This is a genomic window from Dictyobacter sp. Z7_2 (assembly GCF_057551105.1).
The window spans coordinates 172,619-403,304 of record NZ_BAAJPE010000001.1 but is presented as its reverse complement, the minus strand read 5'-3'; the positions used below and the strand labels follow the sequence as shown (position 1 = coordinate 403,304).

Annotated in this window: 151 protein-coding genes and 4 pseudogenes (1 of these 155 only partly in view); 80 read left to right on the top strand and 75 right to left on the bottom strand. The window is 51.3% G+C overall.

The annotated features are described in order from the left end of the window. Positions 1-33: 33 nt before the first annotated feature. A complete protein-coding gene (locus tag AC27N8_RS01540) occupies positions 34-459 on the top strand; it encodes a helix-turn-helix transcriptional regulator (protein ID WP_487063242.1) in 426 nt (141 codons plus the stop codon). A 136-nt stretch (positions 460-595) separates the two neighbouring features. On the opposite strand, the gene AC27N8_RS01535 is transcribed toward AC27N8_RS01540, so the two are convergent. After that, positions 596-1,009, bottom strand: a complete 414-nt coding sequence (locus tag AC27N8_RS01535; RefSeq protein ID WP_487063240.1) for a winged helix-turn-helix transcriptional regulator — start codon at positions 1,007-1,009, stop codon at positions 596-598. Positions 1,010-1,287: 278 nt separating this feature from the next. Here AC27N8_RS01535 and AC27N8_RS01530 point away from each other — a divergent pair, with 278 nt between their 5' ends. Beyond that, positions 1,288-1,731 carry a nitroreductase family deazaflavin-dependent oxidoreductase gene (locus tag AC27N8_RS01530; protein ID WP_487063238.1) on the top strand — a complete coding sequence of 148 codons (444 nt, stop codon included), beginning with the start codon at positions 1,288-1,290 and terminating at the stop codon, positions 1,729-1,731. A gap of 61 nt (positions 1,732-1,792) precedes the next feature. Here AC27N8_RS01530 and AC27N8_RS01525 read toward each other — a convergent pair whose 3' ends face one another. Further along, positions 1,793-2,725, bottom strand: a complete 933-nt coding sequence (locus AC27N8_RS01525; protein WP_487063236.1) for an LLM class F420-dependent oxidoreductase — start codon at positions 2,723-2,725, stop codon at positions 1,793-1,795. Positions 2,726-2,928: 203 nt separating this feature from the next. Here AC27N8_RS01525 and AC27N8_RS01520 point away from each other — a divergent pair, with 203 nt between their 5' ends. Together AC27N8_RS01520 and AC27N8_RS01515 are read left to right on the top strand one after the other, a co-directional pair. After that, positions 2,929-4,314 (top strand): extracellular catalytic domain type 1 short-chain-length polyhydroxyalkanoate depolymerase, encoded by a 1,386-nt coding sequence (locus AC27N8_RS01520; RefSeq protein WP_487063234.1) that lies wholly within the window; start codon positions 2,929-2,931, stop codon positions 4,312-4,314. A gap of 520 nt (positions 4,315-4,834) precedes the next feature. Further along, positions 4,835-6,277 carry an arabinofuranosidase catalytic domain-containing protein gene (locus AC27N8_RS01515; RefSeq protein WP_487067888.1) on the top strand — a complete coding sequence of 481 codons (1,443 nt, stop codon included), beginning with the start codon at positions 4,835-4,837 and terminating at the stop codon, positions 6,275-6,277. A gap of 104 nt (positions 6,278-6,381) precedes the next feature. Here the strand turns inward: AC27N8_RS01515 and AC27N8_RS01510 are convergent, their stop codons facing one another. The 5 genes from AC27N8_RS01510 to AC27N8_RS01490 form a co-directional block, all read right to left on the bottom strand. Next, a complete protein-coding gene (locus AC27N8_RS01510) occupies positions 6,382-7,632 on the bottom strand; it encodes a PstS family phosphate ABC transporter substrate-binding protein (RefSeq protein WP_487063232.1) in 1,251 nt (416 codons plus the stop codon). Positions 7,633-7,662: 30 nt separating this feature from the next. Continuing rightward, positions 7,663-11,451 carry an ABC transporter substrate-binding protein gene (locus AC27N8_RS01505; RefSeq protein WP_487063230.1) on the bottom strand — a complete coding sequence of 1,263 codons (3,789 nt, stop codon included), beginning with the start codon at positions 11,449-11,451 and terminating at the stop codon, positions 7,663-7,665. Between the two features lie 449 nt (positions 11,452-11,900). Then, a complete protein-coding gene (locus AC27N8_RS01500; RefSeq protein WP_487063228.1) occupies positions 11,901-12,428 on the bottom strand; it encodes a pentapeptide repeat-containing protein in 528 nt (175 codons plus the stop codon). Between the two features lie 198 nt (positions 12,429-12,626). Next, the gene (locus AC27N8_RS01495; RefSeq protein ID WP_487063226.1) at positions 12,627-13,769 is read right to left on the bottom strand and encodes an ABC transporter permease; all 1,143 of its coding nucleotides are present in this window, start codon (positions 13,767-13,769) and stop codon (positions 12,627-12,629) included. 21 nt (positions 13,770-13,790) lie between these two features. Next, on the bottom strand, positions 13,791-14,678 hold the full coding sequence (locus AC27N8_RS01490) for an ABC transporter ATP-binding protein (protein WP_487063224.1): 888 nt from the start codon (positions 14,676-14,678) through the stop codon (positions 13,791-13,793). A gap of 331 nt (positions 14,679-15,009) precedes the next feature. On the opposite strand from AC27N8_RS01490, the gene AC27N8_RS01485 reads away from it, so the two are divergent. Together AC27N8_RS01485 and mscL are read left to right on the top strand one after the other, a co-directional pair. Next, the gene (locus tag AC27N8_RS01485) at positions 15,010-16,035 is read left to right on the top strand and encodes an ATP-binding cassette domain-containing protein (RefSeq protein WP_487063222.1); all 1,026 of its coding nucleotides are present in this window, start codon (positions 15,010-15,012) and stop codon (positions 16,033-16,035) included. A 157-nt stretch (positions 16,036-16,192) separates the two neighbouring features. Further along, positions 16,193-16,672 carry a large conductance mechanosensitive channel protein MscL gene (mscL, locus tag AC27N8_RS01480; RefSeq protein WP_487063220.1) on the top strand — a complete coding sequence of 160 codons (480 nt, stop codon included), beginning with the start codon at positions 16,193-16,195 and terminating at the stop codon, positions 16,670-16,672. 68 nt (positions 16,673-16,740) lie between these two features. On the opposite strand, the gene AC27N8_RS01475 is transcribed toward mscL, so the two are convergent. The 5 genes from AC27N8_RS01475 to AC27N8_RS01455 all read right to left on the bottom strand — a co-directional run bounded on the left by AC27N8_RS01475 (position 16,741) and on the right by AC27N8_RS01455 (position 25,519). Continuing rightward, positions 16,741-20,355 carry a TIM-barrel domain-containing protein gene (locus tag AC27N8_RS01475; RefSeq protein WP_487063218.1) on the bottom strand — a complete coding sequence of 1,205 codons (3,615 nt, stop codon included), beginning with the start codon at positions 20,353-20,355 and terminating at the stop codon, positions 16,741-16,743. 267 nt (positions 20,356-20,622) lie between these two features. Further along, positions 20,623-22,071: a glycosyltransferase family 2 protein gene (locus AC27N8_RS01470; RefSeq protein ID WP_487063216.1), complete on the bottom strand. Its 1,449-nt coding sequence runs from the start codon at positions 22,069-22,071 to the stop codon at positions 20,623-20,625. Between the two features lie 27 nt (positions 22,072-22,098). Continuing rightward, a complete protein-coding gene (locus AC27N8_RS01465) occupies positions 22,099-23,232 on the bottom strand; it encodes an NAD-dependent epimerase/dehydratase family protein (RefSeq protein ID WP_487063214.1) in 1,134 nt (377 codons plus the stop codon). 125 nt (positions 23,233-23,357) lie between these two features. Then, positions 23,358-24,770 carry a family 8 glycosyl hydrolase gene (locus tag AC27N8_RS01460; protein ID WP_487063212.1) on the bottom strand — a complete coding sequence of 471 codons (1,413 nt, stop codon included), beginning with the start codon at positions 24,768-24,770 and terminating at the stop codon, positions 23,358-23,360. Between the two features lie 149 nt (positions 24,771-24,919). Then, a complete protein-coding gene (locus AC27N8_RS01455) occupies positions 24,920-25,519 on the bottom strand; it encodes a hypothetical protein (protein WP_487063210.1) in 600 nt (199 codons plus the stop codon). Positions 25,520-25,854: 335 nt separating this feature from the next. Between AC27N8_RS01455 and AC27N8_RS01450 the strand changes: the two genes are divergently transcribed. Both AC27N8_RS01450 and AC27N8_RS01445 read left to right on the top strand, forming a co-directional pair. After that, positions 25,855-27,120 (top strand): sensor histidine kinase, encoded by a 1,266-nt coding sequence (locus AC27N8_RS01450; RefSeq protein ID WP_487063208.1) that lies wholly within the window; start codon positions 25,855-25,857, stop codon positions 27,118-27,120. Positions 27,121-27,151: 31 nt separating this feature from the next. Beyond that, positions 27,152-27,826, top strand: coding sequence for a response regulator (locus AC27N8_RS01445; RefSeq protein WP_487063206.1), 675 nt, complete (start codon positions 27,152-27,154; stop codon positions 27,824-27,826). 24 nt (positions 27,827-27,850) lie between these two features. On the opposite strand, the gene AC27N8_RS01440 is transcribed toward AC27N8_RS01445, so the two are convergent. Both AC27N8_RS01440 and AC27N8_RS01435 read right to left on the bottom strand, forming a co-directional pair. Continuing rightward, positions 27,851-28,417 (bottom strand): hypothetical protein, encoded by a 567-nt coding sequence (locus AC27N8_RS01440; RefSeq protein WP_487063204.1) that lies wholly within the window; start codon positions 28,415-28,417, stop codon positions 27,851-27,853. A gap of 429 nt (positions 28,418-28,846) precedes the next feature. Next, a complete protein-coding gene (locus AC27N8_RS01435; protein WP_487063202.1) occupies positions 28,847-30,430 on the bottom strand; it encodes a hypothetical protein in 1,584 nt (527 codons plus the stop codon). 232 nt (positions 30,431-30,662) lie between these two features. Between AC27N8_RS01435 and fxsT (AC27N8_RS01430) the strand changes: the two genes are divergently transcribed. Continuing rightward, complete coding sequence (gene fxsT, locus AC27N8_RS01430; protein ID WP_487063200.1) at positions 30,663-33,170, top strand: FxSxx-COOH system tetratricopeptide repeat protein; 2,508 nt, start codon at positions 30,663-30,665, stop codon at positions 33,168-33,170. 27 nt (positions 33,171-33,197) lie between these two features. Here fxsT (AC27N8_RS01430) and AC27N8_RS01425 read toward each other — a convergent pair whose 3' ends face one another. Both AC27N8_RS01425 and AC27N8_RS01420 read right to left on the bottom strand, forming a co-directional pair. Then, positions 33,198-33,761: a DinB family protein gene (locus AC27N8_RS01425; protein WP_487063198.1), complete on the bottom strand. Its 564-nt coding sequence runs from the start codon at positions 33,759-33,761 to the stop codon at positions 33,198-33,200. A gap of 141 nt (positions 33,762-33,902) precedes the next feature. Next, positions 33,903-34,793 (bottom strand): isoaspartyl peptidase/L-asparaginase family protein, encoded by an 891-nt coding sequence (locus AC27N8_RS01420; RefSeq protein WP_487063196.1) that lies wholly within the window; start codon positions 34,791-34,793, stop codon positions 33,903-33,905. 239 nt (positions 34,794-35,032) lie between these two features. Here AC27N8_RS01420 and AC27N8_RS01415 point away from each other — a divergent pair, with 239 nt between their 5' ends. From AC27N8_RS01415 to AC27N8_RS01405, 3 genes are all read left to right on the top strand, one after another. After that, entirely contained in the window at positions 35,033-35,734 is a 702-nt protein-coding gene (locus AC27N8_RS01415) for an alpha/beta fold hydrolase (RefSeq protein ID WP_487063194.1), read from the top strand. Between the two features lie 465 nt (positions 35,735-36,199). Continuing rightward, positions 36,200-36,835 (top strand): TetR/AcrR family transcriptional regulator, encoded by a 636-nt coding sequence (locus AC27N8_RS01410; protein WP_487063192.1) that lies wholly within the window; start codon positions 36,200-36,202, stop codon positions 36,833-36,835. 135 nt (positions 36,836-36,970) lie between these two features. Continuing rightward, positions 36,971-37,984 (top strand): hypothetical protein, encoded by a 1,014-nt coding sequence (locus AC27N8_RS01405; protein ID WP_487067887.1) that lies wholly within the window; start codon positions 36,971-36,973, stop codon positions 37,982-37,984. On the opposite strand, the gene AC27N8_RS01400 is transcribed toward AC27N8_RS01405, so the two are convergent. Then, the gene (locus AC27N8_RS01400) at positions 37,895-38,845 is read right to left on the bottom strand and encodes a helix-turn-helix transcriptional regulator (RefSeq protein WP_487063190.1); all 951 of its coding nucleotides are present in this window, start codon (positions 38,843-38,845) and stop codon (positions 37,895-37,897) included. The genes AC27N8_RS01405 and AC27N8_RS01400 overlap by 90 nt on opposite strands. A 141-nt stretch (positions 38,846-38,986) precedes the next feature. Here AC27N8_RS01400 and AC27N8_RS01395 point away from each other — a divergent pair, with 141 nt between their 5' ends. Next, complete coding sequence (locus AC27N8_RS01395) at positions 38,987-39,883, top strand: aldo/keto reductase family oxidoreductase (protein WP_487063188.1); 897 nt, start codon at positions 38,987-38,989, stop codon at positions 39,881-39,883. Positions 39,884-40,058: 175 nt separating this feature from the next. Here AC27N8_RS01395 and AC27N8_RS01390 read toward each other — a convergent pair whose 3' ends face one another. Then, positions 40,059-40,925: an LLM class flavin-dependent oxidoreductase gene (locus tag AC27N8_RS01390; protein WP_487063186.1), complete on the bottom strand. Its 867-nt coding sequence runs from the start codon at positions 40,923-40,925 to the stop codon at positions 40,059-40,061. Between the two features lie 92 nt (positions 40,926-41,017). Then, positions 41,018-41,455 (bottom strand): MarR family winged helix-turn-helix transcriptional regulator, encoded by a 438-nt coding sequence (locus tag AC27N8_RS01385; protein ID WP_487063184.1) that lies wholly within the window; start codon positions 41,453-41,455, stop codon positions 41,018-41,020. Positions 41,456-41,883: 428 nt separating this feature from the next. Between AC27N8_RS01385 and AC27N8_RS01380 the strand changes: the two genes are divergently transcribed. Next, positions 41,884-42,513, top strand: a complete 630-nt coding sequence (locus tag AC27N8_RS01380; RefSeq protein WP_487063182.1) for a hypothetical protein — start codon at positions 41,884-41,886, stop codon at positions 42,511-42,513. 73 nt (positions 42,514-42,586) lie between these two features. Here AC27N8_RS01380 and AC27N8_RS01375 read toward each other — a convergent pair whose 3' ends face one another. Beyond that, positions 42,587-43,336 (bottom strand): SDR family NAD(P)-dependent oxidoreductase, encoded by a 750-nt coding sequence (locus AC27N8_RS01375; RefSeq protein ID WP_487063180.1) that lies wholly within the window; start codon positions 43,334-43,336, stop codon positions 42,587-42,589. Positions 43,337-43,531: 195 nt separating this feature from the next. Here AC27N8_RS01375 and AC27N8_RS01370 point away from each other — a divergent pair, with 195 nt between their 5' ends. Further along, entirely contained in the window at positions 43,532-44,419 is an 888-nt protein-coding gene (locus AC27N8_RS01370; RefSeq protein ID WP_487063178.1) for a LysR family transcriptional regulator, read from the top strand. A 99-nt stretch (positions 44,420-44,518) separates the two neighbouring features. Here the strand turns inward: AC27N8_RS01370 and AC27N8_RS01365 are convergent, their stop codons facing one another. After that, entirely contained in the window at positions 44,519-47,398 is a 2,880-nt protein-coding gene (locus tag AC27N8_RS01365; RefSeq protein WP_487063176.1) for a glutaminase domain-containing protein, read from the bottom strand. Between the two features lie 256 nt (positions 47,399-47,654). Beyond that, positions 47,655-47,837 (bottom strand): hypothetical protein, encoded by a 183-nt coding sequence (locus tag AC27N8_RS01360; protein ID WP_487063174.1) that lies wholly within the window; start codon positions 47,835-47,837, stop codon positions 47,655-47,657. Positions 47,838-48,196: 359 nt separating this feature from the next. Here AC27N8_RS01360 and AC27N8_RS01355 point away from each other — a divergent pair, with 359 nt between their 5' ends. Both AC27N8_RS01355 and AC27N8_RS01350 read left to right on the top strand, forming a co-directional pair. Next, a complete protein-coding gene (locus AC27N8_RS01355) occupies positions 48,197-48,883 on the top strand; it encodes a TetR/AcrR family transcriptional regulator (RefSeq protein WP_487063172.1) in 687 nt (228 codons plus the stop codon). A 2-nt stretch (positions 48,884-48,885) separates the two neighbouring features. After that, the gene (locus AC27N8_RS01350; RefSeq protein WP_487063170.1) at positions 48,886-49,611 is read left to right on the top strand and encodes a CPBP family intramembrane glutamic endopeptidase; all 726 of its coding nucleotides are present in this window, start codon (positions 48,886-48,888) and stop codon (positions 49,609-49,611) included. Positions 49,612-49,877: 266 nt separating this feature from the next. Here the strand turns inward: AC27N8_RS01350 and AC27N8_RS01345 are convergent, their stop codons facing one another. From AC27N8_RS01345 to AC27N8_RS01335, 3 genes are all read right to left on the bottom strand, one after another. After that, positions 49,878-51,653, bottom strand: coding sequence for a substrate-binding and vWA domain-containing protein (locus AC27N8_RS01345; RefSeq protein WP_487063168.1), 1,776 nt, complete (start codon positions 51,651-51,653; stop codon positions 49,878-49,880). 53 nt (positions 51,654-51,706) lie between these two features. After that, positions 51,707-54,133, bottom strand: coding sequence for a protein kinase domain-containing protein (locus AC27N8_RS01340; protein WP_487063166.1), 2,427 nt, complete (start codon positions 54,131-54,133; stop codon positions 51,707-51,709). 401 nt (positions 54,134-54,534) lie between these two features. Further along, positions 54,535-55,005: a hypothetical protein gene (locus AC27N8_RS01335; protein WP_487063164.1), complete on the bottom strand. Its 471-nt coding sequence runs from the start codon at positions 55,003-55,005 to the stop codon at positions 54,535-54,537. Positions 55,006-55,109: 104 nt separating this feature from the next. On the opposite strand from AC27N8_RS01335, the gene AC27N8_RS01330 reads away from it, so the two are divergent. After that, entirely contained in the window at positions 55,110-55,817 is a 708-nt protein-coding gene (locus AC27N8_RS01330; RefSeq protein WP_487063162.1) for a hypothetical protein, read from the top strand. Between the two features lie 160 nt (positions 55,818-55,977). On the opposite strand, the gene AC27N8_RS01325 is transcribed toward AC27N8_RS01330, so the two are convergent. From AC27N8_RS01325 to AC27N8_RS01300, 6 genes and pseudogenes are all read right to left on the bottom strand, one after another. Next, on the bottom strand, positions 55,978-56,511 hold the full coding sequence (locus tag AC27N8_RS01325; protein ID WP_487063160.1) for a hypothetical protein: 534 nt from the start codon (positions 56,509-56,511) through the stop codon (positions 55,978-55,980). A gap of 174 nt (positions 56,512-56,685) precedes the next feature. Next, positions 56,686-58,569 (bottom strand): cellulose binding domain-containing protein, encoded by a 1,884-nt coding sequence (locus tag AC27N8_RS01320; RefSeq protein WP_487063158.1) that lies wholly within the window; start codon positions 58,567-58,569, stop codon positions 56,686-56,688. A 126-nt stretch (positions 58,570-58,695) separates the two neighbouring features. Next, on the bottom strand, positions 58,696-60,468 hold the full coding sequence (locus tag AC27N8_RS01315; RefSeq protein WP_487063156.1) for a cellulose binding domain-containing protein: 1,773 nt from the start codon (positions 60,466-60,468) through the stop codon (positions 58,696-58,698). A gap of 118 nt (positions 60,469-60,586) precedes the next feature. Then, entirely contained in the window at positions 60,587-61,057 is a 471-nt protein-coding gene (locus tag AC27N8_RS01310; protein ID WP_487067886.1) for a cellulose binding domain-containing protein, read from the bottom strand. Beyond that, a pseudogene (locus tag AC27N8_RS01305) lies at positions 61,040-61,984 on the bottom strand (arabinofuranosidase catalytic domain-containing protein); the annotation flags it as partial. The pseudogene AC27N8_RS01305 and the gene AC27N8_RS01310, both read right to left, overlap by 18 nt. A gap of 263 nt (positions 61,985-62,247) precedes the next feature. Next, the gene (locus tag AC27N8_RS01300) at positions 62,248-64,119 is read right to left on the bottom strand and encodes a cellulose binding domain-containing protein (RefSeq protein ID WP_487063154.1); all 1,872 of its coding nucleotides are present in this window, start codon (positions 64,117-64,119) and stop codon (positions 62,248-62,250) included. A 495-nt stretch (positions 64,120-64,614) separates the two neighbouring features. Between AC27N8_RS01300 and AC27N8_RS01295 the strand changes: the two genes are divergently transcribed. Then, entirely contained in the window at positions 64,615-65,508 is an 894-nt protein-coding gene (locus AC27N8_RS01295) for a phosphotransferase family protein (protein WP_487063152.1), read from the top strand. A 118-nt stretch (positions 65,509-65,626) separates the two neighbouring features. Here the strand turns inward: AC27N8_RS01295 and AC27N8_RS01290 are convergent, their stop codons facing one another. Both AC27N8_RS01290 and AC27N8_RS01285 read right to left on the bottom strand, forming a co-directional pair. Beyond that, the gene (locus AC27N8_RS01290; protein WP_487063150.1) at positions 65,627-67,867 is read right to left on the bottom strand and encodes a discoidin domain-containing protein; all 2,241 of its coding nucleotides are present in this window, start codon (positions 67,865-67,867) and stop codon (positions 65,627-65,629) included. Positions 67,868-67,972: 105 nt separating this feature from the next. After that, positions 67,973-69,058, bottom strand: a complete 1,086-nt coding sequence (locus tag AC27N8_RS01285) for a LacI family DNA-binding transcriptional regulator (protein ID WP_487063148.1) — start codon at positions 69,056-69,058, stop codon at positions 67,973-67,975. 324 nt (positions 69,059-69,382) lie between these two features. Between AC27N8_RS01285 and AC27N8_RS01280 the strand changes: the two genes are divergently transcribed. Continuing rightward, the gene (locus AC27N8_RS01280; RefSeq protein ID WP_487063146.1) at positions 69,383-69,775 is read left to right on the top strand and encodes a PPOX class F420-dependent oxidoreductase; all 393 of its coding nucleotides are present in this window, start codon (positions 69,383-69,385) and stop codon (positions 69,773-69,775) included. A gap of 136 nt (positions 69,776-69,911) precedes the next feature. Here AC27N8_RS01280 and AC27N8_RS01275 read toward each other — a convergent pair whose 3' ends face one another. Continuing rightward, a complete protein-coding gene (locus AC27N8_RS01275; protein ID WP_487063144.1) occupies positions 69,912-70,466 on the bottom strand; it encodes a YgjV family protein in 555 nt (184 codons plus the stop codon). A gap of 433 nt (positions 70,467-70,899) precedes the next feature. Here AC27N8_RS01275 and AC27N8_RS01270 point away from each other — a divergent pair, with 433 nt between their 5' ends. From AC27N8_RS01270 to AC27N8_RS01255, 4 genes are all read left to right on the top strand, one after another. After that, positions 70,900-72,492: a type 1 periplasmic-binding domain-containing protein gene (locus tag AC27N8_RS01270; protein ID WP_487063142.1), complete on the top strand. Its 1,593-nt coding sequence runs from the start codon at positions 70,900-70,902 to the stop codon at positions 72,490-72,492. Between the two features lie 603 nt (positions 72,493-73,095). Then, the gene (locus AC27N8_RS01265; RefSeq protein ID WP_487063140.1) at positions 73,096-74,424 is read left to right on the top strand and encodes an MFS transporter; all 1,329 of its coding nucleotides are present in this window, start codon (positions 73,096-73,098) and stop codon (positions 74,422-74,424) included. A gap of 251 nt (positions 74,425-74,675) precedes the next feature. Continuing rightward, positions 74,676-75,119, top strand: coding sequence for a CBS domain-containing protein (locus AC27N8_RS01260; RefSeq protein ID WP_487063138.1), 444 nt, complete (start codon positions 74,676-74,678; stop codon positions 75,117-75,119). Between the two features lie 21 nt (positions 75,120-75,140). Then, a complete protein-coding gene (locus tag AC27N8_RS01255; protein WP_487063136.1) occupies positions 75,141-79,016 on the top strand; it encodes an FHA domain-containing protein in 3,876 nt (1,291 codons plus the stop codon). Between the two features lie 167 nt (positions 79,017-79,183). Here AC27N8_RS01255 and AC27N8_RS01250 read toward each other — a convergent pair whose 3' ends face one another. From AC27N8_RS01250 to AC27N8_RS01235, 4 genes are all read right to left on the bottom strand, one after another. After that, the gene (locus AC27N8_RS01250; protein WP_487063133.1) at positions 79,184-80,248 is read right to left on the bottom strand and encodes an NAD-dependent epimerase/dehydratase family protein; all 1,065 of its coding nucleotides are present in this window, start codon (positions 80,246-80,248) and stop codon (positions 79,184-79,186) included. A gap of 55 nt (positions 80,249-80,303) precedes the next feature. After that, positions 80,304-80,885: a TetR/AcrR family transcriptional regulator gene (locus AC27N8_RS01245; RefSeq protein WP_487063131.1), complete on the bottom strand. Its 582-nt coding sequence runs from the start codon at positions 80,883-80,885 to the stop codon at positions 80,304-80,306. Positions 80,886-81,009: 124 nt separating this feature from the next. Then, entirely contained in the window at positions 81,010-81,453 is a 444-nt protein-coding gene (locus AC27N8_RS01240; protein ID WP_487063129.1) for a GNAT family N-acetyltransferase, read from the bottom strand. A gap of 488 nt (positions 81,454-81,941) precedes the next feature. Further along, positions 81,942-82,724, bottom strand: a complete 783-nt coding sequence (locus AC27N8_RS01235) for an SDR family NAD(P)-dependent oxidoreductase (RefSeq protein ID WP_487063127.1) — start codon at positions 82,722-82,724, stop codon at positions 81,942-81,944. Between the two features lie 92 nt (positions 82,725-82,816). On the opposite strand from AC27N8_RS01235, the gene AC27N8_RS01230 reads away from it, so the two are divergent. Then, complete coding sequence (locus AC27N8_RS01230) at positions 82,817-82,939, top strand: hypothetical protein (protein ID WP_487063125.1); 123 nt, start codon at positions 82,817-82,819, stop codon at positions 82,937-82,939. Positions 82,940-83,073: 134 nt separating this feature from the next. On the opposite strand, the gene AC27N8_RS01225 is transcribed toward AC27N8_RS01230, so the two are convergent. From AC27N8_RS01225 to AC27N8_RS01215, 3 genes are all read right to left on the bottom strand, one after another. Continuing rightward, positions 83,074-84,000, bottom strand: a complete 927-nt coding sequence (locus AC27N8_RS01225; protein ID WP_487063123.1) for a threonine/serine dehydratase — start codon at positions 83,998-84,000, stop codon at positions 83,074-83,076. 215 nt (positions 84,001-84,215) lie between these two features. Further along, the gene (locus tag AC27N8_RS01220; RefSeq protein ID WP_487063121.1) at positions 84,216-85,214 is read right to left on the bottom strand and encodes a type I glyceraldehyde-3-phosphate dehydrogenase; all 999 of its coding nucleotides are present in this window, start codon (positions 85,212-85,214) and stop codon (positions 84,216-84,218) included. Positions 85,215-85,355: 141 nt separating this feature from the next. Then, on the bottom strand, positions 85,356-86,297 hold the full coding sequence (locus AC27N8_RS01215) for a zinc-binding dehydrogenase (RefSeq protein WP_487063119.1): 942 nt from the start codon (positions 86,295-86,297) through the stop codon (positions 85,356-85,358). Between the two features lie 529 nt (positions 86,298-86,826). Between AC27N8_RS01215 and AC27N8_RS01210 the strand changes: the two genes are divergently transcribed. Continuing rightward, entirely contained in the window at positions 86,827-87,189 is a 363-nt protein-coding gene (locus AC27N8_RS01210; protein WP_487063117.1) for a VOC family protein, read from the top strand. Between the two features lie 69 nt (positions 87,190-87,258). Here AC27N8_RS01210 and AC27N8_RS01205 read toward each other — a convergent pair whose 3' ends face one another. Then, on the bottom strand, positions 87,259-88,758 hold the full coding sequence (locus AC27N8_RS01205) for an MFS transporter (protein ID WP_487063115.1): 1,500 nt from the start codon (positions 88,756-88,758) through the stop codon (positions 87,259-87,261). A 367-nt stretch (positions 88,759-89,125) separates the two neighbouring features. Between AC27N8_RS01205 and AC27N8_RS01200 the strand changes: the two genes are divergently transcribed. From AC27N8_RS01200 to fxsT (AC27N8_RS01115), 18 genes are all read left to right on the top strand, one after another. Further along, positions 89,126-90,148 (top strand): hypothetical protein, encoded by a 1,023-nt coding sequence (locus tag AC27N8_RS01200; protein WP_487063114.1) that lies wholly within the window; start codon positions 89,126-89,128, stop codon positions 90,146-90,148. Positions 90,149-90,225: 77 nt separating this feature from the next. Beyond that, complete coding sequence (locus tag AC27N8_RS01195) at positions 90,226-91,434, top strand: sensor histidine kinase (protein WP_487063112.1); 1,209 nt, start codon at positions 90,226-90,228, stop codon at positions 91,432-91,434. Continuing rightward, the gene (locus tag AC27N8_RS01190; protein WP_487063110.1) at positions 91,431-92,099 is read left to right on the top strand and encodes a response regulator; all 669 of its coding nucleotides are present in this window, start codon (positions 91,431-91,433) and stop codon (positions 92,097-92,099) included. The genes AC27N8_RS01195 and AC27N8_RS01190 overlap by 4 nt, the downstream gene beginning before the upstream one ends. A gap of 531 nt (positions 92,100-92,630) precedes the next feature. Beyond that, complete coding sequence (locus tag AC27N8_RS01185) at positions 92,631-92,849, top strand: MbtH family protein (RefSeq protein ID WP_487063108.1); 219 nt, start codon at positions 92,631-92,633, stop codon at positions 92,847-92,849. Positions 92,850-92,929: 80 nt separating this feature from the next. Further along, a complete protein-coding gene (locus AC27N8_RS01180) occupies positions 92,930-93,265 on the top strand; it encodes an MbtH domain protein (RefSeq protein ID WP_487063106.1) in 336 nt (111 codons plus the stop codon). Positions 93,266-93,310: 45 nt separating this feature from the next. After that, entirely contained in the window at positions 93,311-94,603 is a 1,293-nt protein-coding gene (locus tag AC27N8_RS01175) for a DUF6421 family protein (RefSeq protein WP_487063104.1), read from the top strand. 29 nt (positions 94,604-94,632) lie between these two features. Then, complete coding sequence (locus AC27N8_RS01170; protein WP_487063102.1) at positions 94,633-95,850, top strand: cytochrome P450; 1,218 nt, start codon at positions 94,633-94,635, stop codon at positions 95,848-95,850. Positions 95,851-95,881: 31 nt separating this feature from the next. Beyond that, entirely contained in the window at positions 95,882-97,330 is a 1,449-nt protein-coding gene (locus AC27N8_RS01165) for an MFS transporter (protein ID WP_487063100.1), read from the top strand. Further along, on the top strand, positions 97,327-103,812 hold the full coding sequence (locus AC27N8_RS01160) for an amino acid adenylation domain-containing protein (RefSeq protein ID WP_487063098.1): 6,486 nt from the start codon (positions 97,327-97,329) through the stop codon (positions 103,810-103,812). Before AC27N8_RS01165 ends, AC27N8_RS01160 begins: the two co-directional genes overlap by 4 nt. A 31-nt stretch (positions 103,813-103,843) precedes the next feature. After that, on the top strand, positions 103,844-107,035 hold the full coding sequence (locus AC27N8_RS01155) for an amino acid adenylation domain-containing protein (RefSeq protein ID WP_487063096.1): 3,192 nt from the start codon (positions 103,844-103,846) through the stop codon (positions 107,033-107,035). 55 nt (positions 107,036-107,090) lie between these two features. Beyond that, positions 107,091-113,609: an amino acid adenylation domain-containing protein gene (locus tag AC27N8_RS01150; protein ID WP_487063094.1), complete on the top strand. Its 6,519-nt coding sequence runs from the start codon at positions 107,091-107,093 to the stop codon at positions 113,607-113,609. Positions 113,610-113,644: 35 nt separating this feature from the next. Then, positions 113,645-118,387, top strand: coding sequence for an amino acid adenylation domain-containing protein (locus tag AC27N8_RS01145; RefSeq protein ID WP_487063092.1), 4,743 nt, complete (start codon positions 113,645-113,647; stop codon positions 118,385-118,387). Positions 118,388-118,408: 21 nt separating this feature from the next. Then, positions 118,409-119,755 (top strand): NAD(P)/FAD-dependent oxidoreductase, encoded by a 1,347-nt coding sequence (locus AC27N8_RS01140; protein ID WP_487063090.1) that lies wholly within the window; start codon positions 118,409-118,411, stop codon positions 119,753-119,755. Positions 119,756-119,775: 20 nt separating this feature from the next. Beyond that, positions 119,776-120,906: an acyl-CoA dehydrogenase family protein gene (locus AC27N8_RS01135; protein WP_487063088.1), complete on the top strand. Its 1,131-nt coding sequence runs from the start codon at positions 119,776-119,778 to the stop codon at positions 120,904-120,906. Further along, positions 120,903-122,384 carry an amino acid adenylation domain-containing protein gene (locus tag AC27N8_RS01130; protein WP_487063086.1) on the top strand — a complete coding sequence of 494 codons (1,482 nt, stop codon included), beginning with the start codon at positions 120,903-120,905 and terminating at the stop codon, positions 122,382-122,384. The genes AC27N8_RS01135 and AC27N8_RS01130 overlap by 4 nt, the downstream gene beginning before the upstream one ends. 16 nt (positions 122,385-122,400) lie before the next feature. Beyond that, on the top strand, positions 122,401-122,679 hold the full coding sequence (locus AC27N8_RS01125; protein WP_487063084.1) for an acyl carrier protein: 279 nt from the start codon (positions 122,401-122,403) through the stop codon (positions 122,677-122,679). 70 nt (positions 122,680-122,749) lie between these two features. After that, positions 122,750-130,249 (top strand): amino acid adenylation domain-containing protein, encoded by a 7,500-nt coding sequence (locus AC27N8_RS01120; protein ID WP_487063082.1) that lies wholly within the window; start codon positions 122,750-122,752, stop codon positions 130,247-130,249. A gap of 206 nt (positions 130,250-130,455) precedes the next feature. Beyond that, positions 130,456-133,302: an FxSxx-COOH system tetratricopeptide repeat protein gene (gene fxsT, locus AC27N8_RS01115; RefSeq protein ID WP_487063080.1), complete on the top strand. Its 2,847-nt coding sequence runs from the start codon at positions 130,456-130,458 to the stop codon at positions 133,300-133,302. 377 nt (positions 133,303-133,679) lie between these two features. Here fxsT (AC27N8_RS01115) and AC27N8_RS01110 read toward each other — a convergent pair whose 3' ends face one another. After that, on the bottom strand, positions 133,680-133,961 hold the full coding sequence (locus tag AC27N8_RS01110) for a DUF1294 domain-containing protein (RefSeq protein WP_487063078.1): 282 nt from the start codon (positions 133,959-133,961) through the stop codon (positions 133,680-133,682). 204 nt (positions 133,962-134,165) lie between these two features. On the opposite strand from AC27N8_RS01110, the gene AC27N8_RS01105 reads away from it, so the two are divergent. The 5 genes from AC27N8_RS01105 to AC27N8_RS01085 all read left to right on the top strand — a co-directional run bounded on the left by AC27N8_RS01105 (position 134,166) and on the right by AC27N8_RS01085 (position 139,584). Beyond that, positions 134,166-134,726 carry a helix-turn-helix domain-containing protein gene (locus AC27N8_RS01105; protein ID WP_487063076.1) on the top strand — a complete coding sequence of 187 codons (561 nt, stop codon included), beginning with the start codon at positions 134,166-134,168 and terminating at the stop codon, positions 134,724-134,726. 23 nt (positions 134,727-134,749) lie between these two features. Further along, positions 134,750-135,082, top strand: a complete 333-nt coding sequence (locus AC27N8_RS01100) for a heavy metal-binding domain-containing protein (protein ID WP_487063074.1) — start codon at positions 134,750-134,752, stop codon at positions 135,080-135,082. Beyond that, positions 135,082-135,375 (top strand): hypothetical protein, encoded by a 294-nt coding sequence (locus tag AC27N8_RS01095; protein WP_487067885.1) that lies wholly within the window; start codon positions 135,082-135,084, stop codon positions 135,373-135,375. Before AC27N8_RS01100 ends, AC27N8_RS01095 begins: the two co-directional genes overlap by 1 nt. 556 nt (positions 135,376-135,931) lie before the next feature. Continuing rightward, positions 135,932-138,085, top strand: coding sequence for a protein kinase domain-containing protein (locus AC27N8_RS01090; RefSeq protein WP_487063072.1), 2,154 nt, complete (start codon positions 135,932-135,934; stop codon positions 138,083-138,085). A 527-nt stretch (positions 138,086-138,612) separates the two neighbouring features. Next, a complete protein-coding gene (locus AC27N8_RS01085) occupies positions 138,613-139,584 on the top strand; it encodes a GNAT family N-acetyltransferase (protein ID WP_487063070.1) in 972 nt (323 codons plus the stop codon). A gap of 87 nt (positions 139,585-139,671) precedes the next feature. On the opposite strand, the gene AC27N8_RS01080 is transcribed toward AC27N8_RS01085, so the two are convergent. Both AC27N8_RS01080 and AC27N8_RS01075 read right to left on the bottom strand, forming a co-directional pair. Further along, positions 139,672-140,499, bottom strand: a complete 828-nt coding sequence (locus tag AC27N8_RS01080; RefSeq protein ID WP_487063068.1) for an SDR family oxidoreductase — start codon at positions 140,497-140,499, stop codon at positions 139,672-139,674. 164 nt (positions 140,500-140,663) lie between these two features. Next, positions 140,664-141,521 (bottom strand): helix-turn-helix domain-containing protein, encoded by an 858-nt coding sequence (locus tag AC27N8_RS01075; protein ID WP_487063066.1) that lies wholly within the window; start codon positions 141,519-141,521, stop codon positions 140,664-140,666. A 286-nt stretch (positions 141,522-141,807) separates the two neighbouring features. Between AC27N8_RS01075 and AC27N8_RS01070 the strand changes: the two genes are divergently transcribed. The 4 genes from AC27N8_RS01070 to AC27N8_RS01055 all read left to right on the top strand — a co-directional run bounded on the left by AC27N8_RS01070 (position 141,808) and on the right by AC27N8_RS01055 (position 146,071). Beyond that, a complete protein-coding gene (locus AC27N8_RS01070; protein WP_487063064.1) occupies positions 141,808-142,260 on the top strand; it encodes a hypothetical protein in 453 nt (150 codons plus the stop codon). A gap of 314 nt (positions 142,261-142,574) precedes the next feature. Next, positions 142,575-142,814, top strand: a complete 240-nt coding sequence (locus tag AC27N8_RS01065; protein ID WP_487063062.1) for a hypothetical protein — start codon at positions 142,575-142,577, stop codon at positions 142,812-142,814. A gap of 254 nt (positions 142,815-143,068) precedes the next feature. After that, positions 143,069-144,145 carry an ABC transporter substrate-binding protein gene (locus AC27N8_RS01060; protein WP_487063060.1) on the top strand — a complete coding sequence of 359 codons (1,077 nt, stop codon included), beginning with the start codon at positions 143,069-143,071 and terminating at the stop codon, positions 144,143-144,145. Between the two features lie 483 nt (positions 144,146-144,628). Beyond that, positions 144,629-146,071: an amino acid permease gene (locus AC27N8_RS01055; RefSeq protein ID WP_487063058.1), complete on the top strand. Its 1,443-nt coding sequence runs from the start codon at positions 144,629-144,631 to the stop codon at positions 146,069-146,071. A gap of 106 nt (positions 146,072-146,177) precedes the next feature. Here the strand turns inward: AC27N8_RS01055 and AC27N8_RS01050 are convergent, their stop codons facing one another. From AC27N8_RS01050 to AC27N8_RS01040, 3 genes are all read right to left on the bottom strand, one after another. After that, positions 146,178-147,533, bottom strand: a complete 1,356-nt coding sequence (locus tag AC27N8_RS01050) for an MFS transporter (RefSeq protein ID WP_487063056.1) — start codon at positions 147,531-147,533, stop codon at positions 146,178-146,180. A 311-nt stretch (positions 147,534-147,844) separates the two neighbouring features. After that, positions 147,845-149,614, bottom strand: coding sequence for an ABC transporter ATP-binding protein (locus tag AC27N8_RS01045; protein ID WP_487063054.1), 1,770 nt, complete (start codon positions 149,612-149,614; stop codon positions 147,845-147,847). Continuing rightward, the gene (locus tag AC27N8_RS01040; RefSeq protein ID WP_487063052.1) at positions 149,614-151,416 is read right to left on the bottom strand and encodes an ABC transporter ATP-binding protein; all 1,803 of its coding nucleotides are present in this window, start codon (positions 151,414-151,416) and stop codon (positions 149,614-149,616) included. Before AC27N8_RS01040 ends, AC27N8_RS01045 begins: the two co-directional genes overlap by 1 nt. Before the next feature lie 808 nt (positions 151,417-152,224). Here AC27N8_RS01040 and AC27N8_RS01035 point away from each other — a divergent pair. After that, positions 152,225-153,574 carry a WD40 domain-containing protein gene (locus AC27N8_RS01035; protein WP_487063051.1) on the top strand — a complete coding sequence of 450 codons (1,350 nt, stop codon included), beginning with the start codon at positions 152,225-152,227 and terminating at the stop codon, positions 153,572-153,574. 130 nt (positions 153,575-153,704) lie between these two features. On the opposite strand, the gene AC27N8_RS01030 is transcribed toward AC27N8_RS01035, so the two are convergent. From AC27N8_RS01030 to AC27N8_RS01015, 4 genes are all read right to left on the bottom strand, one after another. Further along, entirely contained in the window at positions 153,705-154,253 is a 549-nt protein-coding gene (locus AC27N8_RS01030) for a DUF2690 domain-containing protein (RefSeq protein ID WP_487063049.1), read from the bottom strand. A 571-nt stretch (positions 154,254-154,824) separates the two neighbouring features. Next, the gene (locus AC27N8_RS01025) at positions 154,825-158,076 is read right to left on the bottom strand and encodes a S41 family peptidase (protein WP_487063047.1); all 3,252 of its coding nucleotides are present in this window, start codon (positions 158,074-158,076) and stop codon (positions 154,825-154,827) included. 205 nt (positions 158,077-158,281) lie between these two features. Further along, positions 158,282-159,229 (bottom strand): LLM class F420-dependent oxidoreductase, encoded by a 948-nt coding sequence (locus AC27N8_RS01020; protein ID WP_487063045.1) that lies wholly within the window; start codon positions 159,227-159,229, stop codon positions 158,282-158,284. Positions 159,230-159,482: 253 nt separating this feature from the next. After that, a complete protein-coding gene (locus tag AC27N8_RS01015) occupies positions 159,483-160,385 on the bottom strand; it encodes a VOC family protein (RefSeq protein WP_487063043.1) in 903 nt (300 codons plus the stop codon). Between the two features lie 247 nt (positions 160,386-160,632). On the opposite strand from AC27N8_RS01015, the gene AC27N8_RS01010 reads away from it, so the two are divergent. After that, the gene (locus AC27N8_RS01010; RefSeq protein ID WP_487063041.1) at positions 160,633-162,210 is read left to right on the top strand and encodes a sulfatase family protein; all 1,578 of its coding nucleotides are present in this window, start codon (positions 160,633-160,635) and stop codon (positions 162,208-162,210) included. A 203-nt stretch (positions 162,211-162,413) separates the two neighbouring features. Here the strand turns inward: AC27N8_RS01010 and AC27N8_RS01005 are convergent, their stop codons facing one another. The 6 genes from AC27N8_RS01005 to AC27N8_RS00980 all read right to left on the bottom strand — a co-directional run bounded on the left by AC27N8_RS01005 (position 162,414) and on the right by AC27N8_RS00980 (position 173,352). Continuing rightward, positions 162,414-163,541 carry a glycoside hydrolase family 11 protein gene (locus tag AC27N8_RS01005; protein ID WP_487063039.1) on the bottom strand — a complete coding sequence of 376 codons (1,128 nt, stop codon included), beginning with the start codon at positions 163,539-163,541 and terminating at the stop codon, positions 162,414-162,416. 542 nt (positions 163,542-164,083) lie between these two features. Next, positions 164,084-165,556: a ricin-type beta-trefoil lectin domain protein gene (locus AC27N8_RS01000; protein ID WP_487063037.1), complete on the bottom strand. Its 1,473-nt coding sequence runs from the start codon at positions 165,554-165,556 to the stop codon at positions 164,084-164,086. A gap of 99 nt (positions 165,557-165,655) precedes the next feature. Then, positions 165,656-167,137 carry an arabinofuranosidase catalytic domain-containing protein gene (locus tag AC27N8_RS00995; protein WP_487067884.1) on the bottom strand — a complete coding sequence of 494 codons (1,482 nt, stop codon included), beginning with the start codon at positions 167,135-167,137 and terminating at the stop codon, positions 165,656-165,658. A 180-nt stretch (positions 167,138-167,317) separates the two neighbouring features. Beyond that, entirely contained in the window at positions 167,318-168,772 is a 1,455-nt protein-coding gene (locus AC27N8_RS00990) for a cellulose binding domain-containing protein (protein WP_487063035.1), read from the bottom strand. 269 nt (positions 168,773-169,041) lie between these two features. Then, positions 169,042-170,421, bottom strand: a complete 1,380-nt coding sequence (locus AC27N8_RS00985) for an arabinofuranosidase catalytic domain-containing protein (RefSeq protein ID WP_487067882.1) — start codon at positions 170,419-170,421, stop codon at positions 169,042-169,044. Positions 170,422-170,919: 498 nt separating this feature from the next. Further along, entirely contained in the window at positions 170,920-173,352 is a 2,433-nt protein-coding gene (locus AC27N8_RS00980; RefSeq protein WP_487063033.1) for a reverse transcriptase domain-containing protein, read from the bottom strand. Positions 173,353-173,745: 393 nt separating this feature from the next. Here AC27N8_RS00980 and AC27N8_RS00975 point away from each other — a divergent pair, with 393 nt between their 5' ends. The 4 genes from AC27N8_RS00975 (at position 173,746) to AC27N8_RS00960 (ending at position 179,943) form a co-directional block, all read left to right on the top strand. Then, on the top strand, positions 173,746-174,687 hold the full coding sequence (locus tag AC27N8_RS00975; RefSeq protein WP_487063031.1) for a CPBP family glutamic-type intramembrane protease: 942 nt from the start codon (positions 173,746-173,748) through the stop codon (positions 174,685-174,687). Positions 174,688-174,870: 183 nt separating this feature from the next. Next, entirely contained in the window at positions 174,871-177,093 is a 2,223-nt protein-coding gene (locus AC27N8_RS00970; RefSeq protein WP_487063029.1) for a sensor histidine kinase, read from the top strand. A 13-nt stretch (positions 177,094-177,106) separates the two neighbouring features. Continuing rightward, positions 177,107-177,751 carry a response regulator gene (locus tag AC27N8_RS00965; protein WP_487063027.1) on the top strand — a complete coding sequence of 215 codons (645 nt, stop codon included), beginning with the start codon at positions 177,107-177,109 and terminating at the stop codon, positions 177,749-177,751. A 488-nt stretch (positions 177,752-178,239) separates the two neighbouring features. Beyond that, positions 178,240-179,943, top strand: a complete 1,704-nt coding sequence (locus AC27N8_RS00960) for an FAD-dependent monooxygenase (RefSeq protein WP_487063025.1) — start codon at positions 178,240-178,242, stop codon at positions 179,941-179,943. 159 nt (positions 179,944-180,102) lie between these two features. Here AC27N8_RS00960 and AC27N8_RS00955 read toward each other — a convergent pair whose 3' ends face one another. Further along, the gene (locus AC27N8_RS00955) at positions 180,103-180,684 is read right to left on the bottom strand and encodes a PadR family transcriptional regulator (RefSeq protein ID WP_487063023.1); all 582 of its coding nucleotides are present in this window, start codon (positions 180,682-180,684) and stop codon (positions 180,103-180,105) included. 223 nt (positions 180,685-180,907) lie between these two features. On the opposite strand from AC27N8_RS00955, the gene AC27N8_RS00950 reads away from it, so the two are divergent. The 4 genes from AC27N8_RS00950 to AC27N8_RS00935 are packed head-to-tail and all read left to right on the top strand — an operon-like array spanning position 180,908 to position 185,203. Continuing rightward, complete coding sequence (locus tag AC27N8_RS00950) at positions 180,908-181,480, top strand: 2Fe-2S iron-sulfur cluster-binding protein (RefSeq protein WP_487063021.1); 573 nt, start codon at positions 180,908-180,910, stop codon at positions 181,478-181,480. Beyond that, on the top strand, positions 181,477-182,469 hold the full coding sequence (locus tag AC27N8_RS00945; RefSeq protein ID WP_487063019.1) for an FAD binding domain-containing protein: 993 nt from the start codon (positions 181,477-181,479) through the stop codon (positions 182,467-182,469). Before AC27N8_RS00950 ends, AC27N8_RS00945 begins: the two co-directional genes overlap by 4 nt. Further along, positions 182,466-184,583 (top strand): xanthine dehydrogenase family protein molybdopterin-binding subunit, encoded by a 2,118-nt coding sequence (locus tag AC27N8_RS00940; protein ID WP_487063017.1) that lies wholly within the window; start codon positions 182,466-182,468, stop codon positions 184,581-184,583. The genes AC27N8_RS00945 and AC27N8_RS00940 overlap by 4 nt, the downstream gene beginning before the upstream one ends. 8 nt (positions 184,584-184,591) lie before the next feature. After that, entirely contained in the window at positions 184,592-185,203 is a 612-nt protein-coding gene (locus AC27N8_RS00935) for a hypothetical protein (RefSeq protein ID WP_487063015.1), read from the top strand. Here the strand turns inward: AC27N8_RS00935 and AC27N8_RS00930 are convergent. From AC27N8_RS00930 to AC27N8_RS00915, 4 genes are all read right to left on the bottom strand, one after another. Further along, positions 185,127-186,062 (bottom strand): NADP-dependent oxidoreductase, encoded by a 936-nt coding sequence (locus AC27N8_RS00930; RefSeq protein ID WP_487063013.1) that lies wholly within the window; start codon positions 186,060-186,062, stop codon positions 185,127-185,129. The two genes, AC27N8_RS00935 and AC27N8_RS00930, sit on opposite strands and share 77 nt — an antisense overlap. A gap of 179 nt (positions 186,063-186,241) precedes the next feature. Continuing rightward, positions 186,242-186,823: a cysteine hydrolase family protein gene (locus tag AC27N8_RS00925; RefSeq protein WP_487063011.1), complete on the bottom strand. Its 582-nt coding sequence runs from the start codon at positions 186,821-186,823 to the stop codon at positions 186,242-186,244. A gap of 296 nt (positions 186,824-187,119) precedes the next feature. Then, the gene (locus AC27N8_RS00920; RefSeq protein WP_487063009.1) at positions 187,120-187,731 is read right to left on the bottom strand and encodes an HNH endonuclease; all 612 of its coding nucleotides are present in this window, start codon (positions 187,729-187,731) and stop codon (positions 187,120-187,122) included. 89 nt (positions 187,732-187,820) lie between these two features. Further along, the gene (locus AC27N8_RS00915; protein ID WP_487063007.1) at positions 187,821-188,672 is read right to left on the bottom strand and encodes a YwqG family protein; all 852 of its coding nucleotides are present in this window, start codon (positions 188,670-188,672) and stop codon (positions 187,821-187,823) included. Positions 188,673-189,128: 456 nt separating this feature from the next. Here AC27N8_RS00915 and AC27N8_RS00910 point away from each other — a divergent pair, with 456 nt between their 5' ends. After that, the gene (locus AC27N8_RS00910) at positions 189,129-190,616 is read left to right on the top strand and encodes an MFS transporter (protein WP_487067880.1); all 1,488 of its coding nucleotides are present in this window, start codon (positions 189,129-189,131) and stop codon (positions 190,614-190,616) included. 176 nt (positions 190,617-190,792) lie between these two features. Further along, complete coding sequence (locus AC27N8_RS00905) at positions 190,793-191,857, top strand: PLP-dependent cysteine synthase family protein (protein ID WP_487063005.1); 1,065 nt, start codon at positions 190,793-190,795, stop codon at positions 191,855-191,857. 182 nt (positions 191,858-192,039) lie between these two features. Here AC27N8_RS00905 and AC27N8_RS00900 read toward each other — a convergent pair whose 3' ends face one another. Beyond that, a complete protein-coding gene (locus AC27N8_RS00900) occupies positions 192,040-193,098 on the bottom strand; it encodes a hypothetical protein (protein ID WP_487063003.1) in 1,059 nt (352 codons plus the stop codon). Positions 193,099-193,572: 474 nt separating this feature from the next. On the opposite strand from AC27N8_RS00900, the gene AC27N8_RS00895 reads away from it, so the two are divergent. The 4 genes from AC27N8_RS00895 (at position 193,573) to AC27N8_RS00880 (ending at position 197,998) form a co-directional block, all read left to right on the top strand. Further along, entirely contained in the window at positions 193,573-194,922 is a 1,350-nt protein-coding gene (locus AC27N8_RS00895) for an outer membrane protein assembly factor BamB family protein (RefSeq protein ID WP_487063001.1), read from the top strand. 247 nt (positions 194,923-195,169) lie between these two features. Next, positions 195,170-196,171 carry an aldo/keto reductase gene (locus tag AC27N8_RS00890; RefSeq protein ID WP_487062999.1) on the top strand — a complete coding sequence of 334 codons (1,002 nt, stop codon included), beginning with the start codon at positions 195,170-195,172 and terminating at the stop codon, positions 196,169-196,171. A gap of 38 nt (positions 196,172-196,209) precedes the next feature. Next, positions 196,210-196,803: a TetR/AcrR family transcriptional regulator gene (locus AC27N8_RS00885; protein WP_487062997.1), complete on the top strand. Its 594-nt coding sequence runs from the start codon at positions 196,210-196,212 to the stop codon at positions 196,801-196,803. A 454-nt stretch (positions 196,804-197,257) separates the two neighbouring features. Continuing rightward, positions 197,258-197,998, top strand: a complete 741-nt coding sequence (locus AC27N8_RS00880; protein ID WP_487062995.1) for an adenylate kinase — start codon at positions 197,258-197,260, stop codon at positions 197,996-197,998. A 196-nt stretch (positions 197,999-198,194) separates the two neighbouring features. Here the strand turns inward: AC27N8_RS00880 and AC27N8_RS00875 are convergent. Beyond that, positions 198,195-198,389: pseudogene (locus tag AC27N8_RS00875) on the bottom strand (LLM class flavin-dependent oxidoreductase); the annotation flags it as partial. A gap of 589 nt (positions 198,390-198,978) precedes the next feature. Between AC27N8_RS00875 and AC27N8_RS00870 the strand changes: the two are divergent. Further along, positions 198,979-199,527, top strand: coding sequence for a dihydrofolate reductase family protein (locus tag AC27N8_RS00870; protein WP_487062993.1), 549 nt, complete (start codon positions 198,979-198,981; stop codon positions 199,525-199,527). Between the two features lie 159 nt (positions 199,528-199,686). On the opposite strand, the gene AC27N8_RS00865 is transcribed toward AC27N8_RS00870, so the two are convergent. Then, positions 199,687-201,018 carry an extracellular solute-binding protein gene (locus AC27N8_RS00865; RefSeq protein ID WP_487062991.1) on the bottom strand — a complete coding sequence of 444 codons (1,332 nt, stop codon included), beginning with the start codon at positions 201,016-201,018 and terminating at the stop codon, positions 199,687-199,689. Positions 201,019-201,831: 813 nt separating this feature from the next. Here AC27N8_RS00865 and AC27N8_RS00860 point away from each other — a divergent pair. The 4 genes from AC27N8_RS00860 to AC27N8_RS00845 are packed head-to-tail and all read left to right on the top strand — an operon-like array spanning position 201,832 to position 205,779. After that, complete coding sequence (locus tag AC27N8_RS00860) at positions 201,832-202,374, top strand: MauE/DoxX family redox-associated membrane protein (protein WP_487062989.1); 543 nt, start codon at positions 201,832-201,834, stop codon at positions 202,372-202,374. Between the two features lie 16 nt (positions 202,375-202,390). After that, entirely contained in the window at positions 202,391-202,933 is a 543-nt protein-coding gene (locus tag AC27N8_RS00855; RefSeq protein ID WP_487062988.1) for a TlpA family protein disulfide reductase, read from the top strand. Between the two features lie 20 nt (positions 202,934-202,953). Further along, complete coding sequence (lepB, locus tag AC27N8_RS00850) at positions 202,954-203,907, top strand: signal peptidase I (RefSeq protein WP_487067878.1); 954 nt, start codon at positions 202,954-202,956, stop codon at positions 203,905-203,907. A gap of 42 nt (positions 203,908-203,949) precedes the next feature. Then, entirely contained in the window at positions 203,950-205,779 is a 1,830-nt protein-coding gene (locus AC27N8_RS00845; RefSeq protein ID WP_487062986.1) for an ABC transporter ATP-binding protein, read from the top strand. Here AC27N8_RS00845 and AC27N8_RS00840 read toward each other — a convergent pair. Continuing rightward, positions 205,767-205,898 (bottom strand): annotated as a pseudogene (locus AC27N8_RS00840) (HAMP domain-containing protein); the annotation flags it as partial. The gene AC27N8_RS00845 and the pseudogene AC27N8_RS00840 overlap by 13 nt on opposite strands. 247 nt (positions 205,899-206,145) lie before the next feature. Continuing rightward, on the bottom strand, positions 206,146-207,180 hold the full coding sequence (locus AC27N8_RS00835; protein WP_487062984.1) for an LLM class flavin-dependent oxidoreductase: 1,035 nt from the start codon (positions 207,178-207,180) through the stop codon (positions 206,146-206,148). Between the two features lie 379 nt (positions 207,181-207,559). Between AC27N8_RS00835 and AC27N8_RS00830 the strand changes: the two genes are divergently transcribed. After that, entirely contained in the window at positions 207,560-208,090 is a 531-nt protein-coding gene (locus AC27N8_RS00830) for a GNAT family N-acetyltransferase (protein ID WP_487062982.1), read from the top strand. Between the two features lie 35 nt (positions 208,091-208,125). On the opposite strand, the gene AC27N8_RS00825 is transcribed toward AC27N8_RS00830, so the two are convergent. Next, the gene (locus AC27N8_RS00825) at positions 208,126-209,652 is read right to left on the bottom strand and encodes a serine/threonine-protein kinase (RefSeq protein WP_487062980.1); all 1,527 of its coding nucleotides are present in this window, start codon (positions 209,650-209,652) and stop codon (positions 208,126-208,128) included. Between the two features lie 746 nt (positions 209,653-210,398). On the opposite strand from AC27N8_RS00825, the gene AC27N8_RS00820 reads away from it, so the two are divergent. From AC27N8_RS00820 to AC27N8_RS00805, 4 genes are all read left to right on the top strand, one after another. After that, complete coding sequence (locus AC27N8_RS00820; RefSeq protein ID WP_487062978.1) at positions 210,399-211,103, top strand: N-acyl homoserine lactonase family protein; 705 nt, start codon at positions 210,399-210,401, stop codon at positions 211,101-211,103. 171 nt (positions 211,104-211,274) lie between these two features. After that, positions 211,275-211,601, top strand: coding sequence for a hypothetical protein (locus AC27N8_RS00815; protein WP_487062976.1), 327 nt, complete (start codon positions 211,275-211,277; stop codon positions 211,599-211,601). A gap of 41 nt (positions 211,602-211,642) precedes the next feature. Then, positions 211,643-212,242, top strand: a complete 600-nt coding sequence (locus tag AC27N8_RS00810) for an ArsR/SmtB family transcription factor (RefSeq protein ID WP_487062974.1) — start codon at positions 211,643-211,645, stop codon at positions 212,240-212,242. Between the two features lie 75 nt (positions 212,243-212,317). Then, entirely contained in the window at positions 212,318-213,682 is a 1,365-nt protein-coding gene (locus tag AC27N8_RS00805; protein ID WP_487062972.1) for an alpha/beta fold hydrolase, read from the top strand. Between the two features lie 240 nt (positions 213,683-213,922). On the opposite strand, the gene AC27N8_RS00800 is transcribed toward AC27N8_RS00805, so the two are convergent. From AC27N8_RS00800 to AC27N8_RS00775, 6 genes and pseudogenes are all read right to left on the bottom strand, one after another. After that, positions 213,923-214,645, bottom strand: coding sequence for a CPBP family intramembrane glutamic endopeptidase (locus tag AC27N8_RS00800; RefSeq protein ID WP_487067876.1), 723 nt, complete (start codon positions 214,643-214,645; stop codon positions 213,923-213,925). Beyond that, positions 214,637-214,939: pseudogene (locus AC27N8_RS00795) on the bottom strand (DDE-type integrase/transposase/recombinase); the annotation flags it as partial. The gene AC27N8_RS00800 and the pseudogene AC27N8_RS00795, both read right to left, overlap by 9 nt. A gap of 174 nt (positions 214,940-215,113) precedes the next feature. Then, a complete protein-coding gene (locus AC27N8_RS00790; RefSeq protein WP_487062970.1) occupies positions 215,114-222,292 on the bottom strand; it encodes an amino acid adenylation domain-containing protein in 7,179 nt (2,392 codons plus the stop codon). 133 nt (positions 222,293-222,425) lie between these two features. Beyond that, positions 222,426-223,196, bottom strand: coding sequence for a thioesterase II family protein (locus tag AC27N8_RS00785; protein WP_487062968.1), 771 nt, complete (start codon positions 223,194-223,196; stop codon positions 222,426-222,428). A gap of 32 nt (positions 223,197-223,228) precedes the next feature. Beyond that, the gene (locus tag AC27N8_RS00780; RefSeq protein WP_487067874.1) at positions 223,229-224,422 is read right to left on the bottom strand and encodes a radical SAM protein; all 1,194 of its coding nucleotides are present in this window, start codon (positions 224,420-224,422) and stop codon (positions 223,229-223,231) included. A gap of 160 nt (positions 224,423-224,582) precedes the next feature. Continuing rightward, a complete protein-coding gene (locus AC27N8_RS00775) occupies positions 224,583-224,831 on the bottom strand; it encodes a hypothetical protein (protein ID WP_487062966.1) in 249 nt (82 codons plus the stop codon). A 478-nt stretch (positions 224,832-225,309) separates the two neighbouring features. Between AC27N8_RS00775 and AC27N8_RS00770 the strand changes: the two genes are divergently transcribed. Further along, positions 225,310-230,686: the 5' portion of an amino acid adenylation domain-containing protein gene (locus AC27N8_RS00770; protein ID WP_487067872.1), read on the top strand. 3,779 nt of this gene lie beyond the right edge of the window; 5,377 of the gene's 9,156 nt are visible here — the first part of the coding sequence; its start codon is at positions 225,310-225,312; its stop codon lies off the right edge, out of view.

The window sequence follows — 230,686 nt, the reverse complement described above, 5'->3', positions numbered from 1 at the left end:
GGGACATTTTTCATTTCCGGAGGAGAAAATATAATGGATTTGTCCCAGGTACTTTCCCTTGATGCTATTGCCACGCAAGAGCTACGTTTGCGTCTGTTCGAACTTCTTTTGCAGAAAGTGGAATCTATGAGTACCCAGGAGGTGGTGTTGCTCTTATGCTCGGATGTGATAGAGGTCTTTGAACGAGCAACTGGGAAAGGCGCTTGTAGTATCAATCACGAGAAAGTGACGTTGTGCATGCGTCGATGCGTCCCTAACGATCGGCTACGTGGTGCTAGAGAACAACAGGGTTGGACACAGAGGGAGGTCGCCGAACTGATTGGAGCACCTGAAGCACGTATGATTGGGCGGTGGGAGCGTGGCTTGATATTCCCATCCTCTTATTATCGCAGACGGCTTTGCATCGTGTTTGATAAGACATTGGAAGATCTAGGACTTGTTCACCATGTTCCTGGATAAGTGATAGGCTAAATAACTGCGGGACGTGGGATGAAAGGGAGTGGCGCTGAGATTGGACATCTAGTGGAACAGATCATTGCTAATTTTCAAAGAATCTGTTCCATTTTTGTTGGGCTTAGCATAAGCTGTTTCACACTCATAAGCTGTTCCTCGTTTCTGATGTGGCGGCAGGCATAGAAGAAAGCCATTTTTTGCCCCAGTTCATAATCGCCGTGACTGTATCTTGCAAATCGAGTCCGATCTCAGTTAGCTCGTATTCAACCTTCACAGGAGAAGATGGGATGACCCGACGTATGACAATATTCTGTTCCTCAAGCTCGCGCAAGCGTTCAGTCAGGAGGCGATGTGAGATACCAGGAATGATATTCTCAATCTCAGTAAAACGGCGGGGTCCCTTCATCAGTGCAAAGAGAATTGCTCCCGTCCAGCGTTGACCAATGAGTTCAATCGCCCGGTGATATTGCTGAGGGCAGAGCTCAAAATCTCCTCCGACATGATTACATTGCTGAAGCGAGTGGCGCTCTCTTGATTGATCCTGGGGGGCTGTCATGGCTTGTCTCCCTTTTTTACGGCAATGCAATATTATTCTTTACTAAACTATATCATAAAGCTTGGCCATACCATAAAAATTTCCTGATAGCGCATCATCGTCTGATAAAATACATGAGAAGTAGCCAGATACCTTGACCGCACTGATTTCACGGGGTATACTATATTTGTTTGTGGTTACTATTAGTAACTTAGAAATGAATAAGAACTAAGGGTCCATGGGAGCTGTTCTCAGTTGTGTTGAGCAATCTGAAGCAATCGATAAAGGAGTATTTGTCCATGAGCACAAATAGTGGTCCCCGTAATTTGAGTGAAGTGAATGATTGGAATAAACGGATCATCGAGGAGTTTCACGCCAATGGTGGCAAGGTTGGAGGACAATTTGCAGGCGCAAATATCCTCTTGCTTCACACGCTAGGAGCAAAGAGTAATCAAGAGCGTGTGAACCCGCTAGCATATTTGAAAGATGGTGACAATATTGTGATTGTGGCCTCTAAGGGCGGTGCCCCATCGAATCCTGATTGGTATTACAACATCCTGGCTCATCCAGAAGTCACGCTGGAAGTAGGCACCGAGAGCTTCAAGGCACAGGCGACAGTTGTTGCAGAAGGCGAGGAGCGCGATCGCATTTTTGCGGATGTGACAAAGCAGGCACCAGGTTTTGGTGAGTATCAAAAAAATACCTCCCGTATTATCCCCATTGTTTTACTCAAAAGAGTCTAAGCTCATGTATGTCTGAAGTAGATGAGGCACTTCTTGTGCCTCATCTGTGAGGGGGAATGTGCTAGAAACATTCTCCTGCAAAGAGACGGACACTCTCTAATTGTGCCGCATCAGGGAGGTACAGAATGGCTTCCTGAGCGCCGGCCGCTTCAATTTCTTGCAGGCGCTGGCGAATGGTCGCAGGGGTGCCGACCAGTGAGGTAGAGGGATTGATCTGATAGCGTTGAGCCTTGCGCATGGCCTCATCCTCACTGCTGGCGAGAACAACGCTATATTCTACGGTACGCGTAATCTCATTGTAATCACGTCCAACACTCTCACAGTGACCGCGTAGAATGTCGAGTTTGCGTGCCACTTCTGTACTATCCAGATTATTGAGATTACAGGCATCAGCATATTGGGCGACGAGTTTAAGCGTAACCTTTTCACCTGATCCGCCAATGAGCAGGGGAATATGAGGTTTTTGTACTCCTTTGGGCTGATTGATGGCTCCATTGACCTGATAATATTTACCCTCGAAGGTGGCCTCCTCTTCGCTCCACATCTTACGAATGATTTGCAGCGCCTCGCGAAGATAGCGCAGTCGATCAGGAGCACTCGGATAGTCATAGCCGTAAGCACGATATTCATGCTCATACCAGCCTGATCCGATGCCGAAGTTGAGTCGTCCATGCGAGAGAACATCAACGGTACTGGCCATTTTGGCTAGAAGGGCTGGATTGCGGTAGCCATTGCATGTCACGATCTGGCCGATACGTACTCGTTTCGTATCACGAGCAAGGGCAGCGGTACTTGTCCAACATTCAAAGGTCCATTCCTGGGTCGGTTCAGGCACAGTATGAAAGTGATCGTAGAGCCAGATCGCATCAAAGCCGACTTCTTCTGCCAATTGAGCAACACGCGTCATAGTCTCATAAGCCTCGACAGGGTCAGCAATACCCACCAGATCCATGCGCCATCCCTGGGGAACAATCAGGCCATATTTTAGTGTCATTGGTTTTATCTTCTACTTTCTGGAAGTACTAAAGAAGGGGGTGATTCTGTTTCTATTTTATGCGATACGCTGGCGGAAAGAAAGCTCAACTGTTCACAAATTATTCAGTTTCGTGCAAATATTGTGTTGGTAAATCTCTTCAGGATATACTGTGTATCAGGGAATAAGATTTCTGTATCGAAAAAAGAAAGGATTCGCTCATCATGTCTATGCACGGTTCTTCCAGATTCGTTCGTAGCCTGATTGTAAGCCTCTTGGTGGCTGTGCTTCTTATAGTCACAGTATGGGCAGTACAACAACGTCCATTAACGGCTCGTGCGGCCTCAGGCTCGCTGGTCCAGGTGACAAATTTTGGCACAAATCCCACAGGCTTGCAGATGTGGCTGTACGTTCCACCCAGTGTCAAGTCGCATCCGTCGATACTGTTAGCGCTTCATTACTGTACGGGCTCCGGGCCAGCCTTCTTCTCGAATACCGAATTTGCCAACCTGGCCGATCAGAATGGCTTTATCGTCATCTATCCATCGGCGCCGCGTAGCGGGCAATGTTGGGATGTATCCTCGTCCCAGTCCTTGACGCGCAATGGTGGAGGTGACCCCGTGGGTCTCATATCGATGGTGACCTATGTTGAGCAGCACAATAATGGTGACTCGAATAATGTCTATGTCACCGGGGCCTCTTCAGGTGCGATGATGACTAACGTCATGTTGGCCGAATATCCTGATGTGTTTAAGGCCGGGGCAGCCTTTATGGGTGTACCGTATCATTGCTTCGCTACCAGCGATGGATCTCTCTGGAATAGCGCCTGTGCTAATGGACAAATAAGCATGACCGCGCAGCAGTGGGGAGATCTGGTGCGGGGTGCCTTCCCTGGTTATACTGGTCCGCGACCGCGCATGCAGCTCTGGCACGGTACCGCTGATCCGACGCTGAACTATGCAAATTTTGGGGAAGAAATCAAGCAGTGGACCAATGTTCTGGGGGTCAGTCAGACCCCATCGTTCACCGATAGCCCACAATCAAGCTGGACGCGCACTCGTTATGGCGGTACGGGGATAGGTGCGCCAGTTGAGGGTATTAGCATCCAGGGGGCCGCGCATGTCCTGCCATTGAGTGGGATGGCTGCATATGCGATCCAGTTTATGGGACTCAATGGTGCTTCGAGTCCTACCCCAACGCCAACGTCTGTGATCACTCCAACACCCACGCCGAGGATCACTCCAACGCCGACACCGGGGACCACTCCCACTCCAACGCCGACACCGGGGAGCGGAACTTGCAAGGTAAGCTATGCCGTGAACCAGTGGTCAGGCGGCTTTACGGCAAATCTTACCATTACCAATACCGGTACTAGTGCGATCAATGGGTGGAGACTCCAATTTAGCTTCCCGGCCAGTCAGCAGGTTACGCAGGGATGGAACGGAGTCTTTGCGCAATCGGGAGCAAACGTGACAGTTACCAATGAAAGCTATAATGCGACTCTGGCTGCGGGAGCTTCTGTCAATCCAGGCTTCAACGGCAGTTGGAGTGGAAGTAATCCGAGCCCAACGGCCTTTACACTCAATGGAGTTTCCTGTAGCGTCGCCTGATGTTGTGATTGAATCCAACCAGTTCAAATCTGGGAGATTGGCCTGCTGGCGGACAGAAGTCGTTTTCCAAAGGGACGGCTCACACGGCAGGCCACTTCTCTGCGGAGGAACATTGTGGAAGGATGTTGTTTGGGCTTACTGTGCCCACATCTTGATGATCCGGTTCTCACGAACGCTTGTGATCCTTTTCTTTCATGCGATGTTTCCATTCATGCGCCATGAGATGCGCATATGAGCATTTTTGTCTTTTAGTGTTGATTGTTTGTGCATTGACATTACTCAAATCGCTCATTATACTAAATATATCACCTCTTTTTCCTGGAGAATGAGAAAAAGAGCATTGTGTATAGAGAACAACCAATGTATTGTATGGTAGCGAAGGTAGCTACAGAAATTTCTTCTGGCTGTTCTCCTGGTTTTTGTTTCTAGCTAGTGGAAAGGACACAAGGACGTGACACATGTTACTTTATGCGATCAACGCCTGATCTCTCACCGTTGGAGAAACGTTCTGGCAGCATTTGTGGCTATTGTTGGCCTGATTGCCGGTGCGCTGGGCGTTGTGAACTCAACAGCGCAGGCAGCCGGATCGCTCCCCTGCGATCTGTATGCGACTGGCGGCACGCCATGCGTAGCGGCTCACAGCACAGTGCGTGCCCTACTTAGTGCCTATAATGGGAGCCTGTATCAGGTCAAGCGTGCATCGGATAACACAACTCTGAATATTGGTGTACTGAGCGCAGGTGGCTATGCCAATGCAGCCGCACAAGATTCGTTTTGCTCTGGCACGACCTGCACGATCACCATCATCTACGACCAATCTGGGCGTGGAAACAATCTCACTCAGGCACCCGGCGGAGGAGCCGCTGGCGGTCCTGACAATCTTGCCAACGCAAGCGCGTTGCCATTGACGGTCGGCGGCCACCACGTCTACGGCGTCTATATTCCCTCTGGCACCGGTTATCGCAACGACCACACATCGGGCATCGCGACTGGCGACAATGCAGAGGGCGAATACGCCATCTTTGATGGCACACACTACAATGGCGGATGCTGCTTTGACTACGGGAATGCCGAGACGAGCAATAACGATACCGGCAACGGTCACATGGAAGCCATCTATTTTGGCAATATCAAAGTATGGGGTTACGGTTCGGGCAGTGGTCCCTGGGTCATGGCAGATCTCGAAAACGGCTTGTTCTCTGGCGTAAATGCTGGTTACAACGCTGGCGATCAGAGCATCACATCTCACTACGTCACCGCGATTGTGAAGGGTGAACCCAATCAATGGGCGATCAAAGCGGGTAATGCGCAATCGGGTGGTCTGACCACGATGTATAGTGGACCGCGTCCCAACGTCTCGGGTTACAATCCCATGCACAAGGAGGGAGCGATCATTCTGGGGATTGGTGGGGACAACAGCAAAGGGGCATCCGGTTCCTTCTTCGAAGGCGCGATGACGTCTGGCTATCCATCGGACGCGACCGAAAACGCGGTTCAGAGCAGCATCGTCGCAGCCGGCTACGGGAGTAGCGTGGTACAGCCAACGCCAACACCCACGCAGGGGGCAACACCGACACCTGGTACAACGCCAACGCCAACACCGACACCTGGCACAACGCCGACACCCACGCAGGGCGCCAGTTGTAGTGTCCATTATGCGATCACCAATCAGTGGACAGGAGGCTTTGGAGCAAGCCTGACCATCAATAACACGGGCTCAACAGCCATAAATGGATGGAATCTCGCCTTCTCGTTCCCCAATGGGCAGACGATCAGCCAACTCTGGAATGGCACCTACACGCAGAGTGGAAGCGGGGTTACCATATCTAACGTCTCGTATAACGCCTCTATCCCGGCGGGACAGTCAGTGTCTTCTTCTCCTGGTTTTAATGGCACCTGGAATGGCTCCAACGGGGTACCGACAGCATTTACTTTGAATGGGACAGCCTGTAGCGTCGTCTGATAGACTATTTCTGCCATCGTGTCCATCCAAAACAATGTACGCGATGGCAGATCTGAAGTGCTTGCGGGATGCAAGAAATCTATAGACCTATGAAAGATAGGCTATCATTGTGTCTCTAAAGCATGTTTCTGACGTATATTTTGCGCGATAGAGGTAAGTGGCAAGAGATTATACCGGGGAAACTGCTGCTGAATTTCATCGCTATAGACATAGTTAATGAATGCCTGTGCCAGAGCATTTCCCTGTCCATGTGTATACATATGCTCGATATTCCAGAAAGTATACTGGTTACTGCGTACCAGGGAGGTATTATGAGGGTCCTGACCATTAATGGAGACAATCGTGAGATCATGGGCCTGATTGGCTAAATACAGTGTGGCGTAACCGATACTTCCTCTGGTACGTTTGACTTGCTGGACTGCGTCGTCGGAACTGGAAGTGCTCTCAATGTTGATACCAGAAACCGTAGCAACTCCCTTAAGGACATATTTTTCAAAGGTAAAGCGTGTGCCTGAATTGAGCGTGCGGCTGATTGGTACAATGGGGAGATCTGGACCACACTGACCACTTTTCTGATCACAGACCTGCTGCCAGTTCTGATAGGCACCTGTGTAGATCTTTTGGATCTGTGCGGTTGTCAGGTTATGTACGCCGACAACATCCTGATTCAAAATCACAGCAAAGATAGTAATCCCAATTTGATGATCAATGAGATCATGCTGATCAGGCAAGGCAAAGATATCGGAATTGCCAATCTGAATCGGAGTATCTCTATCTCCCACATGCGCGTAATCCTTGCCAGCATATACTCCGATCACAACATCATGTCCTTGCTCGACATCAGTTAATCCTGTCTTACTGGCCCCACCCCCAACAGTGATACGCGTATTGGAGCAATGTTGCATATATTCTTCAGCGACAGCTTCTACCATTGGTTGCAAGGCAGTTGAGCCATCGAGGACAAGATTACCTCCAACGCAGCTAGGTCCACCTTGTTGAAAGTACGTTCGGGCGATTGCTGCTGTTGTTGGTATGATCAGCAGGCAGATAATAGCTCCAACGAGGACAAGACGCCACATTCTGATGAAGCGAGCGCGACGATGCGGTAATGCAGCCAGAGGCCCTGACTGCGATAATGGTTGCGTCCGACGCAATAGTATCAGCTCGTCATACGCGAGCGTCATCTCATGCTGAATCTCTTCCCACTTGCCAGGAAAGGCTTCAAAGGTATAATAGTGTAAAGCTTCTTCATAATTTTCTATTGCCTGGAGTAGATTTTGGCTGCGCGTACCGCTCCGATCTTGATAACACTGTTGCCCCTGTTGATAGTAAACGTCGGCCTCTTGCTGATTCATGCTTATAGACTCCAATATTACTTTTTTTGTTCAGCTTATTCTAGTATAGATGACATTATAGTTATTATCAATAGAGAGGATAAACAAACTTTGGTCATCTAATTCGTTGAAGCTGGTAAATGCTATTTGTGTGCGACTGGCCCCCTTTGTGCTAAATGGTACAGTAAGGGTACCTGGCGGACTAAAAGATGAAAGTGCCTGCTGAATATTGCCTACTCCCACCGATGATATATATGCATTCAACAATGTATTCATGGCGTCATAAGAAAGAATAGCCTGATAATCCGGGCGGCTATAACCATAGCCACGTCCATCTTTAGAGCTTGCGCCATCAAAGGCCGATGCATATAAATTTACCATGCTGGTGGTGCCTGTGTTATCGGGATAGGCAGGGCTGGTTAACACTAATTGGCGAAAATCAATACCGGATTTTGTCGAGAAACCGATAAATGGATAAAGTTCATCTCCACCAAGCATTGGCAGTGTTGGGGCATATTGTCGCAAATAATTGAGTACAATCAGACCTTCATTTGTATCACCAGTGAAATAGATCACATCAGGATGATGGGTAAGTGCAGCTTGAATTTCAGCATCAAGAGCTTTGTCCGTGGTTTGTCCACTCAGATATGTTTGTACAGAGACAATCTGCTTGCCATCTTCCTCAAAACGTTCTTTAAAGCCCTCTGTCAGAACACTGCTATATATGTTGGTCGGATCAGTGATGATAGCTACCCGATTTTCATGTTGATTTTCAGCATAAATGGCGGCTATACGGCCCTCGTCCTGGTAGGAAGGCGTAACATGAAAGACATTAGGAGCAAAATGGCTCTCATCATAGCTATCCGGCGACACGATGGGAATATTTGCTGCCTGCAATACACGTACCGCATTGAGTGAAGCAGTACTATCGAAAAGACCAGGCCAGCCAATCAAGCCTTTAATCATAGAATTGACCTGGACTGCTTTGACAATCTGCCGAGCTACTGTGAGCGCGTAATCAGGATGCGTGCCAATATTGGCAATATACAGGCAGATTGGTGTGTTCGGCTGGTTGTCATTATGTTGTTTTTGTACGAGATAGGCTCCTTGAAGATTGTCACGGCCGTTGTTCACACCATTAGTGGCATCAACGGCGATCGTAGTGACAACGACAAAAACGACACAAGATTTGTGTGTTAAAAGAATTTGTGCATTCTGTAAATAGATAAATGCCTCAGCATCATTGATGTCATCCTTAGTGGCTTGTTGCAAATAATTCCGAGCCGCCAACAAATTGTTATGACGCCACTGGAGTGCAGCCTGCTTTGTGAGTGCAGAATCTGGGCGTTGAGCATCAAACGCAGTAGAACCGTCGCTTAAACCGACAATCTCTTGATCTGGCTCGCTGAGCGTGCCAATCCAATGTGTCTGACTATCAGGGGACAATGGCGGCACAACCAGAGGGCCAGCGATGTTGTTAGCCACAGCGTTTGGCCTCAATGCTGGCAAGATAAAAAGCTGTGTAATTATAGCGAAGAGGAGAGCCAGCAATAAGACTCCCTGTACAATTCGACTCGAGAGGCCATAACGTGCAAGATTGAGGGTAACTCGCTGGACTCTTATAAGGAAAGGGATACCAGGCTCTAACATGATCGGAGGAGACCCGACAGAATCTATTCCGTCAATGACAACAGATGGTCCGTCACGCAGCTCCTTGATACGTTGAGCGCACTGTTTGATCATGCGCTCCCTCATATCATGATGTGCATCCTGAAAATACGTATATGCCTGTCCTAGCGAATGCCATAAAGATGCTACATAAGAGTAATCGCTACCAGGAGCGGAAAGCAACCAGGTATACAGGACAATAGCTCGTACAGTTTCCTGCGTATCCTTGTTCAGACGTACTTGTGTCAAAGCCTCGTCGGCCACCTGCTTGATATCGGCATAGATAAGTCGTTCTAATGGTGCCTGAGAGACAACATCGAGCAAATGATCCCAACGTTCCGGAATATGCCGTTGCTGATAAGCCAGCGCAATCACTGCTTCATAATCGCCCAAAGCCAATGAGTGATAACTGTGTTCTAACTGGTTTCTTTCAATACTTTTCTCATTGTTCTTCCCATTCTTTTTGATCTCGATACGATCGTCGAAATAATCACGTAACAGACCATGGATACGTTTATAGTCGGTATTGGAGGCATCTGCGGAGAGGCGCTGGAGCTTTTTCAAAAATAAGCCGCGTACATCTGGCAAGAAGATCATATGATATTTTCGTTTGTCTGCGCCAGAAAGCATGAAAGGTAAACGGCGATAGCGTTGCCATTCATCTTCTAGTTTGTCGGAGGAGCCAATGGAGTGAATGATGCTAAGAAGTTCAGGCGTCAACGCACGAGGAATCGCGCTGAGCATTAATGCACGCTCATCTATCAGGAGACAATATTGTCGCAGCAAGCGCTCCATATTTTCTTGATGGTCATTTTGTCCGTTCGCAGCAAAGAGATGATCGAGTGTGAGCATGCCAGGTTGATGCAGCTTAATACTTGATTGAACGTTGATGCCTTTTCTTTGAGGAGTCTGTAAGCTCCTTGCTACTTGTTCAAGATATAACAGGTTGCCTTGAGTCTCTCTTTGAATATCTTCGATCAGTGCTTCTTCCCGAAAGTTCTGAGTTTCATTATAGTGATCACGTTTTAGCAAGTACTCACGCGTGTTCTCAAGCGTAAAAGACGATAGCGGCAATGGCAGATAAATATCTTGCAATTGCAACGCATGTCTCTGATCCGGCTCTGGAACGTTCTCTTGCCACTGCTTGAGCAGGTCTTCATTCTGTGACTGTATCGGCCACGTCACGCGTGGAAAATGCCAATTTAGCTGCTCACGCGACATATCAGGAAGCCGCTCCTCACTGCTGATCACCAGGAGCAAGGGATCAGTATCCCCACGTTTACGATATTCATTAACGGCCAGGACTTCCAGCAGATCTCTGGCAGTCGTATCAGCGTGACGCATGAGCATATCAAAGCTATCCAGAAAGATGACGACGCGATGTGGACCTTGTTGACGTTTCCGCGGATCATCTCTCAGCCAAGGCTCTTGATCATATGAACCATAACGTAGATCAGCGAGGAAGGCTTTTGGCAAGATCTGCGTAATTAAAAAATCGCGCTCCGATCTGCCCAGGACGCACATTTCGTATAGTCTATTGATCATATTGCTGATAGATGCATTTGGAGGTAGATTAATTTCTCTGAACTTTTTGACCTGATCCTGGTACCAGCGCCATTCAGGCTTACCTTTCGCTCTCTCATACCACCACGCCACCAGCCAGCTCACAATTGAGCGTACAAATGGGATGCGAATCAGAAGCTTGAGGGCAAACATAAATGCCCCCAGTGCGATGTGTAAATTTCCTACCAGTCCCATCAGATCGCTATAATCATCGAGTAGGCCATTAAACTGATCGAGACTATCATCATCTCTATCTTTTTGGCCTTCTGTGCGCCTGAGCAGATTATAGAGGATCGTAAAGCGTGGGAAGGTGAGTGCATAGCCGTGCTCATCACGCTGACGTTGTAAATTATTTCGTAATGTTCCTAGAATAGTAAAAAGGTCATACGGCTCCTTATTGAAATTCAGGGTGGTATGCGGCTGATGTGGTACGTTGCAATGATAAAAATGGAGTTGGTTGATCAATGCGCTCTTCCCGTAGCCCGCTGGCCCCACCAGACTTAAAACGGGCAAAAGTGGCCAGCGCTCTTCATCGTCATACTGATAGAGTTGTTGAAACATCTTGATCGCGTCTTCACGATCAGTAAATAAATCAAATTGATCCTTCATAGTTTATATGCCGCTTCCTTTAGAATGCCTCTTCTACCCTGGCTTCATGCCATCCAACCGTCATGACCATCTATACCTCTGCCACCTACCATCGATACCTGACGTGGTGATAAAAACCCTCACTAATAAAAAAGACGCAACCACCATGCATCTATCAAATCATTTTCTCTGCAAAAATAGCAGAATTGCTATTTTGACGTTAATACCTGTCCTCAGGGATAGGTTGACATGGAAGAGAACGATAAATCTACTGTCAGGAGAATTCAGGAGAATTAGGAACCATACGATTGTATGTACTCAATTTTTTTGATAATTTTTATCATAAAGAAGGGCAAGGTTGTGGATGGACCTTAGATGGGACAATAAACCGTTTCAGTCATCGTGTCCATCCAGAAAAATGGACACGATGACTGACTGGAGCGCAAGCGAGCTGAAAACAATCTGATGCTCTATTCTGCATTAAGGTAACTATCTTGCATGGTTTCTAAACGGGCTCCTCGAAAAATTGTACCCTGCACCTTTACTCTAATAAGAACCGCACCACGCAGGTCAACGCCGCTCAAATTGGCCCCACGTAAATCGGTGTCGATGAGATAAGCCCCAACGAGACTTGATCCTTGCAGATCAGCACCACGCAAATTTGCGCCGCTGAAGTCGACTCCGCTTAAATCAGCCGCGCACAAAATAGTATGACTGAGATTAGTTTGACTCAGGTAGGCCCAGGTAAGGACTGCTCCGCTGAGATCCGCATAACTCAAATCAGCTTCGCTTAAGTTCGCATCAGAAAAATCAGCGCCTCTAAGATCGCTGACGCTGAGATCGGCTCCAGACAAAGACATCTGATGGAGATCGGCATTCCTGAGATGGATCGGCAGTTGTGGATGCGCCTGTTTCCATGCATTCCACTGCTCAGTACCTTGCTTGAGTAGATCTATCTGGTCATATGTCGTACTATCGATAAATGGTGGTCGTACCATATTCTGTTCTTCTCTTTCCTTGCTTGTATAAGTGCTTCTTCGACGAAGTGATCACAATGCCATGCCTGTGCCTCTCTGTCAGGGCAGAAGCATATCACGACACTAAAGAGCATCATAGCACTGCTATATTAAGAGAAGGTTGTCTGATTTTAAAGATTGAGTGCCACATTACTGCGACAGTATGTTTCTGAGATAGCCTTAAATTCCCGCTACTACGGTTGCCTGTCGTCGCAAGGCCCACACTGCCAGCATAAACAGTGCCACGATGCATGCGCACAGCACTCCCGCATCCAGCAGCAGGCTTCCCGGCTTGTTCTGGTTGAGCAGGGCAATATAAAGGGCATCGGCGATGTAATATGTTGGCAGGGCTTTGAGCACCAGCCAGATGGCGCTATTCCCAAGCACAAGTTGGCCGAATGGTCCTGCCAGTATGGCTGGTAGTAGAATGAGTACACTGCCAATGCCACCGCCAACTCCTGTCGCAGCCGTGACCGTTTTGAAGATACAGCCAAACAGCAGACCCAGTGCCAGGCAGGTACCTGATCCCAGCAGGATAAAGCACAACAGGAGTGCTATGTTGCCGGCGTGTTCTCCGAGCGTGATAATAAAGAAGAGTACGAGTGTGAGTAGCAGTTGATAGCCGAGCGCGACCAGAGCTTTACCCAGCACGATGTCCGTAAATGAGGCCGGTGATAGCATGAGCATGCGAATTGTCTTCTTCTCTTTTTCCTCAATCAGCAGCGTGGGTACAAGAAACAAGGTAGTGTAGAGAGAGAACATGATTGCAACGACAGGGTAGACTGTATTGAGTGTGCTCACATCAAAGATATAGTTATCTGCTGGCGGATTAATTGTAGCCTGCTTAACGGCGATCGGTGGTACAGGATGTGTTACCACGTTCGCATAATCCATCAATAGACCAGGAACTGCCAGGCGCTGGGCGCTGCTCATCCAATTGGCATCCATGTATAACGTGACCTGAGGATGTTGGCCCTGGCGCACACTTTGCTCAAATCCTGGAGGTATAATCAATCCCATGGCATAAGGAGTGTTTTTACGTGCTCCATCGCTGCCAAATGCCACAGTAACGTCATTTGCGGAACGTGCAGATATAATTTCTGGCTTGTCGAAGACGCTGCTGACGATCTGGCTGAGGTTGGAGTGGCCGGGATTGTAGATGTAGATTTTGGCTGTTCCTCTGCCGCTAAACAAGAGCTGAAGAAAAATGAAGACTATGCCCATCACAAAGGGCGTCAACAGGCTCACAAACGTCTGTTTGTTTTTTATAATGTCGATTGCATCTTTGCGTGCAATGGCGAGTATCGTGCGAGTATGCATCATCAAATCTCCTGTTTTTGCGGATTAGACCAGCTGCACGCCTGCAACCTGGATAAAGACATCTTCTAAGGATCCTTCGGCTGAATGGATAGCACGTATCTGTCCCTGCTTCATCCACTGCACAAGTTGTGCCTGATCGGTGGGATTGTCCATCTTCAAGGAGTAATCTTCCAGCGCTTGCCGACCGTTCTGTCCCGTATCCTGATGCGCTAATGTTACTGTCAGCGTACGCGTTCCGTGCGCCAGTTTCAAGGCTTGCGGTGTGTCGCTGGCGACGATACGCCCGTCGACGACAAACGCTACGCGCTGGCAGAGTTGATCTGCTTCCTCCATCAGGTGCGTTGTGAGTAGGACCGTCATCCCCTCCTGACTGAACTGGCTGATGGTGCGCCGAATCTCGCTGGCAGCGATGGGGTCCAGCCCACGGCTAGGCTCGTCGAGAAAGAGTACCTGTGGTCGATGGAGCAATGCCCGTGCGATCATTAACCGTTGTCGCATGCCGTTCGAGAAGCTCTGGACCTTATCTTTGCTTCGATCTCGCAGGCGTACCAGTTCAAGTACCTCATCCACACGACTACGGGCGATGCCGTAGAGTCTACAAGAGAATTCTAGATTGTCCCGCGCAGACAACCGTTCGTAGAGGTTTTGATCTTCAAAGACAACTCCGATATGCTCTTTCAACTGTTGACGCTCACGTACGACGTCACAACCGGCGACAATAGCTGATCCTGCACTCGGATCAATCTGACCCGTGAGCATACGAATGGTGGTGGTTTTGCCGGCTCCGTTGGGTCCCAGAAAGCCGAAGATCTCACCCCGCCGCACCTTAAAGCTGATCCCGGCCACAGCCTCTTTTTTTTCGAAGACACGCTGCAATTTCTGGGCTTCGATCATGATTTCAGCCTGCTGCATTTTTTTCTCCTATCTGTTACTTTTCATACTTCATGTAAATCCATGGAGGTCATCCGGCAAACGCGCACTTTTATGGTCTTGCCAATGAAACTGTAGCATGGGAGAGATCGCTGCGCTACAAAAATCCGCTGAGTGGCGTCTATGTGCTCATAAAAGGCTTTATTTGAGGGCTTGAAAGCGCGCTTTTTGTTGGCCAAGAGGCATACAATTATGGACGGAAGTATTTTAGAGCGTGCGCTATTGAATTCTCTGAGCCTGTGTTACAATGCTTCTGCGGGCTTGAAGTTGTTGGATAAGCAAGATATGTGATCGACTAAGGATAAAAATTGCAATGTTGCAGGTACGACGGTTGGAGAAGATTTCTGAGCAGCGCAGCGTGTTGCATATAGAAGAATTGAATGGTGCCGCTGGTGACATTCTCGCCGTTGTTGGACCTTCCCATAGTGGGAAAACTCTGCTGTTGCGCCTTCTTGCAGGCACGCTCCTGCCCAGTGGCGGCACAGTGACGTTGGACGGGCAGGATATTCATCGCTCATTGGAAGCACGCGGCCATATCGGCGCCCTCTTTGAGGAAGATCTTCTCTATGAACGCCTTTCCGCTCAGGATAATCTGGATCTTTACCGCCGGTTCTATGGCCTGCCCAAAAGCCGTGTTGCTGAGATCCTGGCTATGATCAGTTTGAGCGATCAGGCACACCATCCAATCTCCAGGCTATCCCCTTCCGCGCAGCGCCGTCTGGCCTTCGCACGTCTGCTCTTATGGCGTCCGACAGTTTATCTGCTGGATCAGCCTGTGACACGCTGTGATCTGTCGACACAGGAACTCTTTGCTCATGTGGTAGTGCAACTGGCACAGGAAGGGGCGCTGGTCATTATGGCCGATGAAGATCTGGCCTGGATGGGTCGTCTCTGTACGCGTATCATTGAGTTGCAGGATGGGCGCATCACCAGCGCGCGCTCCTCTGCTCCGATTGCTCTGTCGACTTCTGATCAAGTCCAGGGGACTGGCCCTGATCGCCTGACGCCTTTTCGTGTGCCCGCACGTAAAGAAGATCGCATCCTACTCTTCGATCCAGGCGAGATCCTCTATGCGACCAGCCGCGAGGGTAAAACAATGATTCGCACCGCCACCGATGAAGCCACATCCAATCTGACGCTGCAAGAACTGGAACAACGATTGCTGGGCCATGGCTTCTTCAAGTCGCATCGAGCCTATCTTGTCAATGTAGAACATATCAAAGCCGTCATACAATATACGCGCGATAGCTATACGTTGCAATTGAACGATATCCACTCCACGACGGTCCCGCTTAGCAAACAATATCAGAAAGAGTTACAGGATCTGCTGGGATATTGATGGTTGGAAATCAACCATTTTTATAGTGCTAGCGAGCAAAGTATGCATCTGGTGTTTGGAATCCCCCTATATGCCTAAAAGTGTGCTAAGATAGAAATGCATGCATGAGTAGCTGACTTCTGCATATCTCGCGATTATTAAATTGAGGTAACTTCACATGGCATTGGAAAGAATCACTCGTGCAGGTAAATCGACGTCCGGGATGTTCGATGGCTTCAAAACCTTCATACTTCGTGGTAATGTGGTTGATCTGGCTATCGGTATTGTGATCGGTGTCGCATTTGGCGCTGTCGTTACGGCGTTTGTGAGTGATATCATCACTCCGCTTATTCCAGCACCGGGTGGTAGCCTTGCGACCTGGGCGGTCATTGTTCCCTATACCGGGAAACCATTGCTGATCGGTACGTTCATTAATGCGATCATTTCTTTTGTAATTATTGCGGCTGTCATTTATTATTTTGTTGTTCTCCCAGTGAATAAGTTGACAGCCCATTTTAAGCCGCAGGATATTGAGGTTGCTCCTACAACCCAAACGTGCCCTTACTGCCGGACAACTATTTCTGTTGATGCGGTGCGTTGTCCAAATTGCACCTCACAAATATCGCCAGTAGGAGAAAGTGCTGCGGGAACCAGATAAGCAGTCAATCAGTGTCTGGCAATAGTTGGGACTATTGCCAGACATGGTTGTTACTCTGGATACTGGGTTTAACTGAGTTGAAGTGTCAGGGCCGTTTGGGTTGAGCGCTTGTTGAGTGTAATGTGGACATCCTGCGTTGTCGCATTATAGGTCCAACCTTCGCCACTACTTGTCTGGCTCAACACCTGTCCATTGATAGTCACCCTGGAGGGCGCACTGGCAACATTGATGAGATCAATGCTGTAGCCACGCTGGCTGAGTTGACCTGGATACTGGCCCTGCTCGGCACCAATTTGTAAGGTTGATTGGTCCTGGGTATAGTTGATCGCTGTCTGCGCGGACTGACCTTGTTGGTAGCCCAGGCCATCGCCGCTATCTTCGTATAAGCTATACGAGCCGCTGGCGCCCGTATAGACTTTCAGGCTCAAGGGATCAACACTCTTCTGTGAAGAATAATCCATTGCCGGTTGCATTGGAATGATCCCTCCTGCTTTGATAAAGACGGGCATTTGCGAGAGATTATCAGTGATCGTCTGAACACTCGGTCCGCTATAGGTCTTGCCTGTAAAGAAATCAGTCCAGGTACCCGACGGTAACCAGACCTGCGTGGAGGCGCTAGTCCCCGCTGAGGTGATTGGCGCGACCAGCATCTGATCACCTAGCATATACTCTCGGTCGTACTGGTACGCTTCTGGCGCTTCGGGATAGCTGAGATAGAGGCCGCGTGTCATGGGGAGCCCGGTCGTCGTGGCCTGCGAGGAGAGTGTATACAGGTAAGGGATGAGCGCTTCGCGTAAACGCATAAATTGCTCGGCTGGGATGCGTGCCGCGTCATCGTAATCCCACGGTAGACGATCTCCATGATCAGAGTGTAGACGTAAGATTGGTTGAAATGTTCCCAATTGTATCCAGCGTACGTACATATCATCTGCGAGATGATTCCCATGGAAACTGCCAATATCGTCACTGACGTAGGGCTGACCAATATTCCCTTCCATCGTCGAGAATGCTGCTTCAAAGCTCAGCATCTGCCAGGTCGCATTGGTATCACCTGTAAATTGTAAGGTTGAACGATGATTCGACCATGGGCCGCTGGGAACGGTATACGCATCGTTTGCGTAGCCTTCGTAGCCAGATCCCATGCGTGAAAAGGCGAAACCACGCAGCCCCTGCTTGACGGCATCCTGGGCATAGAGGTAGTTGATCCAACCATCTGGATTGAGCCCCGGCATTGAGACATTGCTGTTGTCGCAGCACCAATCAAGCCACCAGAAGCGTACTCCTTGAGTGTCGAACGGCTGGTGTAATCCAAAATAGGATGAGGCTTGCTGTTGGTTCCCCCAATCCCAGATATATTGATTGTTTCCCGTGTTGACGAGTGTACCACCAGCCGCGCTATTGGCTTTGGCAAATTGTGGATCATCCCCCTGAATGCTTGGATGAATGTTTAATGTTACCTGCAGTCCCTGACTCTTGGCCCAGGTTAAGAATGATTGTGGATCAGGAAAAAGGTTGGCGTTCCAGTTCCAGCCATTCCATTGAGCGGGAGATTTCCAATCGGTGTCTGCGACCAGAACATCCACGGGGACCTGCTCTGAGCGAAATTTTGGCAGGAGTGTCTGCTCATAGTCGGTGGTGGTGTAGGGATAGTAGCGCGAGTACCAGTTTCCGAAGGCCCAGCGAGGCAGTAGCGGAGCCGATCCCGTAAGTTGCGCTAACTGCTGAAGCGCGCTTTGATACTGGTGTCCATAGCCAAAGAAGTAGCCATCCTGATAGATACCGGTATGCGTGGGACGCTGAGCCGGCCAGCTGCCTGTGCCGTTCCAGAGTGCCGTCTGCGTGTCATCGAGCAGATACCATCCATCCTGACTGAGCAGTCCATTATTGAGGCTGGTGGCATCGCTTAATTGGTCCAGGCTACGTTCCCATCCGCCCATGTTTGGCGGCGTTAAGAGTGGAAGGGCAGCCGCAGGAGAGGTGATGGCGATCGAATCTAGATTAATCCTGCAACTGTTCCCGGAATTGCAAATCAGCGCGAGCGTATTATTTCCCGCGGTGAGATTGACGGTCTGGGTGACCGTTTGCCATGAATCCCAACTCATCGTGGGAGGTAGTGTCAGCGTCGTGGCCTTGCTTCCGTTGACGTAGAGATCAAGCGTACGTGCGGTGATCTGATTATCATTGGCCTGGAAGTTCGCGTAACGTAGCGTCAGCACCTCGTTGCCAGCCTGAGGCACGTTTTGCACGCTCCAGGTGGTGGTCGCTCCTGTTTGCTCATAGCCTGCGACAAAGCCAGTTCCCGTATAGCTTTGATGATTGGAGGCGAGCGCCGCGCTGCCAGCAAGCGTTGCGTTTTCTGCCTGGCAGACCTGTCCCAACGTGCAGATCTCTGTCACGCGAGCAGAATCAAGATTGACACGACAACTATTGCCGGTATCACAGACGAGCGCGATGGTGTTATCGCCAGCTTGCAATGGAAGAGTCTGTTGCAGCGTACTCCAGGTATCCCAGTTGGCAGTGGTGGGAAAAGTAACGACGCCAGTATTGGTGCCATTGACATACAAATCGAGCGTACGCGCTCCATTTTGTCCATCGCCACCAGTCGCGTTGGCATAGCGAATCGTTAACGTGTCGGAGGATGCAAGCGGACTATCATGGAGCACCCAGGTCGCCGCTGCACCAGTCTGCTCGTAGCCTGCGGCAAAGCCAGTGCCGCTATAACCCTGATGGTTAGAGGCTACGGACGCGCCACCGCTGAGGAAAGCATTTTCGGTTTCGCAGTTTTGCGCGAAGGTGCAAGGGGATGATGCTGCCTGGCCCCAATCAGGGATGACTGTTTTTGCCTGCTCCGTTGGATACCCGGTCCCACTTTGGGTGATTGCAATGGAGTCAAGATTGATATTACAGCTATCTCCAGCATGACAGGCCAGGGCAAGTGTATCCATACCTGCATTAAGCGAGACGCTTGTCTGAAGTGTATTCCAGGTGTCCCAATTAGGCGTGGTGGGAAAAGTCAGAGGTCCGGTATCGGTACCGTTGACAAGGAGATCAAGCGTGCGTGCTACAGATTGACCGTCTCCACCAGTGGCATTGGCGTAACGAATAGTCAGGCGGTCAGTGCCAGCTTGAGGAACATTGCCAAGTGCCCAGGTTGTGGTCGCACCTTGATTGGAATAGCCGGCGACAAAACCAGTGCCGGTGTAATTCTGATGATTGCTATTCATGGCCGCTCCGCCACTGAGTGCGGCGTTCTCGGCTTCGCAGCCTTGTGCAAAGACACAGGGCTCTGATTGACCTTTGAGGAGCACACGCAGGTTCGTAGGAGAGAAGATACCTGATCCTTCTTGATACCGTAGTGTGAGATCGTTCGTGCTGATTTCACGCCAGCCGTTGACTACCTGTGTCGTGTAATCAGGAATGGGGAAGGTTCGATTGACGACATTAAAGGTTGTACCATTCTGAAATTGTCCGTCCGCAGCGTATTCCATGCGGATCACCATGGGAGTCAAAATGGTAAAGCGTGCATTGCCATCGGTGACAATATTTGTGGTGGGGGTCAGTCTACCTGTTGGAGAGAAAGCGGCTGCCTGAACGGATGTGGGAATGAGCTCCATTAAAGCGATGAACAAAATGATGCTGAGACGAATAAAGAGAGGGCGCCAGCGGTTGGACAAAACATCCATGAGTGTCTCCCGTCTGAACTTGATAATTCTGCTGAACTAATACATCTTATATTAGCAAATGAGCACACATTCTTTGTGTGACTTCGAGGGAAATGGTCTTATTTCAACTCCTTTCTAGGCGCTATCATGGCTGATGCAAGCTACCTTGCTATGCTAATCCAAGAACGAATATAGAGGGAGTATAACATCCTATGAATTAAAAGATCAATAGGATGTTATGTGATTACTATCTATATGCTTTTTTATGAGCGAATGATATGGCCTGAATCACTGTCTTGCAGCCATCTGTGTTTTGGCATCTTCTTCCATCTTATATTGCTTTCGGACAAGCTCATGGTTTGTATTAACTTTCTGCGTGCGAACCCACTCCTGCCCTCGATCTCTCAGAAACATTTGAAAGCCGATCGCAATAGGGATGCACCAGATGATCCAGTAGATCCAAAGAAAAACCGGGTTGACACGGATAAGGTATCTTACACGGTCCCAGAAGTGAGGTAGAATCAATGAGGTTCTATGCCATGTCGCTATGTATATCCGTGTCATTAACAAGGCGTAGGAGGCGAGATTAAAGATCGAGAGACCGGACCAGAAGGCCGATAAGGGGCTTGTTCCATGGAGCCATTCATAAAGAGACCAGATTCCTAGTGGGAGTGCGACAACGTTGACTGTGAGAGACAAGCATGGAACAAAATTGAGCCGTGCTCTTTGGGCCTGCCAGAAGGACATTCCCATCAGCTTTAATGGGCTGCCGAGCGACTGGAAGAACCCACAGACCCATCGAGCACGCTGGATGATCCCACTTTTGATGGTACCTGGTACTTCCTCGATCAAAGGATTAGCGATTATCCCTAACCTCTTCCCATTGGCCCATAGTCGCATCCCTACTTCAGGATCTTCGATGGTGATCCAGGGGTTAAAGCTACCAAGCTCTTTAAGGTCGGCAACTTTGTAGAATAACCCTTTACCCAGGACCCAGAATGGATGCTTTCCGTTCGCACTCATGTGTGGATAGATGAGCCCATCCCACATCATGTGGTCCATAGCATGGAATGAGGCGGCCCACGTGCCAAGGAGGTTTCCAGCTACGTTGGTGCTTTGTAACACATCAAATTTCTGTATTCCGGCCGCAGCCGCCATGAAGTGATCAGCCGGGGGGACACTGTCTGCATCGATATAGCCAAGAAGCCAATTATCTCCAAGCTTCGTCGCAAGTTTGTAGAATGCATAGATCAACTGTCGTGTTTTCTTGGGAGGTAAGTCTCGATTCCTCTGGTATTTTCCCTGGTGCCACCAGTAGACCTTTTGATTTGTCTCCCATTCCTTCCAAATTTCATCCCAACGTGCGTCATTGGTTGGAGGGACCGCGATGATCATAAGGAACGGGAATTCCGTTCTAAGCTTGCTTAGCACGTCGATGGTTTTTGCGTCATGGCTGTTGGGGATAGCAATGACACGATATTGCGTAGATGGATATTTAATCATCGAGAGGCCAAGTAGTGTCGTTCGCATTGTCTCTTCTGATTCCCTCAACACGGGATAAAGAAGGATGATGTTGGGAAAATCTCGTTCTTCGATCATGGCAGCTTCAGCTGTATTGACCCAATTGATCGGGCGGGTGAAGTAGTATAGCATCGTTGCAAAGCCAAAGAGATACAGTAACTGGCACACCAGATAGAGTACCGTTAAGATCAATGCTTCTGGGTGCCCTGATAGCATAGTGTTCACGCTTTCTTATGTTTCAATTTAGATAAGTAATTTGTGAGCCTGAAGCTGGGCCAGGCTCTCCCTGGTGCGATCGACAGCGGTTTGGTTTGTGACCCAATGAATAAGCTCGGCAATTCCTTGATCAAATGGGATGCTCGCCTGGAAGTTGAAGTGTTCGTGAAACCTGGTTGTATCGGCGTAGCAATGCCTGACATCGCCGACGCGATATTTTCCAAGGATGGTCGGCTCTATATTCTTACCCATCAGGTTTGCCAGAGTGGTGGCAATTTGAGCGATGGTCACCCAGTTACCGGTGCCAACGTTGTAAGCTTCCCATACTCTTTTTGGCGAGTTGATCACTGAGGTAATGGCCCGAGCCACGTCGGAGACATGCACAAAGTCACGTCGCTGCTGCCCATCTTCAAAGATCAGAGGACTCTGATTGTTCATCAGAGAGGAAATGAAGATAGCTGCTACACCAGTGTACGGGTTTGAGAGTGCCTGGCGCGAGCCGTAGACGTTGAAGAAACGCAAGGCAACGGTTGGAATCCCAAGAGATCTCCCCACGACCAAGAACATTTCTTCCTGGTCGCGTTTTCCTATAGCATATATTGAACTGGGGAAGAGAGGCTTGGTCTCAGGTGTTGGCATTGATGCGAGTACCTCGCCGTTGTCGACCATTTCCCACTGTCTCTGCTGCAACTGTTCGAGTGGCCGTAAAGGGGGGGCGACAATCTGTCCTGAAGGCAATTTGTATGCACCCTCTCCATAGATTGACATTGATGAAGCTACTACCATGCGCTGCACCTGATGGTTCCCTTTGGATAATTCTTCCAGAAGCGTTGCGGTCCCCAGGCTATTAACCGTGGTGTAATGAGCGATTTTGGACATGCTCTGTCCAACGCCAACTGCCGCAGCAAGATGCACCAGGTGTGTCACATCTTTCAGCGCTTTGCTGATGACCTCAGGGTCCTGGACATCTCCACGGATGCGCTTGCACTCACGATTGAGGTAGAGTGGCCAACCTTCAACATCGACAGGCTCGTCGCCATGAACCTGTGCATCGAGACAATCGAGAACAGTCACGTCGAACCCAAGTTCGACCAGATGGTCAATTAAATGTGATCCGATGAAACCAGCTCCACCCGTGACCAGAACCTTTCCGTGAGACATCGTTTTTTTCCTTCCTTCGGGAACATAGCGTTGATTCGAAAATTGATAGATGAGAGGAGCAATGAAAGCAAATGAACCAACAAACCAGTGGCAAAAAAGCTTGAGAGGTCCCGCCGGGCCGTTTCTTATGCAGTGAAATATACAGGAAGGAATGGCCTCTGCCCAGGGGTATTTAGGGACAAAACTGGCAGGGTGTCTGATACCTGCGTTGGATACGATGTAGGAGCTAATGGGACTGTTTGAGCTGTGATTGGCTGCGAACCTGGCCCTGCTACCAATGATGTGGTAGAGGGGGTGTAGATACGATAATTGCCACTTACTTCGAGCAGGCCAAGCATATATAACATGCCGTCATAATAGCGCCATTGCCCGTGGGGAATTGAGGCGTTCCAGAGACTATCGACGAAGCTCCATTTCTGATCGTTGCTGGCAGCCAGGCTTGCTGTTGCCAGCATCGCGGCCAATCCGGTTGAATTGTCGGATGATAGTGACGCTCCTGTCAGCGAGAACTGGTTGCCATTCTTGTGGGTGGTGAAGAATGTTTGAATGCGATTGCTTTGCTCCTGCTCCCAGGGATCTGCGGTGCACCAGGTGTAGTCAATGGCGATATTGCTGGCAACTCTCCACGCGTCGAAACTAAAATTACCATGACTGTCCGTTGTATGCGCTGAACCATCGAAGTTGGCATAATCTGGAGCAAGGCCAGTCTCAGGATTAACGGTGTGTGTGAGAAATTGTCTGCTGCTGGTGGCTGTATCCGCCCAGAATTGGTTATCTTGCAGTGACCAGTGTGACCAGAGCTCGTAAAATGCTGGTAACTGGTACGAGGGATCAGTGAAGGTGGCTGCACTTGCGTAAGGTACAAAGACAGGTTGCTTCTGGGCTCTACTGAACATAGGTGTTGCATCGTTGATCGTACTATGATGCAGCATGTTGTCGAGGATAGATTGTGCCGATGCTCGATAATTATAGATGCCTTGTCCGTTGCCCCAACGACCTGAAGCCATAAAAAGTGCCATGGCAAACCATTGATCGCCATCCGTGGCCGGATCGTTATCGATAATACTCCCACTGGTCGTGCAGTGCCAGGCAAAATAGCCTTGAAAGGGACCAGCGGGGTGGTACATATAGGCCATGGCCCAGGTCCAGAGACGGTTGAACTCTTCGTGCTTATCCATCTGAACCGCGATCATCATACCGTAGGACATCCCTTCGGTGCGGACATCGTTATTTCCAATATCTTTGATATATGCCATGTTCGTTCCGACTGGATAGTAGATACGTTGCGTGGTATTGTCTCCATAAAAAAGTTGTTGCCATGCCTCATTGAGCTTCTGCTGAATAGCACTGCTACGATAACCACGTTCCGCGAAAAGATCGTGATAAAATCCTGTCGCAGGTAACGTCGTTGGTAAGGGAGAAGATAGAGTGGCCTCCGTTGGAGAGCGATTCAGAACGATATCGGTAATAGAGATGATAAAAATGAGTAGAAGGCTGATGAGCGTGGGAAAAAGATGAAATGAAGGGTGCCGTATCATAATGAAATTGGCCTTTCGTCCTTGATAATTATGATGAATACGAAGTGGTTCTTCCCTGTCTTATTGTGTTGAGATGGGGAAGAACCACTTCGTATGGAATTTGGTCAGAAGTGGATAGTCCTTATTATTGCTCAGAGAATTATTTCTTCTCAAGCATAAGCGGTTTGGTCTGGCCGTATTGTCGCTGTTTTCTTGAGAGCAGTCAACAGGGCATATCCCAACCAGATCACACCGAACGCTCCTCCCACTTCCGCAATGCGAACAACGACAACAGGCAGGAGGAAAGAGAGGCTGTAGAGTGTGAATCCAAGCAGGTACAACAGGATTGCCAGACGCGGGAAAACTCTTGCGCACAATGAGGCTATGCTGAAGAGGATCACTCCTACCAGAAAGAAGATGGCGCAACTTAAGAAGACGAGCTTCGTGGGACCGGCTAGCAGTGCCTGGAGTTCGCTCTGGCTGAGATAAGGAAGAATGTAGAGCCTGGCGTAGTCTACTCCCGAAACAAACGCCAGGCCGAACCAATTGACCAGATAGCCGATCAGTCCTATCCTACCACTTGCTTCTCTCTGATACACATAGAGACCAGTCAGGGCAAACAGGCCCAGGAAGAGCCCAAAGCTTCCGACTGCGTTGGTGGCTGGGTTGAGTGGGAGTAGCAACTCGACAATCAGTTTTTTGATGATGATTAACAGGCCGCTCAGAAGCGCCGCGCAGGCGCTCAATCGGTACAATTGTGCAGGAAACATGTTAGTTTTCTCCTCTTGTATTGAAGATACTTAGAAACGTTGCTGATAGCGCTTGCGCAAAGAGGTCAATGTTGTCTCGATCATGGTAGTTGTTATGCTCTCAGTGCGCTTTGTACACCTTCAGGATATGTGCATTTCTCTGCCAGCACATGCGCCTGGTAGGCTATTTTTGCTCTCTGAATGGACACTGTTTCTCAATGTCTACCTGGTCAGAAGTCATGTGACTTCTGGGGATTCAGTGCAATCGATCGGCATATTGTAAGTGGCTCTCCTGCTATGCTATGATTGAGGTCGATGCAATAGATGCATAAAGGAGCTGGAGGAAACAAAAAACTATGAAGCTCGCAGAGTCATCAATCCAATGGAGAACTGTCCCTGTCCCCAGGCTTTTTCTCTGGGTTGCTTCGCTTTTGTATGGAGGTGTGCTTCTCACTGGTGTGTATTATCAGGTGGTTGCGTCCGTTGTATCGTGGCGGACTGTTGTTTTTATTGCCCTCCTACTGATCTTGCTGGTTTTGGAGCAATGGGCGCAGCAATACTCTGCTGGACATGCGACAAGATACGTGGCGATTGGTTTCCTGGTCGTTCGTATGGGATTGCTTGAGGCTGTTGCAGCTGTGGATAGCTCTGGTTTATCCAGGGCGCTCTATCCGCTGGTGCCATTTGCAGCCTATTTCTCTCTGGGTAAGAACGTCAGTGGTGGTTTGGCTCTTTTTTATCTGAGTGCATTTGTGGCTAAACTCTGCCTGTTTGTCCCGTTCTGGTATACCAGTAAAGAAGCCATCTCCGAGCTCCTGATGTTCTTCATTGGTCTGGTGTTTGCTATTTCGATGGCCCGCGTGGCCTGCGAAGCGGAGGCGAACCGCAGACGAACTGAGCAGCTTCTTGGTGATCTGTCTATCTCTCATCAGAAGCTCAAAGTATACTCCGAACAGGTGGCGGAATTGGCGGCGGCGGAAGAACGTAATCGCCTGGCGCGAGATATCCATGATGGTCTGGGCCATTACCTGATGGTTATCACTATTCTCCTGGAAAAAATTATTGCCTTCCGCCAGCGGAATCCCCAGGAGGCTGAGATGGCGGCGTTGGATGCCAGGCGCCTGACACGCGAAGCCTTACAGGATGTACGCCGATCAGTAGGAGCGTTGCGTCTCACAAGCTCAGCCTTCTCACTGGCGGCGGCTCTGGATGCTCTGGTGAAAAACGCAGGCAATGCCAACCTCACGATCAGCCTGAACATCAGAGGCGATGAAATTGATGTTCCCAAACCAGTCTTATTGTCGCTCTATCGAGCTGCACAGGAGGCTCTGACTAACATCCAGAAGCACGCGAGAGCTTCACATGCCTGGATCTGTGTCACCCTGTACAAGCACGAAGCGAGTCTTTCTGTCGATGACGATGGGCAGGGATTTGATGTGGCTCTGCTTGATCGGCTTCCAGCAGATCGGAATGATGGCTTTGGCTTGCAAGGGATGCGCGAACGTCTGGAGATGGTTGGAGGTGTTCTGAAGGTGGAAAGTCAGGCCACGCAGGGCACGCGCATATTCGTGAGCATTCCTCAAATGCCGTCAGGGGCGGATCAGGCTGAGAGAATGAGGTGAGGCAATGCAGGACGATAGAGGAGGAATAGGGATGGACAGCGCGGTCCGCGTGCTCGTGGCGGATGATCAGCAGTTGATTCGCGAAGGAATCGCCTCGCTGCTGGGGATTCAAGATGGGGTACAGGTCGTAGGGACTGCGGCTGATGGACAGGAGGCTGTTGAGAAGGCACGAGCTCTCTCTCCAGAAATTGTGCTGATGGACGTGCGGATGCCAGTGATGGATGGTGTGCAGGCAACGGCCATGATTTGCAGCCAGCTCTCTACCTGCCAGGTGCTTATGCTCACGACCTTTGACGACGAGGAATACATCATCAAAGCTCTTCATGCCGGCGCAAAAGGCTATTTGCTGAAAGACATCCCTCCTTCCGATCTGGCTCAGGCCATCCGGCTGGCTCATGCGGGGATCTATCAGCTCGACTCTGCCGTGGCTGGCAAGCTTGTTGGCGCACTCACCCGCACCGAGACGGCAACGGCTCATTCCAGAGCAGAGCTACATGCCAAAGCTTCTTCCCCCTCACCTCTTACTGATCGCGAAGTCGAAGTGTTACGCTTCATTGCCCTGGGTGCGACCAATCGCGAGATTGCCGCCCAACTGATAGTCAGCGAGGGCACAATTAAGAATCATATCTCCAATATCCTGAACCGTTTAGACCTGCGAGACCGCACCCAGGCTGCTCTTTACGCTCGCGATCATCACCTCATCTAACCGGGTAAGCTACTGCGAGGAAGGCTATTTTACAAAATGTAATATGAGCGCCAGCGCAATGCCAGCTATTGCAACCAGGTATCCCCAGAATGCACCCGTCCCGGCTGATCGGCCGCTGGCTTCGCTGCGTGTTTCGCGTAAACTGGCTATCTCTTTGGTCAGGCTCTCAATACTCTTCTCAAAACTTCCGCGTAATGCTTCGAGTCTATTATCATAGTTACTTTGTGTTGCCTCCAGTTTTTCCTCATGTGATTTGAATAATGCGCTGGCCTCACCTCTCGGCATGAATGTAATCTGTTGATCTGAAAGGGTATTGCGAAACTCATTGACACTTTCAAAACGTTTCTCAGCGGCTATTTCGGCTTTGGCGACAGCACGATCTGCCGCTGCCAGTGCCGTGTCAACCGCAAGTTTTTGGGCCGTTAGAGCGGTTTGTACTGCATTTTTTGATAAATCGAAATTTTCTGCGCACCTTACTTCATTTAATGTAATAATTGTAAGGATATACTCACGGAGCGTTTCGACCGTCCAATGACGATTTTGTTCTGAGTCTTCAGTGGCCGTAAGTGCCTTTCTTTGAAGTATACTCATGGTTTTCCTCCTCCTCTTTTCATACCTCCACTACACAAAAAAACAGACGAGAATGGGGTCATACTATCAGATTGGGATAGACTGAAGTGCTTTTTCATTATTTATGTGTAAAATGCATTTTTTCTACAATAAATACCGTGCTTATATATATGACGCATCACTGTAAGAATTATGTACAAAAGATGAATGTATGAAATTAATTCGATGAAGTAATGATTTGTGATATGCACTAACGAGTGCATGACATTCCTTTGTTGCGATGCGGTGAGTCCTGCTCAATTTTTTGCGAGCAAAAATTACACAGGGAGAAGCACCGTGGGTGTTGTATTGTGCCCCAAAGAAAGTAACAGGGAGTGAGCATAGGAAGAGGAAGGGAATCCTATTTTCTCACCCCCAAACGTTCATGGCAAGGATGGAATGAACATGCGATTACTGGTTGGTCTGGTCGTTTTGGGAAATGTCAATGGTATAGACTGCGTTGCCATTTTCATCCCTTGTCCAGGTACCAGGCTTGCTAAGAATAGCGCCTCCGACGAGCACAATGGCGGCTGCGCCCAGAGCATCGACAATTAAGGAAACGATCTGGGTGCCATCGGTAGAGGTTTGTAAAGTCCAGGTAAAGCCATTGGCAATGATATTGTCCCAGTGCTGTGTAATCCAGGGATCCTGGCGGGCTTGCTCCCAGTTGTAATCGCGGTCGGGGCCAACAAGTGCCCCTAGCTCTCCCTGGACATTGAAAATGTGCTGTGAACCATCATCGGTGAAGCGGGGCGCGATGGCAAAGCCAAAGTTATCGCCGACGATCGAGCTGTTATCGTGAAGGTGACCTTTGTAGGAATATTTGCCATTCCAGAAGACAGCAAGATCCGCTTCGCCCATGACCTGACCTGCATTCATGTGCCCTGTATGCACTATGACCTGACCTGTTTTGACTGTCAGATGAAGAGTCAGGGTACCGCTCTGCCCATCGTCTGAGCTCCAGGCCAGTATAATGGGCTGATCTGGTCCGACGGGAGTCGACCAGTTGATGAGAAACGAAAGCAAAGGCTGTGTACCCAGATCAGCGGTGATTGGTGACATTATAACGCCGGGAGGAGCCTGGAGAGCCTGCAATAGTACTTTGCCGGGTTGGATGCCGTCGGAGGCAACTACAACTGTTGCAGAGATGTAGCTGCCCTGATACCCTTCAAGGTTTCCTGAGCCCTCGGGATAGACACTCACTGCTCCACCGGCCACAGTGATTTGCAACGTAGGCGTGACCTGGTCATACTGTTGGTTGGCGGCAGTTTGCCCCGATCCAAAGTAGGCGTCTTCAATAATTGGTAGCGACTGTAGACCAACTGGGACGCTGCTGCCAATGGCCACACGCAATGTCTTGGGAACGCTGGCACCCGGTGCAATGGCCGCAATATCCCAATTGCCGACTGCCTTTATGTCCGAACGTGCGGACGAAGCAAGTGTATAGTAGACGAGAGCGGATGGACCCTGGGGATTGAGTGAGGTTGCCTCGATCTGAAGATCGCCCTCCCCACCCTGGCGCATCACTGGTGGTTGCCCGACCTGAGTTGTCATGATACCGGAGACGATTGCTACTATTGGGAGAGATGCGCTATTGCCCAGCTCATCGGTAAATGTAGCAGTTGCCGTATATTGATACATGGTAGGATTGGTAGGCGCTGTAAATGAAAGGTGGATGGCTACATAGACCGCATCTGTGGGTGCAATGGGGCCAGAGCCATCGACATGCAGCAGCGTGACGAGTTCGGTTGGAAGCGGTCCTTTATGGCCAGGTGGCAATTCGGTTGGATCGACGGTTTGTACATCGTAGGTTGTTAAACCTAGAATCTGGAAGTCGCCGCCGGAGGTATCTCCTGTAATCGTGGCTCGAACGTGCGCACCAGTAAAGCTATTGGTGACGCCGGCTCGCCGATCACTGGTTTGTCCTGCGATCACAACGCCAAAATTGGCGGTGGAGGGGAGAAGTGGCGAAGTTGATGCCTGTGAATGAAGCATAAAATGGAAACTCCTTTTCTGTTTTCTAAAGAATTGTTCTATGATGTGAGACATCGTATGTGAACATGGTTGATTACGAGCGCCGCTGATTGGCGTTTTGCAGCTTGACCTCCTTTCAAAGCAAGTGTATACTCTTTGGCGTCATAAGAATTATCAGCAATACATCATCTCTATATCATTTGTCGCCCGCTATATGGCAGAGAAGCATGGGCAGCAAATGGGGAAGGGCACAATGGGGCGACAGAAGTTTCCCTCCACGAAAAGCACAATCCCCAACGAGCGACTACGCATGCACCGGGAGAGTCGGCATTGGACGCAGAGCGAGCTTGCACGCAGAATTGGTACTACCTATTTGAGCGTCTGTCGTTGGGAGAATGGCGCGACAGTTCCTAGCGTGTACTATCGGCAGAAGTTGTGCGATCTTTTTGACGTCGGTGCTCAGGAGCTTGGTCTGGTCGTAGCTCGGAGACATAAGGGACATCACACAGAGCGTCCTCTTGCTCTGGGATGGTATATTCCATTTCGGCGCAACCCCTTTTTTACCGGGCGTGAAGCGGTTCTTATGCAGATACATGACTTTTTTCAAGCTGAGCATTCGTCGGTGCGGGCGCTGGCGATAAGTGGCCTGGGTGGCATCGGTAAGACACAAACCGCTCTGGAATATGCGTATCGTTGTCATAAAGAGTATGAGACGTTGCTGTGGCTTGGGGCTGAGACATACAGTATCCTCTTGACGGATCTGCTTGCCCTGATCGATCAGCTTGAGGACCTGGATGGAAGGAAGTTGGAGAGAGAGCGTCCCGTACAGGCGATGAGAAACTGGCTCCAGGAACATACACGCTGGCTACTCGTGCTGGATAATGTAGAGGATTTTGCCGTGATAGAGCCGATATTGCCCCTTGTAGGACAGGGGCATATACTTATGACCATGCGTGCTACGTCAACGGGCTCAATTGCTCAGAGCATTGAACTGAAACCATTGGAGATCGAGGAAGGGGCGTTGTTGCTTTTACGACGTGCGAAGCGAGTGGAGTCGGACCTCGCATCGGAGTCTACTGAGCAACGCAAAGAAGCCAGCCAGATCGCACAGAATCTGGCCGGATTACCGTTGGCACTTGATCAGGCGGGAGCTTACATTGAAGAGACTGGCTGTAGCTTACAGGACTATCAAGTGCGTTATCAACGCTATCAGATTGCTCTGCTGGAGCAACGTGGGCGATTGAGTAGTGATCATCCCGATTCTGTGTCTATGACTATCGAGCTGGTGCTGGATAAAGCACGCTTGACGAATCCTGCGGCACTCGACCTCGTGCGATTCTGTGCATTTCTAGAGCCTGACGCTATTCCGTTGGAGATAATCAGTGAAGGCGCTGTGGAAACTGGAACTATGCTCGATGCAGTAGGAGCAGATCCGTTGCTGTTGGATCGCGTTATCGCTGACCTGCGTCGCTATTCATTACTATGGCGGCACGCGCAGGTTAATACACTGGCTATTCATCGGTTGGTGCAGGTGGTTGTAAGAGGAAGCATGGATAAAGCGACTCAGCGATTATGGAGCCAGCGTGCTGTTTTTGCCGTCAATCGGCTCTTTCCAGAAGGGAGCTTTGCGCATTGGTCGCGTTGTCAGCGCTATCTTGCGCAAGTTCAGCATTGTGCGGAGTTGGTTGAACACTATGGACTGCTTTTTCCAGAAGCGGCTCAACTCCTACAGAAAGCCGGGAGTTATCTGATCGGGCGTGGGCTGTATGTACAGGCAGGTGCGTGGCTGCATAGGGCGCTTGCCCTTAGAGAGCAACTCTTGGGGACTGAGCATAGAATGGTTGCAGCTACTCTGACGACGCTGGCCGAGTGCGAATTTTATCAGGAACACTATGATGAGGCGGCACAGTTTTTGCAACGTGCTCTTATAATCTATGCACGTGAATCCAGCCCTGACAGTGCCGATGCCGCAAATGCGATGGATGTACTGGCGCTGGTCTACTATTATCAGGGGAGATATGACGAGGCTGAAATGTTGTATCTACGTGCTCTGTCCATCAAAGAGCAGATGTTTGGTGTCGATCATATCGATACTGCGGATACGCTCAATAACGTAGCTTTGCTGTATCAGGATCAGGCGCGCTATAGAGAAGCTGAGCCGCTATACAGGCGAGTCCTGGCCATTCATCGAGAGAATTTAGGTGTGGAACATCCCTCTACAGCCATTGCCCTGGATAATCTCGCCAAGCTTTATTCTCTACAAGCAAGATATGACGAGGCTGCTCCTCTTTACCAGCAGGCACTGGCGATCGAAGAAAAAGTGTTGGGTCTGGAGCATGTCAGTACGGCGATTACGCTCAGCAATATTGGACAAATTTCTCATGTTCAGGGGCGATATGAAGAGGCTGACGTATTGTATCGGCGTGCTCTCGCTATACAGGAAAAAGTGTTAGGCGTGGGGAGTGCTGCAACTTCGTATACACAGATGAATCTGGCTCGCCTTTATTATGATCAGCAACGCTATAAAGAGGCGGGGATTCTCTATCAAAGTGCGCTGGAGATCGCAGAACATGGCCTCGGTCAGGAGCATCCTCATACTGCGGCTATCCTTGATAATATAGCGCAACTTCATCAAGCACAGAGGCAGTATGAGTCGGCGGGCGTGTTCTATCGGCGTGCTCTGGACATTCGTGGTCAGCGGCTAGGAGCCGAGCATCCCGATACGATCGCAACGCGCAAGCGGCTGATGCAAATACTCTAGCGAATGGTGAGGTGTCCTGTGTCAGGATTACCCTTCTTTCGCTGGCGCAACTGAATTGAGCGCTTCGTCGGGGACGGAGTGCTGTCCGAGAAAGAGACTCAATTGGGCTGCATGTTCCTGGACATGGCGCAGGGTGTACAAGAGGAGTTCTAAATAGCTTACCTGCTTCCCTGTGGTCCAGGGATAATCGACCAGTTGCAGTGCTTTCTCGTCTGATAACTCAGCAATTGCTGTCTGGCATTTCTGGCGCAGGTAGAGCAGATAGGCATGCAACTCTTCTGTCGTATAGGGTCGTTCAGGCGATATGGCAGGATCGAGCTCAGTCCAGATAAAGGGCGTCAGAGGTGTGAAGTCCTCCTCCCGAGAGCCAGAGAGATATAATTCGAGCCAGAAGAGTGTGTGATAGACGACATACCAGAACTCTGAGAACTCAGGTGGAATCCACGGTTTGCCCGAGGATACGGTCCAGAGACGCTCTCTCCATAGGGAGTTGGGGCAGGCTATCAGGGCGTTTTCGAGCAGCGCCATGGCCTCGCCAAACTGCCGCCAGAGAGCGGTGTGTAATGTTGTCTGTATAGATTGTTCAGGCATAACATACGTTCCTTTCTGCTTCTTTCCTCACAGACTACCACCAAATGTGGTCAGAATTTATCCTAATATTGATGATAGCGTGCCGCATTGATATGTCTTGGAGAAAAGAGAAGGTGTCATATGAAATGATATGATAATCGTTCACGATGCGGCGGTGGGCTCCTGCATGCCTTCATGCATCGAGGCTCTGGACATATGGTGGGTATTGTAAGCAGAACCGATGTTTCCACGGCCATCGATGATAATTAAGCCGCCAGTTCCGCTGGCTTTGATGCCTAGCACGTTGATTGCAGCCTCGGCTGCATCCTGAGCATTCATCCCACCAGCGACAAAATCGCTGGCACGTTTGGCGATGAGCAAACGGATGAAATCCTCACCGTCGCCGGTACAGGAGACAGCGGCATCGTTGTCGGCATAGTAGCCGCAACCGATCAAGGGTGAGTCGCCAACGCGCCCGGGATATTTGTGAAAGATGCCACCAGTTGAGGTGGCAGCAGCGAGATGTCCCTGACTGTCGATGGCGACCGCGCCGACCGTGCCGTGCTTCTCACCTGTCTGGATCTTGCCCGCGTTGCGTGCCTCCTGCGCCGCTTTCCAGCGTTCGTGTTGATCCTCGGTGAGCAAGTCTGTCAGCTCGCACAGAGAGATGCCTCGTTCCTGAGCGAATTGTTGTGCTCCTGTGCCGACCAGCAGGGCATGCTGGCTCTCCAGTACCTGGCGTGCCAGCGAAATGGGATGTTTGATCAACTCGACGCCTGCAATTGATCCGACCTGCAAGGTGTGTCCTTCCATGATGCCAGCGTCCATTTCGATCTTGCCGTCCAGGGAGAGGTAGGAACCGGTACCAGCGTCGTAGAGTGGGTTATCTTCGAGCGCCCTCACTGCCGCTTCGACGGCTGAGAGCGCGGTTCCGCCTCCCTGTAGCACGCTCCAGCCGAGAGCGCAGGCTTCTTTGCATCCTTGACGTGCACCAGCTATATTTGCGGGAGCAATGGTGCCTGCTCCTCCGTGAACAATGATTGCGAGAGGCATATGTCTATGTGTACTCCTGGTGATTGATCTAGCTGGGTTCATTGTATCATGCAGGCAGGCTTTGCTCAAAGGAGGCGCCCGCTGGAACTTTCATCCGAGGGTTTTTGTGCTGGATATACATAAAGCATCTATAAAGAAAAGGTGAAGCGTGTTGAGTTATGCTATTGTGGTGGAAAAGAGTGAGGAATTATGGATATGTAATGTGCTCAGAGGTCTGTAAAAGGAAGGAAGTGAAGCGCATGGGTACGCTCCCGAATATCGTGCTGGTGCATGGGGCCTGGGCCGATGGCTCCAGTTGGAGTGCCGTCATCGAGCGTCTGCAAGCTGATGGCTACCACGTCACTGCACCGCAGTTTCCGTTGACCACGCTGGCTGAGAATGTTGCCAGGCTGCGTCAGGTGCTGGCGTTGCAGCATGGCCCATCCATCGTCGTTGGTCACTCGTATGGCGGTCAGATCATCACCGCGCTTGGCACTGATGCACCCGGCGTCGTTGGTCTGGTGTACATTGCGGCCTTTGTACTTGATGAAGGTGAATCAATTGGTGCTCTGCTGGCTCAGGGACCAGCGACCCCGGCAGTGGCACATTTGGTTATTGACCAGCAGGGTTTTGCCTGGTTACCAGAAGACGATTTTGTGAACCACTTCGCCGCTGACGTTGATCCAGTGAAGGCCAGGGTTATGTATGCGGTGCAGCAGCCGTTGTCTATGGCGGCCCTTGCCGATGTGATTGGGATTCCTGTCTGGAAGTCGCTACCGTCTTGGTATCTGGTCGCAGGCGATGATCACGTGATCCCGCCTGACGTCGAGCGTCTATTTGCCAGGCGCATAGGGGCCACTACCCTCGAAGTGCCGGCGAGCCATGTGGCGATGGTCTCCCACCCTGATGCTGTGGCGAAGCTTATCAAGACGGCTACCGAAGCTGTACCAGTTACAAGTTAGCGGAGCGCTGAAACAGAGATAGGATAGGCGATGAGAGTCAGCCATCCGCTTGCACTCCTGGCTGAGGCTGTCTTCCGGATGGCTGGCAGGAGTGCAAGCGGATGGCTCTCAGGGTAACAGTCCGGGGACGTGCAATACTACTCCTTCAGCAAAAAGTTAAATTACTCACCATTTTGACCTATTGAAGAATGATACTATCACTCAACTCTGCTAGAAGCCAATAAAAGCAACCATACCAAGAGCAATAAATTCGCCACTTTTGACATATAAAATCGCCAGTTAATTGAGCTTAATTAGGATGTTTGTTCCTCTTGCCTCTGACGGAGTTCCTCTTCCGCCTGAAATTGAAATCGACCCATAAACCTGCCCGAACATTTCGCCTCTCAAACGCTTGACAATGATGGGCTGAAGATGTATATTTGAATCAATGAATGAAAATTTCATTCATTGTAAAAGGACAGTGTAATGCCTCGAACACCAGAAGCAAATCAACATATCCGCGAAGCGCAGCGAGCAAAAATCCTGGAGAGTGCCAGGCGGGTCTTTGCTCGCAAGGGAATGGATGCGACGATCACGGATATTGCCGCTGAAGCTCAGATGAGTCTTGGACTGGCTTACCGCTACTTTGCCGACAAGGAGGCCATCTTCTCGGAACTCGTCAAGCAAACCATCCCAGACGATCCTTCCGAGTTTCAGAAGCTAGTGGAGATGCCTGGAACACCAGGGGAACGGCTTGCCAGGCTGATTTCGAATATTGTTGGAGCACGCAGTCAGCACGAGTCACTTGAGGCTCATCAATTGCTTATTCATGCCCTTGATGAGGATGCTATGCCTGAGGAGATGCGTGCATTGCTCAGCAAACGGTATCAAATACTGCTTGCGACGATGAGACAGCTGATTGTCGAGGGTCAGGCCACTGGTGAGGTTGCTCAGGGTGACCCGGATCAACTCGTAGCAGTGGTGAGCGCCTGTCTTGATGGCCTGACTCGCTGGGCTCTACGAGATCCAGAACAATTTCGCACCTCTGTTCCTGATGCAAGACTCATTCTGCGACTTTTTCAGCCTGAAATCGCCGAGAAGAACGTCTCAGAACCATTGTAGAGCAGCTTGCTTAGAGGCACAAGGAAGTATGTCCTGATATCCGCTTGTCCTTTTCTTTTCTGAAGTAAAAATGTTGAGAGGAAAATGTGTATGAAGCTCAATATCGCTGCATCAGCCATGCAACGCAAACGATCCCTGCGAACCAGGGGTATCGGTTACGACACCGGATTCTGCATTGATGGTATCTTCAATCGGCCGTTTGACCACGCCCTCATCCGGCGCGAGTTGCAGATCATTCAGGACGATCTGCACTGCAACGCGGTACGCTTAATCGGCAACGATCTGGACCGGATCGAGTTTGCCGCCGACCGCGCGGCCGACTTGGGTCTGGAGATTTGGTTCTCGCCGTTCCCCATGGAACGCGATCCCGAGGAAGTGCTCAAGTTGCTCGCCGACGCCGCTGAGCGTGCCGAGCGGATTCGCCGCCGGGGAGCCGAGGTCGTGTTCGTCACCGGCGCTGAACTGAGCCTGTTCAACAGCGGGTTCCTGCCGGGCAACAGCCTCGAAGAGCGAACCGGCCCCCTGCTCCGGCGTGAGCCGGAGACGCTCCAACTGTTGGCCAGGGTGCCCGCCCGTATCAACGACTTTCTCGTCAGGGCCGTCACCCTGGTCCGCGAGCGGTTCGGAGGCAAGGTCACCTACGCCTCTATCCCGTTCGAAGGGGTTGACTGGACGCCGTTCGACATTGTCTCGGTCGATGCCCATCGCACAAAGGAGGTTGCCCACATCTACCAACAGGGTATCCGCGCACTGGTCGCGCAGAACAAGCCGGTCGCGATCACGGAGTTCGGTTTTGCCACCCATCGTGGCGCAGGCGATCGTGGTGGCCTCGGCGGCAGCGAGATGATCGAGTTCGACGGGACCACCCCTGTCCGACTCAACGGTGACTACATCCGTGACGAGCAGGAGCAGGCCACCCAGCTACTCGAACTGCTGGACATCTTCACCTCCGAGGGTGTTGACGCAGCATTCGTGTGCACTTTCGCCTGCTATGGCTGGCCGCACCGCAGTAACCCCCGCGAAGATTTCGATATGGCGAGTTGGGGCGTGGTCAAGGTTCTAGAGAACCGCCGAGGTTCCACCTACCCTGACATGCCCTGGGAACCCAAGGCCGCATTCACGGCTCTCGCTGACTTCTACGGTGGCTGATTGAAGGAGCTCTGTATGCCTCTGAGCTACATCCTGATTCATGACCTGCTGTAGCTTTTCCAGAGTACCCGTTCCGGGTAATGGAGTATAAATCATGATTTTGAGATCGGGCATAGTCGGTACCTGTAAGGTTGTATACTCAAACCTCAGCGACCCCACCAAAGGATGCATCATATCTTTTAGCGTATCGCTTCTCCCACGCACATCGTGACGAGGCCACCAGGCGCGAAACTCGGAACTGATGCGTTGCAAATCAGCGATCAAGCCTTTGAACCATTCTTCATCAGCGTAATGCACACTATCAGCACGAAATTCTGCGAGCACTTTCTGTGCGACTTGTTCCCACTGAGGAAAGTAGACGCGACTCATGGGACTGGCAAAAATACGCCAGACGGCATTGTATTCGTACGGGGGCACCGACTGCGACAGCCCAAAAATATGCTCAGCAGCGGTGTTCCAGGCGAGACAATTCCAACGACGACCAAGGATGTAGGCAGGAAGAGGGTTAAGTGAGTCAAGTACACTGCGTAGTACAGGGCTTACCTGTTCATCAGATGGGGGTGTATCAATGAGGTACGGCTGATCGGCGAGCAAGAAAAGATGTTGACGTTCGGCGAGCGTAAGTTGTAACGCATCGGCAATGTTCTGTAGCACCTCCTTTGACGGATGAATATCCCGTCCTTGCTCCAACAGGGTATACCAGGAAACACCCACATTTGCTAGTTGTGCAACTTCTTCGCGGCGCAATCCTGGAGTGCGCCGCCTTCCGCCACCTATCAACCCGACCTGTTCGGGCGAGAGACGCACACGTCGCGTGCGGAGAAAATCCGCCAGATCCTGTCTGCGTTGTTCGTTACTCATACTCCCTCCGCTGTGCTTATCCTGCTAGTCTCAATCATATGATAAAGAGACTCTGGTCATATTATAGCCTGCATGTCATACTCCTAAGTGTATCACAGATTGTGATTATTGTAGTTTCAATGAGAGAAAAGGACATTTCCTATGCTATCGCATTCAGCACATGAATATAGTAATTTGTCAGCCACAGCCGCGGGAACGTTCAGCATGGCAGAGGATCTGACGGTCACGCGTATGGGATACGGCGCAATGCAATTGGCAGGCCCGTATGTGTTTGGCCCGCCTGCCGATCGCAACGAAGCTGTGTCTGTGCTGCGCACAGCCGTGGAGCTAGGTATTACTCATATCGACACCAGTGACACCTATGGCCCACATGTGACTAACGAGATCATCAAAGAAGCCTTGTACCCCTATCCCGCATCATTGCATATAGTCACCAAGGTCGGAGCGGTACGAGACGCCCAGGGCGGCTGGCCTCCGGCACGGTCTCCCGAGCAGATACGTCAGGCTGTATTCGACAATCTCAGTATCCTTGGCCTCGATGTACTTGACGTTGTCAACCTGCGCGCCGGAGGACCCCAGGGTCCTGTTCCTGGCTCGATTGCTGAACCGTTCACGGCGCTCGTACAGTTGCAACAAGAAGGATTGATCAAGCACCTCGGCGTCAGCAACGTAAGCGCTGAGCAAGTCGCTGAGGCACAGTCGATCGCACCAATTGTGTGCGTACAGAACTTTTATAACCTCGCTTACAGGGGTGACGACGACCTGATCGATTCCCTCGCCGCGCAAGGGATCGCCTATGTGCCTTTCTTCCCGCTCGGTGGTTTCACGCCTCTTCAGTCCGACAAACTGCAATCTGTCGCTACCCGCCTCAGTACTACACCGATGGCCGTCGCACTGGCATGGCTGTTGCAGCGCTCACCGAACATTCTACTGATCCCGGGTACCTCATCCGTTGCGCATCTGCGCGAGAACATCCTGAGTGCTACGCTGGCCCTTTCCGAGGATGATCTGATCACTCTAAACGGCGTTGTCTCATAAGCTCAACTTCCTGGAGATGTCTTTTCCCAACGCACCGTTGCTAAGGAGTTGGGAAAAGATATTTCAAGAAGAGTATTATCTCTGATGGGCAAGCTATGTGAGAGATCTTGCCCATCAGTTTAGCTTTGGGATTTACATGTACAGAACAAGGTTTGGCCAGACGGTAGGATTTGCGCTAGGCCAACGCGTCTATCAACCGATCCATCTGCTCAAACTCTGGGAGACAGGGCCAGAGAATCAGTTCATCTGCACCCGCTTCAGCAAACGCAAGCTTTAAGGCTTTGATGGCTTCAGGAGTCACAGGTAGTGATTGGCTAATCATTGGTCCCCATTGGGGTCCATAGTAGTGATAAATGGTTTTCTCTGCACGTGCCTGTGCATCTGGTCCCAGCGCATAATACGCACAGGCCACCAGACGCGGTTTTCCGGCTCTGCCAGCGGCATTCCATACGTCTTTCGCCCCTTGAAAGCCCTGTTGAGCCATCTGGGGTCCACCACCGCCGGAGATAAAGCCATGACCCCATTTCCCAAGTCGCTGCATGGCGGCAGGTGAAGTAGCTCCGATCAGTATTTCAGGTCCACCGGCTTGCACAGGTGCAGGTCCGATGGGGCCGACACTCTCGCTGAGTGGCTCGCCGGCCCAGAGGCGCTGCATCGTCGCTAATTGCTGATCAAAGACTTTCCCTCGTTTATGGAACGAGGCTCCTGAGGCCAGAAAATCATCTTCACGCGCTCCAACGCCCAGGCCCAGCGTCAAACGTCCCTCCGAAAGGGCGTCCAGGCTCGCAGCCTGCTTCGCTAATTGCGCCGCGCTATGCAAAGGAGCGAGCAAAATCGTAGTCACCAGGCGCACGCGTCGGGTCACTGCCGCCGCCGCTGTCAAAGCAATCAGTGGATCATAGTTAGGGTAGACCAGGCGATCGATCAGACCCAGGCTGGAGAAAGGGCCGGCATCAGCTCTTCTGGCCCATTCAATCAGATGTTCACCTCCAACGCCGGGGATGTTCGCCGGTAAACCAATGCCAATACTCATCTCACTCATATCTCTTCTCCTTTTTTGTGTCATTTAATATCGGTAATGTATGTACTCGATAGCAAGTAGTTTATATATAAACTACTTAGGCAAAAAAATTATCAATGAGCCCCCAGGGCACGATCAAGCATATGCAATGCATGATGAAGGGTCTGAAGATCCTCAGATGCAAGGAGTGCCATACATTCAGCAATCAGAGCCTCATGCTCTGGCACCACACGTGCAGCCAGAGTCGCACCCTGCTCGGTCAGAGAGACCAGGTTTGTACGAGCGTCATCTGCATCCGTACGACGCTCGACCAGAGCACGGTCCTCTAATCGGTTAAGCAATCCGACGATATTTCCTTTTGTGACAAACAAACGATCAGCTAGCATCTGTTGCGAGATCGCAGGCGTCGCATACAGATGAGCCAGAACCCCAAATTGAGCGGGGGTTAGATCATACTGTTCCAGATGGCGCTCAAGACGCAATCCAATCTTCCGCGCGACCTGGTTGAGATGTAGCCATATGCGCACGCCAGGATTTAGCTGATGCTTCATACCTTGCTCCGTTATCGAGAACTTAGACAAATAGAGACATGCCCCATTTGCAGTCTCGTTCCTGCTTCAACCTGTTGACCCTTCTGCTTAATGGTTGAAGTATAAACTATTTTGGCAGAATCGTCAAGATTGTGCCAGAAGCGAGAACACAAGCACGGAGTAGAAAAGTTTGAGCATGCCCACGCACGATCTGTTTCTGGTTATGCACTCAAAACCTGGATAGTGAAGGTATCCAGGTTGTTGCTCTCGGGTGTTATACTACGCTCATCAGGAAAATGGATCATTATGTTATCCAACATCTGTTTTTGTCGAAAAAGAGAGAAATGGTGATGTATTCCTGAGTGAAAGCGGTAAAAAAAGAGCTAGACATGCTAGCTGAGAGATTTTTATTGCTTCTGTACCATCAGATCAACTATAAGGATGTTCAAATGTTGATACATAATCAAACATTCGTTAATATCATATTACTTATATTAAGCATTACCTGTCTGTTTTTAGCGATTCGCGCCATTTATGTCTACTCATATTCCAAAAATGATGCGCTCTTCATCGTTGGTGTCTCAATGATTATCGTTGGTGTCTCTGTCTTCGTCGGATATTTAGAGGATAGCCACATCACGCAATGGAATACTCATATCTCCTGGTACTCTGGTACTATTATTGGTATCTTTTTTCTTGTTGCGTTAGCATGGGCACGCTCGCATGAGACCATCGAGAAAATCAAACGCTTGCTGATCATTTTCACCGCAATCTTTACTATCATCACACTAGTCACTCCTCTCTACCCGCCATTTCCCAATGCCTCCATCCCGGTAATCCTGAACAGTATCCGCACAGTAATGGCTCTGATTGGCTTTGTTCGCTATCTTGCCCTCTATGACAAGAGAAGAACACGCTTTACCCTCCTTATGTGCCTCGCCGCTCTGCTCATTGGGGTCGGTTTTGGTATCCAGACACCTGAACTTATCGATATTACTCAGAGCATCTTTTTAGCCATTGGCGATCTCTTACGACTGATTGGCTTCTGCATCTTATTGGTCGCTTACTCGCTCAATTAAGCTGAAAATTGTTGCAGATTGTGGTCCTCCTGCAGGTCCTCATACGTTGGAGTTGATGGCAGGAGGCGCGTCGTTACACGGTGAGGCCTGAATCAACGGTGATTATCTGGCCGGTGATGCTCTCGTTGCGGGCGAGCATGACGTAGGCGGCGGCGGCGTCCTCCAGCCTTGTTGCTTGCTTGAGTATGGCTTGCTGCTTGGCTGCCTGGATGTATGCCGCGCTGAATGTGTCGTTCCAACGTGTATCCATAAAACCGGGGGCGACGGCGTTGACGCGAATATCAGGCCCAAGGGCGGCTGCCAGACATTTGGTGAGATGAATGGTTCCGGCTTTGGAGACCGCGTAGGCTATGTTGCTCGCTCCACTGGCGCGGATACCAGATATGGAGGCTGTATTGATCACGTGTCCTCCACCATTTTGTCGCATGAGCGGAACCGCCGCCTGCGTCGTGAAAAAAGGAGCTTTGGTGTGTACGTTCAAGACGGTATCCCAATCCACTTCTGTCAGTGCCTCTATGTGAGGAACGGCTCTCGTGGTACCGGCATTATTAATCAACAGATCAAGGCGTCCGAAGTGCTCTGCGACATCTTCGACCAGACGTTTACTTTCGGTCATGACGCTTGGTGCGTTCAGGTCTGCCTTAAAAGCCTGCGCTTTGACACCCAGGTCCTGCAACATCGTGACCGTCTCAAAGGCATCACGCTCGGAACGTGAATATCCGACGGCGACATGCATGCCTGCCTGCGCCAGGTGCCGGGCAATGACGCGCCCAAGGCCAGTGCCTCCGCCTGTGATCAAGACTACTTTTCCTTGTATATCCATATGTTTTCTCCTACTGACTGTGAATTTCTGACGAACTGTAAAGCCTTGCCATACCTCTGGATCATCATTGATACCTATCCAAAAGTTGTTGCACGGATACTTTGCTTGCGCTCCATCACTATAACAGAGTATGATATATCGAACAACACAAAGTATTCGAAGCAAACGTTCATCTTTACTGATAGGTTGAGGATTATGGATCTACGACATTTGCAGACGTTCAAGGTGATTGCAGAGGCAGGTAGTTTTGTCCAGGCTGCCGAGCGACTGCAATACGCGCAATCAACGCTCACATTACACATGCAGCAGCTTGAAGCGGAGCTCGGAGTCGAACTCTTTGATCGCCAACGGAGAAAAATCCAGCTTACCGCCGCAGGACATACACTCCTCATCCACACGCAGCATGTACTCAATCAAGTCGAGCAAATGCAGCAGGATCTTTCAGATCTCGCCGCAGGGGAGAGCGGCACGTTACGTGTAGGCATGATAGAGCCAATAGCACGCCTCTATCTTATGCAGGTCATGGGCACCTTTCGTGAGCGCTATCCCCGTATCCGTCTCACCATCGAGATCCTGAGCACAAACCGCACGCACGAACAACTCGTCGCCAATCAGATTGATCTAGGCATCTCAACACCACCACCCGCCAACGTAGGACTCATCTTCGAACCAATCCTGACCGAAACGCCTGTCCTACTGCTCCCCAAAAACCATGCTCTCCTGCAACAAGACGAGATCTTGCTGAGCGATCTATGCGCTGAATGCTTGCTCCTCACGGAGTCGCCCTGTGCCTATCGCACGGCTATCGAGCAAGCCTTTATGGCACGCGGACTTCCGCTGACAATTGGCATTGAGATCGGGAGCCTCGAAATCATCAAGCAAGCGGTCCAACAAGGAATGGGAGTCGCGATCATGCCGAAACTTGCCACATACCATATTCCAGACGATACGGTTATCCGACCTATCAAAGACTGGAAGCTGCATGTGCCTCTTGGTCTCATCACCAAAGAAGCTCCATTCCCACAAAGCAAGGCGATACAAGCGTTCAGCTCCCTGTTAAAACAGGTCATCGCAGACGCTTGAGCAGTTGCTTGATATCTACCAACAGGACACTACAGAAGCTTATCCAGGGAGCCAGCCGATGTCGCGACGTCGGCTGGCTTGTAAGTCTGGTGCAAGGGGTCATTTGTCCTGCAAAAGGGCGAGGAGTGAAAATAGACCACCGATGACAGGTCGTGCTTGAAATCCGACCTGTTGCCCGGAAATGGTATCATACAAGTCTGTCAATGGAACCCGGGAAGGGCTCGTATTGGCAAACTTGTAAATGGAGTCAATAATATATTGACGCAAGGATTGAACCTCCGTAGACGCTGCGGTCCACATTTTCCAGTCGGATTTGGTATAGGTGTGGCGCGTATCGAGAGGGATGCCGTACGCGTTTTCGCGTTGTTGATACCAGGCCGCTTCCTCTTGCAGTACCGTTTCCGGTACGAGATGCAGTCCGAGTAATTTGTCGGGGAATGCGTTGTATTTGAGACTCGAGGTGCCTGTGCCAGTATCAGGAGCTGTGTCTCCTTCGGTATAGGCGATATCGAGATGGGGCTGCGATGGGTCTTGGCCAAGCTGTGCCCATTGGCTGATTAGATCAAGTGCTGTCTTATGATAGAACTGTTGATCGCTGTTCTTGTGCACAGTAGCTGCCAGAATGCCCATGGCACCAATGGCAATGATCCCTTTAAGTGCCAGGTTGGTGCTGTGCGCAATAGAACCCGTGAAGTCATCGGTCTGGTTCTGGAACAGTGGGTCAAGCGCGTTGGGACGACTGGGAGTGCTCCCGTTTGGCGCGTTCAGGTAGTCGGCCCACTGCTTGAAGATGGGGTAGTGCGCATTGACAAAGTTCGCTGCATCTTTTCCGCCCCGCTGCGCATAGGTGGCCGCCATGATGAGCATGTTCGCCGTCTCCTCGACCGGCATGTCCTCTTCGTTCCCATCATTGTGACCATCTGCGTTTGGATAGTGTGAGCCAAGGTCATGTTCCGCAAAAATCTTTGGCCATCCGCCGGTCTCCGCGTAGGCCAGCAGCGGATCAAGCAGTAAACGTAGGAGGTAGGGATTGGTGTAGGCAAAGACCGGTGCGCTGGGGTAGATAACGTCGATGGTTGAGACATTGCCATCGCTACTAATCTCTTTGAGGAAGAGCCATGGTTGGTGACTACTTCCAACTAATTCAGTCCCGCCGAAGGCCTGGCGAAGCGCCAGGGTACACAGAGCTGCGTAATGCGTGCCTCCCGCTCTGATGGCATCACGCGTGATTTTGGTATCTACAAGCTCAGAGCGTTGTAGTGCCTGCTGGACATCGTCATAGGTCGCGGCAAGCATCTCCTGCCAGGTAGGCCAGAACGCTTTCCACAGCGGCGGCACCGGGGTGCCGAGATAGCTGACCGCTGGCTCGCGTACATGTCCCAGTAGTAGTGTGATTGGCTGGGTGGGATGCGCGGTGACCTGACCAAGCGCGAAGTCGAAGGCGAAGATGGGATTTCGATCGTTGATGGCACGCGGCATGGCGCTATCCATCGTGTTGTTTAACTTCCCAGACGCCACAAACTGCGCCCGTACGATCGTGTCTTGTCCGCTTTGCGTGCTCACATTTTTCAGGTTTTCTGTGGCCCAGACGACCGTTCCCCATGAGGGGTAGTCATTGACCTCTGAGAGCACTTGAGGCGTGTTAGGCGTGATCGTAAAGGTACTAATGGTGCTCTTTGCTCTTTTCTGTGGTATCTGTTCATGGGCCCACTGAATCAATGCATGATCATCGCCATAAGCCCACTGACCAGAAATATCGAAATAAAGACTCACTGTGTGTGCGCGTCCATCGTGGCTTTTCGCTTGCACGAGAATGTAACTGAGGGGGGCCGACTGTTTTTGCAAATCTTTTGCTTCGATCGGTGATAGAAAGGTCAGGGTTAAGGTGACGCCTCCGCCTTGTAGCGTGAAGATGGATTTTGTCGGCGTGATTGCCAGATGTGTCTGGGTCATCAACTGCGTTGCGCCCGTATCGGTTGGCTGTCCCATAAAGATGCAAGCAGTTTTATCGATAGAAGCAATCCCTGTCATCTGCTTCGTGGCTCCAGTCCAGAAGCGTGGCCAGTTTCCTGGTAGGAGATCTGCGTCTAACCACGTGCTTACGTAGGGGCTGCGGACGACAAGGGGCGTGGCTGGTGGACGAATCGGCACAAAAGAGGAACGTACTTGGGCTGGCGCTTGCTGATAGATTGTGGTGATCTCTTGAGAGCTCAATAAGCGATTGTAGAGGCGGACATCATCGATCATACCCGGCCAGAAGTCGACGGGACCAGCACCAAAGCGTGCACGCCCGATGACAGTCTCTCCGGTCGCGTTCCAGGCAGGCTTTACCGACTGTGTATCAACAAGCGTGCCGTTGACATACAGCTGGATCTGCTGCTTTGTTGCGTCATACATGCCAACTAAGTGATACCAGGCACCCGTAGACGGCTGCGCAGGAGAGATCGCTCGTGTGGTCGTTCCCTGACTTGAATCGCTATCAATCACACTGAACGCAAACCTTCCACCGTCGGGGATCGAGGGACTCGTGTACTGTAAGAAGAAGCCGCTGACATTTGCTCCATCCTGGCTCACTGCCGTTGACCAGCTATTTCCGTTATCCAGGTGGACCCAGGCGACCACTGCATAGTCTTTGCTGGTATCCAGCACGGACTTGTTGATATCTACCTCGCTGCCATCGCCGTTAAAGCTGAGTGCCCCATTGACGCGTCCGGGAGTCCATCCCACACCGCTATTCAATGTACCATTGTTGCCGTTGGGTGACGAGTCGAGTGCGATAGTGCCGCTTTTGGCATCACATGTCCAATGTCCAACTAATCCTGCTGTAACATCCAGGGGAGCGGCAAAAGCGCTGCCTGGTAGTGCAAACATGTCGAGTGCGGCGGCAGAGAGCCCTAACGCACCAGCCAGTTGGAGGAATTCACGTCTTTCGAGCAGAGGGTTTATTTTTGAGGCATACTGATCTTGATCGTCTTTCATAGTGCGCACAATCCTTTGCTTCACTGCATAGAGACAATACAATGTGGGTCCTTTGTATTTCCCACTGGTTACTATGATTTAGTTAAGCATAGTATGATTCATAAGGCCAGGAATGTCAAGATTCAGGCATTGACGAGGTTTTTTCAAACATTTCAGGTCTTTATCATCTTTCATCTTGCCATTCTATTAATATATATCTAATTAATTCGTAGAAATATAAATCAATTACGGAGCTATTTTTGCCATCGGAGACGCTTCATGGAGGTGGTTGTAAGCGTGACGGGTGGACAGATTTCCCTTCGAGGGTGATGCAGACCGATGCTCCCACCTCTCTGCGTTCGCGAAAATTACGTTCAAACGCAGTGGCAACGCGCTCAAAGCGCGGGTCACAGAAGCCATTAATCTCCCCATAAATGACCGGTTTCTGCACGATACTCATGTTTTAGCTCTCCTTTATTTCTACTGACCGCTTTACAAGAAGGATAGGATGTCGCATAGACACCCCTATGATAAGGGAAAGGAGAGAAGAAATGCTTCCATATTCGTGCTACTTTTATTCAAAATGTGCGCTAAAAGGTTCTACACCATCTTCCGTGCAGGGGTATGTGGTATAAAAGGTTCTTCCCTTTGTCCAGAACAATTGGGAGAGTGTAAGAAACGCTAGTTATATGGTACATCGTATCTTTTCGTCAGTTTCGCACTGACTGGCACATTGAGAGAATGTAAGAAACGATCCTTGTGTTTAGTGACACTTTATGCTAAAGTATCACTAAATGACAAAAAAGGATGATGATAGGTATGGATAGTGACGACCACAGCGATAGAAACAAACGTAGGATGGGGGGGATGAGTGTGCAACGGCGTCAGCGAATAGGTATGGAAATCTCACGCGAGGCGGCGCGCCTCTTCTGGCAGCAAGGTGTGGATGCTACGACTGGCAATCAGATCGCAGACGCGGTGGGTCTCTCAGTGCGAAGTATCTGGCGGTACTTCCGCAACAAGGAGAGCTGTGCCGAACCAGTTCTGATGTATGGCGTGGAATGGTTCTTATCAGTGTTACGAACGTGGCCCCCGGAAAGCTCTTTAGAGGATCACTACGCCGAGGAACTGACAAAGTTAGCCAAGAGCAGTCGAGAACCCGAACAGGAAGCTAACGACCTGGCAGCCATGAGGATGATCGTGCTCGCTGAGAAGGAGCCAGCCTTGCGTGCTACCTGGCTTATGGCCTGTGACCAGATAGAACATGAGTTTGTGAACATCCTTGCAAGCCGCCTGAAACGCTCGGCCGACGATCTTGACGTACGCTTGCATGCGGCGGCAGCTACCTCGGTTATACGAGTGTTCAGCGAAGCGCTTAATGCTTGCATTCTTTCGGGCGGTGATCCTACGACCTTCGGAAATCTTCATGAAAGTATTGCTAGTGCTATATACAGAGCCACTGGCGGGATCATTGGTCCTCCCGTTGGTTCCAAAAAAAGGGAATAATTATGCCTCATATTTCTTCTGACCATCCACAAGAATTAGTAGACATCAGCGCTGAAACCACTGTTCGTCCCCGTCCAGGCTGGATTGAGATGATTGTTGGTTTTCTGGTCCTGGCGATCATCGCGTACGGAGGAGGCTCGCAGCTCTGGCGGCTCGGTCTCGATCCCGTACTTTATGGCCTGATCTTCACTGCGCTTTCCGGTATCGCTGGTATCGCCGGGTTTGCGGCTGCCGTGGTGCTGAGGATTCGTTCTCTTAGCGCTTTTGGTATCCGCCGGGTTTCATGGCGATGGATTTTCATCGCGGTTGGGGCAGGAATAGTCGCCTTCATACTCAAAGTATTAGCCACGATAGCCTACACCTCCATTACCGGTGACAACACGAATATCCAGGATGTGTATGCTCAAGGTGGCGGCGGCGGGTTACTATCCCTGGTTCTAGCTACGGTGTTTTTAGCTCTCCTCACGCCACTTGGTGAGGAACTCCTCTTTCGGGGTGTCATCGCCACCGCCCTGCTGCGCTACGGCTGGTTTATCGGGGTAGTAGGGAGTGCTCTGATCTTCGCCTTCGCCCATGGCACCAACATCGTCTTTCCTACAGCGCTCATCATCGGTCTCATCAACGGCGAGTTACGACGTCGTAGCGGATCAGTCTGGCCCGGTATTGTCACTCATGCGGTCGTCAATCTGCCCACGGTCGTAATAATGGTGGCCACCGGTGTGCGCTGACGGCCTGTTGTAGATATGCATAAACCAAAGGACAAGTTGTAGGAACCTACCAGGTTCTATTAAGGGTAGGCGAAGATCTTCGCCTACCCTTAATATCCAATGAAAAGTAAGGTAAAGGAATTGCGCTCTTTGGGAGAAGACTTCTACCTAATAGAGTGCACCCTATGAATGCAGGGGGGGCGCCGCTTTTTTGATAAAACGAGAAAGCTCTGGGAAGCGAACCAGAGCTTTCTCGTTGACGTTGCGTGGTGTATCGAGCCGTAGATTTAGAAGAACTCGCTGATCTGATTATACACGTCCTTAATATTCTGTGGCGTTCCTGCATATTCCTGCCCACCAGTCGTATTGGCGATCTGCGTCAGCGCGTTTGTATTCGCGTCGCTCCCATATGCGATGGTGAAGACTTTGACGCCGTTGCCAGCGTTAATCCCTTCAGGGCGAATCTGATCCAGTAGTTGGTTCAAGCTGGTGGAACTGGCTGTGTCATCTCCATCGGTCAGGACAACAACGGCTTTGATGTGTTTGGAGGAGACGGCTTTGACGGCTTTGACCTCGTTAGCGATGGTATCGTAGAGTTTGGTTGAACCCGTGGCTGTAATGCTGTTGATCTGGTTCACCACTGTGCTGCGTTTGGGCTCCAAAAGATCAATTGGTGTGAGTTGCTGCTCTTGATCACTGAAGGTTGTGAGTCCTAGTTGATCATTATTACTCATCAGATTTACAAATTCACGTAGTCCGCTTTTGGCTCCATCGATCTTGGTACTGTTGCCGATGGTGCCATTCATACTTCCGGAACGATCAAGTACAAGATCGACATCGACAGGTCGCCGCAGGTTGAGCCAGTTATTTTTAACTGTTTGCGCGATATTTGCGCTTGGTACCTGTAAGAGCGTTTGTGGCTGTGAGAGATCAACACCATGAGCACTATCGAGAGGTGCACCCAGTTTTACGGCAGCGTTGGCCGGGCGGAAGCCTTGCTGTTCAGCCTCTATTTGCTGCGGTGCTGCGAGCAGAAAGTTGCGGAACGCGGTGGCAGCAGCCTCCTTTGCTGGTGTCATCCAGCTGGCATGTTGCAGAATTGTGTATGGATGATCGCTATAAAATGTTCCCTCTTTGGGATAGATGGCGACCACTGGCGAGGGTAATTTGGGATATTGTCCTGGTGTATTGGCTTCGACGACCAGATTCTCATACATGATGGCTGCGCTGAGATAAGCCGGGCCGTTTGTAAACATTTCGTTGGCGAAGAAGCCAGTGCTATCACCATAATGGATCACGGAACTTTCAACATTTGAGACCAGGGAGGTGGCAGCGGCACTATTGATGTCGGCGTCAGTGAGATTACGTGTCTTATTCACAGCCGCATAATTCATCGCAATTACCGCGTCCAATCCTGAATTGGAACTTTCAGGATTTGTATGACCAAACTTAAACGCACCAAACTCTGGATGTCCATAATCTGCCCATCCATTGATGTCGGTGCTTAACTTTGAGATATCTGCCCAGCCGATGGCTTTTTGTGGCCAGCCTAGAGCTTCAGCCTGGGATTTCCATATGGCTATCACGATAGGGCTTTTCACCAATGACGGATTATTGTTGGCTCCAGTATCGATCAGGGTTGTAGCATGTTTCGTCTGCCATTGCATATTCATCAATGAGATCCAGATCGTACCGGCTGGACTCCAGACGTCGGGTTGAAGCGTGCCGTCTAGAATCTGCTGCATCGACTGCCCTGATCCGTAAGGCGTGGCTACTACCTTGATTGTGCCGTCACAGGCTGAGATATGCTGCTGATTAAATGCAGATACGACCTGTTTCATCCAGGTTTCCTTCTCGCTGCTATACGCGACGTTGAGCGTCACTGGATTATTGCTGTGCGACTGGCATTGAATTGTTGTTCCGCCAGCCGCCTCCTGTGTTGCCGTCCCCTGTTTGTTTGCTGGCGTCTCGCTGCTGGAACTACATGCTGTCAAAATGGACAGTAACAGTAAGGTACTCCAGATCCAGTTGGGCCACCCCCATCCTTGTCGTTTGGATATCATAGCTCTATCTCGCATCGCTTTATTCCGCTTTCTTTTTCAGCTTGTTGATGGCATCAATCAATGGTTGGCATGCTCTGATAGCGATTGAGCCACTGAGTTAATAGTTCATCTACGACAGAACCGGCTGGTGGCTGCGCCTCGTTTAATATATCCGTTGGAATCTTGAAATTTGCAGGCTGATTCAAAAAAGGGTTGTTGCTGATCTTATCCTGTGTCGAGACCTGTGTACTGACTGGCCGGAAACCATTGAGTACCGCCTGGCGCTGTGCTTGCGGTGAGAGCAGGAAATCCCGGAATAATTTTGCAGCATCCTGTTGTTCTGTACTTGCCCAGCTTCCCTGTAAAATAGCAAAAGGATGGTCGCTGAGAATGGTGACCTTCGGATAGATTGGTTGGAGTCTTCCCCACTGCGCTTGTACTCCCTGATTGTTGGTCAAAATCAAATTTTCATAGATGGGGATGATATCATAGGCGGCTGGACCTTCCTGGAGGACCGAGTGTGTCAAGTAAGTGCCGCTACTCGCGCCAAATGTTTGTACCGCCCCTTCAAGATCGGAGAAAAAGTTCAAAAAATTCGCGTTCTGTATCTGTGAAACGGTGAGATTTCTTTGCATAGCATAATAAGAGTAGGCTTGTAATGTGATACTTAAGAGGCCACTATTTGATTGATCGGGTCGTGTTTGTCCAAGCTTTACCGGCCCCCATGCGCTATTTCCACCGGGAATGTCTCCCCAGCTATTCAAAAGGATGGCTTTGTGTATGGTTGTCCAATCGATGGTCCCATATTTGTTTTTGAGAATTTGAGCTCGATTTTCCCAGATACCAAAGACAAGTGGGCTGAAGACAAGTGATTTCACTTTGTAGTCACCGGAGGAGAAAAGCAGGCCTTGCGTGTGCTTTTGGCTCCAATCAGTTGTTAACTGGTTGAGTTCCAGAAAACTGGCCGGGCTCCACGCGACCGGCATTGGCTTGAGGCTCTCTGATACAATCTGATTCTTTGCGTCGACCGAACCCAGCCCCGTGGCTACGATTTGGACCTGTTTGCCATTGACTCTTGGTGGTGAACTCTGCTGGTTAAAATCCTTGATCGCTTGCTGAATCCATTGTTCTTTTTCGGTGCTATAGATAAAGTTGACGGTGATGGTTCCCGTGGCTTTATTTTCCGTATCTCTCAGGTGAGAGGCATAGTAAGCAGCTCCGGCTCCTCCCAGCACGACAAGGCCAGCAACCGTACCAGCTCCGATCAGCAGAGAACGCCGTGAGATGCCTGGAGTCCGGGATGGTGTGCCAGGCACCTGTTGCGGAGGCGCTTGTGGTGGTGCGCCAGCGCCATACGAAGAGATCTGTGTGGCTTGCGCTGATTGCGTAAATGGTGTTGCCGTTTGTCCTGACTGATGCTGGATCATATTGGTGGGGCCGGAGGCGGAAAATAGAGGAAATTGCGTGCCAGATGTTGTGGTGCCGGCAATGCCGCTAGCTATGATCGCTTGATACATATCGAGAGCGGATTGATAACGGTCCTCAGGCTTGATCATCATCGCTTTTACTATGATCGTTTCGGCGGCAGAGGAGAGTTGTCCGTTGATTTGTCGTGGTGGTACAAAGATTTGCGGGCTGATACTGCGGGCAGGTGCATCAGCGGGGACCTCTTTGGTCAGCAAATCATAGAGAGTTGCGCCGAGGGCATAGATATCAGATCGACCATCGCTCTGCCCACGCCCATACTGTTCCAGAGGAGCGTATCCACGTGAGCCAAGCAGCGTCGTGTCTTTTGTCCCGGTGGCTTTAAAGACACGTGCGATCCCAAAATCGATCAACTTGATTTGCCCATCGGTTGTCAACATCACATTGGATGGTTTCATATCTCGAAAGATGATAGGGGGCTGATGGGTATGTAGATAGTGCAATACCATGCACAATTGGAGTGCCCATTCCATCACCATGCGTTCATGGAGGGGTCCACCAGCTTCATCCTGGAGCGTCTCCAGCGTCTTTCCCTGTACAAAATCCATCACCAGATAGGCTTTATTTTCCTCTTCAAAAAAGTCACTCACATGCGGCAGATTTTGATGGTGAAGATCAACCAGGAGCCTGGCTTCATTTCGGAAATCGTTGATGGCCTGAGCACGTTGTTGGGGCGAGATAGAGGCATCACTCATTTCTTTGACTGCAACGGTATGCCTGGATTGAAAATGTTCATCGGTTGCTTTATAGACTGCGCCAAATCCTCCGCGTCCAACCAATTCCACAATGTGATATCGACCACTAAGCACGTTACCTGCCAGTAGCGCCCCTGTTTGTCGGCGCGTTGTGCTACCACTTGTACTCAGTACTGTAGGCGTATTTCCCGTTCCCTGTATCGTAGGATAATGAGTTGGCTGACCAGTCAGTGTATAGCCACAATTCGAGCAAAAACTATCACCTGGTGCATTGGTTACACCGCAATTGCCACATATTTGTGGACTCCCTGCGTGCATCATGTCCTCTTTTTCTCACAGCGCTAAAATTATATCTCTCATGGTTCGTCTATTCCGCTTTGTAGATAGTGCTGCATCTGCATTATCATCCAGTAATGTTATCCCACTGTTAATAAAAGATAGATGCAGTGTTAACAATGATCAAGAAAGCTCTTCCGGGTGATGTAACCTGTGATATCATCGCCTGGAAAAACCATGGAACAAGAACAAATAGCACCAATTTTAGCCACGAAATTGTATTTTCCCCGGCTTCGACACCCCCAACCACAGCCACTGACATCAGTCGCGTGATACAGGAACCAATCCTCAGTTCCATCTTCAGAGGGAACCCATTGAAAACTTCCTGTTAATGTAATCTAGTTCGGGAGCCCAGACATCTCCACTATAGGTACCCGTAGAAGGCGCTATCCAGACATTGACAGGAGCCATACTACCCAGGCCGGTGATGGTTGGCGTTTTGATGTATTTTGAGCAGCAGAACCGCTTTCTTTATCAAACTTCCAGTAGCCTGCTAACCCACTGGTGTCGGCATGAACTTTGCTCAGGGGCGAAAAAGATAGAGAAGAAACAAGTAGAAGTGCCAGTAGACTCATAGTCAAAAATAATCGACGATGTTCTCCATTCCTTGGAGACATCTGCTCCGTTTTGCTTTGGGAGGCCTGCAGGAAGCGGTCAAGCGAAGCGAAGACCGTGTAGCGTCGCACGCTTGCGTGCGATGTCCCAGGAAATCGTACGATCAGGCCCGCCAGCGTGGTGCACCGAGAGCCAGCTCTCTCGTACGTCGAGTGGGACATCGCACGCAAGCGTGCGACGCTACGGTGTCCTCGCTTCGCTTGACCTTGAAAGCTGGAAGTCAGAGCAGAAAAGTGGGGCATATGACCCATGTGACGAGAGCGGGTTGTATGTAAATATAGGGATGCATCAGATCCATATGGAGGAATCTGGGCATTAAACGGAGAGAGAAAGGGGTTGGTTACCTATGATAGGTAGGCTTCCACGTAATGCCTTCTGGCAAGTTGGCGTTTTTCGCATCACGATCGCAGTCAGCATCCTTTTTTTTGTACTGACAATCATTGCCATGCAGCTCTATCCAGGAGGAACGATCGCCGACCCTCACGTGCATGGCTATTCCTTCTTCTTCAACTTCTTTAGCGATCTCGGTCGAGCGGTGACCCCCAATGGACAGTCCAATCTGCCCGCAAGAATCCTTTTTACAACCGCACTCAGCACTGGCTCACTGGGAGTGGCACTCTTCTTTGTAGCTATGACGCAATTTTTCCCCACTCCAGGCCGCACGCAGGTACTCAGTCGCCTGTCAGCAATCTGTAGCCTCGTGACATGTATCAGCTTCATTGGGGTTGCACTGATGCCAGTAGATCTCGTGCCACAGATCCATTACGCCTTTCTGAATGCAGCTCTGATAGCCTTTCTCCTCACCTTTCTTCTTCTCTTCAGCGCAGTCCTCCTCACACCGGGCTTTCCTCACGAAGTTGTCTGGATCTTCAGCGGCTTTGCTATCCTGCTGGTAACATACAGCCTCCTGCTCCTGATACTGCTCTTTTTCGGACCAGATCGAGACTCAATGGCGTGGGAGGTAATCCAGGCAACTGGACAGAAAATCATCGTCTACGCCTCGATCCTTACCGCACTCATCCAGGCTTTTAATATGCAACGCCTTCGCATATAACGGCACCCTGGACGCGACTTTATTGGACGCTGATATGCCGAGGCTGATACTGTCGGGAGCACAGGCGGCGCTGTTTGAGGAGGTGAGAGCGTTGCTGCCGAAGGTGAGGAAGATGGAGGTGGTGCATCACAGATTGGGAAGGGATGGAGATGTGAATGAGTTATTTTACTCGTACATACGTTAGTGCCAGATCCCTTTCCCAGTCTGCTCCTTCTCGTGACATTTCGCCCTGACTTTGCATCTTGTTGCTATTATCTTCTATGGTCAAGGTGGCCCGCTGAGAAAAACTGGGCTCGTCTCGCCACCACTTGAGTTGATTGCCTGTCATAGTTACGTCGTATTTTCTTGAGATGCCACGTTCATCAAAGTAAAGCATAAAATATGTTTTTGCTATATCGTCGCTACCAAAAACAGCGACACCGTCAGGAATGTTGGGGTCGTCAACCTCTGAATGCATGATCAAGAAAGCGCCGTCTTCAAGCCAATCAAAAGTTGTACGGCCATGCAAAGTTGTACCGGGAAGGTAAGGATGAGACCCGGTAGCTTGCCATTCGCCTACCAAAACTTTAAAGGGTTCAAGCGCTGGGTTGAGGATGAATGCTTTGCTTCCGATTTTTTTATCCATGTTATTGATTATAATCAGGATGGCCCGAAAGTCAAGTCCGTTTTTGAGCATATGTAAGATAAAGATCAACTATACGAGAAATTTGCTTATTGCCTTGTTAATCAGACACTATCGATTGTTTTTGGGTGTGAAGAGCGTACTCTTCTGTTCTGTTAGAGTAGAGACAAAACTTTTTCTGGTAATGGGACAATGGGACGCTGTTGCGCGGTCGGTGATTCGACCTCGCTCCAGCGTCCGACTTGCTTACGCCGTTGTGCACATCTTCCCGTTGAGTGCAAAAGATGTGGGTACAGCATTGCTCCCATTCCAGGAGCCGTTAAAGCCCGGAGAGGAACTCAGTGTGCCACCAGCCGGGATAGTCCCGTTGTATGACGCATTGCTGATGGTGACGGCGCTGCCGCTCTGGGTGTAGCTCCCATTCCAGAGCTGAGTGATCGTTTGACCGTTGGGGAACGAGAATTGTAAGCTCCAGTTGTTAATCGGTGTGGTACCCGTGTTGGTGATGGTAAGATTGGCGCCAAAGCCACCCTGCCACTGGTTGGTGATCGCGTAATGCACGCTACAACTGGCCCCGGAAACGGGTGTGGGAGTGATCCCTTGAGTGGGAGTGGGAGTTGGCGTGGTGCCTTGTGTTGGCGTCGGTGTGGGAGTAATCCCGGTTCCTGGTGAGAAAACTACCGTCGTCAGCGAATAGGGTGCGATGGTCACGCTAGAGGAAGATCCGGATGTTGAGGTAATTCCACTACCGTTCGTCCCATAAGTGTACACCGTCGTAGTCGGGCTGGCTGTATACCCTGTGAGCCCAAGCGAGACCGTGTAGCTGTTGCTGGGATCTTTGTTGACGAGCAGAACCGCCAGCTTACCATTCGCCTGTTTCACCGTGTGGACAGCTACCAGACTCTGGCTTGACGAGGACGCGACCATGGTGTCCCCAACCTGACCCAGATGGGTAGCTAGCATCTGGAGAGCGTAATACGGTGGAAAAGGAGTTTCCGCCGCTGGCTCGCAGGATGAGCCGCTGCAAGAGGCACTTGAGACCAAATCATCATGGGTTTCCCACCAATCGATGTTCGCCACGCCATTCTCCAGCATGGTCATGTAGGTATCGGCCAGGAACAGTCCATCAAACCAGGCTGTCGCGCGTTGGTCGGGATCGAGAGGCCCTCCATTGGTTTCCGTGATCATGATCTGGATGGAGCTTGCTCGCGAACCACAATACTGATTGATCTTGGAGCGCATCGCTGAGACCATCGTCGGGATCTGGCTGGTAGATGTCAGGACATTTGCCTCCGATACTCCTCCACCATTCGGATACCAGTGGACGATCACGAAGTCAGCGGCGGAGCAGGCCAGCGGCAGAACAGTATCGTTCCAGGGCTGTGGAGATGAACTGCTGGTAATCCCATCGGGCCAATTCCCTGGTGTCGTCACTACGAGGCCAACCTTGATACTGGGATCAACCGCTTTCATGGCTTGACTGTAAGCCACAGCACGATTGGCATAGGTGGTCGGCCCCAATGTATTATGGTCAAATTCCCAACTGGTGCCATAGGTTCCATTACCGTAGATCTCGTTGCCGATCTCCCAGTATTTGATACCGTAGGTGTGACCAGTGCTGCTTCCTCCTGAATAGGTTGGTACCGGTCCGTTGTAGCCAGATCCGCCCTTGTTGGCATACTGAACCCAGCCAGCGGCTTCTTGCGGCGTGCCTGCTCCATAGTCGACCGTAATCATTGGCTGGGTGTTAACCTGTTGGGCCAGATGCATGAAGGCGTCAAATGTATTACTGGGATTAGCATAGCTGGTTTCAGTTGTATTGGACTGCCAGTGGTAGCCATCGGAGAGAGAGCCACCGGGATAGCGCATGATCCCGGCCCCGGTCGCGCTCAGGAGACCAGGTAATGTCGGATCAAGTAGAAGGCTATCCCAGGCGGCCTGGTTTACGCCATAGGCCGGTGCAGGAATCTTTCCCAGGCTGCTATTGGCGTTCACGCTGACACTCACACCCGTTGCCGCTATGGTGTGCTGCACGAAGATCGGAAACAGGATTGCGACACCTGTCAATAGACAGACGAGAAGCATTCTTACGGCTGTACTTGTGGAGAATGGCCGAAAAAACCATTTCATTTGTGTGAAACCTCCTTGTTAATCTGGCATCATCGATGTGGCTTTGAATATGAAGAGAGTTCTCTTCATTTCTCTGGTGAATAGGGCGCTGTTGCTGCTACTAACTTCGCTTCAACGCCGGCTTGTTTACGCTGTTGTGCACGCCCTCCCGTTGAGTGCAAAAGATGTAGGTACCGCATTGCTGCCATTCCAGGTGCCGTTGAAGCCAAAATTAGTGTTGCCTCCTGGAGCAATCGTGGCATTGTAGGAAACGTTGGCCACAGAGACCGATGCCCCGGACTGCGTAAGAGTGCCGTTCCAAAGCTGGGTGATCGTTTGCCCATTAGCAAAAGTCCAGGTCAGGGTCCAGTCGTTGATGTTTGTGGTTCCTGTATTGTTAATCGTCACGCTGGTTCCAAAGCCACCAGTCCACTGATTGGTGATTGTGTAGTGAACTGAGCAAGCTTGTTCCCCTGTGACTGGCGTCGGCGTCACCGTTGGAGTGGTTGTGGGTGTCGCGGTCGGCGTTATGACCGGAGTTGGGGTTGGGGTGACAGTCGAGCCAGGAGTGACTGTTAGCAAGCGCGAGGCATGCGTATTGAGTGTCGCGCTGAAACTGTTCGTGATGGTGCCCAGATTCGTATGGCTCCAGAGATCGCGCACGCTGGCCGATCCACTGAAACCCAGGCTACTCCAATTGACGCTCACCGTCGCCGTTGAACCGCCCAGATTGAATAGTCCTACGGTATAGGAGCCATCACCATTATTGGCAAACCAGACCTGCTGCGAACTTGCTTGAGAGATCGGATGCGCCTGATGACCTGCTTGATCTACAGCGATGACCTCTGTATTGGTAAGTAACGAAAGGCCATAACTGTCCAGTGAGGTGAGATTATCTCCAATCGAGAGAGGAGCAGATTCGATAGACCAGAGGGTCATATATGTCTGGCGCTCGTCGTTGCTTAGACCATCCCGTGAGCCGTTGCCCACATCCAACGAATCAAGATCATTCCAACCTCCGGGCTTCCCATCTCCCACCCAGCGTGGCGCGTCGTTAATGCGGGACAAAACACTATTCCAGGTGACGAGCGTGGAACAATAGCACTCGACATCCCCATCAATGCGCCAGCCGTTGCTATTCTGTTGCCAGGTACCCACATTATTGACATCCAGGTTGTTTGAGAGGCTAAAGTAGATATTGCGTCCAGATTGTTTCAAGGCGGTAGACCATGCCTGGATATCAGAAATGTCTGAGTCACCCACTCCATCTATCTTGAGAAAATCAACCCCCCAGGATGCAAACTCGTTGGCCCACGAGTTAATAAATGCCTGGGCTCCTGGTTTACTATAATTAATGTAGTACATCGAGCTGTTGCCATAATTGTAATTGACCTCGTGCTTGCTTGTATCAGCGATATCAGCCGCATGATAGCTGGTTCCCTGGATTGGCGTATTCTGATTGACCGCAGCAACCGGAATTCCTGGCGTCAGGTAGATGCCAAATTTCAGGCCCAGGTTGTGCACATAGCTGGCTGTGGTTGCAATGCCGTCAGGAAAGCGGCTCGTGTCCGTCGCCCAGCGTCCATATTGATCCACGGTAGTGGTGGGATTGAGATACCAGAAATCGTCCAGGTTGATATAGGAATACCCATATGACTTGAGCGTGCTTGCCATTGCCTGAGCCTGGGTCTTGATTGTTGCCTCGGATGGGGTACTGCGAATGCTGCTCCAACTGCTCCAGCCCATCAAAGGTGTTTGAGCGAGGCCATTGTTCTCCAGGGGGAGTGCCACGCTGGCATGGACGCTGTTTGCATTAACGAGCATCAGCGCTGACGAAAAAATAAAGATGAGCAAGATCGGGATAACATAGTAATACCGGATACGGTGCATAAAAACTTCTTGTTTTGATCTTTTCTGCATAAAAAGCCTCCATCTCGTTTATGCCAGGGCCATATAAAGGCCCTTGATACCCAACAGGTAGAGCCACAAAGCCAGCGCGTGCTCAGGAAGGGAGAGCACACGGTGACCGATAAAACGATTAGACGACGCTACAAACTGCTCCGTTCAGGGTGAAGGCGGTCGGTGAGCCATTACTGCCGGTCCACAAGCCGTTGAAGCCAGGAGCAGAAGAGAGCGTCTGCCCTGGTGCGATGGAGCCATTGTAGGAGGTATTGGTGATGGTGACTGCGCTGCCACTTTGGGTCACCGTGCCGTTCCAGTGCTGGGTAATTGTTTGCCCATTGGGGAACGAGAAGTTCAGACTCCAACCATTGATAGCGGTCGAGCTGGTGTTGGTGATGGTCAGACTGGCTCCAAAGCCTCCCTGCCACTGATTGATGATGACATAGTGGACACTACAACTGGCACCTGAGACAGGTGTCGATGTGGGCGTTGGTGTTGGGGTAGCCCCTTGCGTTGGTGTTGGCGTGACACCCTGCGTTGGTGTTGGGGTAATGCCTCGCGTGGGTGTTGGTGTTGGCGTGGGAGTGCTACCATAACCAGCGGACACAATGTTGGCCTGTACAGCATCATCGGTGGCATCGGAGGGATAGCCAGCCACGATGGCTCCTTCGTAGAAGGTACCCAGGCTCAGGTTATTGTTGGTGGCACAACAGTCACCTCCACTGCCCAGAACGATAGCTCCCTGCTGCTTCATCGGGTTGTATCCGTTGGGTAACGATCCTTTATACATCGTGGTCAGGCTGCCCGATTGCGCGTTCCCGCCCTTGATCGCCATTTGGGTTGTGCCGTTGTTTTTGAGCATGGCAGTGACGTAACGGTCAGGAAATGCGCGCTGATTAGAGTTCCAGGAGCTGCTTCCACCGGGGAACAGTCCCCATTCGAGGTCGGCCTGCACCCAGGGACCGTTTCCAGTGCATCCACCGAACCAGCAACTGGTACCAAAGTAGATCGCATCCATCGCGCCAGCCGTGTCGGCTTTGCGGTCAGTCTCGCTATTGCCATAGTCGAAGCAGCAGCCACTGTTGACGTGCGTCCCGCTGGTTACCATGTAGGCACCCTGTGGAGCGCTCCCTTTCGGCATGCCTGATGAGGAGCCATTGTGCCAGTAGCTGTTGCCGGGATTAATATAAAGTGAGTAGACCTTGTTCCCAGCCACTGTCAGTGACTCAGATGTCGCGCTCGCCGGGGTGTCATTGCCGCCGGCCCCGCCAGGTCCCTGGTAGGCAAGGTCGTTGCCATGCCCGGACTGATCGTAGATGATCGTGATTGTGCAGGTTGTGCCAGTACAGAAGGAAACCTGCGCCGCAGCGTTGGCGTATCCACCAGCCGACAAGACTCCGACGTTGAGATACGCTTTATCTGATGCCCGTTGCACCTGGTACAGGTTGCCGTTGTAGGCTGAGAAAAGTGCACGTATTGTGCTATGAGCGGCAACACATGGCGTGCCGCCAGATGCATAGATGTCACATGGCTGTTGAAGCGCCGCCTGCGCTGGTGTGCGAGAAGCTATAAACATGCTGGAAATACTCCCCACCACAATCATGAGTGCCAGTAGAAGTCTCCACCTACGAGAGCATAAATATTGAGCGTATGTGGATAATTGTTTCACACCCCTGTGTCCTTTCAAATAGACCATCTCATAGAGATCGTGCTCCACAAACATGGACAAACAAAGGAGACATCGCGTGCTTTCCCGTCCACTCAGGAAGGAAAGCACGCGATGTCTTCCCTCTCGGATTAGACGACGCTACAAGTTGCTCCATTTAAGGTGAAAGCGGTTGGTGGTGAGTTGGTCCCATTCCAGGTTCCATTAAAGCCAGGGGACGAATTTAAGGTTCCACCCGCTGGAATAGAGCCGTTATAGGAGGTATTGGTGATGGTGACTGCACTGCCACTCTGGGTCACCGTGCCATTCCAGAGTTGGGAGATCGTTTGCCCATTGGGGAACGAGAAGTTCAGGCTCCAGCCATTAATGGCCGTTGAACTGGTATTGGTAATGGTTAGACTGGCTCCAAAGCCTCCCTGCCACTGATTGGTGATGGCATAGTGGACACTACAACTGGCACCGGAAACGGGTGTCGATGTGGGCGTAGGCGTTGGGGTAGCCCCTTGCGTTGGTGTTGGGGTTGGTGTGACACCCTGCGTTGGTGTTGGGGTTGGTGTGGCTCCGCCTGTACCGTTGAGCACATAGGTGATCAGTGAGCGAGCAGGAATGGTCGTGCTGAAGGCACCGTTATTGACAGAGGTAGCGGCTTGCTGAGCTGCGTGGCTGGAATTATTGGTCAGATAGGGCGTCACCGTTGCGCCATTTGCCACTGCCAGATTTTGCAAGGAGTAGGAGGCTGTTGTCGCGTTGTTGGCGGTGTTGAGCACTACAATAGATGTCGTTCCATCGGTATTTTTGTACGCACTTACTTGCAAGTTATTGTCTCCCGAGCTGGCTCCAATGCGAACAGCGCCGGGATGAATAAAGCGGCTGTAGTTGGCAAAAGCCCATAGACGACCTGTTGGAACAACATTTGAGCCATTGAACTGGACCAGTTGCTCGTTATCGGAGCCGTTAGAAGCGCCCCACCAGTAAAGAAATGCGCTCAGATTTGCTGAGGTCAGACCAGTGGAAATGTTCTGTGCCCAGGTCAAACCGGAAGCGTCACTGCCATCATCCCAGGCCGCATCAAAATTGTCGAAGGTAGACCACTCGGTCTCCCAGGCATGATGACTCCCCAATCCAGTAATCTGGAATGTCGGGCCGCCGGCATACCCGTGGCTGGAGAAGATGCTGAATGAAGAATTGGCGGCAGAGTTATTTTCGAGCGCGCTGGCATAGCTTTGCGCCGAGCTCCAGCCAAGCACATCACAACACACAATCTTTGGACTCAGCCCAGAAGAACGGACGGTCGATCCCAGGATGCCAATAAAGTCGGCCGCTTGTGTAGGATTCATGATCATGCTGGAATAACTCGGTGTATAGTTGAGTTCGTTGAAGGCTCCAAGCTCTGTAAGAGGAACACCAGCACTCTGATAATCCTTGGCATACTGAACCAGATAGTTGGCATATGCCTGTCGCCAATCACCGGTGCCACAGCCAGCGGCTCCAGGAGCGCCACAAAGCGTGCCCCCATTGGCCTCACTTCCGTTGGTCTTCATATAGCCTGGGGCACTCCAGGCATCTCCATACAACTGCGTGACCCCATAAATTTTCGCCTGTTGGGACATCCAGATTTGTCCCTCGCTACTGCCATCCCAGCGATAGGTCGGTGTCGCGCCTGGATTTCCTGGGCTGTTGGGTTCGATGGAACTCCCAGAGGTGGAAGGAAGCAGATTGCGCAAAATGTTTAAGCCAGCACCGGTGGTCGGACTGAAGAGCAGATCCAGCACCTGCTTCTGCGCACTAGAGGGCAGGCTTTGCAAACTGCTGGCCTGTCCAAACGCTTCTGAGAATCCAAAGCCATCCATCGTTTGATAGGTGGTTGCCCCATTGATAGTGACAGCTGATGCCGCAGAGGAGCGTTGCTGGAAGAAGCTGACGTTAATGATGACGTTGAGCAATGTGATGCCGATCAGCACAGAGAATACGACTGTGCGTCGTCGATGACGCTGTTTCATCATGTTCCTTTTCCTTCCTTAGAAGAGGCATTATAAACAATGAAAGATGCCTCCTTCTTGCTCACGAGACTTTTAGAAGCAAGAATGCATGGCAAACAGCAGTCTGGTATTGTGCTAAGGTACATGGGAAGAGATCGCGATACCAGAATGCTAGAGAAACAGTTAACAAATATACATAACAAGCCCGTGAGAGCAGCCAGAGGGTGGTGGCGCAAGTTGATAAGGCACGTCCCTATGCTGTAGCTGTTCTTTCTGAGCTACAAGAGGTGATCATCCTGGAATGGATGATAATTCTAGTATAATGCGTGCAGTGTGCATTAGCAATGCATAACTCTTCAGTTTTTTTCACAAAAGCTGCACTTTCATTCTTTAAAAATGAGCATTCGTGCATACCTGAAGTATGATGTAAAATAGAGAGGATCAGGAGCAATGCGGTGCGCCGCGAGCAAGCGGATCATCAGAATTTTTTATTTTCCCCTGAATAAGGATGATGTGCTTATGAACAAAGAATTTGTCAATCAAGAACTCGAAGTAGCCGCAAAAAGAATGCTTATCTACATCACCGGGTCAAAGGATACTTTAAAAGTCCTCTATCTTCAGCCTGATCGTGCCATCTTCTTTGCTGAAAATGCTGGTATCATCTTAAAGGTCTATCTGGACAGCCTACTTCTTCAGCGTGAACATGCTGTCGCTCGAAAAGTCGCGTCAATTGATGTTCCGATTCCCAAACTACTTGGATTTGAAGCTGGCCCGCCTGCTGTTCTGGCAATGAAACACATAAGAGGTCATCCATTATCTTCACGTAATATACTTGCCGCGAAAGAAGCAGGGAAGTATCTTCAGCGCATCCATACTATCGGCGCTCATCCTCCCTTTTCAGGTGGACAGCATCAGTGGGATGCATTTATCTCGTGGTGGAGAAATGAGGAGATAGAGAAGGTAAAAAGATTAGATGTGCTGGAGCACAGGCACATCAGTATATTCCAAAACTATTTTGATAAGCTTCGACCTCTTCTCGTACAGAGACCCGTGGTGTTGTTACATGGTGACCTTCAGACCGCACATATCCTTGTGAATTCACAAACCGAACAGGTTCTTGCATTTCTTGACTTTGCCGACGCTCAACCAGGAGATCCCCTTTTAGATGTCGCTATTGTCACATTGTGGGATCACGAATTGACTGATTTGCTCTTGGAAGGATACGGCAGCATTGACAATAATGAAGAAACTCAGCAAATACTTTCCTTTTATCGCCTTCTGCGTCTGCTTGGTGAAATTCCATGGTTGCTGGAAAGAGGCTTCAATGTATTGGCTGAAAGAGATATTATGGCCCTGCGAGATTCTTTGGAGTTTAGAACAAACTCAAGCACGACACCTCCATCAATAGGTTAATCAACGAGACTTTCTACATCATCGCGCCTGTCAATAGCGGTCCGACTTTCTGACCTTCAGAACGTCGGACCAGGGAGACAAACAAGATGATCTGTGTGGGAGAACATTCCGTTGAGTTTCAAGCCTTATAGCAGCTCCAGCTATATGGGGTATTGAAATCGCTGTACTGAGCGAACGTGCTCGGTGATGTAGGATAGGCCCAGTCACAGGCGCTATTCAAATCAATCCCTACATGCTGGTTGTGGCTGTCGATACAGTGCCAATCATTGACAGTTGTTCCATCCAGGCTGACTCCGCCAATATCGCCAATAGCATGACAGTAGCCAGAGAGGTCCAGTCCGCCGAGATTGGTAAACGTGGGCACATTGGTAAGCGTGACGGTCACGCTGGTTGTCGTTCCTGGCAGCGTTACAGTGCCCTGGCTGTTATTGATGGTCCCGACACTGGTTGCGCTGATATTGTTCTGGAAAATGGGTAGGCTAAAGAGAATATTGCCTGCAGGGGCGTTGCCAGAGAGCGTCAGGGTCACCTGATTTCCTGCTGTACTTACCTGCATGCCGACCCGGTGGTTGTTAGAGATCGGATAGTTGGAAAGCTGAATTGTCTGCCTGTCACGCAGCCATTCGTTTGGTATGCCCCGGCCGATGATCAGCGACCCATCGATTTTCTCGGCGATTAACGAATCGAGTAGCACCTTGCTTGCGTTGGCCTGACCCCACATATGTGGACTAGAACCGGTTCCACTAGTGGCATGGGGGTTGGGCGACCAGGCGGTCGAACCAACACTGGGAATACCTTCCCACCAGGAGAAAGGCGCGCTCATGGTATTGGAGATCATAAACTCGTAGTCATAGATGCCCTCGGAACGATAGCGGCTCCCGCGCAGGCCGGCCGAGCCATAGCCAGCGTTGTAGGCCGTACTGTACCCAGGATATCCGCCATAGGTATGCGGCGGCAACTGGCCCTGCAAGCGACTAAAGCCGTACGCGTAAGTGCTATCGATCAGATCGATCAGCGGACCAGGCTGGCTGCCATTGAACAGATAGCCATCCCAGGCCCAACGGCCAAAGAGAAACATTGAGGCCCAGTTGGCATCATTGGCGGTTCCACAACGATTCGCGCTGTTGGACTGATTAAGCGCACAGGGGATATAATTTAAGCCGTTGGCATTGATCGTCGCGGACGCTTCTGTGTTGATTGAGTTCAACAAGGTCGCATATTCTTTGCTGGCCCAGTTCGCTTCGCTCGTATTTCCCAGGCGTTGGGCGATATAGCCATACGCCAGTAGACCGAGCAACGCCGACTCATCATCCACGGTCCAGTATCCATTAGCATCGATACCATTGGAGGCCATCATAATCCCATTTGGCCCGGTTGCATCTGCCTGAATGGCGTGCGCTTTGGTTTGCAGCATTGCAAAATGTGCACTGACATACTGTGTATTGCCTGTTTTTAGCAAGTAGACAGCCCAGGGCCAGCTGTATTTATAGGTGGAATCGGGATAGGTGCTGGTAAACAGGGTGCTCAAATATGCCTGCGCGTTCGTAAGATCACCCTCATTCATCAGGTTAACCAGGATGCCGATCAAATCATGGTCATAGAGTTGATCGTAGCCATTCTCTCCCACATTTAGATTATTACCATCCTTGACAATGTTCGTATAGATATATCCAGCCTTGTACGCGTTGATCAGACGCGCATCAGGCAACTGGTTCAGGACTGTAATCCCTGCTAGTTTGGTATCCCAGTAGGTCTGCATATGAGTGAAATGGCTATCCCACCCGCCAGCAGCCGTCAGAGCGCTATCGGAGGGCCAGGGATAGGTATTGCCGAATTTGTCGACCGCAATTACATAATCGTGGCTGAGGGTCTGTCCTGCCGCAACTGTGGAACTTACGCTATTGAGCGCCAGCAGGCCACTGGAGGGCGCGGGAGCTTCGGTGTGACTCACTATATCGTGGTTGTAGACCGTCACCCGGCTATAGACTGCCACAAAATTGTTACCGCCAATGGTCACTTCATCGCCAAAGCTGGTAATCGTCACGGTACTGTTATCACGCTCGAACTGCGTAATCAGTGCTGGCAAATACCCATTGGCATTGGTCCACTCCAGTTGTGAAGCGCCCTGAGCGATTCCAAAGCTGGCGGTTATATTCTTGCCAGCGCGAATATCAAAACTTCCATCTTGATGAGCGATCGCGGCATCCTTGTCGCCGTCCCAGCCAATTACTCCCGAGTCAACCTGCGTCACATTTGCCCTGACTGGCGCGGTATGGCTGGCAAAAAAGGTAAACGTTGGCACCAGTAAGGCCAGAAGCATCGCGAGACGTATAGATGTCAATTTGACATGTCGTTCCATTGTTTATTTTCCTCCTTGAAAAGACGTCGTTCTTGAGAAGTACATCTACGCCACTATCTCGTTCTTTGAGAATAGCTCTTGTTGCTGACAAACCCGCATGCATCTTTATGCGGATGCTCGAATAATTAAATCCGGCTCAATAAGGAATTGTGTTGGAGCCAGTTGTACGAGGGGAAACGAACCGTGTACTTCGAAGGATGGCACCTCCTGTTTCAGAATTTGCACGAGCAGTTCCAATACCAGCTTTGAAAGCGTTGCCATCGGTTGGCGAATCGTCGTCAAAGCTGGATTCACGAACGCTGCAAAAGGCAGATCGTCAAAGCTGGCGACCGCAAGCTGCCCGGCTTCCTTGCCAATAGCTCGACCATACGCACGCAACGCGGCAAGCACCTGGAGCGCCAGATCGTCATTGCTGACCACCAGCGCAGTCGGAGCGCTTTCTGCGGGCAGCGCCAACAGACGGGCAATGGCCTCAGATACCTCCTCCTGCGTTTGTAAATCCAGCGTCATCAGATCTGGATGCTGACTCAAGCCATGCAGTTGCAGTGCTTCCAGATAACCACGCTGGCGGAAGTACGCGTAGGATACATCCAGTGGATCGCTCAGATAGGCAAATTGTCGATGTCCCTGTCCGACCAGATATTGTACCAGCTTGATCATACCTGTTCGGCTATTTACATCGACAAATGGGTAGGACTGATCACTTTCGTTTAGAGTTCGACCAAACGCGACAAAGGGCAGACGTAGTTCCTGCAACAGAGCAATCCGCGCATCCTCAGCCTGAATATTCGCCAGGATTACACCATCCACTCTCCCAGAGCCAGCCAATTCCTGATACATTTCCATGCTACTTTGCCCGGCATGTGGCAAAGTGACGAGCAAACTCAGATTATGCTCAATACAGTCAAAAGCCAACGTCCCGATGAATTCTTTGAAGAAAGGATGAGGCTCCATCTGCTGGTGAGTATGAGGGTCGCTATACCTTCGAAGATAGGGAGCAAAGGCGACTGTCTGCGTACGCTTCCCACGTAAATTGCGGGCCGCAGCGTTGGGATGGTAACCCAGTTCTTTTGCCACACGCAGAATGCGCTGGCGTGTTTTCTCACTGACATCTCCGTATCCGTTGAGGGCACGCGACACCGTGGTAATTGAGACACCCGCAGCTTTTGCCACGTCATGGATATTTTGCATACAATCTAAAAACTCTTTTCCATTGTGTCGAGGAGTCCGAAAACGTTTTCGGACGTATAGAAAGCATAACCAAAACGTTTTCGGATGTCAAGGTTTTTCTCTCTTCTTTTATCATAGCGTAATTGCAGCTGTACAGAAATTCTGTTGAACTACAAGCGAACTGTCTATCTCCATGGTTTTGCTCAGTGAGAGAAATTATGGAATAGAGACGGGAGGCCCAGTCGTTATGTATCATGAGGAGAGACTCTCCCTGAAGTGCCAGGCAGCACTTTGTCTATTCAAAGCGAGGCTAATAAACCTCAAATAAAGGAGGATGAAAGTAGAATGTCAATCATTCCAGAACAATATGTTGATCTGTTGCAATCGACGACCGTGATCAATGTCGCTACCATCGGACCAAAGGGCGAACCACAGAACAATCCCGTATGGTTCGGCTGGGATGGCAGCCATGTCCTTTTCAGCGTAACAAAAGGCCGTCAGAAGTATCGCAATCTCGTGCGAGAGCCACGCATTGCGCTCTCTATCTTCGATCCAACCAATCCTGTTCGCTATATTGAGATTCGTGGTGTCGCACGTATTGAGGAAGATACGGATCGTAGCTTCGTCAATTCCATGGCAAAAAAATATCTCAACCAGGATGAGTATCCGTGGGACCAACCTGGCACTGAGCGGGTGATTGTCAAAATTGAGCCACAACATATTACTCAGATGAGCTAATATTTTTGTCGATCGTTCCTTTATCTATGTGCGTTGGCGGCTTCTACCGCCAACCTGCATGGATTGTTCGGGTTGCGACGTTGTTCCCACAAAGATAATTGTTGCGCTTTTTCTTGACTCTGCTCTACTTGCATTTCTACATCCGAGACCTGATCCTATCAAACCTAAAAATTCCTATAACAATTGAGATCAGAACAATGGCTTCTGTGATCATGCCGGGGTATGATCCTACGATAAAATTGTATGTAAACCATAAAGGTCGGGGAATGAGCATAAAAAAACGAATTGGTCTGGCGCTTTTCTGCCATAAAGCGAATGTATCAATCACGGCTGCCAGAATAGGGAGCAGGCTATAATAATTCACCCATGTTATTAGCCCGGCAATGATAAAAATCCCTATAAAAACGTATGGCCACAGCGTATTTTGTGCCCACAGCTTTTGGTCTCTGTGATAGAAGAGAAGTGTTCTAAAAGCTGCGATGCTATTTATGGCAGCTCCTGCCCAGGCAGAAAGTAAACTATAATGCAAAATGAAGATTATCTGCGATGCAAGCATAAATAGTAGAATTTCACTTCTTCTATTTTTCTGAAATGAAAGCACGACGAGAAGCAGTGCTATATAGCCAATTAATTGAATCGCAACCTGTTTTATGATGTTTGAACCTCCTATCTCTCTACCTATGTTCGACATATGCCTGTTTACTGCAAGAATGCTGTTTTATCATAGCACCAACCAGACTGCTTAGTCTAGTATCTCTTATCCCATGTGGCAATTATTTGATGTTCTTCGTGCTTTTATTTTAAGTTGTGCGTGTCTTTCCGTTTCTTCTAATATAAAGATTGTTAGCCCCGCATATTGAATTTGTAGGAGCACAAAATGACACAGCATCAGGCACCACAACCACAGCCCACTAACCCTCCACCTCCTTTCAAATATGCCCGTCTACTACTCACTACAGTATTAACTGTGGTGACCTTTTTTTCTGAGTAGAGCCCCGGATTCTTTTGAGGCGTTTGGTACACTTATTGCCGTGCTTAGCGTTAATTTCTTGGAGCCTGTTTACACCTTGGTAGACAAGCTCGATCCCCAGATTGAGCGTATCTTAAAGGGATTGAGGTTGAGGTTGTCCAAGTCCACCTTTGGGAACAAGATCTTCACTTTTGGACGTAAGTCAAACCGTATCTTGATCGATCTCATTTTGCTTCTAACGATCTTAGCCTTGATCTTTCATACAGCCGTTGGTAATGAAATTGGTTTTATCGATGATTCTGTCTGCCAGTCTATTTCGTATCCCTGGTGTAATTCTGGCATTGGTGTTACCTCCTTCGATGGTGTACAAATTGGCCTCATTGTCAGTGACCATGACGGCGGACCTTTCGACCAATCTGGCTTCCCTGACCAGGAAAAGAATGTCGAGTTGCTCATCTCTCGAGAAAATAAGACTTCCTGTATTCTTCCTCATATTACCCTTGCAGTGGCAACTATGCTTAGTCGTACTATTAAAGATCCAAATGGTTCTGCGACTGTTGGGCTGGAAAATTTACGAGGCGCTTATATTGCCCAGAAAGACTATAACGATGGCCTTCCCCCTGTTCGTCTCTGTCTTGCCATTGTGAATCTAGGCACCTCTGCCACTGCAATTGGTGCTTTACCACAGGTCGTCCGGCAGATCAAACAGTTCTCTCGATATGATCGCACTTTCCGAGGAGTGGTAGGAATGCCATATAGTTCGCAAGTTACACCTCTCCTTGATTCTAAAGACCCTCACTATATCCCAGGATGGGAACAAACAAATATTCCAATTGTCTCACCGTCTGCCACAAGTGACGAGCTTTCCGATAAAGTGAATTTCTATCGCGTTGACTCTCCAGACCAGATCCAGGGCGTGGCTCAGGCCAAGTTTTTCTGCATGTATCACGCCCGCTTGGCAAAGAGTCAGAACCCTGTAACGATTGACGTCTTCCATGATCCTAAAGATCCATACAGCAGTAGTTTAAGTGCAAGCTTTGAGAGAGGGCTAGGTGCATGCAATCAGCCCTACGGTACAGAAACATATACCATTAACAACGTTGCAAAGATCCAACAGGCGGTGGATAATGCGATGCAAAACCACTATACATTCATTTTCTTTGCGGGATACCTTGCAGACCAGGATACTTTAGAAAACAGTATCCAAGAGAACATATTTCGTAATGCGAGTGGATCATCATCCAATATGACTATTCTTGGTGGAGATGGGTTATATGACTTTACCAATTCCGCTCATAATACATCTTCGCCTATCTATGCAACTGTCTACACATATCCGCTCCAAGACAATCTTCCCGGAGTGCAGCCCTTCATCAGAGCATACGAGAACAATTTTTCTTCACCTGTCTTTGCGCATCGCATTCCATCCTATACATTGCTTCCGCTTGATGCCATTCGTGCCTACAATGCAATGCAAGCTTTTATCAGTACGTTGAGTGGCGTAACGACAGCACCGACGCAAGAAAACCTCAATTATAGCCTTGCTCAGGCGCAGTTCCTAAGCCTGGGTACCAATTTTACCTTTCATGGACGCAATACAGCTACAAGTGATATCAGCGATCCCAATCCTATCCCGGTCTACATCATGTGTATAGATAATACCCACAATGTTCACTTAACGGCAATTTATGGTATCGATAGCTATATCACGCTAGAAAATGGGAAAGGACTGGGCTTCTGTTCTTAAAAAAGATCTTCTATCTGAAAGATTTTTAAGGAGCAAGCTTTTCTGCTGTAGCCATCGTCATGCATAAGCTGGAGCACCGGGGTGAAGCCGCTCTACAAAAATCTTGCGAGAATATGATGTATTCAGACTCTTAATACTCAAGGGCGCGAAAGTGTTGGACGTGAAAAGCAATGGAAGTGAGGAACGTAGTTTGCAGGCCATAATTCTACATCTATGCCTATTCATAGGGGAGGAGCTTTTCTACTGGCACTATAGCACATAGTTTGAATTGGTTGTAAGTAGACGTGTCAAGCAGAGATTATGTCATTTGCTGATGTAAATAGTGAATTCTAGAAAAAATTGAGAATGGGGATAAAAATATGGTAATAAGCGATTTGATATGGTATTCTCATAGTTAGGACCCTCTATGCAGCTGTTGTGAGCTGTTCAATCGTTTTAGATTTCCACCACTGAGTTTGCATCCATGGAAGAATGCAAACAAAATCCAGGTATCCCTTTGTAGACTTCTGTTGCATTGCCGTCCCCAGTGGGATCGTGTGGCGAGTACAACAGTCTGAATACACAGGGGCTGTCGTTGCCATATTGATATGGTAGGAGGAATTCATGATTGAGACCCAGGGAATCCCAAACCGTACACCCATTCTACAAGTAGCTCTAGCCAGTTGGGTTGGTACCTCGATCGAGTGGTACGATTTTTTTCTCTATGGGACCGCGGCCGCCTTAGTCTTAGGTCCACAATTTTTCAGTGCAAGTTTTTCTCCACTTGCTGCTCAACTATCCTCTTTCGCCACTTTCTGGGTCGGCTTTGCCTTCAGGCCAGTCGGCGGCATCATCTTCGGACACTTTGGCGATAGAATCGGGCGTAAGACGATGCTTGTCCTGACGCTCCTCATTATGGGGGTGGCGACATTTCTGGTCGGATGCCTCCCGACGTTTAGCGCCATTGGCATCTGGGCACCAATCTGCCTTGTCATTCTCCGTATTTTACAAGGGATTGCCGTCGGAGGTGAATGGGGTGGCGCAGTACTGATGGTGACAGAACATGCTCCCAGCCATCGACGCGGTTTCTACGGGAGCTGGCCGCAAATGGGCGTGCCTACGGGGCTTATCCTCTCATCCCTGCTGTTTAGCATAGTCTCGACAAACTTCTCGAAGTCGGCTTTTCTGGCCTTCGGTTGGAGAATTCCTTTTTTGCTGAGTATTGTGTTGGTGCTTGTTGGGCTGATCATCCGACTGAGCATAAAGGAAACACCAGATTTTGAGCGTTTGAAGTCTACTCAGGGGATCGTCAAAATACCTATTATTGATGTGGTACGACATTGGAGCAGCCTGAAGAATGTTTTGCTGGCGGCAGGCGCATTTGTTGTTGCCAATGGCGCATTTTATCTCTACATTACATTTAGCGTCACCTATGGTGCTAACGTCTTGAAAGTACCAACGAACGTGATCCTCAATGGAACGCTGGCTGCGGCTGCCATATTGATGATTACCTTACCAATAGCTGGTGCGTTAAGTGATCGCTATGGAAGGCTCCCCATCTATCTCATTGGTGCCGTTCTCACCATCCTGGTGGCATTTCCCTCATTCTGGCTAATCGACACCAGATCGCCTGTTTTGATTGCGGTAGGAATAGGTCTCGGGTTGTTTACGACCGCAATCATGTACGGGCCGCAGGCAGCTTTTTACAGCGAACTATTTGGAACTGGCGTCCGCTATAGTGGTGCCTCGCTTGGCTATCAAGGTGCCTCAATCCTGGCTGGCGGACTCGCACCATTTATCGCCACCGCGCTCCTAGGGGTATTTGGTCCTGTTTCCTGGCCCATCTCTGTGTATATCATCATCATGGGGATTATCACCTTTGTGAGCGCCTATCTCGCAGGTGAGACCAGAAACGCAAGTGTCATTGCCGCTGAAGCGGTTGCTGTGGAATAAAAACAGGAGACCAGAGAGTCAACGTTTTTCTTGCTGATCCCGGTATATATGAGAGTGGAGTGAGATATGGCCTGTTTCACTCCACTCTTGGTGTGCAAAATAGCCTTGCTCCTTGCCGAAACATCTACGGCCACCCCTTCCTTCACCAGTAACAAACTCTACCTTGACTTCTTGCTTTGTATATGCTAATTTACACTAATACTACTTAACTATAAATCGATGTGCAAGGTAGGTGCTAAAGAGAGGTCTATGTGCTGATACAAGATATTATGACCATCTACCCGGTCTATATTCGTATTGGAGCGGATATGCGTAGGGCTGCTGAGATGATTAGTATTTCCGAAGTGAGCGATCTGATGGTGATAGACCACGATAATGCTTTTATCGGGGTGCTGTCTGAAGGTGATCTCATTCGCGCTATTCTTCCGAGCTTTGATGAAGTTTTACAAGCAGGTGGGACGCTCAAAGATGCTTTTGCTTTTTTTGTGCAGAAAGGGCGTGATCTCGTGAATCGCCCTATTGACCCCCTGGTCATCCGCAATGCTGTCACCTTAAAGACAACAGATGATGTAGCACAGGCCGCTGTGGTAATGATGGAGAAACAGATTCGCCGCTTACCCGTTGTGGATGATGGCAAACTGATGGGAACGGTTTCTCGCTCCAATATTTGCCGTGCAGTGATCTATTACGCATGACACCCAGGGAGGAGCAGAATCATGCCATTCGCGATACAGGTGCGTCTGGTCTGTAAAAATCGGCGCACCAACTCTCTTATAGAATACATCTGTGACTTACCTGTCACCATTGGTCGCAGCACAGAATTCAGTACGATTGTGATCCAGGATAGGAGCATTTCACGACAGCATGCACGTCTGGAACTGGAAGATCATCACCTCATTGTTAGCGATCTGAACAGCGCCAATGGAACATTTGTCAACGAGGTGCGCGTTCAGCGGCTAGCTCTCAAGAGTGGGGATCTGATTAGTATTGGTGCTTATCAATTTTCCTGGTCGTATGTTGACCAGGGGGCAGATGCTACACTCCTCTATACGCCTACGCCCGCAATCAGGGCTGCTATGCGTGTATCCCAACCGGACGAGACGATTGCAGCGCGTAAGGTTGTTGAGGAAGCGGAGGCTTATAACCGTGCCCAGGGGCACGAGAACGCAGGCTTTCTCTCCAGCGCCTACGGCTTCTTACCCGCAGAACTCCCTCTACTAGCATTACCCGCCTCACATCGTCCCTGGGACGACATGGTTGATAGATTACCTGAGCTGTATAGAAAATTGACTATGCGCCGCGTATTTGATCAACTGCCATTGCTAGATGCTACACCAGAAGCGCTACCTGATCGCTATCTGCTCCGCGCTTCAACTATGCTTGGTGTCTTTGCCCATGCCTATCAGTACGTCGAGACGGAACTGCCAACCGCGCTGCCAGCATCTATCCTCGAGCCCTGGAAGGAAGTTTCACGTCGCCTGGGGAAGCCTCAGCCCTATGTCTCCTACATTGATCTATTTTTTTACAACTGGAAACTACGCGATCCCTCCGGGGCACGTCGCCTGGATAATATGGAGCTGCTCATCCCGGCCTGGAATAATCAAGCGGAGCGCATTTTCTATCTGGTCACGACAGAGTTTGCTATGCAGCTGACTCCGGCCATAAATGCGATGCTTCAGGCTCAGGAGGCCGTTGTGCGGGAAGATCGCCACGCGCTGGAGGCCGCTCTTCTCATTATCCTTGATCAGCTCCAGTACGTGACACAGGTTATTTATCCACAAATTGACGCGAACCCATTTAGCAAGAACCATCTTGATCAGGTGCTTTGGGCCAAGACAGTTGGCACATCTGGAGTGCCCATCTTTGAGGGGGCTCCCAGCCCCAGTGGCACAGCTCAGCCTCAGATTCACGCGTTAGATGCCTTCTTGGGAAGGCAATCGTATCATACCCTGGTTGGCAAGCAGAGTGTCTATCTCGGTGGACACTTCCCCGAGCACTGGCAGAAATTCGTTGAGGCCTTGCGCACCATTTCTGTCCGACAGTTCGTGGAACAGAGCCAGAATACGGCCTTGCAAGGACTGTACAATGCTGTGCTCGATGCCTATATCGGGGACAAAGGTTGGATGGGATTACATCGCATCAAAGCGTATGGTTTTCTGGAAGTAGCATTTAAGGTTGGTCGTGCAGTGACGACCGGGGCCAAGTTTACGGGCCTCTTTAAGGATAAGACCTGGGAAAAAGTCGATGGGGAGCTTTCCGCTGTCCGTGATGAACGTTACGTCGCTGGCAATCAGCAGGTCTACTTTGCACGTCCAAAGAACGGCACTGTCACCACAGATCCAGGGACTGGGACCTGGATCTGCTTTATCGAACTGGATGTAACGGGTCAGGGTGTGCAATATCAACCGGGAGATCGCGTGGGCGTATTGGCGGAAAATAGCGATCCCCTGATCCATAAGACGCTGCGAGCGTTACAGGCCACGGGAAGTGAGATTATTCACCTGACGTCTCAGTGGCAGGAGGCCATACGGTTTCGTGCCGGGTATTCGGATGATGTCAAAGTATTGCCTTTGCGGTCGATCTTGAGCTTTGGCAAGATACGACCTGTGACACGCGAGATCGCTAAACGGCTGATGAAGATCAGTGCTTCGAATGCGCTCAAACGCATTATCGATGCACGCATGGAAGATCAGTGGGAGCTCTGGGACCTGCTGAATCTGCTCTATGCTGGCGGCTACGATGTCACGCGTCTCTGGAAGGCTGGCCCCTGGGAACCGGAGAGTATCTGTCGGATAGTGCCTCCTGAAGTCTTTCGCCTCTATTCAATTGCCTCCGCGATGGATAGTAACGCTGTAGGTGTAGAAAAGCTCCATCTGATTGTTGGTGGACTCGATTATCAAACGCCGCACACGCCCTATTCCTATATGCAGGTGCGGGCAGGAACTGCCTCCCACTTTCTGCGGATGGTGACGAGCGAGCCACGCTTTAGGGAGAAGCAACTTTCGTTAACCATCGTGCCGACACCTCGCTTCCGCCTGCCTGCTGATTCTGCTCGTCCGGTTGTGATGTTTGCCGCAGGCTCTGGTATCGCGCCCTTTTATGGCTTTCTCCAGGCTCGTGCTCAGCGGACAGAGACGGGAGAAAACTGGCTATTCTTCGGCACACGGACGCCCGATGAATTTTTTAATCGCTCTGTCTTTGAAAGCCTGGAGGCCGGAGGAAAGCTCCATCTGCGCATCGCGTTCTCGCGGGCTGATGTGGTGGCACGCTTTGATGCGACTACTGGTCAGTATATGATTGAATCGGGGCGGCGCCAGCGAATCAGCGAGCTCATTGCTGCGAACGAACAGGCTGTCGCCCTCTGGGATTTTTTGCGCAGTGAACACGAAGGTGGGCGGCATGGGTACTTTTATATCTGTGGGAAAACCAGCTTCGCAGTTTCCGTTATGGAAGCGCTGAAAGGCGTCATTCGACGCTTCAGTGGTGGCTCAGAAGTTCAAGCTCAGAACATCATGCGGCAATTAATTGCTGAAGGCCGCTGCATGCTGGACATCTTTACCACGTACAATGGCACTGCGCAGGATGGGCAAAATTACGATATCTCCAGCGTCATTTTGCACAATACTCCTGCTGACGGCTATTGGATTGTCGTCAGTGGCAAAGTCTACGATGTGAGCGAGTTTATCTATCAGCATGTGGGCGGAGAGCGTATCGTTATCAACTATGCCGGGATGGATGCGACCGGTGCCTATCGGGGAGTTCTTCACCACGTGAACTCAGAAGTGGATGCCATGCTGGGCATGTATGAGATTGGCAATATGCGGCGTCTCCAGTTCAATGATGTCTGGGGGATCATCTTAAGTCCCGATGGGCTCAAGTTTATGCTTCTCGAGGATATGTTTACATCCTGGGTTCGCTATATCTATCTGATCGTCGGGATGGAGAACGCGCTAGAAAACGACTATGATTTTGCGCATCTGTCCTCGACGGCTGGCGAAGAGCCACACGAATTGACACCGTTCAAAGCACAATTTTTGATCGAGGCTCATCGACGTTTCCTGGTGAGTTACCTGGATGGTCTGATAGGTGAGGACTTGCGGGGACTCTGGGAGATGACCATCGGTTTTTGTGCGCCTGAGCAAGATATTCGCTGGTTACAGGAAGAGATGAAAACGCTTGAGGAAGGTGAGACCTATCGGTTGGTTCGCAACTCGATTGCCTGGCTGAAGCATCTGTTGTTCGAACTGGATGCAGATGACGAATCACAGACCAATAGCGCAACATACGCCAGGATTCGCGAAGTATGCCAGATTTTTAGGGTTGAGGATAAACGGGTTCTGTACGAAATGAAGCTGGCCTTGCGCGAAGGCATTCTGGCTTTTGAACAGTGTGAGGCAGAGGTGGTCAAACAGGCCAGAGGCCAGTTGATGGAGGCTCTTCAACAGACATTAAAGGTGGTTGGCGCATACTATCAGCGTCTGGCAGAGCAACTCGTAGCACAGGGGATTACCCTGGCTATGCTCCCCGAAAAGGTGGATGAGGAGGCCATCCCGGAGGATCGCGGTCTGCCAGGGCACGGGGGGAAAATATAACAGAAAAGGAGATAATGTGTTGCTCTGACCCGACAGATAATCCCCAGATAATGCCTGTGCACGCTCTCTCTCCTGAACTTTGCAAAGGGTCTTACGCATATCATGTAAGAGACCAGCGTGCTTCGTGAATCTGATGTATAAATGCCCAATGAGCGAGCGAATCGACTTTAGGAAAAGGAGGAAGCAACTTCTGTTTTCTTTTCTTGCGCTTGAATGGCCTTTTTCTCAATTAGGTCATCCATCGTGTCGCGGACCATCTGGGAAAAGTTGCTGTAGCGGTAGTGATACACCTGTGGATATTTCGTCTCGCGCAGCGTCTCCTTCCCTACGAGAGGATAGATGGAGGCAACATCCGCGCTGAAGAACTGCAAGATCCACAGTAAGGGATTGGGATAGGTTCTCGTCGATGGATTAAAACCACGTGTCGCATAGTTGTCGCGGATGGCGAGAGCCAGATCTATATATCTGCCTTTGACGCTATAACAAAGATGGCGATGTCCATTAGTGCTTGGATCATTCATAATCACGATATGCATAGAGGCGCAATCGCGCACATCGACGAAATAGGTCGACATATCAATTGACATCCGTGTCTTCCCCTCGGCGAGATTCTTGATGGTTTCATGGCTATAGCGTACCCAGGGAATCAGCGATGGTCCCAGAATCATGACTGGGTTGATTGTTGAGAGAGCCACATGACGCGGATTTTGCGTTTCGTCATGTGTGAGATCCCATGCCAGCTTCTCCGCCAGGGTCTTACTGCGAAAATAATCTCCAGCGCCATCTGCATTTGTCCAGTCATCCTCAGTAAAACGAGATTGAGATACTGGAAGATGATAAGCCACCGCAGCTTCCGAGCTCGTCACAACGACTTTTTCGACTGTACTCGATGCGAAGGCGGCAGTTAGAACAGCGCGTGTTCCACCGATCGCACCACCGGTGCGGTCCTTTTCAGAGGCCACTGCCTGGGGGCTGGCAACATGAAAAACCCATCGGCATCCCTCCGTAGCCTCTTTCCATCCCTCTGCACTGCGTAAATCGGCCTCCATAAAATCGGCACCAGGAAGTAATTCACGCATTTTCTGAATTTTTGTGTCATCTTTCAGGCTCCGAACAGTGCCCCTGACACGATATCCAGCTTCAAGCAGGTCCTTACCAATCCATGACGCCACATAGCCAGTTATACCCGTAACTAAACAGAGATCACCTGGTTGCATTTGTTGACTCATCATTCGTCTCTCCTTTTTGTTATGAATGAACGTTTATTCATTCGAGGGCAAAAAAATTTCAGGGCATAATCGCCCGATAGCAGACAGCGGCAATAGTTTCTAACTCATGCTCATCCAAAGGCGGTAGACCATTGACACGGCGATTCTTAGCCAGTCGCACTGCAACCCCAATGGTGAGTTCATATAGCGCGTCCACTGGAAGATTTCTGGTAATTGGTCGTCCAGCATCATCGACCATCAGATGAAACAGCGCTGGGAAATTATTTTCCTCTTCTATTGCCTCACCAGTGGGTATCTCAGGATGATAATAAGGCGAGTTCTCATATAGTGCAAGAAATTGGGCCTCTACCTGATGAAGTATGTAGAAATGGTAGGTATTTAACCACATCTGGCGAAAAGCGATCTCGTGTGACAAATCAGGTGAATATCCCAGTGTCATCGCACGATAAAAAGTGGTCTTCACATGGCGATAGAGTGCATAGATCAAATCATCTTTATCCGTAAAATAGAGATAAATGGTCCCGGCACTTACACCTGCCTCTCTGGCTAGCAGCGACATTGGTGCGTTGTGAAAACCACGCTCAGCGAACAAGGCCAGGGCAGCTTGAAGAATCGCCTCTCGTTTTTCGCCAGCCGTCATGAGATTCTACTATCCCCTTTTCTGTATGAACATTCATTCATAGTATACCCAGGAGGATAGTACATGTCAAGGGTTCGAGGTAATGAACAGGAGAGGATAAGTGTAAGGCATTGACAAAGGCGATTTAGAGAAACAATGCATACCAAAGGTCATCTGCGTATGTCCCGTCTGGTAAACGCATCTCCTGACGTAGGCGACCTTCCAATTCGAATCCATGCTTCTCGTACACATGAATCGCACGCTCATTGATCGAAAGTGCGCGTAATCCGAGTTTCCTTGCACCTTTGTGACGAGCTTGTGCGATGATGCTGGTCATGAGCAGATCTGCAATGCCGAGCCCGCGTGCCTCAGGAGAGATGGCAATGGCGTTGAGATGCAAAACATGGTCATTGGCGGGAACTGGGATGTGTCGCATCAGATGAGCATAGCCGACGACCTTTCCTGCCAGCTCCGCAACGATGACATCTTCGACATTTCGACGACCTTCGAAGAACGCAGCTTCCGCTGGTCTTGGGGGCATCACTTGGAGCTCGATTGGCCATGCGGAGGCATCGAGTGCTGCCAGCATTTGGTCGTCACCTATAGTGGCGGGGCGAATATGGATATTGGACAATGGAGATAGTTCCTTTCTTGTCTTGAATGGGGACATACATTTATTACAGCTATGATGTCTCTAAAAACTATACTCTATGCGTACAGAAAAGACAATGTTCTACGTCTCTATTGATGAATTTTTTTCACACAAAATGATGCAGAACCAGTATTTACCACTACGTCAGCCCAAAGCACTTACAGAAATACTGCGATGAGTATAGCCTCCGTTGGAACACGTACGCGATGGCTGACACCAGAGCATGCAATGTGATAGGATACTTTCCTGCAAAGAGAGAAAACTCACGTGAAGAAAGGAGCACGGGAGGTGCTCCTTTCTCTGGCGATGATGTTCGATACAACTGATCCTTAGACTTCACCTGTAGTGCCATTTCGTATGGCATACTGGCATGAGAAGATATAATTATAAAAATTGTTCTCGTGCGAAGTTGTGAGGACAAGGGACTACCGCACCACCAAGCCGCCATTTATATCGAGCCACGTACCGGTGATGTAGCTTGCTTGCGGTGAAGCAAGATAGAAGAACGCTTCGGCGATCTCTTCAGCTCTGGCCTGGCGACCCAAAGGGATTTCTGCGTCACGCTTCAGCATGGCTTCTTCAACTGTAATACCTGTCTGTCTGGCAATTTGTTCCATGCTCCGCCGCACGAGAGCTGACTCCACGTATGCTGGTGCCACTCCATTGACGCGAATGCCTTGCGGGGCCAACTCCAGTGCGAGGCTTTGCGTGAAGAGCCGCAATGCGCCCTTTGAGGCACTATAGGCCGCTCGTTCTATTTGTCCCTGTTCACCAGTGTAAGAGCCAGTAAAGACAATATTCCCCTTTGTCTTAAGTAGGTACGGTATGGCGCTACGGCAGAGCAAAAATGCCCCCTTCGCATTGACTGCCATTATCCGATCCCATTCATCTGGATCAAGTTCAATGGTTGGGCCTATTTGTTGCCCTATCGCGGTTGCATGAGCTAACACATCGATATTGCCATGTTGCTTGACTGCGGTTGCCATTAACTCGTCGCAAGCCTTGGGATCACTCACATCAGTAACGGCAGAAATAATTTCTGCGTCAGGGAATCGTTTGGCAATTTCTTGTGCTTTAGGTATTACTTCATCAGTAAGATCACTTAATACAAGACGCATACCAGCCTCTGCAAATCGGCGAGCAACTGCCTCACCAATACCTTGTGATGCACCCGTAACTACAGCTATCTTGTCTTTCATTGTACTCATCTGTATTCCTCCTTCTGTATTTTTTATCTCAAACATGACGTTAACGTCATGTTTGAGATAAAAAAATGGTGCTATGGCCTGGAGACCAGGATATGCTCGAGGTGCTTGATATTGGCCTGCGCATCAGCACAAAATTTTTTCAGATCGCTGATCCACCTGCATTGCTTCATCATTTTACCTCTAAACATGACGTCAGCGTCATGTTTAGAGTATAGAGCTATGGAGACATTCTGTCAAGTCTTTGTCGGGATCGAGCAAGACTTTTTTGTTTTGGTCAGAGATAGCAATAAGATCTGAACAGTGCGAAGATGAAAGTGAATGTAGAGTAGGAGATAAGAGAAATGCGTTTCTACATGAGCTGCTCCAGATTGGTATTTGCGCCGCACATGATAACCCCGATGCGCTCATCTGCACGCGGTCGATATTGTCCAGAGAGCAGAGCGGCAAGTGCTGTAGCTCCACCGGGTTCTACCACCATGCGAAGATCTTCCCACAGTCTCCGTTGTGCCTCACAGATAGCCTCGTCACTGACCAGGAGAACTGTCTCTATGAAGTGCGTTGCCACATCGAAGGCCAGCGTTCCAACGCGACGAGCCCCCAGGGAATCCGCTGCGACGCCACCTACCTCAACATCGATGGGTTTACCGACCGTGAGCGCTGTGTGAAGCGTTGGTGCGCGCTCGGGCTCGACGCCGATGACCCGAACCTCGTGCCCGAACCAGGCAGCAATGCCTCCGATCAATCCTCCTCCCCCTACGGCAACAAGGATGGTGTCCAGGTCAGGGATTTGCTGGGCGATCTCTCGTCCCAGCGTTCCTTGACCAGCTATCACTTCAGGCTGATCATAGGCATGGACCATCAGTGCCCCTGTCCGGGCAGCGTGGACTTCGCTAGCCGCGAGAGCCTCAGCATAATTTGCTCCGACCATCTTCACCGGGGCACCGTAGGACCGTAGGCGTGCTACTTTGATTGGTGGGCATAGTTCTGGAACAAAAATCTCTGCGCGATATCCTAACTGCTGTGCTGCGTAGGCGACCGCAGCTCCATGATTTCCTCCCGATGCCGCAATAATACCGGCATCGGGAATCGTATGTGCAAGTATCCGGCTGAAGGCACCGCGTGGCTTAAAGGAGCCAGTGTGTTGGAATTGTTCCAGTTTAAGGATGACCTGTGCATTGATCCCCCATGCATGGCGTTCCAGAGGCATCACCGGCGTTTGACGCACATATCCATCTATCCGTTGAGCTGCCTGTTCAATATCCATTCGTGAGATCATCGTGTAGCCTCCTCTCGTGTCGTGTAACTGTAGCCGTCCGCATGATGCACACGGCGCATATATTTCGGGTGAATATTCACTGTAGTATTAATCAATGGACAACGAAGTATCAATATATGATGAAAATAGAACCTTTGCGAAAGGAACAGAGCAAGATTCGGGGCATCAGCGAAGGTACTATATCCCTGCTGATGCCCCTGTGTCAACATGCCCCTTTAGCCTCCAAGTTTTGCGGCAGTCTCGGCGAGGCGCGAAGCGTATCCCCATTCATTGTCGTACCAGGCCGCGACCGAGACAAAATTTCCCTCCTGCACCATGGTCAGGGGGAGATCAATAATTGAAGAATGATAATCGCCGACGATGCGTGCCGATGCCCATTCCTCTTTTAGCACGTCGAGAATCCCCTTCAGCGGCCCCTCGCTGGCTGCCTGGATAAAGGCCTGGTTCACTTCCTGTGTTGTGACTGTACGTTCGGTGATGAGATTGAGTTCGGCAATGCTGCCGGTCTTGACCGGGACACGATATGCCTTGCCTGTGATTTTTAGATCCGGCCAGATAAACTTGAGGGCTTTTGCCGCGCCGGAGGAGGAGGGAATGATATTTTCGGCTGCCGCCCACGAATCGCGCCGGTCACGCATTGGCTGGTCGGTTAAAGATTGGGTGTTGGTATATGCGTGAACCGTTGTGAATAAGCCGTACTGGATGCCAAATTGCTCCAGCATCACTTTCACTACGGCGGCAAGGGCGTTGGTGGTGCAGCTTGCCATACTCACGATCTTGTGGGCCTGCGGATCAAAACTATCCATGTTGATGCCAGGCAGCAGAACGGCGTCGCAATCCTGAAGGGTTTTGCTAGCGGCACTGATGAGCACCCGCTTCGCGCCACGGTCAAGATGCACCTGCGCTCCTGCGCGAGTGACGGCGCGACCCGTATAGTCAACAACCAGATCGATGCCCATCGCTCCCCAATCGGGCACTTCTTTGGAAGAATCGATATAGGGGATATCACGCTCCCCAATTAGAAAACTATGTTCTCTGGTGCTGACATCTTCATGCCAGCGGCCATAGTTGCTATCAACTTGAAAGACGGCGGCTGTCGCCTCAAGGTCTCTAATATCGGCAATCGCAACGGGTGTGAATAGATCCCGCTTTAATGCTGATTTGAGCATAGAGCGTCCAATGCGCCCAAAACCATAGATTGCAATATTACTCATACAAAATCTCCCTTATTTTTTGAAGGAGTCCTTCTCTCAAGCAGGAGGACAAATATCTCATCAGCAAGTATACCAGGAGATCTCGATAAAATTGAATCTTTTTTGCCGCCAGTATCTAAATGATAGCGACCCAAGATGGAATTACAACGTCAGCACAACTTTTCCTATGATGCGACGCTCAAGTAAGCTCTGAACAGCCTCGGCGATGTGAGTCCAGGATAATTCAAGGTCGATGTGAGGATGGAGGCGACTATCGGCGATCAAGCGAGCCAGAATACCAAGATCCTCTGAGCCGGGACGGTGAGCCAGTTCATTAAAGATAATAAGGCCATAAAGGCTAGGGCCATCTGCCCAGTAGAAAGATTTTGGGTCAAACGTCACGGCTTCGCTTGTCGAAGAACCATAGCTGACAGCAGTACCCCCTGGTGCAAGCATGCTCAAAGCATTACCCAACACGCTGCCACCAATAGCATCCATAATGAGATGATAAGGGCCAGATTGGCGAGCGGCTTCTAAATCTTCACTAACGATGACATGATGCGCTCCAGCTTGCTGTATATCGGCAACACGCTCAGCACGACGAGCCACGCCAATAACCTGCGCCCCGGCGATATGTGCCAATTGCACAGCAAAATGACCAACGCCGCCCGATGCCCCAGTTATCAACACGCGTTTACCAATCAAGAGGCCCCCCTTTTCAAGGGAACGATAGGCAGTGAGGCCAGCTACAGGCAAGGTGGCGGCCTGAGAAAATGTAACAGTATCTGGCAGTTCGGCCAACATGGGGGTAGGTACGGCAATAATCTCAGCCCAGGCTCCGGTGCTCAGTATACCGACAACACGTGCACCCGTCTGCGGCCCGGAACCATCTGCGGCCTGCCGCTCAACGTTGCCAGCGAAATCCCAGCCGGGTCGCCAGCCGGCCTCAGCGGTAGTTGAGCGACGAACCTCGCCCAGATTGAGCGAAATAGCGGTAACGCGTACGAGCGCTTCTGAAGGTAAGGGAGTTGGCGATGCAACTTCTTGAATAGCGAGACGCCCCTTAACTAACGGATCGACAACAATGGCACGATTTGAACTCATGGTTATTCCTTGTTAATAGTGTTAACTAGCGGTGATATAGTCTGTATCACTATAGTAAATACGCTCTCCGCTATTCTTCCCAAAAAATGTTAGTGTATGAATGAGAGGCAAGGCTATTGAGTATTACGTTGCTTCATTATTCTTTCCGAAACATGACGTTGACGTTGACGTTATGTTTGTATTATAGAGCGATGCTCGCATTCTGTCAAGGCTGTTTGAGGGCTTGTGCAAGCGTTCATATGGCAATGAAGAGGACTTCCGGGTTTTATCACGAAGCCGAGGCTAGTTGGTTTACCTCTAATATGCCCCATTGGGCGGGAACTATGCAGTGTCTGTTTGATTCTCGTGCCATGGACTATCATATTGCCACCTCTTATAGGCCACTACTATGGGAGAACCGGTCTATTGCGCCCTTGGCCTCAAAGAGCATGGAAACCTTAACTTTTATCAATGAATGAGAGTCTGATGCCGTTGTGATAAAATAATGGCATAAGTGGAGTGTCTCAATTTTGAAAGATGGGTACCCGTGATGGCAAAGGTTCGGGTTGGTTCAATCGTTCTACGCGTAGACAATTTACAACGCCAGACTGAATTCTGGGTGGCTGCTCTCGACTACATACCCCGCGAGGAGCAGAGCGACGACTTTGTGCTCTTACGTCCCCGCGATGGTGTGGGGCCTAACCTTTCCCTTGATTGTCACTACTCAGAACTCCATGTCCCACCACGCATTCATCTGGACTTGTATACAGATGATCAGGCCGGAGAGGTTAAGCGCTTGCTTGCCCTTGGTGCCACGGAGGTGCATTGGAGCAAACGACCGCCAGATGCAGACTACGTGATCCTGGCTGATCCCGAGGGCAACCGCTTCTGTGTCATAGATACGAACAGGTAACTGCTTACCAGCAAGCACTTGACTCTCAACCAGGCAACAGACCAGGGCACTTGCCTGTATCTTCTTGTCTTATGCTGTCGCTTTTCGGGATTGTGAAGAGCTAGCGTTGTCGCTATCTCGTGCACCCAACTGCTCATCCATTTGTTCACCCTCTTTCTCGATGGTTTCAAGAGACTTCTGTTTCGGCTCTGGCAGCAAGAATGATACCAGGAAGCCAAGAGCGCAAATTGCGGCAGCAACACCCATTGCACCGGGCAGCTTGAAATGACTACTCTTGAGCATAAGCGGAAAAATGAAGGCGCCAATAAACGCGCCAAATTTGCCCAGGCCAGAAGCAATACCATGTGCAGTTGAACGTATTGTCACCGGAAAAATTTCAGCGGGATAGATAAACGTTGTGATATTGGGGCCAAACTCGGTGAAAAAGTAAGCGAAACCGTAACATAGTAAGAATGGAGCCGTAATAGTTGTCCAGGCAGGAAAGAAGAATAAAAGACCATAAGACACCGCCATCAATCCAAAACCGAGTAGTTGAATGGGCTTGCGTCCTAAGCGATCAATTGTTAATGCAGTCACAATGTAACCAGGCAATGCTGCGACGACAAAGATGAGCAACGTATAAAGCATCGTCTGCTCAAGTGTCGATTTCGGGCTAAATAGGCTGATAACAAGAGGTGTAGAGACTGTTGTGCCATAGTAAGCAATATCAAGCAAAAACCAGGAAGCAGTAGCACCAATAAACCAGAGCAAAAAATGTCGTGTCGTGAAAAGCTCTGTCCAGGATGCCTTTCTCAATGATGGGTCAGACTTCATATCAGAAGACGCCGTATCCTGCTGAGTTGCTGCATGCATGTCCTTTCCATCTGGAGTGGAAGCGTGGCTCTCCTTTTCATTGGTTGCCTGGCCTACAGCCTGCGAGACTTCTGATGTGTCCCCTTGGGCGGCAGCGAAGCGCGGTGTCTCGGAGATTTGGCGGCGTAGCCAGAAAGTGGCCAGCGCCGGAAGGGCACCAAAACCCAGGATGAGACGCCATACGAGATCCTGATTGATCCCCGATGAGAGCAGGATGAATGTCAACAAAGGCCCAATAATCAAACCCAAAGCCTGAGTAGAGAAGACAAATGTGATCAGTTTGCCACGATCTTTACGGTTCGCATATTCACTAATCAGAGTAGAGCTTACTGGATAATCACCACCAATACCAATGCCAAGGATAATACGAAAGATAATTAATAAAGTAATATTGGGTGCCAACGCTGAAGCAATCGCTCCGGCAGCTAAAACCAGAAGCTCATACCCATAGATAAATTTACGACCAAAGCGATCTGCAATAAAGCCAAACGTAATAGCTCCCACGACCGATGCAAGGAGTGCGACACTCGTCAGCAAGGATGTCTGAAAAGAGCTACTATGCCAGGTTTTGGTCAGGATAGTTGAGACAGTACCAATAATAAAGAGATCATAGGCATCTGTAAAGAAACCCATACCTGCTGTGATAACTGTTTTTATATGAAAACCAGACATAGGGCTTTCATCCAGTTGTCGTAATGCTTCTTGTGATGAAGACATACTGATGTCCTTTCTGTGACGTTATTCAGAAATCTCATGTTTACAATCTCTACTTGTAACACGTGGAGTACTTTATCTGAGCATTATGAGAATGTTAATGTTACGTAATGGCAATTTTTTGACAATGATGTAATTTACAGGGTAACGTACAATCTTCTTATAGTCATAGGTGCAGTAAAGATGATGCGCTCTCCCGCGACAGCCTTTCTTCCGCCCAAACCTCGCTACGGATGGTCTACCCATCGAAGTGCTCTATCTGGAGATAGATCTCTATCGTGTAGCACAATCCATCTCCAGATAGATGCGCTCTCCGCATGAATCGGCTATGATGCTCGAAATACAGCATTTCTTGAAAGGAAAAATAGCTATGCACGCATCTCCTTTATCCTTGCGCCGTCGCATTGCACCGATCCTTACCCTGCTCATCCTAGCGCCGGTGGTCGCCGAAATTCTGGAAGGTTCGACGCATCTGACTAATCTCTTCGTGTTTCCCGCCCAGGTTGGCGTCTATGGCTGCGCAGCCCTGCTCATCCGTGCGTTTGTGCGCTCTGGACGCAGAGGCTGGATCGCGTTGCTGCTGCTGGCGATTGCCTACGGGCTTACGGAGGAATGCGTGATCTTGCAAACCTCACTCACCCCACTTTTTGCCGCTGAACACGTCTATGGTCGCTTGTTGGGCGTTAACTGGATCTACCTTCTCTGGGCTGTGGGATACGAAAGTGTCTGGAGCATTATCTTGCCGATTCAGCTTACTGAGCTCCTCTTCCCCGAGCAACGAGACGATCCCTGGCTGGGAAAAATTGGCCTCATTATCGCTGCGGTCGTCTTTCTGCTTTCCTCCTTCTTCGCCTGGCACTTGTGGATGTCAGCGCTCTCCAAATACTCTTCAGGACCGCTCTATCAGCCTCCTCTGCTTACCATCGTGGTTGCGTTGATCGTCATTGTCGCTCTGGTAGTCGTTGCGCTGGCTCTGCCCGTCTCCTCACCGATAGAACACAAAAGCATCAGAAGGGCGCCCCATCCCTGGCTCGTAGGCATAATTGCCTTTATCCTGGGCCTGTTCTGGTTTGCGTCGCTCCTCCTGCATTACGGTCTCTTCCTGGAGTTCCCATTCGCGCTCGCACTCGTGCTTATCCTGGCCTGGGCCGCAGGAGCATTGTTGCTGATCAGGTACTGGGCGGCTACTCAGGGTTGGGGCGATAGGCAGCGCCTGGCGCTCATCTTCGGCGCGCTCCTCGCCAGCATGTTGGACGGCTTTCTCTTAGCCGGTATTACACTTCCTATAGACTTTCTCTGGAAAGGTGTCTGTGACGTGCTCGCGCTTATCGGGCTCGCCTATCTGGCTTGGACTACCCGAAGGAGAGCGAAAGTACAGACTCAGGACGTGTGATGATTGACACCAGGTTGTTCTGAAGAGTATCCTCAGAGAGGAAATCTGGAATAGGTCAGGAGCAAAGGGAGAGCATCATGAGCATCTACATTCGTATCCTGATTTCTCTAGCGACTGGTAGTCTTGTCCTACTCGCTGGCTGCTCTCTCCCCTCGAACTTCCTGCAATGGAGTGTGCTGATCTTCCTCTTGCTCGCCTACCTGTTCATGATCTGGCTGCACCAGGATTGGTGGACGCACGCGAGATATGCGCTGTTTACTGGTCTGCTTCTGGCCCTCATAGGCCTCCTTCGTCTTTCCTATGGCATTACGCTCTATTGGGGCTACCTGGTCGTCCCTCTTGTCCTGTTGCTGGCAAAGGAGCAGCAGCAGAGGCATCGCCATTTCGTGGCTCTGCTCGCAGCCTTAACGGTTCTCGCTTTGTTTGCTCTGTGCTACCCTGCTGAATTCGTTTTTCAATTGCTGGCCTATACCATGGTTTTATACATCTGTATACGCGCCATCAATATTTACAAAGAGGCCACGCGTCTCAGCCAGCAGCATGTGCAAGAACTGGCACAGGCCCATCACGAGCTCCAATCCATGTATGAAGCGCTCCAGGAAGCGAGTCTGCACTCGCTGCGCTATACCATCCTGGCGGAGCGAACGCGGCTGGCGCACGACATGCATGACGGACTAGGTCATCAGCTCACCACTCTCATTGTTCAGCTTCAGGCGCTTGAGCTCATGTTGCCTGATGACGCGGAGCAAGCGGCCGGGACTGTGCCCATGATGCTCAAGATTGCGCGTCAGGCAATGACCGAGATCCGCTTTGCGGTCAGGGAGTGGGGCGAGGATGAGCGCGGCCTGGGTCTGACAGCCTTACGGAGTCTGGCTTCGCAGTGGGCGGCGCATACCTCGCTCGCGTTTGAGTTTCGCCAGAACGATGATCTCTCCGCCTGGCCTGCTGAGACAAGCGTGACCCTGTATCGTATCTTGCAGGAGGCCCTTACCAATGTGGTGCGCCATGCCGGGGCGACTGTGGTCATCATCGAGGTGCAGGAAGATCAGCAGGCGATCATCATGACAGTCAGTGATAACGGTACCTACACTGATGCCACGGGCTTTGTCCCAGGTTTTGGTACCAGGGGCATGAGAGCACGTGCGCAGGCAGCAGGAGGATGGTGCGACTTCTCCCAGGTGCAGCCACATGGGATGCATATTCATGTCTGTATACCTATTGAACCACCTCCTCATAGTGAGAGGGCGGCCAGTCTTCCGCCTGGCCCCAGCGGAGTACGCCCATGACGGATCTTATTCGGATTGTGCTGGCTGAGGATCAGCCCATTGTGCGGCAAGGACTGTGCTATATTATCCAGGCACAGCAGGATATGACCGTTGTCGGTGAGGCGGCCGATGGTGAGCAAGCGCTCCAACTTGCTCAGCAGACGCGCCCGGATTTCATCTTAATGGACATTCGTATGCCTGTGCGCAATGGCATCGAGGCCACCAGAGCTATTCTCTCCGTCTTGCCAGAGACAAAGGTGGTCTTGCTGACTACCTTCGATATTCAGGAGTATGTGTTCGATGGCATTCGTGCGGGGGCTGTTGGCTATCTGCTCAAAGATGCCGAGACGTATACCCTCCTCGAAGGTATCCGTGTGGCAGCGCAGGGAGGCGTCATGTTTCGCAGCCGGGTCTCGGGTGAGGTCCTTGCGAAAGCGCTCCAGGAGGACCGTAACGGCGCTTCTCAGCAGTGGCAAGGGCCAGTCTTGCTCGAACCCCTTACCGAACGCGAGCACGCTGTCTTGCAGCAGATGGCATGGGGGAAGCGAAACTGGGAAATCGCTCGCCAGCTTTCGGTCTCAGAGGGCACGGTCAAAACTCATGTGCACCGCATTCTTCAGAAATTCGGCGTCGAGGATCGAACCCAGGCTGTGGTGCTGGCGATTCGACAGCAGATCGTCCACTAGTTAGTCATTGTCACTGCCAGGATGGGGAGACCATCCGTGGTGAGGTTTGCTCATGTTTCTTCTCCAATTCGTGTCATAGCGTGTTCTGCCAGTCTCTCACCCCTCCAGTTACATCCTAGCCTGAAGCCATATGACCCCATGGCGGTTTGGTATTTAAAGTGCCAGAAGCAGTATAGCTGATTGAGGGCCGCTTTCCTATGATCATGTCTTCTCTACCAAGATCTTTGACAGGTAAAATTTTAGTAAAAATGCTTATTTAGATTTAAGAAGAAATTATGGTAATTTATGTAAATAGATCTTCTTGGAGGAAGATATTGAAAATGTCTTTTTTTAAGCGTAGTGGGGGGGAAGTGTCCAGTGTCTGTCATGGTGTGATGCGGCATTATCGGGTAATCTAATGGAGGTGAACAGAGAGCTATCCATGCGGGCACCTTTGCCCACCTTAATCCAGAAAATAAGTGACGCTACAAGTGCATATACTGGCCTGGCAGCATGTCTCTTCCATTTCTAAATACATAAGGAGAATTTATCATGCACGAAAATGAGGAAGATCACACACGTTATAAAGTTGTTTTCAACCATGAAGAGCAATATTCTATCTGGCCCGTTGCGCGCGAGAATCCTGCTGGCTGGCATGACGAGGGCACCAGCGGGATCAAAGCTGAATGCCTTGCACATATTAAAGAGATCTGGATCGACATGCGCCCACTCAGTCTGCGCAGGCAGATGGATGAGGTAGCGCAGCAATAACCTCAATCGGGAAACAGAAAGCAGCTCTTCGTCCGCTAGAAGGCTGTCTCCATTCAATCATATTACAAAGGAGTCTTTTCATGGACGAACTCGTCGAGCGCCTTGCACAGGGAGAACATCCTGTCACGGTAGGCGGCCCCAATCCCTCGTTGGCAGAATTCCGCAAACGCGTTGAAGAAATGGGCTATGTCTTTATCAAGTTTACTGATACGCGCGGGGGCACTGACATCGGCGTACGTATCGATAAAGGTGCGGTCGATCTCAGTCAGGCGCAGTTTGATCACGCCAGTGGCAGCGTTCACATCGAGGGCACGTTAACGCTTAACTATGTCAAAGTGCGCTGTATCGCTACTATTCAACTGGCAACTCTGACTGGAACGGGCCATCTCACTCTATTAGAAGAAGCTCATTTATAAAGTAACAATAGACACAGCACACAAAAAGAAATAGGAAATGCCTTTATGAGCGACAGCACAATAAGCCCTCCCACTATGCATACTCAGCCATTTACGAGAGACACCTATATACATCTGGAACGCCTCGTCGAACAGGTGCGCTCTGCCCAGCTCCCAACCGGGGCAGTAGATCGGGCCAGCCTGCAAACCGCAACGGAGGCGTTGCAGAAAGTTGTGACGATCCTTCACTCATATCAAGGAAATTTTCCCTCTTTGCCACATGGCCTCGCCGATATTGAGGCATGGTTGGCGATCGGACTCGACTCTCCCCCTCAGATGCAACATCTCGCGCAACAGGGCGTGTTGACCGCCCCTGAAGGGACCGAAGATATCCTCTTTACGGTCACGACAACGCTGAACTATTCGGATGACTACTCGCTTGAGCTGGTATGGTTCCGGCACCAGGATGGTTCGCCAGCAGCGGCACTGCGCCAGCACTATCCTAATCAACATCTCATTATCGGCAACATTATTGCTGCTACCACAGGTTTCGGGATCAATAGCAATTCTTATGTCACGTTCACTTCCTGCCTCCCGGGAGGACAGACATATGCCGACCGCCTGGCTATTTTCTTCATCTCGAAAAATGCCATGCGTGGACAGATTATCTTGCAGCCGCTCATGGAACGCCTCTTCGTCTCAACCGTTTTTGCCGAGCTGCGCACGGCTACGCTGGAACAGCTGTATCAGGTCGTTGCATGCATGGTCATCCTGCACGAGTACGGGCACACGCAGGGCGTCCTGCCACTGGTCGAGTTTCGCTTTCTCTTCGACAATCTCATCAGCGGAGGGCTGGAGGAAGCGCGTGTAGACATGAATGGTGCATATGAGCTCTATCAACAGGCGGCGTTGGGTGGGCCACATGCAGCTATCTACCGTATGACGGCACAATACATTCTCTCCGAGCGCCTGCTGCGCTATGCGTATTGCGCGCATCCTAGCACGAACGGCGATTCTGTCTGTGGACAATACTTCCTGGGTCAGTTCCTCACCCGAGGCTTGCTGACTTTCAATAATGGGCGTCTGGAGATAGCAGAAGAAGCAGAGATTGTGCAGGGGCTCAAGGACATTCTCGCTGACATTCGCCAATTGCAGGGACGTCTCCTGCTCTCCAGCCAGGAAAGGGCGCAGCAGATGATTCAGGAGCACGTGTGCACCTACTCGAATGCCCTCAATGCTGAGAACAAGATGGAGCATACCATCTTCTACGCCTGGATGGAACAGACCCTCACTGGCATTATTCCTAAATCCATGAACCAGGAACTTGTGAGCACGCTGGAGATAGAGCTTTCTCACTAGAGATAATCGGCGAAGGAGTAGCAGCGACAATGACCCAGGTAGGCAGAACAAGAGGTCTCAGTCTTTCCGCCTTGAGACGCAATTATATCCAACCGCAGGCGCTCTATACCCTGTTCAGGCAGCACGATCCAATCTATTTCGATCGCAATAGCGATTGCTGGATAGTGACCAATCACGCGGCTATTCTCAAAATCTTGAGCGACGTGCGCTTCTTTTCTCAGCCGGGAACGTCCTCGTCCACTCAGCATACCGCATTTCATCTGGTTCATGGTGCGATTAGTCAGCAGTTGCTCTTCATGGACGGAGAAAAGCATCAGCGCATGCAGAATGTTATCCAGAAACATCTGGTAGAGGCTGTTAAAACGCTTGAACCCTTTATCGAGTCTCGCGTGCGCGAGCGGATGCTGCCGTTCCTCGCGGCAGGCACAATGGATCTCGTGCAGGATCTGGCCGCGCCCGTCACGCTGCTGATAATCGCTCACGTGCTGGGCCTGCCAACGCAGGATAATGATCAGCAGCTCGCGCAACTTGAGCGCTGGTCCGATACATTTGCGGATATCACCAGTGGCTACGTCCAGGGCGAGATAGAGAATATCGTTGAGCTGCAACAGTTTCTGGACACGCTGATCTCCGAGCACAAACGGGCTCCTCGCCCCGGCTTTATCCATGACTGCCTGCAACTCACCGACATTTTCGACACGGAGGCGCTTATCTCCAATCTCATGATGCTGCTTTCAGCGGGACGTATCACCACTAAAAAGCTACTGGGGAATGGGCTCCCACTCCTGTTTGAGCAGTGGGAAGATATCAGGGCTGAAACGCAAAAACAGCCTCTATTTCTCAACCTGCTGGGCGAAGAAATGTTGCGTGTGGTAACGCCTACACGCTATCTGGCACGCTGGGCCAGCGAGGATGTTGATCTCTCTGCCGAGTTTCCTGGCGCGCATCTCATTCGCCGCGAGCAAAAAGTACTCCTGTTTTTAGAGGCTGGAAATTATGATCCACAGACCTTCACGCAGCCTGAGCACTTTGAGCTGCAACGGCGTCCCAATAAACATCTCGCGTTCGGCTACGGGAAGCACCTCTGTCCGGGAGCAGCCCTGGCTCGCTTGGAGGTACGCGCTGTGCTGAAAACGCTTCTCAACATTCCTGAGTTCAAACCAAAACTTGACACGCGCGTTGCACCAACCTGGAATCCGAACCCGAATCTGGGCGGCTTCAGTTCCTGTCCAATTTGCCTGTACTAACAAGGCTGGCGGCATAAAAAAGGAGTATGAATTGTCAATACGTGCACGTTCTCTTCGCCTGCATCAGACGAAGGTGTTCATCAATCGCAACTTCGGTCTCATCTGGTTGGGACAGGTGGTCTCTCAGTTTGGTGATTACATTTTTACGACCATGCTTACTATCTGGATCGCTTCTACGCTCGGACATAACCAATCCTGGGCTCCCCTGGCCGTGGGCGGCATCGTCCTGACCTCTACAGCGCCCGCCGTGCTGGTGCGCCCCATCGCAGGCGTCTTCGTTGATCGCTGGGATAAACGGCGCACGATGCTCATCATGGATGCCATCCGAAGTGTTCTGCTCATCCTGCTTTTGCTTATTATAGAAGCGACCACGATGTTTCTCGCGCACAATCAGGCACTCGCGCTCACGATTAATCTGATCAGCGTCTATGTCGTCGTATTACTTGCCAGCATCTGCGCCCAGTTTTTTAATCCCGCGCGCTTTGCCCTGACCGGCGTTGTAGTGGAGAAGGTGGACCGTACGCGCGCTTTTAGCCGCACCGAAAGTACGCGCTATCTGGCCTTCATCGCAGGCCCGGGCATCGGTGCGTTGCTCATCGCGACAGCAGGCATCCAGGCAGCGCTGATCATTAATGCGCTCTCCTTCGTCGTCTCATTTTTTACCATCCTGGCGGTGCATCGCGATATCGATGCGCCTGCTCAACGTGCGGAGCGAAAGCAACAACAGAGCTCTCTGCGGCAGGAGTTCCGTGTGGGCATCAACTTCCTGGTACAGAATCGCGTCTTGCTCACGATCACCATCGCCTTCTTCCTGGCTATGCTCGGTAGCGGCTCGCAGGACACGCTGGTTGTCTTCTTCCTGATCCAAAACCTGCACGCCAACGCGGACCTCTATGGATTGCTCAGCTCCGTTTTCGCGGCGGGAGCGGTCTTAGGGGCTATGCTCGCCACGCCGCTGAGCAAATATATCGGCATCACCCGAACGCTCTGGGGGGCGTTGATGCTTTATGGCGTGCTTTCAGTGCTCTTCGCGCGCCTGACTCTCTTCCTACCTGCACTTGTGGTATTTTTCTTGCTCGGATTGAACACGACCATCTTCACGGTCGTCTCTTCGCCCCTGGTCTTGCAGGTCACACCGCAAACCATGATCGGGCGCGTGAACTCTGCCTTTAGCGCGCTGGTACAACTGGCGTGGATGCTCTCAACGCTTATCGCGGGCTATCTGGCGAGCAGCGTCCAGATCGCGCTCTTCGGTCGCGGCTCGAACACGATCGACGCAATCCTGACTGTGTCTGGTCTGCTGACCATCGCTGGCGGCGTTTACGCGATGATCAGGCTGGGCACCATTCCCGCTCAGGAAACAGAACAACAAACATCCCCATCCACGACTACAACAGAGAGCCGTGTGCAATTGAGCACTCCCGCAGAGGTTCCCCAGGATACGGCTGCGCACAGCGAGCTGCAAGAGGAACAGTTATGACCCACTCTTCTCTTTCTCATCTTTCACCCCAGCAGCGCTCGCTTTTGATGGAACGCCTACGACAGGCACGTACGGCCCAACCGGCTTCCGATGAGGATATCAGTATCCTCACGCGCGAAGATGGGCGAGCTTATCCACTCTCCTTCGCGCAGGAGAGGCTCTGGTTCCTGCATCAATTCGCGCCTCATGACACGGCGTATATTGTCCCGCTCACGTTCAGGATGATGGGACCTTTCCAACCTGCCGCTCTGGAACAGGGATTGAATGCGATCATTCACCGCCATGAGATTTTGCGTACGACCTTCACGATGGTGGACAATCAACCGATGCAGCGCATCGTCCCTGCCCTGGATCTAGAGATCCCTGTGAGGGATCTGCGCGCTGCCGATGTCGAGGAGCGCGACCGATTGATACGAGAGCATATCAGCGGGAACATACGCCAGCCCTTTGATCTGGAGCGTGGCCCTCTACTCAGAGCGGCCATCCTGCGTGTAGGGGATGAAGAGTGGATATTCACCCTCACGATGCATCATATCATTTGCGATGGATCATCCGGAGCTGTTTTGTTTCGCGAACTGAGGACACTCTACACGGCTTTTGCGCGTGAGACCGCCGTCGATCTTGCGCCTCTGCCTGTGCAGTATGTGGACTTCGCGCACTGGCAACGCCAGCGCCTGCAAGGCGAGCGCCTGACGACCCAGCTTGCCTACTGGCGGCAAAAGTTGAGCGGCGATATCCCTGAGTTAGAGCTTCCGACATTGCAGCCCACATCGTCTGCTCTCAGGCCCACAGGCAGGGTCCACATGACCTTCTCTGCCATACTGGCTACGCGGCTCAAAGAACTGGGTCAGCAAGAGAACACAACACTTTTTATGGTGTTGCTGGCCGCATTCCAGGTTCTTCTCGCACGCTATAGCGGGCAGACAGATATCGTTGTGGGAACGCCAATTGTCAATCGTGCACATGAGAAGCTGCAAAATCTGATTGGCCTCTTCCTCAACACGCTGGTCCTGCGCACGGATCTTGCGGGCGATCCGGACTTCTATGAGTTGCTCGGCCGCGTGCGCACCGTTTGCCTGGAGGCATATGCGCATCAGGATCTGCCATTTGAGAAGCTGGTTGAGGAGCTTCAGCCCAAACGTCGCCTGGATCAGACGCCTTTTTTCCAGTTCCTCTTCTCCTTTGAACAGGGCACGTCGCTGCCCGGCCAATTGGCGGATGCTACACTGGAGCCACTGGAATTCGCCAACGGGATGGAGAAATTTGATCTTACCTGGGCACTGGAAGAAGCCAACGGGGTTTTGAAGGCCACCATTGGATATAATACTAACACGTTCGCGGCTGCCACGATCCAGCGGATGCTCACACAGTTCCAGGCTCTATTGGAAAGCATCGCCGCTCATCCCCAAAAACGGATCTCTGAGCTCTCGCTTTTGACAGATTCAGCACGCATGCAACTGCTGGAACAATGGAGCGTGAACGCGATCATTCCTATACCCGCAACCACTATCCATGCGCTGTTCGAGGCACAGGTCAGGAGCACGCCTGATACTATTGCGGCGTTAGACAGCGACGGACATCTCACCTACATGTGCCTCAATAGGCGCGCCAATCAGCTTGCACATCTCCTGAGAACGCGTGGCGTTGGGTCCGACACGCTGGTCGGACTATGCCTGGAGCGCAACGTGGATATGCTTGTGGGTCTGCTGGGTATTTTGAAAGCGGGAGGAGCGTATGTCCCTCTCGATAGCACCTATCCCCGCGAGCGGCTGGCCTTCGTGCTGGCCGATGCGAACATAAAAATCCTCGTCACGCAACAGGATCTGCTCCCTTATCTAGAAGCTTCAGAGGCAAGTCTGCTCTGTCTGGATAGCGATGTAGCCAGCATTATGGCACAACCTACAGATGATCCGCAGGTGAGCATGAGCACGGAAAATTGCGCCTATGTCATCTATACATCAGGTTCAACCGGGCGCCCCAAAGGCGTTCAGATTCCACACAGGGCTGTTGTCAACTTCCTGCAATCTATGCGCCAGACACCGGGTATGACAACAGAGGATATTCTCCTCGCGGTCACGACGCTGGCTTTTGATATCGCGGGCCTGGAACTCTTTCTGCCACTCATCACGGGCGCACGCGTGGTTATCGTCAACCGCGACACGGCGACTAGCGGTAGCGCCCTGATCACTATGCTCCATGAAACGCAGGCTACACTAATGCAGGCCACACCTATCACCTGGCGTATCCTGCTGGAGGCCGGGTGGCAGGGTACATCGCAGATTAAAATGCTCTGCGGCGGGGAAGCTCTGCCACCGGAACTGGCGCCACGATTGCTGGACAGGGGATCTGCTCTCTACAATATGTTTGGTCCAACCGAGACTACGATCTGGTCTACGTGCAGCCAGATTACGCGGGACGAGGCCGTGATCTCTATTGGGCGTCCGATCGCCAATACCAGCGTCTACGTGCTCGATGAGCGTGGAGAGCCCGTGCCAGCGGGCGTGCCGGGCGAGCTCTATATCGGAGGGGCAGGCGTGGCTCGGGGCTATCTTCAGCGTCCGGATCTGACCGCCGAGCGTTTCGTGCCCAATCCCTTTGGCAAGACATCCGGGCAGCGCCTCTATCGCACAGGTGATCGCGTGCGCTATCTGGCCGACGGGACCCTGGAATATCTCGGGCGCAAAGACGAGCAGGTCAAGCTGCGCGGCTATCGCATAGAATTGAAGGAGATCGAGGCCGTCTTAAAACGCCACGCGAGTGTTAAAGATGCAGTAGTGGAGATAGAAGATGATGCGGATGGTGCGCAACAATTGACAGCCTATGTGATCCCCCAGATGCAGGCGGTCACATCCGCAGAGCTGTATGCGCACTTGCAGGTGTATCTACCACCGTATATGCTGCCAGCTCAATTTGTCGTGCTGGAGCGCTTTCCTGTGACGCCTAACGGCAAGCTGGATCGACGTGGCCTGCATGCACTGACGCGTCCCGCGCTAGCTGAAGAAGCCAGCTACACCGCTCCACGCACAATGCGAGAGGAGCAACTGGCTCACATCTGGTCCGAGGCGCTGGGAATTGAGCGCGTTGGGATTGATGATAACTTCTTCCTCCTCGGCGGCCATTCGCTGAAGGCGATCCAGGTCGCCGTACGCATTCACGAACTCCTGGGCATTCAGCTTCCTCTGCGTCAGCTCTTTGCCTATCCGACTATCCGACTGTTGCAGCAGCCATTAGAGCAGGCTGAGCAGGGAACTATGCAAGAGATCACACGCCTCCCAGAGCAGCAGGCATACGCACTTTCACCCGCGCAACTGCGCTTCTGGCTACTACAGCAGATCGATCCAGAAAGTTCCGCCTACGTGATCCTGCATTGTATCCCGTTCACTGGACCCATCGTCTACGAAAAGCTGGAACAAGCGCTCTTACAAATAATCGCTCGCCATGAAAGCTTACGCACCTCGTTCCGTCTGGTCGAGAAAACTCCAGTACAGATCATTGAGCCCGTTCCCGAGCATATCCTGAGCCACGTTGACTTGCGTTCATATACGCCAGAAAAACGACGCGACCAGCTTGAGAAGCTACGCCATACGGCCCTGCAATCGCGCTTTGACTTACTGCATGCGCCTCTGCTGCGTGCGGTCTTCCTGCGTACGGGAGATGAAGAAGGTGAACTCCATCTTATCCTACACCATATCATCTGCGATGGCTGGTCGCTGGAAGTGTTACAGCACGAACTGCTCATGTGTTATCAGGACTCATTGCAAGGAAAAGAGCCAGAGTTACCGGAGCTCCCATTGCAATATCGCGACTATGCAGCCTGGCAAAATAATCTGCTGACGACGCCCGGCATGCAGAAGCATCAACATTTCTGGCAGCAATATCTGCAACAACCCTTACCAGAGCTTGCCCTCTACACGGACTATGTACGGGAGGAGCCGGAGAGCCGCCTGGGCTCTGGCTATCGCTTCATTCTGACAGGCGCGGAGTACGCGCAGATCAAGCAGATGGTGGCACAGCAACAGGTATCGTTGTTCATGATCTGCACGGCGGTGTTGACGATCTGGCTGGCACGCCTGACGGGCCAGAACGATATCTTGATTGCGGCCCCATTGTCTGGACGCGGACACACTGCGACGCGCTCCCTCGTGGGCCTCTTCCTGAACACGGTCCTGTTGCGGAACCAACTTCACCCACACGATACGTTCGCGACGCTGCTCCAACGCGTGCGCGCCAGCACTCTGGAGGTAATGGAGCATCAGGTGTACCCGTTCGAGAAGCTGCTGGAACAGATCGAGGTCACACGTCAGATTGGACGATTTCCACTGACCCCTGTTCTACTGAATATGCTTAACTTTCCCAGAGAGCGGATCGCGGAGATTGAGCAGGAAGAGATCGGCCTGCACGCATTACAGCTAGAAGTGAAGAATGACTTCAACTTCCACATCAATGAATATAGCAACGGGCTGGATATCACATGCCACTATCGCCATGGCCTGTTCCGCGACGATACTATTGTCTATCTCATGGAAGCCTACCGTCAGGCGCTGATAGATGTGGCGCAGGATCAGCAGATACTCCTGCAAGAGCTTGCAATGTTCCCGGCGCCCCCCCTGCCCATTCATCGTGAGCAGGTAGAGATGGAGCGTGAGTACAAACAACTCCTCGACGGCACTATCTTTGCGCACTTCCAGCGACAGGCCATGGCGCGTCCCGACGCCTACGCCGTGGTGACTGCGCAAGACAGTGTGACGTACGCGCAACTTTTGGCTCAAGTGCAACACATCGCGCAGGCAATTCAGCAACACATCTCTCATCATCAAGCTCCGCCACGCGTGGCTCTGCTCTTTACGTCTGGCGTAGAGATGATCGCAGCCCTGCTCAGCGTCTTGCAGACAGGCGGCGCTTTTATCGCGCTGGACCCTGATTATCCACTTGCACGCCTGAGTGCCACGCTACACGATAGCCAGCCCGTGCTCATGCTCACCCATACCCTCGTTGAAGAGAAAGCACGGCAATTGTGCGCACAGGACACATTGCCCTGCCTGAATGTACAACTGCTGGCGGATACAGCCATTGCTCCGAATACTCATCAGGAGAAACCGGAAGGGCTCGCCTATATTCTGTATACATCTGGCTCTACGGGCACTCCCAAAGGCGTTTTGCAAACGCAACGTAACGTGCTGCATTTTATCGCCAGCTATGCACAGGCGTTACGCTTGCAACCCAGGGACCGGCTCACGCTCATATCTTCTTACGCCTTCGATGGCGCTATCATGGATATCTTTGGCGCGTTGCTCAACGGCTGCACGCTCTACCCACTGCGCCTGTTGGAACAGGAAACTTTCGCGGATCTCTGGACATGGCTGCAAGAGCGACAGATTACGATCTGGCACTCGATCCCGGCGGTCTATTGCACGCTCCTGCAAAGCAGCCCATCATCGCAGGCTGCGACAGCCACGGCTCTGCGCCAGATCGTGCTGGGTGGTGAAGAGGTCAGAGCACACGACATACAGGCTCATCAACAATCCAGCAACGGCCAGCTTCCCCTGATGAATCTCTACGGTCAGAGTGAGTCATCGCTTAGCACCTATGCCATGTATGATCGGCAATGGCAGAATGAGCACGTCAGCATTGGTCAACCAGTCGCCGAGACACGGGTTACGGTACAAACGGAGATGGGACGCAGCGCATACACTTATGAGGAGGGTGAGCTAATCATCAGCAGCCCCTATATCTCACCCGGCTACTGGCACGCTGGCGACCAGACCTCTTTAGTCACTGATCCACAGGGCCTCGATCGGACCTATCACAGCGGCGACCTTGTGCGCGTCCTGCCCGGAGGGCGTCTGCTATTCATAGGTCGCAAAGATTTTCAGGTCAAAATACGCGGTTATCGTATCGAAACTGCTGAGATTGAGCAAGCGCTTTTAAGCAGCTCTCTTGTGCGGGAAGCAGTTGTACAAAAAAGATTTGTTATGGGCGTGGAGCAGTTGGTCGCATACGTTGTTGCTGAAGCGGAAGGCACAAAAAATAGCGTGCAATTGCGCGCGACGCTGGTAAAGAGGCTTCCTTCTTATATGCTGCCGGGACAATTCATCTGGCTGGAGGCGCTGCCCAAGACGCCTGGTGGCAAAGTGGATCGCACGGCCTTGCCAGCACCCACACCGGAGCAACAGGATACTGGAGAACATTTTGTTCAGGCAACGACGCCGCTGGAAGAAAAACTGCTGTTGCTCTGGCAGGAGCTTCTTGGCAAACATCCAATCAGCACAAACGCGAATTTCTTCGCGCTGGGCGGACATTCGCTCTTAGTAGTTCAGCTCCAGACACGCATCAAGGAGCATATAGGCATCAATCTATCTTTGCGCAAACTTTTTGAACACGCGACGGTCGCGGCTCAGGCCGTCGCGCTTCTCGAAGCACAACTGGTCGCTCTTGAGGGTCAGGATTTTGAACGTATGTTACGTGAACTGGAACAAAATTAGCTTCGCTGTATTCGGATAATAAAGGAGACCTATGTATAGCCAGAATTCTTTATCTATGCCTGCTAATACTTATCTGACAACAGAGCCGATATATGCTTATGCTATGCAACCTGCCAGCTTCCAGCAGTTGTTTGCGGAACAGGTGATCCGTACGCCCGATGCTCTTGCCCTGGTGACCCCCGAGCTCCAGCTCACCTATCAACAACTCGATACCCGCGCCAATCAGCTCGCCCATCTCTTACGCGCTCACGGCGTCGGTCCTGAGATCGTCGTTGGCGTCCTGGCACCACGCTCCCTCTCCTTGCTGCTCTCCCTGCTTGCCATCCTCAAAGCCGGCGGCGTCTATCTTCCTCTGGATCCCGCTTATCCAGCCGCTCGCCTCTCTTTCCTGCTTGAAGATGCGCAGCCCACACTCCTGCTGGCGCATCCTGCTCTCCCTGAGCTCGATTTGCCCGCCACACATCCACCACTACTGGTGCTGAATACGCTTGAGCTCTCCTCGCAGCCCAAGGACGCGCCGGACGCGTCCTTTCTCTCGCCCGAACAGGGAGCCTATCTCATCTACACCTCGGGCTCGACGGGAACCCCCAAAGGGGTCCTGGTCTCCCAGCGGGGCATCGCCAATCTGCGGCAGGAGCAACAACGCTTGCTTGACCTCAGGCGACAGGGGCGTATCTTGCTCTGCGCTTCGCCCAGCTTTGATGCCTCGTTCTTCGAGGTCGTCATGGCCTTGCTCTCCGGTTCCACCCTGATCCTGAGCGATCCCACCCAGATGCAGGCCGGTTCCGTGCTGGCACAGGCGCTGGATGAAGAGGCCATTACCGCTGTCACGCTGACTCCGTCCGTCCTGGCCAGTGTCCCGGCGTATGCGCTCCCCCATCTGCACACCCTGGTCGTCGCCGGGGAAGCCTGTCCTCCCGCTCTCATTGAGTCCTGGGCACCGGGACGCGGCTTCTTCAACGCTTATGGTCCCACGGAAGCAACCATCTGGGTCACCGTGGCACACTGTCAGCCAGCCGATCCACGGGTGAGCATCGGTCGTCCCATCGCGAATACCAGGCTCTACCTGCTCGATGAGGAGATGCGGCCCGTTGCTCCGGGCAGTACTGGCGAGATCTATCTGGGTGGAGTGGGTCTCAGTCGGGGCTATCTGCATCAGGAAGCGCTGACCGCTGAACGTTTCGTGCCCGATCCCTTGAGCGGCGAGGTGGGCCAGCGCCTCTACAGAACCGGCGATCTGGCCCGCTATACCCTCACGGGAGAGATTGAGTATCTGGGACGTGGCGATCGTCAGGTCAAGATCCGAGGCATCCGTATTGAGTTGGGCGAGATCGAGCAGGCTCTCCTGAACCATCCCGCCGTGCAGGATGTACTGGTACTCGCCAGAGATGATGCTCAGCAAGAGAAAACGCTCGTTGCGTATATCACCACGAACGCGCGGCAGATGGATCTGTTAGAGCAGGAGTATCGCGCGACAACCTATGCACAGCAGATCTCCAAATGGCAAACGGTCTTTGATGACCTCTATGATCAGCTCCCTGCCGATGCCACCAATCCGCTCGCTACCATGACTGGCTGGCAGAGTAGCTATACGGGCCAACAAATCCCGCAGGAGGAGATGCTTGATTGGATCGATCGCACGGTTGAACGCATTCTGGCACTTCGGCCGCAGCGCATCGTAGAGATTGGCTGCGGAGCAGGACAGTTCCTCTTGCGTCTGGCACCACAATGTGAGCACTATCAGGGCCTCGACTTTTCGCGCAGTTGTATCAATAATCTACAACAACGCGTGGAGCTCAGTGGCCTCGTCGACAAGGTCACGCTGCTCCAGAGGGCTGCCGATAATCTGGACGGCGTCGCGGCCGGAGCGTTTGATACGGTGATCATTAACTCAGTGGTGCAGAATTTTCCAGATATCCACTACCTGATCCAGGTAGTAGAGCAGGCTGTAAATGTTGTCGCTCCTGGCGGGAGCATTTTTCTGGGCGACATACGCAGCTTTCCGCTACTGAACACGCTGCACACATCTATCCAGTTGCGCCGCGCTCCCGACGGGCTTTCACTGGATCAGCTTCGCAAACGCATACAGACCGCCGTTTACAATGAGGAAGAGCTTACCGTTGACCCAGCGTTTTTCTTCGCTCTGGCCAAATGCATCCCACGCATCTACGACGTACAGGTGATGATGAAGGTCGATCGCTATGAAAACGAGCTTTCCGTTTTCCGGTATGATGTTGTATTGCACCTGGATACTCCGACCAATCAGATCGACAGACCTATTCCCATTAGAGACTGGCAACAACAGCCACTCACGCAGCAGCAGTTGCATCAGATGCTGACAGAAGAAGTACCTACCGCCCTGCACCTTAAAAGCATTACGAATGCTTGCCTTGTGGAAGATCTCACTGTACAGGAGTTGCTGGCTCGCCCGGGCAAACATACAACGGTGGGTGAGTTACGCAACACTTTGCGTGCGCAGCCAGTTCCTCCAGCTCTCTATCCAGCCCAGGTGTGGCGCCTGTGCAAAGAGCTCGCCTATACAGCGCAGGTAAGCTGGTCACCAGTCTCGCCGGGCTACTTTGATGTCACCATGACCGCAAATCAGGAGACTGCACACGACGCAACGCAAGGCATACAGCAGGCAACAGGCACATCTGTGGAGAAGATTGATCGGCATGTATGGTCACGCTACGCGAATAATCCTTTGCAAAAAGATTTTATACGTACTTTTACGGGTGATATACAGGCATTCCTGAGGCAGCGCCTGCCGCAATCGATGATTCCAGCGCACGTAATACTTCTTACATCGTTGCCGCTGACGCCTAACGGCAAGCTGGATCTGGCGGCCCTGCCGTCCATAGAGAATGTGGAAGTCTTTCAGAGCGGCAAACTTGTAGATCCACAGACCCCAATAGAGAAAGAGATCGCACGTATCTGGAGCCATTTCCTGAAAATGGGCACAATCGGCATTCATGATAATTTCTTTGAAATCGGAGGCCATTCGCTCCTGGCAACGCAGATCTTAGCCCGCATGCACGATATATTCCACATCGATCTCCCCTTGCAGCGCCTTTTTGAGCTGCCAACCATCCATCAGCTTGCCAGGGAGATTGCCAAGGCTGAGACCAATGGCCTCCAGCCCGCTGGCGGCGCTATTAAGCCGCTACAACGCGGCGCGGCACAGTACGTGAAGCGTACCTCACGGCAGAGAAAACAGGTATGACAGTTATCTTGAGCAGAAAATCTTACATCATGTAGAGAAAAATAAGGACTATATAATGACACAGCATTCTTTTCAGAACGAGTCGCCGCAGGCAATGCCCAACTTTGCGTCGGAAGAAGATAGCATCGCGCTTCCCGCTTCCTTCGGCCAGCATCGACTCTGGTTCATGCAACATCTCAATATGACAGATTATTCTTATAATATCCCTAATTGTGCTTCTATCAATGGTCTTCTCAATGTAGAGATTTTACAACAGAGCATCAACGAGATCGTGCAGCGGCACGAGACTCTGCGCACCAGCTTCTCCTTTGTTGATGGACAACTGATGCAGATCATCGCACCAGCCTTGCCCATCACGCTCAACGTCATCGACCTGCGGGCCTTCGCGCAGAGCGAGAAGGCAGAGCAGATCAAGCAGGTAGAGATAGAGGCTATCCAGCGTCCGTTTGATCTCACGCAGGAGCCGCTTTTTCGCCTACGCCTGATGCGCATGGAGGAGCAAGAATATCGCCTGCTCTTTGTCGTCCACCACATCATCTTTGATGGCTGGTCTATGCACATTTTCGAAGAAGAATTGACGGCGCTTTACACATCCCTCACGCAAAACAGGCCCTCGTCACTTCAGCCATTGGTGATCCAATATGCCGATTTCGCCGTCTGGCAAAAAGATCAACTGGACAATATTGCCCTGGCACACCATCTGGCCTACTGGGAGCAGCAGCTCGCAGGTGCTCCACTGGAACTGGAGTTGCCAACCGATTATCCCTCCCCGCCGGAGCATAAAGGGATTACCAGAGGCGCGACCGAGACGGTCTACCTCCCCTTTGCACTACAGGAAGCCCTGAAAGGGCTTAGTCGCCGCGAAGGCGTCACGCTCTTTATGACGCTCTTTACAGCTTTTGAAATACTCCTTTATCAATATACACATCAGCAAGATATGCTTATCAGTACTCCAGTTACCACGCGCCCACAGACCGAAGTTGAGCAGCTCATTGGTTTCTTTATCAACACCCTGGTTCTCAGAGCAGACCTCAAAGGAGATCCCTCCTTTCGGCAACTGCTGCATCGCGTGCAGGAAACATATTTGCACGCTCATGCGCATCAGGCTCTCCCCTTCGAGAAGCTGGTTGAGCATTTGCTGCCCGAGCGAGGCTTAAGCCAGACGCCATTCACTCAGGTCGTCTTTGTGCTCCAAAATACCACAGATCTGGACACGCAGGCCGATGAGAGGCTGCTACACTTTGAGGCGCTGGATAATGGCACCGCCAAGTGTGATATCCACCTGGCAATGACGCACACACCTGCGGGTTTGCAAACAACGATTGAATATCGGACAGATCTCTTTGCTCCTGCGACCATTCAGCGCATGTTACGCCAGCTCGAAGCGATCTGCAATGATATCGTGCGTCATCCAGACCAGCACCTTTCCGCCTTCTCGCTACTCACTGCGAGCGAACGGCATCAGATACTCAACGAGTGGAGCGCAACACGGCGCGATCATCTTCAACCCACCAGCTTCCAGCAGTTGTTTGCGGAACAGGTGATCCGTACGCCCGATGCCCTTGCCCTGGTGACCCCCGAGCTCCAGCTCACCTATCAACAACTCGATACCCGCGCCAATCAGCTCGCCCATCTCTTACGCGCTCACGGCGTCGGCCCTGAGATTGTCGTTGGCGTCCTGGCACCACGCTCCCTCTCCTTGCTGCTCTCCCTGCTTGCCATCCTCAAAGCCGGCGGCGTCTATCTTCCTTTGGATCCCGCTTATCCAGCCGCTCGCCTCTCTTTCCTGCTTGAAGATGCGCAGCCCACACTCCTGCTGGCGCATCCTGCTCTCCCTGAGCTCGATTTGCCCGCCACACATCCACCACTACTGGTGCTGAACACGCTTGAGCTCTCCTCGCAGCCCAAGGACGCGCCGGACGCGTCCTTTCTCTCGCCCGAACAGGGAGCCTATCTCATCTACACCTCGGGCTCGACGGGAACCCCCAAAGGGGTCCTGGTCTCCCAGCAGGGCATCGCCAATCTGCGGCAGGAGCAACAACGCTTGCTTGACCTCGGGCGACAGGGGCGTATCTTGCTCTGCGCTTCACCCAGCTTCGATGCCTCACTCTTCGAGGTCGTCATGGCCCTGCTTTCCGGTTCCACCCTGATCCTGAGCGATCCCACCCAGATGCAGGCCGGTTCCGTGCTGGCACAGGCGCTGGATGAAGAGGCCATTACCGCTGTCACGCTGACTCCGTCCGTGCTGGCCAGCGTTCCCGTACATGCGCTCCCCCATCTGCATACTCTGGTCGTCGCTGGGGAAGCCTGTCCTCCCGCTCTCATTGAGTCCTGGGCACCGGGACGCGGCTTCTTCAACGCTTATGGTCCCACGGAAGCAACCATCTGGGTCACCGTGGCACACTGTCAGCCAGCCGATCCACGGGTGAGCATCGGTCGTCCCATCGCGAATACCAGGCTCTACCTGCTCGATGAGGAGATGCGACCCGTTGCTCCGGGCAGTACTGGCGAGATCTATCTGGGTGGAGTGGGTCTCAGTCGGGGCTATCTGCATCAGGAGGCACTGACCGCCGAACGTTTCGTGCCCGATCCTTTGAGCGGCGAGCCAGGCCAGCGCCTCTATAGAACCGGTGATCTGGCCCGCTATACCCCCACGGGGGAGATCGAATACCTGGGACGTGGCGATCGTCAGGTCAAGATCCGAGGCATCCGTATTGAGTTGGGTGAGATCGAGCAGGCTCTCCTGCACCATCCCGCCGTGCAGAGTGCGGTGCTGGTTGCCCGTGAGCAGAGCGCGCACTATAAACAGCTCGTCGCCTATCTCGTTTGCGACCATCCTACACCTGATGGCAAAGAGCTGCGCGACTTTTTGAACATCACGCTGCCCGACCATATGCTCCCATCCGCATTTGTGTTTCTCGATACGCTCCCACTCACACCTAATGGCAAGCTCAACTATCAAGTATTGCCCGCGTCCGAAGCTATAACGTCCGCGCCAGATCGCGAGGTCAGCTCGCCACAGAGCGAGCTGGAAAACATCCTGGTGGAGATATGGCAGGATGTGCTGGATATCGAGCCAGTGAGCATCAATGATGGCTTCTTCGACCTGGGCGGCGATTCTATGCTCAGTATTCGCATTCTGGCCCTGGCCGAAGAAAGAGGCATCAGTCTATCGCTAACACAGATCTTCCGGAATACGACGATCGCTCAACTCGCACAGGAGATACAGTCCAGCACGCCTCAGATGAGCCCGGCTTCCATCTCAAAGCAGGTCTTCCAGTTGCTCAGTGATGATGACTATCAAAAAATTCCTGAAGGTATGGAAGATGCCTATCCCCTGACGATGCTTCAGACTGGCATGCTCTTCCATAGCGAATACACGCCAGAGCGAGCTATCTATCATGATATCAGCTATGCACAGATCCAGGCGCCCTGCGATCTGCCGGCACTTCAGCGTGCTATAGCGCAGCTTGTCCAGCGCCATCCTGTGCTGCGCACATCCTTCGATCTGAGCACTTTCAGCGAGCCGTTGCAACTGGTACATCAACATGCCACAGTCCCTGTGCAGCTAGAGGATCTGCGCCAGTTCTCCCCACAAGAGCAGGAGCGCTCCCTGGATGACTGGACTACGGTGGAAAGAGCGCGTAGATTTGATTGGTCCCAGGCACCACTCCTACGCCTCAACATCCATCGCCTTGCCGACGACCTGTTTCGCCTGACAATTACCAAGCACCACACGATTCTTGACGGCTGGAGTCTGGCCTCGCTCTTCACGGAACTGTTGCAGGCTTACATGGCTCAACTCGCTCCAGAGGCGCCAGCGGAATTGGAATCACTCAGTTCGCGTTACGCGGATTTCGTGGCCGCCGAACGGGAGATCCTGGCCAGCGAGGAGGCGCGCTCCTATTGGGCCGAGTTGCTTGTGGATAGCAGCAGTATTCGCCTGCCACGCTGGATGCCTGAAGCGCAGGCGCCACACAGGGTCCTTGATCTCCCTGTACCGCTGACACAGGAGCTTTCCGACAGGCTCAAACAGGTTGCACAAACGCTGGATGTTCCGCTCAAAAGTGTTCTGCTCGCTGCCCACCTGCGCGTGCTAGGCTTGCTCGGCGGCCAGACTGATGTGCTGACTGGCCTTGTGGCAAATGGTCGCCTTGAAACGACCGATGGCGAACAGATTCTGGGCCTTTTCCTCAATACCCTGCCCTACCGTCACCATCTGAATGGCGGCAGTTGGGCCGCGCTGATCCGTGCGACGTTCGAATCCGAACGAGCGCTCTTGCCATTCAGACGCTATCCTCTGGCCCGCATCCAGCAAGAACAGAATAGGGGTGCACTGTTTGAAATCCTCTTCAACTTTGTGCATTTCCATGTCTATCATAATCTCCAGTCCTGGCAGAGTCTGCACTTCCTGGGCGAGAACGACATCGGAGAGAACAATTTTACCCTCTCCACCGGCTTTAGCCTCGATACCGTTACGGCGCGCCTCGGGCTGAATCTCACCTATGATGCTTCACAGATTACAGAGGCGCAGATTCACTCCATCGCTACATATTATGTGAATGCACTGACGGCGCTGGCCACCAACCCTGACGCAGACTATACGGCCTCTCCTCTTCTCTCAGAGCAGGAGATGCATCAGCTTGTAACAGACTGGAATATGACTGGTGCGGGCTTTGATCAGTCACAAACGACGTGCGATCTCTTTGCGGCCTCCGTCGCACGCACGCCCGATGTCATGGCGGCGTGCATTGACGATGCACAGATCACCTATGAGGCTCTCGATCAGCGTGCCAATCAGTGCGCTCGTCGCCTAAGGGAACTGGGCGTCAGGTCAGAAGTGACCGTTGGTCTGTGCGTTGAACCATCGCTGGAGATGCTTATCGGCCTGCTGGGCATTCTGAAAGCCGGAGGCGCTTATGTTCCGCTCGATCCTACCGCTCCACAACAACGCTTACATGCCATTGTGGATGATGCGGAGATAGTAGTGATCATCACGCTGGCCAAATTTGTGCGGCAGCTTCCCTCTACAGCAGCACTGCTTCTGTGCCTGGACGAAGATTATGAGACGCTGGCGACGCTCTCTACACAGCCGCTCGAACGCCAACAGCATGCACAAAACGCGGCGTATGTGCTCTACACATCGGGCTCAACGGGTCAGCCCAAAGGTGTTATCGTCGCGCACAGCCAGTTGCTCAATTATATCCAGGCTATGATACAGCGCTTGCAGCCCACTCCGACCGCGCGCTTCGCCTTCTTACATACGTTGAGCGTCGATTTCGGGCTCACGACACTCTTCACTGCTCTCTGTACGGGAGGCATTCTCTCGCTGCTGCCACGCACGCAGGTCACGGATGCTCAGGCTATGCTCGAGTTCGCGCAACGTAGAGGCATTGATTATCTGAAAATCACGCCCTCCCATCTCGCGGCTCTGCCAGCAGAGCATCAGGTAGCTCTGGTGCGCTCCTTGCATACGTTGATCCTGGGTGGCGAGAGTATTCAGACACAGTGGGCTCGGACGCTGCGTGACGCGGCGCCAGCATGCGCTATTCTCAACCACTATGGCCCCACTGAAACGACGGTGGGCGTGCTGACATACTGGCTGCCTGAGGAGCCCACTGTCGAGCATGCTACAAACGTGCCGCTGGGGCGTCCCCTTGCCAATATACAGATATACCTGCTTAATACGTACCTGGAGCCGGTTCCCATTGGGGTCGCTGGCGAATTGTATATCGGGGGTGCTGGTGTCACACGGGGCTATCTGCACAAGGCTGACCTGACAGCTGCAAGTTATCTTCCCGATCCCTTTAGCGCGCTTCCTGGCGCACGTCTCTACAAAACGGGTGATCTGGCGCGCTACACGCCGGATGGCCTGATCGAGTTCCTGGGACGTAAAGATGATCAGGTGAAAATACGCGGTTATCGCGTCGAGCCCGGCGAAGTTGCCAGTGCTCTGCGCAACCATCCTTCCGTGAAAGAGGCCATCGTGCTCGCACGCACAGAAAACGTACGCGAGACGTATCTCGTCGCCTATGTCGTGGCGAATGAGGCAAGCATGCCTACCAGCGCGGAGCTAACCACATACCTGCAAACACGCGTCCCAGCATACATGCTACCGGACACCTTTGTCTCTATCGCAAAGCTGCCCCTGCTCCCACATGGCAAAGTAGATCGCCGTCAGCTCGCTCAGATGGAGCTACCACGCGGCAGTCGCCGGCAGACATCATCGTACGTGGCACCACATACGCCTGTAGAGATCAAGCTGGCGGCAATCTGGGAGGAGCTATTGAAGGTGGAGCAGGTTGGCGTCAATGACAACTTCTTTATCCTGGGTGGTCATTCTCTGCTCGCCATGCAGATCATTTCACGCATACGCGCAGCCTTTCAGATCGATCTCCCCATTCGCTTCCTGTTTGAATCGCCAACCATCGCTACGCTGGCGCTCAACATCGAACAGGCGCAGGCCAGAGCCAACCACGAGGATGATGATATGCTACAGATCCTCGAGGCCATCGAAAATCTCTCGCCGGAAGAAGTCGAACAATTTATGAAAGAACACAATTTGCAGGTGTAATGTGCGAAAAAGCAAGAAAGAAGGAGTAAAAACACGTGGATAAAATTTCTGAACGGATCGCTGCACTTTCACCTGAGAAGCATCGCCTTCTTCAGGCTCTCTATACAAAAAAACAGCAACAGTCGACAGAGCTGACGACGATCTCTCATCGTGCGTCAGATGGGCCGGCGCCGCTGTCTTTCGCGCAACAGCGCTTCTGGTTCTTTAATCAACTCATGCCAGAGAGCTCGATCTATAACGCCCTGGCCATCGCCCTGCGCATCACGGGTTCTCTCTCCATCTCGGCGCTGCAACAGAGTCTGGATGAGCTTGTGCGCCGCCACGAGATCCTGCGTACAACCTTTACACTCGCAGAGGGTGTGCCCGTCCAGGTCATCCAGGAGCCACGACCGGTGGTCATCGCCTGCGCCGATCTGCAAACGCTACCAGCAGGCGAGCGCGAGGCCGTAGCCATCGAACACGTCCAACAGGATAGCCATCAGCGGTTCGATCTTAGCCAGGGACCACTATTCAGGGTACATCTGCTACAGATTGGGCCAGCCGAGCATCTTTTCTTTGTTGTGATACATCACATTATTAATGATCATCGCTCGCATGAAATATTGTTGCATGAAATAACGACTCTCTATAGCGACTTCAGCGCGAACAATCCTGCGTCGCTGGTAGAGGCGCCTCTACAGTACGCGGACTTCGCAAGCTGGCAACAGTGTTACCTGCAAGGTGACAGGCTCGCAAAGCTTCTTGACTACTGGACCACCCATCTCGCAGGTGATCTTCCTCGGCTGGACATCGCGGACCAGAAGGATGACACGGAGCGCAATTTTCGTGGCGCGACCTACACACAGAGCATCGCGGGTCCTCTGCTGGATAGCCTGCGTGCCCTGAGCCAGCACACGGAAACAACGCTGTATATGACCCTCCTGACGGTCTTCCATATCCTTTTATATGGCTATACCGGGCAAGATGATATTCTTATCGGCACGCCAATCTCTGTACGCAACCATGTCGAGCTGGAAAACATGCCGGGCTGCTTTCTCAATACGCTCGTGCTGCGCTCGGACCTGACAGGTAATCCAACCTTTCTGGAACTGGTGAAACGTGTGCGCGAAGAGACACTCGCCGCCTATCAACATCAGGATCTCCCCTTTGAAAGGCTGGTTGAGGCTCTACAACCCGAGCGCAAGATGGGCGAGATGCCTTTTGTTCAGGTTGCCTTTAACTACGTGATTAATCAGCAGGATCAGCAGCAACATCATCTTCCCGGTCTCGAACTTGCCCCGATTGAGATCGCGGATACAATGGCTGATATCGACCTCTTGCTGAGTATCGTGGAAGATGCGCACGCATTGAAAGTACAGTTTCAATACCGCGCCGATTTGTTCTCTCCCGAGACGATAACAACTATGGTCGGATACTATACGACGCTGCTGGAACGCGTTGTGGCTGATCCCGAACAGACCAGCACAGATCTGACCCGCATCATTACAGAGGAGCGTGCGCAAGCCAGGCGAGCGACTGAAGAGAGGAGTAGCAGTCCAGATACCGCACAGCTATTGGAGTCCTCTAATCTCACGCGCAATCAGCTCCTGTTCTGGATGGGGCAGAAATTGCAGCCACAGGTTCCGCAGTACAACTCCATCAGCCTCTTCACCTTCTCGAAAGCGATTGACCCGTCGCACTTTCAACGCGCTTTTCAAGAGCTGGCAAAGCACGTCGATATTCTACGCATCGTTGTCGAAGAACAGCATGGTGTGCCGATGCAGCGTGTCCTCGCGACGACTCCCAGCACGGTCGAATACATCGATCTCACGCAGGAGTCAGATCCCGCAACGCTCTTCCCACGCTGGCTACAGGAGCGCAGCACGCGGATCTTTGATCTCAGCAAGAATCTGTTTGATCCTGTCCTGCTTAAATGGAGCGATGAACGCTATATCTGGTACCTGGCTCAGCATCATATCATCACCGATAAATGGTCCACAGCCCTCCTCTGCCAGCGCTTGCTCGACTTCTATGAGTTGTCCCTGCGCGGAGAGCTGGAAGATGCTCAGGTCAACTACACCCAGTTTGCGGACTACGTGACCTATGAACGCGCACAGCGTTCTTCACCTGCTGGCATCGCAACTGAGCAGTACTGGCAACAGAAAATAGAGCATCAGCCCGAGCCGATCCACTTCTACGGCAAGACGCCTGTAAAGCGCACAACGCTCATCGAGCGCGTTCCCTGTAGCCTGGGCGTTGAACGAACACGGCGTCTGCGTGAGCTGGTGACAGGACCCGATTTTCTGATGACGCTTGATCTCTCGCTCTTTCAGGCCTTTACTGCCGTGCTTTTCGCCTATCTCTACCGTGTCAGCGGCAATCAGCGACTCTCCATCGGCTCGCCCTTCCAGGCGCGACCGGCCACGTTCAGAGACACCATCGGCCCATTTTCTGAAGCACGGCCTATGCATATCGAGATCGAGCCAGAAGAGACGTTCCACTCGCTCCTGCTGAAAGTCAGAGCGGAGATCTTTGATGTGCTGAAGTACTCGCCCTACTCCAGCCCGAACCTGAACAACGCCACCTATGATGTCTTGCTTAACTACCATCCTCACATCACCTTCCCGGATATGGTGGACTACGAGTGGTATCACGTAGGGCACGGCAGTGATAGCTTGAATGTGCAGATACTCAGCATGGACGAAGCGGGCAGCTTGCAATTGCTGTTTGACTTTCACCGCGACATCTTTAGCAGAGAGCAGTATGAGCAGGTCATGCAGCACTTCATCGGCACAATCGATGCCTTCATCGAGGACGGAAAGCAGTCGCTTAAGGGCTTCAATTTCCTCGCCCCGGACGAGCGGCGCCAGATGCTTGATGCCAGCTATGGAGCCACGCATGGCTATACCGAGAACCTTCCGCATCGCCTATTCGAGCAGCAGGTGGCGCGTAGGCCTGATGCCATCGCTGTGGTCTACGATGATATTCAGCTCAGCTACAGCTATGTGAACGAAGAGGCGAACCGTCTGGCATACCGCCTACAAACGCTCGGTGCTGGACCTGAGCAGCGCGTTGGCCTGTGCCTGATGCGTTCGCCCCGCATGGTCAGCGCTATGCTTGGCATCCTGAAAACGGGCGCGGCCTATATCCCACTGGACCCAACCTATCCAGAAGAGCGCCTGACTACGATGCTCGCGGCTGCCAACATTTCTATGCTGGTAACGCAGGAACATGTCGATACCACCTTCTGCACGCCGAGCCTGCACATCGTCACCCTGGAGAGCCTCGAACCGTACGAGGCTGGGCTGTGGCAGGGAGCACGCTACATTCCGCAGGATGGAAGTCATCTTCTCTATGTCATCTTTACCTCTGGCTCAACGGGTCAGCCTAAAGGTGTAGGCATCTCGCAGCGCGGCTTCGTCAATCTGCTCAACTGGTACGCGAAGGAATTCACGCTGACGACCAGCGATCGCACGCTGATCATCTCTTCGTTGAGCTTCGATCTCACGCAGAAAAACATCTTCGTGCCCTTGATCGTTGGTGGCGCTGTACACCTGCTCGCGGCGGAAAATGCGGATATTCCAGCGATCTCACGTACGCTGCGCGAACAGAATATCACCGCTTTTAACTGCACACCCAGTCTTTTCTACGCCGTCGCCGATGACGACGATTACGCCGCGCTGCGTAATTATCCGACGCTACGCTACGCGTTTTTGGGCGGCGAGCCCATCCCAGGCCAGAAAATCAAGCGCTATTATGACGCGGTCCAATCGCAGACAGAGATAGTCAGCACCTATGGACCAACGGAATGCACCGATGTTTACACCTTTTATCGCGCACGTGGCACCGATCAGGAGATTACCACGCTTCTGCCTATCGGCAAGGCAATCTACAACGCCCAGACGCTGATCCTCAATGAGCAGCTTCAGCTCGTCCCTCCGGGCGTCATCGGAGAGCTCTATCTGGCTGGCGACGGTGTGGGTATCGGCTACGTCAATGATAGCGGACTGACGGCGGCCAGTTTTCTGCCACATCCCTTTGGCAAGATGCCAGGAGAGCGGATCTACAAAACTGGTGATCAGGTACGTGCTCTGCCCGATGGCAATATCGAATTCCTGAGCCGGGTCGATTTCCAGGTCAAGATTCGCGGCTTCCGCATCGAACTGGCCGAAATAGAGATCGCTCTACGGCGTCATCCAGAGGTCCGTGAAGCTATCGTACTGGCAAAGGATGAGCCGGGCGGCGATAAGCGTCTGATCGCTTATCTGATCCCCCGACACGATACGTCGCCCGAGCTTGAGGAGCTACGTGCCTTCCTGCAAGATCTGCTGCCAGAATATATGCGGCCCTCGCTCTTCGTCATCCTGGACACGCTGCCACTGACAGCGAATAACAAGATTGACCGGCAGGCGTTGTTGGATCTGGATCTGTCTCAGACTGTTTCAGATACAGACCGTATACTACCACGCAATAGAGAGGAGGAGATGATCGCGCAGATCTGGTCTGATCTGCTGGGAATAGATCTCGCTAGCATCGGTATCTATGATCGCTTCTTCAATATAGGCGGTCACTCTTTACTCGCTATTCAACTCGTCGTGCAATTGCGCGCCGTCTTCGATGTCGAGATCCCCTTGATCAGCATCTTCCAGATGCCTACCATTGCTGATCTGGCCCTTGTAGTCTTGCAGGCGCAGATGGATCAGATCGATAGCGAACAGGCCGCCTTGCTGCTGGAAACGCTTGAGGCGGAAAAGCCGATGGAAAGCATAGTTCGCGGGCAAAACGAATACAATAATTAGTTATCAGTAAAGGATATGTACATGAGCGATTTTGATTTTGATATTGGTATTATTGGTGGTGGTCCGGCTGGTGCCTCTATGGCCTCCTATATCGCGAAGGCCGGGCTCTCCTGCGTCGTCTTCGAAGGCGACCTCTTCCCGCGTCCACACGTCGGCGAGTCCTTTGTGCCAGCCTCAACGCGCGTCTTCAAAGAGATCGGCTTCCTTGAGACGCTGGATAAAGCTGGCTTTCCACACAAATACGGCGGCGCCTGGACTACCAATGGCAAGGGAGCGGTTTATACCGATAGCTGGGAGGGCCTTTCGCCCGACTGTCACGTGAATATACGCTTTGAAGAACGCGAACAGCCTGGCGTTGATCGCAACTATACCTTCCACGTGGACCGGGCCAAATTTGACCTGCTGCTCTTACAGCACGCGCATGGCCTTGGAGCCAACGTCTATGAAGGCATACGCGTTCAGAACGTGGATTTCTCGGAGCCGGGGCGTCCGCGTATTAACTTCGCGCTAGGCAAAAAAGACCTCCATGTTAATGTGCGCATGGTCGTTGATGCCAGTGGACGTCGCACGCTACTGGGTAATCAATTAAAGCTGCGCATCCACGATAAGGTCTTCGATCAGTACGCTATCCACGCCTGGTTTGAAGGCTACGATCGCCGGGTAATGGCTAAAAGTGCGGCGCTGGACGATTACATCTTCATTCATCACTTGCCATTGATGAATTCGTGGATCTGGCAGATACCCATCAGCGAGACTGTCACCAGCATCGGTGTCGTCACGCAGAAGAAGAACTTCGCGAAATCGAAGCAGGAGCGCGAAGAATTCTTCTGGCAATGCCTGGAGAGCCGTCCAGAGATTGCCGAGCTCCTACGCAACGCGACTCAGCTGCGTCCTTTGAAGGAAGAGGGCGATTATAGCTACGCGATGAAACAGATCTGTGGCGACAATTTTGTGCTGGTTGGCGACGCGGCCCGCTTTGTCGATCCGATCTTCTCCACAGGCGTCAGTATCGCCCTCAACAGCTCGCGTTTCGCCAGCGCCGATATTATCCGCGCGGCGGAGAGCGGCGATTTTGGCAAGCAACGCTTCCAGACGTTCGAGACGACCTTGCGCCGTGGCACTAAAAACTGGTACGACTTTATTACCGTCTACTATCGCCTCAACGCACTCTTTACAGCGTTTGTGCAGGATGAGCGCTACCGTCTGGATGTGATCAAGCTGCTCCAGGGCGATGTCTACGATGATGATAATCCGCCTGTGCTGCGCAAAATGCAGAGCATCGTCAGCGAGGTCGAGCGCAACGAAGATCATATCTGGCATCGCTATCTGGGTGAGCTGACTGGCAATGCCTTCTCGCCAGCGTACTAAGGTCTCTCAAGGAGGGAAAGATGGATTTTTCGTGGTCGCCCCAACAGGATGACTACTATACGCAGATACTTACGCAGGCCAGAAGTGCCTTTCCGCGTCGCCCGGAGCAATTCTGGACGCCCGAGGACTGGCAGCAGTGCGGCGAACTGCATCTGCCTGGCCTCAGTGTGCCCGAACGCTATGGAGGTGAAGGCCACGACGCTCTGACCAGCGCGCATATCATTGAGGCTTTCGGCAGGGGCTGCGAGGATATGGGGCTCGTCTTCTCGCTGGCAGCGCATCTTTTTGCCTGCGCCATGCCAATCACGGAATACGCGGAAGAGGCGGTTAAAGATCGCCTCTTACCGCCTCTGTGCGATGGCTCTCTGATCGGAGCTAACGCAATTACAGAAGAGCAGGCGGGCTCAGACATCTTCGCGCTCTCAACCCAGGCCAGGTGCGAGGGAGATGTCTATGTCCTGAACGGCAAAAAAAGTTATGTCAGCAATGGGCCGGTCGCCGATCTCTTCGTCGTCTATGCCGTCACCAACCCGGCTCACGGCTACCTGGGTATCACGGGCTTCGTGGTGGAAAAGGGCACGCCCGGCTTGCTGGTGGGAGAGCCGTTCAAGAAAGGTAGCTTGACCAGCACGCCCGCCTGTCAAGTGACGTTTGCGGATTGTCGTGTGCCCACAAACAACCGGCTTGGGCGTGAGGGACAGGGCGCGGAAATTTTCACACAATCCATGCAATGGGAACGAGCCTGCCTCTTCGCAGCGTACCTGGGGCAGATGGAGCGTCAGCTCGAGCGCAGCATCAGCTATGCAAAAGAGCGCTATCAATTCGGGAAGCCTCTGATCAAGCATCAGGCAGTCGCGCATCGCCTCGCTGCGATGAAGCTGCGTCTGGAATCCGCACGCCTGCTGCTCTATCGCGCCTGCTGGAGCTTTGACCAGGGGCAGCGCGCTGTGCTGGATATCGCGCTTTCCAAGCTGGCCGTGAGTGAGGCCGCGATCATGAGTGGCCTGGATGCCATTCACCTGCATGGCTCTCTGGGTATTGATAGTGAATACGGGATCGAGAACATGTTACGCGATGCCCTGCCCGCGACAATCTTCTCGGGCACATCGGAGATGCAGTACGACATTATCGCACGTGAGTTAACGTTATGAGTTTACGCAATCTGGTCATACAGAGCGCCCGTAGCAGGCCCGATGCCCTGGCAGTTCAGGATTCCTCTACGCGCCTCACCTACCGCGAACTCGATCAAGTGGCAAATCAGTTCGCGCACGCGCTGGCCCAATCAGGCGTGCGCGCAGGAGATCGCGTTGGTATCTGGTTGAGCAAGTCCGTCTATACGGTTGCCTCGATGCAGGCGATCCTGCGCCTGAATGCAATCTACGTTCCGCTGGACCCGCTCAATCCGGCCGCGCGCATCCGCACCATTGTCCAGGATTGCGCGATGCGTGTGCTGATGACAACGGGGCAGCAGGCCATCACACTTGAGGCGGATGATCCACAGGAGATCACGTACCTGTGCATCGATCAGGTCGATCTCACCTCTTTCCCGCAGATAGCAGGCGATTGGCCGGAACCCGTCGAGGATGCCATCGCCTTTATCCTCTATACATCCGGCTCAACCGGCAGGCCAAAGGGCGTCTGTATCAGCAATCGCAATGCGCTGGCGTTCATCGAGTGGGCCGCGACGATGCTTGGGGCGACCGAGCATGATCGCTTTGCCAACCACGCACCCCTACATTTTGATCTTTCAGTGCTTGATCTCTACGCCGCTTTCTATGCAGGAGCCTCGACGCACCTCATCCCGGATGGTCTCTCGTACGCGCCGCAGCAACTCGTAGCGTTCCTGCTTAAAGAGGAGATCACTGTCTGGTATTCGGTGCCCTCCGTGCTGATTCTGATGATGGATCTGGGAGGACTGCTGAATACGACGGCACCCGCGCTACGTGCTTTGCTCTTTGCTGGCGAGCCCTTTCCCATCAAGCATCTGCGTAAGCTGTATCAGCACTGGTCACATGTGCGCTTTTGCAATCTCTATGGCCCTACAGAGACCAATGTCTGCACCTGCTATGAGGTCACGCACCTTGCAGACGACTGGCAAAAGCCGGTGCCCATTGGCACAGCCTGCTCAGGCGATACTGTCTGGGCCCAGAAGGACGATGGCACCATCGCACGTGCGGATGAAGAGGGCGAATTGATGGTTACGGGTCCGACGGTCATGGCCGGCTACTGGGGTCTTCCCCCTCATGGCAAGCAGCCATACGCTACCGGAGATCTTGTACGCCTGCTTGCTGATGGAAATTACCTGTACCTGGGCCGCCTCGATCACATGTTGAAAGTGCGTGGACACCGTATCGAGGCCGGTGATGTTGAAGCCGTTCTCGCACAACATCCCGCTATCCAACAGGTAGCTGTGATGGTCACAGGTGCCGGCCTCGATGCGCGTTTGAAAGCCTTTGTTGTGCCTACCAGCCTGGAGGAGATACCCACGCTTTTAGATCTGAAGCGTCACTGCGCCGAACGCTTGCCACGCTACATGATCATTGATGCAGTGCAAGTTCTGCAAGAGTTGCCGCACAATAGAAACGGCAAAGTCGATATGCAAACCTTATTAACTATGAGCATGAAATAAAAAAAGGAGAGTAGATATGAAACGCGATGATGTTCTGGAAATTGTGCAGACGTACTTTGTTCAGCAGGTCCTGGATGGCAGAAACACCGGTCTGGATGCCTCGACGCCCCTCCTGGAGTGGGGATTGGTCAACTCTATCGAGATTATTCGCCTGGTGACCTTTATTCAGCAGCGCTTTGATACCGATATTCCAGCTTCACAGCTCGTCGCGAGCAATTTTGTCAATATCGGTGCGGTGACTGACATGATCATGCGCAATCTGTCATTGGCATCTGCGTCAAATCAAGAAGTATAAAACAGCCTGCGATGAGCGATTTTTACGCATTTCACGCATCAAAACAGAGATAGAACTTGAGGGCAAGAGAATGAAAGACGTTTTCGATCGTTTGAATAAGCTTTCCCCGGAGAAACGCGCTCTTCTGGAACGGCAGCTCGCGCAGAAAGCGCCGCAGCCAGGAGCGCGTATCCAGCGCCAGAGCGGATCTGGTCCCTTCCCACTATCTTTTGCCCAGGAGCGCCTCTGGTTCCTGGATCAACTGGAACCAGGAAGCGCTACCTATAACCTGCCGGCTGCCATTCGCTTATCTGGCCTCCTGGACACGGCTGCGCTTGAGCGTAGCCTCAATACCATTATCGAGCGCCATGAGATCCTGCGCAGCATCTATATGGCTGAAGATGGACAGCCAGTACAATATATTCAGCCCTTCACGCCCCTTGCGCTTCAGCCTCGCCGCCTCACTGGCGTGACGCCTGAGCAGCGCGACGCCGAGTTGAAACGCCTGACAGCTACCGAAGCCAGCCAGCCGTTTGATCTGGAACACGGTCCCGTGTTTCACGTTACCCTGCTCCAGAAGAGCGCTGATGAGCATATTCTATTGCTCACTTTCCATCATATAGTCTTCGATGGCTGGTCAATTGGCATCTTCAGTCGCGAGCTTTCAACGTCCTATGCGGCCTATAGCGAAGATCGCTCCGCTCATCTGCCGGAGCTTTCTATCCAGTACATAGATTTCGCCGTTGATCAGCGCCGTACCCTGCAAGGTGCCGCGCTGGAGCAGCAACTCTCCTACTGGCAACAGCAACTGGCAGACATCCCCGCGACTCCGTTGGAGTTGCCCACCGACTATCCTCGCCCGGCGGTGCTGCGCTTCCAAGGCTCACGCTATGAGTTCGCGCTGCCCCTACGATTGAGTGAGGCGTTGAAGGCGCTGAGCCGTAGCGAGGATGTGACCCTGTTTATGCTGCTCCTGAGCGCTTTTTTCGCTCTGCTGCAGCACTATACTCGCCAGACCGATATCCCCATCGGCACGCCACAGGCCAATCGCCGATCAAGCGACGTTGAAGATCTGATTGGTCTCTTCGTCAATACACTGATCCTGCGTGGAGACCTCTCGGGCAATCCACGCTTCCGCGCCCTGCTCAAACGCGTGCGCGAAATGTGCTGGGACGCGTACAATCATCAGGATGTTCCGTTTGAAAAAATCGTCGAAAAGATCCAGCCTGAACGCAATCTTAGCTATAATCCTCTATTCCAGATTATCTTTGCTCTGCAAAATATGCCGAAAGGCTCGCTGGAATTACCACATCTTTCCATTGAGTCAACGCGTGTGGACGCGAAAACTACCATGTTTGATCTGCGGCTCATGCTGATGGATAGCGATGAGGGATTGGGCGGTGTACTTGAATATAATAGCGATCTTTTCACTGAAGCTACTATTGAGCATATGGTGCAGCATTTCCAGACCATTCTTACAAGCATTGTTGCCAATCCGGATCAACCTATCGCCGATCTCAACCTTGTCAGTAGCAAGGAATATACTCTGCTGACAAAAGAGTGGAACGCGCACACAGAAATGTACGCGACCGATAGCAGCCTGCACGAATTATTCGCTGCGCAGGCCGCTCGGCAGCCAGATGCACCCGCCATTCATTTTGCCGAGCATACAGTAACTTATCAGGCACTTAATCAGCAGGCAACCCACCTGGCCAAGATCTTGCAAGATTACCACGTAGGGCCAGAGGTCATCGTTGGTGTGGCAATGGAGCGCTCACTTGAACTCATTGTGACGATACTGGGTATCCTCAAGGCAGGTGGGGCGTACCTACCACTCGATCCCCATTATCCTACGGAACGCCTGAACCTGCTGATCGAGGATGCCCATGTTGCGCTGGTCATGACCGATCAGGCATCCTACGCACAGATGACGCCATTACATGGACAGGTGCTTACCTTCACCGAGCTTCAGGATCTGGCACCGTCCTCGCCTGATAGAGCACTGCCGCAGGTACGGCCCGAAAATCTGGCTTACATCATTTACACATCTGGCTCAACGGGAACACCGAAGGGCGTCATGATTAACCATGCTCACGTTGTACGCTTGTTCCTGGCAACTCAACACTGGTTCAACTTTAGCACCCGCGATATATGGACCCTCTTTCACTCCTACGCCTTTGATTTTTCTGTTTGGGAGGTGTGGGGGCCTCTTTTACACGGCGGACAGCTTGTCGTTGTACCATACTGGGTTAGCCGCACGCCCGCACACTTTTATACGCTGCTCAAGGAACGTGCCGTCACTGTCCTGAACCAGACGCCCTCCGCCTTCGCGCAGCTTTTACAGATCGAGGAGCCTACGCCTTCTCGTGCGGATCTTTCCCTGCGCACCGTCATCTTCGGCGGCGAGGCTCTGCATCCGCGCCAACTTGCTCCCTGGGCGCAGGAGGCAGAGGCAAAGTCCTTCGCGTTCGTGAATATGTACGGCATTACCGAAACCACGGTTCATGTTACCTACAGACGCTTGCAGGCCGCCGATATCCTCGACAACCCGCGTAGCGTGATCGGAGCTGCTATCCCGGATTTGCAGGTCTATATCCTCAATCCCTATCTCAATCCTGTGCCCGTGGGCATGGTGGGCGAGCTCTATGTGGGAGGATCGGGAGTCGCACGCGGCTATCTTAATCGTCCCGAGTTGACCGCCGAACGCTTTATTCCACATCCTTTTAGCGATCAGCTCGGTGCGCGCCTCTATCGCACCGGTGATCTGGCACGCTACCTGCCCAATGGTGATATCGAATATATGGGACGCGCCGATGATCAGGTCAAGATCCGTGGCTTCCGCATTGAGCTGGGCGAAATCGAGGCCGCCATTGCTCGCCACGCTGATGTGCAGGAAGTCCTCGTTGTGGTTCATTCGGATGCGGCAGAGAACAAACGCCTGATCGCGTATGTCATTCCCAGAGCACAGGCCAAGCTATCATCATCCGATCTCAGGCACGCGCTACAGAATACCTTGCCAGATTATATGATACCGGCGTACTTTATCACCCTGCCATCCTTCCCGCTTACGCAGCATGGCAAGGTTGATCGCCAGGCATTGCCCCCTCCTACGGATATGCTCACTACTTTGGAGCAAAGCTATGTGCCTCCCGTAACGCCGCAAGAGATCAAGTTGGCTCGCATCTGGTCACAGGTATTAGGCATCAAGCGCGTCGGTATCCATGATAACTTCTTTGAGATGGGCGGCGACTCTTTGCGCACCATCCAGGTCAAGAGCCTTGCTCAGAAGGTCGGCATCTTCTTTTCCGTCCAGCAGTTCTTCCAGCATCAATCCATTGCAGAGCTCATTTCTGTCCTTCAGCCCACAGACGCGCTTGAGGAAGAGCTTCCGTCCATTGTGTCCTTCCAGATGCTCAAAGCAGAGGATCGTGCGCTGCTGCCTGAAGGGCTTGACGATGCCTATCCCATGACGCTGCTTCAGTTGGGCATGATCTTCCACGGTCAGTACAGCGCTGCGGATGGCGCGCTGGCCTATCACGATGTATTCAGCCTGCATGTACAGGGACGCTTTGATCAAGGCAAGCTCAGTCGGGCAATCCAGTACCTGTTACAGTGCCACCCTATTCTGCGTACGTCGTTCGAGCTTAGCCGCTTCTCGGAGCCGCTGCAACTGGTGTATAAAGAGGTGACCACGCCTCTGCAATGCCAGGATATGCGCGACGTTGCGCCCACACAACAGGCCAGCGCTTTACATACCTTGAATGCTATGCAACAACGACAGAGCTTCGATGTCACGCGAGCTCCTCTTTTGCAGTTCCAGGCTCACGTGCGCACGGATGAGAGCTTCCAGCTTACACTGAGCTTCCATCATGCGATCCTCGATGGCTGGAGTGTGGCTACACTCATCACTGAGCTTATGCAAACCTATAAAACGTTGCTTGTTGAAGAGAATGCGCTACACAACACGCAACCGGCAACATCATATCGTGATTTCGTTTACCAGGAGCAGCAGGCCCTCCACACGCAGGAAGCTCGTACGTACTGGCAGCAGATGCTCGAGAATCACACGCAGATCACGCTGCCGACCTGGACGCCCTTGCAGGCGGAAAAGGAGGCCAGCCCGTTGCCCCAGCTGCAAATAGCGCTGCCCCAGGAGGTCATGAACGGCCTGCACAATATCGCCAGTGCGGCACGCGTGCCTCTTAAGAGTGTGCTGCTTGCCGCTCATATGCGTGTGATGAGCCTTTTGAGCGGGCAGCGCGATGTGTTAACGGGATTGGTCACTAATGGGCGCGCCGAAGGGAACGACGGCGAGCGCGTGCTGGGTCTGTTCTTAAATACAGTGCCATTTCGTCTGCAACTACAAGGTGGTAGCTGGGTGCAGCTTGTGCGCCAGATCTTCGCAGCAGAACAGGAGCTCTGGCCACACCGGCGTTATCCTCTCGCGCAGATCCAGAAAGAGAACGGCGGCGCTCCCCTCTTCGACATCTACTTCGACTATCGACACTTCCACGTCTACCATCGCCTGTCAGCCCTGGAAGAGGTTAAGATCGTCGATAGCGAGTTCTTCGAGAAGACTAACTTCGCGCTTACCGTCAACTTCAATCACGCGCTCTCCAATGAACAGCTATCACTGACCCTGAAATACGACGCGATGAAGCTCTCCCGCTCCCAGATCAAAGCGATTAGCATGTACTATCTCAATACTCTACAAAGCATGGCCACGCAGCCAGCTGCGCACTATGAAACGGCTGTGTTGCTGCCGGAGAGCGACTGGCGCTTCGCCGTCGCGCAATGGAACGCGACGGAGCTGGACTACGCGCGGGAACGCTGCCTCCATCAGTTGTTTGAGGAGCAGGCTGCGCGCACACCTGATGCCATCGCGCTTGTGTCCGCAGATGCGCAACTGACCTATGGCGAGCTCAACCGTCGTACGAACCAGCTGGCCTACTTTCTGCAACAGCAGGGCATACAACCAGATACGCTTGTAGGTCTGCTCCACGAGCGCTCGCTGGATATGCTTATTGGAGCGCTGGGCATCCTTAAAGCAGGCGGAGCTTATGTCCCGCTCGATCCCAAATTTCCGCAGGAACGCCTGCGCTTCATTATCGAAAACGCGCAGATTCACACGTTGCTCACACAGCCGCGCCTCAAGGACGTGGTGGCGGAACTACCCATCAACGTGTTCTACCTGGATCAGCTCCGTTTCGACCTTGCCAACTATCCTACAGAGAATGTACAGTGTGCAGTCAACTCCTCCAACCTCGCCTATGTTATCTATACTTCAGGTTCCACGGGGCGGCCAAAGGGAGTCATGATTACACATCGCAATGTGCTCAACTTCTGCACAGGCATGAATCAGCGTATCGGCACAGAGGAGCAGGCACACTGGCTGGCGGTAACCAGTATCTCCTTCGATATCTCTGTCCTGGAGCTTTTCTGGCCGCTTACCCATGGACAGCGTGTGGTACTGCAATCTGATCGTCTTACTCAGCAGGCGCCCGTGCACAGCGTGGCACAAATGGCCAGTTCGGAGGACAAATATCGCCCGCTGCTGGATAGCGTCGTGCAACGGAGCCAGATAGATACAGAGGCAGAGCCACAGCCTATCACCATCTCCGCGGAGATGACGATGCAGGGCATCTCACATTTGCAGGTTACACCGTCTCTGGCACAGATTATCCTGGCAGAGCCTCAGTCAAAACAGAGTCTGGGTCAACTGCGTCAATTGCTTGTTGGTGGTGAGGCACTCCCATCCGCACTGGCACAGCAGCTCAGCGGTCAACTCACTGGATCACTTTATAACATGTATGGGCCAACGGAAACGACCATCTGGAGCACGACACAGCAGATTTATCCAGATACAACGGCTGTCTCAGTTGGGCATCCGATAGGTAATACGCAAGGATATATCCTCGATGCCTATTTGCAGCCAGTTCCGCCGGGAGTCGCGGGCCATCTGTACCTTGGAGGAGAAGGACTGGCTCGTGGCTATCTCAACCGTCCAGATCTGACCGCTGAGCGCTTCATCCCTGATCCCTTCAGTATTCAGCCGGGCGCGCGCCTCTACCAGACAGGCGATATCGCCCGCTATCTCCCTGACGGCCGTCTAGACCTGCTTGGACGCAGTGACTTCCAACTGAAGATGAGAGGTTACCGTATTGAGCCGGGCGAGATCGAGGCCGCGCTATGGAAGCACCCGGCTGTACGCGAGGCCGTGGTAGCGGCCTGGGAAGATGCTCAGGGAGATCGGCGGTTGGTGGCTTATATCGTACCTGAGGCTTCCACACAGGCCGGAGCTGAGCAACAATGGTCGACAATGCTGCCTGCATTCCTGGCCGAGAGTCTGCCCGAATATATGCTCCCCAGCGCCTACGTCACGTTGCATGCCCTGCCGCTTACGCCGAATGGCAAGCTAGATAGGCATGCCCTGCCCGCGCCAGATCTGAGCCGCTCCGCTCAGGGGACACCTTATGTTGAGCCTACTACGCCGCTTGAAGAGACGCTAGCGCAGATCTGGTCTGAGATCGTGGGCGTTGATCAGGTCGGTATCGAGGATAACTTTTTCGATCTGGGCGGAGATTCGATCAAGGCAGTGCGTCTGATGGATCGCATTCATATGCGCCTGGGCGTGCAGCCCTCCCTGACCATGCTTTTCAAGTATCCAACCATCGCGCAACTGGCGCAGACACTACACAAAGCGGAGCCCGAAAGCACGCTGGTGCCCTTGGCGACACAACAGATCCGCGAGCAGCGCATTTTCCTGATCCATCCGCTTGGCGGGCACATCTTCTGTTACAATCCGCTGGCTCAAGCCTTCGATCATGATTTCACTATTTATGGTCTACAGGCACGTGGCTTCGATGGGAAACAGCCACCGTTCAAGCGTATCGAGGATATGGCAGCTTACTATATTCAGGAGATTATGAGTGTGCAACCAGAAGGGCCATACATCATTGGCGGCTGGTGCATGGGCGGCACGGTCGCGTTCGAAGTTGCACGCCAGCTTCACGCTCAAAGAAAACAGATTGCTCTGACTACGCTGATCAGTGCAGATGCCGATCGTCCAATGGATGCGGAATTGGCCAATGATCGCGTGGCAACGCTGCTCTATGCGCTCGGACTGTTGCAGGTACCGATGGAAGCGGACATCGTTGATAAGTTGGATGGCAGTGAGGGGGCACCCGATCTGGTGGAGCAGCTCACAACGCAGCATCTGCTGCCCGCTGACATGGAGCCCGAGCGCGTACGCGTGCATGCACTGCTCTATCAGACTCACGCACGTGCCCTCTTAAACTACCAACCAGAGCCTTATATGGGTAGGTTGGTCGTGCTCAGGCCGGAAGAGGCCGTCCCCACGCAAGGGAGCCAAAAGGACGCGCAGGACCAGAGTGGGAGCAGTGCAACGCCACCGCCGAGGAGTTGGGATCTGGGCTGGAGTAAATTTGCGCGTGGAGGCGTTGAAGTAATCGCTATTCCAGGTCACCATTACAGCATTATGCGTCCACCCTATGTAGAAGATCTGGCGAAGGCTCTAGGAAGCATCGTCCAGCGCGCTTCCGCTCAGGGTCCGGTGAAAGGCATGAAATGAGGAAATATGAGATTTTTTCCTGCATTGGCAACAGAGAGAGCTCTCTACGTCAGTGTTCCAGGTTATGCAATGCTAAGAATCTCGTTTTGCAGTAAACAAGGAGATGTGTAGCTATAATATTGACTTTCTTCAACAAAGTTTCCTATACTGTAATCTTTAAAGGATTTAAGTAGAGGGAAATTTACAAGGAAGGTCAAGAATTATTCATGAGTCTTGGAACACGTTTACGCCGGGAACGCTTACGCCGCCTGCTCTCGCAAGAAGCTCTGGCTGATGAGCTGGGTATCTCGCCCAAAAGTATCAGCCGCTGGGAGCAGGGTCAGGCTGTCCCCCAGGGACATGTTCGCTTACAATTATGCCGCTTCTTTCAACTCACTCCGGAACAGCTCTTCTCAGACCTTGAAGAGCTTAAACCTTCTCAACTCTGGAATATTCCTCATGGGCGCAACCCCTTTTTTACCGGACGTGAAGAGATCCTGGAAGCTCTTCACGCACAGCTTCACCAAGAACATACCATGGCGCTGACTCAGTCACTGGCGATCAGTGGCCTGGGGGGCATCGGAAAAACCCAGATCGCGCTCGAATATGTCTATCGCTATCGGCAAGATTATGCTTTCATCTTTTGGACCAATGCGGCGACGCGCGAGACCTTACAGGCCGACTTCAATGCGATCGCGGATCTTCTACAACTCCCTGAACGCAAGGAACAACAGGATCAGAAAAAAGTGCAGCGGGCCGTCAATCAGTGGTTTATGTCACATGACAACTGGCTCTGGATTATGGATAACGCGGATGATGTGACAATGGTGTTCGATATTATCCCGCCTGAACGTCCAGGACATCTGTTGCTTACCAGTCGCGCGCAGGCATGGGGCTCGCTGGCGCAGCCGATCGAAGTCAAAACAATGGGCATGGCTGAGGGGACACTCTTTCTCCTTCGTCGCACCAGGCTCCTCGCACCTACAGCAGCGCTTGAAGAGGCTGACGAAAAAGATCTTGCGGCCGCAGAAGCTATTGTGCTGGCGGTCGACTTCCTGCCACTCGCGCTGGATCAAGCTGGTGCTTATATCGAGGAAACAGGCTGTGGCCTCTCTGCTTATCTGGAGCTTTACCAGCGTCATCGCAAAGAGCTCTTGCGCCGTCGCGGCAATCTTGCGGCGGATCATCCAGAGCCGGTTGCAACAACATGGGCGCTTTCTTTCCGCAAGATTGAATATGCTAATCCTGCCGCAGCCGATCTCCTGCGCATCTGTAGCTTTTTAGAGCCGGATGCCATCCCTGAAGAGCTCTTTCTGGAAGGATATACGCACCTGGGTCCTATTTTGAGCCCGATCGCCGCCAGCCCTCTGGGGCTCAATGACGCAATCGGAGAATTACTTAAATTCTCTCTGATGCACCGCGATGCTGAGACCAGAACACTACGCCTGCATCGTCTGGTCCAGGAAGTACTTAAAGACACAATGGAGGAGAGTGCACAACGTCAATGGGCAGAGAGAGCCGTGCACGCGACCAATAGCGTCTTTCCCGCAAAAGTGGAGATAGCCACATGGTCAGGCTGTCAACGTATGCTGTCACAAGCCCAGGTCTGTAGCGTCCTGGTGCAAAACTACGACCTCACCTTTGCGGAAGTAGCGAACCTTTTCTCGCGGAGTGCGCGCTACTTGCAGGAGCACGCGCTCTATGAGCAGGCCGAGCCGCTTTACCAACAGGCAATACGTATCCAGGAACTGCCCGGTGAGCATCAGGAGGCCAACCTTGCCTTCTCCCTGAACGGCCTGGGAGAAATTCACCTTAAGCAGAACAAGTTTGAGCAGGCCGAAGAGCTCTTTCAGCGTGCTCTGACCATGCGGGACACTCTGCCCGAGTTAGAGATAGCGACGTCTCTTCTGGGACTGGGCAATCTTTACCTTGAGCAGGGGAAATTTGAGCAGGCCGAGCCTGCTCATTTTGAGGCACTCGCGCTCTTCGAGCGCCTGCTGGGGCCAGAGCAGCCGGAAGTAGCAACCACACAAACAGGGCTGGGCCTGCTTAATTTTCGGCAGGGCAAGCTTGAACAGGCCGAAGCACTCTTTCGGCGCGCATACACAATCCGCGAAAAAATTCTCGGTGTGGAGCACCCCGACGTCGGGGCTAGCTTGCATAATCTGGCTCTCCTCTACTGGCAACAGGGCAAATTTGAGCCAATTATTCCCCTATTTGAGCGCATCCTCTTTATCAAAGAGCTCCACTGGGAGCCCGATCACCCGATTATTGCCAGGAGCCTGCATAATCTGGCTGCTCTGCACTGGCGCCAGGGGCAGTTTGATAAGGCCGAAGCGCTCTTCCAACAGGTGCTCTCGATGCTTGAGCGACGCCTGGGATCTGACCATCCCGATACAGCTATGAGCGTGCAAGGGCTGGCTCTCGTCTATCAGGGGCGCGAGCAATTCGAGCAGGCAGCCACGCTTTATGAGCGCTCCATGTCCATCATCGCGGAACGTCTGGGGGCGGAACATCCCGAAACTGCGCGCAATCTGTATAATCTGGCCACTCTGTCCCTCATGCAGGGCAATCTGGCCGAAGCTGCCCCCCTATTTGAGCGGGCATACGCCATCCGCATACAACACCTCGGGTCCGAGCATGCAGATACTGCTGAGTCCCTTCATGGGCTAGGAGAACTCTATCGGCAGCAGCAGGAGTTTGCTCAGGCTGAGCCTCTGTTTGAGCGCGCACTTTCTATTCGCGCACAACAGCTGGGAGACGATCACCCTGACACGGCCGAGACCGTTTATGCTCTGGGCAAGCTGCGCCAGCTCCAGGGAAATGAGCAGGAGGCAGAGACGCTCTATCAGCGTGCGTTGCAGATCTGGGATAGCCATTTTATGCAATACCATCCTGATACGGCGCAGGTCCTCTATGATCTGGCGGCCCTGCGTGAGGCTCAGGACAGGCTGCTGGAGGCCGCATCCCTATATCAGAGAGCGCAGGAGATCCGTGCGCAAGCCTTTGGCCCTCAACATACCAAAACACAGGCAGCCCAGGCAGCCTATAACCGCCTGGTGAATGCTCCTTAGGAGTAGAAGGCCTGACACTTGGAAGTATCGATGTATCAGAAGGGGCGAGGGTCTGAAGTATTCTTCGAATCGAATTTCCCTGAAATCCACAGAGAAAAGATTATATCGTTGTAGGGTGCTCTTCCTTCTTCTTTTGTCAGGCCAGGTTCAACTTTACATTATTGCTATCAGCTTAAATGGTGGCAGCCGCGGCAGCCTGACGACGTAGGCTCCAGATGACGATGAACAGGAGAACCAGAGTCACAGCTTCTTTGTCGCCAAAAGTGCGTCTGAGGTGTACGGCCTCAAGCATCAGATCATGTATGTCGATAGACTTCCCTTCGTATACATGTATCGTTTTCTGTGTGTCATAAAAATTGTGTGCCTTCGTTGGTGCGCTATGGCTGTCCACGGAAAAAGAACAGCAGTGAGAGTACCACAACTCCTATGTGGACTATGAGGATATACCGCAGCCGTGTGATGAAGGGGCGTTTGATCGTTTTATGTCGAAAGTAGGCCCGCGCAGCATAGGCGGCAGGAGTCCCACCAACAAAGGCCAGGAACAATAAGACGTTTTCTGGAACTCTGCGCTCTCCCCTGATAGCGGAACGCTTATCCAGACCATAGATGACAAATGTGAGTATGTTTATTACAAGTAAGTACGCAAGAAAGAAATACACGTTTTCCCTCGTCTTTTTTGGAACAGACAAGCACAACTGTGTTTGTCTATCAGGTAGTATACCATCCTGAGCATTGACTGGTCCCTTCCTCCTCACGTCTGAGATGAATACAAGGGATAGGGTCTGCTTTCTTGCATTTTTCAGAATGCTGTAGTATTATTGCATTTAATAATGTTCTAAAATTTTGTAATGAAGGGTGTTTTTATGACGAGAGCTGACTTGATTATCCATCCTATCAGGTTGCGCATGATCATCGCTTTCACCAACAGGAAGCTTACGCCCAAGCAGCTTGCGGCTGAGTTGAAAGATGTAGCTCAGGCGACCCTCTATCATCATCTTAATCTGCTCACTGATGCCGGAATCACGCGCATCGTTGAAGAGCGTCTTGTCCGTGGTACCTTACATGAAAAGGTCTATACGCTCTCGGATGCTCCAACTGTTCTGAGTCTTGAGCAGATTGCTGGTGCCTCGAAAGACGAATTGTCGCAGTACTTCCTTGTCTTTGTCTCCAAGTTAATCGGTGACCATGCCCGTTACCTTGATCTCAAAGAAAATGGCTATGCTGCGGATATCGGATATCATCAGTTCCCAATATACTTGAGTGATGAAGAGTTTGTCCAATTTGTCCAGGAACTCAACGCTGTCCTGTTGCCCTGGCTTAAGCAAGAACCAGCTCCTGGTCGCCGCCGACGTCTGCTCAGCACTATTTTCATCCCTGAACTTGAGAGTGAAGAAAGGCAAAAAAACGATGAACAGCCATACTGAAAGAGAAAGAGAAGGAGCTAGAGATGCATATTGTGACCACTGAAGGAATCGCCCACCATCGCGTGGTGGAAACCAAGGGACAGGTCTTTGGCGTAGTGGTGCGTAGCCGAGGTCTAGGAGGCAACATCATGGCAGGTCTGCGCTCCCTGGTAGGTGGCGAGATTAAGGAATACACTGAACTGCTGGAAGATGCGCGCCGTCATGCGATTGATCGAATGGTTCGAAATGCGACTGCAATGGGGGCCAATGCAGTTGTGCGCATGCAATTTGATTCCTCGGAAGTGGGCAGTACGATGAGCGAGATCGTGGCCTATGGCACAGCGGTCGTGATTGAGCCGGAGAGCGAGGGTGCGTGATGCTGCGCTGGGTGCTCATTGGGTATGGGTTTCTCTACCTGGTTGGAGCGGCCGTGTTGCTGTTCCTGGTCCATGCTGGCGTCTTTCTGGTTGCGTATCTGGCGATTAACGGTCTCATTCTGGTGAGTGCCACGCTTTTTGAGCGTCAAAGATACCGCAGGCAGGTAGATCGAACCCAGGGTGACTTCCAGTTCACCGGGGAGCGGTTCGTTGATCCTACGACCCAACGGCTCATGGAGGTCTTCTACAATCCCATAACGGGTGAGCGCGAGTATCGCGAGGTGATAAAATGACATGCAAAATGAAGCGCATCTGATTGGTGCGCGACAAGGTCATTCGGGGACAAATAATATTGCTATGAAAAGCATCAATATGATCAATATGATCTATTGATGCTTTTCATGTGTAGTCTCACCATTTTATTTGGCAGGAACGTCAGGTATGTAAGCTCAAAAGTCGCGCCAATAACTGGTCGTTGCTCCTCCAGGTAGCGTCTTCTGACCCGCAGGAATGGCGCATGAGTACAGATGTACCAATGATGTAGAGGATAATTCTCAAAATAATACTAAAAAATTGACAAGTAGTGCGCGTTCGGCTATAAAAGAAAGAAATGCTGTTTCCAATCATTGTATGACTACGTTACGATAAGGGCGATCACATCACGATCGCGTCAATGATACAGGGATGGTTCGTTGCCAGGACAGCCGCGCTATCTTTGGCAATGGAGGAATCATGCCTGCAAATGAGAGTGTTCTGACGACTTAGAGTGTATTGACGACAAAAAATTGTGTCCCTTGCTATCCCTATGGATGAAAAAGATCATGCGGCTCATTGAAGGAGAAGTACAGAATGTCTCAGCATTTTCTGCACTATATCATTACACACACGTTGGCACACCATAGAACGAGCACGACGTTTGTGGCGTTGCAAGACAGGGGGCCAGCACGTTCCTTTGTCTTGAAAATATTTCATGAACCTGGCTTCGAGAATAGAGCAGCGCAGGAAAAATTCGTACAAGAAGCTGAAATGTTTCGCCTTTTGAGCAACGCGCCGATTGTGCCGGTCATCGAGGCGGGTGCAGACAAAGATCAGGCATACATTGTCAGTGGATATTTACCTGATGGTTCGCTGCGCCTGCGTTTAGATCGTGCCTATCTCCAGCGCCTCCCGATACCACAGGCTATAGCTATCATTGTCCAGGTGGGGCAAGGGCTTGTCTATCTTCATGAGCACAATCTGATACATGGACAGTTGAAACCTGAACATATTCTTTTCGATGCTCGTGGGCGGGCGCTCCTGGCAGATCCATATTTTTCTATCCATCCCGCCCCCTGGGATAGCAACAATGAACATGCGAGCGAGAGCTATCGCTATCTGGCACCGGAACAATTCGCAGGTACAAGTAGTCCGTTGAGCGATCAATATGCTTTGTGCTGTATCGCGTATGAGCTTCTGGCAGGATATCCTCCGTTTACGCTCAACGATCCACAGGCGTTAAAAGAGCAACAGCAATCAAGCGCACCACTTCCACTCATTTCAATTGTTCCTGATATCCCGCCGCTGGTGGAGCAGGCCATTCTTAAAGGGCTGAGCAAAGAGCCCGCTCAACGTCATGTCGACATCAGCACCCTTTTGTCAGAGCTTCTGACTGCCACATCTTCCGCACGCTCAGTGATACCGGTCCTGCGAGCCAAACGTATGGCACGGCTATTAGCACCCCCAATACCAGAGTCCTTGTCGGGATCAGTACACCGGATACCAGAGTCCTTGTCGAGATCAGTACATCAGATACCTGTGGCTTTGTCGAGGTCAGTACACCAGATACCTGCTTCGCTAGCTCGAGTATCTCTCGCGGGAAAGCTTCATAAACTCCGAACAGAAAGGGTCAGCGAAGGCGAATCGTTACTGCCCGCGAAGCCAGTTGATGCTGTACTCAGAGAGCCAGTTGAAGCAGGCAAACAGACTTCTTTGCCTGCCTACGCGCAGGATATCATTTTACTTCCTCACGCAGATATGCCTGATGATGGTCTTGCGGCTGTAGGCACACCTGCCGCAAAACAGCTTTCCTCAACAACAGTGTCATCAGCATCAGGCGTGAAGGCCAGAAGCATAAAAGATGCAGCGCATCTGTTCACGACGTCGCTGGCGTACATGCGGGGCAGAGCTTTTACTAGAAGAATAGTACCAGGAGCATTGTTACTTCTCGTGATGATCGTGAGCCTCATACTTTATCGTGCCTTCGCTGTGGCCGCGATCACATCATCCCCGCTGGCTATAATCACTGCTCAAACACCTGTGTTACCGGTTGGCGCATTGGGACTTAGACCGTCCGTGACTGCGACCAGTAAACCCATTCCTACGGCATCACCGAAACCAACTCCTACCGTGCGACCGAAACCAACTCCTACTGCGTTGCCAACGCCAACTCCCACTGCGTTACCGAAATTGACCCCCACTGCGCCACCAGTATACGTTGCGCCACCAACGCCGACAAGTGTTCCGACTGTTGCACCAACGTCAACACCAATACCAACACCAATACCAACACCAACCCCGACGTCGGGACTCCTCTACTCGAACACGATTTCAGCCCAATCAACCAGGTTCAATACCGTGATGCTTGCCTATGTTCCACAGATCGCTGTCGCCGATGTAAGAATCGAGGCCGATATTGTGATTCAAGGCAATGTAGGTGGGGTACTGTTTCGTAGTAATGAGAGTCAAAACTATACCATGCGTATCGGGACGGATGGTCACTATGATTTAGAGAATTCCGGTGGGAGCCTGACAAGTGGTTTCAGTCTGGCAATCAGAAGAGGAGATAATGTCTCCAACCATCTCACAATCATTGCCAAGGGTAATCAAATCATGGTTTCGGCGAATGGGGTACCCATCATCAATTTACAGGACAGTTCCTCAAGCTATGGAACCGTAGGTGTGCTGGCTGTCGATCTTGGTACGCCAACAACTTCAACGTGTGTCCTCAATGTGTATAGTGACTGATAAATATGGTGAATGTGCGTATATCTTGTTTGACGCGTACCCCAACCGTATGGTATTGTATTTCCATGAACACAATCTACTTGATGGGGGAAATGCCTCCCCCTGGATGGATGATCCATCGGAACCGGAACCGCAAAACAAGCACCTCTGCCGTATAAGCCCCAGCACAAGATTGGCTTATGCGGCAGAAAAGGGTGCCATACTTCCTCATGACCTTAGTTGAGATCTCAGCTGGGTATGGTTTGTTTGACACGCTTTTCTCCCTCTCGTTTCTTTTTCTCCTTGCCGCTGGGTAGCATACCATCTCTTTGCTCGCTCACCTGGCTTAATGCAGTCTGTTTCATCCCCATTTTTGCCGATGGTACCGCAATGAGGTGGTATCTCTCTGTGCACTTGTTTTCCCTATGAAAGCAGGTGAAATGATGTATTGATGGCAATAACGGTGATCCCTGACCGGGGAAAATCCCGCCGATCAGGCACAGGAAGCATGCAATAACACTGCAATGAAAACAATAAGGAGATGACACATGAACACAGCACAGAAGCTTGCGCACTCTGGTGGACCTGCTCTTGTAGAAGCTATGAAATTTGTCACCATCTGTCGCTCAAGCGACCCACTGAACGATTATCCGCACATTGGCGATCTCCAATGGTGGTGCCGAGATGGTTCGCTTGATGATCAGCAGAACTGGCACTTTTGGTATCAAGAAAATGGTGAGGCATTTGCTCTGGGGATCGTGACCGGGGATGAGATCGTCTGCTTGCTTCATCCCGACTTCCGTACGCGCGAACACTATCTTATGGTACACCAGTGGGCAGTGCAGCGCGTAAAAGAGAGCGCCAGGCAGCAGGGCGCGCATCAGTATGAGATATGGGAACAAGCCTGGGGTTTAGCTTCCGGCGATGAGCTGGAGACGGTAAGTTTTCTTGAGCGTGAAGGATATGAGCGCCAGGAAATGTATTATCATTGCTATCGTCGATCGTTGACCGAGCCTGTGCCAACTCCCGTTTTGCCCTCAGGATTTACGCTGCGCCCGGTTGCTGGAGAGGCTGAGGCAGAGATGCGCGCTGCGCTGCAACGTGATGCTTTTTTTCCAAAGGGGAGCAAGACCTACGAGGAAGGGACCTTGCGACAATTGGCGGTGATGCAGATGCCCTACTACGAGCCTCAGCTCGATCTGATGATCATAGCCCCTGATGGCACGCCAGCAGCAGGCTGCATTTGCTGGGTGGACCCAGTGAACCGCGTGGGCCTGTTTGAACCGGTGGGAACGCGCCCGCAATTTCGTCGTCAAGGATTGGCAACGGCGCTGATGCTTGGCGGGTTACAGCGCTTACGCGAACGGGGGATGCAGGCGGCATTGGTGACAGGCGCTCATCCCGGAAAGGAGGAGCAGAGTACGGAGTTTACTTCCTCGCGTTTCGTTTATGAAGCCGTTGGTTTTCAATTGCTGTGTCGGACGTATCTGTATCACAAGGTTTTTTCGACGACCATCTAAACATCTTTCCATCCCTTGTTTGACAGAAAAAGGGATGGAAGAGAGTCTATGATGGGAAGCATCGTAGAAAAGATTGTGATCCTTCTCTTATAGGCCTGATAGTTGTCGTATCATCGCCAATCTTTCTGCCTCCGACAAGCTGTGGAGGAGTGTGAAAGCCTGCTCGGCGTCCGGACCGGCAACATACATGACCCTGTCAGTACCATCGGTCGCCGCCGTGAAAATGGTCTCAGCGACCGATGCAGCGCTGGAATAATTGCCGCGCCGCGCATGCATCGCCGTCATAACCCTGGACATGGTGTCGCTATAGGAGTGCTCACCTTCCGTGAACGTACGCACGAGCGATCGACCGGAGAAATCGGTGTCCACTTCGCTCGGGGCGATGACCTTGGCGTGGATGCCGAGCGGCGCGAGTTCGAAGGATAGGGACTCGGTGAAGCCAACTACCGCGAATTTGGTCGCATGATAGAGGGAGAAAAAGGGAAGGGTTATCAGACCGCCAATCGAGGCGACGTTGATGATCGTGCCGCTGCCCTGGCGCCGCATGGCTGGGAGGACAGCGCGGGTCACGCTAAAGATGCCATCGACATTGGTGGCGAACTGACGGCGGATCTGCTCGTCGGTCGCTGTTTCGAAAGGACCGAACAGGCCATAGCCGGCGTTGTTGATAACTACATCGATCCGGCCGAAATGCTTCAACGTTGCTGCTATCGCTGCTTCGACTGAAACCGGATCGGTCACGTCGAGCGGTAGCACCGTGACGCGCTGATGCTCGGCGAGTGCCGTTCCATCGGATGGGTTCCGCATGGTGGCTGCAACGTGCCAGCCGTGTTCGGCAAATAACTGTGCGGCGGCGTGGCCGATGCCAGTTGAGGCGCCGGTAATTAGAACACTGGGAGAAGGTTCAATAGACATGATATCACTCCTTGAACAAAACCTTATTCTTTGAACGGACAAAAACTACGCAAGATTGGATGCCATCTCAGCGTAGAACGTGCCTCTTTGAGGGCTGGCTTGGTCTCCACTCCAGCCGCAGGGCACGTGTCTTGCTCCATAATAGCGGCCTCAAGGCAGGCCGTCTAGAAAAATCTTGCGGTTTTGCGGTAGCTTCCTGGGGTCACCTGGTAGTGGCGCTTAAACTGCTGCGCGAAGTGCGATTGATCACAAAAGCCCGTTTCCAGAGCCACGTAGCTCACGTCGAGGTTTTGTGCCAGCAGCTTTCTCGCATGTGCCAGGCGAAGTTGGGTCTGATAGGCATGGGGAGGCAAGCCAACGGCTTGGCGGAAGATATGAGCCAGATGAAAGGGGCTCATGTGAGCTACACGAGCCAGTTCTTGTAGCGACACTTCCTGGACGTAGTGCGCTTGCAGATACTCCTTCGTGCGCTTAATGGCAGGAGGGTCCCCGTCCGGCTGAGACCGTGTGCGAGCAGCTTCGGCATGGGAGAGCAGCAACGGAGCAAATAAGGACAATAGCGTCTCCTCCTGTTGCAGACGAGAAGCCGGAGCCTGCGACTTGACAGCCAGGTCATGCACGGCTCGACTCAAAGACGGATCAAAGAAGGTCTGGCTGGAAAAATGAGGCAAGGTGTTCTCCCAATGGAGCATCTCGGTGGCGATCTGTTGCAGCCAGGCAGGATCAATATGGAGACAGTAGAAGGTGACATCTTTGAACTGGCGAGTCCAAGACTCTCCGGGCTCGACCACAAAGAGCGTCCCGTTAGCGAGAGAACCACTGATGTGAGTGGTGCGATACTGGAAGTCTGCTGCGCCTGACTGTACGGAGGTGATCAGATACTCCTGTCTCCATTGTGGGCGAGAGGCATCTGAGATAGCAACTGCCTGGCAGAGTTCGAGTGGCTTGAGCTGCCACGGTCTCCATACTGTGACACCACCCTGGACTGCTTCACGCTCTGCTCTTGTTTCGTGAGGTCTCATAAATGCTTTCCTCCTTTCTATTCACTCTAATTGTCTTAAAATTGTGAAATGCTTATCCAATATTTCTTTTCATATGAATAACTATATAAATTAATGTGAGCGATTGCTCTATCCATATAGTTTAATTCAATAGAAGGCGTAATGCTGTTATTTGATCAACCAGTTTTACCGGTAATATTATATAACGTATGCTAGAGAATATCTACATTTATACATATCCTGCACTCTTATACAGGTGATATGGTCGCCAGTTTGCCTCGTCGGTTGTTGAATGGGCGTGGGCGGTTTGGATTTACTTCCAGGCACGCCAACGTACTGCCATGCTGTCTGTGGCGCATCCCGTGGGTATGAGCCACAGACAGCATGGCAGTACGTCGCGATCAAGCGAATTGCAAGGGGTCATCCTGGCTGGGGCCACGGTCTTCGCTTTGCTCGACCCCTCCCCTGGCTATCAACCGCTTTCTGCCAACGGTTACGCCGCGGGGGGATCATAGAGTTCTGCATCTCCCATGGCCGTATCAGCAGGGGTCGTAAAGCCCCCAGCGACGAGGACGAGGCCATTTTTGAGCAAGGTCGTCGTGTGGGCAAAACGAGCCTGAAGCAGGGAACCAGTGGCGGTCCAGGTCCCTGGAGTAACGGCTGGCTGAAGTGCAGGTCGCTCCTGCGCATGGAGGGGCGGGCCGCTGGCAAACGTGCTGGACAAAAGCGCCGCGACCATCAGCAGGCAGGCGATGATTAGCCTCCTGCTTATGCTTCTGAGATGAAGGAGAAACTTTCTTTGTTTGAAGCTAAATGACATATTGCTGATCTCCTCATGCTTGTGCGTCTTTCACGCTGATCCTTGTATAGTTTCATAGTGAAAGGGATGTTGGCAAGAAAACATTTACTACATGAGAGTATAGATTCGTAGAGATAAGAAGGCATCCGTTAAAATACCTGTTTTGTGTGTGGCACCGCTATCTGGTAAATCTACCAGATATCCCCCTCTCCACCTGGCATGTTTTGGACGACTGTCCAGATCATGCAAGACGCCGGGACGAATCGTCTGCGTCTGTGCGTGTCACGAGAACGAACGGTTTCTCTCATCTCTTTGGGAGCACATGGGGAAGCCTTATTATCATAGGCTTCGTGATCGCGATTATTCTTCTTGGTATCGGTGATGGTGCGCTACGTCCTGCACTCCTGCGCATTCATAAGGAGGGAGATGCCTCAGCTCGCCGTTGGGCTATGATAGGATGTATTTTGACTATACTGGCAGTTGGAGTGATGACTGGCGTCACGTTTGTTGGATAAGAGACAGGATGCAGGCAGAAAAAATTTCTGCCTGAAAGTTTGTCAATTGTCCTTTCCGAAGGAGAGATGGCAGTTCTTGCTCAGCTCAAGGCATCTGGTCGGTCCACTCCGTTTGAACTGGCGGATGCGCTGGTATATCAGATGTAGAAAATCATTATAAATAGCAAAGATTGACTTTTGTGGTAATTTGGGTATATGATGATGATAAAGATGTGCATCTATAAGAGGAGGTTTAGTTAGAATAGAGGCACCCGATGAATATATCCCCTAAAGTATACTTTTCATTACTGCTATGTGTGTTTCTTGTTGGACTGAGTCTGGCGAGTTGCGGTGAAACATCCTCTGTTACGAGCTCCACTACTGATATGACTTTGAATGTAGCGGAGGTCAATAAGTCAATTTTTTCTTTCACTTTCTATGTGGCTCAGCAGGAAAACTTTGTCAAAGATCAGGGCCTAAAGCTTGATCCACCATCAGTTTCGTTGTTGGGAAGCGGCTCAAAGTTGGCGGCGGCGCTTGAAGCGAATAGTGTCGATGTTGCTATTGGAGGCATGACCGATGCTTTTGCACTTGCAAAGATTGATTCACATATGAAGGTAATTGGGTCAGTCACGAATGGTTATCTGGAAGATGTTGTGGTAAGCAAGAAATTTGAACAGCAAGTACACCTGACTTCAGCGAGCACGCTGGCGGATAAAGTGAAAGCACTTGTAGGTAAGAAAGTTGGCATTTCAGCTCCCAAGAGCGCAACGGATGCTTTGTTGACGTATCTGGTCAGACAACAGGGCTTGGATGCTCAGAAAGATGTAACGAAAGTGAATCTGGGGGCCGCCATTTCAACAGCGCTGGCATCGCTGCAAACAAACCGTGTTGATGCCGTGGTTGTCAGTGCACCGGCAGGCGTGGAAGCGGAAGTGCAGGGCATTGGTGAGCGCTTTATTAGTCCAGTGCGCGGCGATGTTCCCGGTATGCAAGGACAGCTCTTTGGCGTGGCGTATGCCAAGCAAAGTATAATTACTAACAAGCCTAAAGCCGTACAAGCCTTTATTCGCGCGCTAGCGCAGGCAGAGGCGTTCATGCAAAAGCATCCAACTCAGGCGGAAGCCTTATTGGGAAAATATCTCAATCTGGATCAGAACGAGCTTGATCTTGCCTGGAGTCAGGCGCAGGCAAGTATGTCGACGACCCCGCGACTTAGCCAGCAGTCATATGCTATTGCTAATCAATTTCATCTGAAAGCAGGTCTCATCGCGGCTACTTTTCCTTACAATGAGCTCGTGGCTACAGATACGATTAATCAAGCGCTGAGCGGATTGTCCGGTTCCTCGTAGATGGGTGTCATTCATTTTTTGCACAATGTCCGATCTCAAGGAAAGAGACGAGGAGTGAGCGTGAGACGAGGCAAGTGCTCCTTTGCCGAGCTGGTTGCTCCCTCGTCGACGGTGGCCATCGTTTCATTCCCTCAAACAAGAGTCTGATAAAGTGGAACACTGCTCTGCATGATATCGTGTGGAGCAGCGTTCCACTTTATTGGTGTCCTATAAGAGGAAGACAGTCATGACAGATCGTAGATATGGAATAGAACTGGAAAGGTGTGGTTCAGGGAAGAAGCTTGCTGACGAGGTGTAGGAGTTGGTGGGTCAGAGGCGTGTTACAGAAGTATTCGGGCTCAACTGTCTCTGTTGTTAGGCGATTGACCGTATCTTTAGAGAGACGTGATTTTGGCGCTTTGTGAAATCTTTTATCGTTGTGCTTGTAAAGGATATTTGTGCGTATTCCTTTATGTCATCTCCACAAAGAAGGGGAGCTTATACATGGCAGATACGGCCACACCGCAAAAGCAAAGCAAAAGCAAAGGCATCTGGCGCATCAAACCGATGGATCTAATTATGAAGCAGAGTGAGGAAAATGAGCATTCACTCAAGCGTACATTAGGTCCATTGAGTATTACAGCGATGGGGATTGGAGCCATTGTAGGTACTGGTATTTTTGTTCTGACGGGCGTGGCAGCGGCCAACTACGCAGGTCCAGGCTTAATTCTCTCATTTATTGCCGCCGGCATTGCGAGTGGTCTGGCAGCGGTCTGCTATGCCGAATTTGCCAGTTCGGTGCCGATCTCGGGTAGCGCGTATACCTACTCTTATGCGACGCTGGGTGAGGTGATCGCCTGGATCATCGGTTGGGATCTGATTCTGGAGTATGCGGTCGGGGCAGCGACAGTCAGTATCGGCTGGTCTGGCTATTTTACAGATCTCTTTGGAGGAGTTTTAGGCATCAAGATTCCCACCGCTTTAACAGTCTCGCCGTTCTCGGGAGGCATCATTAATCTGCCAGCTATGGTGATCATCCTCTTGATCACTGTGCTCTTGATTCGTGGTACGGCAGAAAGTAAGGTCGTCAACAACGTGATTGTTGGAGTCAAGCTTTTAATTATCCTCTTCTTTATCGCGATTGGCATCGGACATGTCAATCCGGCCAACTGGCATCCATTTCTCCCCTTTGGACCAGCGGGCATCTTCCGTGGAGCGGGCATCATCTTTTTTGCCTATATCGGCTTTGATCAGATCTCGACCTCGGCCGAAGAAACAAAAAATCCGTCACGCGACCTTCCTCTGGGTATACTTCTCAGCCTCTCGATTTGTACTGTCCTTTACATTGCCGTCACAGCAGTACTGACAGGCATGGTCTCCTACAAGCAACTCAATGTGGCCTCGCCTGTCTCGCATGCACTGATCCTGATCGGACAAAATACGGCGGCCTCAATTATCTCGGTTGGTGCGATCTGTGGACTAACCACCGTGCTACTGGTGCTGCTCTTTGGACAAAGTCGTATCTTTTTCTCTATGGCCCGTGATGGACTCCTACCAGGCTTCTTCTCACGTGTCCATCCCAGGTTCCGTACCCCCTACCTCTCGACCATCCTGGTTGGAGTCGTTGTCGCGCTGGTGGCCGGACTGACACCTATCGACATAGTGGCCGAACTCACCAACGTGGGAACGCTCGCCGCCTTCATCCTGGTATCGGTCGCCGTACTCGTACTAAGACGCACACAACCCGATCTCAGACGCGCATTCCGCGTCCCCTTCGTACCAGTACTACCAATACTCTCAATCATCGCATCATTGATACTCTTTGTCAGCCTTCCCATTGTCACCATCTTCCGCTTTTTTATCTGGCTCATACTCGGGCTGGTCATCTACTTCCTCTACAGCAAACGTGCCAGCCACTTGGAGAAACAAGATGTGCCAATCTCGTAGTGTCGGAAGATATTCCCTGTATCTCCTTCGCCTGCTATAGAGATTAAAAGCAGAAGCGGGAACTTTTTGATCTATATGGTGTCTATTGCTTCTGCTTTATGACAGACTATGCTGATGTTTCTTCTCTTAAGAGGTCTGGCGTGATGTGTTCCGGGCTTGGTATCTGCTCAATCCGACCGAGTAGGAAGATGTAACAAAGGATGCCTATCACAAGTACAACGGCGGCCACGATGAAGCCAACAGCAAAAGAGCCAGTGACGCTCACAATGAAACCAGTCACGATGGGGGCCAAAATGCCGAGCACGTTGTTCATGAAATTGACAACTCCACCTACCGCTCCAACGTTGCCTTCAGGGGCGATCAGCGCCACAATGCTGGAACCGATCGGAGCAGCGAATGCCAGCCCTCCGAGGCCCAGGGAGATCCAGATAATGGCAAGGTTAGGATTAGATGTGAAAGCAGCCCCGATTACAAAGAGACCCAGTAACATCCCGATGACCAGCAGCGTCTTGCGCACCTTATTGGGCTCATAACCCTGTGCAATCAATCGATCAACCAACCAGCCACCAATTACAATATCGGTGAACGTTGCTATGGCCCAGGGGATCGCGGTGTAATATCCGCTTTTGAGCACGGTCATGTGCAATTGGGTCTCTAGATAGTTAGGAAGCCATGTGAGCAAGAGATAGAATGAATAACCATAGGCAGAGAAGCCTAATGTGAGTCCCCACACCTTACGATTGCGCAGCAGATAGCCAAGATCTGCTACCTGATGCTTGGGGACAAAATCTTCATCCTGGGCACCACCCTCGTGAATATATTGATACTCACTCTCACTGAGTTGGCCTTTACGCTGCATCACTTTGGGATTTCGATAGAAGATCCAGAATAGAATAGCGTATAAAGCGCTCACGATGCCAGTAAACCAGAATGCACCTTGCCAGCCAAATTGTGTAACGATGAATGCTACAATCGGGACGCCGATGACATTGGAAAACTTAGCAGCACCATCAAATGTGGAGGTACAGAGACCACGTTCCTGGCGCGGAAACCAATAACCGGTTGCCTTTTGACAGGCTGGAAAGGCGGGTGCTTCGGCGATGCCAAGCAGCACACGTGCGATCATAACCAGCCCGAGACCTCCTGCGATAGCAGTGAGAAAGGTCGCCGCGGACCATAAGATAGTTGCAGCACGCATCATCCATGAGATACCGATGCGGTCCAGCCATACTCCAATGGGAATTTGCAACAGAGCGTAGGACCATAAGTAGGCAGAGAAAACAATTCCAAGTGTAAATGGAGTCAGATGGAATTCTTGAGCCAGTGGTTGGGATGCGACCGAGAGATTGATACGATCAAAATAGTTGATGAGGACCCCAAGCCCAAGCACTCCCGCTATCCACCAGCGAATATTACCTCTGGGCCGGACACTATTTTGCGCCTCTTGCGCTGTTTGTGACATTTTAAACCTCCTTGCAATTGATCCGGATTTCTACTATGATGACCCTCTATAATTGACCATAGAGAGTCGATTTGAAGAAAAGCTATGCGGATTCGCGCTACATTCAGCCTATTTTTGTACACCTCTATCTATAGTATGTCTGCAATTGAATAGTATCTCGCACATCTCTTCCATAATGCAAAAATAACATTTTTGGCGTCTGTATGCAATGATGTTGCCCGCAGCAGAACCAATCCGGCTTGAATAGCCTATTGATCCTGACGCAAATTCCTGACAAAAGCGTGTTACTCAGGAATACCTGTTGTGTGTACTTATCCCTGCTGGGAAGTAATTTCGCCATGCCAGAGATGCTGCATCTCGACGCTGGTTGCGAGCAGATGATCCAGATGTCCTTCTGCCTCGATGCGACCATTTTTCATCACGATAATATGATCGGCGCGTCGCAATATGGCGCGGCGATGCGAGACCGCAAGTACCGTTGCCTCCTGGCGGGCAAAGATCCGCTGCCACAGGAGCGACTCTGTTTCTACGTCCAGGGCACTTGATAGATCGTCTACCACCTGGAGTTCCGCCTGGCGAACAAACATCCGTGCGGCAGCAGCCCGCTGGATTTGTCCACCCGAGAGTCGCACGCCGCGTGGACCAATCCTTGTCTCCAGCCCCTGGGCCATTTCTGCGATATCCGATTCCAGTACCGCCAGCTCAAGGGCGCTCTCCAGAACCTGATTGGACTCAGGTACGCCCAGCAGAATGTTTTCGCGCAAGCTATCACTGAACATATGGGGCACCTGCGCTGTATACGCGCTATATGGCGGGACAAAAAAGGAGGCAGGGTGTTCCACGATGCTCCCGTTCCAACGGATCTCACCAGCATCGTGGGGCAAGAGCCCCAACAGCACCTGGAGGAGCGTCGTTTTGCCTGCTCCTATGCGTCCGGTAATCACAGTGAACGAGCCACGTTTGAGCACGAGGTTGATATCCTGGATGCCTTGCACTGCCATGGGATAGTGGTAGCATACGTTGCTCACCTCAAGCAGTCGCAACCGCTGTGCACCAATGGGCTCAATCACCGGAAGAGCAGGCAGCTCACCACGCATCGAGACTGCACTGGGCTGAATGAGCGTTTGCTCAGGTGCGCCTTGCAAGAGCGTAATGAGCCGTTCGACCGAAATACCTGCCTGTTTGTATTTTGTTAAGACTCTGCCAAAATGGACAATGAACTCCGTGATCCAGCCCAGATAGTAGATAAAGAGGGCGAAATCGCCCAGCGTAAAGGTTCCGCGCTGCATGGTCTGTCCGACCAGTAGCAGAATCACCCCTGTCCCGATGCTCACGGTATTCGAGAAGGTTGATTGCAAAACCTGGTCAAGTAACTTATCACGCACCGTCATCTTGAGACGCAGCTCATTGAGGTGGCGGAAGTGCTCGATGACTTTTTCCTCCGCATGCGCTATCTGTACCGCCTGTGCTGCTCCAAACACCTCGCCCAGAAATCCCGTCACTTCGCCAGCCGACTGGCGATTGTTGACGTGCAATCGCTTGATGCGCTCGCCGAGAAGGTTCACCAGCGCCACAATCAGCATCAGCGGGAGGAAGAGGGCCAGGGTAATAAAGGCATTGATCCTGATCATGATCACAAACGCGATCGCGACAAAAACGATGAAGGCGAGCAGATCATTAAAGTCCATGAGAAAGAATATATTATCATCGATATCGTCGCGTAAACGGCTGATAGCTTCGCCGGATGAGGCAGGGAGGGCGCGCGCACCGGGGAGTTGGAGGATATGGGTAAAGATATTTTTTTGGAGTTTGGCCGCGTTGATAAATGCAAACGGCGCGTTTGTCAGTTGACAACCGGAGAGGAAAACCAGGTGGCCGGCGGCGATGCTGAGGAATAGGACACCAATCCACCAGAAATTCAGGTTTCCTTGCGTATGCGCGGTCAGGTGATCAAAAAAATTCTGTGCGACCAGACCTGGTATCATCTGGAAGAGAAAAACCAGGATAATCGAAAGGGTATTCAAGCCGTAGTACCAGGGTAAGAAGCGTATCATGCTGGTAAAAAAGCGCCACGCTTTCATTAGAGATCTCCTTTTATGCTACCTGAGCGCGCTGCGGCAGAAATATGTGAGTCACCTTCCTCAAGCTGCTCCTCGTGGGCGGTACGTAAGAGATGGGCAAAGTGCGAATTGGGGTCTGCTGCGAGTTGTGCACGTGAACCATATTCACGTATACGACCTTTCTCTAAAACCATCAGTGTATCGACGCGTCGGATTGTACTCAAGCGATGCGCGATAATGATGGCGGTGCGTCCCCGCAACAAGGTGTCGATAGCCTGCTCTAGCAGCCGTTCGCTGGCTGGATCGAGACGCGATGAGGCTTCGTCGAGAATGACGAGCGCAGGATCTTTGAGGAAGACGCGTGTGAAGGCGAGCAATTGCGCCTCACCTGCTGAAAGGCCGCCTCCGTTCGCAGCCAACATAGTATCCAATCCATCAGGCAGCGCGTCGTACCACGAGCGCATCCCCAGCGTATCGAGTGCATGTATGATACGTGTATCATCGCTGCTTTGATCGAAAAAGGTCAAGTTGTCACGCACTGTGGCGTGGAATAACTGGACATCTTGCGTGACCATGCCAATCATCGAACGTAGATCAGCGAGTCGTGCATCACGCATATCTGTCTCTCCCAGGCGAATCGTGCCCTGTGCCGGATCGTACAGGCGAAAGAGTAAGCGCGTCAGTGTTGTTTTGCCACTGCCGGTTCGTCCTAGCAGGCCCAGCACCTCGCCTGGCTCGATCCTGAAGTGTAGATCCTGCACAATCATCTCGTCCTCGCCATAGCCAAAGCTCACGTGATCGAATTCCACAGCTGGCGCACCAGCTGGCAAGGGAGCACCTGGACCATCCTTGAGCTGGCTCTTGATTTGCAAGAGTTCAAGAATACGTGCGAAGCTGGCACTGGCCTTCTGGAAATCATCCATCTGCTCGCTGATCGATTGGATGGGCTGAAAGATCAGTTGCGTGTAGTAGTAGATCAGAAAGGCCATGCCGAGTGTCATTGAACCTGCACTATAGAACCAGATGATCACGAGAAATGCCACCATCGTTCCCATCAGCGTAGAGACGTAAGGTATCCACCAGACAACCGTCGCGATCATTCTGGCCTTGAATCCGCTGTAGAAACGCCGACGCGTGTAGCGAGCGAGGTGGCGTGTGACATACGCTTGTGCTCCGCTGGAACGAATATCCTCTGTTCCATGCAGACGCTCCTCCAGAAAGCCATACAGTTCCGCGCTATCCTGGCGAAAGACTTTCCAGGGTTTCACCGCTATCGAACGTACGCTGTTGATGAGCACCAGGGCTACGGCAGCAAACAGGCTGAGCGCGAGGCCAGCACGCCAGTCCTGGATGCTCAGAATGATTAGCACGCCTAGCATCAACAACAGGTTGCCCAGTACTTTCACCACAAACTGTGAGAAAAAGTTTGCCAACGCGCTGATGTCACCATCGATGCGCTCGATCAACTCGCCAGGCGTGTGTTGCTTGTAAAAGCCCATGTCAAGTTGCACGAGGTGCCGCGCCAGATCGACGCGTAAGGCATTGGTGGCAGTCCAGCCAACGCACTCGCTGAGATAGGATGCATATACCTTGATGACCTGTTGTGCTAGCGCGACGAAGATGAACAGACTGGCTAGCCATACAAGTGATGTCTGCACTGCGGATGTGGTGATCGTGTCGACAAAGATACGTAACAATTGCGGATTTATGAGTTGGAGTACGATATCCACGCATAGCAGGATCGCCAGAAGAAGAACCCGTGCCCATTGTGGGGCGAGATACTTTTTGAGGAGATGACGATACTCTTTTAGATCAATGTGCATAAAATCCCTTTCGATGGCGTTTGTATTCGTAAAGAGGCGTTCAAGGATGCGATTTTAGCGTACAAATCCCACGGCGTGGCTGGCGAAGCAGGAAGACAAAAAGAGGCCGTGGGTGCTGACCATCTCTTGCCCACGGTTTGTGAAGGATCTCTATCAGGTAGTGCTCAGGAAGGTGTCAAAATGGGCATAGCATGGCCTTGGGCGAAATGTGCCTTGCCCGCGGGTGTCATGCTACGTAACATTTGTATTGTCCTTTTGCTGGTATGGTACATAAAATTGCTTTGTATAAGCATAACATGAGCTCATTAAAAATTCAAGCTTTATCAGTCATTCCTAACTCATCTTCTACCGCTGGTTCATTATTTGCTTGGTTGACACAGTGGGCACGATGTGCTCGGTAAGATTCATCAAGCAAACAGGCAGTACCGCTGACAGTGACATCACCTGTATCACCGGAAACAGTTACATATAGATTGGATGAGCATAAAATGTGCTAGCGGTATCTGCATATGAGCAGGGAGACACTTATCGAGTGTGGGATACCATCGCTGGATACGTGGCGGAACATACTTTTTCCAGTTTTTCCGATAGCTCACAGAATATAGTAACAGTAAATTTGTTTGCGAGTCAAAATGCGTTCAAGAATGGAGACTGTTCCGCCAAAGATGAGGATCGTTTGACCACTCAAAAAATTCCATTAGTGTTTCTTGACAGGGCAAAATATGTGAATTATCATAAATAATTATACAGGGATAGTTTTATGATTGAGCTGTAAACATAGATAAATAAGCTGAGGGATGATGACACTATGCAAATACGCAAGGAACGGGATTTGCGTGGATGGTCGCGCAGTTATGTCGCCGAGCAAGTTGGGGTGGATGTAGGGACGGTTGGTCGTTGGGAGCGTGGAGAACGAATACCCCATGCTCATTATCGTCAGAAATTGTGTGCCTTATTTGGAATGAACGCTCAGGAATTGGGATTCATCTCATATGAGGTGAACACAGATGAAGTGGACGAGCCAACCGAGGGTTCAAGTGACCTCGGAGCCGCTCACTTTGCAGAAACATCACGTGATGTTGCCGTCATTGTAGATACAAAGTTAACCGAACCTGCTTCTGAACATATATTTCTCTCTCCTCAGGTATCACAGGTCAGGCGACGTACATTTCTCTGGCAAGCGGGCTTGCTTGGATTGGGCTTCCTCGTAGGCAGTGCCTGTAGTACATTCTTATTCTCACGACCATTACGCGATACGCATACACAACGTCTATCGATGTTTATTGATCCTGATAGCAGTAATTGGGTAAACAATCTCGCGTGGTCCTCGAACGGGCGTATGCTGGTGGCCGCCAGCGAGATGGTGGTGGCCTGGGATGTCGAGGAGAAGGCACTGGTTCGTTATTACCCGATTTTGAGCAGTTGGGTGAATGATGTCTCCTGGTCGAAAGATAACTTGATTGCTGCGGCGAATGGCGCTTATGATGCCGGCTCTCTGCAAGTTTGGAAATTCCCGCTAGATGCTCCACTCATCTCGCTGCATCGTGCCTATTCGTTGCGCACAGTCGCCTGGTCGCCCGATGGAACCTCTTTAGCCTTCGCAGGGCATTCCAGGATTATTGAGATCTGGGATGCCCAGATGAAACGTCAACTGAGTCAGTACAGTGTCGGTGCCTCTGAGATTGCAGCAATCAACCGGGTCAAGTGGTCTCCTGATGGACGTTTTCTGGCTTGTGCGACCGATGAGGGCGAAGTCTATATCTGGGAGGTCGCTAGTGGACAATTAAAAACACTCTATCGTGAGCATCGTGCCAGAGTTGTTGATCTCTCGTGGTCGCCTCGAGGAACCCTTATAGCATCATGCAGCGTTGACAAGACAGGGCGCGTCTGGAACGCTCTAACCGGTCATACGTATGTGACCTATACGCGTCATACTGATGAGGTTCATGGGATTAGCTGGTCACCAGACGGAAAATACATTGTATCGGGCAGTTACGATACTACAGCTCAGGTCTGGGAAGCGTTAACTGGAATACCGATCGCGACCTTCACAGGTCGTAGCAGTGGTGTCGTAACAGTATTTTGGTCTGCTGATGGGAGTATGATCTCTTTGGGAAGTCAATATCAAGGTGTCGAGATCTGGCAATCACCAGTATGAGTCTGATCGCGTTCACTAGCAGGCACGACAGTAACCCGTCCAGACTTTTGTGGAAGGGTTACTGCTTATAATAATCTCAATAGAGGCTCATGCATCTCAACAATTAGCTGTGTAACGAGCTATGTGAGTTCTAATAGTTATTTGTACAAGAGAGCTGTGTAATGTCGTAGTAGGCACAGACAAAAGCAGTCTCAGACGGGCCATCACCAACCATCGATGTATAGCAACTCGTCTGGCCTGGAGAAACCACCCCATTGCCACCTGCATCACCACAGAAGTAGGAAGAAAAAGCAGGCTCATTCGAGACCCCGGCATCGCCTGTATGCCCACTCGCCATAGCTCTATTAAAATGCACAAAGCCCCAGGCAGCATGGCAGGTGGCGCTAAACACAAACTCAGCATATCCACCACCATCAGCCGAGAATGGTGCTTGATGCGTGACAAGTGTGGTGGCAGAACAGCCAGAGGAGACAGGACTCACGCCATCACAATTATCATATGTGCAGCTTACATCTGCTTTCGCTACGCTTTGATGGCTGCTTGCCGACCGTGATGCCTGTGCAGTAAGCGTAGCAGCGGAAGCCGTTCCAGTCGTTGTGGGGGAAAACAGAGCAAACAACACTAGCAGTAGTGGTACAAGAATAACTATACGTATTGGTTTTTGGGTTACAGAATGCATGCATATGACCTTTCTTCTTAACATGAACAACTTCTAGCATCTCTACTTAAATCAGAGTAGATGGATCCGGGCTATTTGAGCCAGATGATTGCAATCGAAACATCTGGCAGAAATGTAATACTCAGATCTACGCGAGCAATAATACATGTTAAAATACAGGTCAGGAACGGCATTTTGATAGCACTTTTCTGGCACTTTTCTGGCATTTTATCCACTGATATGCTTATTCTGGTGGCCTTCCAGATTGAGCATTTCCAAGCGAAGCTCCAGGTTATTCTGATATTGTTCTCCGATGAATACTGTGACTGTACGACCAGATAAACCGTAAATCTTCTATCGGACTAAAAAGTAGAGTCCGATTAGGCTTATACCAGGCTTAATCAGACTCTACTTATGTATATGTTCTGTAACGTTTGTATGTCCCGTCCACATGCCATGGGTTGAGCGAAGCAAAGACACAGTGTGGTTTGGCAATCTCTTTGTCCTGATGGGGACGTTTATGGGTGAGCCTCCCACTCCATATCAGATAGATTGCTATGATAATAGGAGATCATTCCCACCTTTGCGATGTTCACTTCTTGGGATAGCCCCGATAAGGGTGCTGTTCTGGCACCGGCGTTGCAGCAGGATACTCCTCTATCAGATGCAGAGCCTCAGTAATGCCGCGCTCAAGCTGTGGATCTAAGCCACGTGCGTAATCCTGTGGCGTGTAGTCGACATCAATGGTTGGGTCGGTGCCATAATTCTCCACGCCCCAGCCCACATCCTTGAACCAAAAACTAAACTCTGGCTGGGTTGTGATGGTTCCATCGGCTAATGGCATGTATGGGGAGATACCAATGACGCCTCCCCATGTGCGCTTGCCGATCAGCGGCCCTAATCCCATCATTTTGAAGGCGTGGGAGAAAATGTCGCCGTCGGAACCAGCGTGCTCGTCGGTGATTGCCACCAGCTTACCTCGTGGAGAATTATAAATGTACGGATCAGGAGGCGACCAGCGCTGGAACCCGTATCCTAGTCGAGGTCGTGCTAGCTTCTCCAATACCAAACCAGAAACTGCACCTCCGCCGTTCCAACGCACATCAACGATCAGGCCCTCGTAATCATACTCGGCGAGGTAATAGCGGTGGAATTCTGCGTAGCCATCTACCCACATATCTGGAATATGGACGTAACCTACGCGGCCCTGCGTTTTCTCATGTACGAGACGACGGTTCGCCTCTACCCAATCACGATAGCGAGCGCCGAATTCGGAGGCGAGCGCCCGTATGGTCACATTGCGTGCCGGACCATTGGGGGACTGCAGGAGAATTTGTACTTCAGCCTCCGCCTGATTCACCAGCAGAGGCTGCGGTCCCTGTTCAGGCGTGAGACGCTGCCCATTGATGGCCAGTATCGCGTCGCCTACTTTCGCATCTACGCCTGGTGCTAGTAGTGGAGAAGTCTCTTTGGGATTCCAGGGATCGCCTCGTACGATATGCGCGATACGATAGATACCATTGTCTGCATCGAAGTGCCAGTCGATACCCAGAAAGCCCTGGTGATAATTGGGATGGGGTCGATATTCGCCGCCAGCTTCATACGCATGCGATGAGCCAAGCTCGCCTTGTATTTCCCAGATCAAATCCGAAAGTTCGCCACGCGAGGTCAGCCGTTCCACCAGTGGTGCGTAGCGCGAGTAGACACCCTGCCAATCCACACCTGCCAGATCTGCTACCCAAAACTGCTCACGTTGCAGGCGCCACGCCTCGCCCAACATCTGGTGCCACTCGGCACCTGGGCGGATCGAAACTTTGATACGCGCCAGATCAAGCCACCCAGATTCCCGACCAGGCTTATCCGCAGTAGAGGATGGAAGTTCTGGCGTCTTCTCACCGGCCTTGAGGACGCGTAGCCGATCATTGGAGTAACAGAGCACCGTCGTGCCGTCAGCAGTGACGCTGATATCGCCGATCTCATCGGTAATGTGCTCCTGCTTGTGCTTCTCGAAGTCATACCACTCCAGGCTCCCGTTCGATTTCGGTTTGGTGACAAACGTGTCATCGGCTCGTAGTCCCTCGATTGGCCGCGAGGTAAAGAGTGCGCCGTTATGGGTCCCTAAAACGCGCCCGTAGCGACCCTCAGGAACGGGGAATGCCACGATGCGGTCGGCGATGCCATCCAGGTCAATCTCTACCGGTTCAGGTATGGGGGGATGGCTTGCTTTTTCGTTCTGTCTTTCCTCGGCTTGCTTTCCCTCTTCGTCCGGGCGTAACAGTGGCGACTCAGGTTGAAACGGCGAACGTAAGCCTTTACGAAGCGTCACCAGATAGGGACGTACGCCCCTGGGAAAGCTGAATTCAAAGTGCATTGTATCCTGCACCGGATCAAAGTCGCGCGCGCTCAAGAAATAGAGGTAACGCCCGGCAGGATCGAATGCTGGTTTGGTATCGCGTCGCACCGCATCCGTCACTTGATAGGTTGCGCCACTCTCGACGCGACACAGCTTGATAATGATCTGCTGAGCGCGGATAGCCTGTTCGTAGGCGACCCAGCGTCCATCAGGCGACCAGGCAATGCCGTTGACGAGCTCGCTATCTTCAATGCGGCCATAGTCGCTGCGGTCAAGCACACGCAGTGTCTCTGTCGACAAATCTACCAATAGCAGTTCGTTGCGATGGTTACTCAACAGTACCTGATTGTCAACGGGGGAGGCACACAGCGCGGTTACATGGCCGATATCAAGCTGGTCCAGTGTGCGATCAGATGATGAGCCATCGGCATGAAAGACAACCAGATGCGGCTCATCGCCTGCGTCGCTGATCGCGACCAAACGCTTCCCGTCGGCTAGCCAGTGTATCAGGCGATAGCGTGGGCCATCGGTTTGCCCGTGCTGGAACGCTGCCCCTGCCCAATTGCCCATACTGAACGCTTTGCCACGTGTGGTGAGGGCTACTGCCTGGCCCTTAGGATGTAGAGCATAGGAGTCCATAAACTGGCCGGCAGGCACAAACTGGCGTACTCGCTGCGTTTGCGAGCCTGCCAGATCGACTTCGAGTCGCGTCTCACGGTTCGTAGATGGGTCGAGTACAAACAAGTCACCACCTGCGTGATAGACGCAGAGATGCCCATCGGTAGCGAGATTACGCGCATAGAAGGTTTCCTGACTGCTATGGCGCCGCAGGTCCTGGCCGGTGGGCAGGCAAGAATAGACGTTACTTATGCCCTCGTGATCAGAAAGGAAAAAGATACGCTCTCCCACCCAGCAAGGGGTCGCGATATTGCTGTTGAGGTCGAGCAGCCGCTTGAACTCGCCTGTTCCCTGTTCATCGATCCACAGGTAACCAGCAGTTCCACCGCGATAACGCTTCCAGAAGGCGGGCTCAAGGGTATTACGACCCAGTACAATCGCACCGCCGGGGCCAAAGGCGATAGTGTTGGCAATGCCATACGGCAGCCGAACTGGCTCACCACCCTGGGGCGAGATACCTGAGAGCATGCGCCATCTTGGCGAGGGCAAACCGGCCGAACTGGCGTAGAGGATCTGCGCCCCATCAGGCTGCCAGCCGACCACTTTCGCATTCCCCGCGTGATAGGTCAGGCGGCGCGATGGTCCGCCATTGGAAGGCATCACATAGACCTCGTCGGGACCTTCACCACTGCTGGTAAAAGCGATCTGCTGACCATCCGGCGAAAAATGAGCATTGGTGGCCGATGCCACGCCAGCGGTTAATCGCTCAGCATGGCCGCCGTCGACAGAGACACTCCAGAGATCATCCTCAGCTGTAAAGACGAGCCGATCGTGATAGATGGTCGGAAAGCGAAGGTAGCCGGTGGTTCCCATACATCCTCCTTCAGAAACGTACTTCAGCCGTGAGGCCGAGTGAGAGCATATGTGTTAGTGTAGCAAAAATGTGAGTCGTTTAACAACAATCGCTTTTTCGCCCCTTTGTCGCGTTCGCTGCTAAATGCGGTAAGGAGAATACACACATCACCACTTCATCAAGCCAGGACGGGGGCGAAGAAATAGCGCAAGATGTTGTCTGTTTTCAGGCAATAAACTCTTTTGCGAAGGTGCGCAATGAGTCGAGCTGGATTGCATCAGGGAAGGAAATGATGAGTTCCTGTACCCCGGCAGCCTCCAATTTCGCCAGACGCTGGCGAATGGTATCCAGACTACCAATTAACATGCTATCCGAGCGATTTCCCAGACGGTCCTGAAATGCAGGTGGAACTTTGGCTCTGGCCTCCTCCTCGTTTGCCCCAATTACACAGAATGTGGTCGAGGTGCGATGAATGCTCTCATAGTCGCGTCCCAGTTGTGCGCAGTGTTCTTTAATGACAGCAAACTTGTGCTCAATTGTGGGTAGATCACCGCCAATGTTGCAGGCATCACCATATTGCGCGACAAGTTTGAGCGTGACTTTTTCGCCACCTCCACCAATGAGTAGGGGAATGTGTGGTTTCTGAACACCTTTTGGCTGATTGATCGCGCCGCGTACCTGATAATATTTGCCTTCGAAGGTGGCTTCTTCCTGAGACCACATCGCGTGAATAACCTGCACTGCTTCGCGTAACATTCGCAGACGTTCAGGGGCGTCGGGATAGTCATAGCCATAGGCACGATACTCATGCTCATACCAGCCCGCACCGATGCCGAAGTTGAGTCGTCCATGCGAGAGAACATCAACGGTGCTGGCCATTTTCGCGAGGAGCGCAGGATTGCGGTAACCATTGCAGGTAACCATCTGACCAATGCGTACACGCTGTGTATCGCGCGCCAGCGCTGCAGTCGTAGTCCAGGACTCAAACGTGACCTCCTGGGAGGGTCGCGGAATCGTATGAAAGTGATCGACCAGCCAGACCGACGCAAAGCCCACTTCTTCGGCAGTCTGAGCGACCCGTGTCATGGCCTCATAGGCTTCGACTGGATCTTTGATGCTTGCCAGTTCCATTATCCAGCCCTGTGGTAGGGATACACCAAATTGTAGGGGCATGAAAAACAACCTCTTTTCGTGGAAAATGACATCACAAGTAGTGATACTTTAGCATTTTCTGAATAGAATTTTTCCGCTCCTATTATGGCACTTTTGCATCTCCTATGTAAATGTTGGCGAAGTATCCTGAAGAGTGGATCTGTCAAGAATCGACAACCAGCGGCTCATCAGGTAAGATGAACCGCTGCGACTATCACAAACATCGCCAGCATGATGATGTCGCTGGCTTCCGCAGGAGGTCTGGCTGGGGGGCTTAGAAGTTGCTGATCACCAGCTTTTTCATCTCCATCATGTGGGTAAAGGCGTCCGGCTTTTCCATGAGTTCGCCCATATTTTTGGGTACAATCTGCCAACTCACGCCATATTTGTCCTTGCACCAGCCGCACTGTTCAGATTCTGGCACTGCAGAGAGCTTCTGCCAGAAGTAGTCGATCTCGGCCTGGTCCTTGCAGGATACGGACAGAGAGATGGCCTCGTTGAAGGTGAAGTCCTGCTCCCGTCCTGAGTCCATGGCAGCGGACCACTGCCCTGCCAACATGAAGTCGGCATACATCAGCGAACCAGCCCTGGCTGGACCGGTATCCTGGTCGTAGCGCGCGAGCGTGCCCTGCTTGGAATCTGTAAATACTGACAGATAGAACTTGATCGCCTCTTCGGCCTGATTGGTATGCTTGCCGGCGAACATCAGTAACGGCATAATGAAAGGACGCGACTCACTGTCCGGATTGCTGAGTATGAGCTGCCAGGTAAGCCCATAGCGGTCTTTTACCCAGCCATATTGCTTGCTGAACGGATAGGTGTCCAACGGTATGAGCGCTTCACCACCCTCGATAAACCTGCTCCACAGCTGATTCAGATGTTCAAGCGCTTGCTCGTCACGGGACGGATCAAAATGAAGCATGAATGAAATGGATGGATTGAACTGAAATTCTGGTCCGGCATTAATGGCGGTAAACCGCAGACCGCCGAGCTCGAAATCGATCGCCAGCTCCTGACCAGCCCTATTCTGCTGGAAGTCGGCCAGACCTTCCTCGGTGCTCTTTGGGTAGTAAGAAGTAGATAGAATCCTACCTTCTGGAAGTGCTGCTACATAAAACTCCACAGCTTCCCTGGCGTTGCCGTTAAACCATAGACTCGGCGTAATCTTCTGTCCCATCGTATTTCTCCTCGTTGGTGCGTATCTCTCTCATTGAGTGTCGATTGGCATGTGAGACATTCTACCATCTTACAAAGTAAAAAACTTCTCCAATCTTACTCTTTCTAATCTTTGACTGCATTCCGCGAAAGCGAGGAGCTGGACTATGCTGAGGAAATCTTGAGTCTTCCTTGAATGCGTCTTAACCTTCTTCGGATATCTTTATCCTTGACAAATAAATCTATTTCATGTAAGGGAGATTGTTTTTTTGAAACGAACAGCCTCGATAATGCTACGCATTGGCATAGTAATGGTGCTTTTTAACGTACTTGTGGCGGCCACTGCTTGTAGTAGCGGACAGCCGCAGCAGCCTGGAACGACTGCGACGGCTACATCCACGACGACAACTCATCCCAACATCCTGTTTTTGCTGACGGATGATCTTAATATGGATGAAATTTCTGTGATGCCTCATCTGAAGTCATTATTGATTGATCAAGGTGTGAGCTTCTCAAACTACTTTGTCAGCGTCTCGCTGTGCTGCCCCTCGCGTTCGACGACGTTACGGGGGCAGTATTCGCATAATACTCATGTAGAGACTAATGGTGGCTCCAATGGTGGCTTCCAAACGGCTCATGCGTTAGGCATTGAGCAATCAACGATTGGGACATGGCTCCATTCAGGGGGCTATCGCACTGCCCTGATCGGTAAATACCTCAATGGCTATCCTGGCGGTGTGTCGGACACGTATATTCCGCCCGGCTGGGATGAATGGGATAGCGCGTCCAAGGGCAATCCGTACTCTGAGTTCAATTATACGCTCAACGAGAACGGCAAACTGGTCACCTACGGTCATCAACCACAAGATTACGGGACGAATGTGTACACGAGTAAAGCGACTGACTTTATTACGCAGTCCGCAAATGAACACAAACCTTTCTTTACTTATCTGGCCTTGTATGCGCCTCATCAACCGGCAACACCAGCACCACAAGACAAGAATTTGTTTCCTGGCGTAAAGGCGCCACGCACATCTTCTTACAATGAGACCGATGTCAGTGACAAGCCAGCATTTATTCGTGATCGCTCACCCTTAAATGTAAAGCAACAAGCACAGATTGATCAGCTCTACCGCAAACGCTTGCAATCACTTCAGGCCGAAGATAGAGCCATTGCGAGTCTCTATACGACCCTTCAGAAAACAAAGCAGTTGAACAATACCTATATCGTCTTCACCTCAGACAACGGCTTCCACCTTGGTCAGCATCGCCTGCCCGCCGGGAAACAAACCGCCTATGAGGAGGATATTCACATGCCGCTGGTCGTGCGTGGACCTGGAGTGTCCGCTGGTAAGACCGTTGATCAGGTAACCGGGAACATTGATCTGGCTCCGACTTTTGCTGCGATGGCGGGTGTACAGCCAGCATCATTTATCGACGGTCGATCTTTTCTCCCGCTGACGCACGGTCAAACACCAACAACATGGCGACAATCCTATCTTGTAGAGCACTGGCGGCTACAAAGTTCTACCAAGCCGGCAAATCCAGGGCTCCAGGAGCCTGGCGATCCAGATCAAGATGCTACTGTCAGCGGAAGCAAGGCTGCTAAAATTGATATTCCGGAATACCATGCTATCCGTACGCAGGATTACATTTATGTGGAATATAGTACAGGAGAAAAAGAGCTCTACAATCTAAAGACAGATCCGGCTGAACTCAATAACATGGCGTCAACAGCAGGTCCAAGCTTCCTGAAAAGCCTTTCAACGCGTCTGGTTGCTCTCAAAACGTGTAAAATGGGCACGTGTCGTTCTATAGAGGATCAATCAGTTCCTTCCCTGCCTTAACGATATATCGTTAAGGCGTCAGTCTGATTTGGGCTTTCTCACAGTCGGAACGAAAACCCAGAACAATCTGCTGAGATGCCAGACTCTGCCGGGATGACGTTGACAAGTTATCCTGGCAGAGTCTGGCGTTCCTTTTTCTCGCTGCTCTGGGCGCGCCAGTCAGCTTGATTTGCTGAGTCTGAGGTTGCCTGTACTGATGCCGTTTAACCTGAGACGGTTATGTTGGAGTTCCCACTACCATTGCTGAATGCCTCTGTTGCGAGGATCTGGTAGTTGAACGTGCCGAGGTTCATGCCATGACTGGCCCATGCGTTGAAAAAGTTGCTGGTCGTTATGGTCCCGCCCGTTCTCGTCGACTGCCGGACAGCCCAATACTGGTTGAAGGTTGCGGTACCTATGATGGAAGGCTGGTTGACCCGCGTGGATTCATATAAGTTGTACGTAGTGCCGTCACTGGTAACTGTGCCCTTGAATGTTGCCCCGGAACTGGGATTATAGCCGCTCCAGTTATCCACAATGTAATACTCAATAAGTGGGTTCGTCGTCCATCCGTAGAGAGCCAGATAAGCGGCGCCGCCGGACGGGTTGAAGCTGCCTGAATAGGTTACGGAATGAGATGAGCCGGTGGCCCAGCCTTTACCGGCAACAAAGTCCCCAATGTTGGACCATTGAGTCCTGTAGTTACCACACGGACTCATGGTCATGGAGACTGATCCACTACCCGCGGTCCAGAACGAGAAGTAGTTGCCATTATTGGTGCCAGTTTGGTTCGAGGTTATGGTGACGGTATTGCCAGTGCCGCACGAGGGCGGAGGTGTGGGAGTGGTACCCGGAGTTGGAGTTGGAGTCGTGCCGCCCGGGGTTGGGGTCGGCGTTGGTGAAATTGATCCGCCACAAACATTTCCATTCACCGAGAAGCTTGTCGGAACAGGATTGCTGGTTGTCCAACTGCCATTAAAGCTTGGCGGAGAATTGAGCGTGCTATTAGCGGGAACACTGCCATTGTAGCTGACGTTGGTCACGGTCACGTTCTGGCCAGATTGCGAAAACGTGCCATTCCATCCCTGCGCGACCGCCTGACCACTGGCCGGGAACGTCCAGCTCAGCGTCCAACTCGACCAGGCCGAGGTACCGGTGTTTTGAACAGAGAGGCTGGCTCCAAAGCCTCCTGACCACTGATTGGTGACGCTGTAATTCACCTGGCAGTACGAAGCCGCACGTGCCGGGGATGTGGAGTACAAAAAGAGAGAGGTTGCAACAATTGCGAGCGCGCACAGCACCAGCGCTGCTCTGGGGACCGTTAAAAGTTGAATGCGCCCTTGGCTCTTCATGAGCTTCTCCTTGCATTATAAGCGACAATGCTGATCGAAATCCTTCTCCGATCAGTGAAACAACAGTTCGACTAACTTGTGACCAGGCTTCTGGTGGAAGTGTATGTCCAACTGTACCTCGCTTACCTCTGGCTATTATCATCATTTGCCAGGACGGTAAGCAACTTTTTCTGCAAGCGCTTGCAAACCTACGATTGATATACCATAGAGATTTTTCTGTGTCAACTTCTGTAAATCCTTCTATGAAGCTAATTGCTTACCAACTACTCTTCTGGTGGGAAAAATGTCATCAAACTGCTTGTTCTCCAGGAGAATGATTGGATTTTCGCCTGAATACGCTTGGATTTTTCAACACTTCTGCTCGTAATACATGAATTTCGTTCATTTTGTCCCGAGATGTGAGCAGCATAACGGTTCAGAGCGATCTAACTACTCACTTTTTACTCACTTTTTGGGCAGAGGCTCATTGTTCAAGAAATCATTATGAGCCTCTGTCCTTGTAGATACTGCTGGCGAACCCGGGAGAATATGCTGAAATGGGATTAGCTCCGAGTCCACTGCTGGTTGCTACCACCGTTGCAATTCCAGATCTCCACGGCGACGCCGTTAGCAGTGCCAGAGCCAACCACGTCGAGGCAGAGGCCAGACTCGTGACCAACGATGGTGCCATTGGAGTTGAGTGTCCACTGCTGATTTGCCCCATCGTTGCAATCCCAGATCTCCACTCTGGTACCCGCCGTTGTGGCGTGGCCCGGAACGTCGAGGCACTTGTTGCCATACACCTGCAGCTCACCATTGGATAGAGAGGCCCACTGCTGGTTCGCCCCGCTGTTGCAGTCCCAGATCTGTAGGAGTGTGCCGTTGGCCGTAGCCGCTCCCGGCACGTCGAGGCACCGGCTGGAGCCTACACCCCGCAGAACCCCGGTTGTACTGCCGCTCCCACCTCCGCCGCCAGCGTTGTTGGTCTGACCCCAGCCGTACTGGAGCCGGTCGAGACCAGACTGATTGGTGATGCTCAATGAGAGAGTGGTGCCACTGCCGTTGAGCGAGGTGATGGCACACGATGCGTTCTCGCAAGGTCCGGGGCCACTCGTTTGCGTCGCTTGCTTGACGCCGGTCCACAGGATCGAACCCATGCCCAGGCTACGGACGGTATCAGTGATTCCATACAGGTACGACAGGTCGTTGTTGCCATCCTTCGGACCATTGTAGTTGACGCCAGTATTCATCGGGACGCCGAACTCAGTCAGCACGGCGCGACTGGAGTAACCACATAGAGCATTCTGGAAGTCTGTGACCCAGCCTGCCTCGGTGGTGTGCGAGTCACCGAACATGCCATAGATATGGATCGATAAGAGTGTGCCGTTCAGGCGTGAGTCAGCACCGACCGCGCATAGGTTGGTGTCAGAGTACAGACCGGGAACGATCACCTGACCACGTGGCAGGTTCGGATAGCGTGCCAGCCAGGCGGCCTCGAAGTTGGTCAGATTGGTGGCGCTGTAGGCATAGGGCTCGTTCATGATATCGAAGTAGAAGTTGCTGTTCCCACCATATTTATTGATCACAGTGTCCCACATGGTGTAGAACGATGAGGTATCGCTGACGGTGCCGCCCTGGAGCCATGGCGCGACGACGACTTTCATTCCCAATGCCGAGGCTGCATCCCACGCTGCTGTGTAGCTCCCCCACCATGATCCTGACGTGGTCGCGGCGTTGAATGGCAACCGTACGGTGTTGGCTCCCAGGCTCTGAAACCCTTTCAGGATTGCGGTCGCCTTGGTGTAGGTGGTGGCGTAATTATCAGATGTCGACAGACCAACCGGAACCAGGTTGCTCGTGATAAAGTTATCATTGGGGTTGGCCCAGTTTACTCCATGGAATTGACTGGTGTTACTCGCTGCCTGGGCAGCAGGTATATTTCCAATCTGTGTCGTTCCCAGTAGTGCCACAAGCGCAAATAGCATAAGTAATGCGCTCAATATACACATTCGTCGCATCATGCGTGAATAAAACATACTGTTGATCCTCCTTGTGAAGCAGGCACCATCGATGTGCCTTTGAATATGAAGAGCGTACTCTTCTTCCCTGCGCACGCGATGACCGAGAAAATTGGATTAGACGACGCTACAAGCTGCTCCATTCAGGGTGAAGGCGGTCGGTGAGCCATTACTGCCTGTCCACGAACCATTGAAACCAGGAGCAGAAGAGAGTGTCTGCCCCGGTGCAATGGAGCCGTTATAGGAGGCATTGATGATGGTGACTGCGCTGCCACTTTGGGTCACCGTGCCGTTCCAGAGTTGGGAGATCGTTTGCCCGTTGGGGAATGAGAACTTCAGACTCCAGCCATTGATGGCGGTTGAGCTGGTATTGGTGATGGTGATACTTGCCCCAAAGCCTCCCTGCCATTGATTGGTAACTGCGTAATGCACACTACAACTGGCACCGGAGACAGGTGTAGATGTGGGCGTTGGCGTTGGCGTGGTCCCTGGTGTGGGCGTTGGTGTCACACCCTGCGTTGGGGTAGGTGTGGGCGTTGGTAACGTACTGCTCCCATAACCGGCTGCCACAAGGCTGGCCTGAACAGCGTTCTCCGCTGCATCCGAGGGATAACCAGCAGTAATAGCTCCCTCGAAGAACTCACCCTCATCAGAATCGCTATTATCGCCACCAGTACCCAGAATAATCGAAGGTTGTAACTTCATTGGTGAGTAGCCATTCGGAAGTGCTCCCGAGTAGGGAGTGGTGAGGCTACCACTGGTCCCATTGCCGTACTTGAGAGTAAAGTTACTGGTGCCATTATTCTTCAGCCAGGCACTGACGAATGGCAAGTGGATGCCCTGGTTGTTCGGGTCTTTGTTGGAACCAGTATTGGTGTGGTACATGCCATTTTCTAGATCAGCCTCCACCCAGGGACCAGTCCCAACGCAGGGATTGTTTGCCCATGTACCGAACCAGCAGGCGGTACCCCAGTAGATTGCATTCATGGTCGCATTGCCTGTGTCGGTGTGTGAGGTCTCGCCGCTCCCATAGTCGAAGCAACACTGACCGTTCACATTATTCGACGAGGTCATCATATACAATCCTTCAGGCTGGGAGCCGGTAGCGACGCCTTTGGCACTGTCGAAGCGGTAGCCAACGCCGGGTGTGACCTTAACTCCGTATGCCTGGTGACCGGCGATGGTGATTGGGAGCGCCATCGCATTCGCTCCGATATCTGACCCGTTGGGGCCTGGACCTTTCCAGTAGCCTCCCCAGGAGATTGGCATGTCATTATGGTTGGTGGTCTGGTCGTATAACTTGGTAATCGTACAGGTTGTATTCGCGCAGAACGAGACCTGTGGCGCTGCGTTAGCGTCCCCTCCCGCCGACAGAAGGCCGATGTCGAGATACTGCTTGTCGGATGCACGTTGGATCTGGTAGAGAGGTCCATTGTAGGCCGCGAAAAGCGCACGCACGGTGCTATGAGCTGCGACGCATGGTGTGCCATAGGAAGCATAAATATCGCAGGATAGCGGTGTTGCTGCACGGGCAGTGGTAGGGGACGTAGCAAACGGGCTAAAAAGACTAAATGCGCTGAAAGCGATGACCGTAGCCATAATAAGTCCCACCAGGAGAGTTTTCTTGTGGCGAGTATGCAGAAGGTGATGGTTTGCGTTTATTGATTTCACGTCTTTGTTTCCTTTTTTGTAGCCTGGCTAAGCTGAAGCATCAACGCTCCAGGTTCCTGGCACCGCGTACAATTTTTTCAGAGTGCACGTGGTGACAGGAAAAGATGATCAGACGATGCTACAAGCCGCCCCATTCAAAGTGAAGGTGGTTGGTGGACTGTTGCTCCCTGTCCAAGAGCCGTTAAAGCCAGGAGAAGAACTTAAGGTTCCCCCGGCGGGAATAGCACCATTGTAGGAAGTATTGGTAATGGTGACTGCGCTGCCACTTTGGGTCACCGTGCCGTTCCAGAGTTGGGAGATCGTTTGCCCACTGGGGAATGAGAACTTCAGACTCCAGCCATTGATAGCGGTCGAACTGGTATTGGTGATGGTGATACTTGCCCCAAAGCCTCCCTGCCATTGATTAGTAACTGCGTAATGCACACTGCAACTTGCGTCTGTTGTTCCCGTAGGTGTGGCTGTTGGAGTGGAACCAGGTGTAGGTGTATGGGTCGGCGTTGGTGTTGGTGTTGGCACAGTTCCCAGGTACGCACTAATAATCGGGCCAAGTCGATTGGCAACTTTGACCTGCCCGGCGTCGTTTGGGTGAATTCCATCACTACTATAATCAGAGGAGCTTAACCATCCTGCGGTATCCACATACTGTGTATTGCTGTCACCAACGGCCTGGACCGCTGCCTGCGTGGGGGCGGCTTCTGCCCCTGAGAAGGTTCTGAGCACAAAAATACGTGCCGCAGGATAGACATTGCGGATATTGCGTAGAAACGTGATATAGGTTGACTGAAATGCACTATTGGCACTGCTGAAGCCAGAATCATTGGTTCCCAGGTTAATCACGACTGCCGAAGCCTGATAGCGCGAGAAATCCCAATTTGGAGAGTTTGGAAAGGCCGGATTTTGCAATTTGAAGAACTGTCTACTCATGCCAATAGCATTAGCGGAATAGCACTGTATGTTGTCGACCAGGCAAATGCCACTCTGGGCAATCTGAGTGTGTTGCACTCCCAGTTGTTCTCCTATCAGCCATGCGTAGTCGGAGAGCGCATATTTACTATCAGAATAGCCTGCTGTAATCGAATCCCCAACGAATTCGATAAGTTTTGAAGAGAGCGTAGGAGCAACGGTGGTAGCTCCTGCATCGAGCACCAATCCTTGAAAAGCGATGTAGTCGGAGTCGGTCCGCGCCGCTATACGTAGTAAGTGAGTACCGGAAGCAAGCGGCGTTGATGTGAGATTCACCGTTCCGTTCGCGTTTGCATGAAGGATATCGGCCCCGCCATCAATCGTCGTGTAGATGTTAGCTGCGCTGGCCAGCTTGATAGCGACGGTCGTCCCAGTAAAGCGCGTTTCGAAGTAAGCGCCGGGCCAATAGCTTTTGTAAACGGTGCTGGAACTGGTGTCCCAGCGCCCAACGTATTTGATATTGGGATCGGTCGGAGATGTGCTTTGGGACGCGGCATGAACTTGTGGTATGGTCATCAGGCTTATAAGACAAACAGACATTAGAAAAACCGTAATGATGAGGCTAAGCCATGAAGTCCATTTCATGCGTGAAAGAGACATTGATTGTTCTCCATTTCCTTCCTTAAAAATGAACGTTTACGCGTATCAGTATCTCATGTGGACCATCTAAATCCTCTGTCGAAGCCTTCAATACTCATGTCCTATAGACGTTAGAGGAGGGATGAGACCAGGCATACGAGCGTCTGTTGCTCCCACGACGAGGCGAGGAAGAGGTTCTAAATCTACGTGTGAGTTGTTAGAAATGACGGGTTGGGCGTCGTGTTCGCGGCATCCAACCCGTGACCGACCTTTCTTGTTGGATGAAAGGATTATTGCCGGGTCCACTTTTGATTGCTACCACCGTTGCAGGTCCAGAGCTCCACAGCGGTGCCATTGGCAGTGCCAGAGCCGGTTACGTCGAGGCAGAGGCCAGACTCGCGGCCCACGACGGTGCCATCAGCATTGAGAGTCCACTGCTGGTTCGTTCCACCGTTGCAGTCCCAGATCTCCACCCTGGTACCAGCTGCCGTGGCGTGCCCCGGCACATCGAGACACTTATTGCCATACACTTGTAGTCCGCCATTGGACAACGAGGTCCACTGCTGGTTCGTCCCACCATTGCAGTCCCAGATCTGTAGGAGTGTGGCATTGGCTGTAGCCGCTCCCGGTACGTCGAGGCATCGGTTGGAGCCTACTCCTCGCAGAACTCCCCCGGCCGTCCCGCCGCCGTTATTATAGCCAGCAGCAACAATATTGGCCTGCACTGCGTTTTCGGTGGCGTCCGATGGGTAACCGGAAGTCATTGCGCCTTCGAAGAAGGAACCGGCTGCCCCTTTGCTGTTGTCACCGCCCGTGCCCAGGATAATCGCACCCTGCTTGTGCATGGGGTTGTAGCCTGCAACGTTGGGACGCGGTCCACTGTACATCGTGGTCAGGCCACCGGATTGCGCGTTGCCTGCCTTGATCGCCCAGAGGTTGGGTCCGCCCTTCACAATCGCAGTGACGTAGTGCGACGTGATGCTCTGATCGCCACTGTTATAGCCGGCGTTGACTCCAGAAAAAAGACCGTTTTCGAGGTCCGCCATAACCCAGGGACCATTGCCTGAACCGTAGCCCCACACTTTGATATTGCCGAAGTAGATGGCTTCCATGGTGCCATTCCCATCGTCATTGCTGTTGGTCTCGGCATTGCCATAGTCGAAACAGCAACCGCCGTTGTAATGCGTGCCGTCGAAGATTGCATACTCGCCCTCGGCGTTGTCTCCAGTTGCAATACCATTTGTGTTGTTGTCGCGGTACCCGGTGCCAGGAGCTATATAGACACCGTAGACGTGATGGCCTCCAACCGTCAATGGCAACGCACTCGCGTTTGCCAGGTTATCGGGACCCGAGGCGGCCCCACCAGCAGGTGCCTGGGTGAGATTGTTGCCACGACCAGACTGGTCGTAGATGATAGTGATGACACAACTCGTGCCTGCACAGAATGAATCTTGCGCAGCGGCATTCGCGTAGCCGCCAGCGGAGAGCACACCGATGTTCAATGTAGTGTTATCCGAAGCGCGTCTGACCTGATACAGGTTGCCGTTGTAGGCACCGAACAAGGCACGCACCGTGCTATGGGCAGCAACACAGGGCGTCCCGCCAGAGGCATAAATGTCGCAGGGTAATGACCCTGCTGCCATAGCCGATGTACTGGAAATTCCAAGCATGCTGGCAATGAGACATACAGCAGTAATCAGTGCCAGGACGTGTCTCCCGCTACAAAAATATAAGCGTTGCGCGTATGAGAGAGATTGTTTCACGCTCTTGCGTCCTTTCAAATAGATCGCCTTATAAAGATCGTTCTCCATAAGGATGAACAAACAGCGGTGGTGTCCGATCAGTTTCTCCGAGACGGAAGTCTGGTGTTCTTTCTGCGCTACAAGAGGAGATCATCCTTTAGGGGGTGATAATTCTAGTATAATGCGTGTAACGTGCAATATCAATGCGTAAGTCTTCAGTTTTTTTCACAAAGTATGCGCTTTCAATCTTTGTAAATGATCATTCGCGCAAAATAAAGGATGGCGAGATTGCTCTGCTCAAGCAGGATTGTCTATGTGTGTTGGCAGCTTCTATCGCCAACGCACATAGACGGTTCGGATTGTCGTTTTGTTTTCACAAGCGTAACGCATAAACCCTATGGTTGCGGTCGCATATCAGGAGTATATTTAGAAGGGGCTATCCATTGATGCCACTGGGCCTTTATCATCTGAGATTGTTTGCTTGTAATGCTGTAAGATAAGGTGTAATGGCACCAGTTCGGTAATCAGAAAGCGGAATGAACCGAGATGTTGGATAATTTGCGGGCCATAAATATAGACGATCCAGCGCCAGTATGGCCCGAGCGTGGTTTGCCGCTTATTTCCCATCTCATTACTGCGCTGGATAAAGTCGTTCACGAGCATCTCCATACGCTTTGTTGCTTCAGGCTCTTTCATGTGTACGTGCCAGATGAACGAAGAATAGAGAGAGAGCCAGTCGTTATACTCACTCTGCCAGGTGAATGTGTGCTTTTCTGGCACGACTCTGTTTGGCGCAACACGATGCGTCTCAGCATAACCCTCTGCCAGAATCATGGCTTGTGTCAAGCCACACCCTCCAGCAGTAATGGGCCAGTAAAACCAGGCTTCGGGCAGTGTGACAATGCGATCCTCCTGGGAGAAGCGCTGCTGTATCTCTGTCCGGAGGGCCTCAAGCATGCCGTAGCCTGGTTGAAAGAAATGCTGGTGAAATAGAGTGGCTACCTGCCCAATATCCTGCCGATGATCCTTGCCAAGGTCCACTTCCATCGCAGTTGCGTTGATCAAGTTCTGCACGTGTTGATTGTAGACTTCAATCTGACTGAGGAGCGATGATGCATGCAAGACCTGCTCTCTGGCTTGCTGATGGTACTTTGCAAATGCCTTCATATCAACCTGCCATGCTCCACTGGCGTTTAATTGTAGTAAGAACCAGCCAGGCAGAGATGTCGGCAATTGCGGGGGGAGCTGTCCCTGAATACAGACTGCGCCACATTTTTCTTGATTGATGGTGAGTCCTGTCCTCTGGCAAAATTCTTGTATTGCTTGCCAGGCTTGCACAATTTGTTGCCCATCAGAGGCCAGGATACAGATATCGTCAACCATACGAATAATCTGTACATGTGCACGTCGTAATATATGCTGATCCAATAAATGGAGTATCATTTCTCCCAGGATATGTGATAGGCGATGGTTCAGCGGAAGACCACGCTGAAAGCTTGTTTGCTCTTCATTCTGCTGAATGCGAATTTCCAGAAATGTACGAAAGAAGTCCAGATGGCGCTGTGAAAATCCATAGCGTTCAAGTACCGCAAGCAAAAGCGCGTGTGGAAGAGTGGGATAAAAATCTTTCAAGTCGAGCTTCAGGACATAAAGCGGAGCATCAGGAAAAGCTGCTCGTGTGAGCTCAATCTCAGCGTTAATAAATTGTAGCGCCGATCCCATACCGTTTATCTCAGAAGTCCTTTTATACCCACTCAACGTTATACTGTTTTTACGTAGCTTTTTTCGCCTTATTTTTCGCACATTCACGATGGAGCTATCGTCTCCTTCAATATGGGTTTTCAGTTGCTCTCTTGTCAGTGGTGCGTCTGGATAGTTGAGAAGGTTCTTCCAGATATCACCGTTGGCAAGACGATAGAGATGAAGCGCTTGCTCTATCTGAGCCTCCTCGGCGTCCACTGAAGGCTCTGAGAGAAGCTTGCTTAATTGCTGTGTTCTCTCCGCATATTCTTCTGCTAAAAAATCGTGAAAAGCGGTTTGTAGACGAGCACCTAAGATTTCTAGAAAACATGTTGTAAAAAGGTCATAATTGATAAATAAGCGCCATTTACTCATTGACCAGCGTGAGAATGTGCTCACCCCATTTTCAGGCCAATCCCACTCGTCAAGATGGGTGAGGCGAATCGAAAGGGCGTCGGCCATATCTTTGCACAAAACGCTATCCTGTGCGATGCTCTTTGCCTGCCCACGAATCTCAGTGGAGCTATCACGAGCGTCTTGGAGGTGCGCAAGGGCGGTATCTACTTCTCTACTGGTGATGTGGCGGTTTAAGATATCGCTTGCTGTCTGCTGGAACCATGTGGCAACATTTTTTTGCATGAAATTGCGATCAGTAAAGAGCTCATCCAGTAGTCTGTCATCAAGCTCGGTCTGTGAGGGATGGCTGGCGAGCGCTAAAAAATGCTCGGATGCTGTAATACTATCCGGATGGGGAGGCATTAGCTGGCTTTTTTCCTGAATCCATTCCTCTTGCAAGGCGCCGAAAATATAGATCAGTTCTGAACGTAAACGACCCTGGGATAGCTCCTGTAGCAGTTGGGCATGCCAGAAAGAGATGGTTTCGTCCGAAAGTTGTGGACCGTTGAGGAGGGGGGCCATGTTTGCGACGTCGGGATGCAATGCGATTCCGAGCAATTTGATCTTGTGAAGTTCGGTAAAGAGCGTTTGTAATTGTTGCGTTTTTTCTTGACTCTGCTCTACTTGCATTTCTAAGTCTTTATATGCCTGAAAAAAGCGTGGCCGCTGTTGGCGTAACTCTTGCAATTTCATGTGCGCAATGTGATATTCAGTATTGGCCATTATTATTCCTTTTTTTGCGTCTGTTGTAAATAGGGTACCCTCATTTTATTCTGCTTGCTCTGGTATAATCCGGAAGAATAATGACCACCCAAAAAGTCTTTGACTATAAAGTGGAGTCTATTCTGATCTTTGTATGTAAACCATAAAGGTTGTGGAATAAGCATAAAAAACGAATTGGCCTGGTACTTTTCTTCCATTTATCACATCGCTTGTGACATTTCTTGTGACAGGAATAGTGACAGCAGTCACATCTCAATGTGACACCCCCTGATGTACTCTCTAGACAGGTTCGATTGAGAGAGGCGCAATATATAGGAGTTCAAGCCACAAAACCTGTAGGCCTGGTTACTCACATAGTGCCTGGTGACAGAGAAGTATATGAGGAGTTTACTGATGGAGAATCTCAATAGTTCGCACTCAACGGTAGATGCGAATAGTAATAGTCTGGCGCAATTGATGAAGCGCTACCCGTTGGTGTCATTTTTTATTCTGGCTTTTGTACTGACATGGTTCTGGGAGCTGGCGATCGTCTTTCCTTTACATGTGCCGTACCCGTGGGATGGGTTGATGATGACGGTGCTGGGGCCGACGTTGGCGGCATTTATTATGGCGGCGATTACCGAAGGGCGGGCAGGGGTTGTTACGCTGTTGCGTCGCTATGTGCGCTGGCGCGTTGGCCTGGTATGGTATCTGTTCGCGCTGCTGACCCCGCCGATTCTGGCGTTTGTGGGCCTGTTGCTCCTTGCGGGCGGGCTGCCAGCGTTTCATGTGCCAGATGTCAGTTTCTTGCTGGCTTACCTGACGACCTATCTCACGTTGATCATTGCGGGTGGCCCATTTGGGGAGGAGCCTGGCTGGCGCGGTTTTGCGTTACCTCGACTACAGCAGCGTCCTGGACCCCTGTGGGGCACGCTGATCCTGGCGGTGCTCTGGGCTCTGTGGCATCTGCCCCTGTACCTGTTCCAACCGGGCTATAATGGGAATACCGGTGGTCTTGAGGGATTTCTGTACTCCTTTGGAGGATTTTTCATCATCGTTATCGCGTTTTCCATTTTCTTTACCTGGATCTTTAACAATACTCGAGGTAGTCTGTTACTGACAATCCTGCTGCATACATCGGTCAATACTGCCAGTATCCTGGTGACGCTCTTTCCGTCTTTCCCTGAGACGAAGCTGATTCCACAGGTGCTGCTCCCCGTCTGGTTGGGGCTTGCCGTGCTGGTTGTACTGTTCACCCGTGGGCAACTGGGCTACCAGCGCTACCTGCGTACGACCAATCCTGTCGTGGATGCGTCCGCACAAAAAACAAATGCGGTAGATGATGTGACCGTGTGATATCAACAGGGCATCAGATCCATGAGGTGAGTCATAAGATGTGAGACGAATGGTTGCCGCCAGAAGTGGCAGCCATTCGTCTCACTACATAGCTGCAACGCTTATGCAATAATAGCTTTATAATATGGCAACATTTTCACAGGTGAAATGGAGATGTCTATCAAAAAATATGGAGAAGTCAGAATGAAGCAGGCAAAGCTGGATGCAGCGCCGTTGGCCCAGACGCATGGTTCGCAGCAAATGGCGACCGATACGCTTTTGCGGGGACGCTGGCTGGCGCTGGCGCGTGGGAGTTGGTTGGTGCTGGTCATCTTTGCCATGGGCCTCTTCTGTGTCAGTATCCCGGCGTACTATCACTATCTGTTTCAGTGTGCAGGTAGTTGCGCGGATGCGCAGAGTATTACGCCGGTGTTTCATGCGAGTGGCGCAACCAGAGCGTTCCTGGCGCTGTATTTCACGGGCCTGAACGTCTTTTTCGCGCTTGCCTACTTTGTGATCGGCTGGGTGATCTTCTGGCATAAGTCCGATGATAAGGTCGCACTGCTGGCGTCGTTCACGTTGATCACTTTTGCCTCTGCAGTGACCAAAACCGTTCCTGTGCTGCCATCGTTCTGGGGGCTGCTGGGAACGGGCATAAGCTTTGTTGGGATTGTCTCGCTTCCACTCTTTTTCTATGTCTTTCCCGATGGCCGTTTTGTGCCGCGCTGGACACGCTGGTTTGTGTTGGCAGCGCTGATCTTCTGGGGCATCAATATGTTTGCTCCGGCACTCTTCCTGTATCTGTTCATTTCCTATCGTTTGCTGACGGTGGCGGCCTTTATCGTCTTGATCCTCAGCCCGGTCGTCGCTCAGGTGGTCCGTTATCTGTATAGCTCGACACAGGTTCAGCGCCAGCAGACGCGCTGGGTGCTCTTCGGCACAGCACTGGGCCTCAGTGGCTTCACCTGCTTAGATGTGATCATCGGCTTTTTCCCGGACAGTGGGATCGCCGGCAACGTCGTTGTGTACATCATCCTGGCGACGATCAGTTATGCGCTGCTGATTTTGATCCCGCTCTCTATGAGCTTCGCGATCTTTCGCTCACGCCTATGGGAGATCGATAGTATTATCAATCGCACGCTGCTCTATGGCGCTCTAACTATCAGTGTCGTTGTGCTTTATGTACTGGTCGTGGGCGGTCTGGGCTTCATCTTCCAGGGACAGGGCAATTTGTTCATTGCGCTCATCGCCACCAGTCTCGTCGCTATCCTCTTTCAGCCGCTACGCGAACGGCTGCAACGGACGGTCAATCGACTCGTGTATGGCGAGCGCGACGATCCGTACTCGGTCCTCTCGCGCCTGAACCAGCGTTTGGAGACTACATTAGCGCAGGACGCCGTGTTGCCGACCATCGTTGAGACGGTTGCCCTGGCGCTGAAGTTACCCTATGCGGCGATCTCTCTGCAGCAGGATGATAGTACGCCGACGATTGTGGCATCCTTTGGCAAGAGCAGCGAAGAGACCTATGCACGCTTTCCCCTGCTGGCTCAGTCCGAGCCGGTCGGCGAATTGCTGCTGGCCCCTCGTCTGCCTGGAGAGACTTTCACGCTTCCTGAGCTGCGCCTGCTGCACGATCTCACCTATCAGATTGGCAACGCTGTATATGCGCAGCGGCTCGCCGCTGATCTGCAGCGTATGGCGTTGGCTCTGCAGCAGTCGCGTGAACGTATCGTACTGGCGCGTGAGGAGGAGCGTCGTCGTCTGCGCCGCGACCTGCATGACGATCTTGGCCCCACCCTCGCTGCGCTTGCCCTGAGCGCCAGCACTGTCGGTGAAATGATTCCTGGCGATCCTGCAACCGCGACGCAACTGGCCGACGAACTGCAACGCGAGTTGCGTGCCTCCATTGCCAGCGTCCGGCGCCTCGCCTACGAATTGCGCCCGCCCACGCTCGACGAGCTTGGTCTCATCGCCGCCATCCGCGAACGTGCTCTGCAACTCAGCCAGTCGGTAGCAGGAGGTGAGCGTGACGCGAGTATGGGCGACGGATCTGATAAGCGATCCTCTTTCAGAGAAGGTGTGCAGATAGATGTACAGGCTCCCGAGATTCTACCATCGCTGCCTGCAGCCGTTGAGGTTGCCGCCTATCGCATCGTACAAGAAGCTCTAACCAACATCGTTCGGCACGCCCACGCCCGGCATGGCCGTGTCCACCTTGCGCTCATTGATGCCGACCAGACCTTACAGATAGAGATCTGCGACGACGGAATCGGCCTGCCGCAAAAGAGGCATACCGGCGTCGGCCTCTTCTCCATGCGCGAACGTGCCGAAGAACTGGGTGGTACATATAGCGTTGAAAACATCAACAACCAGAAACAGAGTGTCTCTGGCACGCGCGTCAGTGTCCGGATACCGCTCGTCAAGTAAGAAAGTGAAAGACATGGAACAGCTACGTATCGTCATCGTTGATGACCATCCCCTCTTCCGCCACGGCCTTGGTACCCTCGTGCGTGCCGAGCCCGACTTTGAACTCGTCGGCGAAGCGACCAGTGGAGAAGAAGCTATTAGCCTTGCCACCGAACTCCAGCCCGACGTCATGCTCATGGACATCCAGATGCCTGGCGTCAACGGCATCGAAGCTATCCGTCAGATTGTCCACACCAGCCCGCACATTCGCATCCTCGTCATCACCATGTTTGAGGACGACAACTCCGTCTTCACCGCCATGCGTGCCGGTGCGCGTGGCTACATCCTCAAAGATGCTCAGAAGGCCGACGTCCTGCGCGCCATCCGCGCCGTTGGACAGAACGAAGCTATCTTCAGTCCCGCCATCGCCAGTCGGCTCATCACCTTCTTCAACAGTCCCTGGCCCGAGGCACCCGCCAGCGCCTTTCCCGAACTCACCGCTCGCGAACAAGAGATTCTTGCTCTTATTGCCCAGGGCAAAAATAACAGCGAAATCGTTACCCAGCTTGTCCTCAGCCCGCGCACTGTTCGCAACTACGTCTCAAACATCTTCAGCAAACTACAGGTCGCCGATAGGGCGCAAGCGATCATACGCGCACGTGAGGAGGGATTGGGCTAAGGTCGGGCCAGGATGGTGATATCCACCTTATATAACGAGCCGGCTGTGATGTGACTGTATGTCAAAAGGAAAGTTCCTTGACCTAGCGAAGAGACTAAAAGCCTGTGAGCGATAGAGGAGGAGATAGGCGACTGCATAAAAATCGACCAGAGCATCGTCAATCCGCCTCTCAAGACTGACGAGAGAAGCGATGGAAGGAAGAGGATATGTGGAGGTCTGCAAAAAACACAATCAGCGATTTGAAGAGGGAAATATAGGGGGGTAATGCAACAGCAGTAATCGATGATCGTATGATCCTATGAGACATTCATTGGGGCAGGAGAAGTGATACTGAATAGTACTGCTTTACTAGAAGTGTTTTTTTATACAAACATGCACCAATTTGAAGCGCAGGAATTGCTGCCTTGTATTAAGTGCTGCTTTAAAACATGGAACATGACTTTTAGTAATTGTTATCGCGAGTAAATAGTATCGTTTAAGGAGAAAGCATGAACCAGCAGACAGTTTCCTCATATAAATCGACAGATATTGATGTCCTGGTCGTTGGAGCCGGTCCCACAGGCCTGGTTGCCGCAATAGCTCTGATGCAGCGTGGCATCTCATGCCGCTTAATTGATAAAGACGAGGCGCGTTCTCCATATACTAAAGCCCTGGCGCTTCATGCTCGGACACTGGAAATCCTGGAACTCCTATCCGCACCATTAGCCGACACGTTCGTACGCACAGGTTATACTGCCCCCGGTGTTAGCTTCAGTGCAGGCAATGACATGGTGAAAGCGGATATTCTTGGTCTTGATACCAACTTCCCCTTCGTACTTTTTATTCCGCAAGATACGACCGAGGCTCTGTTAGAGAGCTATCTACACGAAGGAGGAGTGAGCATTGAGCGAGGCGTGGCATTTATGGGCTTACAGCAAGATGCTACCACAGTAACTGCACAACTTCGGCACACTAATGGGCAGAACGAAACAGTCCGGGCACGGTATGTACTGGGCTGCGACGGAGCCCATAGTGCTGTCCGCCACGCACTGGACTTGCCCTTCGACGGGAAAGGGTATCCCTGGACGGCTCTTCTCGCCGATGTCAAAGTTGAGAGTGAGGTAGGGAAAAACGGGCTTAGCCAGTTCTCTAGTGAGCGTGGCCTGGCGGTGCTGATGCCTTTTCAGGACGACTATACACGCATCTCCACGATTGATACCTTCTATCAGAACAGCACGGTTAATGATGAGCTCACGTTGGCTGAGTTGCAGGAATCGGTCAGTGCGATCATTCCAGTTCCCATACGCGTGAGCGAGCCACGCTGGTTAACACGCTGGTCCGCGCAACTGCGTCAGGTTGCCCATTATCAGGTCGGGCGCGTATTTGTGGCTGGCGATGCAGCCCATATTCACAGTCCGGCGGGAGGGCAGGGACTCAATACCGGTGTGCAGGACGCGTACAATATTGCCTGGAAGCTCGCTATGGTTCTGCGTAGCGAGGCACCAGAAAGTCTGTTAGAGAGTTATCATACGGAACGCCATCGAGTTGGTAAGCAGATCTTGCACGAGTCGGATCTCATGCTGCGCAGTGTTCTCGTGCCCAATAACATCATGAGAACGGGACGAAATTTCGCTATGAAAACGCTGATGCCCATCCCCGCGCTCCAGCATCACATGAGTGAAAAGCTCTCCGGAATAGGGATAACCTATCGTTCCGCAGAACAACTCTCACTATTGAATAAGGTGCTGAAAGGAAAGCCGGGGAAGCAAGCAGGTGACCGAGTTCCCGATCTGGAACTGAAGCCAGCACGGCTTACGACAGAGACAAGCACAGTGGTTCGCCTCTATGAGCTTTTGCGTCAAGCTCCCTATTCTCTGTTGATCGAGCTTCAACCAGAAAAGTTTGCGGCGGATCGAGCTCAGATTGTAGAGTTTTTACAATACCTGGAGCGCTTCGGCGGAGAGGCAATCAAACCATATGCAGTCTTTGAGCAAGGCACCGAGGCAATTACGCACGATCTGCCAGTGACAACAATGATTGATTTCAAACAACATGTGCATCGCAAACTAGGTGTGCAACATGGTGATATTGTATTGATTCGCCCTGATGGCCATCTGGCTCTGCGTGCATCACTCCACCAGCTAGATCTCTTCTCAGAAGAACTGCCACAGTGGGTAACGAGCAGCAGATCAGAACAGCTGGTTGGTAAGTGAGAATAGACCTTTGTCCATAAAAGCAGGGCAAGGTTGCTCCTTGCACGAAGACTGATCTTGTGCTGAGGGTTTTGTTGTCTGAAAGGTCATTGCTCAAGCGGATGAGTAGGCTCAAGAGGGGGGATGAATTCCTGCAAATTCTAACATGAAATGTTCCTTTTAATCCTCTTCTCCCCCATGAGCCTCCTCACGCTGCTCAAGGTAGTGGAGCACATCGCTGCACCAGTTCATATAATTTTGTTCATAGCTTATGGTGTATTTGAAAATCAGTTCTGCAATAGCTAAGGATTCACTGTTCCCCTGGGACATTGCCAGATATCTGGTTCGCTTCAACTCCAATTCCTGCTCATGCCTGGAGAGTTGCTCCTGGTGCAGTGTGATCTGCTCTCGAAACATGGCCTGCATGCGTGTGGGATCTGCCACCCAGAGGCTGTAGGCCTTCAAGAGAAATTCATCGCGTATGACTGCTGGAGGGGTCGAGGATTCTACCCAGGACTGTAGTGCTACCTGACCTGCTTCGGTAATCTGATACATTTTTTTCGCCGGGTGCCGGGCTTGTTGTTCGATAATCTGGTAGGTGGTGAAGCCTGCCTCTACCAAGTGGGCCAGTGCCGGATAAATTTGGGTGAGGCTGATGGCCCAGAACGGGCCAAAGTGTTTTTTCAGCATCGTTGCAAGATCATATCCTGACAATGGTTCACGCGCTAACATTCCCAGCAAGATGTATGCCAGTGTGTTCATAAAAAAATCCTTATGTTAGAGAAGCACATATAGTAAAAAAATATATATGTAAGCAATTGACATAATACAAAAGCGTGTGTTATAGTGCAGTCTGTCGCACACTAGCATAGGGCTATTGCGTCGTATGGGCCTCCCTATTCTAGCAAGTGATCTACCCCTCTTGCAAGCGTGAAGCAGTAATTCGTCAATGTTTGACATTTTTAGTTGCGAAAAGGGATTTAGCATGAGCTTGTCTACAAACACAATGAATCCTATCCAGTTGCTGACTGTGAAGTTACACGTAAATGGGAAAGAGTATAATCTGGAGCTTGACTCTCGTGTCACCCTGCTCGATGTCCTGCGCGAGCATCTTGCTTTCACCGGATCAAAGAAAGGATGTGACCATGGACAGTGTGGGGCCTGCACTGTTTTGCTCAATGGGAGACGTATCAATAGCTGCCTCGCGCTGGCGGTCGCTTGCCAGGGGGCAGAGATCATCACGATTGAGGGACTTGGTCAAGATGAGCAGTTACATCCGATGCAGCAGGCTTTTATCGAGCACGATGCCTTTCAATGCGGCTATTGTACCCCTGGCCAGATCTGTTCGGCGGTGGGGATGTTACGCGAGGTGGAGGCTGGCTGGCCCAGCGTGGTAAGCACCGACCTGAGTGCTCAGCATGTTGTGCTTGATGAAGAGGAGATTCGCGAACGGATGAGTGGCAATCTTTGTCGCTGTGCTGCCTACGTGAACATTGTCCCCGCCATTGCTGAGGTTACTCAACAGGGACAGAAAGCCGATGGGGAGGTGCGCGGATGAAACCATTTCGATATGAGCGGGTCCAGGATGCAGGAAGTGCCATCGCTCTGGTCTCGCAGGTCGCGCATGCTGACTATCTTGCTGGAGGAACGAATGTCGTTGACCATCTCAAGCTCGGTGTGAGTCAACCTGAGGTGCTGGTCGATATTACACAACTGCCCTTCGATCGTATCGAGGCGCTCCCCGATGGTGGGGTGCGTATTGGGGCTCTCGTTCGTAACTCCGATCTTGCCGCTGACCTGCTTATTCGGGAAAGATTTCCTTTCCTTGCTCAGGCTGTGCTTGCAGGCGCTTCGGGACAGATTCGCAATCAGGCAACGAGTGGGGGGAATCTCTTACAGCGAACACGCTGCGTCTACTTTCAGGATGTCACCAAGCCCTGCAATAAGCGGGAGCCTGGCAGCGGGTGTCCTGCGCGCGAAGGCTATCATCGCGGCATGGCGATTTTAGGCACTTCAGAAGCGTGTATCGCCACACATCCGTCTGATATGGCGGTTCCCCTGGCGGCTCTTGGCGCGAGCATCCATGTGTTGGGCCTCCATGGAGAGCGGGATATTCCCTTGCTCGATTTTTATCGTCTGCCCGGTACTGAGCCACAACGCGAGACGGTGTTGGAGCATGGTGAATTGATCACTGCGATTGAGGTGCCCGGACTGCCTTTTGCCAGTCGCTCACACTATCGCAAGGTACGCGATCGAGCCTCCTATGCTTTCGCACTCGTGTCGCTGGCCGCCGCTGTCGATGTGGATCAAGGGAAGATCCGCGATGTGCGGCTGGCGTTCGGTGGTCTGGCAACTATTCCCTGGCGCGCCCAGAAAGCCGAAGCCGTCCTACGCGGCGCACCTGCGACCGAAGCGTCTTTTGTGCAAGCGGCCGAGGCCGAGCTTGCCGAAGCGCAGCCTTTACGTGAGAATGCTTTTAAGATTCAGCTTGCTCGTAATGTGCTGGTTCGTACTTTGCAAGAGCTTGTAGAAGGGAGCAATTCATGATCCAGACGACCAAGCCCACAGTTATTGGCGCACCGATCAGCCGTCTTGATGGCCCCAAGAAAGTGACGGGAACCGCTACCTATGCCTTTGAGTATCAGTTCGAGGATGTGGTGTACGCTTTTCCGGTACAAAGTACGATTGCCAGGGGCCGTGTCGTGGCTATTGATGCGACACGCGCCCGTGCCGTGCCAGGCTTCCTCGGGTTGATTACACATGAGAATGCGCCAAAGATTGCTCCGGTTGGACTCCTGGGACCTGATAATGATATGGCAACACTGCAATCCGATCGTATCGCCTATCGTGGACAATTCATTGCAGTGGTTGTGGCAGAGACCCTGGAGAATGCGCGCCTGGCCGCTGAACGCCTCACTATCCAGTATGAAGCGCAGCCTCATGATACTGAATTGCGTGCCGACCGTGCTGACCTTGTGAAGCCGCAAGCGCTGATTGCCGGCATGCCTACGGACACCGAGCATGGTGATGTCGAGACGGCTCTCTCGTCTTCTCCTGTCCAATTGGATCAAACCTACACCACGCCCGCATATCATCATAATACCCTGGAGCCGCATGCGACAATCGCGCTCTGGCAAGATGATAGCTTGACGCTGTACGACTCAAATCAGGGACCACATGCCGTTCAGCATATGGCAGCGGTCGCCTTCAATCTTCCTCCCGAACATGTACGTGTGATCTCCGCCTTCGTTGGAGGCGGCTTTGGCTCGAAAGGCGGTCACTCGCATTTTATTCTGACGATCATGGCAGCACAGTTGATCAAGGGAAGGCCCGTAAAGATGGCCCTGACGCGTCAGCAGATGTTTGCGGTGGTCGGCTATCGCACACCGACGATCCAGCATATACGCCTGGGAGCCGAGCAGGATGGACGGCTTACTGCTATCTCTCATGACGTGGTAGTGCAGACGAGTACGATTCACGATTTTGTCGAGCCGGCCGCGAGCGCCACACGCATGATGTATGCAGCAGCACATCGGCGCACAACACACAGGTTAGCGCGCCTCGATGTGCCGATTCCTACCTTCATGCGTGCTCCAGGCGAGGCCCCAGGAATGTTTGCCCTCGAATCGGCTATCGATGAACTCGCGCAGGCGTGCGGCATCGATCCCATCGAGTTGCGTATCAAGAATGATACAGCGGTCGATCCCGAATCTGGTCTGCCCTTCAGTAGTCGTAACCTTGTTGCCTGTCTGCGCCAGGGAGCCGAAGCCTTTGGCTGGTATCAGCACTCACGTCAGCCCGGCATACGGCAGGAGGGACGCTGGCTCATCGGAACTGGCGTGGCTTCTTCGACCTATCCAGCAGGAATTTTTCCCTCAACGGCCAGCATCCGTGCGGAACGTCCTGATCACTATCGTGTGCTCCTGGGTGCCACGGATATCGGAACCGGAGCCTGGACAATTCTTGCTCAGATCGCTGCCGATGCACTTGAAGTGTCTTTAGAACAGATCCATTTAGAGATTGGCGATAGCAATCTCCCGGCGGCCGGGCTCGCCGGAGGCTCCACTGGTACGGCCTCCTGGGGATCGGCGATCATAGATGCTGCTCAGAAGTTCCGTACCAAATTGTATGGTGAGCTTGGAGGGAGATTACCGGAGGATGGCCTGGAAGTAGCAGGTGGGATGCAGCGTAGTCCCTATGCGGGCCAGTATGCAATGCATTCTTTTGGCGCACAGTTCGTGGAGGTTCGCGTCCATGTGGATACAGGCGAAATTCGTGTGCCACGTATGCTCGGGGTGTTTGCCGCTGGTCGTATTATCAACCCTAAAACTGCACGCTCGCAGTTTCTGGGTGGTATGTCGATGGGGATCTCAATGGCGCTGCATGAGCAGAGTGTGATGGACCCACGCTTTGGAGACTACGTCAACCACGATTTTGCGGAGTACCATATCGCAACCAATGCCGATGTGGGAACTGTCGAGATCCAGTGGATTGATGAGGTTGATCCCTACGTTAACCCCGTTGGTGCCAAAGGTATCGGCGAGATTAGCTTCGTTGGGACAGCCGCCGCCATTGCCAATGCCGTCTATCATGCGACAGGCATGCGTGTGCGCGACCTTCCTCTCTCGCTGGATAAACTGCTTGCCTCGCTTCCTCGCTAGCGAAGTGCGTGTGCCGTCTCCTTGATTATTCCAGAAAGGAGACGGCACACATACTTCCTGTTCTCCAGGCATCGAAGTACTCATGCTCACTCTTCCGAGAATGCAGGCAGAGCAATCATCGAGGCCAGGTAATCACCTGCGTGCGCGTGAAGAATGTTCTGGCCAACATGCACTTCCTTTTTTTCGCGCAGGATAAGGCAAAAGGAGGGGGTCAGGACACCGTTTTCGAGGGAGAATACCCTATCGTCAATACATGTCTCTCGCAGTATCTCTCGTCGGAGGTTCTGCGCGCGGTGGACCCGATTGACGAGGATGGCAATCCCATCATTGACTCGGCTAAGAACATGAAGACAGTCGCGCAAGGGGCGGCGATCAGCGTCTGGTGCGCAACGAGCTCGCAGCTTGATGGAATGGGCGGTGTCTATTGCCAGAATTGCGACATTGCCCCGCTCGTGTCCGAGGAGATGATACGTCCCCCGGCAGTCACCTTGCCGGGAGACGTTTGTCGAAAGGCAATGGCTGCGCCCATCTACCCGACCGAGTTTATGCAATATGCAGAACGATACGCCCACGCCCATGACCTTGCTGACTCAATGCTTGTGCCAGACCGGCTTCCCTGAGAGGAAAGGCCTTCTCAATCACCACCTGTATCTCTCCTGCATCGATCAACCGGGCAAAGGTGTTTAATCGTTCAGTGCTGATGCGTGCAAATGCTGACGCAACCTGTACGTCACGTTCCTGGATACTCTCTTTCGCAGGCTGACCGGCGAGCGAGACTAATATTCCACCACGCTTGAGTGCCTGGACTGACTCTTCAAGTGTTGATCCACCGACGACATTCAGCACAAGATCAACGTCATGTACGGCACTTGTAAGAGCCGTCGTTGTGTAGTCAATCACCGTCTCAGCACCCAAAGAACGCACAAAATCAACGTTGGCACCCGACGTCGTGGCAATGACATGCGCACCTTTCCAGCGAGCAAATTGCACTGCAAACAGGCCGACGCCTCCGGCCGCCCCTTGAATCAATACGCGCTGTCCAGCTTCCAACTTGCCTGCCTCAAAGAGCCCCGTCCAGGCAGCGCTTGCCCCCACAGAAACAGCTGCCGCCTCGTCAAAGCTCAAGCTCTGTGGTTTGAGTCCCAGCGAGTTCGCAGGAGTGGTTATGTATTCGCTATATCCCCCCTTCATACTTTGGCCATAGACAGCCTGTCCGACCTGGAAACCCGTGACGCCCGTACCAATCCCCTGTACCACACCCGCAATCTCCATGCCAGGAATGTAAGGAAAGTGCATTTGTAGCATATTTTTTCTCAACCCTTGACGCACTTTCCAATCGATCGGATTCACTCCGGCGGCGTGTACCTGAACCAGGACCTCGCCCTCTTGAGGCTCTGGACGCGGGATCTGTTCTAACTGAAGCTGATCGACATCTCCGTAGTCGTGAACACGGATTGCTTGCATAAGTTGTAAAGACATAAGAATTTCCTCTATTTTCCCTGACGTATTTGTTTTCGGTAGCCTTCTTTGTATTGATCCATTGGTCAATATAAAAGAAGAATATCACGTATTGACCGAAAGGTCAATGTTTTAGGGTCAAATTACTGTAATGACGCGTTTAATTAGCAGATGGTTATGCTGACCACTTTCCAACTAGATCAGGAATTGCTTTCACGCACTTTTTTATCCCAATCTTCAGCCGTAATGACTTCTGCACAGCGAGGAAAGATTTTGGTCATGAGAACATGCTGAACGTCTTGATCTGTATCAGCACAACAGTCAGAGAGGACGGTGAGCTCGTAGTCTTTGTCTTCCGCTTCCAGTAGTGTGGAGAGTACTACATTCCCGGTTGTGATTCCACAGAGGACCAGATTGCTAATGCCTTGCGCTCGGAGAACGACGTCTAAATCACTCCCGGTGAAGGCACTGGAGCGCTCCTTTGTCACAATTACCTCACCAGGTTGTGGCGCGACGGCGGGGTGAGGTGACATGTCTGCCATTTGTAAGGCACGTGTGGCGAGTGCCTTAGAGAAGGCACGGTTGCGCGGGCTGATCTCTGGATATCCCTCACGAAAATGAACTATGACGTGAATGACGTGTATACCAACCTTTCTTGCCGTGGCAATGGCATTGCTTAAGCTCTTGAGCAACATTGGATCTTCGCCAACATGGCTGACAGCCCCACGTTGAACATCTAGTACAAGTAATGCCGTGGAACTCTTTAAATGATTTACTGACATCCTGGTCTTCTTCCTTTCTGAAGATGTGAAGCGCCTGTTAGACTGTTATGGGTAAGAAAGATAATCCAAGCCCAACACATATTGACCAACCGATCAACATTGAGAAGTATACCATTACATTGACCGATCGGTCAATGTAATGGTATACTTCTCAATGTTCACATAGAGGAGCGGATGATGCCAGGGAAAAAGAGTTTGGTAGGCGAAGCAGAAAGAGGTCAAGCGAAATGGACCTGCAAGGTCTTTCCTTAAATAAAAGCAAGATTCGGATCTCGAATCTTGCTTTTATTGTGATTTTATGGGGAGGCGCTGCTATCGCTCCCGGAGCTTTTAGCGCTGCTCGGCATCTGTTTATACACATTAAGCCAGTTTGTGGCGATCTCGATTTGTGCTTGTTGGAGAGAGAGCGCACCGGAACAGACCTGAGCGTGTAGATAGTTCTCGACCTTGTCTTTTTCGTGGAAGCCGGGTTTGGGACTGGCGGCTTCGGGCCAGAGGTTAGAGATGTCATTTGAGCCGCCCAGTTCCAGGCTTACCAGATGGTCAACTTCGTACTGTCCGGTGGTATGGTGCGTGATGCCATACTCGGCGTAGTCCTTGTTTTTCTCGCTCGTCGGCACGTTGCGCACGGATGAGGAGTAACCAGGCTTGCAAATCTGGCTTTTCGTGGCGTTGGCGATAATATCGCCCGGCGTGCATGCTGTATCCTGGAGAGCTCCGTTTACTATACAGCCAGATGTCTTTGTCCTTGTGCCCCAGTGCGGCGTGCCCGTCTGGCCGGTGCCTCCAGAGGAGGATGAAGTGGGACTGCCGTATGTCGATGACGTGGTGATGGTGGGCGCGTTGGAGCACCCACTGAATAGAAAGCAGATGAGCGCTGCCAGAATGAAGAAGCGTTTCGTGCGCATATGCACTCCTTGTTGATTGTTTCTAATCTCTCAGGTCTAGCGTTCCTATGCGTACTGGCGTAATTTCACAGAAGATGACGCAATTCTTCCTATTCAGATTGCAGAACGAGCCAGCTCTGATCGAAGTGCCGTGCCTGTAAGTTAGTTTGCTTGATCCAATAGTATACCATACCGTTATTTGCCCAGTTCATGTTTGCGCCCGCGTCTGTATCGATTTGTAGAAGGAGTAACCAGTCCATTGCATCTTTTTGCATGGCGGTCGCGCGCGGATCATCGGAGTCGGTTATGCCGTTGGAGACGAGCTGGCATTGCTGACGCATGTCGTCCTGGATGGTATCGGGATAGCCAAGCAATCGATGATGTGATAGTGCACGATCTTGCGGCTCTCTTAAATCTTCTAGCATCTGGTCATATGCCTGCTGGTCCTCGTCACTCCACTGCACGTTGGGGAGTTCCAGTCCTGGCTGTAATGCAAGAGTGAGTTCGTTCTTGAATGTAAGCGTACAGGCCTGGAAAAGGCTTGCGACGGGTAAGCCCGTTGGTGTGGCGGCACGTTGTAAGGTAGTAGAGGGATTGCCACTGAAGAGGATTTGCCAGCCCGCGCGATCATCGGGTTGCTCGCCAAAGGTCTCCTGGCTAGAGTCGTAGAAGAACCAGAGCATTCCCTGCCGCGGTAGCGGTCCATTGTCCTCAACGTTCTGTATATCAGCCAGCTGAATCTGCGCAAGAAATGATTGGGGCTGCCCCTTCAACTGCGGCCAGTTTACACCAGCGGGCAGGTCAGGATGGCCGCCAATCTTTGATGTTCCAGGTTTCAGGCTGCTTTCGTCTATCGGGGTAGTGAGTAGCCGTATTGAACTGCGAGCCAAGGTGTCTATCTCACGTACATGTTGTTCTAAGCCAGCTTTGATGAAGGCCTTCTCGATGTCCGTTTTTTTCATTTTTTTCTTCTCCTAGCACAACTCACTTCAGGCACCTTTATGTCCCTTTCTTTTAGTATACGTGATCGCACGCTTTTCATTGACTCGTTCAATAGCAACAAATGGAATGGGATGGTACGTTAATAACTATATACGCACGCAGGTTAATTATTCTATTTGAAATGATCTTTACTTAATTGTAGTTATTTATATTCTACTTCTGATATTCTTTTAATGCACCTCCAACAGCCGTTACAAGCGCCACGAAATTGACAAGTACTTTTGCTCTGCCCATTCAGATACCCATATAGTTTGCTTCCTTTATTGATAAGCAGGGAATGAAATTGTATCTCCTTCTTGTTTCAGAAAGTAACTGTGTATCAAAATAGTAGATTTTCGATAGCAATATGCCTTACGTAAATACAGGTATATTGCCTGTTTGATGTACAGAAAACTTGTAGGGAGTAAAGATATTTGATGAATTCTTCTGCTGGTGATGTTATCCCTTCACAAGAAATTCTTATGAAGGATGATACTACAACGATTCAAAAGAGGGAAGATAGGCGCTCTTTATTGGTGTTGATATTATTATGTAGTGCGCAATTTATGGTTGTCCTTGATTTTTCGATTGTAAATGTGGCTTTACCGGCGATACAACGTAGCCTTGGGTTCACCACGCAGAACTTGCAATGGATTGTGACGGCTTATTCTCTGACATTTGGTGGGTTTCTGTTACTTGGTGGGCGTATTGGTGATCTATTTGGTCGTCGCCGTCTGTTTAGTATCGGGCTTGTTCTCTTTGCCGTCGCGTCTCTTCTGGGTGGTCTTGCACAATCAGCTCTCTGGTTGATTTTCGCTCGCGCTATTCAAGGGCTGGGAGCAGCAATTATTTCACCGATCTCGTTTTCTTTGATTGCGACTACCTTTCGCGAAGGACCAGCGCGTAATAGGGCGTTGGGCGTTGTTGGGGCGGTGGCCTCTTCTGGATTTGCTGTGGGAGCTTTGTTAGGTGGGCTTCTTACTGCTGGCCCTGGCTGGCGTTGGGTCCTTTTTGTAAATATTCCTGTGGCGATTGTTGCTCTGTTTTTTACTCCTATCTTACTGAGCGAAACGGTGAAAGAGTCAGGTCAAAGGCATGTTGATGTTTTGGGGGCGATGACGGTCACTACTGGTCTGGTCTTGCTTGTGTATGCATTGGCGCAGGGTAATCAAATCGGGTGGGGATCATTCCAGGCTCTTGGATTGCTCGTGACAGCACTGGTTCTGCTGGTCGCATTCGTCTATATCGAGACACGTGTTCACGTTCCTCTTATTCGGTTTGGCATTTTTCGTTTACGTACATTGACAGGTGCTAATTTAATTGGCTTTCTTGCTCCTGGAGCTTTGGGGGCAATGGTTTTCATTTCTACTCTTTATATGCAAAAGGTACTTGGATATGCTTCTACTACAACTGGCTTTGCTTTTTTACCGATGGCTCTGATACTGATTATCGTCTCTAATGTTGTGTCACGGTTTGTGCCTCGCTTTGGGGTGAGGCGTGTATTGGTTGCTGGTCTGTTTGTGATGGCTGTAGGTCTGCTCTTGCTGACGCGTATCTCAGTGGAGGATAATTTTTGGGGAACGCTACTTCCAGGGATGCTTGTCGTTGCGCTTGGTATTGGTCCTTCGTTTACGGCGATGGCGATTGCTGCAACAACAGGGGTGAGTGATCGTGAACAAGGATTAGCCTCGGGTTTACTGAATACGACCCAGCAGGTTGGATCTGGACTTGTGTTAGCGGTGACAGCTGTTGTAGCAGCTGCGCACACGACAGTTCTACAACAGGAGCAGGGCGTCTCTGCGAAAGTAGCTCTTGTCGGTGGCTTTCAGTATGCGTTTATTGTGTGTGCCATTTTCGCGGTGCTAGGTGGGTTGGTTGCTCTGTTTGTAATCAGGCAAAAGGATATTGAGTATCCAAGAGATTGACGCACGCGGAAAATATCATAAAGACCAGGAACGCTCGTGGGAAGAAGTCTTGACAGGCGCATGGTTACGGCATTGGTTGTCCTCCGAACGTCTTTTTGCTATGCTATAGTTTTATGTGGGGGGGAATGAAGGAGATGAGAAATTTTAAGCATAAGACTGATTGTGAGGAAGAATGGATGTCTGATCCCTGGGTTCGCGAAGCGATAGCAGCGATTAATGCTGACTATACACGTTCGGCTGATACACATCTGGTCCCCGTTTTATTTCCAGCTTTACCGGTGATCAAGCTTTATATAAAGGATGAATCAACCCATATTACCGGAAGCCTGAAACATCGTCTGGCACGGTCACTTTTCTTATATGCGCTCTGTAATGGATGGGTGCGAAAGGACACTGCCATTATTGAAGCTTCATCCGGGAGCACTGCTATTTCTGAGGCGTATTATGCACGGTTATTAGGCCTGCCGTTTTATGCCGTGATGGCACGGAGCACTTCACCTGAGAAGATTCGTCGCATCGCCCGTTATGGGGGAGAATGTGTGCTGGTAGATGATCCACGCGAGGACCGCCATCATGCGAAGAAGCTTGCAGAGGAGTTGCACGGCCATTTTATGGACCAATTTACCTTCGCCGAGCGGGCTACTGACTGGCGTGGGAATAATAATATTGCAGAATCTATCTTTAAGCAATTAGCGGATGAAGCCTACGCTGTTCCCGAGTGGATTGTGTGTGGCGCGGGGACCGGGGGGACGGCTGCCACGTTGGGACGTTATATTCGCTATCGAGGCTATGAAACTCAGGTGTGTGTGGTTGATCCGGAGACGTCGGTCTACTATGACTACTATCATACACGCGATAGTAGCCTATGTTTGCAGGGAGGATCAGGAATTGAGGGCATTGGACGCCCACAGGTAGAGCCTTCGTTTTTGCCGCTCACAATTGATCGTATGATCAGGGTGCCAAACGCGGGATCGTATGCCGCCATCCGTATCCTACAAGAGCTGATCGGGAAGCGCTTTGGAGGATCAACGGGAACCAATTTTTATGGTGCCTGCCAATTGATTGCTGAGATGCTACGGCAAGGGAAGAAAGGTTCGATTGTGATGCTCGGATGTGATGCCGGTGAGCTGTATCACGATACATATTATAATGCACAGTGGCTCGCAGAGCAGCATATCGATATTGAACCCTATATAACACAGCTCAACCGTTTTATCACCGCTGGAGTCTGGGTAGACTAAAGGTACCGGGCAGTGCGGTAAAGAAGGAAAACAGGCATCGTGGCTTTTCTGGGTGCGTTTTCTTGCCTGATCAATTGTAGATAAGCAGAATTATCCTTGCCCATCTTATCAGGAGGGTCTGCGCTTGCACCTTTGTGGCAAGCGCAGACCCTCCAATCAATGCGGATACAGCACCAGAATGACTAGATGACGGGGAAGAGGTACGAACTTACCATCACCCCATCAATTGGATCATAGCTTACAAGTTGGCCGAAACCAGTGTTGGGAACAAATTGTCCGCTACGAATAGTCTGCCAGGGCAGTGACCATTGATTCGGGAAAGTAACAGGGACCTGAGTTAAACTGCCTGCGCTATTTACAGCGTCGATCTCGGTATACCCTGTACCATCCTCGTAGAAAAGCAAGCCCCCTTGACTCCCACTTTGTCCAAAATCACCAGAAACGACGAGCTTCCAGCTAGTGCGCCAGTTTGTATGTTCGCTAAACAGGGTCATGTTGCCACTGCTATCGAACTTATAGAAGGCACCATAGCCAGCACCTTTATCGTAGAAGAGCAGATCATCAAATGAGCTATTGCTAAATCTGCCCGTGATAATGGAGAACCAGCTACTGCGCCAATTTGTGTACGTATGTTTTTGCTGCATGCCTCCGGCTAAATCAATCTGGTAAAATTGACCGGTAGCCCCGTTTGCATCGTAGAAAAGCAGGTTGGCATTGCCGAATTGTCCCGCAATGATTTGAGTCCAGGAGGTACGAAAGGTCGTGTAGGTTCTTTGCAGTGCCAAATTTCCCTGGCCGTCTGTTGTATAGAAGGAGCCTGTGCCAGTGGTGGCATCATAAAAGAGGAGTTGAAATGCCTGAATAAAGACAATGTGTGTCCATCGATTGCTAAATGTATGATTCCCTCCAATTTTTAAAAGCCCACTGGTGACTGGCGTTCCGTTATTCAGAATGCCATTTTGGACGGTTGCATAAAACGATCCGATATTGGCATTGCTGTCGTAGCAGAAAAGATCAGTGGCTCCCTGAGTAGCGCTCTGAGGATCAGCGAAGTTTCCTTTGACAATATGAGTATACGTTTTAGGAAATGATTGTGTGACTGCTATATTGAGCGCTATCTGTGAAGCTGCAAACACTGTGGATGAGGGCGCTGAGAATAGTGAAGTGCTTCCGACGGTGGCTGCTGTTGCCATGCCTGCCGACAGTGTTAAAAAGCGCCTGCGATTCATTGCAAATGTCATTGAATACCTTTCTCTCTTTTTCCTGGTGCTATGAAAAGCATGCCAGGCAATCCTTGGACAGTACTATTATGCTGCCTGGCCGTTAAGAACTCCTCTGACTGGAGTATAGTTCAGGAGAGGAAAGAGGGCTTCTGTAAAATTACCTGATGTAGTGGCAGGTTGGTGAGGAGCATCCAGAAATCTGTTTTGTGAAAGGCCTGGTAATTTTACTGGGAAAGTCGTCGGCGAAGCAGCTTTTGCGGATGGTAGTTATCGAAGCACAAAATGTGAATAAGCATGTTTGCGATATTGTCTGGGATGGTCAATAATGCCTCAAGTAGGCAATGCCATTATTCCTATTGCTGATGTAAGGAGAGACTTGTGGCACTATGCTACACTGAGATGCTTCTAGCCAGCGTGAGGAGCCTATGAGCAATCAAAATGGACTATCCCATCTCGACAAAGAGAAAATAGCTATGTAAAATAAGGAATGGTATGAGTAGCAATTTTCATGACGATAATGATAATGGCGACCTGATCTTTCAGGATTTGAAGCCAGAAAAGCCAGCAAATGCATTCCAAAGGCGCATAATCCATCTACAGCGAAACTGGCCTTCTTATTGGAACACGCGTCATCGTTTTATTGTGCTCATTGTGATCAGCAGCCTACTTATCTCCTTGCTGGTATTTGAAATCACGCATACGCCAATCCAACATCCTGTGGTGACCCCCACGATCCCAAATACGCACACGGCCGTGACGATAGAACAGATACTTCCTGTCGAGCAGGTGATGTACATCATTCTGCATAATCCCTCGACGAACCTTGGAACCCTTGAAGCGATCAACACGAACTCCGGAAGGGTTATTTGGGCATACGCCAACCATAACACGGAAGAGATCACACTCGCAGGAAAGATTCTTTATATTCAAACCGATCAGGGCCTTGTCGCACTCAATGCGATAACCAGAGCAGCGCTTTGGGAAAACCACGACACCAGTGACTTTGGCACCTGGCAAATAGATCAAAATATCCTCTTTACGTCAAACGCGAACAGCATCATTACCGCCTACAATGGTAGGACTGGCATACAACTCTGGCAAATTTATGAGCCGTTGAACTCGTGGCGCGTGATCGATGGCATCTTTTATGGGATCTTGACCCAACATTTGGGATTGATTGTAGTGAACGCGCACAATGGGAAACTGCTCTGGCATAATGTAAGCATCTCGCAACAATTTCAAGAGCCGATTATGGCAATACAGAACGGGACGTTGTATATCCAAAATCATACACATTCCATGCTGCAAGCATTTGTTGGAGCCAGCGGCAAGCTGCGCTGGCAGATCGATACACATGGAATAGATTTTGCGCCTACCGTCTCCAATGATTTTCTGTTTCTCTCCGCTATAACTTCCTCGCAAGTAGAGGTCGTCAATAGTCAGACAGGCGTTCTGCTCTGGCAGCGTCCGGGCACACTCACAGGTCTTATAGAGAATGCCAATCAAGCAGCCATTTCATCACCCTTAAAGAACGAAACGGATATTATTCGTACAAGTGATGGTATTATCCTTTACCAACTGCTCCTGCTCCACGCTGTAAACTCGCTGCACCCCCTGGCCAATGGCATTGTACTCTGTACAAATCGCCCCGACAGTACAGAGGGCGTGAGCTTTCATATCGAAGCCATTCAGTTAAAAAGTGGAACGACTCTCTGGAGTAGCCAGATAAATAATATAGAGTATCTACAAAATAATACCGTAGCCATTGTATCTAACAACAGCAACACGCTGCTCCTGCGCCGTGCCGATACCGGCCAGATGCTCTGGCAGGACCAATTCTAAGCCCCAGGGAGCATGCCATCCCTCTAGCGCTTCCGCATATGTGACCAAATACTCTTGCTATGCCTGTTGCAATTGATAGTGGGCTTCTCAGCGCCAAATCTTTGGGCGTAATGACAGATATCTAATGACAGATATTGATTTTTGTCATTCCATGGCATATACTACCAGTATCGATGAAGGATAAATACCCTTTGATAAGAAACTTTCACTGTGCATATTTTAAAGTATATAATGAGGAGCGGTAAAAATGATTACACGTTCATTGGGAACACAGGGTCCTCAAGTTTCGGCCATTGGTCTGGGCTGCAATGGCATGTCTGATCCGCCGGAAGCGGCAGATGAGGCTGAAAGTATCGCGACGATCCACGCTGCGCTCGATGCTGGCATCACATTACTCGATACAGCTGATTTCTACGGGATGGGTCATAATGAGATGCTGATACGTGAGGCTTTGCGCGGACGCCGGCGTGAACAGGCTTTTATCAGCGTGAAGTTCGGAGGGTTGCGCGCTCCTGATGGTGGTTGGGGTGGGGGCATTGATGGTCGCCCGGCGGCTGTCAAGAACTTTCTGGCTTATACGCTGCGCCGGCTTGGGACTGATTATGTTGATAACTATCGTCTGGCGCGTTTAGATGCTCAGGTGCCAATTGAGGATACGGTTGGTGCGATTGCGGATATGGTCAAGGCTGGATACGTTCGTTCGATTGGGCTCTCCGAGGTTGGGTCTACTACGCTACGGCGTGCCCAGGCGGTCCATCCCATTTCCGATGTACAGCTTGAGTACTCATTGCTTTCACGCGATATCGAGGCAAGCATAATTCCTACCTGTCGCGAGCTTGGCATCGGTATCACGGCATATGCTGTCCTGTCACACGGCCTGCTGAGCGGACACGTCTCGAAGGAGAGTACACAGACGCCCGGTGATTTTCGCAGTTTTAGCCCTCGTTTTAGAGGTGCTAATCTTGAGCACAATCTTGCTCTGGTTGAAGCGTTGCGTCCGCTTGCCGAGGAAAAAGGTGCAACTGTCTCGCAGATCGCGATCGCCTGGGTGCTGACACGTGGACAGGATATTGTGGCTCTGGTTGGAGCACGGCGGCGCGATCGTCTCAGTGAGTCATTACAAGCACTTGACCTGGAACTGACGGCTGATGATCTGGCCCGCATCGAGCAGGCGATCCCGGCAGGTGCAGTCGCAGGGACACGCTATCCAGAACCATTTATGGCCTGGCTCGATAGTGAACAAGGTTGATAACCTGGCTCGATAGTGGGCGAGGTTGAGAGGAATACATGGTTAACGAAACGCTCACTCCCGAACGTATTCTCGAAGTGGCGGAAGAGGTGCTCCGCCGCTTCGGGCCTGCCAAGATGACTGTCGTCGATGTTGCTCGTGCTCTTGGTGTGAGTCATGGTAGCATCTATCGGCACTATTCGAGCAAAGCGGCACTCCTCGATGCTATTGCGGCGCACTGGCTGAATAAAAAATTGGTGCCGTTGGCTGCGATAATGAAGGAAGATGGACCGGCTCCGGAGCGTCTATGGCGCTGGCTCAATCTTATGTTTTCCAGCAAACGGCAGTATGTGCTTGAAGAACCAGAACTGTTTGCATCATACAAGGAACTGGTGAGCGAGACAAGTAATGCCGCGAGGGTACACGTTGAGTGCCTTGTCGAGCAAATCGCACAGATTATTCGTGATGGGGTCGCTCAGGGAGCGTTTACCACGAATGATCCCGTCGTTGCTGCTCGGGCGGTATTCGACGCCACATATCGCTTCCACAATCCACTTCTCGCCTTCAACTGGTCTGATCCAGATATCGATGCAGCCTTCGCTGGTGTCTGGTCCCTGATACTGGTTGGCCTTGGCACGCGCAATAATGCGTGACAAGGCCAACCATTTATAGACGACAAGCCAACTTCTCTCTGGCATCATAAATTTGCCCTTGCTTAAAGTCTGTAAAATTTGCTTCTCTTCAATAGTCCTCTAGTCGAGATCTGAATAGCGTTATTCGAGCGAGCTGTATGCTGCAAGAGGTGCAAAAGTGGTGATAGAATTTTGATTAGAAAAGAGGAAACAGGGAGAAGAAGGTTGCAAAATTGGCGGCACAGAACGTGCGGAAGAATCCCAAATATGGGGAATTTCAAAATGAATGACGGACTCACTTTTGGACCCGACCAGAGTCGCGATAAAGTTCATCGTTAGCGATGTTAGTTACTATGCGGTCGGGCTGTGACTTGTCTGTGAGATATTGATTAGCTTTGTGATAAGGACGTAAGATTGATGAGGTATGTTTCATGAAGAAAAGAGTGAGATGAGATAGGACTAATAGGAGGGAAAAGTGGAGATTCTTCTGCTCGGCGCACAAGCATCAGGAAAAGGTACACAGGCTGAAATGCTCACACGGTTACTGGGCATCCCCCATATTTCCAGCGGTGACCTTTTTCGTGAAGAGATCGAAAAACAGACGGCGCTAGGGATGTTTGTGCAATCATACCTTTATCGTGGTGAGTTGGTTCCTGATGATCTTGTTGTGACCATGATCTTGCATCGTTTGCAGCAACCAGATTGCCAGACTGGCGTGCTCCTGGATGGTTTTCCTCGTACACTGACTCAAGCCAAAGCTCTGGATGATGGGATTCATGTATGCAACAAACAGGTCGATCTGGTGATATATTTGAAGGTGCCTCGCGAGGATTTATTCCAACGGATTACAGGGCGTTTCATTTGTAAAGCACATCAACAGCACGTCTATAATATTGCTTCTTGCCCTCCAAAAACGCCGGGGAGATGTGATATAGATGGAAGCGAACTCTTCCAACGTTCCGACGATCTTGGAGAGGCGGTTCAACATCGACTCGAGGTTTTTTTTACACAGACTCTCCCTTTGCTGGACTATTATGGTCGGCAAGGAAAGGTGCGAGAAGTCAATGGGAATCAGTCGATCGAGAAGGTGCATCAAGATATTGTAGCTGCAATTTCTGCAACAGAGCAATCCTTGCATCCTTGGCCTGAATATTCGCCAGGCTCACCCCATCCACTCGGATCGCCCATTTTGCCGGGTATTAGACATTTTTTCTAGATGTTCTAATGTGCTTCTGCTATTTCTTGTTTGCTGAGTGATTGAATGGCGATAGTGGCGATAATCTGGCGAGAGAGGGAGTTGTAGAGGCGTCGATCTGTTGGAGGATACTGGAAGACTAGATGTGGCGGCAGGATGAGGTCGTGGGGCAGACACCGTTGCAAGGTCTGGTCTCCGCGACCATGTGAGGCGAAGGTCAGACAGCGCGTTGCCAGCCGATCGCTGGCGCGATGTGCTCGACAATGGTGGTGAGCAAGTGGATGTTGTAGTCCACACCGAGGGGGGTTGGGACCGTGAGCAGCAAGGTGTCGGCCTCGCGAACAGCAACGTCCTTGGCGAGTTGTTCCGCGATGACGTCCGGTTCGCCAGCATAGGTCTTGCCGAACCGCGACTGTGGGTTGCCAATATCCGGTAAGATGCCAATGAATACTCCAAGGCAGCAACAATTTCATCAATATGGTTGCGTGCTGTATTATACACGACATTCAATTCCACTGCTAGACGCTGAATATCTCCGCTTCATCTCAGATCTTAGCAGATTGGATGCGTGGCCATGAGGCTACTTTTGCCTTGCCTGTTTAGTCATGGTCATGCGGAGCTTGATATTGAGGAGTTTCTGTTACCTTTTCTGGGAATGGGTGCTGACTGTAGGGAGAGAAGAGCAAGATAGGAGAAGTTTTTTCAAAGGGAACGAGGTAAGATTGGGAGAAGGAAACATCCACGTATGCTCTAGAGGTGTTATGGGAAACGTTATTATCGGAACAACAATGTTGCTGGACGGGTTTATGAATGACCGCAATGGAGACATAAGCTGCCTGTATCCTGATCTTGAGGATCAGATGCATCAGGCAGCCCAAGCGTGGGGCGTTCATGAGCACCCTAAAAACCAATTGCGATAGAAAATCAGTCGATCTCGCTACAACCGATTGCATAACGCAATCAGAACCGCGCGGATGTGCCGCGTGAAGAAAGGAAGTGATATGGCGAAGCTCGTGTTCGGAATGAACCAGTCCCTGGACGGCTATGTCGACCATATGGCGTTTGCGCCAAGTCCCACGCTTTTCCGCTACTTCATCGAGGAGGCTCAGGGGCAGGCGGGCAGTGTCTACGGTCGCCAAATGTATGAGGTCATGCGTTTCTGGGATGATGATCATCCTGAATGGGATGCAGAGGAACACGCCTTCGCGGTGGCGTGGCGGAACCAGCCGAAATGGGTCGTCTCGCGCTCGTTGAAGTCGGTCGGCCCCAACGCCAGGCTTGTTGAGGGTGACCTTGAGCTCGCGATCCGCGAGCTCAAGGCTGAGCGCGACGGGGAGATCGAAGTTGCTGGCCCGAACTTGGCGCATAGCCTCACCGAACTTGGCCTGATCGATGAGTATCGAATCTACCTGCACCCCGTCGTACTTGGTCACGGCAAGCCATATTTCGCCGGACCCCGACCGCCACTCCGCCTTATGACTCATGATCGGATTGGCGAGGATGTGATCAGGTTGAACTACGTCCCTGCTTCCTCTGAAACAATGGCATAGTATGCATGTGGGCTGCCTGTCTCCATTTTGTGCGTGAGAGTTCAGTGTCATTGTGCTGTTCATATAGACATGTTCGCTGAACTCTTCCCTGTTGACACTATTACTGATCCGTACCACGAGGACCGCATATCTATTGACAGAGCGGCGCTTCTGGGCATATTAAGACATGTCGGCCTTACATAATTCGGCCATATGTGGTACGGTTGCGGCTGCGGTGCTCTGTCCATTCAGGACGCTGATATAACTACTCGTGATATCCTCGGAGCACGGCTTCCAGACAAACGCAACCGAGGCGACGTAGGTATGCGGTAGTTGCGTCAGGCCAACTTTGCTGGCAGGATTCTGAGCATAATAGTGCTGCAAGCTCTGACTATTATAGGCGCTCTGCCGTATAGGCAGAGTGCCTGTCTGCGGTACAAAAGAGATACTCGACGCGGTACTTGTAAGGAACTTCATGAAGTCCCAGGCAGCGTTGCGTGTATCGGCGCTGACACCACTGAACAAGGCCAGGTTGTTTCCAGAGAGTGTCGTGAACTGGCCAGCTGGACCTCCGGGAAAGGCGACTGCATGAACGTCAAATGTGCCGCCGTCATGTGCTTTGAGAAATGGATAACTGGCGCTTGTACCTAATGCGAAGGCTGCTTTCTGGCTCGTAAAATCGTTTTGCCAGTTATATCCAGTGGTGATGTGTATGGCCCTTGTTTTTGCCAGTGGTGCGAACAGATCAAGTGCCTGCTGAGCATATTGTGTGTCGCTCCCCTGATCAAAGAGCGTGGATTGAGAATCTGATGAGAGGAAGTTTTTGCCGCCCAGATCTTTGAAGATCGTAGCCCATTCATTCGTGCTTGGAGTCAGAGACAATCCCCACTGTGAGCCGTCAGATTTCGTGAGTTTCTGAATATCGGTCACAAAGTCAGTCAGCGTCGTTGGCGGCTGCATGTTGTTTTTCTTCAGGAGGGTGGCATTATAGTACAGAACGTCATCACTTTTGTTAAAGGGCAACGCATATTGCTCACCATCAACCTGACCATCTTTCAGAAGTGGTGCATAAAAGTCTGATAGGTCCGACTGGTTCAGCCCATTTTTTCCGGTAATATATGGTTTGAGGGGAACGATACCACCGTCGTCCTGATACAATGCCCCCCAGATGTCATCGACTTGCACGATGGCTGGTGCCTGTGTGGTTGCAGTCGCTGCGTTTATTTGTTCCCCCAACGTGTTGGAGTCGTATGACTGTATGTTGATTTTGACATTTTTATGAGCATTGGTATATTGCTTCACCAGGCTGGTCAGGGCAGTTTTATTGGCGTCTGTATCCAAAGCCTCCCAGAAGTTCACTATGTACTGTTTGTGTGGGTCCAGGACTCCAGGATTGGGGCCAGGATTACTCTTCGTGATCGTGCTTGTGCTCGTGCCAGGTAGACTACACCCCGATAAGATAACGAGCATCACTGCACATGCAGACAACACGTATGATAATTTATTCTTCATAAAAATCTTTCCTTCAATAACAGAACTAATAGCCTGGTATATATTCAGTGGATAAAAAGGTCGTACGACCCGCTGAATAGATGTGTTCAAGAGCTCTCTCTATTCATGCGAGAGAATCCTTTCTTCACGGTCTTTTGTTATGTGCTGTCAATGAATCGAGTGCTTATTTATGAGTATAGATGAATGCTTCTCAAATGCCATCATGAGAAAGTATGATTTTTTCTCCCTCGCAAGAGGGAGAGAGCCATTCATGCGGCCTCGGTCGAAGACGCGATCCACGTCATTGAAGCTGGTGGCTTGAGTACAACAGGGTGAAGCTGTCTTAGCGCTTTTCTTGATATTTATGAGCCAGGGTAGCTTTTACTGCAAGGATATTCACTACAATACACTTTTTTGAGGGGAGAGTAGTACTTAGGTAGGGAAAGTGCAACATTTTGTTTATTATTGCGACTAATAGGAGTAGGATTAAATGAGTAGCCTTCTTCCCTTGAAATGTATATAGGTTATACAAGCACTTCAAGTGAAGGATTTGTACGAAAGGGAAAACATATGTCTACTTTGTTGTCAAAAATTGACCATCTCATGCATAAATCCGGCCCGCTAAATACGCTGATTGCTGCGATTAGTGAACGTATCCTTCCGTCGGAAGTTGCTCTTGCCAGCGGTTATGCCTATTATAAGTGTGGAACAGTCGCTTGCGGCCAGGGAGGGATTTACTATGGGAAATATTTGTGCCTTCATGTTGAAGGAACAAGCAGCAGTCATGACACATGCACTTACTACAATTGCAGCTGCTAATCAGTTTTTGCTTGTATGAACATGTATTCCTATGCGCTTGTTTTTTGTCAGATGGCAACAGGATTCCTGTTTTTCGTATCCCTGGGTGGCAAACTGCACAATATCGCAGCCTTTCAACAGACTATCAGGAATTTCCGAATAATTCCTGCTTCTTTTAGCGCCAGTGCAACTTTCCTTGTAATTGGCGCAGAATGTCTAATTATGCTTTGCATGCTTTTTGGAGGAATATTTCTCTTGCCTGGCTTTCTGCTTGCGGGTGTATTACTTGTATCTTTTTCTTGTTTGTTTGCTGTGGTCATAAAGAGGAAGATGAGTATTTCCTGCAATTGCTTTGGTGTTCATGAAAAAGCTATCACGATCATTGATATCTGGCGGAATGGAGGATTTCTTCTCTGTGTGCTCTGCGGTGTTGCCACTTGCTTGTTGCTTCATGGGAGTAAGCAGTCGCTCAACTGGAGCGACTGCTTACTGCTGGGAATCGGGGCATGTGTTTTTGTCACTGTCTGGAGCCAATGTGGGGAGATTGCACGTTTGATACAGAATAACCCTCATGCCTGAATGAAAGGATTTTTTCTTGCAAAACTTCTTTATTGGTGGTTTTATCATATTGGTATGTATTGTTCTGCTCAATCTCTTGCTCACATTGGCGCTCATTCGTCGCGTCAATTTATTATCTTCGATGTCTTCTTTTCATCAAATGTCTTCACTCAGTGCTGGAACGCCAGCACCACCGTTCAGCGCTCAAACGCTTGAAGGGAAGCCGGTGACTCTGGATGATTATAAAGGGAGACCGCATCTCTTTGCCTTTGTTACTCCGGACTGTCCTGCTTGCCGTGATATGCTGCCCCTTCTCAATGGCTTGATGGCGTCTTCGTCGTCCACGACTGCGAAAGTCATTATTGTCTGTGGAGCGGATCGCGAGCAGGCTCATCAGATGGTAGAAGAATTTGATCTTTCCCTGCCGGTGATTACCGCTCCAGCAACGAGTAGTTCTTTTTTTGCAGATTATAAGATCACAGCCACGCCTTCTTTCTGCTTTTTCAATGAGAATGCCATTGTAACCAGTACTGGATCGCTGAGTCCCCTCAGTACAGAGTGGAAAACTCTCATTGCATAAAGGATTGAGGAGCTTTTGTGATGATCGTGATCTTGTGCGTCTGCATTGTTGTCTTCTGCTTATTATTACTGGCTTTTCTGCGTACCTCTTTCATCCTGGTAACAGTTCAAGGGCAGAGTATGTCTCCAGCGCTCAATCCTGGTGATCGTGTACTTGTACGACGTATCTGGAAGAGCGAAAAAATGAAAAAAGGGTGCATGATTATTTTTCAACAGACAGATGAGCATGATGAGTGCTCATCTGCATCCTTTCTGGTGATTAAGCGCGTCGTTGCCCTGGCAGGAGAATGCTATGCAGAGTCTGATACCTTCGAAACGTGTCGCAGAGCAATGAAAAGCAAAGAAGGGATCAGAACGTGGGATGTACCGAAAAGACACATCTTTGTGCGCGGTGATAATGCTGCTGCGAGTCGCGATTCACGTCATTGGGGACCAATTCCCTGTTCTTCTGTGCGAGGTATTGTGCTCCTCACCTTTAAAGCGAGCATTTCTAGTCGTTCTACGAGCCTAGATCCGATCAATATTGCTATTCTGCCACCCAAGCATAAGGCACCTAATTTTACCGTCGCGACGATTGATGGAACAAAGTTTTCTTTGCAAGATGTACGTGGACAGAAAATTGTATTGCTTTTTACTGCCTATCATACTATTGCTCAGCAAGAATTGCCTTTGATTCTCCAACAAGCGCAACATCTGGCTCATAAAGGATGCTGTTTCATGATTGTGTGCAATGAAACGCAGGAACGTGCTCGACAAATGGCGGCTGATTTGTCTATTAAGTTCCCCGTTCTTATCGCGCCACAAAGCGAATACTCTGTCTACAATGATTATCACATCCAGGTTACCCCTATGTATTATCTTATCGATGAGCAAGGCAAGATTGAAGCCGGCGGATCCCTGCCCCAAACATTCTCTGATTGGAGATATTTGTGCTCTGAAGAAAAAGATTGGAATACGCATCTCTCTGGCGAGTGATACACCAGCTATGCTCTCTGGAGATGGGCAAGAAAAGAATTTATGAATATATTTCGTCGTTGGTTGTATGCCAGCAAAGATGCTCTGTATACGCTTGGGAAAATCCTTGCCCTTGCCTGGCAAGCTGGTCCCATGCATCTCGTTTTTTTGGTGTTTCTGCAAGGGCTACAAGGGGTAATCCCATTGGCGAATGCCTGGATTACAAAAACATTATTTGATCTTCTGGCGCAAAATTTTCAAACCCACCTCTTCTCATGGGCTCAGGTGCTCTGGTTATTGATTGCTCAAGGGTTTATCTATCTGCTCAGCCAACTGCTTTCTCCGCTAACGATCTATCTCAGCGCCGATATCGGGCGTGAGCTGACAATGACTGTCAGACAGAGTATCTATCGCAAATTGAATACTTTGGAAGGGTTAGCCTGTTTTGAAGACCCAGCGTTTCATACGACAATTGAAATGACATCGCGTAACGTTGAGCTCGTTCCTGCACAGACACTTACTATCTTTATGAATTTGCTTCAATATGCAATCACGTTGCTGGCATTCTTTAGTATCCTTATGGAGCTCAGTCCCTGGCTAATACTCATTGTCTGTCTGTCGGTTGTGCCCCAGTTTCTGATCCAGATGAAGTTTGGTCAGCAGCGCTTTCAGCTTCTTTTTAGCAATAGTGGGAAGGAGCGTCGTGCATCCTATTACGGTCAGGTCCTCTCATGGGTTGCCTTTGCGAAAGAAGTTCGGCTCTTTCAAGTGGGTGGATATTTTTTGGAAAAATTTGTCACTACTATGCGTGAAATTCATCACTCGCAACGTAAACAGCAACAGCGAGAACTACTCTGGCAAATGCTTTTGGCCTTGTTCGCAAGTCTTGCTGCAACGGGGGCATTTTTTTTGGCCTTGTTCCAGGCTTTTCTTGGCAGCGTGAGTATTGGCGATATTGCGCTCTATCTGAATGCTGTTACAAGTGTCCAGGTGGCTCTGGAAAGTGGTGCAGTATCGCTCTCTCAGGTAAATAGTAGTCTTTTGTTCTTTCATCAATATGATCAACTCATGAATATGGAACAGCCACTGACCATGGCCAGCCAGCCGCGAACGATTTTTCCATTGGAAGATGGTATTACGCTGGTCGATGTTTCTTTCCGTTATAGCGATCAGCATCCCTGGATATTACGTCATGTGAATCTTTTTATCTCAGCTCATCGCTGTCTTGCACTGGTTGGCCTGAATGGGGCTGGCAAGACAACCCTGGTCAAGCTTCTGACACGTTTGTATGATCCCACAGAAGGTCGGATTCTCTGGGATGATGTTGATATCCGCGAATTTTATGTTGACGAATACCGTCAGCATATAAGCGCTATTTTCCAAGATTTTGCTCATTATGAGCTTTCTGCTTATGAAAATATTGGCCTGGGAAATCTCAGATGTAGTGAGCCGCAACAACACATCTATCGGGCAGCAAAACAGGCCGGTATTCATAATCGTATTAAAGCTCTTCCTGATGGATATCAATCCATATTGAGCCGCTGGCTTGCGGAAGAACAGGAAGGCGTTGATCTTTCAGGTGGCGAGTGGCAGAAATTGGCTCTAGCCCGTATGTTTATGCGCGATACAGATATGCTCATCTTAGATGAGCCGACAGCGGCTCTTGACGCACAGGCCGAATATGAATTGTACCAACAATTTCGTCTCCTGGTACAAGGACGCACAAGTATTCTTATCACGCATCGTTTTAGTACCATTCGTATGGCAGATGAAATTGCCGTTCTTGAGCAGGGAACTATTCACGAAGTTGGTACACATGAGACGCTTCAGGCAAAGAACGGATTATATGCGAAACTGTATCATATGCAGGCTGAGAAGTATCAGTCATCCTGAATAAGCAGCAGCTCGTTGAAAGCAGAGCATAATTCCCCCAACTCATTGCTCCCTTGATAGGTAACCGTGAAGCCTAAATCTTGTTGACGAATCTTCTCAACGGTTAGCATAAGTTCATCTACAGGTTGGCTTGAATTGGGACATAAGCATACCTTCGTCTCGTCTCGGGAGACAGGGAAGTGACGGAAGAAACAGGGCTACCCTTGGACGCAATGGCAATAGTGGCGGTAATCTGGTGAGAGAGGGAGGTTGTAGAGGAGTTGATCTGTTGGAGGATACTGGAAGACCAGATGTGGCGGCAGGATGAGGTCGCGGGGTAGACACCGTTGCAGGGGGTCTGGTCTCCGCGACCATGTGAGGTGAAGGTCAGACGGCGCGTTGCCAGCCGATCGCTGGCGCGATGTGCTCGACAATGGTGGTGAGCAGGTGGATGTTGTAGTCCACACCGAGGGTGTTTGGGACCGTGAGCAGCAAGGTATCGGCCTCGCGAACAGCAACGTCTTTGGCGAGTTGTTCCGCGATGACGTCCGGTTCACCAGCATAGGTCTTGCCAAACCGCGACTGTGGATTGCCGATATCCGGTAAGATGCCAATCTGGTCCGTGGAGTGGCGCTCATTCCCGAACAGCGCCTCGTCGAAATCATTGACGATGGGGAGCACGCTGCGACTGACGGAGACGCGAGGTTCGTGCTGCCAACCTGCATCTTGCCACGCCTGGCGGAAAATGGCAATTTGCTCGGCCTGGAGCTCGTCGAAGGGGACACCGGTGTCCTCGGTAAGCAACGTCGAGCTCATCAGGTGCATCCCCTGTTCTCCGGCCCAGCGGGCGGTCGCGCGGGTACCGGAGCCCCACCAGATACGCTCTTTGAGCGCAGGAGACTGTGGCTGGATTGGCAGCAATTGCGACCGTCCGCCAGTCATTCGTGGATCCGACCTGACGATGCCGGTACCAGCAATGGCCTGGCGAAAGCGCTCTGTATGACGGTGGGCCATATCAGTTGGCGTCTCGCCAGTGGCGGGAACATAGCCGAACAGCTCAGGCCCGTTGAGGGCGTGCTCGGGTGAGCCGCGACTGACGCCGAGCTGTAACCTGCCAGCAGCAATGAGGTCGGTCTGAGCGGCTTCCTCGGCCATGTAGAGGGGATTCTCGTAGCGCATGTCGATGACAGCGGTCCCCATTTCGATCCGCTGCGTGCGTGCGGCGATTGCGGCGAGAACAGGGAATGGTGAGGCCTGCTGGCGGGCGAAGTGGTGGACGCGCAGGTACGCTCCGTCGAGGCCGATCTCCTCAGCCGCTACAGCGAGCTCAATGGTCTGGAGAATGGCGTCGCGAGCAGTGGGGACTGCCGATACGTGCCCGGACTGATAATGGCCAAAGGTGAGAAATCCTATGCGTTTCATGGCTGCTACATGCTCAACTTTCTCTGTCATGGGTCAGTGACGATGGGTTCAGGCGATGCGGATGGTCAGATTCGGGACAACTTACTGTTCTCCTGGTACGAGGTTCCACTGAAAATCGTTGACATGTGAATTTTCAGAAGCGCCCTCATACTCAAATGAATACTCCAAGGCAGCAACAATTTCATCAATATGGTTGCGTGCTGTATTATACACGACATTCAATTCCACAGCCACATGCTGGATATCCCCGCTTCATCTCAGACCTTCAAATATCGCCCCGACAGAGTAATACTTCAGGCGTTTTTAAGTATGCTGGACAATAGCTCGACATATATTGTTATTATGGGTATACTTCCATAAAGGAGAGAAAAGGATATTCATGATGCAGATACTAGAGACGGAACATCTCAAATTGCTTCCTTTTACGCTGGAGCTCAAGAGGGCAGTGATAGCTGATAGAGCGTTATTTGCTGAACTGATTGGAGTGCATGTTCCTGATTCCTGGCCGGGGCCTGATCTGGCAGATGCGTTATCGTTCTTTATAAAAGTAATGGAGAACGATCCAACGGGACGTGTCTGGGATGGAATCATCATCCATACAGCTGATCAGATTGCGATTGGTAGCATCGGTTTCCACGGCGAACCAGACGAAGCGGGCTTGCTCGAACTCGGCTATAGCATCATCCCCGAATATCGTGGGCGAGGGTATGCCACCGAGATGGCGCAGAGCATCATCGACTGGGCCTTTCGTACACAAAGGATCGAGGCGATCGTAGCAGAGTGCCTCGATGATAACATTGGCTCCATCAAAGTGCTCGAAAGGGTCGGGATGCAACGTCTTGAGCCAGATGGCAACATGCTCAAATGGAAACTTCAAGCACTCAAGGAACGTACTGACGCAGAAAATTGAGCAGCACCTATTATCAATTTTACAGTCCAGAACAGCTACCATTTTCGGCCCCGTGAGAATATATACATTATCGCACCCATCAGTATGGTAAATGCTCCTCCAATAAGATAGGAAACAAATTGACTACTGGACGCCAACCCAGCCAGGATGATAATAATGCCAAGTAGAATGATTGGAATACCAATATATTTACCGATGACCGATATCGTGCTTTTTGCCAACAGAAAAAGCCCTGGCAGCAGAAAAATTGAACTAAAAACATAGTCTCCAGCTGGATCACTTGTGCTCACATGATTTATTTGATTAAAAAAGGCGTCAGAAAAACTTACACTTCCTAAAAATGCCAGTACTATCCCAAAAATCATTCCCACAACCAACCAAAATCTGCGCCACGGTGCTGACTTATGCCTATTTGTAGGAGCAGATGCCAATGGAGAAGCAAAGGACATTTGCTGGGAAGATTGCTCCCGCCCTGGAGTTTCACGTATCCACTGTAACTCATGAAGTTGTGAATTATCATTTTGAGCAGATGCGGTAACCTGCTTATATACACGTACTGGTTCATCAATCTGTTTATATACAGATGGCTCCTTAGATAAAGTTTGTTCCCTTTGAGGAAGGGATGTTGACATATCGGATAGAGCAAGCTCGCGGAGCTTTTCTTGCACAACGTTCATGCTGGCTGGCCTCTCCTTTTCATCAAGTTTTGTCATCTGTGTGACCAAGTCGACAAGCCTGGCGGGGATATTCAGTTGATCAGCCATCAGAGGAGGAAGATGAAAAGGTGATAACGATGGATCATACCCTGATATCAGTTGATAAAGCAAAATACCAAGACTATAGATATCCGAGCGAGGAGTTGTCTGAGCACGTCCATATTGTTCGGGTGAAGCATAGCCAGCCGATCCATAGTTCGCAGTGTCTTTTGCCTGGCCCGGTTTGAAGTGACGCGCAATGCCAAAATCGATGAGATAGATATGACCTTCCGACGTGCGCATAATATTTGTTGGCTTCAGGTCACGGAAGATAATTGGTGGCTGATGCGAATGCAGATAACTAAGAACAGAACAGAGGGTTGTGGCAATGGAGAGTGTTTCCACGAGGGTAAGTTTTTTTTCTCTCACAACAAAATAGTCTTCAAGCGTCTGTCCCTCAATGTAACTCATCACAAGATACCAGCATTCCTGTTCCTCAAAATAATCATGGATACTGGGTAAATTTGGATGGGTGAGTCCAGCGAGCATATGTGCTTCACGTTTGAAGTTATCTGATGCGTCCACACTATCCTCTTTATTGAGATGTGTTCGATCTATCTCCTTGATCGCGACCAGACGGTTCCCTAACTGAACATCTTCAGCTTTATAAACAGTGCCCATCCCACCTTGACCGAGTGTGGTAACAATGCGATAACGTTGGTGAAGAAACTTTTGAGGTTCAGACGTAACGATGTGAGAAGCATGAGAAATCTCTTTACGGAGATATTCTCCGCAAAATTGACAATAAAGAGTATCTGCGCTATTTTCTGCGCCACAGTTATTACAAAAAAACGGAGAGGCATTCATAAACTTCGCTCCTATCTTGAGTAGAGCAATAAATAGATGTTATTCAATTCAAATAGACGTATTAATCTGGATAGTAAAATTCCGGCGTAATCTCGATATTGCTGATTCATCAGTAATAATAAAGTCAGCAGAGAAATTTGTAAAGGGGAATGAGCTCTAGAGCAGAGCTTTTTGATCTCCGATCTCCGATCCCCGATTGTATCAACAGCTTTGGCGTCTGGATCGCTCCCAGTGAGAGCATCACCTCAAGCCCAGTCCTCATGGTCGTGCCAGACACAATTGGTTCATCACTAAGCTCACCATCTGACTCCATAGTTCAAATTGTTCAGGCGTATGTACACGGGCATGGGTCCAGAGCGCGTGTCATTCCTCTTCTGGTATGCCCCGTGAACTTTCCCTTTGCGCACCTGCAGGTCCTCCCTACTGATGCAAAACCAATTGTATCTTGGCGGAACAAAGACACTGCGTTCTGGATAATGCTAACGATTTGGCCCTACTCCCAGATATTCTCCTGCCTAATTCTGCAGGACATCTGCTCCTGACCACTTACATGGCCAAAAGAGCAAGATTGGAGAAGTTTTTTGCTCAGGTTTGACGGTAGAATGTCTTGCATGCAATGAGGGAGCGGAAGACCTTTGTGCACAAGATCGATAGGCCTGATGGTTGCTTTCTGCTAATACTAGACCGGTATGAACGACAATATGATTGATATGATAGAGTACATATTTTAATTTGAGGAGGAGCTTATGAGCCAAAATACGATGAAGCATCTTTATCTGATGCAGGTTGGGTCCATGCCGGAATACCAGATTCCGATTGTGTGCTATCTGGTGCAAACGAGTGATGGCAAGAATATACTGGTTGACAGTGGTCTGCCGGAGAGTATGCCTGAAGGAGAATCGGAGTTCGAGAATGGGCAGGATGTTATCGAGCAGTTGGCGCGTATTGGCTTAAAACCGGAGAATATTGATATAGTTATTTCGACGCATTATGATATCGACCATGCCGGAAGACACGCGGCATTCACGAAGGCGCACTATATTGTTCAGCGTGTGCATCATTTGGATGCGGCGAGCAATCCACGTTTTGCTGCTAATCGACCCCAATGGGATCAGCCCATGGAGCGCATTCGGCTGGTGGATGGAGACACGGAACTGTTGCCGGGGCTGGAACTGATTGAGACGAGTGGGCATGTGCCGGGACATCAATCGGTGCTGGTGCGGTTGCCCAAAACGGGGGCGATTTTATTGCCGATTGACGCTGTACCCTTCAGCAAGAGCTTTACCCGTGACGAGCAGGACGACAGCAGCAACCCAGATGCCGAAGCGATCCGTATTAGTACGATGAAACTGCTTGATCTGGTCGAACGGGAGCATATCGGGCTGGTGATTTTCGGTCATGACAAGGAGCAGTGGGAAGGGCTGAAAAAGCTGCCTGAGTATTACGAGTGAGAATGCAAGTCCCCTTTTCCCGGTTCGAAGTTCTTGCAAAGAAGCATATCACATGGAGGGCCAAAAAACGCGTATGTGATAGGAGCTACTTGTTGTATAGAATAAATTGGTCTGTAGCGAATCGTGCTGCATAGCATATTCATAGCCTGCTCCAGTTCTTGAGGAAGAAGCATGATGATCATCTTGTCTGCTTCAAGTGTAATGCTTTTCATCAGCCTGGTTCGATGGTCCAGCCTCTTGATGCCGAGACTTTCGGTGGTACTGCTTGAGAGCCTGTTTGGGGGTATCGTAGCAAGGTGTGAGCACACCTCAAGTATGTATACCTCTAGATTTATCTCCCCCCTTAAAGAGCCCGCAAAGAAGACCCTCAAAGAACGTGGAGAGTCTGAAAGGGCTGAGACTGACAATACCGGCAATAATTTTCTGCGCTTGACAAAATCAGCATTACTTTGTATGATTGAACCAGTTCAAAAAATTGAACTGGTTCAAAATAGATAACTCCTGGAGAGGAGTTGCAAACCCGGGAACAAGGAACGACTATGGAAGACATCGCAGAGACCTTTCTTCTTGAGAGCCCTGAACAATTGCGTGCCATTGCTGACCCGCTGCGCATGCGGATTGTTGACCGCCTGGTCCGCAAGCCTATGACCCTGACCCATCTGGGTGGGGAATTAGGTCAGACGACAGCGAAAATGCATTACCATGTGCATGAACTGGAGCGGGCTGGTCTCGTCAAGCTGGTTGAGAAGCGCGAGCGAGGTGGTGTCCTCGAAAAATATTACCGGGCCGTCGCTAAAAACTTTCTCGCCTCCGACCTCTTGCGTTTCTCCACAGCTGGCGAGATAACTGCTCCTGTCAACGAGCTGCTGGATCAGGTGATTGAGGGTGTATCGCAGGTCTTTGCACGTCGAGCAGCCCATCCCGATACGCCAGAATCCCTCGCTCTCTCCAGCTACGTTCTCCGGCTCAATCAGGAAGATCTCCAGCAGTTGCGTCAGCAGATCAAGGCTCTGGTTGAGCCGTTCCACCAATCACAGAACAGGCCAGGAGAACGTGAGTGGGTGTTGCATCTCATTGCTCACACCGCGCCAACTCCCCAGGATGATCGGCCGGAAGAGCAATCTTCATCCCAAGAGTGACTCTTTTGTCTCTTCTTGCGTAAAAACTTCTTACTACAAAAAACATCTGAAATTTTCTATAGAAAAGGAGCTTCTATGACAAATTCTCAGGGAAAAACAGTACGAGCCAGATCATTTCATCATGTCATGCGGTCGATAGTAGGATGGTTTGTAATGGTACTGGCTATCATCTTCGGAGTTGTTGGCACGGTTGGGGCGTTCTTTGGTGCGGCCTATCTCCTGGATTCCAGCAGCCTGTTGTTCCTGATGGCCATTCTCGTGGGCCTGGGCATGACCTCTGGATTGGCGTGGATCGCCGCCAGGATACTTGCTCGTGCCAGGCGCGGGAGAATAGCTTTGAGTGTGGGAGTCGCAACGATGCTCGTTCTGGCTGTGGTCTCGTCTCTGACCATTTTGCAACCTATCGCTGACACTTCTCATATTCAGTCTCCACCACAAGCGCCGCCATCTGTTAGCTTTTGGGATCTTTCTACGGGATCGCACATCGCCTATGTGAAAATCTCTGCACAGGGGACTGCCAAAGCGACCCCTGTCATCAAGGTAGGCGGTGGACCAGGAGAAGCGGATGTCTATACAGGAGCAGGCGGAAGGTATCAGTCAGAGCATTTTGACTGGCTTACCCGGCTCGGCTACGACGTCTACATCTATGATCAAATCGGCAGTGGCTACTCTGCTCGCTTCGCTGATCCCGATCAGTATACGGTGGCTCGGCACGTCGCCGACCTGGAAGCGATTCGCCAGCGCATCGGGGTACAGCAGGTAATTCTCGATGGAGACTCATGGGGAGGGACGCTAACGGCGAATTATATGGCCGCCCACCCTGACCGCGTGGCGAAAGCTATCATAGAATCACCCAGCCCCATCAATCCTGCAGAGTGGCTGGGCGCGGACAGTGTCACACCTGCGACCCGTCTTTCAGCAGCGGATCAGCAGCGGTATAAAGCGCTCTTTAAGCAGCCGAGATTTCTGCTGTGGACGCAGTTGTTACAGATCAATCCCCTCGCTGCCCATAATCTGGTTTCTGATCAGGAAGCCGATGCGTTCATGGGAAAGATGTTCCAGTACAGTATCAAAGGAGTGAGCTGTAATCCTAATCAGATCCCCACGCTCCGCGAAATCCCACAGGGCTTTGGCTTCTACGACAACATCTTTACGACAAGTGATGCTCAGACAAAACATGCAGGACCAAACCCGCGCACCCTGCTGGCATCCAATCGCACGCCAACATTGTTGATGGTTGGAGGGTGCAACTACATCAAGTGGGATGTTATCTCTCAATATAAAACTACTCTGTCCAACTCCACCTTGCTGTACTTCCCTCATGCGGGACATGTCATCGATAGAGATCAACCAGATCTTTACCAGGCCTCTATTCGTGCCTTCCTGCTCGGTACACCCTTTCCATTGCGCCCGTATACAGGGACAAAGCCTCCAGCATGATTTTCACGAGAGTGGAAGAAGGCGAAAGGCGCAAGACCTTGCCACCTGAGATCCCCATTTTCAAAGCATCGGCGATAGTAACCAGGTAAGATGTCGAGGTGAACCTACCGGTGGATAGTCATACTCACCGCATCATCAATGTCGGATTAATTTAGCCACACTGGTAGCGTTTGTCTTTAGTAGCACAGCCACCATTGATTTTGTCAGCATGTCAGGGCCAAAAGGAGGGGTACAAGGCGATCATTGCATAAGAATAAACAGTGAAAAGATGACTACATCTTGAATGAAATGGGTGATCCATGCCAGCGCGATACCTTTTGTTTGCAAGACGCTTATCCCCCAGAATAAACCTGCGATACCAGCCATGAGAACGCCAAGAGCTCCAGATGGCTGCCCATAAAAGTGCTCTAGACCAAAAAGAGTACTGGTTAACCAGAGCGACTGTTGCCAACCGATCGCCGGTCGCAATCTTGATAGCATCAGAGAGCGAAACTGGAGCTCCTCACTCGTCGTATTTAAGATGGCACACACGATAATAAGAGGAGCGTTGATAAGAAGTTGTGTGGTTTTATGCAGGTCAGGATGTCGCGTAATGCTCAGATAAGGCGGCAATACCAGTGCTGCCAATAAGATAAATGCGATGCCAAGATGCTTCCAGGTAAAATGCCTGTGGAATATCGTGGGCTTGCGCGGAAACACTGGTGTTGCGATGTTCCCTTTGACGAGAAAGAGGTCTTTGCGTGTCAAGCGGCTGCCAATGAGAAATAAAAACATCAGCAGTACAGGTATGAGACGTATGGTATTTTGGGTAAGGAGCTGCCAACCGATTGGAAGGTTTTTCATCCAATTAGCGGTAGCATGATATAGAAATGGGATAATAATCTCCCATCCTAGAACGAATGCAGCTAATATAAGCAAATAGGCTCGTAAAGGTTTAAGGGTGCTTGAGGTTGTGGCGACCAGTGTGATCTGCCCTCTTACATCTGCTTTAGCCACTCCTTGTACTTGCCCTTTTCTCAGCATATTCATCATCTCGAAGCCTTGTAAGGTTCGCCACGCTGTCTCGAAGGAAAAGAAGCCCATCTCCTGCTTCGTCAAGCGTTTGATGAACCGGTGGTCTTGCTCGATGAGATTGTTGAGGTATTTCACCTGCCTCAATTCCACGTGTTCAGGCAGGACTCCAGCGGCTTTCAGATCAGCAATGGCCTTGGGATTGGCCGCGTTTTTATCGACGTTGATTACACGAGGAACTGACGTGGTGATGGGGTCAACCGAAGCTATGTGCTCCTTCCTCGAAAGCGCCTGAGGTGTTGAATCCGTCGTGGCATGTAGCGCTTTGCAGAAAAAGCGTTATTTGCTTTTTCGCTTCACTTTAGCAGATCAGCTTATTTCTTGCAACAAAGCCCCCTATTCTAGTAAAATGGGTTCACTTCACATCTTATCTTGTAAAAGATGCTCCTTCACTTCATCTAGTGGTAATTTCTCTATATTACTAAGCAAGCCTTCATCCAAGTTCTCTAGCAATTTTTGCAAGATAAGAGCCGTAAATGTTGCAATGGTAGAAGCCTCAAAAAGAGCACGGAGAGAAAGTTCAAAGTGAAGAACATCGCGCAGACGAGCAATGACCTGGGTGGCCAGTAGCGAGTGACCACCCAGGGCAAAGAAGTCATCGTCCACGCCAATCTGGGCAATTCCCAGCACCTGTTGCCAGATCTCGGCGACAATCTCTTCCAGCGGGGTACGCGGCAGGATCAGGGCCTGTTCAACGGCAGGACGCTCCGACCAGAGCGGTGGTGGCAGGGCACGCCGATCCAGCTTGCCGTTGGGGGTGAGTGGCCAGGAGGGCATCAGCACAAAGGTGGCCGGAACCATATAGTCGGGCAACTGCTCCAGGGCGTCCTGTCGTAGCCGCAGTGGAAGGGTGCGCAGGCGTTGCCCTTCCTGAGGAAAGTTGGTGGTTGGCTGTTCTGCCAGTCGGTCCTCTCGCAGATGGAGTGTCGGAAAGACCGGAACAGATGAGCAGGTGGGACGGACAAAGAGGACATCATAGCGTCCCTGCTCGTCGTGGCGGAGCCAACTGAACTGGACGCGATAACCCAGGTGCGCTCCCAGGGCTCGTAGCGCTTCCGGCTCGATGCCTGGCTCCTGGTCGGTGTGCTGCGACGCGTGCCATTCCCCCAGCGTCTGCGGTCCGGTGGTACCGCTGAGCCAGCGGGTGGCGGCGAGCAGGGAACTGAGACGAGCGTTGGGGACATCGCGGATGCCCAGCCAGGTGCGGGAGGGGTCCTGCAAGGTGTGCTCCAGCGCGGACCAGGTCTGCGGCGTGAGCGATGTCGTCCACCAGGTCCCCTGGGGATCGTCTGGTGCTGGTTCAGCGCTGACTTTGTCCTCAGCCTGGGGAGCATGGGTGCGCAGCAGGAGTTGATAGCGGAACTGAGTCAGTTCGTTGTGCTCCTGCCCGCCTTTGGGCCAGAGCTGCAGATCGGCAATCGCCGGCTGCTGCTGTGCCCAGTGCACAAAGAAGCCTGGGGCGAGCACCAGTTCTTCCTCCAGCAGCACCTGGCGCTGGATGTGATGCTGGAGATGGGCTCGCGTCAGGGTCTCGGGGGCATGTGCTACCTGGACTGCGGTATGATAGGTGGTAAGCAGGGGCAGGCTGCGCACATCGCCGAGAAAGAGCACGCCGCCAGGCGCCAGCAAGGTCAGGGCATCCTGGAGCACCTGACGGAGATAGGCGGCATCAGGAAAGTACTGCACAACCGAGTTGAGGATGATCAGATCCAGCGAGCCAGCGGCGATGGGCAGCGTGCGCACCTGATCGGCGGTCTGCTCAAAGAGCTGGACCCGGTCTCCCCAGGTTGCTTGCGACGCCACATGCTCCCGTACTTGCTGTAGCACCACCGGGGAGAAATCGGTGCCATAATAGACCTCGGCCTGAGGAGCCAGGCGGGTGAGGAGCAGTCCGGTGCCACAGCCAATCTCCAGGATGCGGCGTGCTCCCAGGGCTTCCAGCGGAGCCAGGGTCTCCTCCAGCCAGGCCAGCATCTCCTGCTCCGAGAGGGGCTGCCCGCTGTAACTGCTGACCCAGCCGGTGGTGTTGAAGCGTGGATCGACCGGGGTCCCGCTCGGGGTATAGGTTTGTTCATAGAGGTGACGCCAGTGCTCCACCGCCTGCTGGCTGTCCTGCAACGTGGCGCGAGCCTCGCGGCGGGGCTCCAGATAGGCGACCGGGCGGGGATCGCCACTGGTCTCGGTCTGGATCTGGACGACACAGGTCAGGACTTCTGGCGAGCGAGCCAGGGTCGCCTCGATCTCCTCCAGTTCGACGCGATGGCCGCGCACCTTGACTTGCTGATCTAGCCGTCCCAGGAACTCCAGTTCCCCCTGCGTGGTCCAGCGGACGCGATCGCCGGTGCGGTAGAGGCGTGCGCCGGGTTCCTGGCTGAAGGGATGGGGCAGGAAGCGCTCGGCGGTGAGGGCGGGCTGGTGCAGATAGCCACGCGCCAGCCCATCGCCGCCGGTGTAGAGCTCGCCCGGGACGCCGATGGGCACGGGTTGCAGTTGGGCATCAAGCACGTAGACGCTGGTGGCGAGCAGGGGACGCCCGATGGGGACATGGGGAGCAGGTCGCGTGGTAGGCTGCAGGAGGGCACAGGTGGTAAAGGTGGTGTTCTCGGTGGGACCATAGCCGTTGAGCAGGCGGGTCCGAGGATCAGAGCGCTGGGCCAGCAGGGTCTGGACGGCCTGGGGATCCAGGGCATCGCCGCCCGCCAGCAGGAGACGCACCGGGAGCAGGGAGGCTCGTTCCTGCTGGATCATCTGCTGGAAGAGGGCGGCGGTGAGCCAGAGGATGCTGATCTGCTCGCGCTGCAGCAGGCGCGCCAGTTCCCCCAGGGAGAGGGTGCCAGCCGGAGCCAGCACCAGGCAGGCACCTTGCAGCAGGCAGACCCAGAACTCGAAGGAGGAGGCATCGAAGGCCAGTGGCGCATACTGCAGGACCCGATCGCCGGAGCCGATCGCGGCAAAGAGGGGATCCTGGCTCAGGCGCAGGAGTCCCTGCTGGCGCGTCACGACGGCTTTGGGCTGGCCGGTCGAGCCGGAGGTGTAGAAGAAGGAGACGGCCGACTCTGGATCGGAGCAGGTAGGGACGGGGGTGGTGGGTTGGGCGGAGGACGCGGTGATCATGTGCTCCAGCAGGAGAGCGGGACAGGGGAGGACTGGGAGCGTAGACAGGGTCTCCTGTTGCGTCAGGAGCAGGTGCAGGTGGGCGTCCTCGATCTGGAAGCGGAGTCGTTCAAGGGGGAGATGCTCCTCCAGGGGGACACAGACACCGTCAGCCAGGCGGATCGCCAGGACGAGCAGGAGTTGATCGAGGCAGCGAGGCAGCAAGAGGCCAACGGTGCGTTCGGAGGTGACGCCGGCCAGACGGAGCAGATGGGCATACTGCGTGGCTCGGGCGATGAGATGCGCATAACTGAGTGCCTGTCCATCCTGGACAAGGGCGATCGCATCGGGTTGGCGGGCGACCAGGTGCGCCAGGCGCTGCGTGAGATCTTCCGAGGCAGTGGGAGCGGGCACAGAGGATTGGCCCCAGTCCTGGAGCAGTAGCGTGCGTTCGCTCTCGCTGAGCATCGAGAGTCGGGAAAGTGGACGCTTCGGGTGTTCGACAATGGCTTCCAGCAACGTCTGAAACTGCTCGGACCAACGCCTGATAGTTTCCTCATAGAAAAGATCAGTACTGTATTCCCATGAGGCAAGTAGCCCCTGATCTGTCTCCTCCATAAATAGACTTATATCAAATTTTGCAGTACCTTGAACACTACGGGAGATATTCCATCCTGCATCGGTTAAAGCATATGCTGATCCCAGAGCAAAACTCTCAGTGCGCGGCACGTTCTGAAAGGCAAAAAGCACTTGAAAGAGAGGAGTATAGGCAAGATTCCTCTCCGGCAATAGTTCGGCAATGAGCTGCTCAACAGGAAAATCCTGATGATCATACGCATCAAGTGCTCGATGACGAACCTGTTTCAGTACATCATGAAAACTGGGATCGCCAGAGAACGTGGTACGTAGCAACAAAATATTGACGAAGAAACCAATTAACCCCTCTAACTCGCTCTGTGTACGCCCGGCAATCGGTGTTCCAATGAGAATGTCATCCTGCCCCGTATACAAATGCAATAGAATTTGAAAAGCTGCGAGCAACGTCATAAACAGTGTGGCATTTTCCTGCTGGCTCAAAGTTTTTAGTGCGTCAGAAATAGCAGGAGAAATAAGAAAGGTATACATCCCTCCATGAAATGGTCGCATGTGCGACCGAGGCACATCCACAGGGAGTTCTAGCAAGCCTGGAACTCCGGTAAGTTGCTGCCTCCAATATTCACGCTGCTCATCCAGGTATTGACCTTGCAAGCAACGATGCTGCCAGAGAGAGAAATCTGGATACTGTATCGGTAACGCAGGCAACGAGCCATGGATTCCTTGCAAGAGAGCATTATACAGCGTTGCCAATTCTCGATGAAGAATCGTGACAGACCACGCATCAATACTAATATGATGCAATGAAAGCAATAGAACATGCTCCCGGTCCTTCATTTTCAACACATGAGCACGCAAAAGTGGACCTTGAGCCAGATCAAAATGCCGCAATGCTTCCTGATGGCTCAACTGCATACGCGCACTATTACGCGATTGAGAAGGGAGAGAACTCAAATCAATAAAAGGTAGGCTTAATGAACTACTGGATGCGAGGAGTGCGTATGGTTCACCAGCCTCTACATGGAAGGTCAAGCGTAAAATTTCATGCCGCTGGATGAGCTGCGTCAAACTTTGCCATAAATAGTACTGATTGAGTTCTCCCTGTATCACAATCGCCTCAGAGACATTATATGCAGCACTTTCCGGATCAAGTTGATAAAGAAACCAGAGCCGTTGCTGAGCAAATGAGAGCGGCAATCGATGTGGATGCTCAATAGCAGTAAGCCTGGAAAACGATAGCTTCGGTTGCATCTGGCGAAGGACATCGATATGTTTCCCAAATGCTGCTACAGTCGGAGCCTCAAGCAAGCTCTTTAAAGACACATCCAGAGAGAAAATACGACGTATACGTGCAATAACCTGGCCCGCCAACAGTGAATGCCCACCCAGAAGAAAAAAATTATCATGCACACCGACCTGATCAATATGCAACAATTGAGACCAGATATCAGCCAGAATGTGTTCCGTGGGGGTTCCAGGGGCAACATAGTTTTCATCGATGTTTTTTTCAGGAGCAGGCAATCCCAGAAAATTGATTTTATTGTTTGGCAACAATGGCATATGTTCTAGCACAACAAAAGCGGTGGGGATCATGGAGGCCGGCAATTGAGTCAGTAAATATTGACGTAATTCAAAAGCGATGTGTGGTTGAATATATCGGAGCACCACATAGGCAACCAGGCGTATTTCACCAGGAACATCCGCTCGTGCCATCACCACAGCCATTTTTACCGCTGGATGATGCTTTAATCTTATCTCAATTTCCGCCGGTTCTATACGGATACCATGTATCTTTACTTGTTGATCGCGACGTCCCAGATACTCTAACGTTCCATCTGCTCGATACCATGCAAGATCACCGCTATTATACATCCGTGCTCCCGGATGAGAGCTAAATGGATTGGGCAAAAATTTTTCGGCCGTGAGATCAGAGCGACCTATGTATCCTCGTGCCAGCCCGGCACCACTTATATGTACCTCACCAATCACACCGATTGGAACCAACCGTTTATAGCTATCCAATAAATATACCTGAACATTGGGAATCGGTCTTCCCATTGGGACGCGCGCAAAAATCCTTCTCGCGCCATCAGGCTCATCATGCATCGCATGATACGTGGCGACATGGATCTCGGTACCACCATAATTATTTATCAAGGTGGCATGTGGCAATATCTGGCCAAAGCGTATCGCCAACTCGGGCGTGAGCATTTCACCCGACGCTCTCCACCAGAGAAGGTGCGGCAAATTTTCTTTTGATTGCGCAAGATGATCAAGCAAAACACGTAACAGGGAAGGCACAACATTAAGACGCGTAACGTATCTTTCAGCAAGGAATACAACCATCATTGAAATGTCAGCAACAATCTGATCAGTAGCGACACCAACAACACGTCCTTGCAACAATGGCGCAAGTAATTCTGTTAGGCTAGGGCCGAAACTAATGGTGGTTCGTAAACACATCGTTTCTTGTTTGGCGAAAGGATACATTTCCCATATCCATCCACACACATTCAAGATAACTCTCTGTGACCAAATAACCCCTTTAGGCTGCCCGGTCGAACCTGATGTATAAAAAATACTGGCAGCATAATCTGCTGTGAGGACTGAAAGAGGATTGGCTTCGTTCATCTGAGCAATCGAAAGTTGATCGCGTTCCAGGCAAATAACCTGTTTAAGCGATAGAGAAGCAAATTTTTTCTGGAGCAGTTCCTGCGTAATCAGTACAGGGGCCGGAGCATGCTCAAGCATAAAAGTCAGCCGCTCAGCAGGAAATGTTGGGTCGAGGGGTAGATACACGCCACCCGATTTCAGAATAGCCAGCACACTTACAATCATTTCCAATGAACGCGCCACGCACATACCAACCGGAGTTTCCGGCAGCACACCACACCATCGCAAATAATGTGCAAGCTGATTGGAGCGCCGATTCAGTTCTTCAAACGTCAGATAAGCATCCTCAAAAAAGATCGCCGCTGCATCTGGCGTCCATTCCACCTGCCTTTCAAATAATTGCATCAGTGTATCATCACTTCGCATTACCACTGCTTGTGTTGTACCCCAGGCAAAGAGCAACTTTTGTTGCTCTTGTGCGGTTACTAAATGCTGTTCTGAGAGACGCAGATGAGGATACATAACCAAATCACTCAATGCATTGAGGTAGTGATCACTCATTCGAGCGACGGTTAGAGCATCAAAAACATCGGCATTATACGTCACAACTCCTCTTGGCTCTTCAAGAGAGTTAGCGCTAAAATCAAGCGAAAAATCAAGTTGAATCCCGGCACATTGAGCAAGGAGATCTTGTACTGATTGATGTGCAGTATCAGTGCTTGGGTCCGAAGAAGGATTATATGTGAGTAAGGCCTGACAAAATACACCCGGTTCGCGTAATTGCAGATGTGTAGTCTCCTGTACCAATTGCTCAAGCGTACAACGCTGTGCATAAGCTCTGCGTATTGCCTCGTCAACACGTTGTAAGGCAATAGAACCAGGAGGATTATCGGTAATATGAATAGCAGGAAAAAGTATACCGGGCACTTCATCGATCAAAGGAACACCAATCACAATACCACTCATGTCAGTATAGTGCATAAGCTGTGAATAAAATGCTGTGAATAAAATGACCAGGGGAGTGTAGTTTTCTTGTTGACCTAACCAGGACATTTGCTGCCATAGCGATGCCTTCACTGGAAAGATATATTGAGCATATGAGGACGGCGAAGCAGGGCTCCAGGGACGATCATAGGGTAATTCAAGCCTCATCGGATTATGAAAAAGGCGTTCCAGATCAGGAGATGAAAGTTGAGAGTGTAAAGACTTATCTATAGAATGGTGGTCTGATGTTTGCATTCAATATAGTCTTCTTTCTGCTTATTCATTGTTCGTTACAAGACACATCTAGCCATTAGCCAGGAAGCCCTTCTCGCCTACCAGGTCGAACGCTCGCTCGACCTTGTAAGGCGGGAAAATAGACTTACGTCTGTTATGTATTTTGTGTCAGAAGTTGCAAAAGATCTTGAGCAATGATTTGCAAAAGGAGTGTACGGCTACGCCAGAGAAAGAAATGATCACCAGGTAACATACTCAAAGTAAATGCTTTTTGTACGTGAAGACGCCAGGGCTCGATTTTCTCGTAACTGGCCTGGGGATCATCGAGTCCTCCAAATGCCGAAATCGCGCAAGCAAGAGGAGCCTCAGCGGTATAGACATACGTCTCATATAAAGCGAAATCAGCTCTAAACATAGGTAATAACAATTGCATGAGCTCAGCATTTTGTAATACTGCCGCAGGAGTCCCACGTAATTGATGCAATGTTTCTATTAACATCATATCAGGTAAATGATGCAAATGTGGGTCGTTATTCGGTATTTGTGGAGCCGGACAGCCTGCAATAAAAAGTTGTTCTGGTTGTGCCGCATGCAGTCGACGTAAATATCGTGCCAGTTCAAAACTGATCAACGCGCCAATACTATGACCAAAAAAGGCAAATGGACAATCAGTATATGGCTGAATAGCCATCGCTAAGGCCTCAACCAGCAACGCCATGTCAGAATATGGCAGCTCTCGCGTGCGCCCTTCTCGACCCGGGAATTGCAGGGCACAAATTTCTATATGTGGAGGCATTGCAGCTTGCCAGTCACGAAAAATAGAAGCGCTTCCCCCTGCATAGGGGAAACAAAATAAGCGCAACCGAACCTGCGCTTCAGGCCTGGTGCGTACAATCCAGGGATCAGTGATTGACATATGTACCATGTATCCATTTTCCTTGCTTGCTCACATCAATCTTATGTGGTGGTCAACTCAGGCACATTCTGCCAGATAGTTTCTGCTTCTCCTTCCTCAGCATGTGTTTGCCAGACCTTTTGACGTCGTAGCGTTTCCTCAACGGACACATCCATGCGCTGGCGCATATGGGTAAAAAGCTTAAGAAGATCGGCACACCACAGGCTAGCGTTGTTAAAGCCACGCGTTGACGAATAACGATGAGGTAGATATCCACCACCACAGGTTGTACGTTCCGGGCACGCTCGACAATCATCTGGTAGCGGCATCCCCTTAAAAATCGCATGAGTATGTAAGCTACTGACTTTGGTGATATCCTGAAAATCATCATTTCGTACATGCAGGCCTGTTGCAGTCATTCCCTCTTTGCACACACGTAACACATCGAGTCCTTCAATCTCCCCATCCGTTTCAATAAATACAAAGCGCAGCGGTTGATTACCCAGGCTATCAATGCCTGTTGTTCCACCTAAAATCAAACGAGCCATATTCCAAAAGGTCGTAACGCGTACATCTAGCGTGCCATTAAACCACCAATCATCAAAAATAGGTTCGAGAAAATCTGCACAAGGTGTAGGGCCGTACTTCTTAAGCACAGGCGCAATCGTATCATGAGAGAAATCCGGAAGAATATAACTTATACTGCTACATCCCAGAGAGAGAAAATGCCGATGAATCTCGAGGGGATCGCTACCAAGTGGAATCACAGATAAAAGCGTAAATGGAAGCTGAGCGTTTCGCAACACGTTTAATCCTTGCGCGACTTTATCGTATGATCCCTGGCCTTTATGGTCCACCCGAAACATATTATGGCGTTCTTTTGGCCCATCCATGCTAATACCTATGCGTACATGATGTTTTTGAAAAACATTGGCCCAATCGTCATCTAATAAGGTACCATTTGATTGAATCATGAAGTGTACACGCACGATCTCATCAAGCATCTGGTGCGCTTTAATACACCACTCATCAAAACGTTTTGAGCCGAGCAAACAGGGTTCACCACCATGGAATAAAATGGTGACATCCTTTTGGCCAGTGGTCTGGCAATGACGGCCAATGCGCAGTAATGATAATTCAAAAATTTCCTCAGACATGATTGCTGAACGTTGTTTCCATGTAGCATCAGCTTTGTTATACACATAGCAGTAGGAACAGTTCAAATTGCATCTGGCTGCAATCTTCAATACATACATATTCAGGGTACTTGTCAGCGTTTTATTCATGGGTAACCTCAAATAGAGTGAAGATTGAACATACAACAGTAGCACTCAAACTATTTGACTACACCTTCTAAGACATGCATAGCAACCCGGCTAAGAATTTAGCCAGGTGCCTATGCTTACAAAAGAGTAATTACATCTCTGGTCCCGATGTGAAGTTTAGCTCTGGTCCCGATGTGAAATTTAGCTCTGGTCCCGATGTGAAGTTTAGCTCTGGTCCCGATGTGAAATTTAGCTCTGGTCCCGATGTGAAATTTAGCTCTGGTCCCGACGTGAAGTTTAGCTCTGGTCCCGACGTGAAACCTGCCTTCGAGGCCAATTCCTTGTCTAAAACCTCTTTAAGTACCTGGTGAACGTGCATTTGATTGTTTTGTGTAGCCATGTGACATGATCCTTTCTTTACAAGGTTTGCAAAATTTAAAGTACCTTCATGATAAACAACGTACTACAAGTTTATTCATACGAAAGAATTAGTGAATAATTCCATCCCAGCAGAATAAAGAAGTGTTCTTGCATAGAACACCCATAACTGATAGCAAATGTACGCCTACATCTATCATATTCTTTTTACTATGAGAAAGGTCTTGCAAAAGCCTTGACCAAGATGATAGTATAAAATGCCATCATCATTAATAGAAGAATAACAGTCTATAAAGATGATAATTTGAAAAAAATCATTTGTCAAGAAGACAATCTCACAAATGGTATTTATCTCAGAAGGCAAAATAAGCTTATGTGTATAGAAGCACCCTAAAAATTTCCAGCTTTTTCAATTAAATCGATCGATAAGGTCTATTCCGCTGCCGGATTCAATCGATTTAAAATGGCGCAAGTAAAGAGAGAAGGAGAGATTTTTGGACATGCATACAGGCGATAAAGATAAAAAAGAGCTTTTGGCTATGTTTCTTGAAGAGGAGGGGCTAGATGTCACTTCATCACAAGGGATACCACAGAGAAAAAATAATGAATCTCCTCCTCTTTCATTCGCACAACAACGTTTGTGGTTCCTTAATCAGATGGCCCCACATAGCCCTTTTTATAATGTCCCCATGATCTTTCGTCTCTCTGGGACATTACAAGTTGACGCGCTTCAACACACATTACAAAAAATATTCCACCGCCACGAGGCCCTGCGCACATTAATCAAAATGGAACGATCGCAACCTGTTCAACACATCGTCACTCCATCTCTTTTACCTGATTCCTGGCTGCTCTTTTTGGATCTCTGCTCTGTGAGAGAAGACATCCGAGAACAAGAACTTCAACACCTCATTTATGCAGAAGCACGTTTCCCCTTCGATCTCAGTCATGATTTGCCATTACGCACAAAGCTCGTACGCCTGAACGAAAAAGAACATGTTTTATTACTCACGCTGCACCACATTGTTTGTGACGGATGGTCATTAGGGATTCTTCACTATGAATTGAGCGTGATTTATAATGCTTTTACACGCAAAAATCTTCCCTCCTTATCACCTTTGCCCATACAATATGCCGACTTCACACTTTGGCAAAGGCAATTATTGTCCAGCGAGGTCCTACAGTTCCATCTAGATTACTGGCGTGAACAGCTACAGGATTTACCACAACTGACGCTTCCCTATAATTTTCCTCGCCCTGCTATCGAAAGCTTCCGTGGCGGGCGCCAACATATTTTAATCCCCCAATCACTACTCACACGGCTCAAAGCACTCAGCCAACAACAAGGCGCAACCCTGTTTATGACGTTACTAACAGCCTTTGCAGCCCTTCTTACGTTCTACAGTGGCCAGTTTGATCTCGCAATTGGAACGCCCATTGCGAACCGTACCCGCCAGGATTTAGAAGGGTTAATCGGTTTTTTCGTCAATACCCTCGTACTACGATGCCATTTAGAAGGCGATCCTACTTTTCTGCAGGCCCTGCAACGTGTACGCGAGGTCACGTTAGAGGCTTATGCCCATCAGGATCTCCCATTTGAAAAATTAGTGGAGGAGTTACAGCCAGGGCGTACACTCAATCATAATCCACTCTGCCAGGTGCTCTTTCAACTGCAAAATGCTCCTCGCCAACCCCTGGAATTTAATGGGCTAAAGCTTCAACACTCAGAAGCCGATAATCAAACTGCTCGCTTTGATCTGGCTCTTTCGCTGCTTGAAACACCGCAAGGTCTTGTTAGTCGCTGGGGATACAACACGGATTTATTTCTCGATGATACGATTATGCATATGGCTCGCCAATTTCAGACGCTCCTCACTGAAATTAGTGAACATCCACACTGGCATCTCTCGAGTTTTTCATTATTTACCACCGCAGATCAACGTTTACTTGCTGAGTGGGTTCCTCCTGCCCAAAAAGTTCGCGCACACCATTCTTTGCCTGAACTATTTTATGAGCAGGTAACGCAAACGCCTGATGCTATTGCACTGGTCTATGAAAATCAGCAGGTGACGTACCGTGAACTTGATCAACGCACTAATCAACTGGCTCGTTACATGCAAAGGTGCGGCATCCAGGTCGAGTCACCGGTGGGGGTGTATGTCGATCGCTCCCCAGAATTAATCATCGGACTATTAAGTATCCTGAAGCTTGGAGCGATATATGTCCCACTTGATATTATGCATCCACAGGAGCGACTACAATTTGTCCTTCACGATGCACACATTCGTACAATCTTAACAAATCGGCACTATTGCGCAACCATTCCTCAAGAGGAGTATGATTGTATCTTTCTCGATGATGACTGGTCATCCATTATGCAGCAGTCGAAACGCCCCATCGATAATTCTATCAATCCCCAAAATATCGCCTACATTATTTATACATCAGGTTCCACAGGCCGCCCGAAAGGTGTTATGATTGAACATCGTAGCGCCTACAATCTCATCCAAGCGCAAGTTGTACAATATGGAATTGATGGGCACAGCCACGTCCTTCAATTTGCCTCTCCGAACTTCGATGCCTCTATCGCAGAGATTTGGCGAGCATTATCTTCAGGTGCCATTCTCTATCTGGAGCATCCTGAGACGCTCCAGCACCTGCCAACATTGGCCCAGACCATCAATACATACGCAATAACGACAATAACCTTACCACCTTCTATTATTACATTATTGCCAGAGGAACATCTTTCAGCATTGAGAACAGTGGTTTCGGCAGGCGAGGTATGCACACTGGAGATTATTAACCGCTGGGCAGGTGATCGAGCTTTCTTCAATGCTTATGGCCCAACCGAAGCAGCTGTATGTACAACGATCGCTCGTTGTCATGAAGGGCAGCCAACCGTTTCAATCGGACGCCCTATTGCAAACATGGAAGTCTATGTCCTTGATCAACACATGCGCTTACTGCCTGTTGGAATTCCCGGGGAACTCTATATTGGGGGCATTGGTATCGCCAGAGGATATTATCAACGTACGGATCTGACGGCTGAGCGTTTTGTTCCTCATCCCTTCAGCCAGGAGCCAGGAGCCAGGCTGTATCGCAGCGGTGATCGCGCACGATGGTTACCTACAGGTGAATTAGAATTTCTTGGTCGATTAGACCAGCAGGTCAAGGTACGAGGCTTTCGTATTGAGCTGGAAGAGATTGAAAGTGTATTACGTAAGCATCAGGAGATTAGAGAAAGTATCGTTATAGCATCCGATGATATCTCTGGCGATCGTCGTCTCGTTGCTTATGTACAACCTCATATCCATCACATTGATTCTACCGTGCCAGAGGTAGAGGACATAGAAGAGCTTCAGACACATGTGCAACAGTGGCAAACTGTTTTCAATGAGCAAATTCTTTCATCGATAACATCAAACGTCACAGATCCAAGCTTCAACACCACCGGCTGGGTCAGCAGCTATAGCGATCAGCCCCTCTCGGAGGAGGAGATGCAGGACTGGCTGGAGGATACGCTGTCCCCGCTGGAAGCCCTGGGGGCACACCGCATCCTGGAGATTGGCTGTGGCACCGGACTGCTCCTTACCCGCCTGGCTCCTCAGGCTGAGGTCTATTATGGCACCGACTTCTCTCCTGTTGCCATACAGCAGTTACGGAGACATGTCGATTTGCAGACATCCTGGAGGGAAAAGGTCCAGCTCTTTGAGCAGGCCGCCGATCAGCTAACCACACTGCCCATCGCGGCCGGCTCGCTGGATCTGATCATCCTCAACTCGGTCGTGCAGTACTTTCCCAACGCTGCCTATCTGCGTCAAGTGCTCCAGGACACGCTCGCCCTGCTGGCACCCGGCGGCGTGCTCTTCCTTGGCGATGTGCGCAGCCTGCCCCTGCTCGCCACCTACCATACCGCCGTCCAGTTAGCACATGCCCCTGATATGCTGACGCGTGCTCAACTCCAACAGCGCGTACAACGGCAGGTCCTGGTAGAAGAAGAACTGGTGCTCGCCCCACGCTTCTTTGTGCACTGGGCGCAGCAGCAGCCAGCGATTGCCGATCTGCAGCTCTGGCCCAAAGGCGGGCAGGAGCACAACGAGCTGACCCAGTTCCGCTATCAACTCCTGCTGCGCACCCATGCGCCACAGGTTGCAAAAACAGCACCAGCCGAGCCAGCACCGGAAGATACCCAGGGGACCTGGTGGGCGTCGTCACTCACGCCGCAGACCTGGCCTGAGCTGGAGCACACCTTGCAGGACCAATCACCCACCTGGTTGGGCATCCGCGATGTCCCCAACGCCCGTCTCAGTTCCCTACTAACTGCCACCCGCTGGCTCAGCGGCACCACCGGACCACAGACGCTGGGTGAATGGCGCGTCTCGCAACGCTTCCAACCGGAGCCGGGCATCGAACCGGAAGCGCTACGAGCCCTGGGAGCGCGCCTGGGCTATCGTGTTCACTTCAGTTGGCTTCGCCATGATGAGCAGGGATGCTATGATGTCCTCTTCGTTCGTCCCACCTGCTCATCCTTCCCCAAATTTCCTGATCTCCAGAATAACCTATTGGCAGAGCAGCCAACCACCAATTTTCCTCAGGAGGGACAACGCCTGCGCAGCCTGCCGCTACGACTACGGCAGTACGCTCAAGAGCAATTGCCCGACTACATGGTTCCGGCTACCTTTGTGCTGATGCCCTCCTGGCCACTCACCCCCAACGGCAAGCTGGATCGGCGTGCCCTGCCACCACCGCTCTGGTCGGAGCGTCCTACCGTTGCCCTGGCCCTGATCCTGCCACGCACCCCACTGGAAGAGATCGTCGCCGAGATCTGGCAACAGGTGCTGGGAATTGCCCAGATTGGCGTGGATGATGACTTCTTTGCCCTGGGTGGTCACTCGCTGTTGGCTACCCAGGTCATTGCCCGTCTCCGCGACGCCCTTCAGCTTGAACTGCCTCTGCGCACCCTCTTCGAGGCTCCCACCATTAGCCAGTTCGCCCAGCAACTGGACCGAGTAATCCATGCTCAGCACGGTATCAGTGCTCCTCCACTGCTCCCTATCGATCGGCGGCAGCCCCTTCCTCTTTCTTTTGCGCAGCAGCGACTCTGGTTCCTGGATCAACTCGCCCCGGGAAACGCTTTCTACAATGTCCCGATCGCCTTACGCCTTGCGGGACCCCTCCAGGTGCCTGCACTTGCCCGCAGTCTGCAAGAGATCGTCCGACGGCACGAGGCGTTGCGAACACACTTTGTCCTGGTCCAGAGTCTTCCGATGCAACAAATACGCCCGCTGGATCACCTCCCGACCTCGCTCTTGCGTCTGCATGATCTCAGCGCCTTGCCTCTGCCTCAACGAGAAGAGCAGATGGAGCGTCTCATCCAGCAAGAGGCCCGACATCCATTTCAACTCTCCCATGATCTTCTCTTGCGTGCCCGGCTCCTGCGCCTCCATCCCCAGGAACATGTACTGCTCCTGACCCTGCACCACATTGCCTCCGACGGTTGGTCCATGGGTATCCTTCATCAGGAACTGAGCACGCTCTATAACGCTTTTGAACAGCAACAGCCCTCGCCGCTTCCTCCCCTCGCGATCCAATACGCAGACTTTTCACACTGGCAAAAGACCTGGTTGCAGGGTGATGTGCTCCAAACCCATCTGGATTACTGGAGCACACAGCTACGTGGACTCCCTCCCTTGCTCCTCCCACAGGACTTCGCGCGTCCCACCGTGGAAACCTTTCGAGGAGCACGTCAGCATATGCTGATTCCACATGCGCTGGTCACCCGGCTCAAAACGCTCAGTCAACAGCAGGGTGTCACACTGTTTATGACCCTGTTGACTGCCTTTGCTGCCTTGCTGGCACGCTATAGTGGGCAGC

Coding starts and splice junctions, on each gene's coding strand:
- AC27N8_RS01540 (WP_487063242.1), top strand. CDS start 34: ATGGATTTGTCCCAGGTACTTTCCCTTGATGCTATTGCCACGCAAGAG.
- AC27N8_RS01535 (WP_487063240.1), bottom strand. CDS start 1,009: ATGACAGCCCCCCAGGATCAATCAAGAGAGCGCCACTCGCTTCAGCAA.
- AC27N8_RS01530 (WP_487063238.1), top strand. CDS start 1,288: ATGAGCACAAATAGTGGTCCCCGTAATTTGAGTGAAGTGAATGATTGG.
- AC27N8_RS01525 (WP_487063236.1), bottom strand. CDS start 2,725: ATGACACTAAAATATGGCCTGATTGTTCCCCAGGGATGGCGCATGGAT.
- AC27N8_RS01520 (WP_487063234.1), top strand. CDS start 2,929: ATGTCTATGCACGGTTCTTCCAGATTCGTTCGTAGCCTGATTGTAAGC.
- AC27N8_RS01510 (WP_487063232.1), bottom strand. CDS start 7,632: ATGAATCAGCAAGAGGCCGACGTTTACTATCAACAGGGGCAACAGTGT.
- AC27N8_RS01505 (WP_487063230.1), bottom strand. CDS start 11,451: ATGAAGGATCAATTTGATTTATTTACTGATCGTGAAGACGCGATCAAG.
- AC27N8_RS01500 (WP_487063228.1), bottom strand. CDS start 12,428: ATGGTACGACCACCATTTATCGATAGTACGACATATGACCAGATAGAT.
- AC27N8_RS01495 (WP_487063226.1), bottom strand. CDS start 13,769: ATGATGCATACTCGCACGATACTCGCCATTGCACGCAAAGATGCAATC.
- AC27N8_RS01490 (WP_487063224.1), bottom strand. CDS start 14,678: ATGCAGCAGGCTGAAATCATGATCGAAGCCCAGAAATTGCAGCGTGTC.
- AC27N8_RS01485 (WP_487063222.1), top strand. CDS start 15,010: ATGTTGCAGGTACGACGGTTGGAGAAGATTTCTGAGCAGCGCAGCGTG.
- mscL (WP_487063220.1), top strand. CDS start 16,193: ATGGCATTGGAAAGAATCACTCGTGCAGGTAAATCGACGTCCGGGATG.
- AC27N8_RS01475 (WP_487063218.1), bottom strand. CDS start 20,355: ATGGATGTTTTGTCCAACCGCTGGCGCCCTCTCTTTATTCGTCTCAGC.
- AC27N8_RS01470 (WP_487063216.1), bottom strand. CDS start 22,071: ATGCTATCAGGGCACCCAGAAGCATTGATCTTAACGGTACTCTATCTG.
- AC27N8_RS01465 (WP_487063214.1), bottom strand. CDS start 23,232: ATGTCTCACGGAAAGGTTCTGGTCACGGGTGGAGCTGGTTTCATCGGA.
- AC27N8_RS01460 (WP_487063212.1), bottom strand. CDS start 24,770: ATGATACGGCACCCTTCATTTCATCTTTTTCCCACGCTCATCAGCCTT.
- AC27N8_RS01455 (WP_487063210.1), bottom strand. CDS start 25,519: ATGTTTCCTGCACAATTGTACCGATTGAGCGCCTGCGCGGCGCTTCTG.
- AC27N8_RS01450 (WP_487063208.1), top strand. CDS start 25,855: ATGAAGCTCGCAGAGTCATCAATCCAATGGAGAACTGTCCCTGTCCCC.
- AC27N8_RS01445 (WP_487063206.1), top strand. CDS start 27,152: ATGGACAGCGCGGTCCGCGTGCTCGTGGCGGATGATCAGCAGTTGATT.
- AC27N8_RS01440 (WP_487063204.1), bottom strand. CDS start 28,417: ATGAGTATACTTCAAAGAAAGGCACTTACGGCCACTGAAGACTCAGAA.
- AC27N8_RS01435 (WP_487063202.1), bottom strand. CDS start 30,430: ATGCTTCATTCACAGGCATCAACTTCGCCACTTCTCCCCTCCACCGCC.
- fxsT (WP_487063200.1), top strand. CDS start 30,663: ATGGGGCGACAGAAGTTTCCCTCCACGAAAAGCACAATCCCCAACGAG.
- AC27N8_RS01425 (WP_487063198.1), bottom strand. CDS start 33,761: ATGCCTGAACAATCTATACAGACAACATTACACACCGCTCTCTGGCGG.
- AC27N8_RS01420 (WP_487063196.1), bottom strand. CDS start 34,793: ATGCCTCTCGCAATCATTGTTCACGGAGGAGCAGGCACCATTGCTCCC.
- AC27N8_RS01415 (WP_487063194.1), top strand. CDS start 35,033: ATGGGTACGCTCCCGAATATCGTGCTGGTGCATGGGGCCTGGGCCGAT.
- AC27N8_RS01410 (WP_487063192.1), top strand. CDS start 36,200: ATGCCTCGAACACCAGAAGCAAATCAACATATCCGCGAAGCGCAGCGA.
- AC27N8_RS01400 (WP_487063190.1), bottom strand. CDS start 38,845: ATGAGTAACGAACAACGCAGACAGGATCTGGCGGATTTTCTCCGCACG.
- AC27N8_RS01395 (WP_487063188.1), top strand. CDS start 38,987: ATGCTATCGCATTCAGCACATGAATATAGTAATTTGTCAGCCACAGCC.
- AC27N8_RS01390 (WP_487063186.1), bottom strand. CDS start 40,925: ATGAGTGAGATGAGTATTGGCATTGGTTTACCGGCGAACATCCCCGGC.
- AC27N8_RS01385 (WP_487063184.1), bottom strand. CDS start 41,455: ATGAAGCATCAGCTAAATCCTGGCGTGCGCATATGGCTACATCTCAAC.
- AC27N8_RS01380 (WP_487063182.1), top strand. CDS start 41,884: ATGTTGATACATAATCAAACATTCGTTAATATCATATTACTTATATTA.
- AC27N8_RS01375 (WP_487063180.1), bottom strand. CDS start 43,336: ATGGATATACAAGGAAAAGTAGTCTTGATCACAGGCGGAGGCACTGGC.
- AC27N8_RS01370 (WP_487063178.1), top strand. CDS start 43,532: ATGGATCTACGACATTTGCAGACGTTCAAGGTGATTGCAGAGGCAGGT.
- AC27N8_RS01365 (WP_487063176.1), bottom strand. CDS start 47,398: ATGAAAGACGATCAAGATCAGTATGCCTCAAAAATAAACCCTCTGCTC.
- AC27N8_RS01360 (WP_487063174.1), bottom strand. CDS start 47,837: ATGAGTATCGTGCAGAAACCGGTCATTTATGGGGAGATTAATGGCTTC.
- AC27N8_RS01355 (WP_487063172.1), top strand. CDS start 48,197: ATGGATAGTGACGACCACAGCGATAGAAACAAACGTAGGATGGGGGGG.
- AC27N8_RS01350 (WP_487063170.1), top strand. CDS start 48,886: ATGCCTCATATTTCTTCTGACCATCCACAAGAATTAGTAGACATCAGC.
- AC27N8_RS01345 (WP_487063168.1), bottom strand. CDS start 51,653: ATGATATCCAAACGACAAGGATGGGGGTGGCCCAACTGGATCTGGAGT.
- AC27N8_RS01340 (WP_487063166.1), bottom strand. CDS start 54,133: ATGATGCACGCAGGGAGTCCACAAATATGTGGCAATTGCGGTGTAACC.
- AC27N8_RS01335 (WP_487063164.1), bottom strand. CDS start 55,005: ATGCCCCACTTTTCTGCTCTGACTTCCAGCTTTCAAGGTCAAGCGAAG.
- AC27N8_RS01330 (WP_487063162.1), top strand. CDS start 55,110: ATGATAGGTAGGCTTCCACGTAATGCCTTCTGGCAAGTTGGCGTTTTT.
- AC27N8_RS01320 (WP_487063158.1), bottom strand. CDS start 58,569: ATGAAATGGTTTTTTCGGCCATTCTCCACAAGTACAGCCGTAAGAATG.
- AC27N8_RS01315 (WP_487063156.1), bottom strand. CDS start 60,468: ATGCAGAAAAGATCAAAACAAGAAGTTTTTATGCACCGTATCCGGTAT.
- AC27N8_RS01300 (WP_487063154.1), bottom strand. CDS start 64,119: ATGATGAAACAGCGTCATCGACGACGCACAGTCGTATTCTCTGTGCTG.
- AC27N8_RS01295 (WP_487063152.1), top strand. CDS start 64,615: ATGAACAAAGAATTTGTCAATCAAGAACTCGAAGTAGCCGCAAAAAGA.
- AC27N8_RS01290 (WP_487063150.1), bottom strand. CDS start 67,867: ATGGAACGACATGTCAAATTGACATCTATACGTCTCGCGATGCTTCTG.
- AC27N8_RS01285 (WP_487063148.1), bottom strand. CDS start 69,058: ATGCAAAATATCCATGACGTGGCAAAAGCTGCGGGTGTCTCAATTACC.
- AC27N8_RS01280 (WP_487063146.1), top strand. CDS start 69,383: ATGTCAATCATTCCAGAACAATATGTTGATCTGTTGCAATCGACGACC.
- AC27N8_RS01275 (WP_487063144.1), bottom strand. CDS start 70,466: ATGTCGAACATAGGTAGAGAGATAGGAGGTTCAAACATCATAAAACAG.
- AC27N8_RS01265 (WP_487063140.1), top strand. CDS start 73,096: ATGATTGAGACCCAGGGAATCCCAAACCGTACACCCATTCTACAAGTA.
- AC27N8_RS01255 (WP_487063136.1), top strand. CDS start 75,141: ATGCCATTCGCGATACAGGTGCGTCTGGTCTGTAAAAATCGGCGCACC.
- AC27N8_RS01250 (WP_487063133.1), bottom strand. CDS start 80,248: ATGATGAGTCAACAAATGCAACCAGGTGATCTCTGTTTAGTTACGGGT.
- AC27N8_RS01245 (WP_487063131.1), bottom strand. CDS start 80,885: ATGACGGCTGGCGAAAAACGAGAGGCGATTCTTCAAGCTGCCCTGGCC.
- AC27N8_RS01240 (WP_487063129.1), bottom strand. CDS start 81,453: ATGCTGGCAGCACTCGATGCCTCCGCATGGCCAATCGAGCTCCAAGTG.
- AC27N8_RS01235 (WP_487063127.1), bottom strand. CDS start 82,724: ATGAGTACAATGAAAGACAAGATAGCTGTAGTTACGGGTGCATCACAA.
- AC27N8_RS01230 (WP_487063125.1), top strand. CDS start 82,817: ATGCTCGAGGTGCTTGATATTGGCCTGCGCATCAGCACAAAATTTTTT.
- AC27N8_RS01225 (WP_487063123.1), bottom strand. CDS start 84,000: ATGATCTCACGAATGGATATTGAACAGGCAGCTCAACGGATAGATGGA.
- AC27N8_RS01220 (WP_487063121.1), bottom strand. CDS start 85,214: ATGAGTAATATTGCAATCTATGGTTTTGGGCGCATTGGACGCTCTATG.
- AC27N8_RS01215 (WP_487063119.1), bottom strand. CDS start 86,297: ATGAGTTCAAATCGTGCCATTGTTGTCGATCCGTTAGTTAAGGGGCGT.
- AC27N8_RS01210 (WP_487063117.1), top strand. CDS start 86,827: ATGGCAAAGGTTCGGGTTGGTTCAATCGTTCTACGCGTAGACAATTTA.
- AC27N8_RS01205 (WP_487063115.1), bottom strand. CDS start 88,758: ATGTCTTCATCACAAGAAGCATTACGACAACTGGATGAAAGCCCTATG.
- AC27N8_RS01200 (WP_487063114.1), top strand. CDS start 89,126: ATGCACGCATCTCCTTTATCCTTGCGCCGTCGCATTGCACCGATCCTT.
- AC27N8_RS01195 (WP_487063112.1), top strand. CDS start 90,226: ATGAGCATCTACATTCGTATCCTGATTTCTCTAGCGACTGGTAGTCTT.
- AC27N8_RS01190 (WP_487063110.1), top strand. CDS start 91,431: ATGACGGATCTTATTCGGATTGTGCTGGCTGAGGATCAGCCCATTGTG.
- AC27N8_RS01185 (WP_487063108.1), top strand. CDS start 92,631: ATGCACGAAAATGAGGAAGATCACACACGTTATAAAGTTGTTTTCAAC.
- AC27N8_RS01180 (WP_487063106.1), top strand. CDS start 92,930: ATGGACGAACTCGTCGAGCGCCTTGCACAGGGAGAACATCCTGTCACG.
- AC27N8_RS01175 (WP_487063104.1), top strand. CDS start 93,311: ATGAGCGACAGCACAATAAGCCCTCCCACTATGCATACTCAGCCATTT.
- AC27N8_RS01170 (WP_487063102.1), top strand. CDS start 94,633: ATGACCCAGGTAGGCAGAACAAGAGGTCTCAGTCTTTCCGCCTTGAGA.
- AC27N8_RS01160 (WP_487063098.1), top strand. CDS start 97,327: ATGACCCACTCTTCTCTTTCTCATCTTTCACCCCAGCAGCGCTCGCTT.
- AC27N8_RS01155 (WP_487063096.1), top strand. CDS start 103,844: ATGTATAGCCAGAATTCTTTATCTATGCCTGCTAATACTTATCTGACA.
- AC27N8_RS01150 (WP_487063094.1), top strand. CDS start 107,091: ATGACACAGCATTCTTTTCAGAACGAGTCGCCGCAGGCAATGCCCAAC.
- AC27N8_RS01140 (WP_487063090.1), top strand. CDS start 118,409: ATGAGCGATTTTGATTTTGATATTGGTATTATTGGTGGTGGTCCGGCT.
- AC27N8_RS01135 (WP_487063088.1), top strand. CDS start 119,776: ATGGATTTTTCGTGGTCGCCCCAACAGGATGACTACTATACGCAGATA.
- AC27N8_RS01130 (WP_487063086.1), top strand. CDS start 120,903: ATGAGTTTACGCAATCTGGTCATACAGAGCGCCCGTAGCAGGCCCGAT.
- AC27N8_RS01125 (WP_487063084.1), top strand. CDS start 122,401: ATGAAACGCGATGATGTTCTGGAAATTGTGCAGACGTACTTTGTTCAG.
- AC27N8_RS01120 (WP_487063082.1), top strand. CDS start 122,750: ATGAAAGACGTTTTCGATCGTTTGAATAAGCTTTCCCCGGAGAAACGC.
- fxsT (WP_487063080.1), top strand. CDS start 130,456: ATGAGTCTTGGAACACGTTTACGCCGGGAACGCTTACGCCGCCTGCTC.
- AC27N8_RS01105 (WP_487063076.1), top strand. CDS start 134,166: ATGACGAGAGCTGACTTGATTATCCATCCTATCAGGTTGCGCATGATC.
- AC27N8_RS01100 (WP_487063074.1), top strand. CDS start 134,750: ATGCATATTGTGACCACTGAAGGAATCGCCCACCATCGCGTGGTGGAA.
- AC27N8_RS01095 (WP_487067885.1), top strand. CDS start 135,082: ATGCTGCGCTGGGTGCTCATTGGGTATGGGTTTCTCTACCTGGTTGGA.
- AC27N8_RS01090 (WP_487063072.1), top strand. CDS start 135,932: ATGTCTCAGCATTTTCTGCACTATATCATTACACACACGTTGGCACAC.
- AC27N8_RS01085 (WP_487063070.1), top strand. CDS start 138,613: ATGAACACAGCACAGAAGCTTGCGCACTCTGGTGGACCTGCTCTTGTA.
- AC27N8_RS01080 (WP_487063068.1), bottom strand. CDS start 140,499: ATGTCTATTGAACCTTCTCCCAGTGTTCTAATTACCGGCGCCTCAACT.
- AC27N8_RS01075 (WP_487063066.1), bottom strand. CDS start 141,521: ATGAGACCTCACGAAACAAGAGCAGAGCGTGAAGCAGTCCAGGGTGGT.
- AC27N8_RS01060 (WP_487063060.1), top strand. CDS start 143,069: ATGAATATATCCCCTAAAGTATACTTTTCATTACTGCTATGTGTGTTT.
- AC27N8_RS01055 (WP_487063058.1), top strand. CDS start 144,629: ATGGCAGATACGGCCACACCGCAAAAGCAAAGCAAAAGCAAAGGCATC.
- AC27N8_RS01050 (WP_487063056.1), bottom strand. CDS start 147,533: ATGTCACAAACAGCGCAAGAGGCGCAAAATAGTGTCCGGCCCAGAGGT.
- AC27N8_RS01045 (WP_487063054.1), bottom strand. CDS start 149,614: ATGAAAGCGTGGCGCTTTTTTACCAGCATGATACGCTTCTTACCCTGG.
- AC27N8_RS01040 (WP_487063052.1), bottom strand. CDS start 151,416: ATGCACATTGATCTAAAAGAGTATCGTCATCTCCTCAAAAAGTATCTC.
- AC27N8_RS01035 (WP_487063051.1), top strand. CDS start 152,225: ATGCAAATACGCAAGGAACGGGATTTGCGTGGATGGTCGCGCAGTTAT.
- AC27N8_RS01030 (WP_487063049.1), bottom strand. CDS start 154,253: ATGCATTCTGTAACCCAAAAACCAATACGTATAGTTATTCTTGTACCA.
- AC27N8_RS01025 (WP_487063047.1), bottom strand. CDS start 158,076: ATGGGAACCACCGGCTACCTTCGCTTTCCGACCATCTATCACGATCGG.
- AC27N8_RS01020 (WP_487063045.1), bottom strand. CDS start 159,229: ATGCCCCTACAATTTGGTGTATCCCTACCACAGGGCTGGATAATGGAA.
- AC27N8_RS01015 (WP_487063043.1), bottom strand. CDS start 160,385: ATGGGACAGAAGATTACGCCGAGTCTATGGTTTAACGGCAACGCCAGG.
- AC27N8_RS01005 (WP_487063039.1), bottom strand. CDS start 163,541: ATGAAGAGCCAAGGGCGCATTCAACTTTTAACGGTCCCCAGAGCAGCG.
- AC27N8_RS01000 (WP_487063037.1), bottom strand. CDS start 165,556: ATGTTTTATTCACGCATGATGCGACGAATGTGTATATTGAGCGCATTA.
- AC27N8_RS00995 (WP_487067884.1), bottom strand. CDS start 167,137: ATGGCTACGGTCATCGCTTTCAGCGCATTTAGTCTTTTTAGCCCGTTT.
- AC27N8_RS00990 (WP_487063035.1), bottom strand. CDS start 168,772: ATGTCTCTTTCACGCATGAAATGGACTTCATGGCTTAGCCTCATCATT.
- AC27N8_RS00985 (WP_487067882.1), bottom strand. CDS start 170,421: ATGCTTGGAATTTCCAGTACATCGGCTATGGCAGCAGGGTCATTACCC.
- AC27N8_RS00980 (WP_487063033.1), bottom strand. CDS start 173,352: ATGGCCAATACTGAATATCACATTGCGCACATGAAATTGCAAGAGTTA.
- AC27N8_RS00975 (WP_487063031.1), top strand. CDS start 173,746: ATGGAGAATCTCAATAGTTCGCACTCAACGGTAGATGCGAATAGTAAT.
- AC27N8_RS00970 (WP_487063029.1), top strand. CDS start 174,871: ATGAAGCAGGCAAAGCTGGATGCAGCGCCGTTGGCCCAGACGCATGGT.
- AC27N8_RS00965 (WP_487063027.1), top strand. CDS start 177,107: ATGGAACAGCTACGTATCGTCATCGTTGATGACCATCCCCTCTTCCGC.
- AC27N8_RS00960 (WP_487063025.1), top strand. CDS start 178,240: ATGAACCAGCAGACAGTTTCCTCATATAAATCGACAGATATTGATGTC.
- AC27N8_RS00955 (WP_487063023.1), bottom strand. CDS start 180,684: ATGAACACACTGGCATACATCTTGCTGGGAATGTTAGCGCGTGAACCA.
- AC27N8_RS00950 (WP_487063021.1), top strand. CDS start 180,908: ATGAGCTTGTCTACAAACACAATGAATCCTATCCAGTTGCTGACTGTG.
- AC27N8_RS00945 (WP_487063019.1), top strand. CDS start 181,477: ATGAAACCATTTCGATATGAGCGGGTCCAGGATGCAGGAAGTGCCATC.
- AC27N8_RS00940 (WP_487063017.1), top strand. CDS start 182,466: ATGATCCAGACGACCAAGCCCACAGTTATTGGCGCACCGATCAGCCGT.
- AC27N8_RS00930 (WP_487063013.1), bottom strand. CDS start 186,062: ATGTCTTTACAACTTATGCAAGCAATCCGTGTTCACGACTACGGAGAT.
- AC27N8_RS00925 (WP_487063011.1), bottom strand. CDS start 186,823: ATGTCAGTAAATCATTTAAAGAGTTCCACGGCATTACTTGTACTAGAT.
- AC27N8_RS00920 (WP_487063009.1), bottom strand. CDS start 187,731: ATGCGCACGAAACGCTTCTTCATTCTGGCAGCGCTCATCTGCTTTCTA.
- AC27N8_RS00915 (WP_487063007.1), bottom strand. CDS start 188,672: ATGAAAAAAACGGACATCGAGAAGGCCTTCATCAAAGCTGGCTTAGAA.
- AC27N8_RS00910 (WP_487067880.1), top strand. CDS start 189,129: ATGAATTCTTCTGCTGGTGATGTTATCCCTTCACAAGAAATTCTTATG.
- AC27N8_RS00905 (WP_487063005.1), top strand. CDS start 190,793: ATGTCTGATCCCTGGGTTCGCGAAGCGATAGCAGCGATTAATGCTGAC.
- AC27N8_RS00900 (WP_487063003.1), bottom strand. CDS start 193,098: ATGACATTTGCAATGAATCGCAGGCGCTTTTTAACACTGTCGGCAGGC.
- AC27N8_RS00895 (WP_487063001.1), top strand. CDS start 193,573: ATGAGTAGCAATTTTCATGACGATAATGATAATGGCGACCTGATCTTT.
- AC27N8_RS00890 (WP_487062999.1), top strand. CDS start 195,170: ATGATTACACGTTCATTGGGAACACAGGGTCCTCAAGTTTCGGCCATT.
- AC27N8_RS00885 (WP_487062997.1), top strand. CDS start 196,210: ATGGTTAACGAAACGCTCACTCCCGAACGTATTCTCGAAGTGGCGGAA.
- AC27N8_RS00870 (WP_487062993.1), top strand. CDS start 198,979: ATGGCGAAGCTCGTGTTCGGAATGAACCAGTCCCTGGACGGCTATGTC.
- AC27N8_RS00865 (WP_487062991.1), bottom strand. CDS start 201,018: ATGAAGAATAAATTATCATACGTGTTGTCTGCATGTGCAGTGATGCTC.
- AC27N8_RS00860 (WP_487062989.1), top strand. CDS start 201,832: ATGAACATGTATTCCTATGCGCTTGTTTTTTGTCAGATGGCAACAGGA.
- lepB (WP_487067878.1), top strand. CDS start 202,954: ATGATCGTGATCTTGTGCGTCTGCATTGTTGTCTTCTGCTTATTATTA.
- AC27N8_RS00845 (WP_487062986.1), top strand. CDS start 203,950: ATGAATATATTTCGTCGTTGGTTGTATGCCAGCAAAGATGCTCTGTAT.
- AC27N8_RS00835 (WP_487062984.1), bottom strand. CDS start 207,180: ATGAAACGCATAGGATTTCTCACCTTTGGCCATTATCAGTCCGGGCAC.
- AC27N8_RS00830 (WP_487062982.1), top strand. CDS start 207,560: ATGATGCAGATACTAGAGACGGAACATCTCAAATTGCTTCCTTTTACG.
- AC27N8_RS00825 (WP_487062980.1), bottom strand. CDS start 209,652: ATGAATGCCTCTCCGTTTTTTTGTAATAACTGTGGCGCAGAAAATAGC.
- AC27N8_RS00820 (WP_487062978.1), top strand. CDS start 210,399: ATGAGCCAAAATACGATGAAGCATCTTTATCTGATGCAGGTTGGGTCC.
- AC27N8_RS00815 (WP_487062976.1), top strand. CDS start 211,275: ATGATGATCATCTTGTCTGCTTCAAGTGTAATGCTTTTCATCAGCCTG.
- AC27N8_RS00810 (WP_487062974.1), top strand. CDS start 211,643: ATGGAAGACATCGCAGAGACCTTTCTTCTTGAGAGCCCTGAACAATTG.
- AC27N8_RS00805 (WP_487062972.1), top strand. CDS start 212,318: ATGACAAATTCTCAGGGAAAAACAGTACGAGCCAGATCATTTCATCAT.
- AC27N8_RS00790 (WP_487062970.1), bottom strand. CDS start 222,292: ATGCAAACATCAGACCACCATTCTATAGATAAGTCTTTACACTCTCAA.
- AC27N8_RS00785 (WP_487062968.1), bottom strand. CDS start 223,196: ATGGTACATATGTCAATCACTGATCCCTGGATTGTACGCACCAGGCCT.
- AC27N8_RS00780 (WP_487067874.1), bottom strand. CDS start 224,422: ATGTATGTATTGAAGATTGCAGCCAGATGCAATTTGAACTGTTCCTAC.
- AC27N8_RS00775 (WP_487062966.1), bottom strand. CDS start 224,831: ATGGCTACACAAAACAATCAAATGCACGTTCACCAGGTACTTAAAGAG.